Source organism: Paenibacillus sp. RU5M, from assembly GCF_900221055.1.
GTDB classification, from domain to species: Bacteria; Bacillota; Bacilli; order Paenibacillales; family Paenibacillaceae; genus Paenibacillus; species Paenibacillus marchantiae.
In genome coordinates this window covers 115,343-320,795 of record NZ_OBQM01000009.1, presented here as the reverse complement: position 1 = coordinate 320,795, position 205,453 = coordinate 115,343, and the positions used below count along the sequence as shown (strand labels likewise).

189 protein-coding genes, 9 tRNA genes, 1 riboswitch and 1 other annotated feature (1 of these 200 only partly in view) are annotated in these 205,453 nt (G+C 47.6%); of the genes, 151 read left to right on the top strand and 47 right to left on the bottom strand.

What is annotated here, in order from left to right; translation table 11 throughout:
* The first annotated feature begins 11 nt into the window (after positions 1-11).
* From CRO25_RS24515 to CRO25_RS24465, 11 genes are all read left to right on the top strand, one after another.
* Positions 12-87, top strand: a tRNA-Phe gene (locus CRO25_RS24515).
* 18 nt (positions 88-105) lie between these two features.
* Positions 106-181: transfer RNA gene (locus CRO25_RS24510), tRNA-Thr, on the top strand.
* A gap of 9 nt (positions 182-190) precedes the next feature.
* Positions 191-276 (top strand) — tRNA-Tyr (locus CRO25_RS24505).
* A gap of 6 nt (positions 277-282) precedes the next feature.
* Positions 283-356, top strand: a tRNA-Trp gene (locus tag CRO25_RS24500).
* Positions 357-385: 29 nt separating this feature from the next.
* Positions 386-458, top strand: a tRNA-His gene (locus CRO25_RS24495).
* Positions 459-469: 11 nt separating this feature from the next.
* A tRNA-Gln gene (locus CRO25_RS24490) sits at positions 470-544 on the top strand.
* A gap of 4 nt (positions 545-548) precedes the next feature.
* Positions 549-623: transfer RNA gene (locus CRO25_RS24485), tRNA-Gly, on the top strand.
* Between the two features lie 6 nt (positions 624-629).
* Positions 630-703 (top strand) — tRNA-Cys (locus CRO25_RS24480).
* A gap of 25 nt (positions 704-728) precedes the next feature.
* Positions 729-807 (top strand) — tRNA-Leu (locus CRO25_RS24475).
* Positions 781-1,005, top strand: coding sequence for a hypothetical protein (locus tag CRO25_RS33715; protein WP_079696705.1), 225 nt, complete (start codon positions 781-783; stop codon positions 1,003-1,005). The genes CRO25_RS24475 and CRO25_RS33715 overlap by 27 nt, the downstream gene beginning before the upstream one ends.
* Before the next feature lie 297 nt (positions 1,006-1,302).
* Positions 1,303-2,223 carry a methyltransferase domain-containing protein gene (locus tag CRO25_RS24465; RefSeq protein WP_079696704.1) on the top strand — a complete coding sequence of 307 codons (921 nt, stop codon included), beginning with the start codon at positions 1,303-1,305 and terminating at the stop codon, positions 2,221-2,223.
* Positions 2,224-2,406: 183 nt separating this feature from the next.
* On the opposite strand, the gene CRO25_RS24460 is transcribed toward CRO25_RS24465, so the two are convergent.
* The gene (locus CRO25_RS24460; RefSeq protein ID WP_079696703.1) at positions 2,407-4,767 is read right to left on the bottom strand and encodes a helix-turn-helix domain-containing protein; all 2,361 of its coding nucleotides are present in this window, start codon (positions 4,765-4,767) and stop codon (positions 2,407-2,409) included.
* 518 nt (positions 4,768-5,285) lie between these two features.
* Here CRO25_RS24460 and CRO25_RS24455 point away from each other — a divergent pair.
* The 13 genes from CRO25_RS24455 to CRO25_RS24395 all read left to right on the top strand — a co-directional run bounded on the left by CRO25_RS24455 (position 5,286) and on the right by CRO25_RS24395 (position 16,907).
* A complete protein-coding gene (locus CRO25_RS24455; protein ID WP_062324034.1) occupies positions 5,286-5,594 on the top strand; it encodes a hypothetical protein in 309 nt (102 codons plus the stop codon).
* Between the two features lie 33 nt (positions 5,595-5,627).
* Complete coding sequence (locus tag CRO25_RS24450; RefSeq protein ID WP_063566170.1) at positions 5,628-6,299, top strand: PspA/IM30 family protein; 672 nt, start codon at positions 5,628-5,630, stop codon at positions 6,297-6,299.
* 4 nt (positions 6,300-6,303) lie between these two features.
* Positions 6,304-6,540, top strand: a complete 237-nt coding sequence (locus tag CRO25_RS24445; protein ID WP_079696702.1) for a PspC domain-containing protein — start codon at positions 6,304-6,306, stop codon at positions 6,538-6,540.
* A 17-nt stretch (positions 6,541-6,557) separates the two neighbouring features.
* Positions 6,558-7,064, top strand: a complete 507-nt coding sequence (locus CRO25_RS24440) for a PspC domain-containing protein (protein ID WP_063566168.1) — start codon at positions 6,558-6,560, stop codon at positions 7,062-7,064.
* A 1-nt stretch (position 7,065) separates the two neighbouring features.
* Positions 7,066-7,773, top strand: a complete 708-nt coding sequence (locus CRO25_RS24435; RefSeq protein ID WP_064635674.1) for a PspA/IM30 family protein — start codon at positions 7,066-7,068, stop codon at positions 7,771-7,773.
* Between the two features lie 149 nt (positions 7,774-7,922).
* A complete protein-coding gene (gene liaF / locus CRO25_RS24430) occupies positions 7,923-8,570 on the top strand; it encodes a cell wall-active antibiotics response protein LiaF (RefSeq protein ID WP_063566167.1) in 648 nt (215 codons plus the stop codon).
* 33 nt (positions 8,571-8,603) lie between these two features.
* Positions 8,604-9,725, top strand: coding sequence for a sensor histidine kinase (locus tag CRO25_RS24425; protein WP_079696701.1), 1,122 nt, complete (start codon positions 8,604-8,606; stop codon positions 9,723-9,725).
* The gene (locus CRO25_RS24420) at positions 9,661-10,335 is read left to right on the top strand and encodes a response regulator transcription factor (RefSeq protein ID WP_176854774.1); all 675 of its coding nucleotides are present in this window, start codon (positions 9,661-9,663) and stop codon (positions 10,333-10,335) included. The genes CRO25_RS24425 and CRO25_RS24420 overlap by 65 nt, the downstream gene beginning before the upstream one ends.
* A gap of 243 nt (positions 10,336-10,578) precedes the next feature.
* Complete coding sequence (locus CRO25_RS24415; protein ID WP_079696700.1) at positions 10,579-11,316, top strand: YwmB family TATA-box binding protein; 738 nt, start codon at positions 10,579-10,581, stop codon at positions 11,314-11,316.
* A gap of 247 nt (positions 11,317-11,563) precedes the next feature.
* Positions 11,564-13,114, top strand: a complete 1,551-nt coding sequence (gene zwf / locus CRO25_RS24410; protein WP_079696699.1) for a glucose-6-phosphate dehydrogenase — start codon at positions 11,564-11,566, stop codon at positions 13,112-13,114.
* 401 nt (positions 13,115-13,515) lie between these two features.
* Positions 13,516-13,914: a DoxX family protein gene (locus CRO25_RS24405; protein ID WP_053783291.1), complete on the top strand. Its 399-nt coding sequence runs from the start codon at positions 13,516-13,518 to the stop codon at positions 13,912-13,914.
* Between the two features lie 358 nt (positions 13,915-14,272).
* The gene (locus CRO25_RS24400; protein ID WP_079696698.1) at positions 14,273-15,856 is read left to right on the top strand and encodes a peptide chain release factor 3; all 1,584 of its coding nucleotides are present in this window, start codon (positions 14,273-14,275) and stop codon (positions 15,854-15,856) included.
* A 250-nt stretch (positions 15,857-16,106) separates the two neighbouring features.
* Positions 16,107-16,907, top strand: coding sequence for a hypothetical protein (locus CRO25_RS24395; RefSeq protein WP_079696697.1), 801 nt, complete (start codon positions 16,107-16,109; stop codon positions 16,905-16,907).
* Between the two features lie 217 nt (positions 16,908-17,124).
* Here CRO25_RS24395 and sspI read toward each other — a convergent pair whose 3' ends face one another.
* Positions 17,125-17,358 (bottom strand): small acid-soluble spore protein SspI, encoded by a 234-nt coding sequence (gene sspI, locus CRO25_RS24390; protein WP_062324046.1) that lies wholly within the window; start codon positions 17,356-17,358, stop codon positions 17,125-17,127.
* Positions 17,359-17,543: 185 nt separating this feature from the next.
* On the opposite strand from sspI, the gene CRO25_RS24385 reads away from it, so the two are divergent.
* The 4 genes from CRO25_RS24385 (at position 17,544) to CRO25_RS24370 (ending at position 20,606) form a co-directional block, all read left to right on the top strand.
* Positions 17,544-18,206 (top strand): TrkA family potassium uptake protein, encoded by a 663-nt coding sequence (locus CRO25_RS24385; RefSeq protein ID WP_064635682.1) that lies wholly within the window; start codon positions 17,544-17,546, stop codon positions 18,204-18,206.
* A 101-nt stretch (positions 18,207-18,307) separates the two neighbouring features.
* Positions 18,308-19,096, top strand: a complete 789-nt coding sequence (locus CRO25_RS24380) for an RNA methyltransferase (RefSeq protein WP_079696696.1) — start codon at positions 18,308-18,310, stop codon at positions 19,094-19,096.
* Between the two features lie 174 nt (positions 19,097-19,270).
* On the top strand, positions 19,271-19,858 hold the full coding sequence (locus CRO25_RS24375) for a sigma-70 family RNA polymerase sigma factor (protein ID WP_079696695.1): 588 nt from the start codon (positions 19,271-19,273) through the stop codon (positions 19,856-19,858).
* Positions 19,845-20,606, top strand: coding sequence for a DUF3600 domain-containing protein (locus CRO25_RS24370; protein WP_079696694.1), 762 nt, complete (start codon positions 19,845-19,847; stop codon positions 20,604-20,606). Before CRO25_RS24375 ends, CRO25_RS24370 begins: the two co-directional genes overlap by 14 nt.
* 78 nt (positions 20,607-20,684) lie before the next feature.
* On the opposite strand, the gene CRO25_RS24365 is transcribed toward CRO25_RS24370, so the two are convergent.
* Positions 20,685-21,551 (bottom strand): AraC family transcriptional regulator, encoded by an 867-nt coding sequence (locus tag CRO25_RS24365; protein WP_179132253.1) that lies wholly within the window; start codon positions 21,549-21,551, stop codon positions 20,685-20,687.
* Positions 21,552-21,663: 112 nt separating this feature from the next.
* Between CRO25_RS24365 and CRO25_RS24360 the strand changes: the two genes are divergently transcribed.
* Positions 21,664-22,821 carry a Gfo/Idh/MocA family protein gene (locus CRO25_RS24360; protein WP_079696692.1) on the top strand — a complete coding sequence of 386 codons (1,158 nt, stop codon included), beginning with the start codon at positions 21,664-21,666 and terminating at the stop codon, positions 22,819-22,821.
* Between the two features lie 85 nt (positions 22,822-22,906).
* Here CRO25_RS24360 and CRO25_RS24355 read toward each other — a convergent pair whose 3' ends face one another.
* Positions 22,907-24,034: a glycoside hydrolase family 88 protein gene (locus CRO25_RS24355; protein WP_079696691.1), complete on the bottom strand. Its 1,128-nt coding sequence runs from the start codon at positions 24,032-24,034 to the stop codon at positions 22,907-22,909.
* A gap of 140 nt (positions 24,035-24,174) precedes the next feature.
* Between CRO25_RS24355 and CRO25_RS24350 the strand changes: the two genes are divergently transcribed.
* Positions 24,175-25,047, top strand: a complete 873-nt coding sequence (locus CRO25_RS24350) for a helix-turn-helix domain-containing protein (RefSeq protein WP_179132252.1) — start codon at positions 24,175-24,177, stop codon at positions 25,045-25,047.
* A gap of 165 nt (positions 25,048-25,212) precedes the next feature.
* Here CRO25_RS24350 and CRO25_RS24345 read toward each other — a convergent pair whose 3' ends face one another.
* Positions 25,213-25,533: a helix-turn-helix domain-containing protein gene (locus CRO25_RS24345; RefSeq protein WP_063566151.1), complete on the bottom strand. Its 321-nt coding sequence runs from the start codon at positions 25,531-25,533 to the stop codon at positions 25,213-25,215.
* A 414-nt stretch (positions 25,534-25,947) separates the two neighbouring features.
* Between CRO25_RS24345 and zwf (CRO25_RS24340) the strand changes: the two genes are divergently transcribed.
* The 4 genes from zwf (CRO25_RS24340) (at position 25,948) to yunB (ending at position 30,545) form a co-directional block, all read left to right on the top strand.
* A complete protein-coding gene (gene zwf, locus CRO25_RS24340; protein ID WP_079696689.1) occupies positions 25,948-27,402 on the top strand; it encodes a glucose-6-phosphate dehydrogenase in 1,455 nt (484 codons plus the stop codon).
* 442 nt (positions 27,403-27,844) lie between these two features.
* The gene (gnd, locus tag CRO25_RS24335; protein WP_063566149.1) at positions 27,845-28,738 is read left to right on the top strand and encodes a phosphogluconate dehydrogenase (NAD(+)-dependent, decarboxylating); all 894 of its coding nucleotides are present in this window, start codon (positions 27,845-27,847) and stop codon (positions 28,736-28,738) included.
* Positions 28,739-28,825: 87 nt separating this feature from the next.
* Positions 28,826-29,470, top strand: coding sequence for a fructose-6-phosphate aldolase (gene fsa / locus CRO25_RS24330; protein WP_024632668.1), 645 nt, complete (start codon positions 28,826-28,828; stop codon positions 29,468-29,470).
* Positions 29,471-29,669: 199 nt separating this feature from the next.
* Positions 29,670-30,545, top strand: a complete 876-nt coding sequence (gene yunB / locus CRO25_RS24325; RefSeq protein ID WP_079696688.1) for a sporulation protein YunB — start codon at positions 29,670-29,672, stop codon at positions 30,543-30,545.
* 122 nt (positions 30,546-30,667) lie between these two features.
* Here yunB and CRO25_RS24320 read toward each other — a convergent pair whose 3' ends face one another.
* Positions 30,668-31,738, bottom strand: a complete 1,071-nt coding sequence (locus CRO25_RS24320) for a M23 family metallopeptidase (protein WP_079696687.1) — start codon at positions 31,736-31,738, stop codon at positions 30,668-30,670.
* 203 nt (positions 31,739-31,941) lie between these two features.
* Here CRO25_RS24320 and lipA point away from each other — a divergent pair, with 203 nt between their 5' ends.
* The gene (gene lipA / locus CRO25_RS24315) at positions 31,942-32,841 is read left to right on the top strand and encodes a lipoyl synthase (protein ID WP_063566146.1); all 900 of its coding nucleotides are present in this window, start codon (positions 31,942-31,944) and stop codon (positions 32,839-32,841) included.
* On the top strand, positions 32,838-33,239 hold the full coding sequence (locus tag CRO25_RS24310) for a YutD family protein (RefSeq protein WP_240321485.1): 402 nt from the start codon (positions 32,838-32,840) through the stop codon (positions 33,237-33,239). Before lipA ends, CRO25_RS24310 begins: the two co-directional genes overlap by 4 nt.
* 29 nt (positions 33,240-33,268) lie before the next feature.
* Here the strand turns inward: CRO25_RS24310 and CRO25_RS24305 are convergent, their stop codons facing one another.
* The gene (locus CRO25_RS24305; RefSeq protein ID WP_079696686.1) at positions 33,269-34,072 is read right to left on the bottom strand and encodes an NAD kinase; all 804 of its coding nucleotides are present in this window, start codon (positions 34,070-34,072) and stop codon (positions 33,269-33,271) included.
* A gap of 104 nt (positions 34,073-34,176) precedes the next feature.
* On the bottom strand, positions 34,177-35,430 hold the full coding sequence (gene ylbJ / locus CRO25_RS24300) for a sporulation integral membrane protein YlbJ (protein ID WP_079696685.1): 1,254 nt from the start codon (positions 35,428-35,430) through the stop codon (positions 34,177-34,179).
* Between the two features lie 562 nt (positions 35,431-35,992).
* On the opposite strand from ylbJ, the gene CRO25_RS24295 reads away from it, so the two are divergent.
* Together CRO25_RS24295 and CRO25_RS24290 are read left to right on the top strand one after the other, a co-directional pair.
* Complete coding sequence (locus CRO25_RS24295) at positions 35,993-36,370, top strand: globin (protein ID WP_024634405.1); 378 nt, start codon at positions 35,993-35,995, stop codon at positions 36,368-36,370.
* Between the two features lie 36 nt (positions 36,371-36,406).
* Entirely contained in the window at positions 36,407-37,138 is a 732-nt protein-coding gene (locus tag CRO25_RS24290; protein ID WP_063566144.1) for a DUF2225 domain-containing protein, read from the top strand.
* Between the two features lie 17 nt (positions 37,139-37,155).
* On the opposite strand, the gene CRO25_RS24285 is transcribed toward CRO25_RS24290, so the two are convergent.
* Both CRO25_RS24285 and CRO25_RS24280 read right to left on the bottom strand, forming a co-directional pair.
* Positions 37,156-37,389, bottom strand: a complete 234-nt coding sequence (locus tag CRO25_RS24285; protein ID WP_063566143.1) for a hypothetical protein — start codon at positions 37,387-37,389, stop codon at positions 37,156-37,158.
* Positions 37,386-37,556, bottom strand: coding sequence for a YycC family protein (locus tag CRO25_RS24280; RefSeq protein WP_064506463.1), 171 nt, complete (start codon positions 37,554-37,556; stop codon positions 37,386-37,388). Before CRO25_RS24280 ends, CRO25_RS24285 begins: the two co-directional genes overlap by 4 nt.
* A gap of 118 nt (positions 37,557-37,674) precedes the next feature.
* On the opposite strand from CRO25_RS24280, the gene CRO25_RS24275 reads away from it, so the two are divergent.
* Together CRO25_RS24275 and CRO25_RS24270 are read left to right on the top strand one after the other, a co-directional pair.
* Complete coding sequence (locus CRO25_RS24275; RefSeq protein WP_079696684.1) at positions 37,675-39,474, top strand: M3 family oligoendopeptidase; 1,800 nt, start codon at positions 37,675-37,677, stop codon at positions 39,472-39,474.
* 272 nt (positions 39,475-39,746) lie between these two features.
* Positions 39,747-40,160, top strand: a complete 414-nt coding sequence (locus CRO25_RS24270; RefSeq protein ID WP_079696683.1) for an O-methyltransferase — start codon at positions 39,747-39,749, stop codon at positions 40,158-40,160.
* A 78-nt stretch (positions 40,161-40,238) separates the two neighbouring features.
* Here CRO25_RS24270 and CRO25_RS24265 read toward each other — a convergent pair whose 3' ends face one another.
* Positions 40,239-40,472 carry an alpha/beta-type small acid-soluble spore protein gene (locus CRO25_RS24265; RefSeq protein ID WP_063566140.1) on the bottom strand — a complete coding sequence of 78 codons (234 nt, stop codon included), beginning with the start codon at positions 40,470-40,472 and terminating at the stop codon, positions 40,239-40,241.
* A gap of 200 nt (positions 40,473-40,672) precedes the next feature.
* Positions 40,673-41,647, bottom strand: a complete 975-nt coding sequence (locus tag CRO25_RS24260) for an aldose 1-epimerase (protein ID WP_079696682.1) — start codon at positions 41,645-41,647, stop codon at positions 40,673-40,675.
* 249 nt (positions 41,648-41,896) lie between these two features.
* Positions 41,897-42,162, top strand: a binding site (T-box leader).
* Between the two features lie 64 nt (positions 42,163-42,226).
* Here CRO25_RS24260 and trpS point away from each other — a divergent pair.
* Positions 42,227-43,219, top strand: coding sequence for a tryptophan--tRNA ligase (gene trpS, locus CRO25_RS24255; RefSeq protein ID WP_072735502.1), 993 nt, complete (start codon positions 42,227-42,229; stop codon positions 43,217-43,219).
* Positions 43,220-43,329: 110 nt separating this feature from the next.
* On the opposite strand, the gene CRO25_RS24250 is transcribed toward trpS, so the two are convergent.
* Positions 43,330-43,527: a hypothetical protein gene (locus CRO25_RS24250; RefSeq protein ID WP_063566137.1), complete on the bottom strand. Its 198-nt coding sequence runs from the start codon at positions 43,525-43,527 to the stop codon at positions 43,330-43,332.
* 120 nt (positions 43,528-43,647) lie between these two features.
* Between CRO25_RS24250 and CRO25_RS24245 the strand changes: the two genes are divergently transcribed.
* Positions 43,648-43,866: an alpha/beta-type small acid-soluble spore protein gene (locus tag CRO25_RS24245; RefSeq protein WP_017692386.1), complete on the top strand. Its 219-nt coding sequence runs from the start codon at positions 43,648-43,650 to the stop codon at positions 43,864-43,866.
* 107 nt (positions 43,867-43,973) lie between these two features.
* On the opposite strand, the gene CRO25_RS24240 is transcribed toward CRO25_RS24245, so the two are convergent.
* Positions 43,974-44,954 carry a metal-dependent hydrolase gene (locus tag CRO25_RS24240; protein ID WP_079696681.1) on the bottom strand — a complete coding sequence of 327 codons (981 nt, stop codon included), beginning with the start codon at positions 44,952-44,954 and terminating at the stop codon, positions 43,974-43,976.
* 253 nt (positions 44,955-45,207) lie between these two features.
* Between CRO25_RS24240 and cyoE the strand changes: the two genes are divergently transcribed.
* The gene (gene cyoE / locus CRO25_RS24235; RefSeq protein ID WP_079696680.1) at positions 45,208-46,137 is read left to right on the top strand and encodes a heme o synthase; all 930 of its coding nucleotides are present in this window, start codon (positions 45,208-45,210) and stop codon (positions 46,135-46,137) included.
* Between the two features lie 230 nt (positions 46,138-46,367).
* Complete coding sequence (locus tag CRO25_RS24230) at positions 46,368-46,979, top strand: SCO family protein (protein ID WP_079696718.1); 612 nt, start codon at positions 46,368-46,370, stop codon at positions 46,977-46,979.
* Between the two features lie 80 nt (positions 46,980-47,059).
* Here the strand turns inward: CRO25_RS24230 and CRO25_RS24225 are convergent, their stop codons facing one another.
* A complete protein-coding gene (locus tag CRO25_RS24225) occupies positions 47,060-47,407 on the bottom strand; it encodes a toprim domain-containing protein (RefSeq protein ID WP_024631255.1) in 348 nt (115 codons plus the stop codon).
* A 382-nt stretch (positions 47,408-47,789) separates the two neighbouring features.
* Positions 47,790-48,965, bottom strand: coding sequence for an MFS transporter (locus CRO25_RS24220; protein WP_079696679.1), 1,176 nt, complete (start codon positions 48,963-48,965; stop codon positions 47,790-47,792).
* Positions 48,966-49,181: 216 nt separating this feature from the next.
* Between CRO25_RS24220 and CRO25_RS24215 the strand changes: the two genes are divergently transcribed.
* From CRO25_RS24215 to CRO25_RS24165, 11 genes are all read left to right on the top strand, one after another.
* Complete coding sequence (locus tag CRO25_RS24215; RefSeq protein ID WP_079696717.1) at positions 49,182-49,637, top strand: ATPase; 456 nt, start codon at positions 49,182-49,184, stop codon at positions 49,635-49,637.
* A 69-nt stretch (positions 49,638-49,706) separates the two neighbouring features.
* A complete protein-coding gene (locus CRO25_RS24210) occupies positions 49,707-50,804 on the top strand; it encodes a transglutaminase domain-containing protein (protein ID WP_079696716.1) in 1,098 nt (365 codons plus the stop codon).
* 105 nt (positions 50,805-50,909) lie between these two features.
* Complete coding sequence (locus CRO25_RS24205; protein WP_079696678.1) at positions 50,910-52,934, top strand: penicillin-binding protein 2; 2,025 nt, start codon at positions 50,910-50,912, stop codon at positions 52,932-52,934.
* 286 nt (positions 52,935-53,220) lie between these two features.
* Positions 53,221-55,194 carry a penicillin-binding protein 2 gene (locus tag CRO25_RS24200; protein ID WP_079696715.1) on the top strand — a complete coding sequence of 658 codons (1,974 nt, stop codon included), beginning with the start codon at positions 53,221-53,223 and terminating at the stop codon, positions 55,192-55,194.
* A 240-nt stretch (positions 55,195-55,434) separates the two neighbouring features.
* On the top strand, positions 55,435-56,382 hold the full coding sequence (locus CRO25_RS24195) for a metal ABC transporter solute-binding protein, Zn/Mn family (protein WP_079696714.1): 948 nt from the start codon (positions 55,435-55,437) through the stop codon (positions 56,380-56,382).
* Between the two features lie 31 nt (positions 56,383-56,413).
* Positions 56,414-57,235 carry a metal ABC transporter ATP-binding protein gene (locus CRO25_RS24190; RefSeq protein WP_231952394.1) on the top strand — a complete coding sequence of 274 codons (822 nt, stop codon included), beginning with the start codon at positions 56,414-56,416 and terminating at the stop codon, positions 57,233-57,235.
* 3 nt (positions 57,236-57,238) lie between these two features.
* Entirely contained in the window at positions 57,239-58,198 is a 960-nt protein-coding gene (locus CRO25_RS24185) for a metal ABC transporter permease (protein ID WP_063566128.1), read from the top strand.
* Positions 58,198-59,070: a metal ABC transporter permease gene (locus tag CRO25_RS24180; RefSeq protein ID WP_079696677.1), complete on the top strand. Its 873-nt coding sequence runs from the start codon at positions 58,198-58,200 to the stop codon at positions 59,068-59,070. Before CRO25_RS24185 ends, CRO25_RS24180 begins: the two co-directional genes overlap by 1 nt.
* A gap of 283 nt (positions 59,071-59,353) precedes the next feature.
* The gene (locus CRO25_RS24175; RefSeq protein WP_063566126.1) at positions 59,354-60,103 is read left to right on the top strand and encodes a Cof-type HAD-IIB family hydrolase; all 750 of its coding nucleotides are present in this window, start codon (positions 59,354-59,356) and stop codon (positions 60,101-60,103) included.
* A gap of 54 nt (positions 60,104-60,157) precedes the next feature.
* Positions 60,158-60,598, top strand: coding sequence for a DUF456 domain-containing protein (locus CRO25_RS24170; protein WP_063566179.1), 441 nt, complete (start codon positions 60,158-60,160; stop codon positions 60,596-60,598).
* A 60-nt stretch (positions 60,599-60,658) separates the two neighbouring features.
* Complete coding sequence (locus CRO25_RS24165) at positions 60,659-62,287, top strand: polysaccharide biosynthesis protein (protein ID WP_079696676.1); 1,629 nt, start codon at positions 60,659-60,661, stop codon at positions 62,285-62,287.
* 151 nt (positions 62,288-62,438) lie between these two features.
* On the opposite strand, the gene CRO25_RS24160 is transcribed toward CRO25_RS24165, so the two are convergent.
* A complete protein-coding gene (locus tag CRO25_RS24160; RefSeq protein ID WP_079696675.1) occupies positions 62,439-63,719 on the bottom strand; it encodes a DUF2515 family protein in 1,281 nt (426 codons plus the stop codon).
* 143 nt (positions 63,720-63,862) lie between these two features.
* Here CRO25_RS24160 and CRO25_RS24155 point away from each other — a divergent pair, with 143 nt between their 5' ends.
* The 6 genes from CRO25_RS24155 to CRO25_RS24130 all read left to right on the top strand — a co-directional run bounded on the left by CRO25_RS24155 (position 63,863) and on the right by CRO25_RS24130 (position 69,399).
* Complete coding sequence (locus CRO25_RS24155) at positions 63,863-64,207, top strand: thioredoxin family protein (RefSeq protein ID WP_063566123.1); 345 nt, start codon at positions 63,863-63,865, stop codon at positions 64,205-64,207.
* A gap of 302 nt (positions 64,208-64,509) precedes the next feature.
* A complete protein-coding gene (locus CRO25_RS24150; protein ID WP_063566122.1) occupies positions 64,510-65,448 on the top strand; it encodes a heme A synthase in 939 nt (312 codons plus the stop codon).
* Between the two features lie 212 nt (positions 65,449-65,660).
* A complete protein-coding gene (locus tag CRO25_RS24145) occupies positions 65,661-66,389 on the top strand; it encodes a Cthe_2314 family HEPN domain-containing protein (RefSeq protein ID WP_064635708.1) in 729 nt (242 codons plus the stop codon).
* 130 nt (positions 66,390-66,519) lie between these two features.
* Positions 66,520-66,661: riboswitch (SAM riboswitch) on the top strand.
* A 127-nt stretch (positions 66,662-66,788) separates the two neighbouring features.
* On the top strand, positions 66,789-67,823 hold the full coding sequence (locus tag CRO25_RS24140; protein ID WP_079696674.1) for a methionine ABC transporter ATP-binding protein: 1,035 nt from the start codon (positions 66,789-66,791) through the stop codon (positions 67,821-67,823).
* The gene (locus CRO25_RS24135) at positions 67,824-68,483 is read left to right on the top strand and encodes a methionine ABC transporter permease (protein WP_072735491.1); all 660 of its coding nucleotides are present in this window, start codon (positions 67,824-67,826) and stop codon (positions 68,481-68,483) included. It abuts the gene before it with no gap.
* 79 nt (positions 68,484-68,562) lie between these two features.
* Positions 68,563-69,399, top strand: coding sequence for a MetQ/NlpA family ABC transporter substrate-binding protein (locus CRO25_RS24130; protein WP_072735490.1), 837 nt, complete (start codon positions 68,563-68,565; stop codon positions 69,397-69,399).
* Positions 69,400-69,584: 185 nt separating this feature from the next.
* Here the strand turns inward: CRO25_RS24130 and CRO25_RS24125 are convergent, their stop codons facing one another.
* Positions 69,585-70,583: a DUF2167 domain-containing protein gene (locus CRO25_RS24125; protein WP_072735489.1), complete on the bottom strand. Its 999-nt coding sequence runs from the start codon at positions 70,581-70,583 to the stop codon at positions 69,585-69,587.
* A gap of 324 nt (positions 70,584-70,907) precedes the next feature.
* Here CRO25_RS24125 and CRO25_RS24120 point away from each other — a divergent pair, with 324 nt between their 5' ends.
* Complete coding sequence (locus CRO25_RS24120) at positions 70,908-71,687, top strand: SDR family oxidoreductase (protein WP_072735488.1); 780 nt, start codon at positions 70,908-70,910, stop codon at positions 71,685-71,687.
* A 68-nt stretch (positions 71,688-71,755) separates the two neighbouring features.
* On the opposite strand, the gene CRO25_RS24115 is transcribed toward CRO25_RS24120, so the two are convergent.
* Positions 71,756-72,001, bottom strand: coding sequence for a NifU family protein (locus CRO25_RS24115; protein ID WP_024632664.1), 246 nt, complete (start codon positions 71,999-72,001; stop codon positions 71,756-71,758).
* Positions 72,002-72,081: 80 nt separating this feature from the next.
* On the opposite strand from CRO25_RS24115, the gene CRO25_RS24110 reads away from it, so the two are divergent.
* Positions 72,082-72,336, top strand: coding sequence for a YuzB family protein (locus CRO25_RS24110; protein WP_063566116.1), 255 nt, complete (start codon positions 72,082-72,084; stop codon positions 72,334-72,336).
* Here the strand turns inward: CRO25_RS24110 and CRO25_RS24105 are convergent.
* Together CRO25_RS24105 and mqnE are read right to left on the bottom strand one after the other, a co-directional pair.
* Positions 72,333-73,394, bottom strand: coding sequence for an NAD(P)/FAD-dependent oxidoreductase (locus tag CRO25_RS24105; RefSeq protein WP_063566178.1), 1,062 nt, complete (start codon positions 73,392-73,394; stop codon positions 72,333-72,335). The genes CRO25_RS24110 and CRO25_RS24105 overlap by 4 nt on opposite strands.
* Positions 73,395-73,615: 221 nt before the next feature.
* On the bottom strand, positions 73,616-74,722 hold the full coding sequence (gene mqnE, locus CRO25_RS24100; protein ID WP_063566115.1) for an aminofutalosine synthase MqnE: 1,107 nt from the start codon (positions 74,720-74,722) through the stop codon (positions 73,616-73,618).
* Between the two features lie 628 nt (positions 74,723-75,350).
* Here mqnE and CRO25_RS24095 point away from each other — a divergent pair.
* Together CRO25_RS24095 and CRO25_RS24090 are read left to right on the top strand one after the other, a co-directional pair.
* Positions 75,351-75,707 carry an iron-sulfur cluster assembly accessory protein gene (locus tag CRO25_RS24095; protein WP_063566114.1) on the top strand — a complete coding sequence of 119 codons (357 nt, stop codon included), beginning with the start codon at positions 75,351-75,353 and terminating at the stop codon, positions 75,705-75,707.
* A gap of 218 nt (positions 75,708-75,925) precedes the next feature.
* Positions 75,926-76,567, top strand: a complete 642-nt coding sequence (locus CRO25_RS24090) for an NAD(P)-dependent oxidoreductase (protein ID WP_079696673.1) — start codon at positions 75,926-75,928, stop codon at positions 76,565-76,567.
* 96 nt (positions 76,568-76,663) lie between these two features.
* On the opposite strand, the gene CRO25_RS24085 is transcribed toward CRO25_RS24090, so the two are convergent.
* From CRO25_RS24085 to CRO25_RS24075, 3 genes are all read right to left on the bottom strand, one after another.
* Positions 76,664-77,173, bottom strand: a complete 510-nt coding sequence (locus CRO25_RS24085; protein ID WP_064635715.1) for a hypothetical protein — start codon at positions 77,171-77,173, stop codon at positions 76,664-76,666.
* A 487-nt stretch (positions 77,174-77,660) separates the two neighbouring features.
* A complete protein-coding gene (locus CRO25_RS24080) occupies positions 77,661-78,641 on the bottom strand; it encodes a glycosyl hydrolase 53 family protein (RefSeq protein WP_231952713.1) in 981 nt (326 codons plus the stop codon).
* Between the two features lie 417 nt (positions 78,642-79,058).
* Positions 79,059-79,286, bottom strand: a complete 228-nt coding sequence (locus tag CRO25_RS24075) for a hypothetical protein (RefSeq protein ID WP_072735535.1) — start codon at positions 79,284-79,286, stop codon at positions 79,059-79,061.
* 434 nt (positions 79,287-79,720) lie between these two features.
* Here CRO25_RS24075 and ppk1 point away from each other — a divergent pair, with 434 nt between their 5' ends.
* On the top strand, positions 79,721-81,802 hold the full coding sequence (ppk1, locus tag CRO25_RS24070; RefSeq protein WP_063566111.1) for a polyphosphate kinase 1: 2,082 nt from the start codon (positions 79,721-79,723) through the stop codon (positions 81,800-81,802).
* Here ppk1 and CRO25_RS24065 read toward each other — a convergent pair.
* Positions 81,762-83,288 (bottom strand): Ppx/GppA phosphatase family protein, encoded by a 1,527-nt coding sequence (locus CRO25_RS24065; protein WP_079696672.1) that lies wholly within the window; start codon positions 83,286-83,288, stop codon positions 81,762-81,764. The two genes, ppk1 and CRO25_RS24065, sit on opposite strands and share 41 nt — an antisense overlap.
* A 26-nt stretch (positions 83,289-83,314) precedes the next feature.
* Positions 83,315-83,569, bottom strand: a complete 255-nt coding sequence (locus CRO25_RS24060) for a hypothetical protein (protein WP_063566109.1) — start codon at positions 83,567-83,569, stop codon at positions 83,315-83,317.
* Between the two features lie 236 nt (positions 83,570-83,805).
* Here CRO25_RS24060 and CRO25_RS24055 point away from each other — a divergent pair, with 236 nt between their 5' ends.
* On the top strand, positions 83,806-84,465 hold the full coding sequence (locus CRO25_RS24055; RefSeq protein ID WP_079696671.1) for a YheC/YheD family protein: 660 nt from the start codon (positions 83,806-83,808) through the stop codon (positions 84,463-84,465).
* Positions 84,466-84,820: 355 nt separating this feature from the next.
* Positions 84,821-84,964, top strand: a complete 144-nt coding sequence (locus tag CRO25_RS24050; RefSeq protein WP_024632651.1) for a sporulation histidine kinase inhibitor Sda — start codon at positions 84,821-84,823, stop codon at positions 84,962-84,964.
* A 21-nt stretch (positions 84,965-84,985) separates the two neighbouring features.
* Here CRO25_RS24050 and CRO25_RS33085 read toward each other — a convergent pair whose 3' ends face one another.
* Both CRO25_RS33085 and CRO25_RS24045 read right to left on the bottom strand, forming a co-directional pair.
* Positions 84,986-85,237: a hypothetical protein gene (locus CRO25_RS33085; RefSeq protein WP_072735483.1), complete on the bottom strand. Its 252-nt coding sequence runs from the start codon at positions 85,235-85,237 to the stop codon at positions 84,986-84,988.
* An 84-nt stretch (positions 85,238-85,321) separates the two neighbouring features.
* A complete protein-coding gene (locus CRO25_RS24045) occupies positions 85,322-86,296 on the bottom strand; it encodes an NAD(P)/FAD-dependent oxidoreductase (RefSeq protein ID WP_211754064.1) in 975 nt (324 codons plus the stop codon).
* 535 nt (positions 86,297-86,831) lie between these two features.
* On the opposite strand from CRO25_RS24045, the gene CRO25_RS24040 reads away from it, so the two are divergent.
* Together CRO25_RS24040 and CRO25_RS24035 are read left to right on the top strand one after the other, a co-directional pair.
* Positions 86,832-88,025: an NAD(P)/FAD-dependent oxidoreductase gene (locus CRO25_RS24040; protein WP_024632649.1), complete on the top strand. Its 1,194-nt coding sequence runs from the start codon at positions 86,832-86,834 to the stop codon at positions 88,023-88,025.
* A complete protein-coding gene (locus CRO25_RS24035) occupies positions 88,022-88,276 on the top strand; it encodes a hypothetical protein (RefSeq protein ID WP_072735482.1) in 255 nt (84 codons plus the stop codon). The genes CRO25_RS24040 and CRO25_RS24035 overlap by 4 nt, the downstream gene beginning before the upstream one ends.
* A 133-nt stretch (positions 88,277-88,409) precedes the next feature.
* On the opposite strand, the gene hemQ is transcribed toward CRO25_RS24035, so the two are convergent.
* Positions 88,410-89,156, bottom strand: coding sequence for a hydrogen peroxide-dependent heme synthase (hemQ, locus tag CRO25_RS24030; RefSeq protein ID WP_079696670.1), 747 nt, complete (start codon positions 89,154-89,156; stop codon positions 88,410-88,412).
* A 230-nt stretch (positions 89,157-89,386) separates the two neighbouring features.
* Between hemQ and CRO25_RS24025 the strand changes: the two genes are divergently transcribed.
* The 4 genes from CRO25_RS24025 (at position 89,387) to CRO25_RS24010 (ending at position 93,243) form a co-directional block, all read left to right on the top strand.
* Positions 89,387-89,680, top strand: coding sequence for a YuiB family protein (locus CRO25_RS24025; RefSeq protein ID WP_053783239.1), 294 nt, complete (start codon positions 89,387-89,389; stop codon positions 89,678-89,680).
* A gap of 355 nt (positions 89,681-90,035) precedes the next feature.
* The gene (locus CRO25_RS24020; RefSeq protein ID WP_079696669.1) at positions 90,036-91,571 is read left to right on the top strand and encodes a helicase DnaB; all 1,536 of its coding nucleotides are present in this window, start codon (positions 90,036-90,038) and stop codon (positions 91,569-91,571) included.
* 86 nt (positions 91,572-91,657) lie between these two features.
* Positions 91,658-92,629 (top strand): YafY family protein, encoded by a 972-nt coding sequence (locus tag CRO25_RS24015; RefSeq protein WP_079696668.1) that lies wholly within the window; start codon positions 91,658-91,660, stop codon positions 92,627-92,629.
* Positions 92,630-92,724: 95 nt separating this feature from the next.
* The gene (locus tag CRO25_RS24010; protein WP_079696667.1) at positions 92,725-93,243 is read left to right on the top strand and encodes a DinB family protein; all 519 of its coding nucleotides are present in this window, start codon (positions 92,725-92,727) and stop codon (positions 93,241-93,243) included.
* Between the two features lie 74 nt (positions 93,244-93,317).
* Here CRO25_RS24010 and CRO25_RS24005 read toward each other — a convergent pair whose 3' ends face one another.
* On the bottom strand, positions 93,318-96,074 hold the full coding sequence (locus CRO25_RS24005; RefSeq protein ID WP_079696666.1) for an endo-beta-N-acetylglucosaminidase: 2,757 nt from the start codon (positions 96,072-96,074) through the stop codon (positions 93,318-93,320).
* Between the two features lie 211 nt (positions 96,075-96,285).
* On the opposite strand from CRO25_RS24005, the gene CRO25_RS24000 reads away from it, so the two are divergent.
* The 11 genes from CRO25_RS24000 to dnaI all read left to right on the top strand — a co-directional run bounded on the left by CRO25_RS24000 (position 96,286) and on the right by dnaI (position 117,566).
* Complete coding sequence (locus CRO25_RS24000) at positions 96,286-98,115, top strand: sensor histidine kinase (protein WP_063566101.1); 1,830 nt, start codon at positions 96,286-96,288, stop codon at positions 98,113-98,115.
* Between the two features lies 1 nt (position 98,116).
* Positions 98,117-99,631, top strand: a complete 1,515-nt coding sequence (locus CRO25_RS23995; RefSeq protein ID WP_064635724.1) for a response regulator transcription factor — start codon at positions 98,117-98,119, stop codon at positions 99,629-99,631.
* Between the two features lie 282 nt (positions 99,632-99,913).
* Positions 99,914-101,386: an ABC transporter substrate-binding protein gene (locus tag CRO25_RS23990; RefSeq protein WP_063566099.1), complete on the top strand. Its 1,473-nt coding sequence runs from the start codon at positions 99,914-99,916 to the stop codon at positions 101,384-101,386.
* Between the two features lie 75 nt (positions 101,387-101,461).
* A complete protein-coding gene (locus CRO25_RS23985; protein ID WP_063566098.1) occupies positions 101,462-102,391 on the top strand; it encodes a sugar ABC transporter permease in 930 nt (309 codons plus the stop codon).
* An 84-nt stretch (positions 102,392-102,475) separates the two neighbouring features.
* Positions 102,476-103,330 (top strand): carbohydrate ABC transporter permease, encoded by an 855-nt coding sequence (locus CRO25_RS23980; protein WP_205525065.1) that lies wholly within the window; start codon positions 102,476-102,478, stop codon positions 103,328-103,330.
* Positions 103,331-103,363: 33 nt separating this feature from the next.
* Positions 103,364-105,712 (top strand): glycoside hydrolase family 3 N-terminal domain-containing protein, encoded by a 2,349-nt coding sequence (locus CRO25_RS23975; protein ID WP_179132251.1) that lies wholly within the window; start codon positions 103,364-103,366, stop codon positions 105,710-105,712.
* A gap of 4 nt (positions 105,713-105,716) precedes the next feature.
* Complete coding sequence (locus CRO25_RS23970; protein WP_079696664.1) at positions 105,717-108,824, top strand: alpha-mannosidase; 3,108 nt, start codon at positions 105,717-105,719, stop codon at positions 108,822-108,824.
* A gap of 289 nt (positions 108,825-109,113) precedes the next feature.
* A complete protein-coding gene (locus tag CRO25_RS23965; protein ID WP_063566095.1) occupies positions 109,114-110,433 on the top strand; it encodes a glycoside hydrolase family 125 protein in 1,320 nt (439 codons plus the stop codon).
* Positions 110,430-113,603 (top strand): beta-galactosidase, encoded by a 3,174-nt coding sequence (locus CRO25_RS23960; protein WP_079696663.1) that lies wholly within the window; start codon positions 110,430-110,432, stop codon positions 113,601-113,603. The genes CRO25_RS23965 and CRO25_RS23960 overlap by 4 nt, the downstream gene beginning before the upstream one ends.
* A 4-nt stretch (positions 113,604-113,607) precedes the next feature.
* On the top strand, positions 113,608-116,385 hold the full coding sequence (locus CRO25_RS23955) for an alpha-mannosidase (RefSeq protein ID WP_079696662.1): 2,778 nt from the start codon (positions 113,608-113,610) through the stop codon (positions 116,383-116,385).
* Positions 116,386-116,615: 230 nt separating this feature from the next.
* Entirely contained in the window at positions 116,616-117,566 is a 951-nt protein-coding gene (gene dnaI / locus CRO25_RS23950) for a primosomal protein DnaI (protein ID WP_053783224.1), read from the top strand.
* Positions 117,567-117,682: 116 nt separating this feature from the next.
* Here the strand turns inward: dnaI and CRO25_RS23945 are convergent, their stop codons facing one another.
* Positions 117,683-117,838 (bottom strand): YqzM family protein, encoded by a 156-nt coding sequence (locus CRO25_RS23945; RefSeq protein ID WP_090810527.1) that lies wholly within the window; start codon positions 117,836-117,838, stop codon positions 117,683-117,685.
* A 263-nt stretch (positions 117,839-118,101) separates the two neighbouring features.
* Here CRO25_RS23945 and trxA point away from each other — a divergent pair, with 263 nt between their 5' ends.
* On the top strand, positions 118,102-118,419 hold the full coding sequence (trxA, locus tag CRO25_RS23940; RefSeq protein ID WP_036605788.1) for a thioredoxin: 318 nt from the start codon (positions 118,102-118,104) through the stop codon (positions 118,417-118,419).
* 350 nt (positions 118,420-118,769) lie between these two features.
* Positions 118,770-120,860, top strand: coding sequence for an excinuclease ABC subunit UvrC (uvrC, locus tag CRO25_RS23935; RefSeq protein WP_079696661.1), 2,091 nt, complete (start codon positions 118,770-118,772; stop codon positions 120,858-120,860).
* Here uvrC and CRO25_RS23930 read toward each other — a convergent pair.
* Entirely contained in the window at positions 120,829-122,526 is a 1,698-nt protein-coding gene (locus CRO25_RS23930; protein ID WP_079696660.1) for a CPBP family intramembrane glutamic endopeptidase, read from the bottom strand. The two genes, uvrC and CRO25_RS23930, sit on opposite strands and share 32 nt — an antisense overlap.
* A 475-nt stretch (positions 122,527-123,001) precedes the next feature.
* Between CRO25_RS23930 and CRO25_RS23925 the strand changes: the two genes are divergently transcribed.
* Both CRO25_RS23925 and CRO25_RS23920 read left to right on the top strand, forming a co-directional pair.
* Positions 123,002-124,336, top strand: a complete 1,335-nt coding sequence (locus tag CRO25_RS23925; RefSeq protein ID WP_063566174.1) for a TrkH family potassium uptake protein — start codon at positions 123,002-123,004, stop codon at positions 124,334-124,336.
* A gap of 17 nt (positions 124,337-124,353) precedes the next feature.
* Positions 124,354-125,025 (top strand): TrkA family potassium uptake protein, encoded by a 672-nt coding sequence (locus CRO25_RS23920; protein ID WP_072735471.1) that lies wholly within the window; start codon positions 124,354-124,356, stop codon positions 125,023-125,025.
* A 50-nt stretch (positions 125,026-125,075) separates the two neighbouring features.
* Here CRO25_RS23920 and CRO25_RS23915 read toward each other — a convergent pair whose 3' ends face one another.
* The gene (locus CRO25_RS23915; protein ID WP_063566089.1) at positions 125,076-125,999 is read right to left on the bottom strand and encodes a LysR family transcriptional regulator; all 924 of its coding nucleotides are present in this window, start codon (positions 125,997-125,999) and stop codon (positions 125,076-125,078) included.
* Positions 126,000-126,311: 312 nt separating this feature from the next.
* On the opposite strand from CRO25_RS23915, the gene CRO25_RS23910 reads away from it, so the two are divergent.
* The 6 genes from CRO25_RS23910 (at position 126,312) to CRO25_RS23885 (ending at position 132,600) form a co-directional block, all read left to right on the top strand.
* Entirely contained in the window at positions 126,312-126,980 is a 669-nt protein-coding gene (locus CRO25_RS23910; RefSeq protein ID WP_063566173.1) for a succinate dehydrogenase cytochrome b558 subunit, read from the top strand.
* Between the two features lie 43 nt (positions 126,981-127,023).
* Entirely contained in the window at positions 127,024-128,766 is a 1,743-nt protein-coding gene (gene sdhA / locus CRO25_RS23905; protein ID WP_063566088.1) for a succinate dehydrogenase flavoprotein subunit, read from the top strand.
* Between the two features lie 366 nt (positions 128,767-129,132).
* The gene (sdhB, locus tag CRO25_RS23900) at positions 129,133-129,897 is read left to right on the top strand and encodes a succinate dehydrogenase iron-sulfur subunit (RefSeq protein ID WP_063566087.1); all 765 of its coding nucleotides are present in this window, start codon (positions 129,133-129,135) and stop codon (positions 129,895-129,897) included.
* Between the two features lie 177 nt (positions 129,898-130,074).
* Positions 130,075-131,016, top strand: coding sequence for a metallophosphoesterase (locus tag CRO25_RS23895; RefSeq protein ID WP_072735470.1), 942 nt, complete (start codon positions 130,075-130,077; stop codon positions 131,014-131,016).
* Between the two features lie 39 nt (positions 131,017-131,055).
* Complete coding sequence (locus CRO25_RS23890) at positions 131,056-131,790, top strand: metallophosphoesterase (protein ID WP_072735469.1); 735 nt, start codon at positions 131,056-131,058, stop codon at positions 131,788-131,790.
* Between the two features lie 177 nt (positions 131,791-131,967).
* Positions 131,968-132,600 carry a GNAT family N-acetyltransferase gene (locus tag CRO25_RS23885; RefSeq protein ID WP_079696659.1) on the top strand — a complete coding sequence of 211 codons (633 nt, stop codon included), beginning with the start codon at positions 131,968-131,970 and terminating at the stop codon, positions 132,598-132,600.
* A gap of 474 nt (positions 132,601-133,074) precedes the next feature.
* On the opposite strand, the gene CRO25_RS23880 is transcribed toward CRO25_RS23885, so the two are convergent.
* Both CRO25_RS23880 and CRO25_RS23875 read right to left on the bottom strand, forming a co-directional pair.
* Positions 133,075-133,884: a histidinol-phosphatase gene (locus CRO25_RS23880; protein ID WP_064635735.1), complete on the bottom strand. Its 810-nt coding sequence runs from the start codon at positions 133,882-133,884 to the stop codon at positions 133,075-133,077.
* A 32-nt stretch (positions 133,885-133,916) separates the two neighbouring features.
* Positions 133,917-134,819: a LysR family transcriptional regulator gene (locus CRO25_RS23875; protein WP_063566083.1), complete on the bottom strand. Its 903-nt coding sequence runs from the start codon at positions 134,817-134,819 to the stop codon at positions 133,917-133,919.
* Between the two features lie 447 nt (positions 134,820-135,266).
* Here CRO25_RS23875 and CRO25_RS23870 point away from each other — a divergent pair, with 447 nt between their 5' ends.
* The 5 genes from CRO25_RS23870 to CRO25_RS23850 all read left to right on the top strand — a co-directional run bounded on the left by CRO25_RS23870 (position 135,267) and on the right by CRO25_RS23850 (position 140,141).
* Positions 135,267-135,725, top strand: a complete 459-nt coding sequence (locus tag CRO25_RS23870) for a chemotaxis protein CheX (protein WP_063566082.1) — start codon at positions 135,267-135,269, stop codon at positions 135,723-135,725.
* 56 nt (positions 135,726-135,781) lie between these two features.
* A complete protein-coding gene (locus CRO25_RS23865) occupies positions 135,782-136,555 on the top strand; it encodes an SDR family oxidoreductase (RefSeq protein ID WP_063566081.1) in 774 nt (257 codons plus the stop codon).
* Positions 136,556-136,767: 212 nt separating this feature from the next.
* Entirely contained in the window at positions 136,768-138,141 is a 1,374-nt protein-coding gene (locus tag CRO25_RS23860; protein ID WP_064635737.1) for a DEAD/DEAH box helicase, read from the top strand.
* Positions 138,142-138,168: 27 nt separating this feature from the next.
* Positions 138,169-138,921: an ABC transporter ATP-binding protein gene (locus tag CRO25_RS23855; protein ID WP_072735467.1), complete on the top strand. Its 753-nt coding sequence runs from the start codon at positions 138,169-138,171 to the stop codon at positions 138,919-138,921.
* A 2-nt stretch (positions 138,922-138,923) separates the two neighbouring features.
* The gene (locus CRO25_RS23850) at positions 138,924-140,141 is read left to right on the top strand and encodes an ABC transporter permease (RefSeq protein ID WP_079696657.1); all 1,218 of its coding nucleotides are present in this window, start codon (positions 138,924-138,926) and stop codon (positions 140,139-140,141) included.
* Between the two features lie 163 nt (positions 140,142-140,304).
* Here the strand turns inward: CRO25_RS23850 and CRO25_RS33515 are convergent, their stop codons facing one another.
* From CRO25_RS33515 to CRO25_RS23840, 3 genes are all read right to left on the bottom strand, one after another.
* Entirely contained in the window at positions 140,305-140,442 is a 138-nt protein-coding gene (locus tag CRO25_RS33515; protein ID WP_162842448.1) for a hypothetical protein, read from the bottom strand.
* 283 nt (positions 140,443-140,725) lie between these two features.
* Positions 140,726-142,024, bottom strand: a complete 1,299-nt coding sequence (locus tag CRO25_RS23845; RefSeq protein WP_063566077.1) for an aminotransferase class I/II-fold pyridoxal phosphate-dependent enzyme — start codon at positions 142,022-142,024, stop codon at positions 140,726-140,728.
* Between the two features lie 178 nt (positions 142,025-142,202).
* Entirely contained in the window at positions 142,203-142,820 is a 618-nt protein-coding gene (locus CRO25_RS23840) for a pyridoxamine 5'-phosphate oxidase family protein (RefSeq protein WP_079696656.1), read from the bottom strand.
* A gap of 136 nt (positions 142,821-142,956) precedes the next feature.
* On the opposite strand from CRO25_RS23840, the gene CRO25_RS23835 reads away from it, so the two are divergent.
* Entirely contained in the window at positions 142,957-144,414 is a 1,458-nt protein-coding gene (locus CRO25_RS23835) for a PLP-dependent aminotransferase family protein (protein WP_079696655.1), read from the top strand.
* Positions 144,415-144,535: 121 nt separating this feature from the next.
* Positions 144,536-145,321: an AraC family transcriptional regulator gene (locus CRO25_RS23830; RefSeq protein ID WP_053783204.1), complete on the top strand. Its 786-nt coding sequence runs from the start codon at positions 144,536-144,538 to the stop codon at positions 145,319-145,321.
* A gap of 494 nt (positions 145,322-145,815) precedes the next feature.
* On the opposite strand, the gene asd is transcribed toward CRO25_RS23830, so the two are convergent.
* Together asd and CRO25_RS23820 are read right to left on the bottom strand one after the other, a co-directional pair.
* The gene (gene asd / locus CRO25_RS23825) at positions 145,816-146,607 is read right to left on the bottom strand and encodes an archaetidylserine decarboxylase (protein ID WP_079696654.1); all 792 of its coding nucleotides are present in this window, start codon (positions 146,605-146,607) and stop codon (positions 145,816-145,818) included.
* A gap of 85 nt (positions 146,608-146,692) precedes the next feature.
* Entirely contained in the window at positions 146,693-147,823 is a 1,131-nt protein-coding gene (locus CRO25_RS23820) for a YheC/YheD family protein (protein WP_079696653.1), read from the bottom strand.
* Positions 147,824-148,217: 394 nt separating this feature from the next.
* Between CRO25_RS23820 and CRO25_RS23815 the strand changes: the two genes are divergently transcribed.
* A complete protein-coding gene (locus CRO25_RS23815; RefSeq protein ID WP_079696652.1) occupies positions 148,218-153,449 on the top strand; it encodes a WIAG-tail domain in 5,232 nt (1,743 codons plus the stop codon).
* A gap of 182 nt (positions 153,450-153,631) precedes the next feature.
* Here CRO25_RS23815 and CRO25_RS23810 read toward each other — a convergent pair whose 3' ends face one another.
* Positions 153,632-155,197: a M4 family metallopeptidase gene (locus CRO25_RS23810; RefSeq protein ID WP_079696651.1), complete on the bottom strand. Its 1,566-nt coding sequence runs from the start codon at positions 155,195-155,197 to the stop codon at positions 153,632-153,634.
* Between the two features lie 760 nt (positions 155,198-155,957).
* Here CRO25_RS23810 and CRO25_RS23805 point away from each other — a divergent pair.
* From CRO25_RS23805 to CRO25_RS23735, 15 genes are all read left to right on the top strand, one after another.
* A complete protein-coding gene (locus CRO25_RS23805; protein ID WP_256863744.1) occupies positions 155,958-156,908 on the top strand; it encodes a glycosyltransferase in 951 nt (316 codons plus the stop codon).
* 62 nt (positions 156,909-156,970) lie between these two features.
* Positions 156,971-158,086 carry a glycosyltransferase family A protein gene (locus tag CRO25_RS23800; protein ID WP_256863743.1) on the top strand — a complete coding sequence of 372 codons (1,116 nt, stop codon included), beginning with the start codon at positions 156,971-156,973 and terminating at the stop codon, positions 158,084-158,086.
* Entirely contained in the window at positions 158,083-158,856 is a 774-nt protein-coding gene (locus tag CRO25_RS23795) for a glycosyltransferase family 2 protein (protein WP_072735458.1), read from the top strand. Before CRO25_RS23800 ends, CRO25_RS23795 begins: the two co-directional genes overlap by 4 nt.
* Positions 158,853-159,584: a sugar phosphate nucleotidyltransferase gene (locus CRO25_RS23790; protein ID WP_079696647.1), complete on the top strand. Its 732-nt coding sequence runs from the start codon at positions 158,853-158,855 to the stop codon at positions 159,582-159,584. Before CRO25_RS23795 ends, CRO25_RS23790 begins: the two co-directional genes overlap by 4 nt.
* Before the next feature lie 812 nt (positions 159,585-160,396).
* Complete coding sequence (locus tag CRO25_RS23785; RefSeq protein WP_256863742.1) at positions 160,397-161,161, top strand: GT-D fold domain-containing glycosyltransferase; 765 nt, start codon at positions 160,397-160,399, stop codon at positions 161,159-161,161.
* Positions 161,162-161,225: 64 nt separating this feature from the next.
* Positions 161,226-162,785 carry a glycosyltransferase family 2 protein gene (locus CRO25_RS23780; RefSeq protein ID WP_179132250.1) on the top strand — a complete coding sequence of 520 codons (1,560 nt, stop codon included), beginning with the start codon at positions 161,226-161,228 and terminating at the stop codon, positions 162,783-162,785.
* 428 nt (positions 162,786-163,213) lie between these two features.
* Positions 163,214-163,489 (top strand): glutaredoxin family protein, encoded by a 276-nt coding sequence (locus CRO25_RS23775; RefSeq protein ID WP_063566643.1) that lies wholly within the window; start codon positions 163,214-163,216, stop codon positions 163,487-163,489.
* 308 nt (positions 163,490-163,797) lie between these two features.
* Positions 163,798-165,138 carry an LLM class flavin-dependent oxidoreductase gene (locus CRO25_RS23770; RefSeq protein ID WP_064635749.1) on the top strand — a complete coding sequence of 447 codons (1,341 nt, stop codon included), beginning with the start codon at positions 163,798-163,800 and terminating at the stop codon, positions 165,136-165,138.
* Positions 165,139-165,340: 202 nt separating this feature from the next.
* Positions 165,341-166,984 carry an ABC transporter substrate-binding protein gene (locus CRO25_RS23765; RefSeq protein ID WP_079696643.1) on the top strand — a complete coding sequence of 548 codons (1,644 nt, stop codon included), beginning with the start codon at positions 165,341-165,343 and terminating at the stop codon, positions 166,982-166,984.
* 42 nt (positions 166,985-167,026) lie between these two features.
* Complete coding sequence (locus tag CRO25_RS23760; RefSeq protein ID WP_062324145.1) at positions 167,027-167,959, top strand: ABC transporter permease; 933 nt, start codon at positions 167,027-167,029, stop codon at positions 167,957-167,959.
* Positions 167,960-168,014: 55 nt separating this feature from the next.
* Positions 168,015-168,932, top strand: coding sequence for an ABC transporter permease (locus tag CRO25_RS23755; RefSeq protein WP_179132249.1), 918 nt, complete (start codon positions 168,015-168,017; stop codon positions 168,930-168,932).
* Between the two features lie 24 nt (positions 168,933-168,956).
* Positions 168,957-169,505, top strand: coding sequence for an NADPH-dependent FMN reductase (gene ssuE / locus CRO25_RS23750; RefSeq protein ID WP_079696641.1), 549 nt, complete (start codon positions 168,957-168,959; stop codon positions 169,503-169,505).
* 67 nt (positions 169,506-169,572) lie between these two features.
* Entirely contained in the window at positions 169,573-170,445 is an 873-nt protein-coding gene (locus tag CRO25_RS23745) for a LysR family transcriptional regulator (RefSeq protein ID WP_063566647.1), read from the top strand.
* A 70-nt stretch (positions 170,446-170,515) separates the two neighbouring features.
* A complete protein-coding gene (locus CRO25_RS23740; protein WP_072735454.1) occupies positions 170,516-171,577 on the top strand; it encodes an LLM class flavin-dependent oxidoreductase in 1,062 nt (353 codons plus the stop codon).
* Between the two features lie 96 nt (positions 171,578-171,673).
* Positions 171,674-172,900, top strand: coding sequence for an amidohydrolase (locus CRO25_RS23735; RefSeq protein WP_372829243.1), 1,227 nt, complete (start codon positions 171,674-171,676; stop codon positions 172,898-172,900).
* 185 nt (positions 172,901-173,085) lie between these two features.
* Here the strand turns inward: CRO25_RS23735 and CRO25_RS33510 are convergent, their stop codons facing one another.
* The gene (locus CRO25_RS33510; protein ID WP_161490625.1) at positions 173,086-173,244 is read right to left on the bottom strand and encodes a hypothetical protein; all 159 of its coding nucleotides are present in this window, start codon (positions 173,242-173,244) and stop codon (positions 173,086-173,088) included.
* Between CRO25_RS33510 and CRO25_RS33505 the strand changes: the two genes are divergently transcribed.
* From CRO25_RS33505 to folE2, 7 genes are read left to right on the top strand one after another with little or no spacing between them, the layout of a single operon-like run.
* Positions 173,229-173,399 carry a hypothetical protein gene (locus tag CRO25_RS33505; RefSeq protein WP_176854759.1) on the top strand — a complete coding sequence of 57 codons (171 nt, stop codon included), beginning with the start codon at positions 173,229-173,231 and terminating at the stop codon, positions 173,397-173,399. The two genes, CRO25_RS33510 and CRO25_RS33505, sit on opposite strands and share 16 nt — an antisense overlap.
* A gap of 42 nt (positions 173,400-173,441) precedes the next feature.
* Positions 173,442-174,638, top strand: coding sequence for a GTP-binding protein (locus CRO25_RS23725; protein ID WP_079696640.1), 1,197 nt, complete (start codon positions 173,442-173,444; stop codon positions 174,636-174,638).
* Between the two features lie 30 nt (positions 174,639-174,668).
* On the top strand, positions 174,669-174,938 hold the full coding sequence (gene rpsN, locus CRO25_RS23720) for a 30S ribosomal protein S14 (RefSeq protein ID WP_079696639.1): 270 nt from the start codon (positions 174,669-174,671) through the stop codon (positions 174,936-174,938).
* A gap of 5 nt (positions 174,939-174,943) precedes the next feature.
* Positions 174,944-176,080 carry an NAD(P)/FAD-dependent oxidoreductase gene (locus CRO25_RS23715; RefSeq protein ID WP_079696638.1) on the top strand — a complete coding sequence of 379 codons (1,137 nt, stop codon included), beginning with the start codon at positions 174,944-174,946 and terminating at the stop codon, positions 176,078-176,080.
* On the top strand, positions 176,074-177,744 hold the full coding sequence (locus tag CRO25_RS23710) for a nucleoside recognition domain-containing protein (RefSeq protein WP_079696637.1): 1,671 nt from the start codon (positions 176,074-176,076) through the stop codon (positions 177,742-177,744). The genes CRO25_RS23715 and CRO25_RS23710 overlap by 7 nt, the downstream gene beginning before the upstream one ends.
* A gap of 27 nt (positions 177,745-177,771) precedes the next feature.
* Complete coding sequence (locus CRO25_RS23705; protein WP_079696636.1) at positions 177,772-178,104, top strand: DUF3024 domain-containing protein; 333 nt, start codon at positions 177,772-177,774, stop codon at positions 178,102-178,104.
* 45 nt (positions 178,105-178,149) lie between these two features.
* Positions 178,150-179,094, top strand: coding sequence for a GTP cyclohydrolase FolE2 (folE2, locus tag CRO25_RS23700; protein ID WP_079696635.1), 945 nt, complete (start codon positions 178,150-178,152; stop codon positions 179,092-179,094).
* A gap of 137 nt (positions 179,095-179,231) precedes the next feature.
* Here the strand turns inward: folE2 and CRO25_RS23695 are convergent, their stop codons facing one another.
* On the bottom strand, positions 179,232-180,290 hold the full coding sequence (locus CRO25_RS23695; protein ID WP_063566656.1) for a helix-turn-helix transcriptional regulator: 1,059 nt from the start codon (positions 180,288-180,290) through the stop codon (positions 179,232-179,234).
* A 263-nt stretch (positions 180,291-180,553) separates the two neighbouring features.
* Here CRO25_RS23695 and modA point away from each other — a divergent pair, with 263 nt between their 5' ends.
* Positions 180,554-181,426, top strand: a complete 873-nt coding sequence (gene modA / locus CRO25_RS23690) for a molybdate ABC transporter substrate-binding protein (protein ID WP_063566657.1) — start codon at positions 180,554-180,556, stop codon at positions 181,424-181,426.
* Entirely contained in the window at positions 181,423-182,106 is a 684-nt protein-coding gene (gene modB, locus CRO25_RS23685; protein WP_170867947.1) for a molybdate ABC transporter permease subunit, read from the top strand. The genes modA and modB overlap by 4 nt, the downstream gene beginning before the upstream one ends.
* A gap of 143 nt (positions 182,107-182,249) precedes the next feature.
* Here the strand turns inward: modB and CRO25_RS23680 are convergent, their stop codons facing one another.
* Positions 182,250-182,786: a GNAT family N-acetyltransferase gene (locus tag CRO25_RS23680; RefSeq protein WP_063566658.1), complete on the bottom strand. Its 537-nt coding sequence runs from the start codon at positions 182,784-182,786 to the stop codon at positions 182,250-182,252.
* A gap of 265 nt (positions 182,787-183,051) precedes the next feature.
* Between CRO25_RS23680 and CRO25_RS23675 the strand changes: the two genes are divergently transcribed.
* The 19 genes from CRO25_RS23675 to CRO25_RS23590 all read left to right on the top strand — a co-directional run bounded on the left by CRO25_RS23675 (position 183,052) and on the right by CRO25_RS23590 (position 197,870).
* The gene (locus tag CRO25_RS23675; protein ID WP_063566659.1) at positions 183,052-183,381 is read left to right on the top strand and encodes a hypothetical protein; all 330 of its coding nucleotides are present in this window, start codon (positions 183,052-183,054) and stop codon (positions 183,379-183,381) included.
* Positions 183,382-183,675: 294 nt separating this feature from the next.
* The gene (locus tag CRO25_RS23670; RefSeq protein WP_063566660.1) at positions 183,676-184,515 is read left to right on the top strand and encodes a transporter substrate-binding domain-containing protein; all 840 of its coding nucleotides are present in this window, start codon (positions 183,676-183,678) and stop codon (positions 184,513-184,515) included.
* Positions 184,516-184,541: 26 nt separating this feature from the next.
* Positions 184,542-185,285 (top strand): amino acid ABC transporter permease, encoded by a 744-nt coding sequence (locus CRO25_RS23665; RefSeq protein ID WP_063566661.1) that lies wholly within the window; start codon positions 184,542-184,544, stop codon positions 185,283-185,285.
* Positions 185,286-185,289: 4 nt separating this feature from the next.
* The gene (locus CRO25_RS23660) at positions 185,290-186,000 is read left to right on the top strand and encodes an amino acid ABC transporter permease (RefSeq protein WP_063566662.1); all 711 of its coding nucleotides are present in this window, start codon (positions 185,290-185,292) and stop codon (positions 185,998-186,000) included.
* Positions 185,997-186,749, top strand: a complete 753-nt coding sequence (locus CRO25_RS23655; RefSeq protein ID WP_063566663.1) for an amino acid ABC transporter ATP-binding protein — start codon at positions 185,997-185,999, stop codon at positions 186,747-186,749. The genes CRO25_RS23660 and CRO25_RS23655 overlap by 4 nt, the downstream gene beginning before the upstream one ends.
* Positions 186,750-186,870: 121 nt before the next feature.
* On the top strand, positions 186,871-187,158 hold the full coding sequence (locus tag CRO25_RS23650) for a hypothetical protein (RefSeq protein WP_063566664.1): 288 nt from the start codon (positions 186,871-186,873) through the stop codon (positions 187,156-187,158).
* A gap of 23 nt (positions 187,159-187,181) precedes the next feature.
* A complete protein-coding gene (locus tag CRO25_RS23645; RefSeq protein ID WP_063566731.1) occupies positions 187,182-187,520 on the top strand; it encodes a hypothetical protein in 339 nt (112 codons plus the stop codon).
* Positions 187,517-187,816, top strand: coding sequence for a hypothetical protein (locus CRO25_RS23640; RefSeq protein WP_063566665.1), 300 nt, complete (start codon positions 187,517-187,519; stop codon positions 187,814-187,816). The genes CRO25_RS23645 and CRO25_RS23640 overlap by 4 nt, the downstream gene beginning before the upstream one ends.
* Position 187,817: 1 nt before the next feature.
* On the top strand, positions 187,818-188,159 hold the full coding sequence (locus CRO25_RS23635; protein ID WP_063566666.1) for a hypothetical protein: 342 nt from the start codon (positions 187,818-187,820) through the stop codon (positions 188,157-188,159).
* A 22-nt stretch (positions 188,160-188,181) separates the two neighbouring features.
* Positions 188,182-188,361 carry a hypothetical protein gene (locus tag CRO25_RS33080; protein WP_139295735.1) on the top strand — a complete coding sequence of 60 codons (180 nt, stop codon included), beginning with the start codon at positions 188,182-188,184 and terminating at the stop codon, positions 188,359-188,361.
* A gap of 56 nt (positions 188,362-188,417) precedes the next feature.
* Positions 188,418-189,512 (top strand): glycosyltransferase, encoded by a 1,095-nt coding sequence (locus CRO25_RS23630; RefSeq protein ID WP_063566667.1) that lies wholly within the window; start codon positions 188,418-188,420, stop codon positions 189,510-189,512.
* Positions 189,513-189,574: 62 nt separating this feature from the next.
* The gene (locus tag CRO25_RS23625) at positions 189,575-190,714 is read left to right on the top strand and encodes a glycosyltransferase (RefSeq protein ID WP_240321512.1); all 1,140 of its coding nucleotides are present in this window, start codon (positions 189,575-189,577) and stop codon (positions 190,712-190,714) included.
* Between the two features lie 61 nt (positions 190,715-190,775).
* Positions 190,776-192,377: a glycosyltransferase family 4 protein gene (locus CRO25_RS23620; RefSeq protein WP_079696634.1), complete on the top strand. Its 1,602-nt coding sequence runs from the start codon at positions 190,776-190,778 to the stop codon at positions 192,375-192,377.
* Positions 192,378-192,391: 14 nt separating this feature from the next.
* A complete protein-coding gene (gene wecB / locus CRO25_RS23615; protein WP_063566733.1) occupies positions 192,392-193,483 on the top strand; it encodes a non-hydrolyzing UDP-N-acetylglucosamine 2-epimerase in 1,092 nt (363 codons plus the stop codon).
* Positions 193,476-194,462 carry a polysaccharide biosynthesis protein gene (locus CRO25_RS23610; RefSeq protein ID WP_063566669.1) on the top strand — a complete coding sequence of 329 codons (987 nt, stop codon included), beginning with the start codon at positions 193,476-193,478 and terminating at the stop codon, positions 194,460-194,462. Before wecB ends, CRO25_RS23610 begins: the two co-directional genes overlap by 8 nt.
* Positions 194,459-195,286 carry an SDR family oxidoreductase gene (locus CRO25_RS23605; RefSeq protein ID WP_072735441.1) on the top strand — a complete coding sequence of 276 codons (828 nt, stop codon included), beginning with the start codon at positions 194,459-194,461 and terminating at the stop codon, positions 195,284-195,286. The genes CRO25_RS23610 and CRO25_RS23605 overlap by 4 nt, the downstream gene beginning before the upstream one ends.
* Positions 195,268-196,206 (top strand): NAD-dependent epimerase/dehydratase family protein, encoded by a 939-nt coding sequence (locus tag CRO25_RS23600; RefSeq protein ID WP_063566671.1) that lies wholly within the window; start codon positions 195,268-195,270, stop codon positions 196,204-196,206. The genes CRO25_RS23605 and CRO25_RS23600 overlap by 19 nt, the downstream gene beginning before the upstream one ends.
* Positions 196,206-196,922, top strand: a complete 717-nt coding sequence (locus CRO25_RS23595) for a glycosyltransferase (protein WP_063566672.1) — start codon at positions 196,206-196,208, stop codon at positions 196,920-196,922. Before CRO25_RS23600 ends, CRO25_RS23595 begins: the two co-directional genes overlap by 1 nt.
* Positions 196,923-197,153: 231 nt before the next feature.
* Positions 197,154-197,870: a glycosyltransferase gene (locus CRO25_RS23590; protein ID WP_064635779.1), complete on the top strand. Its 717-nt coding sequence runs from the start codon at positions 197,154-197,156 to the stop codon at positions 197,868-197,870.
* A gap of 137 nt (positions 197,871-198,007) precedes the next feature.
* On the opposite strand, the gene CRO25_RS33500 is transcribed toward CRO25_RS23590, so the two are convergent.
* Both CRO25_RS33500 and CRO25_RS23585 read right to left on the bottom strand, forming a co-directional pair.
* On the bottom strand, positions 198,008-198,181 hold the full coding sequence (locus tag CRO25_RS33500; protein WP_170867946.1) for a hypothetical protein: 174 nt from the start codon (positions 198,179-198,181) through the stop codon (positions 198,008-198,010).
* Positions 198,178-199,416 carry a glycosyltransferase family 4 protein gene (locus CRO25_RS23585; RefSeq protein ID WP_072735438.1) on the bottom strand — a complete coding sequence of 413 codons (1,239 nt, stop codon included), beginning with the start codon at positions 199,414-199,416 and terminating at the stop codon, positions 198,178-198,180. The genes CRO25_RS33500 and CRO25_RS23585 overlap by 4 nt, the downstream gene beginning before the upstream one ends.
* Positions 199,417-199,603: 187 nt before the next feature.
* Here CRO25_RS23585 and CRO25_RS23580 point away from each other — a divergent pair, with 187 nt between their 5' ends.
* Entirely contained in the window at positions 199,604-199,951 is a 348-nt protein-coding gene (locus CRO25_RS23580) for a hypothetical protein (protein ID WP_079696633.1), read from the top strand.
* A gap of 262 nt (positions 199,952-200,213) precedes the next feature.
* Positions 200,214-201,701, top strand: coding sequence for a DHA2 family efflux MFS transporter permease subunit (locus CRO25_RS23570; RefSeq protein WP_063566677.1), 1,488 nt, complete (start codon positions 200,214-200,216; stop codon positions 201,699-201,701).
* A gap of 75 nt (positions 201,702-201,776) precedes the next feature.
* Here the strand turns inward: CRO25_RS23570 and CRO25_RS23565 are convergent, their stop codons facing one another.
* Positions 201,777-202,850, bottom strand: a complete 1,074-nt coding sequence (locus tag CRO25_RS23565; protein ID WP_162842454.1) for a glycosyltransferase family 4 protein — start codon at positions 202,848-202,850, stop codon at positions 201,777-201,779.
* Positions 202,851-203,089: 239 nt separating this feature from the next.
* On the opposite strand from CRO25_RS23565, the gene CRO25_RS23560 reads away from it, so the two are divergent.
* The 3 genes in view from CRO25_RS23560 to CRO25_RS23550 are tightly spaced (at most 4 nt apart) and all read left to right on the top strand, a layout consistent with a single transcriptional unit that may run on beyond the window.
* Entirely contained in the window at positions 203,090-204,220 is a 1,131-nt protein-coding gene (locus CRO25_RS23560) for an ATP-binding cassette domain-containing protein (protein WP_179132248.1), read from the top strand.
* Positions 204,217-204,933 carry an ABC transporter permease subunit gene (locus tag CRO25_RS23555; RefSeq protein ID WP_063566679.1) on the top strand — a complete coding sequence of 239 codons (717 nt, stop codon included), beginning with the start codon at positions 204,217-204,219 and terminating at the stop codon, positions 204,931-204,933. The genes CRO25_RS23560 and CRO25_RS23555 overlap by 4 nt, the downstream gene beginning before the upstream one ends.
* 4 nt (positions 204,934-204,937) lie before the next feature.
* On the top strand, positions 204,938-205,453 hold the start of the coding sequence (locus CRO25_RS23550; RefSeq protein WP_079696629.1) for a GldG family protein. The gene runs 879 nt beyond the window's last position; only the first 516 of its 1,395 coding nucleotides appear in the window; its start codon is at positions 204,938-204,940; its stop codon lies beyond the right edge, outside the window.

Sequence of the window (205,453 nt, the reverse complement as noted above, 5' to 3'; positions counted from 1 at the left end):
AACTTTATTGTGGCTCGGTAGCTCAGTCGGTAGAGCAGAGGACTGAAAATCCTCGTGTCGGCGGTTCGATTCCGTCCCGAGCCACCATTTATCACAACTTAATATGCCGGTGTAGCTCAACTGGTAGAGCAACTGACTTGTAATCAGTAGGTTGGGGGTTCAAGTCCTCTCGCCGGCACCATGTAATCCTGGAGGATTAGCGAAGTGGCCAAACGCATCAGACTGTAAATCTGCTCCCGTACGGGTTCGGTGGTTCGAATCCATCATCCTCCACCAGTTTTTAGGGGCATAGTTTAAAGGTAGAACAACGGTCTCCAAAACCGTTGGTGTGGGTTCAATTCCTGCTGCCCCTGCCAATTAACTTTTAAGAGCATATTGTATTATGGCGGTCGTGGCGAAGTGGTTAACGCACCGGTTTGTGGATCCGGCATTCGGGGGTTCAATTCCCCTCGATCGCCCTTTTGTTTTTTGGGGATTAGCCAAGCGGTAAGGCAACGGACTTTGACTCCGTCATGCATAGGTTCAAATCCTATATCCCCAGCCATTATGCGGACGTGGCTCAGCGGTAGAGCATCGCCTTGCCAAGGCGAGGGTCGCGGGTTCGATTCCCGTCGTCCGCTCCAAAATATGGCGCCATAGCCAAGTGGTAAGGCACAGCTCTGCAAAAGCTTTATCCCCAGTTCGAATCTGGGTGGCGCCTCCAGTATATTTCTATAAAAACATCATATGCCGGCGTGGCGGAATGGCAGACGCGCTCGACTCAAAATCGAGTGGGAAACCGTGGAGGTTCGAGTCCTCTCGCCGGTATTTAAGCAAGTAAGGAAAAGCTCATTAGATGCAAAATCTAATGAGCTTTTTTTATTTGGTGGAATTGAAGATGAATGTGAGGCAGTTAAGCAAAGAGGGGATCCTGAATGGATTCTTGTAGGTCACCACAACACTATTACTGCAGGGGAATCCAGCATGATGTGCTTGGGCAAATACGCGACATTCTGGTATCTCTAGATTCAAAGTATTGCTTTACCTGTAAATTGGCCACCTTTCAATTGCTGTGCTACTGCGTCAATTTCCTTTCTAATTTCTGCACTTGGATAGTTTGTAGAAGGAGATTGAATTATTGTTGTTTATGTATTGACGCATAACTTCAATGAGTATATTGTAGACATATAAAGTCTCTGATATTATTTCAAAGAATTGTGGATATTATAGCTCTTTTAAATTCATATAAAAGATGCTTATTAAAAAAAGATAATATTCTTTTTGCGAATTTTATATTTTATAAAAGAAATGGAGGGAAGCAACGTGTCTGAGGAAAAACATATATCCAAGCATTCTGAAATATTATTCGATCTATCTATGTGGGAAGAAGCGTGGAAGAATCAGTCCACAGCTTCAACATACAATATGAAGAGCGCAGCGTTTGACGCGAAATCAGCGTTTGAACGATGGGCTAGAGAATATCATCAACAATCGTTTACAGAAGAAGGAAAGCAGCGATCCGGACGCATCATAGGCTGGATTGAAAATCAGGGAGTGAGTTTTGACGGGTTATCGATATTAGACATTGGAGCAGCGTCGGGCATCTTTACGATTCCTTTTGCAACCAAAGGAGCGACCGTTACAGCTGTAGAGCCCTCTGAACTGTTAGTTTCATTAATGAAGGAGACAATTCCTGCATCCCTTACATCCAGTATTGATATCGTTTCAGAGCGGTTCGAGGACATATCGATTCAGGACAAGGGTTGGGAGAAGAAATATGATTTTGCATTTGCATCCATGTGCCCGGCAATGTCGAATTGGGAAACGATTGAACAGGCGATCAGCACTGCCCGAAAGTATGTTTATATCAGCACGATGGCTGGACCGAGAGAGCACACACTAATAGATGATCTTAAAGAGATACTAGGTGTCTATCCATCATACAACGCTGGAGATATGGGATATATACAACAGCTGCTGTACCTGAAAGATTATTCTTACACCACCTTGATCACTAAAGAAACAAGTTATATGGAGATGCCTGTTGAGGAAGTCGTTGATAAGCTTCAGGAGTGGCTTAGTACGCACGAACTGCCAACGGATGAAGGTTCACTTGCCTTGGCTGAGCAATATATTAGAGACACTTACAAGGATGGTATGGTTACATTCTCACGCGGAGGGAAGTTCGGTAAAATTCTGATTCAATTGGAGCAACCGAATATGAAAGTGGTACGGCCCAAGTAACAGTAGACCCATTTCAGCAATAATCAATTTAGATAAAATTTTAAGGGAGAAAAGGGAGCAGTTATACTGCTCCCTTTTGATGTTCATATATAAAACAACTTATTCTTCGACTAAATAACAAACGTTCTTCTTCTATAGATAGAAATAGTTATAACCGTCGTACTTCATCACCAAAAGAGCCAATTATTGCTTTATGGATAGATCAGGCTTCTGCTTTCGTTCCCTATACTGTCCAGGAGTGATCCCTTCCCATTTTCGAAAAGACCGGATAAAGTTCTGCGGGTTGTTATAACGAAGCCGTGCGGCAATATCCTTGACCGTTAGTTCGCTTTCGTCAAGCCACTTTTTAGCTATACTGAAGCGGTACTTCGTCAGATACTCACTGAATGCACAGCCTGTCTCTTTGCGGAACACACTACTTAGGTAGTTGGCATTGTAGTGAAGTCTGGATGCGCATTCCTCCAACGTCAGATCCTTATCGTATTCTTGCTGGATGATGGCAATCATTTTCTCGGATATGTGCTGATATTGGGCGTACTGTCTTTCTTTCAAAATGAGAATGATCGGTATGATGATATGATTATTAAACCATTGCTCAACCTCAGCTGCGTACTGTAGAGCATGAAGTTCATTGAAGATAGACCCATGGCCTTTGGAGATCTGTCCCAATCGTATACCGGATTCCTGCATCATCTGCAAAATATGTGTTAACAATCGGGTAAGTGCTACCTGATATTCTTCCGGTGTACATTCCATGCCGAACAGCACTTCAAGCAACTGATGGAGATGAGAGGAGGCCTGGGCTTCATCGGCATTTTGGATAGCCTGAATCAGCGTATACTCCAGTGATTCTGGATATGGCAGTGCCCAATGGGAGGTACGATTATCGATCGCCTCAAATTGAAAGATGATGCCTGCTCCCAGTTTCATTCGATGCTTGAGCGCTTCAAGGGCCTCCGTATAAGCTTGCGGTATCTGAAATAGGCAGACGTGGGGCTGACTAAAGCCAATGCTTACCTGGAGACTAAGGATCTCACTGATCTGAAGTTGTAGTTGTTCCGTTAACGTATACAGATGCTGTGAAAAGCGAACACGATCTTTCTCAGGGGTACCGATAATTGTAATGACAGCCTGTTCATATACGACAGGAAGTAACTGTTGTTCTGCATAAACACTCTCCTCCAGTATATTCTGAACGGCAAACAGCAACAAATCACGATCCTTGGCATGATATTTGGAGTGATTCATAAGATCAGCCTGGATTGCAATGACGGCTATTTGTTGCCATTCTTGAAGCTGTGAACCATAACCATTCTCTCTGAGTGTGTCATGAAGAGTGGATGGAGCATTTTTGCCCAGAAGCAGGTTGATTAGAAAATGAGTGCGGATCTGCAACTTATATTGATTCAATTTGCTTTCAAGCTGGGATCGAGAAGCAGATAGCTGTGAAACGCCGGCTCTGATTTGCTCAAATTCATCCATATGAAGCGTAGAATTGGTTTCCAAGTTACCTCTGGATAAGCGTTTATCACCAAGTTGTACGAGAAGCTTGCGTAGGGGTATAACCATTCTTCTCGAGCCTGCCCATGAGAGCAACAGTGAAAGCAGTAGCATAGCGACACTGATATACATGGTGTGCAACCCAATTTGAACATACTCGTGAGTAAGAATATTCGTAGGCGAAATGAGAATATATGTCCACCCTTTTAGAGAAGAATGCGTATAGGACAGCGAGTAACGTGTATCTGCAATACGTACCTCCCGTTGGCCTGAAGAGGCAGCGAATCCACGGATAGATAACAGCTCGCTAAGATTGGTACCGGATGCGCTATCTTTTATTCCTGCTGCAGCCAATGGCTGACCAATATATTCGGGATCGGGGTGGACCATGATGCGTTGTTCACGATTCAAAATGATTAGTCCGGCCTTAGAGCTGTCTGGTGAATCCTCTTCCAGTGGTTTTTGCAGTGAACATGCGGGAATTCCCGCAATCAGGGCAGCGTCAGAAGAAACATTTACATCGGGTATCGATCTGGCGAGTGCAATATGGTAAATGCAGCCTGAATTCATCAAGCGTTCATTATTGTTAAACACGGATGATGGTGTAAGCTGCCAACCGGATGTGAGTGTGTTCGATAATAAGTCTTTCATGGGCAGAGCCATTGGAAAATCAGTATTCAGGTACAGGCCAGCATGATCGATAAGCCAATCCTGGGTCTGATTTACGAGTGTAATATCCATTAGAGGCTCCCATGATCTCATATTCTTGAATTCGGTCTGTAACTTCTCAGCAAACAAAGGCCCGGTGCCCTGAACCGATGATGATGAAGTTAGCGAATGGAGCGTGTCCGGTGACCGAACGGCCTGATCGAGCATATAGCTTACGGTTGCAAGTTTGTGCTCCACGTTGGTTTGCATTTGGATTAACAGTTGTTTATTGGCTTGAGCACGATGCAGCTCTGATTGTTTTGAAGAATAGATAAAAGCGGCGATTCCCGTCAACAGAATGGGCAGGGTACTTAACAAGATTCCGAAGACTATCATTTTATGTAGATAGCTGAATGATCGCACAGGTCCACTCCTGACTTTTGGATTAGTAACACTTTCTATTTTAGTAAACGCTTACATATAGAACAATCTAAATTTTGTTTATTTGGATAAAAAAAGTAATAAAAATTCAAGTGGAAATGAAGATCATGAAATCGTTCAAATTATAATTGAGGTCGTTTTATCTTTAATGGAAGGCATAATGGGAAACGTCAGTCGAGGGAGAACGTAGATAAGAGGTATGGATGTCGTATTCATACGGGGTGAAACGGCTTGGAAGAAGGTTAATAAGGGATATCTAAGGCCTTTATTCGGTATAGTGGCCAATGGTCTGATCCAGGGACAGTCAAAGGTCCAACCCGATCCCCGACCTGAGTCTAGGATGAAAAACCGTCCACGGTCTGTTTTGAAAAGTCGCAGTTTCCCCTAGAATAAGGACATAAGGTTAAACAAGAAACAAACGAACAAACACACAAACCAAAATTAACGAACCGAAAGGGTGGTGAACAATAATTATGAGATGGAATAAAGGAAATGGCTGGGCGGTTGTACTGATTGCATTGGGTGCACTCCTCCTCTTCGGGAAGTTAACTCCTCTACTGGGACATTTAATGGGTTATCTAATTCCGATCCTGATGATTGCACTTGGCTACTACGGAGTTAAACGAGGAAATGTACTGCTTGGATGGATTGTTCTCTTCATCGGTATCCTCTCATTGCTGGGTAAACTAGCCTGGCTGATCGGACCGATCATCGCGATTGGGTTAATCATCTTCGGATTCTCCATGTTGAGTAATAATCGCAGTCGTCGTGGCCGTTACTAAGCTTTCACGATTATGATAAGGAGGACAGACAAAATGAGTGTATTTCGTCGAATGCGGGACATTACCGTAGCTAATTTAAACGAACATCTGGAGCAAAGTCAGGATCCAGTCAAACTGATTGATCAGTTTCTGGTCTCGACCCGCCAAGACATCGGTGAAGCCGAGAAGCTTCGTCATCAATATGCAAGCCATACCAGACAAATGAAACAACAAGCGGATCAGGCAGCAGGTATGGTACACAAACGGGAAGAACAAGCTTCCATGGCTCTGAAAGCAGGCGAGGAGCATTTAGCTAAACTTGCTTTACAGGAGAAAATCCTACACGAGGAAAAAATGGAGCAATACAATGAATTGTACGCACAAAGCAATGCGGCTTTACAGGAACTGGACGAACAGATCGACCAACTGAAAGTGGAGTATCAAAATGTATACAGCAAACGCCAATATTACTACGCTCGTATGCAGACGATTCAATTGCAGCAACGAATGAATCAGAGAGGTCACTACAACGGTCAGAATGTACCCCGTATGTTCAACCGGCTGGACGATCAGGTTTCTGATCTCGAATATGAGGCACAAAGTCTCCGGGATTTGCGGCGGATGAGTCAGGATGGGTCAGGTACGTCTGGCACCATGTCATCCTCTACGCTGGACAAAGAACTGGAACGGCTGAAACAAAAGCTGAACAATGACAGAAAGGAGTAGACACATGAATAAACTTTACCGCTCATCGCGTAATCGTATGCTGACAGGTTTGATTGGCGGCATATCTGAAAATCTTGGATTTAGTTCCACGCTGCTGCGTATCATTTTCTTCATCAGTATTTTCGCTACGGGGGGTACATCATTGTTGATCTACTTCATCACTGCATTGGTAGTGCCAAAAGAACCCTATCACGCTGATCCATACACTTATGGTGCTGATCACGTAAGAGGATACAAGTAAACGAAAGGAGTAAGCACATGAGCAAATTATATCGCTCAACACGTGACCGGATGCTGACAGGATTATGTGGTGGGATATCCGAGTCGATCGGCATGGATTCAACCTTGCTGCGTATCATCTTCGTCATCAGTATCTTCGTAACTGGCGGCACGTCGTTGTTAATCTACTTCATCGCAGCACTGGTGGTGCCAAAAGAGCCATATCCACCTTATGATCCATACGGCTATGGTCCGGGTCCTGGTCCTGGCGCTGGTAGAGGATACAACAACTTTGATCACGAGCCGCCAAGAGGTCCTTTCCAAAACAACCATAATCAAGGCCCTGGAAACTTTGGTCCTGGCCCAGGATACAACAGCAGACCTCAGTCTGGTCCACGTTCTTACGACAATAACGCCTACGGAGCAGGGTCACAGCAAGAAAGTGAACTTGATTCCATGATGAAAGATATTGAGAAAAAAGCATTGAAAAAAGAAGTTGAAGAGCTTCGCCAAAAATTATCTCGTTACGAGAAGGGAGAAAAGTAAAATGGGAGTATTTAAACGGATTAAGGATATGACTAAAGCGTCGGTAAATGATATGTTGGATAAAGTGGAAGACCCGATTGTAATGTTGAACCAGTACTTGCGTGACATGGAGGCTGAAATTCATGAGGCAGAGGTAACAGTCGCCAAACAAATGGCGAACGAGCGTCGCATGAAACAGCGTCTGGACGAAGCAGAACGTACATCGGTACAACGTGAGTCTCAGGCAGAGGCTGCACTGGCTAATGGTCAGGAAGAAGTGGCTCGTAAATTGCTGGAAGAGAAAATCTACTTCGATCAAAAAATTACGGAATACAGAGAACTTCATGCTCAATCCGAAGCTCAAGCCAAAGATTTGCTGCAACAGCTGCATGACATGAAAGATGAGTTCTACAAAATGCGTAACAAACGTAATGAACTCGTATCCCGTGCACAGATGGCGAAAGCCAAAAAACAAATGTCTCAAATCAACAGCTTGCACTCGATCGAGAGTGGTGGTGCATCCCTTGGATTCCACCGCATGGAAGAGAAAATCATGCAAATGGAAGCTGAAGCTGATGTGAGCCGTGCACCTTATCGTAATACACAATCTACGTACACTAACCCTGTAGATACAGAAAAGCAATTCAAAGTGGATCAACAGCTGCAAGCTCTGAAAAACAAAATTGGCAATGGTGCCAAAAATGAAACGGGCGGTACTTCAAAAGAATAACTGTTCGCTCAGCAGACAATATGATATTCTATAAATCGTGAATAAAGAACGGTTTCTAGAACAAAGGTTAAGCCATACAGGTGTTTAAAGCCTGATATGGCTTTTCCGTCGAATTGGGAAGATTAACTTACAGAGGAGGTGCGGCAGAGATGAATAAGAAGGGTCAATGGCTTGCTGTTGTAATCATTGTGATCGGCATGCTGATGTTACTGAACCGAAATATTAACCTACTGACCGTCGCCGCACTGATTCTGTTAACGATAGGTATGGTACAAGTTCGTAAGGGGGACACACACAAAGGTTATCGATACCTCGGTATCGGTGCCGCACTGTTGTTGCTTGATAATCTAATGATTGTATTTTTGATTGTACTGGCTTCGCTGGCCTATTTTTATTCCAAAAACAAAAAGATTCATCTAGATGGGAATATCATGCGCAAGCAAAACTTCATGGCCCGGTACTATTGGGATCAAGCACCATGGACATTGCGGAGTATGAGCCTATGGCATGCCATGGGTGAGATTAATGCAGATCTGTCACTTTCCCTCCCGGAAGAGAAACAAACGATTGTACTTTTGCAGGGAGTTATGGGGAATGTTCGTCTGATACTGCCTGAAGATTATGGTGTTGAAATTGAGGCATCGGTACTCTTTGGACGGATTAGCCTGAATGGAGAGCAGGATAGTGGCATGATGAACAAATTGGTATGGAGAACTCCTGGATATGAGTCCAGTGAACATAAAGCAAAATTTGTCATTTCTTATATTGTTGGCGACCTAAACATCAGTAATCCGTAATAAGTTAAATAGGTGAAGAAGGAGGAGACCCGGATGAAGACAAAACGACATACCGACATGGTAACCCGAAGTATGGGTGAAGGGATCCTCCTTGTTTTCATTGTGCTCATTGTAATCTTGTATGTATTGTATACATATGGCTATCTTGCCCCGTTTGCTGGATGGAGGCATCTGATTCAATCGGGTCTGGCGTTACTATTGCTCTTGGTCGGTATGGGTGCGGCCTTCGGCTTCTATCAGAGTTACCGGGTCAAACGAAGGCTTGAACTATTGCGAGAGACGCTGCTGCAATGGGAAAAGGGGTCACTCTCACGTACTGTGCCGGACCTCGGCATTGATGATGTCGGGCGATTAAGTGAGCAGCTTGGACGTATCGGCAAAAAGTGGGAAGATCAGGTCTCTTCTTTGCAAAGGTTGTCTACGAATAACGCGCAGTTGGCTGAACAGGCAAGAATAACGGCCATTGTGGAGGAACGGCAGCGGTTGGCACGAGAATTGCATGATGCGGTATCACAGCAGTTGTTCGCCATTTCTATGACCGCAACAGCGGTTGGACGAAGAATGGAGAAGGATTTTGCACGTGCCCAGCGGCAGGTGGCCCTGATCGAAGAGATGGCGTCGGTAGCTCAATCTGAGATGCGGGCGTTGCTATTACATTTGCGACCTGTCTACCTGGAGGGTAAACATCTCGAACAAGGTTTACGTGATCTTGTGATGGAGTTGAAAACAAAAGTACCTATGGACATTGTGCTCGAAATGGATGAAGACATTCATTTGATCAAAGGCATTGAGAATCATCTGTTCCGTATTGTTCAGGAAGCGATGTCCAATACATTACGTCATGCGAAGGCAGAAAAGATGGAAATTCGACTTCAGCGCCGGATAGATGCCATTCGGGTACTGATTCGTGATGATGGTCAGGGATTTGATCTCGACGATCAGAAACAGGCTTCCTATGGTCTGACCAATATGCGTGAACGTGTGACTGAAATTGGCGGAGCCATTCAATTTGTAACGGCGCCGGGCAAAGGAACACGAATTGAGATTACAATACCTTTGATGAACGATGAAAGCGGGGAAGAACATGTCAATGGAGACGGGGATAGAAACGGAGACGGAAGTGGAAACGTCGATCAAAGTGTTGCTCGTGGATGATCATGAGATGGTACGCATTGGCCTCGCTGCGGTCCTGGATACCGAAGATGGCATTGAAGTGGTGGGGGAAGCGGGTAGCGGTGAGGAAGGTATTCGCTTGGCACAGGAGTATAAACCTGATGTTGTCCTGATGGATCTCGTCATGGAAGGGATGGACGGAATTGAAGCCACCCGGCAGCTGCTCAAAATGTATCCGGAATGCAAGGTCATTGTACTGACCAGTTATCTGGATGATGAAAAAATGTATCCGGTTATTGAGGCAGGAGCCTTCAGTTATCTGCTGAAAACATCGAGAGCTAATGAGGTGGCAGATGCGATCCGCGCAGCGGCTCGGGGGCAATCGGTTCTGGAATCACAAGTGGCGTCCAAAATGATGAATCGTTTCCGACAGCCGCAGGCAGTGGCACCAGCTCATGATGAATTGACTGATCGGGAGATGGATGTACTTCGGTTAGTCGCTAAAGGCAAATCGAACCAGGACATCGCAGATGATCTGATTATCGGGATCAAGACAGTCAAATTCCATGTCACGAACATACTAGCAAAATTGGGCGTGGATGATCGTACACAGGCAGCCATCTATGCTTATAAGAATGGACTTGCGGAATAGAAAAAGAAGCGTGTGATGGTTGAGGCATGCACTATGGTTTTACTGAGTAGATAAGGTGAAGTTAAGCAATCGGTGGAGCACGATTCGAAAGTCTGTTCTGCCCATAAAATGATATAAGGTCCGATCAGCCATGAAGATGGTGGATGGGGCTTTTTTTGTGTGCCAAAAAGAAGTTTAGCAAATGAGTAATGGGGGCATGCTGTTGATAGATTCATAGAATGTAAGAAAGAGCGGAGGATTCGAATGTTAAATCGATGGATGACAGTAGGCACACTAGCATTAGCAATCATTATACTTGTAGGCATGACTCATGTGTACGCTGAGAAGACGGAATCCGAAGCAGGCAAGCTGGAACAATTGATGAAGACTGCAGATACAGCAATCGATCATGTGGAGCGTCTAGTCATCAAATGGCAAGGGGAAGGCCGTGGAGATGCAAAAGACCAGGCGGAGCTGCTTGCTCATCGGCTAGGATTGCAACAGCCTGAACACGGTGTTCAGACGGGGCATGATGTGTATCGCAGTGAGATGGCTGCTGATGCTCAGCACGCAGGCATTCTGGTCAATGTTGTCGTTACGGGGGAAAATGAATACTACGCGATCGTCCAGTTATCAGGCAATGAACATACGGACCAACGTTTATTGATCACATTGCATGAACAAGTATCCCAGTTGCTCACAGACTCCGGAATGAAGGCGGCTTGGAATTTCGCTGTGCAGGGCACAGGAGCAATGGAAAGTGGCGCCAGCAATCAATTGCAGCAAATCGAGCAACAGCTGTCTGGAGATATGAATATGCAAGCGATAGAACGTTATACGGATAACAGCACTGCCAGCGTGTCATATGAGGCATCGGATTTGCCCATAGTGATTAAAAGCGGTACGCATCTCTTGAACATGCAGCTGGCGGTCCATCAGGATGATGAAAAGGGGACCAATCGAGTTACAGTAGGTTTCCCGGTGATCACGATTGAATATTGATGCAATATTAAAGCAGATTTATAAGTTTGATCATGAATTTTTATAGATGAAATTTCCATGAATTGTGGAAAAATATTGATAACATTTCTCAGGAAAATTAGTGCAACCCATGGGGCTTTATGCTAAAATGGCATCACATCCAAGAAGGAAATTTGCTGGTAATTGACGGTTGTATGTTACGTATATAACACCATTACATAGCTCGGGGAGAGTGTGGAGATGTCTTCCCGGAAAGAAAGAGGAGCCCATGGTCGAAAAACAAATGCAAGATGAAGTGCAGACACCAGGTGCAGTATTTTTCATTTTTGGAGCAACGGGTGATTTGGCCCGCCGGAAGCTGTTTCCGGCTATCTACAGTCTCTACCGCGAAGGTAAATTAGCCGAAGACTTTGCGGTTATTGGTGTAGCGCGTCGTCCGAGGTCACCAGAAGAATTCCGGGAAGACATCTATGAATCCATTAAGGAGTTCTGCCGCTATCCAGCGGGGGAACCCGATGAGTGGAACGCTTTTGTCGAACATTTTGAGTATAAATCACTAGATATCAATAACGTGGACGGTTTCAAAGAATTACGTGAGCAGACAGAGAGTTTGGAAGCGAAGTTTAACACACCGGGTAACCGTCTGTTCTATCTGGCGCTGGCACCTGAGCTCTTCGGCAGCGTGTCATATAGTTTGCGTGATGGTGGAATGTTGGAGAGCCGCGGGTGGAATCGACTTGTAATTGAGAAACCATTTGGATATGATCTGCAATCTGCGGAGCATCTGAATGAGCAGATTCGTGAAGTGTTCCGTGAGGAAGAGATTTATCGCATTGACCACTATCTGGGCAAGGAAATGGTACAGAATATCGAAGTGATTCGCTTTGGTAATGCCTTTTTCGAGCCGCTTTGGAACAATAAACATATTGCCAACGTTCAGATTACTCTGGGAGAGACGGTTGGTGTGGAAGAACGCGGTGGATACTACGATCACTCGGGAGCATTGCGCGATATGGGACAGAACCATATGCTGCAGATGTTGACGATGATTGCCATGGAGCCACCAAGCCGTTTGTTCCCGGAGGACATCCGTGATGAGAAGGTTAAGGTACTGCGTTCTCTGCGTGCGTTCAACTCAAATGAAGAAGTAAGCACTAACGTTGTGCGCGGGCAGTATACCGAAGGGGAGTATCGTGGTAAGCAGCTTCCCGGTTATCGTCAGGAAGACAAGGTTGATCCTGAATCCAATACGGAGACTTACTTTGCCGCACGTGTATTTGTGGATAATTTCCGCTGGGCGGGTGTGCCGTTCTATATTCGGACAGGCAAGCGCCTTCCGGTGAAAACGACCGAAATCGTGGTTGAATTCAAATCCATGCCGAGTAACGTTTATCTGGGCAAAAAGTATAAACTGGAGCCGAATTTGCTCGTCATTCGGGTCAATCCGATGGAAGGTATTTATATTAAAATCAATGCCAAGAAGCCGGGTTCAGACTCCGAGATTCAGCCGCTGGCGATGGACTTCTGTCAGAGCTGCATGATTGGAATCAACTCGCCGGAGGCGTATGAACGTCTGTTGCATGATGCAGCAGAAGGAGACTCCACCTACTTTACCCGTTGGGATGAAGTTGCTACAGCATGGTCCTTCGTTGACCGGATTGCGGCGGCTTGGGCGGAAAATCACGGAGAGCTGCACACATATCCAGCAGGTACGTGGGGGCCTGAAGCAACAGGCAAACTGCTGGAACAGGACGGCTTCCACTGGTGGCCGGTGAACGGTCAGGACGAAGACAGTGTCGTCTGGCAAGTGAACAATTAATCGTGGGAGTAACACTCACGAGTGGCTGAGATTTTGATTAGAGCGAAGTCATTTTATTGGTGATAAGACTAACACTGTTATAAATAAGGCCTGGGAAGAACGCAGACATGCGATCTTTCCAGGTCTTTTTTGCGATAGAGAAGTGTGGGATGTAAAAGTTTGCATATAATAAAATAAGTTATTGACAAAAAGTAAGTATATAACTTATACTCAACTCAAGAGATAAAGAGATTACGCAAAGACATACGAAACCCGATGACGAATCGGATACGTACATCATTCATGAGATAAAATGTGAACCAGGTGAAGGGGTTACAAAATACATTCATGAAGAAAAAATTTAGCATAATATCTTTAATCTAAGAATACTATTTTGTATATATTGAATGGAGGAAAAGAAAATGTTGGATGTAGGATTGTTGTTGATTCGTTTGGTGATTGGATTGTCGTTCATGGCGCACGGGGCTCAGAAATTGTTTGGATGGTTCGGGGGATATGGAATCAAGGGAACGGGTGGCTGGTTTGAATCGATGGGGATGAAACCCGGGGCATTGGTAGCGTTACTGGCAGGGCTCGCTGAATTTGGCGGTGGATTGCTGCTAGCTCTGGGTCTGCTCACACCGGTAGGCGGCATTCTGATTGCTCTGACTATGGTTATTGCCATTGTGAAGGTTCATGGTGCGAACGGATACTGGTCCACACAAAACGGGTTTGAATATAACCTTGCGATCCTGGTGGTTGGTGTAGCACTAGCTTTGACAGGTGGAGGACAATACGCACTGGACGCATTAATTTTCTAAGAGCGGCAAGCGAAATGAATAATGAGTACCTGGATGCCATAATGATGGCGGAAGGGTGCTCTTTTTTTGCATTCGGAAAAGAGAAGAATCTGCTGTACGTAATCGGTTATTTTCGGTAAAGATTATGGTACAATAGGAAAGTTGGATATTAAATCAGGTCTACGGCATGAATGGAAGCACAATGCTTAGGGAGGATGAACTCCGTTGTAAATGTGTAAAATTAACATAGGATGCTTAATTGCCTCATATGCGAAATGCGAATGTACAATCAACCGGCATAGCCGGATTGCATAAAGATTGAATGGTAGACCGGCCTCGCCGGATTAACGTGAATGAACGGACGAAAGGGATAGAATCTATGAGCAAAGCTGCAGATAACATTCTTCAACAGGAAGTGGACAAACGCCGGACGTTTGCCATTATCTCTCACCCGGATGCGGGTAAAACGACATTGACCGAGAAACTGTTGCTGTTCGGGGGCGCGATTCGTCTTGCCGGTACAGTAAAAGCTCGGAAAGCAAGCAAACATGCAACAAGTGACTGGATGGAAATTGAGAAGCAACGGGGGATCTCGGTTACATCTTCCGTCATGCAGTTTGATTATCTGGATCATCGTGTCAATATTCTGGATACACCAGGTCACCAGGACTTCAGTGAAGATACGTATCGTACACTGACAGCTGCGGATAGCGCGGTGATGTTGATTGACGTGGCGAAAGGCGTCGAGGCACAGACGATCAAATTGTTCCAGGTTTGTGCGAAGCGTGGTATTCCGATCTTTACGTTTATCAACAAACTCGACCGTGAGGGTAAAAGTCCATTTGACCTGATGGAAGAACTTGAAAATGTACTGGGTATTCGTTCGGTTCCGATGAACTGGCCTATTGGTACAGGTCGGGAGCTGTGCGGTGTGTATGACCGGATGAAAAATCAGGTGGAATTGTTCCAAGGGGACGATCACTCGACGATTAAAGTACAAAAGGTAGATGGCTACAAAGATCCGATTATCCGTGAGATGGCTGGAGAATATCTGCATGATCAATTGTGTCAGGATCTGGAGTTGCTGGATATCGCGGGAGACCAATTCGACATGGAGAGAGTTCAACGCGGCGAATTGACACCTATTTTCTTCGGTAGTGCGATCAACAATTTTGGCGTGCAGACGTTCTTGGAGAATTTCCTGGAACTGGCTCCGAAGCCTGAACCACGTCGCAGTACGGCAGGAGAGATTCAGCCAACGAATGATAAATTCAGCGGTTATGTATTCAAGATTCAAGCGAACATGAACCCGGCACACCGCGATCGTATTGCGTTCCTGCGTATTGTGTCAGGCAAGTTCCAACGCGGGATGAGTGTGAAGCATAACCGTGTGGGTAAAGAGATCAAGCTGTCACAGCCACAGCAATTCCTGGCACAAGACCGGGATATTGTCGAAGAGGCATATGCAGGCGATATTATCGGTTTGTTCGATCCAGGTATCTTCCGGATTGGAGATTCACTGAGCCAAGGCAGCGAAGTTATATTTGAGGAATTGCCAACGTTCTCGCCAGAGATTTTCGCCAAAGTTACCGTTAAAAATGCATTAAAACATAAACAGTATCAAAAAGGGATTGACCAGTTGACGGAGGAAGGAACCATTCAGGTGTTCCAGACCGTGAGCTTTGACGAGACCATACTCGGCGTAATTGGTCAACTCCAGTTCGAGGTATTTGAATACCGGATGAAAGGCGAGTATGGGGTAGACGTGCAATTGCAACGTATGCAGTATCAATTCGCCCGCTGGATTGTGGACGAGAACTTGGACCCAAGTAAATTCCGGATCAACTCTGCTCTGGTGAAAGATAAAAAGGGTAATCATGTAGTCCTGTTCGAAAATGAATACGCGATGAGAACCGCAATGGACAAAAACCCGACGGCGAAATTCCTGGAGACAGCTCCATAAGCCGTTTTTTTCTAAAATAGTAAAGACTGCAGAAGCAAGTGGCCTAAATTCCTGATCAGAGGGGTTTAGGTCATTTTGTCGTTTCTGGCTTTTATATCTCATTAAGGTTTCCGCCGCATAGGAGATAAAGGGAGAATAACATTCAGTCATCATTCAGTCTGCTCTCAGGTTAAATTCAGTTTGGCCGCCGATGAAATTGGAGTGTATGGTACTGCTACTCATATATGTACACAGAGAGAGGAGATCTATTTTGTCACTATCCATTAACAGGCATTCGATCACAACGTCCTATGATCATTCAGTAAAGGCAAACGAAAACAAGTTAAATAGCCTGGACTACGACACTGCACAAAGAAAGGCCGCTGACTCACTTGAATTAAGCAAAGAATTTGCAGAATATGCCGGAGGGGTACAGGCTTCACTCCCAACAGAAAACTACAGCAGAACGTTCAATGCAAGCGAGGATACGTTTGTACTGACGACGGATCAACAGAAATCGCTGTTATCTGATCTGCAAAGTTATCTGTCTTCTTCGGATGCTTCAGAAGCAACAGATGAGATTACTGGCAGCACGGTGAACCCGTTGGCTTCCATATCTGATTTGTTATCCGGTCAGGACCTTTCAGCAGCAACGGACGAGGATATCTCCGATTTATTTGACCAGGTAGCTGAAATCATTCAAAGCCAACGCCCTGAACCTCCGCCAGGAAAAGATTCACCGCGTTCTGATCGCAATGGAACACCTCCAATGATGCAAGCCATGGGTGGGATTATGCCGCCATTTGCATGGAATATTCAAGAGAATTCTAACGAGCAGAACCAAGATAACACAATGAACAACGAGCTTACTGTTGATGAAAAGAAATCCTTGCTGAGTGAGTTGCAAAGTCTCATTACCAGCTCGGGATCAGGGGCTGCCTCTTCGGGTGAGGATGAAGAGAATGATATGCTGGCTGCACTTAAGAATTCATGGGGGAATACGGACACATCCACTGCTGAAGATGAAGAAATATCGGCTCTGTTTGAAAAAATCGCCAAAATATTTAATTGAGCGGTTTTCCTTTTCTAAAACATGGGTATACACAAACAAGGTACTGCCTCCTGAGTTTTGCTCAGTGGCTGTACCTTGTTTGGTTGGGGAGCCTATTAGTCTACAGGGATATAACTGGCTTGCTCTTGGAGCAAGGCATCATCCAGACCAATGAGCCAAAATCTTTCTTTGCAGACAGAACAACGTGATGATGGTACCTTTCCCTCCAAGGCTTCAATTATCTGATGGGTTGAACGGGAATGGTGTGCAGATGCTCCTGCGCGATTTGAATTAATTCTTCCTGCTTGGCAGGTTCCGTGTTCTTCCAGATCATTTCGAAAATGGCACCAAGTCCGGGTAATGCTGCTTCCGGTCCATCTACAGAACCTTCGATCATCTCCCGGAGCTGATCATCACTTTTATCATGAACCTTATGAACAATCGCTTCACGCAGGCTTAATGTAATTGGCATCGCAAGTCCCTCCTCGTATATTCGGCTGCTCTAATACTGTTCCCTGGGAAGCGTGAGCGCATTCAAGTTTATTGGGCTTTGTGGTATACTACGAAGGATATTTAAGTAAACATTTCACCCTTTAATTGAAAAATGGACTACCAATAGATGCGTAATGCTGAAGTGCAGCGGGAGGTTAGACCCTAATGGCAAAAAAACAATATGCCGTCATTGGCATGGGACGGTTCGGATCAAGTGTAGCCAATGCGCTGAGCGGCATGGGATTCGACGTACTTGCAATTGATGCGGACGAGCAGCGAACCCAGGAAATGTCCAATGTGGTGACTCATGCCGTATCGGCAGATTCTACAGATGAAGAAGCGCTGCGTGCGCTGGGCATACGGAATTTTGATGTCGTCGTTGTGGCGATTGGTGAAGACATTCAGTCGAGTATTCTCACGACTCTTATTCTGAAGGATATGGGTGTACCTGTTCTAATTGTAAAAGCACAAAATGAGCTTCATGGTAAAGTATTGCAGAAGATCGGAGCGGACAAGGTAATTTATCCTGAGAGGGATATGGGACTGCGTGTAGCCCATCATCTGACATCTCCAAACATTCTCGATTACATCGAGTTATCTGAGGATTACAGCATTTTGGAGATGAGAGCGTCCGAGCAAATGATTGGTAAAAATCTGCTGGAGCTAAATATTCGTGCTCGTTTCGGGTGTAACGTGATGGCGATCCGCAGTGGGAATTCGATGAATATCTCTCCGTATGCTGAGGATCGGATTGCGGACGGGGATGTACTGATCATCGTTGGCCATAAGGACCATTTGACGAAAATGGAGCTTGCATATCCAAAGTGATAAGTATAATGATGGGATGATGAAGCAATCTTTAGGCGGGAAATTTCAATTCGTCATGTAACATGTTGATAAAAAATCCCGCAGACGGGAAGGATGGAAAGATGGATATTGTATCACCGCAAAATACACGTGTGAAGGAATGGGCACAGCTGCTGGAGAAAAAGCACCGTACCCGTCAACATAAATATATTATTGAAGGCATTCATCTCGTACAGGAAGCGCTGCGTGCAGGGGCAGATCTGGAATGCATCGTTTACGATGGGGAGCAGGGTGTACCCAAGGAACTGGCTGGACTGGAGGCTCCACTTCAGCGTGTGGAATGGATCAGTGTATCTCCTGCGGTTATCGCCAAGTGTACGGATACAATGACACCCCAACCTGTTTTTGCCGTTGTACATAAAGGTCGTGAGCCGCTTCAAAGCTTGTTGTCTTCCTCCAAGGGGCTGGTCGTTGTATTGGACAATGTTCAGGACCCTGGTAATGTGGGAACGATCATTCGCAGTGCGGATGCAGCGGGAGCAGCAGGAGTTGTGCTCGGTGCTGGTTGTGCGGATGTCTATAATCCGAAAACGATTCGTTCAACGATGGGGTCATTGTTTCATTTGCCAATTGTAGAAGGTCAGTTGGAGTTGTTGCTGCCTGAAGCAAAGACTGCGGGTGTAAAGTTGGTTAGTACGTCTTTGCAGGCGGAGTATTCGTGCTACAGTTATGATTTTACACAATCGGTGTGGCTTGTGATCGGTAATGAGGGTAAGGGCATATCGGAGTCTACTGCACAACTGGTGGACGATGCGATTACGATTCCGATGCAGGGACAGGCAGAGTCACTTAATGCCGCAATGGCGGCGACGATCTTGTTGTTCGAGGCGATGAGGCAGCGGATGGTTTAGCCCATGAATAATATACTTCATGTTCATATGAAGTAAGAAATATAAGCTTATTCCTACTCGACCGATGAGTGAGGAATAGGCTTTTTTTGTATAGTCGGAGAAGTTGAAATAAATAAATCGAACGATATGGAGCTGGTATGCCAATATATAGTGTAAGGAGGAAGGGGATGGATAATGAGTGAGGCAGAAAAGTACATAAAACTTGTGGAATTAACCCGGGCTGGCGATTACGAAGCATACGGGGAGTTATATGAGCAAACGGTGAAGGATGTGTATCGCACTGTGCGTTTTCTGATTCGTGACTCATCTGACGCGGAAGATCTAGTACAGGAAATATATATTCAGGCTTACCGGTCCTTGGAGCGTTACGATTCGGAGAGAGCGTTTCGTCCATGGTTAATGGGTGTGACGATGCGGCAGGTCCGAAGTTACCGGCGGAGACGATTGACGCAATTTCGTTTTAGCAAGCGGATGGAAAAATCTGATACGGGGCTGGAGTATGATTTTTCCGGAGACTTAATCAACAAACTGGCAAATCGCCCTCTGCTTGAACAGGTGCACAGATTGCCGTACAAGCTGCAGCAGGCGATCACTCTTCACTATTTGAACGAGTACACGCAAGAGGAGATTTCATGCATATTGGACATTCCGCTAGGAACGGTGAAATCGCGTATTCATGCGGCATTATCCAAGCTGAGGCAGAATCAGAAGTTGGACCTAGGTATTCGGGGAAAGGTGGAGGATTTACATGAATCTCGATGAAAAGCTGCGAACAGCCTACCAGAAAGAGACCAAAGACTGGACAATTCCTGAGAGAACAAAACATAAAATCATGAATGCTATACGAAGTGAATCACGTCTCAAAAGATATCGGGAAAAATGGCTGGTTACTGTGCTGCTGGCTGCTGTGCTTATCATTCCTACTGGAGCCTATGCGGGATACACCTATTTGGCTAACGAAATGTATGGTTCACAGGAAAATATATCAGCGGTGGGTGGAACATCGGAGGAATACATGAGACTGGAGGAGAAGCTCCAGACAGCTAAAGCACATTTAAGTGAAGAGGAATTCATTCAATTTATGGGTCTGATGAAGCAAATGGGACAAATGGCTTTGAAGTATGCGGATCAACAGGGAGAGATGCACCCCGAGCAATGGAATGCCACAGAACAGACGGAGTTTAATCGTCTTACTGCAGAACTGGAACCGTTTTTCAAAAAGCTGGAAGCAGCAAGTGTAGACTCTCCAAAAGAACCTATGGACCAGGAACAATTTTGGAAGGAACAGCTGGCAATGGCAGAGACGAAGTTTCCCAAGGAGCAGTTTACCGAGTTCAAATCGTTATATGAACAGATGAAGCAGTATGAAGCCATGGTGATGGATCAGGATGGGAACATCCATGAAGAACGATTGTCTGCGGAGCAGAAGGAAGAACTGACGCAGGTACGTGAGCAGATTTTTCCCTTCTTGGAGAAGTTGGGTCTTGATGTTCGTAAACCGGGTGAGTAACTAAGGTAGATGTTTAGTAACTAAGGAGCGAAAGGATGTCATTCCTTTTGCCCCTTTTGGTTTCGTAGAATAATCTTCTTATCTGCCCTGCACTTTCATCCGATACTGATGCGGCGTGGTGCCTGTTGCATTGCGGAAGACTTTGCAAAAATAAGATGGGCTGGACATGCCTACACGGTGGCCTATTTCGGGAACAGTGTGTGTAGTGCTCGTGAGTAACACACAAGCATGACGAATACGGGTAGCCTGTGCGTAAGCAACGATGGTGGTACCGGTAGCTTTTTTAAATATATGGGACAAATGATAAGGCGAGAGATGCAGTGTATCTGTGATATCCTCCAGACGAAACGCTTCATTGTAGTGCTCTTCAATCCACTGCATGACAGCCTCAGCATGAGGATGCAGAGCGGGAGGACTCGTTGGGAGCGTATTAGAGCTGGGATACTGTCTGTCTTTCCAAAGGTAGCGAAGTTGTGCGAGTAGTCCAAGTAAAAAGAGTCGTGTATCCTCTTCCACTTCATGTGGAAGTAATGTAGGTAGAATATCGGCAAATTGCTCAACCATCTGGACCAGTGGGGATGAAGCGGAAAGACGGATCGGTTGAAGTGGAGATGTTTGCCCGAGAAGGTCCATTGTAAAACGATTTGCTACGGCAAATTGCCGAGAGTGCGGGTTCAGCAGGTGCTGCTCATACATCAGTACGCTGCGGATAAAGGGATGTTCTTTCGTGACTTGAATCTGGATCTGATGCAGCTGAAAAGGGCGGAATATCATCAGCGTACCCGGTTCAAGGGAGAATGCCTGACCCTCGGTTATTAGCTGTCCATATCCATCATGGATATACGTGATTTCCATCTGTGAATGAGCGTGAAAAACCTCTCGGAACGCAGTGGTGGAGGTGCGACGGCATGCCAGATTAAATTGTTCCTCAGTGATGATGGGCATTAGGAATGCCTCCCCTTCAAGAGCGCAATATAGTTTCATTTTATCACAAGATGAACGCATAAAAGCGCTTTATTATTGTGTATTGTGAAGGGAATAAGGGAGGTATGCATTCATGTTAAAAGTAGCCATTATTGGAGCAGGCGCCATCAGCACAGCGCATATTACAGCGTATTTGGCATTTCCTGAACGATGTCAGATCGTAGCTGTGGTGGATATGTATGCAGAAAAAGCACAGAAACGAATTAACGAATATGGATTGGAAGGAGCACGTGCTTTTACCGATTATCATGAATTGTTGGATCAAAACATTGACTTGGTTTCCGTCTGTACCCCGCCGTATACCCATGCACCGATCACATGTGATTTTCTGCATGCAGGTACACATGTGCTTGTCGAAAAACCAATGGCTTCTTCTTTACAAGAGGCGGATATGATGCTGGAAGCGGCGCAAACGAGTGGTAAGCTGCTATCGGTGGTGGCACAGAATCGTTTTACAACACCGATGATGAAACTGAAAGATGTGCTGGATAGCAAACTTATGGGTCCCATTGTCCACGTACAGGTCGATTCATTCTGGTGGCGGGGCCATAATTATTATGATCTGTGGTGGCGTGGCACATGGGAAAAGGAAGGCGGAGGCTGTACTCTTAATCATGCGGTCCATCATATTGATGCGATGCTTTGGATGATGGGTCCTCCGGTGGAATTGCAGGCGATGATGGCGAATACGGCGCATGATAATGCCGAAGTAGAGGATATTTCCATGGCGATGCTTCGTTTCCAAGAAGGAGCACTTGGTATGATCACCAGTTCCGTGGTACACCATGGAGAGGAGCAGCAGTTGATTTTTCAAGGTAAAGAGGCCAGGGTATCTGCGCCTTGGAAGGTCGTTGCTTCTACGGCACGAACGAATGGATTCCCAGAACCCAATCCAGATCTGGAACAACAGATTCAGAAACTCGCTGACGAATTACCAGATGTTACTCATGTGGGGCATACCGGGCAAGTAGAGAATGTGCTAAACGCCATTGAGACAGAATCACCGCTTCTGGTGGATGGGAATAGTGGTCGGAATACACTGGAACTCATTGTTGGTATCTATAAATCGGCTAGTACGGGAGAGAAGGTTACTTTTCCACTAGAGGCAGAGGATGCTTTCTATACAAGGGAAGGGATTATGGAAAATGCGGTGCATTTTTATGAAAAAAAGACAGCCGTGGAGAACTTCGAGGATGTGGATATTACGTTAGGGAGAAAGTTGGAGTCGTAGTTAAATAAACATGGAAAAGAGGCCAGTCCCACAGATATTGTGAGATCTGGCTTCATTTTATTGGAGTCCTACTCACAAAACAAAATCAATACACCCGATGTTTCCATCCATTCAACTTCGCGATGGCCTCCAGATAATAATAATCTCCATAGATCAGGGAGACATCGATGAAGGAATTGCCGCTGCCTGTGGCGTGCAGCAGAATCGATTCATGCTCTGGCTGATCCCAGACCGCATAGTTCTCTGTTAAGGAACGCAAAATTCGTTCGGCTGCATCGGCATAGAGGCGTTTCTCACCCTCAGGAACGGCGGCGGCCAGTTCCAGCAGACCGGAAGCGGCGATTGCTGCGGCAGAGCTGTCCCGGGATTGACCATCCAGGGTAGGAAGTCTGAAATCCCAGTAAGGTACATGATCCTCTGGCAGCGCAGCAATAAAGTAATGGGCGATTCGTTTCGCTGTGTTCAGGAAACGCTCATCCTGGGTATAACGATACGTATTGGCGAATCCGTATAACCCCCATGAGGTACCACGACTCCATGAGGATTCAGGAGCATATCCCTGCCCGCCAAAACATTCAATATAACGACCATCCTCCGGGTCAAAGGAAAGGATATGTTTGGTCGATCCGTCTTCACGAACACCGTACTGCATGGTCGTCTCGGCATGGCTAATGGCAATATGTTTGTAGCGTGGATCTCCCGTCACTTCTGAAGCCCAGAACAACAAAGAGATATTCAGCATGCAATCAATGATGGCCCAGCCATATTTGTCTTCATTCCACGCACGAATGAATTTGCCTGCCGGGTTATAGCGTCCTGCAAGGAAATTGGCTGCCTCCAGACCACGTCTGAGAGCGTCTTCATCACCTGTAATTTTATGTTTGATCACAGCAGTAGAGAGAAACTGGAAGCCAACATCGTGATGAAGCTCTCCTGTTGGTCTTATAAACGATTGCTCCAAAGTTTCATCCCACGACCATGCCGCATCCCGGTAGCTTTCCTCTCCTGTCATATCGTACATAATCCACAACATACCCGGCCAGAAACCTGAAACCCACCAATCGGTATTGATGTTATCATACTTCCCATCATCACCGGCAAAATGAGGACATTTATCCCCAATGTTTTTTTTCATCTCGGGCAATTTGTTTTCCAGCTTCTGCATAACTTCCTGCCAATATGCCGTAGTTACGGCGGATTCTGCCTTGGCCATTAGATAACCTCCTTAGGGTTAATTAGAAATTAGATAACGCTTTCCTATAAGGAGATTATATCTTTTTAAAAACCTTAAAAGTTGTGTTAGGATATGAAGAAATGTTGCTCTGTTGTCATTGTGAAGAAGGGGGAACGAGAGTGTTTGAACGTGTGGACTTTGAGGGAAATACTTTGGTGTGGGATTATCAAATTAAATCGGTTAACGAATTCAAAGGATATTATCATTGGCATCAATGCGGGGAAATTCTCTATGTGCATGAAGGGCAAGGCATTGTGGTATTGAATAATCATACCTATCCCATTCGTAAAGGCATGCTCTTCTTTTTTCAGCCATATCAGCTGCATCACGTCTATGCCGAGGTTCATCCAGATACACCATATGAAAGGAACATTTTCTATGTAGAGCCCATTGTAATGGACCGATATTTGGAAGCGTTCCCGCATCGCCGTGCTTTTTTTTCGAGGTTATGGAAAGGAAGAAATCAACAGCAGGTTTTTGATTTGAGTTCATCTATGGATCAGCTGGATTGGGTATACAGAATTTATCACCAGTCACGCAGTCGGGTTGGGGGAGAATGGGAGGAATCGGTGCTGTTTTTGCTACAACTATTGAATGTTATGGATCAACAAAATGATGGGGAACAGGCGAGTCAACTACACTTGGTCGAATCACGTCAATTAAGACATGCGGAGAAGATGATGCATTGGATTGAAGAGCACTACATAGATGAAATCAGACTGGATCATATGGCGAATGATATTCATTTATCCAAGTCTTATGCTTCCCGTATCTTTCAGCAAGAAACAGGAAGCAGTATTACGGACTACGTCACCGCCCGAAGACTCAAGCAGGCATATCTTCTGCTGGAAACGACAACTCTTTCCGTTGAAGAGATTGGCAGACGAGCTGGATTTCCCAATGGCTCTTATTTCATTCAATTATTTCGCAAGTCGGCGGGAACCACTCCGCTACAGTATCGGCAGCATTTTGAACGCAGCAGCAGACATTAAATCACATGAGTGTAACTGCTGATGTTATTAAAAGTAGCGTCAGCACATTATCGTGATGAAATTTAAAGCGTTATTTTAAAATTCTCAATATGTCGTAAGTAAAAGTGAAATAAGTTCCTTCTCTAAAATAGAATGAGACACCTATACTTTCCTCAAAAGTACGTGCTACAGCCACTTATCGGCCCATCGTTCTACGGAGCTTAATGCGCGCCCCAGCTCTGTGCCTTTGCGGGACAACATATATTCTGTCCGAACAGGGCGTTCCGTAACCACATGACGCACGACAAGTCCCTCTTCCTCCAGCTCCTTCATCCGTTCATTAAGTACCCGTTTGCTCAGGTCCGGGATATAAGCGTGAATTTCACTGAATCGTTTGGGTTCTTCCATCAAAGTATGAATAATGAGGGCTACCCATTTCCGGCCAATGATCTGATAAGACTGTTCCACCTTTTCGCATATTTGCTTGGCATTCTCATCATCGCTCATAATAGTACTCCTTTGATTTAGTTATGCTTATTATAGCATTAGTATACTTATTGTAACCTGAGTGTCCACAAGCCCTATGTGTAAAATGTCACATACCAATTGTTCTTAATGTTACCACATAAAGCGTTAACATTAAATAAAAACCCTATAAACACTGGTGTTCACAGGTTGGACACGATTGTTGACGAATTGTGACGACAGGTGTAAGATGGGTAACGTCAATTCAATTGGTTACAATTTATAACCTTGATTAAGGTTGTGGAGAGAAGGAATGTTCCATGTTTAATTCAGGTCAGATACACAAGCGGAGGTAAGGCGGGGAACTCCCCCACTAATTCCGTCTTTTGTCATGCTTGGATTTGAACATTTTGTATCATCATATACTATACTGCACAGATCACAGGAGGCACTCCAATGGACGCAATGACATTTGTCCTCTTCGGGGCAACAGGCGATTTAGCCAAACGTAAGATTTACCCTGCATTATATAATTTGTACATTGATTCGAAAATGCCGAAATCCTTCTCCGTTATCGGTCTAGGACGGCGTGAATTGTCGGATGCTGACTTCCAGGCGAATGTCGAAAAGTCATTGCATACCTTCTCCCGTCAAACACCGGAAGAAGAAGCTCAGGTTCGCGACTTTATTGGTGCTTTTCGTTATTGTTCTTTAAATAATACGAAGCTTGAAGATTACACCAAATTGCTGGAACTGGTTCAGAAACGTGAACAAGAGCTCAATATTCCCGAGAATCGCATGTTCTACATGTCGGTTGCACCGGAATTTTTTGAGCCAATCGCACTGAACATTCAAGAAAGCGGCTTGGGTAACACCAAAGGCTGGAAGAAACTCATCATCGAAAAACCATTCGGACACGATTTGCAATCTGCTCGTGATCTGAACGAAAAATTGAGCAATACCTTTGCGGAAGAAGAAATTTACCGTATTGACCATTTCCTTGGTAAACCGATGGTTCAAAATATTGAAACCCTCACTTACGCGAATCCGGTCATTCAGGCTTTGTGGTCCAATCGTTACATTGCAAATGTACAGATTACGGCAAGTGAAACGGTTGGTGTTGAAGAACGTGCCGCGTATTATGACCAAAGCGGTGCCCTTCGTGACATGTTCCAAAATCATATGCTTCAATTGCTGATGATGATTGGTTTGCATTTGCCAAAACGCTGCACACCGGAAGAAATTCAATTCAAAAAGCAGAAGATCGCTGAAGCTCTTCGTCCATTGACGAAAGAAAACATTGCATCCGAAGTCGTTCGTGCCCAATATGGAGCAGGCGAACTGCAAGGTACTTCTGTTGTTGGATATTTGGACGAGCCTGACATTCCAGCTGGTTCTCAGAATGAAACATATGTTGCGGCGAGATTGTGGATCGATGATCCATTCTGGAGTGAAGTTCCATTTTATATTCGTACAGGCAAACGCCTGGCTGAGAAATCAACCAGAATTGTTGTTGAATTCAAGGCTCCACTGAAAACAGGTCATGAATCCGAAAATACAACAGAGCCTAACTTGCTGACGATTGAAATTGGTCCGAAAGAAAGCATCTCCCTTCAATTAAATGCGAAAAACCCACTCAACCAAGGCGAAGTGGAACCTATGCATATGAGCTTCAACTCAGGTGAACGCAACATTCCGGAAGCTTATGAAAACCTGATCTTTGACGCGATGCGTGGAGATTCTACATTCTTTGCTCACTGGAACGAAGTTGAACTGGCTTGGCAATGGGTACAGCCGATCTTGGAAGCATTCCAGGATGGCAGTGTGCCACTCGATACGTACAGTGCAGGTTCCCAAGGACCGGAGTCAGCGGATCGTCTGATTGCAGAGAACGGCTACCGTTGGTGGTAAAAGTAATGTAAGAGCAGCATCAGAGAAGAGAACACTACTATCTATTCTGCTCGATAATATACAAATTTTTATGAATTACACCGTTCCAATTTTGCATAAGTCCTTCCGGTAATACCCGGAAGGCCGTGAAAATTTTTGATATAGATTAGTTGGCTCAATCTAAATCAGTTCGTAACAATTACGCGCGAGTAGTGTAGGGGACGAAATCGATTCTGAAGAAGCGAAGCTAAAAGCTTTCTGAAAGAAAGCTACTTCGGAAGCATATGCCTCGCCTTTATCTCCATATTTTAACCATAAACATTATTAATCAAGGAAATCTGGAGACAACAGCGATCGAAAGAACGATTCGTAACCGGAACGGTTACTGCGCCACATGGTTAAGCACTATTTTGGAATTGGCCAGATAAAAATTAGAAATGTTCATAACAGGAGGAACTTAGCAATGAAACTTGGACTTATTGGATTAGGTAAAATGGGATTGAACCTGGGTAGAAACCTGATTGACCACAAACATGAAGTGGTTGCTTTTGACCTTAACGCTGAAGCTGTTAATGAAATGAAAGAATACGGCGCAGCAGGCGTATCTTCTTATGCAGAAATGGTGGCTTCCCTTGAATCCCCACGTGTATTGTGGATCATGGTTCCTCACAACGTGGTTGACGCTGTACTGGCTGAAGTAAGCCCACTGTTGTCCAAAGGCGACATCATCATCGAAGCGGGTAACTCGCACTACAAAGAGTCCATCCGTCGTTACGAAGAAATGAAACCTAAAGGCATTCACTACATGGATGCTGGTACATCCGGCGGTATGGAAGGCGCACGTAATGGCGCATGTTACATGATCGGTGGCGATCCTGAAGCTTGGGCAGTAGTTGAGCCTGCGTTCAAGGATACTTCCGTTGAAAATGGTTACCTGTATGCAGGTAAAGCAGGTAGCGGTCACTTCCTGAAAATGGTTCACAACGGTATCGAGTACGGTATGATGGCTTCCATCGGTGAAGGCTTCGACGTATTGGAGAAAAGTGGCTTCGATTTCGACTTCGAACAAGTTGCTCGCGTATGGAACAACGGTTCCGTTATTCGTTCTTGGTTGATGGAATTGACAGAGCGTGCATTCTCCAAAGATGCTAACCTGGACGAAATCAAAGGGGTTATGCATTCTTCCGGTGAAGGACGTTGGACAGTTGAAACAGCATTTGATCTGCAAACTGCTACGCCAGTTATCGCGTTGTCCCTGTTGATGCGTTACCGCTCCCTGGAAACAGACACGTTCACAGGTAAAGTTGTTGCAGCATTGCGTAATGAATTTGGCGGTCACGCTGTAGAAAAAAATTAATTCATATATAACTGTTAACATATACGGATAATCGGGTAATGATGAGTATAGCTGTTTACAAAATTCATCAAGTGGAGGGAACATATCATGAAATTTTTCTTAGATACAGGTAATGTTGAAGAAATCAAACGGATCGAACGTCTGGGTCTGGTGGATGGAGTCACGACCAACCCGTCTTTGATTGCCAAAGAAGGTCGCGTATTTAAAGAAGTGATTCAGGAGATCTGTGGCGTTGTTAAAGGCCCGGTCAGTGCTGAAGTGATCGGACTTAAAGCCGAGGATATGTTGAAGGAAGCTTATGAAATTGCAGAATGGGCACCGAATGTAGTGATTAAACTACCGATGACCGAAGATGGACTCTATGCTTGTCATGAACTGACCCAAAAAGGAATTAAAACCAATGTAACGCTGATCTTCTCTGCAGCACAGGGTCTGATGGCGGCAAAAGCTGGCGCAACATACATCAGTCCATTTGTTGGCCGTCTGGATGATATTGCGGTGGATGGCATGAAGCTGATTCGCGATCTGCGTCTCATTCTGGATACGTATGATTTGCCTTCCGAAATTATTGCAGCAAGCATCCGTAATATCAAACATGTCGAGGATGCAGCTCTTTCTGGTGCGCATATCGCGACCATTCCGGGTTCGCTCCTGCCAACATTGTGGAAACACCCGCTGACAGACAGCGGCATTGAGCGCTTCCTGAAAGATTGGGAGTCCGTTCCGAAATAATAAAATGTGGACAGGGATCTGATTCCTCAGAGCCATTAAAAAGCCTTCCGTCTTGCAGACAAAATCTGCTGGCGGAAGGCTTTTTTAGTTGTAAGTGATGATATCCCCGTACGAGCAGGTGCTGTCCTTCTTTTTCGGGACAACAATGCATAAGGATAGTATATAGCCTATAGCTCATCCCGCAGGGGAGGGACGCCCGATGATGAGAAGACGATGGCGAAGCCGAAGACGCCGCAAGCCGCCAAGTGGCAGGCGCAAAATGTGGTTGATTATTTTATTGGTAACAGCGTTTTGTTTGATGCAGGGTTTTGCCTATGTGGATAAGAAAATGAAACCACCCATTATGCATCTGGCCAAAATCAGAGTAAAGCAGATTGCAACGGAAGCGATCAACAAGGCGATTACAGCACAGGTTTCCGAAGGCAAATCCACCGAAGGATTGATTGACTGGAAAACTGATACGGCTGGGAAAGTGTCCGGATTCATGCTGAATTACGATGAGCATATGCGGATCACTGCGAGTACGATGAACATCGTGCAATCCACTTTGCAGAATGTGCATATGTTAAAAGAAAAAATTCCGCTGGGGCAGGCGTTGGGCAGCCCGGTACTGGCATCCTTTGGTCCAAGTATACCGGTTCGTATTGAGCCTCAGGGAGCCGTCAAGGTGGATCTGAACACCCGTCAGCAGAACGCCGGTATAAACATGATTCTGGTGGAAGTGTACATTCACATCATTGCCGAAGTCGCGGTAGTGGTGCCCTTTGACATGGAACCTGAGACCGTTGATACGGAAATTCCGATATCTTACCTGTTGGTGGTCGGGGATGTGCCGATGTACTACTACGATAATCAGGGCAAACCGGTAGGCAGCAACGGCAGCAATGCACCCGCGATTGCACTGCCATCGGGTCAGACGGGTGTTTCAAGTGGTCATGGAGGAACGCCTAATTCACCCTCTCCCAATCAGCAGCAGGCTCCAGCAAACGGTCTGAACGGAAATGGACTGGAGGTTGAGCCGGATTTGTCTGATCCCAATGAGGGATTGCAGCTTGACGTGGATGTAAACCACTAATGAGTCAAAGGTAAATATCGAATACAAAACGGGGCCCCTAAGATAGAGGTCCCGCTTTGTATTAAAATTCATCTGAATACTAAGTAGATACTTTTTATCCTTTATTCCAACCTCATTTTGCCTCATTTGCTTTTGGCTTTCTTCTGTTTGCGTTCTTCCTGCTCCCAATGCTTCAGATTCGGGTAAGGGTCGAACGACCATTCATTCAACCCGCTATCACGATAGATGCCATAGTGCAGATGAGGAGGAAACTTGCCTTGTGTACCCGGTTTTCCATAGCCTGAACTGCCTACCCAGCCCAAAACCTGACCAGGGGTAACCACTTCGCCGATATGGGCGTTTTTGTCGAAGCCGGATAGATGAGCGTAGTAGTGGTAATGGTTGTTCAAATCACGAATACCGATACGCCAGCCGCCAAACGGATTCCAGCCTTTGATTTCCACGACACCGTAACAGGTACTGCGCACAGGCAGGCCATGCGGTGCAAAAATATCTGTGCCCTCATGAATACGGTACCCGCCCCAACTGCGTTTGGTTCCCCAGGTGCTGCGATATGAATAGTTGGTTCCGAGAGGGACGGGAAAGGCGTGACCAAAGAGATCGAGGCTGTCAAAATGCTCATATAATTTCGCGAATTGCTGAATGCGCTGCACAGCCCGGGAGTTATGATAATATTCCCACAGAGCGATGTTGAAGTCCTCCGGCTTGTTCCCATAATTCTGAACAATGGAAGCCATGCTGTAAAGTACGTCCAGGTCATTATTGGCATCTGCTACGCCATCACCAGAACCGTCACGACCATATCCATTGAAAAAAACAATGGAACCCGGTTGTTGATCCGTTTCATTCGGATTTAGCCAGCCTCTCCAGGCTGGGGAGGTCATGAATATGCCGGTCAGCCGTTCCGGATGTTTACGATCTTTCGGATGAGCACGCGAGATGGTTCGTTCATATTGATCAATCGCTGCGAGCCTGTACCAGGGAATTTGGGTCATCTGACCAATGCTTTCATATAGATGTCGGCGCGAGGCGAAAATGTCCGCTGGTTTTTGCTCTACAGCCTGAGGTTTGGGATCAGCGGCGGTGGGTTCACCGTAAACATCAACAGGCAAGAATGGGAGAAGCAGTGTGCCTGCAAGCAATGTTTTGATCCAAAAGGAATAAGTTAACCGCGATGTAAAGCGATCTTGCACAGGGAAGCAGCCCCCTTTCCAATGAGATGATGCACATGGTGCCCGGTGAACCAAGCTATAACCTAGCGTTCTTCAAAAGTCTTCATTTTATCCATGTAAGACATGAATGCACAAGATGTGACAAATGGGGGTTTTTCCAGCGCTTTCATGGTATAATATGTTCCGAGCAACAGCCTAACTTCAGTAGAAAGAAGGTTTATGCATTGGCTAAACGTGTTAAAGAACCGAAACCGGACTGGATTCGGATCAAATTGACAACCGGCGATAACTATCAAGAAATGAAAACGATGATGCGTTCCAAAACGCTGCATACAGTATGTGAGGAAGCACGGTGCCCGAATATTTACGAATGTTGGGCTAATCGGACGGCTACTTTTATGATTTTGGGCGACATTTGCACACGGGCATGCCGTTTTTGCGCGGTAAATACCGGCTTGCCAACGGAACTTGATTTGCAGGAACCAGAACGCGTGGCAGAAGCGGCAGAACAGATGAATCTGCAGCACTGCGTAATTACGAGCGTGGCGCGTGACGACCTGAAGGATGGAGGAGCGACGATCTTTGCGGAGACGGTGAAGGCCGTTCGTCGTCGTTTGCCTTTATGTAGCGTAGAAGTGCTGATTCCGGACTTTTTGGGTGACCGGGATTCCTTGCAGATTGTGATGGATGTCAAACCGGACATCTTGAATCATAACATTGAGACAGTAGAGCGGCTATCGGACAGAGTCCGTGCCAAGGCGAAATACAAGCGTTCACTCGAACTGCTTGCTCGTGCCAAGGAAATGCAGCCAAATATCCCGACGAAATCGAGCATCATGCTTGGTGTAGGGGAAGAATATCATGAAATTCTGCAAACGATGGATGATTTGCGAGCTGTGGATTGTGATATTATGACGATTGGTCAATACCTGCAGCCATCAGAGAAACATCTGTTTGTGGAGAAGTACTATCCGCCAGAAGAGTTCGCAGCATTGAAGCAGGAAGGACTAAAGCGTGGATTCAGCCACGTTGAATCTGCACCGATGGTACGTAGTTCCTACCGTGCGCACGAACAGGTAAAATCTGCTACAAAACATGCTGAACAGGCGGCAACACACGCATGATGGAGGATACCGGATTGGAAGAAGATAATAGCACAGAACAGGTTCAGGAATTAGCCCAAGAATCGGCTCAGGACAAACCCCAAGAACCGGTTATTGTTCAAATCGGCGGAAAGAATTATGAAATCGTACAAAACCACAAAGAAGGCTGGAATCCTGAAGTCTTCCGTGACCGTTACAGCGAAGTGCTGGAGCGGTACGATTACATTATTGGGGACTGGGGTTACAGCCAGCTGCGGTTGAAAGGTTTTTACCGGGACAACCATCCCAAAGCAACGAAGGATTCCACGATCTCCAGCATGGTGGACTATATCAATGAATATTGCAACTTTGGATGTGCGTACTTTGTGCTTCAGAAGAGCAAAGATCAGCCTCAAGCCAAAGCAAAAAGCGGTTCCTGAGAAGGACCGCTTTTTTTGTTGCGTATATTTTAGTCCAAAAAAGCTGTGCGAACCCTGTTCCAAAACGGATAGGGCCGGAAACGGGCAAAACTGACCTTGTGACGGGCCACCTGGCAGCGTACGGATATGAGATCTTCCACCATAACGTTTACGTGGTCAATGGTAAGCAGCAACCGCTGATCCTTGCGTGAGAAGATATCACAGTGATGATGCTTGGGCAAAATAACCGGTGAACCCAGCGTCCGATAGACGCGGTTATTAATCGAAGCAATCTCGGCGATCTGAATAGCCTCGATTGTGGGATGCACCATAGCGCCGCCAAGCGCCTTGTTGTATGCCGTACTGCCTGAAGGTGTTGATACACAGATACCGTCTCCCCGGAACATCTCAAACGTCACGTCATTAATGTCGACCTGAGCAACGACCGTACCGTCTACACCTTTTAACGTAAATTCGTTCAGTGCGATATAAGAGGCATTACCCGACTTTTTACGAATCTCAAGCTCCAGCAGTGGATACTCCACAATTCGTGGTTTGAGTCGTTCCGGGTCGCCTTTGCCGCTCATCAATCGAACCAATTCACGTAATTCTTCCTTCTTCCAATCGGCATAAAAGCCGAGATGGCCTGTATGAACCCCAACAAAAGCAATGTCCGGGATGCGGTCGATGAAATTGTGAAATGCTTGCAGCATCGTACCATCGCCTCCGATGGAGATGACAATCTCCGGCGATTCTGCATCCAGCTTAAACCCTTCCTCTTTTGCCAGTGCATGAAACTGCTGACTGAGATCAATCGATAACTGGTCTCCGCGGTCTTGAACATAGTATCTCAAGATGAAAGCTCCTTTGTGGTCATTATACTACCGATGATAATCAATTCCAGGGAAGAACACAACGTTGGATTGATATTCAGTTGTATATAAACGCACAGGAGGGCTTACTTTTTTATACGTCGAGGTAAGAAAAAGGGACTTAGTAGAGAAAGTATCAGCAGGAAAAGTAATACGCCTCCAAGTACACCTACTCCCGAAAAAAAGATCTGTCCCCAGTCTGGTGTATACGAAAATAATTCTGATTTGGCACCGGTTTGGAACAAAACAGGCCATTCTGAATCACCCATCATCGGCATCCATAACAAAAGTAAAAGTATGGGTGCAATGAGAGCATGAATTGCTCTGGCAAACAGAAAGGGGCCATATCTCATCGGTGTGCTGCTCAAGACACTCATAATCTGGGCATGAACAGATAATCCTCCCCAGGAGAGGACAAATGCAACAGCAGCAGCTTTGTACACGAGCGGAATGGAAATGCCCGCCCCTCCTGCTTCTTTAGCTCCCAAAGTGACTTCAAATAATCCGCCTACGAGGCTGTGGGATAAGGCAGGGGGGAATCCTGTATATAAAAGCAGTTGTTCCGTAATGGCGTATAACCCGCCTAGCCATCCAGTTTGAACGAGTAATTCCATCATAACGGAGAAGAATACAACTAACCCTCCTACGATAATAATAAGGCGAAGGGATGAGGAGACTGCCTGGCGCAGCAATTCACCAAATGCCCGTCCATCAGCCTTTCTTGCCTCGTGCATGGCATAAATGGCTCGGAGCAGTCTGTTTTTGTGTACCTCCTCAGAGTCGGAGGGAGAGTTGTTGTTCGGCTGTTTATCCTTTGCGGAGATGCCGCCATGGAACCGCATGAGCAGGCCCACAAGAAATGCAGCACCATAATGTGATGTGACCAGTATGGGAGCAATAGCTACATTATGAAAAAAACCGACCGATACGGCTCCAATCATGAAGATGGGATCGGATGATGTGGTGAAAGCAACGAGGCGTTCACCTTCTTCCCGAGTAAGCAATTTTTGTTCCCACAATTGTGCAGTCAATTTGGCTCCAGTGGGATAACCGGAGGCGCAACTGACGGCAAACACAAAGCCGCCGCTTCCGGGAACGCGAAATAGCGGACGCATCAATGGATTTAAGAGTGTACCCAAAAAATGAACAATGCCGAAGCCAAGAAGCAGCTCGGAGAGCACCAGAAAGGGAAAAAGGGAGGGAAACAGCACGTCCCACCAAATGGATAGTCCACGTACACCTGCATGCCAGGTTTCCGCAGGAAACAGCACCATCAACACACACAGGATCAGGAGAGCTAGTGGGATCAGGACATGGGTGATTCGTTGTGAAGCGGCCATGAATTCTTCTCCTTTATTTTTGGAATGGTCAGTGTGCAGCAGAACGCAGGTGCTTTTGCCATCAATATATGAGACAAAGCGGACAAACAGTACAAATTAATGTTTAGAAAGCGCTTGCAAAAGTGGCTGTGTTTTTAGGAGATGTATGCTAAAATGATAAAAACGCCTGAACGTCACCTAATTACCTTGAAGGTGGAATTAAATCGGATGGAGTGATGATTATGAGTCTTGTCACCGGAATCCTGGTTTGTGCTTTTGTTTATGTTATACGTGCCTCGCTTGTGCGCTCTGAAGAAGAGGACTGGCGAAGTTATTAATGAAATATCTGGTGCGCCAAACCTCTTGTTTGGCGCTTTTTTTGTGCCTTCAGCACGAGATAGACCTGTATGAGTCATAGCTATGTGGGACCATAATCCTTTCATGTTATATAGGACTTTTGGGATTTTTTTGATAGAATGAAGATAAAGGCGTTCGTGGCCTTGTTCTTCAATCTCCTTTCATAATTAAGCATGGGAGTGTAATATATGTCAAAATTCGACACCTGAAAGGAGGGAAAAGCGGAATGAATCCTAGTTTGAGCATCTACGACAATCTTGGTGGAGAGGCAGGCGTTCGTGCACTGGTCGAAGCTTTTTATCCGATTGTTCAGCAGAATGAGAAGCTGGCACCTCTTTTTCCGGAGAATATTCAGCCGGTAATCGACAAGCAATACATGTTTTTGTCTCAGTTCTTCGGTGGTCCTGCATTGTTTTCCGAAGCTTTTGGTCATCCGATGATGCGTGCCCGCCATATGCACTTTGAAGTGACAGTTGAACGGGCAGAAGCTTGGCTTGCATGTATGGATCAGGCGTTGACACAAGTTGGTGTGGAAGAGCCGTTACATTCTTTCGTCCTGCAGCGATTGTCGGGGCCAGCACATCATTTTGTGAATACACCTTAGTTCCGATTACAAGCTTATGGGAGAGGGATGGAATGAGTGGAATTAGAGCCTCTGTATAAGGTAAAGGTGAAGTGTCATTATTGCGAGACTGAGTATGATACCTCACGCGTAAGACCAAGCTTAAAACGGCCATATCGGACGGATTCCGATTTTTGTGCGTACTACAAGCGGGAAAATCCGGATTTCTATGTTGTTCGAATTTGTCCTGAGTGTGGATTTGCTTCGACAGAGAATTCGACAGAACAATTAAACGATAAACAGCGCAAGGCTTTTAAGGAGCAGATCGGCAATCGTTGGGTGAAACGAGACTATAGCGGAGCACGGACACTGGAACAGGCGATGGATTCGTACAAGCTTGGACTGTTGGTTGCGCAGGTTATTCAGGAGAAAGATCGTGTCGTTGCAGGCCTGCTGCATCATATTGCCTGGCTGTATCGGTACATGGAGGATCATACCCAGGAAAACCGTTTTCTTGAATTTAGCCTTGAGGCTTATGTAAAGGTTTATGAACGGGAAGGTACTGGCGGGAATGAAGCCAAGCTTCTTTATCTATTGGGAGAGTTGAACCGCAGAGTAGGTCGATTCCATGAGGCTGTAAAATGGTTCGGCAGGGTTATTCATGACAAGCGCATTACCGATGCTGCCATGATTCGAGCTTCGCGAGAGCAGTGGGCATTACTGCGGGAACAGATGATTTCGAGCAAGCTGGAATTGCCAGATGAAATGATTGAAGCAGACAAAGAGGCTGCGAAACGCAGCCCCATTTGATAAGTGACAGTTGTTCTCTAATTGCGGACAGGACGACTGGAAAGCAGGTAATCACTATCGTTGTCGATCACGGTCATGCTGGCATTACAACAAGGAAAGACCAGCAATTTCTTTTTGCCTTCGCGAATGCGTACAAGCTCCTTCGGTTTGAGCGGCAGCAGTACATTGTTTGCATGGCAGTACGGACATTGCTGTACATAAATGTCCCCCATTACAATATCGTAAGGCCAGCTGTTCTCAAAGGGGATCATTCTTGCTCGCCTTCCGTAGAGGCAGGTTTAGCCGCTTCTTCTTTGGCCAACTCGGCGATTTTCTGCATCAGAATATGCTGCGGCATATGCATCAGATGTTCGAGGGGAACACCCAGAGATTCTGCTAATTTGACGGCTGTGTCAGCCGAGACTTGTAAAGGTTTCATACGATTACCTCCTGAAAATAGCTTAAACTATTTCTCTAGTATAGAGATATAGCGCTTATAAAACCAGTTCTAATTCAAGGTTAATTATCCATTCTACTGAGAGAGGTGCCTTATTTAAATGAAAACACCATTACAACCCGTCTGGGATCTGGAGTCCATTTTTAGTGGAGGTTCTGCCTCCGAGTCGTTCGCTGCGTATTTGATTGAGCTGGAGCAGGATGTACGCAAGCTGCAAGCTCTTTTGAAAGAAACACCTGCACCCAAGTCGCTGGAAGAAACGAATGCATTTGATCCGATCCTTGAACTGCTTCAGAGCTGTTATATCCGAATTTCGGAAGGGTCGGCATTTGTGTCCTGTCTTTCTTCACAAAACCAAAATGATAAAAAAGCAGTTCAGCTTCAGGGAACCATGAGTTCTCTTGGCGCGATGTTGAACAGTACCAAGTCCCAATTCGACAATACGCTTAGCCAGACGACAGACTCTGTATGGGAAGCATGGATTGCTCGGGAAGATATTCAGCCGCTGGCCTTTGCACTGAACGAGAGCCGCACGCTAGCTCGTGAGAAGCTGTCACCTGAACTTGAAGGTCTTGCGCTGGATCTCGGCGTAGATGGTTACCATGGGTGGGGCAAATTCTATAACACCATTGTAAGCAAGGTTAACATCCCATTTGAACAAAATGGTGAAACGGTGATGTTATCCGCAGGTCAGGCTGCGAATAAGCTGAGCGACAGTGACCGAAATGTGCGCGAGACTGTATTCGCTAACTGGGAACAGGCTTGGACGGATGTCGAAGACTTCTGCGCAGATACATTAAACCATCTCGCCGGTTTCCGTCTCAAATTGTATGAGAAGCGCGGCTGGGATGACATTCTCAAGGAACCTTTAGCGATCAACCGGATGTCGCGCCAGACGCTTGATACGATGTGGGACGTAATTAACGGTGCCAAACCTGCATTGGTTCGATATTTGGAGCGCAAGGCAAAACTGCTAGGTGTAGAGAAACTCAGCTGGAGTGACGTAGATGCACCCGTAGGCAAGTCGGGTGGAAAAGTCACATATGACGAGGCAGCTATCAATATTGTTCATCAATTCGCCAAGTTCAGTCCCAAACTTTCCAAATTTGCAGAGATGGCGTTTGAGAAACGTTGGATCGAAGCAGAGGACCGTGCTGGCAAGCGTCCAGGGGGATTCTGTACGTCCTTGCCACTCAGCAAAGCAACACGTATTTTCATGACCTTCTCTGGGACGCCGTCGAATGTGTCGACACTTGCTCATGAACTTGGTCACGGATATCATCAGCACATCATGGAAGAACTGCCAGCCTTGAATCAACGCTACGCCATGAATGTGGCGGAAACGGCATCTACCTTTGCTGAGCTGATTGTAGCCGATGCTCTGGTTCAGGCAGCAACGGATGAGCAAGAGAAGCTAGCTCTGCTTGAAGACAAGATTCAACGAAGCGTTGCGTTCTTCATGAATATTCACGCTCGTTTCCTGTTCGAAAATCGGTTCTATGAGCAACGCAAACAAGGTTTGGTGAATGCAGATGAGTTGTCCAAACTGATGGTGGAAGCACAGCAAGAAGCGTTCTGTGGTGCACTTGCATCCGATCATCCGCATTTCTGGGCATCCAAGCTACATTTCTATCTGACAGGTGTACCATTCTACAATTTCCCGTATACGTTCGGGTATATGTTCAGTGCAGGCATATACGCCAGAGCGCAGGAGGAAGGTACGGCATTTGCCGATAAATACGATGATTTGCTGCGAGATACGGGCCGAATGACGGTAGAAGAACTGGCTCAGAAACATCTGGGTACAGATCTCACACAACCTGGTTTCTGGCAAAATGCAGCGAACCTGGTCATTGCCGATATTGATCAATTTCTTGAGATGACAGAATCCGCAAAATAGTATTCCTATATATGAAATGAGGCTGCAATCCTGTGTAAATGCATACGGGGTTGCGGCCCTTTTTGTGTTTTTTAAAGTTAAGGTCCCACTAAATATTTTGTCGCAATTGAGAGAAATAACTCGCTAAAAGGACGCAAAATGGCAATTAATTGTGCAAATTATAGTTATAATTACCCAAGTTTGTTTGACTTTGTTGAATGACCACATTTGTTGTCATATAATGAGTCGTAAGTCCTTGTTTTGTAGGATGAAGTGCATAAAGGAGGAGCGTTATGGTAAAAATTGACCAGCTTTCATTAGCACGACAGTTGGATTTGGTGTTCAAAGAGCTTGATCATGAATTATCAGGGTTAGATTCAGGTGTGGTTTTTGTGCAAATACGAAATAATGTAATTGGGAAGTTTGGGATTCGACATAATCCGATAACCGGACGAGACGGTCAAATGGAAGTGGAGGACGGTGGATTAAACGAAACCCAGCGCTCTTCTTTCCGCGCAATGGCACTGGAGACTTTGAAATTCAAGCGAAATTGGACTCATGGAGAAATTGCATATGATTTTACAGTAAGACAAGGCATGATTCTGGTTGATGCCACGATGGAGTCCAACTATAATATGGCGAACCTGATGATTCGTTATCCAAGAACCAATACATACATTGATTCAGGCATGGAGTCGTCTTCATAATTGTGATGAGCACAGGAAAGCGGCACTTCCGAGGAAGGCCGCTTTTTGTTGTTGCATATACGAGCACAAATTACGAGCTTACGAACGACCCGATAATTGCTGCTCAGCGATTTGGACCAGACGTTTAGTGATGTAACCACCCAGAGAACCTGTCTCACGGGAAGTGTAGTTACCGTAGTAACCGTCTTGGGGAATAGTTACACCCAGCTCTTGTGCAGCTTCAATTTTCAATTGTTGCAATGCTGCGTTTGCTTGGGGAACAACCAGATTGTTGGAGCGGCTTCCGCTACCTTGGTTTTGACCTCCGTACATGTGTGTCACCTCCTTATGGCTTGGTGATGTTAGTATGGTTAGAGAATGAGGAAATATGCATGATATGGCGTAAGGTAAAATTTGGATAATAGAAATGAGATATAACATGAAAAAAGCCGACCCAGTATGGATCGGCTATGTAGAATAAAAGGAAAAAATAGGGGTTATGTTCCTAGAAGATCCCTGAGAGTACAAGATTACTACTCGGTTGGCGGAACAATCTCAATACGTGTAAATAGCTCAACGGGCTGTTCAGGTTCTAGACGAATCAGTCCCGTTTGCTCGTCTGTTAAATTCAAATTGGGTGCATCAGGAAGCCAGGTATAAGGTTCAATGCATAGAAATTGATCGGATTCGCCCTTTGTAAAGAGGACCCAATGTTTGAAATATGCTTCATCCGCTGAATATTTCAGCGTATATCCATCCTGTCTGCGCAAGTGAGCTACTGCTGGTTGCCCTTCGGCAGCTTTCAAAATGGTATCCCAGTTTCGTCCTTGCATGTTCATGCCTTCGTTCAAAGAAGACCATTCTCCGAGAGATTCAATCTCACCAGTAGGCAGTTGTTCTTCATTCTGAGCGTAAATTCCGGACACAGGAAGTTGAAGTGACCATTCGGCAGGTTTGCCGTCAAGCAGAAACCATGTATGATATCCCATTCCAAAAGGAGCAGGAGTAGAGCTCAGATTGGTCACACGCAGACGCTGGCTTAACACCGCGTTTTGTAGTCTGAACGTCATCTCAAGCTTCAAAGGAATTGGAAATTGAGCCATCCAATGCTTTTCATTTTCAGTTAATAATTCCGTTGTAATTGCACAGCCATCTTCATCTTCTTCGATGTCGCTGACACACCAGGACTGGCTGCGGTGGAGGCCGTGAATATGGTTGTCATTGGCCGTATTCTGATCGAATTGGTAATGAACTCCCTCATATTCGAATTGTCCTCGATGAATGCGGCCTGGCGGAACAAGAAGCGGAACGCCGAAGTGATACGGCTTCTGCAAATAAAAGGCAAGTTCGTCTTCTTCCGGACTGCGAACGACATCGCGGCCCTGCACCAGATCGCGAATCGAAATAATATTATTTCCAAGACGTGGCAGCAGGGTAATCTCCAATTCACGGCTATGTAGGATATACGTGTCGTAACCATTCCATTGGCCTTTGGTCACTTTTTTCATATCGATGCTCCTTTTCCCACTTGAAATCTGTCTGCAAACGACCATTCCTATCTGCCGTTGCAGGCGTGTCATTGTGTACATGCCACTTATCCCATTAGCATACCGAATGAATGCTGGTGATTAGGATAAGCAATTCCATCATAACAGATTTCTGTGAAGTGGGTAAAAAAAGCTATTCCCATTTTGACATTCTGCTTCGTGCGGATTAAGATGGTATTCTGAACGATGCGTTTTATCCAATGAATGATAAGCAAAGCGATGACAGGGACAAGTAAGCCAAGAGAACTCTCTTCAGAAAGCCGGTGGATGATGTGAACCGGTGTGAACTCTTTACCGAATGGACCCTTGAGTGCTGGTTTGAACAGGCGAAGTCTGATCCAGGGCTATCCTTAGTAGAATCGGACGTATACTCCACGTTACGGAGAAATGAAGGCATTTCTTCTACATGATTTAATCAGGTCTAGAGGAATGGAGAAATGCGAATAAGGGTGGCACCACGGTCTCACGTCCCTTGCGGATGTGGGGCCTTTTTGCGTTCGCGGAGAATAGGAACAAAACAAATAGGAGGCGTTATGTGAAATGAAAACAGTACTTTCGGGAATTCAGCCGAGTGGCAAGCTCACATTGGGCAACTACATCGGAGCAATTAAGAACTTTGTGAAATTGCAGCATGACTACCAATGTCACTTCATGGTGGTTGATCTTCACGCTGTAACGGTAGCTCAAGAGCCAGCAGCGCTGCGTGAGCAATCTGAGGCGGTAGCTGCCTTATTCATCGCAGCAGGAATCGATCCTACGAAATCCAATGTGTTTCTGCAATCCCATGTACCGCAGCACGCGGAATTGGGCTGGTTGATGACTACACTGACATCGATGGGCGAGCTCGAACGCATGACTCAGTTCAAGGACAAATCATCCGGTAAAGATTCCGTTGGCGCCGGGCTGTTTGTCTATCCTTCATTAATGGCTGCTGATATTTTGCTGTATAATGCTGATCTTGTGCCTGTAGGAGAGGATCAGAAGCAGCATCTGGAACTGACACGCGATCTGGCGGGACGCTTTAACCACCGTTATGGTGAGTATTTCACGATTCCAGACCCTTATATTCCACAGGTGGGTGCTCGTGTAATGTCACTGGATGATGCATCTTCCAAAATGAGCAAAAGTAATCCCAATGCAGGCAGCTACATTGCCTTGCTTGATCCGCCAGATGTCATCCGCAAAAAAATCAGTCGTGCCACAACCGATTCCGGTCGTGAAGTTGTATATGATCCGGCAAACAAACCTGAGGTCAGCAACCTGATGAGTATCTACGCTGAATGCGCAGGTCTGTCATTGAAAGAAGTAGCGGAGCGTTATGAAGGCAAAATGTATGGTCCGTTCAAAAAAGAACTGGCTGAAGTGGTCGTATCCGTTATTGAACCTTTACAGGAACGGTATCGTGAGATTCGTGAGTCTGGCGAATTAGCAGACATCCTGGAAACTTCAGCTCGTCGGGCAGAAGCGGTGGCTTCTCAGACACTTAATGCGGTTAAAGAACGTATGGGGTTTGTTCCTAGACGTACGTTGTAGTTGGACGAGGCAAGTAACTTAAAGTAGATGAATTGTTCATGTAATAAAGAGGAGCCCTGATGGGGCTCCTCTTTATTATCGTTTCGTACTATACCTATGAAGTTTACCGGTCAAGAGGCGGTTTCCGAGGTGGTACGTGCTTCACGACGCTCTTTCTTTGCGCGAATAACGAATCCCCAGCCGATGTTGGCAACGGATACGACAAACAGCAGCGTAGCCAACCAGCCGGAGTAAGAGATCATAATCGCCGTAACCGCTAACAACATAATCGAAGAGAATGCAAACCATAGCGATAAACCTTTGCTCATTGGGAAAAACCTCCATATAGAAATTTGATGAAATTCCGTATAACCTGAAGCACACGAGCCATAATAATCTTGCAAGCTTGCAATTACATTACAGACACAGATTGAAGGGAGATTTTAAATATGGCTCAAGGATCTCGTTCTAACAACTTGGTGGTACCTCAAGCAAACTCAGCACTGCAACAATTGAAAATCGAAGCTGCACAAGAACTGGGTGTAACTATCCCACAAGACGGTTACTACGGTAACTACACTTCCCGTGAGACAGGATCTCTGGGCGGGTATATCACCAAACGTCTGGTACAAATCGCTGAGCAGTCTCTGGCTGGGTCTGGCAAATAATTATTATAACCAAAAAGCAACAAGCAGAAGCCCGGAGCGGAAACGCTCCGGGCTTTCTCGCGCGCATTCGTTCCTATGTCTGATTGTGCCCTTCCGTGCACCTTTCGTCAAGAGCGTGCGGATAAAAGTTTTTTATCCATTTTCTCGTCACTTAACCAGCCGACATACGTATCAATCGTTTCGAAATTTCGATCCATAACGACTACAGCGACAAATGGATATTGTTTGCGGTGTCGATAACGCACATCTGCCCAGCGAACCTTGTATCCTGCTGGTAATTCTTCCACCTCTGCAACAGCATAGGAGGTGAAGTACAGAAACGCAGTGACTTCAGGAGATTTGCGTGAGGCGGCGACAGCCGCGTGAGTGGACGATGAAGCATGGAGATTCCAGGTTAGGACGGAATGATCCATTTTGCCAATCTCATAACTGCCGTCTACATATCTCTTCACCACATGCCAGCGGTTCCAGGATATCGTTGGGATGACCATATAATGAGCCTCAGAATTATTTTTATCGAGTCGCTTCACCTGTCTAACAGCCATAGCACGTGCTATTGTCCGCCATACATAATACAAGCCAATCAAAATATACAGTGAAACAAAGAGTGGAGCAGGGGCGATCAGATCGAAAGCCCATAACAAAATGGCCAGCACATGTGTGGTAAACAGAAACGGATCAAAAATATGAATGATGTTCCAGGCAATCCAGCGTTCTGTAAAAGGTCGTGCTGCCTGGGTTCCATAGGTATTGAATAAATCGGTAAAAACGTGCACGCCTACGGCGACAGCAGTCCAGGCCGCGACGTGTCCAACAGCGACACCCGGGAAGATCAGTGCAATGACACCGGTGATGAGCAGAACCCATAACAGGAGAAATGGCAATGAATGAGACATACCCCGGTGATTCCGAATGTAGAGCGAGTTACTTTTGAGACGTAACGCAGTGTCGATGTCAGGAGCCTGCGAGCCTGCAATGGTACCAACCATGACCGCAGCTGCGAGCATGGGACTCGTCGCGACAACAGGATCGACATAAGCCAGACCGGCCAAACCAATCCCCATGACAAAATGTGTAGAAGTATCCATAAACGTCTCCTTTGTGTGGTGTATCGTTAATGCGAGTTGCTTCTCTATCTAGGTGATACCCATATATAGTGTATATTATCCGCCTACCGGGAAGCAAAACACCCTAATTTCCAAAGATATGACAAGAACCTGCTCAATTGACAGCAATTGTACGAGCATTGTCAAACTCTTTTTCCTTTTCCTGTGATAAACTTTATATCGGAGGCAGAGAGAGAAACCTCCATGAGATCAAGAAGAAGGGGGATTCACAAGCATGGACAATCCATTGAGATACCAGGCTTCTTCCGATTCAGCAACACGATCTGCACCTCCGATGAAGTCAGGGACGTGGAAAGATTTTATCCATATTACGAAACCGGGCATTCTTCGAACCAACCTTATTGCGGTTTTTGGTGGCTTTTGGCTTGCATCCCAGTGGGACGTTAACTACGGCAAGATGCTGCTGACCCTGCTTGGAACGGTACTGATTATGGCTTCTTCTTGTGTATTTAACAATTACTTTGACCGTGAACTTGATCTCAAAATGGAACGTACCCGCAACAGGTCCTTGCCAACAGGACGTTTAACACCCAAAGTCGTTCTATCCTATGCCATTATTTTGGGTGTGATTGGATTATCCGTACTCTTTTCCTTCTCCGGGGTACTTGCCGGATTATGCGGCATTTTTGGCATGTTTGTCTATGTGATTATGTACACCCTTTGGTTAAAACGTTCGTCGACATGGAGCACCTCCATTGGCGGTCTGTCTGGTGCAATGCCGCCAGTCATCGGTTATGTCGCAGTAACTGGACGGATGGATCTTGGCGCATGGCTGCTTCTGGCCATGTTGTTTTTATGGCAGCCTCCACACTTCTGGGCGCTCGCGATCCGCAGGGTGGAAGATTATCGGGCTGGTGGATTTCCACTACTACCGGTTGTAAAGGGTATTGAACGGACCAAGATTCAGATGATTCCTTATCTGGTTTTGCAAATCTTTGTCCCGGTCCTCATGTATGCTTACGGGTATGCAGGAATCTTCTATCTTACCGTCTCACTGATACTTTCCGTACTGTGGCTGTACTACGCACTTAAAGGTTTTCGTGCACAAAATACAGATGCCTGGGCCAAAAAGGTATTCCTTTACTCCATTAACTATCTTTCTTTGAGTTTTATATTGATGATTCTGGATACAGCGCACAAATGAGCAGCATGAAATGCTTTAATAAACATTAGATGGGCACGGGTCCGTGGAACAGTTACAATAACAAGGGGCCCATTGTCGGTTGGGTTCTTGGTATACATATGCATCAAAGTGGTATGGGAATGAGGAAAAGTCATTAAAAACACGATCCAAGTCCATGAATTTTATAGATAACCGTTAAAACTTTATGTATGCGTATTCATATGATCTGATAGTCGGAAGGGACGATAATGATGCTAAAAAAGTATAAATGGACATGGATGCTGTTAGGGCTTGCACTAATTATGGCGGTGTATTTAATGTGGGGCACCGTATTTGCCAGCAAGGAAAAGTTACCCGAAATTCGGGAGATTCAATCCTTTTCGATGGAAAATGTGGATGGAAGCACAGTATCTCTGGATGATACCAAAGGCAAGGTGCGTTTGTTCTACTTTTATTTCACCAGTTGTCCGGATGTGTGCCCAATTACGACGTTTACGTTATCCCAGGTGCAGGATCTGTTAAAAGAGGACGATACCTTTGGTAAGGATGTCTCCTTTGTATCCATCTCGTTTGATCCGAAAGTGGATACTAAGGAGAAGATTAAGGAATTTGCAGATCGATTCCATGCGGATTATAATGGCTGGTACTTCCTGCGGGGGGATATGGATCAAACGAAGCAGCTCGCCAAGGATTCATTCCAGATCCTCATTCAGGGTGAGAACAAGGACGATTTTGCCCATATGAACATGATTGGATTAGTGGATCGGAATAACCAGTTGCGCAAGGTATACAATGCGTTTAATACAGAGGATGTTGAACCAGCAGTCATTGCGGAAGACATTCGCAATCTGATCAAGGAATAAAAATGCGTTCATAATAACAAGCCAATAAAGAGGCTGCTTCCTAGGATGAATGAATATCCCGGCGAGCAGCCTCTTACGGTTTAAAACGATGGGAATTCAGGATATTGGATATACGATTCCAATCCGGCTTTCTCCAGCTGGGCGATGATATATTCATCGGGAGTTCCCTCCACACCAGCGTAACCGCGTCGTGTATACATCTGTACTGCATCTGGGAAGGCATCTCGCAGCACACCCCTGATTTTTTTGCCCGAACTGTCATTATCCATAAATAAGTAGACCTCGTCGTAACCAACCTGTTTGCGCAGCGACTCAAGCTTGAGGGAATTCAGTGTTCCAAACGTGCACAAAATGTTGATTTCGGGTCCTACAAGTCGTTTGAGTTTGCTGCGGTCGTTTTTACCTTCCACAATGACATGAATAGGCATCATATTCACCTCTTGATCGAGAGCTTATGTCGACATTCCCCGGGAAATGTTGCAGCGAAAATCGACTGGATTATATAAAATGGACCTTCTAATTTTTACACGTGCGACTACGCTGACAGAAACATCTTTGATTTCTAACTTCTTTTCCACCACACTCTGAAACTGAATGTCTCAGCAACAGTGGTCGTTCCGTTTACGGATCGTCCATTCCTAATGAGGATATTTAAGAAGAAATCTTGAAGATGAAGAAGTCACCTCGTTTGTGTGTAAATATCAGTCCATTTTATATAGTTTAGCTGTAAATGGGGGAATGATGCAAAGCCAAGAAAAATACAAGCCTTTTGGTTGTCAAAGGGGTTGGATATAGACCATCTAGATAAGGTCAACCCAGTATGCTTTTGGGATCAGATAGGGAAGCTTCCCGTCTGGCTGTGAAGTAAGGGAGCAGCATAATGCCGATCATCAATAATACAAAGGCAATGAAATACGGCGATAAACCCACACGAAGCTGTCCTGCTGTGATTGGGCCGATGAAAGAACCGATGGAGGTAGCAATGGATTGTAAAGAGAAGATACGACCCAGCTTGTTTCCGCCGCTTAAATGAATAAAGAGTGTTGCCATGGCTGGGAAAATAATGCCTTTGGACATCCCCAGAACGAAAAGCACGGAAGACAACGGAATTTGTGGTATCGCCGCCATAACAAAGAAACATAAAGACATCAGCAGCACGCCTGCAATCAACCGCAGTTTGGGGGAGTAACGGTTGAGAAATAGCATGCTCAGGGTAAATAAAGCTCCAACACTGATAATGGAAAACAAAAGTCCGGTAGACATCATGGATGAATGTCCGCCTCCACGCAGAGGCAGTTCAAAAAAAAGAATTCCTTGAGCACAAGCAATGACAAGGGGCAGAGCAAAATATCGCCAGGATACGGGCAGGAATTTTCTTTTTTCTCCAGCCAGGTTGCTAGGCATGGCGGGCTCGGTCACTTTTTCGTGCTGAACCTCAGCGAGGCCTTTGGGCATGGATAACCATGCGATAACGCCGGACAGAATGAGCAGATAACCGAGACTCGCAAAGGTGGCGGAAAATCCTAAAGCTCCGACGATCAATGCGCCTGCGGCGGGGGACACCACGGATGCCAGCGTATGTACGACGCCATGACCTGACATATACTTGCCTTGCTTGATCGGATCATTTGATAATTGCGCAAGCAGTGCGAGACAGGCCGGAGACAGAAAAGCAAGTACAAACCCGCTGACGGAGCGCAGGGCGAGCAGCTGCCATGGCGTATGGATTTGAGCCTGGATTAGCAAAATGATGCCTGCACCCAGCAAACTGAATACAATGTAACGACGGCTGCCATGTTTGTCGATTTGGGTTCCGGCAATCAGATTGCCTGGGAGATGAGTCAAGGAATAGATGCCCATCATCCAGCCGATGAAGGTCGGGGCCGCCCCGAGCGAGATAGCGAAAGGGGTCAAGATTGGATACTGCGCGTGCAGATCAAAAATAGCAAGGAACAAAAATAGATATAGCCAGATGGCCGTTTTCACATAAGCCCCTCCTTGTTAAGCGATGCATGTTCGATTACTGGTCATGATGTGTTCCCCGTTCCTTGGACAGAACCTCATGGTACTACTTGTACGCCCGGCGGGACGAACTTAGACCGTTTATTTTTACATAGGAGGGCTTAGCTGACAGCAGCTTCGGAAATCATGTATAATATTCGAGAAGTGTTAATAATCAACTCTAATACGGAAGGTGTAGTCATGAACATAGAAGTAATCAAAGAGTTTGTGATGCAGAACTGGCTGGTGATTGTGGTTGCGTTGATCGTTTTGTTCTTTGTTCTAAACGTGGTCAAAACCGTATTGAAATGGGCGATTGCCATCATCATTATTGCGGCTCTACTGATATACAGCGGCATCTCCATTGATCAGATCAAACAGACAGTTACTGACGTTCAATCGAGTACGATGGACACATTGAAGAAGGAAGCGACCAGCATGATGCTCAAAGAAGCTTCCAAAGCAACATACACCAAGGGACAGGATGGAGCATTTACCATCACAAGCCCCAATGTGGAGATTAAGGGTAGAACGAATTCGGATAAAGTCGATGTTACATTCCGGGGGATCTCAGTGGGTGAATGGAAGGTCGACAATGAAACGATACGAACTTTTGTCAAACAGGCACAGGAGAACGGAACAGCACCGTCTTCGTAGTAAAGGAGGAATGGATACGTGCTGCAAAGTTGGCTGGATAGTCTGAAAGAATTCAATGGCATAACGATTATGCTGCTGCTGATTGTGGCCGCTTCATTGCTTCAGGGGTGGTCCAGAGGTGCTTCACGTTCGGCAGGAAGACTCTTTGGATTCCTCATGGATGGCATTATGGCGGTCATTGGTATTCTGTTATCCATCGGTTTAACCTTATGGCTTGCGCCATATGTTCAGCAATGGTTGTCTGTGCATGCGGCAGACATGCCAAACCGTGAATTGAACCGATGGGAGCAGATGTATTATACATTGATTACGGCGATTGCTGATTTTCCGCTGATGCGGTTTGCCGTGTTGTTTGTAATTAGTTATGGCTTCATCCGATTGGTTCTCGGATTGCTCTCTTCCCTTATTTTCAGCAGAAGATACAGTGCAGCAGAGCAAGAGAGCAGACCAAAAGGGTTTTTCAGCCGCTTTACGGGTGCTGTGATTGGTACAGTTATCGGCTCCGTCCGAGGGATGATTGTGATTGCCGTGTTGTTCATGATTGTCAGTCTCTATCCGGGCAGCATGTTTAGTCGCTATGTAGAGGCTTCACCCATTTATATGCAAGGGGCCAAATCGGTTATAGAGCCATTATCAGGTACTTTCATCAAAGACAAGCTGCCTGTATTTACGCAAGCCGTGCAAAAGGAACTTGGCGCGATCCTGCAACGCAAATATGAAGTCATTGACCATAACATTCCGGCAGATATTGAATCTGCGGCAAAAGAAATTGTGAAAGGTCAAACGACAGATGAAGCGAAAGCCAGGGCATTATATGACTGGGTAGGTTCTCGCATTCAATATGACTATGGCAAAGTGGATGACTATGAGCAAAAGGGCATATGGCACGAGCAGACGCCACAGAATACATTTGATACACGTCAAGGCGTATGTATCGATTACGCGCGTTTATATGCGGTCATGGCTCGTTCACAGGGGCTGGAAGTCAAAGTGGTTACAGGTCTTGGTTATAACGGGCAGGGTGGTTATGGTCCGCATGCCTGGAATGAAATATATTTAAGTGATTCGGAAAGCTGGATTCCGCTTGACCCTACTTGGGCAATCAGTGGCGATTGGTTCAATCCTCCTAACTTTGCCGATACCCATCTGAAAGATCAATCAGCATAACATTACGCCGGACATGGGTCCGGGAGATGACGACGTTGCCAGGTTATCATGCCGAGGCTGTAAATTCTGGACGGTATGCATCAAGTCATGAAAGAGGTAGGATGAATGAACAATCATTCAAAAGAGAAGGACGAACTTACGGACAAGCGGCGCTTCAGTTACCGGATGAACGTATTTTTCTTCGCTTCCTTTGTTATTTTTAGCGTTATTATTGTACGGCTGGCATTTTTGCAATTCGTGGAAGGGCCTGAGCTCAGTCAGGAGGAAGCGAGCAACATTACCAAAGATGTACCGCTCGCTCCCGTGAGAGGAACGATCTATGATTCCACGGGCGAGGTCAAGCTCGCTTACTCTAAGCCGATTCAATCCTTGTATCTGACCTTATACAAAAATTATGGGGATGTGGATGCCAAACCCAATCCGAATATAGCGGAAGTGGAGGACATCGCCAACCGGCTGCATGATGTTTTTGAGCAGTATAAGAAAAAGGATTCCGAGGCCCTTACGGTCGATAACATCTTAGAAGCAATGGACCTCAATTCGCGTAAAGCGAATGGGTTCATGCCACGTCTGATCAAGAGTGATCTGTCCGATGAAGAAGTGGCCTACTTTCTACAGCATAAGGATGAATTCAAGGGAATTCAGATTGTAGAGGAAAGTGTGCGCTACTATGATCCGGATACGGTAGCCGTTCAGACGATTGGTTATCTCAAAAAGTTCAAAAGCTCTAAAACACTCAATAAATACAAAGAGGTCGATGAGGCCAATAAAAAGCAAACGGACCCAGGTCTTGTATATACCGAGAATGAGTTTGTTGGCTTTGATGGACTGGAACTGCAATATCAGGATGTTCTGCGAGGGAAAAGCGGTTATAACTCCGTGGACGTTGACTTACGTAACTTGCCTGAAGGTGTAGCAGGCTCTACCCCACCCGAAAAAGGGTATGATCTGATTACAACGATTAACAAAAATGTTCAGGTGAAAACGGAACAAGCGATACTGGATCAAATAAGCTGGCTGCATACACATCAGGTCTCCGGTAAGCTGCATCCCAATGCAAAAACAGGTTTTGCAGTCGCAATGGAAGTGGATACAGGGAAGATTGTTGCTGCTGCCAGTATGCCGGATTACGACACGAACGTTTGGAGAACTGGCGGTATAAGTACTGAAGATTACGATAAAATAAAATATATTTATCAAAATGGTACCATTCGTGGATTCCCGCCAGACGATTCAAATAAACGAGCGGAATCTGTTGTATTGCTTGGTTCCACAATCAAACCGCTTAGTGTATTGATTGGTTTGAAGGAAGGTTTTTTCACAACAAATACAGTATATTCAGACAGAGGTTCAACGACTTTTGGTGGGGATAACCGCAGAGTACAGAATTCCTCCGGTCACGTGTATGGTTCGTTAACTCCTCGTGATGCGATTCGTCATTCCTCGAACGTGTTCATGATTGACGAGATCGGGAAGAAACTGTACTCGAAGTATGGTGCAGAGGGTATTGGCGTATGGGATGAATACATGAAGCAGTTTGGACTTGGTGTACCTACTGAAGTAGATTTGCCTAATGAATATTCTGGTTACTTGGAATACATTAAGAGTGAAGAGAGCTCACTTACTAAGCTCGTATATGCCTCCTTTGGACAACAAGGGAAGTATACAACAATGCAGCTGGCACAGTATGCTACGATGCTAGCGAATAAAGGAAAACGCATGGAGCCGCAATTGGTCAGTGAGTTCCGTGATTCGGAAGGCAATGTGGTTGAGAAAATGAAACCGAAAGTGCTCAGCACAGTCGATTTTAATGATGCTTACTGGAATGAAGTACAGCGAGGCATGGCAACCGAAGTAACAGCGTTTAGTGGATTCCCTTATGACTTTGCAAGAAAAACAGGTACATCCACACAGTTAGTCGGAGGCAAATTGGTGGATAACGGGGTGTTTATTGCTTATGCACCACGTAACAATCCGAAGCTGGCTGTAGCTGTGGTTATTCCTGAAGGGGGCTTTGGTTCGAGCAGTGCTGCCCCTGTTGCACGTGCGATCTTCGACGCGTATGACGAGGAGTTTGGTCTGGACGGTGTACCGAAGAAAGATAAAAATAAAGACTCAGATACACAGTAATGTGATTCTTTGATTCCAAAAGAAGGGACCCTTTCGAGGGTCCTTTTTACGTTTGCCAGGACTGAGAGGTCTCTTTTCCACAAGCTGCTGCAAATCAATATGTAACAAACATCATGCATGTCACGTTTATATAAGAGAATGTTCACGAAAATGTAACCAAAATCTGGAGGACATGGCAGTTGACCTTTGATAGACTTGTAGAAGGAAAGGTATGTTATTTGAACCGATTGATGCAATATGCGTGATAGATGAACTACTTTTACATAAGAACGGAGAGGCTTATCCCATGTTTAACCGATTGAGGAAAAAGAAAATGTCCAATGAAGATACACCAGTCAACAAGCCGTCTAGTGTAAGAATGAATATGTTTTTTTTCGCTGCGTTTGTGATATTCAGTATCCTAATTTTCAGATTGGCCTTTGTGCAATTTGTCGAGGGACCTGAACTGACCTATATGGAAACCAGCCGTAATACCAAAGATATTCCGCTCGCCCCTGTTCGTGGGCCAATCTACGATGCGACAGGGGAAGTTGCGCTGGCTTATTCGGAACCTGTGCAGTCCCTCTATGTATTGTTGTATGAGGATTATAGAAATGATGACCGCAGACAGGAAGCGGAGGAACTGGCTCATAATCTGGCCGCTGTGTTTAAACAGTTTAATCCAGGGGACAAGGAGCAGCCGGATGCAGAAGAGATCATTAAAAGACTGGATCTCAAATCTCAGAAGGCACATGGGTATTCTCCTCGTCTGGTGAAATCGGATCTCAACATGAAAGAAATTGCTTATTTTATGGAGAAAAAGGCTGAATATCCAGGTGCTATGGTACTTGAGGAAAACGTAAGAAAGTATGATCCCGATAGGGTCGCAGTTCAGGTGATCGGATATACAAGAGAGTTCAAGGGCCAACAGGACAACTTGGATAAGTATAGAGAAATCAGCAAATCGGAAGCAACAGAACGCGACCCAGGATTGCGCTATACCCAGCAAGAAAAAGTTGGAGTTGATGGCCTTGAATTTCAATATCAGGAAGAGCTTCGTGGGCGTAGCGGCTACCAATCCATTGATATTAATTTGCGTAATTTGCCAGAGGGTACGATGCAACAGACTCCGCCGGAGAAGGGATACAGTCTGGTCTCCACAATTAATAAGGAAATTCAGATGGTAGCACAGCAGGCAATAACGGATGAATTGCGTAAGCTTCCGAAAGCCGTTACGGGATATGCGGTAGCCATGGAAGTGGATACTGGCAATGTAGTGGCTATGGCGAGTATGCCGGATTATGATCCGAATGACTGGGATTATAACAAGATCAAGTACGTTTATCGCAACGGAACGATGGCTTCCTTCCCGCCGGACGATTCGAAAAAACATACTGAATCCGTTGTACTGCTAGGTTCCGTAATCAAGCCACTCAGTGTATTGATTGGATTGAAAGAAGGACTATTCACGACAGGGCAAACGTATCACGACCAAGGATATGCTATTTTAGGGAAAGACGGGAGACAAGTGAAGAACTCCCATTCAGCATATAATGGCAATATTACAGCGAGACGGGCTATTGAGAAATCTTCCAATGCCTTTATGATTGATATGGTTGGTAAGAGACTTCTAAATAAGTATGGCTCGGATAAAGGGCTTGATGTTTGGCACAAGCACATGCAGGAATTTGGCTTGGGTGTATCAACTGGTGTTGACTTGCCTGGTGAATTCTTGGGCAGACTTGAGTATACAAACAAAGATGAATCGGCTCTTACACGTCTGGCTTTTGCCTCATTTGGTCAGCAAGGTAAATATACAACGCTTCAACTTGCACAATATACGACAATGCTTGCCAATAAAGGCAAACGGATCGAACCTCATTTGGTGAAGGAAATCCGTGATGCAGATGGTAATGTGGTCAAGAAAATCAAACCAAAAGTGTTAAACGAGGTTGATTTTGCGGATGCCTACTGGAATGAAGTGCACAAGGGTATGGTTACCAAAGTAAGTTCGTTTGACGGTTTCCCCTACGATTATGCGAGAAAAACAGGAACCTCGGAGCAGGGAACAGGGCCGAACAAAAAGGAAAACGGAGTATTTATCGCATTTGCACCACGGGATAATCCGAAGCTGGCTATAGCGGTTGTTGTGCCTGAAGGTGGCTTTGGATCGGTTAGTGCGTCTCCGATTGCACGTAAAATTTTCGATGCTTACGATGAAGTGTATGGTCTTGATGGGACTCCAAAAGGGAAGAAAAATCAGGGGAAAGATACAGAGTAACGTGAAGAAACGCAAATGAATTAGCACAGATAAGCGAAAAAAGACAAACAATCTAATTAAATCGCCCATATACTCAATTGGACAGGCAGGGGAAATTATCCCTTGCCTTTTTATTTTGCATCGGCTAAAATTTGCACAAGGGAAACATTATTAGTCTTGTATAAATTTTAATACCTTGTACAACAAAATTAGATGAGGACAATTATGTTAGGAGAGGGAAAGGAGCGGTATGAATTGTTGATGGTGAAGATGAGGAGCATTCAGAGAGGGTTGATGACGCTGGCAGCTGTTGTTCTGGTTATCGTGCTAACAGCGTGCTCAGGTGCAGCGGAAACAGGAGGTAGTGAAGGGAAGGTGCAGGTCACAGCCACAACAGGCATGATTGCGGATGTAGCGCGTGAAGTCGGCGGGGCATATGTTGATGTTACCGGGCTAATGGGCCCAGGGGTAGATCCTCACTTGTACAAGGCTTCGCAGGGAGATATTCGGAAGCTGGAGCAAGCGAAGGTCATTTTCTACAACGGGCTGCATCTTGAAGGAAAAATGACAGACATTTTGGAGAAAATGTCCAAGAGCAAAATAGTAACAGCTGTCTCGGAGAACATTCCGGTGGAGGAATTGCGTTCAGGAAAAGATACAGGCGGAACGGAATACGACCCACACGTCTGGTTTGATGTTAGCCACTGGATGCATGCCACAGAGGCTGTGCGCGATACACTCGTGGAAGCAGACCCGGAACATGCAGAAGAGTACAAGGCCCAGGCAGAGCAGTATCTAACTAAACTGGAGGCATTGGATTCCGAGGTGCGGGAAAAAATCCAGGAGATTCCGGAAGCCAGCCGGGTATTGGTTACGGCGCATGATGCCTTTGGATACTTCGGCCAAGCTTATGACATGAAAGTGATGGGGCTTCAAGGAATCAGTACAGCAGCAGAATATGGTGCAAGAGATGTCAGTGAGTTGCGAGATTATCTTGTGGACAACAATATCAAAGCGGTATTTGTAGAATCCAGCGTACCAGCAAAAGCGATGGAAGCCATTATTGCTGGTGCAGCCGAAAAAGGACATACCGTAAGTATTGGTGGTGAACTGTTCTCGGATGCGATGGGTGCTGAGGGAACAGAAGAAGGAACGTATATTGGCATGATCCGCCATAACACTCAGACGATTGTAGAGGCATTAAAATGATAAACGATATGAAGAGAGGAGTGGACAGAGCATGAGCGATACAATTTTATCCGAAAAATCTCAATCACAACCAAATGCTAACCATCTGAAGGGAACACAGCCTACATCAGCTCCTCTTAGTGTTCGGGATCTGGCGGTGGCTTACCATAAAAAGCCGGTCCTCAGTGGGGTATCTTTTGACATCCCGGAAGGTCAGCTGATTGGCATCCTTGGTCCAAACGGGGCTGGGAAATCAACCTTGATCAAAGCCGTTCTGGGACTTGTTCCAAAAATGCACGGCGAGGTGAAAATTTTTGGTCAGTCCTACCGAGAACAGCGTCGCCGGATCGGCTACGTACCTCAGCGTGAATCTGTTGATTGGGATTTCCCAACCCACGCCCTCGATGTTGTCATGATGGGGCGTTATGGACATCTGGGCTGGTTCCGCCGTCCTGGCAAAAAAGAACGGGATTTGGCAGCTCACTGCCTGGAGCAAGTCGGAATGGGTGATTATATGTACCGCCAGATCAGTCAGCTTTCTGGAGGACAGCAGCAGCGTGTCTTTCTGGCAAGAGCACTGGTACAGGATGCGGAATTGTATTTCATGGATGAGCCGTTTGCAGGTGTGGACGCCACAACGGAGAAAGCTATCATTTCATTGTTGGAACAGCTAAAGAAGCAAGGGAAGACCGTACTGGTTGTTCACCATGATCTGGCGACAGTAGAGGAATATTTCGACCATGTGCTGCTGCTTAATGGACGGCTGGTTGCAGGTGGACCGACGAATGAAGTATTTGTACCGGATACTTTGCAAGAGACGTACGGAGGCCGGATAGCGATGATCGGAAGCCGGTCGGAGAAAGGCCAGGTGTAGTGCATGTGGAACTGGATAGTAGCCATTTTGTCCGATCCCAATACACGCTGGATATTGCTTGGCTGCTTGTTACTCGGATTCAGTAGTGGAATTATTGGCTCTTTTACATTTTTGCGTCGTCAAAGTCTCATGGGGGATACGTTGGCTCATGCAGCTCTGCCAGGAATTTGCATCGCGTTTATGTTGACTGAAACCAAATCAGTAGGATTATTTCTGTTCGGTGCGCTTGTGGCTGGAATCATTGCGACCTTCGGCATATCGTGGATTACACGGTATTCCCGGATCAAGCAGGATGCGGCAATGGGGATTGTGCTGACTGTATTTTTCGGTATTGGTGTAGTGATGCTTACTCGGATTCAGCACGGTGCAAGCGGCAGTCAGAGTGGGCTGGATAAATATTTGTTCGGTCAGGCCGCATCCATGGTGATGACGGATGTGTATGTCATGGGCGGTGTCTGTCTTGTATTATTGATCGCCTGTCTGGCATGGTTCAAGGAATTCAAGCTGGTGAGTTTTGACCCGGGATTCGCACGGGGTATGGGACTGCCAGTTGGCATGCTGGAACAACTGATTCTGCTGTTGACCGTTATTGCGGTTGTTGCCGGGATTCAGGCGGTTGGCGTGGTGCTTGTTGCCGCTTTGCTGGTTACCCCGGCGGCGGCAGCTCGCTGCTGGACGGACTCGCTCTCGCTTATGGTACTGTTGGCCGGCGTATTTGGAGCACTGAGCGGTGCGACAGGTACAATCTTCAGCACCCTGGTGCCTAATCTGCCGACAGGGCCAGTAACGGTACTGGCAGCGACAGTGCTATTTGCAGGTTCCGCATTGCTTGCTCCACGGCGCGGACTGTTAGCACGCCGTTTGCGAAGTATGCAGGCGAAATCCGCTTACTTGAGAGAAGAACATGCCACGCTACAGACACTCTCTGCACAGCGAGCACAGCAGGAACGGGGTGAGTTGTAATGGCAACGTTTTGGATTCTATTAACGGCCATCCTGGTATCCTCCGCTTGCGCAATTCTTGGCTGTTTTCTCATATTAAGGCGGATGGCTCTGGTTGGAGATGCGATCAGTCATGCGGTTCTCCCAGGTATTGCGATTGCTTTCCTGTGGAGCGGTTCACGTGATTCGTTATGGATGCTGCTTGGGGCAACCGTATTTGGATTACTGACGGTGTTCTTCATTCAAAGCTTACAGGCTGGAGGACTATCATCGGATGCTTCCATCGGAATAGTGTTTACGGCACTCTTCGCAGTGGGTGTGATTTTGATCAGTTTGAATGCCGGGCATATTGATCTGGATCTCGATTGTGTCTTGTTCGGTGAGATCGCTTATGTCCAGTGGGATACCATAACGCTTGGAGGGACGGATGTAGGCCCAAGGGCGGTCTGGATGCTGGGCATCACCTTGCTGGTCATCCTCCTTGTAATCGGCTTGTTCTACAAACAGTTCAAGTTGTGTGCCTTTGATCCGGCGCTGGCTGCGGCCTGCGGCATTCCGGTGGTGTTGTTCCACTATCTGCTTATGGGGCTCGTTTCCATGACATCTGTGGCTTCATTTGAGAGCGTAGGATCTATTCTCGTGGTAGGCATGTTGATTGTACCTGCAGCGACGGCTTACTTACTCACGGATCGATTGGGTAAAATGATTCTGTACAGCGTGCTCGTAGGAGCGGCTTCCTCGGTTGGGGGCTACATCATGGCTTACGCGCTGGATGCTTCCATAGCAGGTTGCATGGTGGCGGTAGCAGGAATTCTGTTTGTGCTGGCCCTGTTGCTGTCTCCAAAGCATGGTATTGTCTTCCGATATGCTCGTCGCAAATTCGCGGCACGTTAATGGATAAAAAGTAGCAGCCGCCTGCATTGCAGGCGGTTTTTTCATGGATACAGGTAAGTTTTATCTTATACCAGACTCTTACACGAATTGGAACAGACACCTGTGCCCTTGTTGCAAAGGTTCACCCGTATCGCGGGTTACTTTGTTGCATGCCGACGATCTGTGGTAAAATGTCGTTAGCTGTGACGTCCGGAGCATCCGCCTACGCGGATGCCGGGCGATCTTTTTGTGAGAGTATGTTGGATAGGGAGAAGTAGAGAGACAACTGAGGAGGAAATACGGCATGAGTGAACTAAAATACAAATTGCTTGCATTGGATATGGATGGAACATTGCTTAACGATAATCATGAGATCACACAGGAAACCGCCAAATGGATTCAGATCGCCATTCGTCGGGGAGTGCATGTGTGCCTTTCGACGGGAAGAGCTGTTTTTCATGCGATGCCTTATGCGGTACAGCTTGGGCTGGAGACCCCGATGGTAACGGTCAATGGCAGTGAAGTCTGGAAAGCTCCGCATGATCTGCATATGCGCCATCTGATGGACCCGGCATTGATCCGCAAAATGCAGGAGATTGGCGAAAAATATAATAGCTGGTACTGGGCATACTCCGTGGAAGAGCTGTTCAACCGTGATCGTTGGACGGACAATATTGAAGGTCTGGAATGGCTGAAATTCGGATTCAATACCGAAGTAGATGAAGTCCGTCACCAGATTATGATGGAGCTGCAACAAATGGGCGGCTTGCAAATGACGAACTCCTCACCAGTTAATATTGAGATTAACCCTGCTGGTGTATCCAAAGCGAGCGGTGTAGCTGAAGTCTGCAAGCTTCTGGGCATAGAGATGTCCGAAGTGGTTGCTGTTGGAGACAGCTTGAACGATCTGGCGGTTATTGAAGCTGTGGGTCTTGGTGTTGCCATGGGCAACGCGCAGGAGCAAGTGAAGGAAGCGGCTGACCTGATCGTAGCGAGCAACAACGAAGATGGCATTGTCGAAGTCATCCGTGATCATATTTTGAAGGGGGAATAACCTTTGCTCGCAACCGTTGGCTGGATTTTAATTGTACTGCTGTTTGCGGTGGGGATGGCCGGAACGGTATATCCCATACTGCCTGGTGCTGTAGCGATTTTCTTCGCGTTTCTGGTCTATGGCTGGTTCTTCAGCTTTGTTCCGTTCGGTGTATGGTTCTGGATTATCCAGATTTTGATCGTAGTGGTGCTGTTTGTGGCTGATTATGTCGTCAGTGCCTGGGGTGTGAAGAAATTCGGCGGCTCCAAATTATCGACGACTCTCAGTACGATTGGTGTCATCATTGGCCCATTTGTCATTCCGGCGTTTGGACTCGTACTGGGGCCATTTATCGGTGCTTTTATCGGGGAATTGATCGGAGGGTCATCACCAGCCAAAGCTTCCAAAGTCGGATTTGGTTCCGTGGTGGGGCTATTTACAAGCACCGTTATGAAAATTATTTTGCAAATCGTCATGATTGTTCTGTTTATTATCTGGGTGGTAAGATTCGCATAGACGTTCGGGAGCGGCTTCATCTGGATGCACGTCGGTGTGGGGGAAAGAAGGGGAATTGGCTTGTCTAAGAAGGAAACATTCATTAGAGGTACGCTCATCTTGGCGGCAGCTGCGCTAATTGCGAGGGTACTCGGATTGGTTCAACGGGTGCCGCTGGAGCATATCCTCGGCGATATCGGTAACGCATCGTTTACCATCTCCAATACGGTATATTTAATGCTGTTAACCGTAGCTACAGCGGGCATACCGAGTACACTTAGCAAAATGGTGTCGGAACGCTATGCACTGGGACGCGCAGGTGAAGCACAACAAATCTACCGTGCAGCCCTGATCTTTGCGGCTGTAGCCGGGGTAGTTATGTCTGCTTTATTATGGTTCGCAGCACCTTATTATGCGACGTACGTATCCAAAGTACCGGAATCGGTGAGCGCCATTCGGGCCTTGGCTCCGGCGCTACTGCTCTTCCCGGCCATCGCAATGATGCGTGGATATTTCCAGGGTCGCGGCAATATGACGGCAGGCGGCATTTCACAGATTGTGGAGCAGTTTGCACGTGTAGGTACAGCGATCATCGTGGCGTTTGTTATGCTGCAATGGAATTATGATGATCAAACCATTGCGGCAGGGGCTTCATTTGGGGGCGTATTCGGAAGCATTAGTGCTTTTGCTGTCATGTTGTACTTCACCTTGAAACTTCGCAAAAATGACCGTGCGGCGCAATTGAATTATGAGCGTGCGGAGCAATTGCCCATGCGGGGCATCTACAGCGATATATTCAAACTTTCGATTCCAATCGTTTTATCTTCACTCGCTGTTCCGGCGATTAACTTTATCGATTCATCGCTGGTAGTTCCACTGCTTAGCGGACGAATCGGGATGGATGAAGCGACAGGAGTTCTTGCCATTCTCGGTGCCAAGGCCCAAAGTATTGCAGGCATTCCTCCGATTTTGGCTATCGCACTGAGTCAATCACTTGTGCCAGTCATTTCGGCAGCTTTTGCACGCAAAGATGAAGTTCATCTGAAAAATCAGGTGACGCTTGCTTTGCGCATTTCGATTCTGACAGGAATGCCGATCGTTATCGCTCTGTGTGCGGCAGCGTATTCCGTTAACGGCTTACTGTTTACCAGCCCAGACGGAACACCAATCATTACATTGCTGACGTTCGGTACCATTTTCCAAATTACGATGATGACCACCAACTCCATTTTGCTTGGGGTAGGTAAACCACGGATTACAATGATCAGTGTAGCTGCCGGTATCGTAGTCAAACTCGTAGCGAGTTTAATTCTGGCTCCAATCTTTGGCATTTACGGGATCATTATTGCGACCGCATTGTGTTTCCTGGTTATTACGTACCTCAATTTGCGGGTGCTTAGCAAAATTGTTGATTTCTCGATCATGGGTGATCGTTGGAAAGGATTCATCATTACCGTGCTGTGTGCAGCGGGTGTTGGTTTTGCGGCGAACTGGGCTGGGAACTCCATCTTTGATCTATTCCTGCCAACACGTGTATCATTCCTCGTTACCTGTCTATTTGTGGGTGCGCTTGTGGTTGTCGTGTACTTGGTACTCATGGTTGTTCTACGTGTACTTCGTAAAGACGAACTGGGCAGTTACCCTCGTATTTTGCAAAAAATACTCCGTCCGCTCATGCGTCTACAACGTGGAGCCGGGCAACGTGGATAATCGATTCAACACACAATACCCACTTCGTTATATTGTTTGAAATAAGTACAAGCTCTGTCTGCTTTCATAGCGGACAGGGCTTTTTTGTAATACCGAAAAAAGGTAGTCCATTATTGACTTCTAGACGTATTCCCTGGTAAGGCCTCTGTCCTTAATGAGTCAAGGTTTTGGCATCATGGGCCAATGCAGTTTTTAGCATTCCATACCGATGCTCATGACTCATCTCAAACAGCCAAGGGCGGCGCGGGGCCGTGAGATGACCGAGACAATCGCGATTTTGCAGCCAATCCTGCCTTGTAATCGGTTCATACGGCGTATCACCCCATACAGCCAGCAATTCAGGACTATATAACCGTTGTCCTTCCGCTAGCCATTCTTGATCCAACAGCTCCTGACTATAGAGCTCAGCTTCTCCGGGTTCATCTTTATGTGCGGTGAACAGACCAGGCCAGTATTCAGCACGTGAGCCACGGTGGGGAACCGAGCGCACAAACTCCAATACTTGTGTGTACACTTGTTCTACTCCAAACAGCATTGCATATAAACCTTTGCCAAACATAATCCGCTCGTCCAGCTTGCTAAAATGTTCAATAACCCGGCCTGCAAGACCTTTTTCCCGCCCGAGTGGAAATACGATATGGTTCAGCCCAGCCAGATTATGCAGATGGAATGCGGGTTTGGACAGCACTTGTTTTTGAAAATAAGGATGCTGCACGACACGGCTCTCGATATAGTTCTGCTCATTAATAATTAATGCCACACTAAGCAGCGAGCTGCATCGCTCCAGCCAAAATCGTTCCCAGAACGGTGTCATGAACGCCGATACATGAAAATGGGACAACAAATGAAAACAGCTCCGGCCGATCCGGCGGCTATTCATATATAACAGAAGCTGGGGATAAGCATCTTGGAAAATGAGGGCATTACATCGCTCCAGTAGTCGATACATGTGCTCACGGTCTGTTTGATTTTGCAGATTATGCATAAGGTCACTTTGAAGATCGGTCATGTGATATCCGCCGTTGCGGGATACCATATGGGCAAGCAGGGCCCAATGCAGCTCTGGATACTGTTCGTAACATTCCAGGTATGCTGCTGTGCGAGTGATGTTACTCCGGTTGTTTTCCTGCGTTAATGTCTTGATCTCTTCCAGAATGATGCAGTCCTCTTCACAGACCAGTGCACTGAGCGTATTTCGGGCAAAAGAACTCTCGTTTCCAGGCAATAGGCGCTCCACCTCTGCTTGTAAGGTTGCAGCCATGTCAGAGTCCCAAGCCATATCACGCAAGGGATGACGAAGCTGTGCAGAAGCCTGCCAAGCCGCCTGTTTGCCCCTCCACACTTCCCGGGCCGCACCGGGGATGGATCGAACCATCTGTAATATTGACCCATGATGGGCAGACTCGGAGGAATCCGTTTTAACGGAAGTCATAACATGACCTCCTTTCTTTATAATCTGATTACGTTTTTAGTTTAGGAAGCTGTTGATGTCAGTATGCGCCGAATATTTGACTTCCACTCCGCAATTTGCTTCACTTAGAGGATAAGACAAGGTATAGAAAGGAAGATGTTGTAATGGAAAAGATTACATCGAAACCGGAATTTGATGTGGCAATCCAATCTCCGCGTTTGACTGTAGCTGTATTTAAGGCAGATTGGTGTGGTGATTGCAAGTACATCGATCCGTTTATGCCTGAAGTTGAAGAAAAGTTTGCTCGTGAGCTGAAGTTGGTTGAGGTCGACGTAGATCAGGTGGGTACAGTGAGCGAAGAGCAAAATATCCTCGGCATCCCCAGCTTTGTAGCTTACACAGATGGCCGGGAACTTGTTCGTTATGTGAACAAACTGCGCAAGTCGAGAGAAGAGATTGAGCAATTCCTGCAGCGTGCAGTTGAGGTGTATAACACGATTCATAAATAAAGCATGACAGGTTAACCATGTTAAAGGTTATAATTAAAGGAACGCCATTTCTCTTGAAATAGGGAAGTGGCGTTTGTATTTTCCGAGTTTTCGGGAGAAACTAACGTTGTAATAATGTACATATTTACCGATGACCTGCGGGTCAACTTCTCGACAGACGTTAACATTTTGTCACAAAGCGCGGCGTCAATGACACATTTATCCGGTATAATGAATTTAGTTGTGAAATAAGTGTCAAAGTATCGAATCAAGCGGAGGATGTAGTTCTTCGCCATCTTAAACCAACAGCGGGTGAGAAAAAATTGAAACACTTAACCTTGTTTAAATGGTTAACCGTATTAACCTGTCTTGTCATGTTTCTGGCCACATTTGGCGGAGGCGTTGTGACCCGAACGGAATCGGGCCTCGGTTGCGGCGCAGAATGGCCTTTATGTAACGGAAAACTTGTGCCTGCACATACTGTTGCCTCACTAATTGAATTTTCCCACCGCGCCGTCAGCGCACTGGCAGGGCTTTTGTCCATAGCCTCTTTTGTAGCATTTTTGCGTTTTGGCAAATCACGCCGTGATCTGCAATTGTTTTCATTGTTAACGCTGATATTTGTTATTGTCCAGGGAATCATGGGTGCTTTTGCCGTCGTATTCTCCCAATCTTCCGCAGTCATGGCACTGCATTTCGGATTTGCCTTAATTGCTTTTGCCAGCTCATTGATGATGGCGCTTGGTATTCGACAGGAAGCTCGCCATGGTGGATTGGAACGACTGAATCGATACCCGCGAGTCAGCAAAGGGTTCCGAAATCTGGTGTGGTTTTCCACAATCTATACGTACCTCGTGGTATATACTGGAGCATTTGTGAGCCATACGGATTCTGCTGGAGGCTGTTCAGGCTTTCCGCTCTGTAACGGGCAGATTATTCCTGAGCTCTCGGGAGGCGTAGCTGTTGCTTTTGCTCACCGGGTGGCAGCTGTTTCATTAGTAATCGTCATTGCAATCCTCGGTCATTTTGCGTATCGCAAACATCCGGATAACACGGAATTAAGAGCACTTGGCGTCATTTCTGTTGTGCTGGTTTTGTTGCAAGTGGTCATTGGTTTTGGACTGATGCTCACGATGAATCGTCCGGAAGTGTATATGTTCGTGGCGCTGGCGCATATGCTTGATATTGCTATTTTGTTCGGTGTATTAACCTATATGAGTTTCCTGGTGTACAAGTTGCATCGGCCCGTTAATCGGTTCTGATATATCCGAATTATTGTAGTTCAGGGATAATCCAGTGAAGTTCACCATCCGATGATGTACATCATTGGACAGGTGAACTTTGTTTGATGTCAGGCGTGTCAGGGCACCCTATTGTAAGCAGCGGTCATACGTTTACTCTGATTCCGATTTTGTTTAATATGATGAATTATTATTAATTTGATGATCTGCAGAGTGGAAAGAGGAGGCTATATATGCTGCGAACGTTGCTGGGTGAAAAGCCGCGTAAGAACGAAGGCATACTAAAGGACGCGATGGAAGCGATGGCGGATACGCTTGAGCTATTTCAGCGACAGATGCATGTGGACCATGATCCTACCCATGATTTTCGTAAACTGTATATATGGACCCAGGGACTGATCTCTTCGCTGGATGAATTGGAGCAAAGCTGTTTTGCAGCTTCCCATTTCCGTCAGAAAGTCAAAGCGGGCTCTACGGACGATATGACATTACCAGAAAAAGCAGAGTATGCCCGTTACGTCTATTTCTATAAGGATGGCTTCATCCGATGTTTTGCCATTCTGGATAAGTTAGGTACAGTGTTGAATGAAATATTTGAGCTGAACACAACCAATGTTAAAACGCATTATTCTTATTTCACCGTATTAAGACAGTTCGGATATGATAAGCTGCATTATGTTCTTGCTAACGAACTAATCCGGATCAAGGACTCTTACCGTGAGCCAATGAGCAAATTGCGCAAACGGCGAAACATGGAGATTCATTACATGAATTCCGAAATGCAGGATGATCTGTGGCAGCTGCACCAGACTTTGCAAGGGAAAGTGAAGCTGGAAGACCTGGATCAGCATCTCTTGGAACTCCGGCAGGGTGTGGATATGGTATGTGAGACGTTAAAAGCAGCGTATGGCTACATCAACGAGAAGTGGCATAAGCAGGTAATGAATCAACCGACGAACTGATTGGATAGTAATATTTGCCTTTGACAAATCGGAATACTTGGATTATACTGAGTTCCTGATCGACAGTTAGATGGAATTAACATTTATGACATTAACATTATAACTACTACTGAACTTATAAATTAAATATTTCTTATCGAGAGCGGCGGAGGGACAGGCCCGATGAAGCCCGGCAACCGATTTATAACTGCATGACAGCTGTGTCATACTTTATAGATGTTAGGTGCTAATTCCTACAAAATGGTGCAAGGCACGATTTTGGCAGATGAGAAGGTATAATCTTTCACGTGAAGAGCCCTTTTTGTTTCTGCAAAAGGGGCTCTTTTTTTGTACGATGAAGGGGAGTTTTCCTTTCATTCGGGTAAAGATACATGTAGGCAGTGGGAAGGAGCAGTAATTTTGATTGAATTAAAAGGTTTAACCAAGAAGTACGGTAAAGGTTCAAAAAGTACGACGGCCTTATCGGAACTAAATTTGAATATCCGCAAGGGTGAAATATTCGGAGTTATCGGTCATTCCGGTGCAGGCAAGAGTACATTGATCCGTTGTATCAATTTGCTCGAACGCCCCACAGCAGGCGAGGTATGGGTTGATGGAATCAACCTAACCGATCTCAATAAGTCCGATTTGCAACAACAACGGCGTAAGGTCGGCATGATTTTTCAACACTTTAATCTGTTATCCTCAGCTACGGTATATGACAATGTGGCTTTTCCTTTAAAGCTCGTTAATACGCCCAAGGCTGCAATTGATCGAAAAGTGAAGGAAATGCTCGCATTGGTTGGACTGGAGGACCACAGCAATAAATATCCGGCCCAGCTGTCAGGCGGACAGAAGCAAAGGGTAGGTATTGCGAGAGCGCTCGCGAGTGATCCGAACGTGCTACTGTGTGATGAGGCCACATCGGCACTTGATCCCCAGACAACTGATTCGATTCTGAAGTTATTGCTGGATATCAATGAAAAGTATAACCTCACGATTGTTCTAATCACCCATGAGATGCACGTGATCCAGAATATCTGTGATCAGGTGGCGGTTATCCATCAGGGAGGCATCGTGGAGCAAGGGCCAGTGACGGAAGTGTTCCTCAAGCCGCAGCATGCCATTACGCGTGATTTTATGATGCGAGACCATGAGGTGGGAATTGCATTAGAAGAGACTGCTCTGGCGAGTGCAGATGTCTCATTACAGACGAACGGAGCTTCTAAGCTTGTGAAAATATCCTTCTTGGGCAATAAAACCTATGAGGCGATTTTGTCCAGAACGGTTCGCAAAACCGGAGTGGATTTCGCCATTTTGCAAGGCACCATTTCAACGATCAAACAAGTTCCCTATGGACAGCTGACCGTTCGGTTTGAGGGGCAGTCAGATGAGATCAATCTCACCATTAAAGAATTAGTGGATCAGGGACTTGATGTGGAGGTGCTTCGTTAAATGGATTTTTCAACAGTGCGTTGGGAAGAAATCGGTAAGGCTTCAATTGAAACACTGCAAATCCTCGGAGCATCGGGCCTATTCACGATAATCATTGGTTTGCCGCTAGGCGTATTGCTGTTTATGACGGCAAGGTCGACTTCGATTCAATCTCAAGTGGTGTACACGATACTATCGTTTATTGTAAATATTCTGCGATCAGTGCCATTTATCATTTTGATTGTTGCACTCATTCCGTTTACGCGTTCACTGGTTGGCACTGCTACAGGAGTACTGGGCGTTATACCACCACTCGTCATTGCCGCAGCTCCATACTTTGCCCGGTTGGTGGAAACTACACTGCGTGAAGTGGATCGTGGCGTCATTGAAGCCGCACAGGCGATGGGAGCTTCAACCGGACAGATTGTACGGCGTGTGCTTCTGCCAGAGGCATTGCCGGGTCTGATAGCTGGTATCACCATTACAATCGTTACCTTAGTTTCCTACACGGCGATGGCGGGGATGGTTGGTGGTGGAGGTCTGGGAACATTGGCAATCAACTACGGATACTTCCGCTATCAGAATGAAATTATGATTATATCCGTTGTATTTATGATCATTCTGGTGCAAGTGCTTCAGATGGCTGGCGATCGTTTGGTTAAATGGTTCACCAGGAAATAACACATATATAGCATTTACCTGATTCGGTATCGATTTGGGGCAAAATGCAAAAAAATTTATTGGAGAAGGGGTTTTACACATGAAAAAATGGTCTTTTGCTCTACTTAGTATTATGCTGATTGCGGTTCTAGCGGCTTGCGGAAACAACAAGGATTCCGACAGCGGCGCTGATAATGCTGGAGGCGCACCGCGCACCGTAGAATTGAAAGTGGGAGCATCCCCTACACCACATGCAGAAATTTTGGAAAGCATCAAGCCTGAACTCGAAGCTGAAGGCATTCGCTTGCAAATCGTGACTTTCAATGACTATGTTCAACCGAACCAACAGCTTGAAGATAAACAACTGGATGCGAACTTTTTCCAACACCAACCTTACCTGGATACAGAGAACAAAGAACGTGGTTTCCATCTCGTTGCTGTAACACCTGTGCATGTTGAACCTTTTGCTGGCTATTCCAAAAAAATCAAATCATTGGATGAGTTGAAAGACGGCGCAAAAGTAGCCATTCCTAATGACCCATCCAACGGCGGTCGTGGACTGTTGTTGCTTGCAAAAGAAGGACTTATCACGCTGAAAGACAACACAAATATCACTTCTACGATTCAGGATATTACAGCCAATCCGAAAAACCTGAATATCATCGAGCTGGATGCAGCCATGATGCCTCGTCAACTGGATGAAGCAGATCTGGTATTCATCAACGCCAACTACGCGCTGGAAGCCAATCTGAACCCAGAGAAGGATGCGCTGTTGATCGAGGACCTGCAAGGTAACCCTTATGCAAACATTCTCGTATCCCGTGAAGATAACAAAGATGCAGATGCCATCCAAAAACTGGCTGCAGCCCTGCATTCCGAAGAGGTTAAAACATTCATCAAAGATCGTTATCAAGGTGCTGTAGAACCGGCGTTTTAAGCTGAACGATTAAGCTGAAAATATATTGTATACTCGGCTCCACTTGTTATGGAACTACTAAAGAAAGCCCTGCATTCTCTTTATGGAGAATGCAGGGCTTTCTGTTTTGTACATCATGTTAAAGAGAACGTTTTGAGGTAAGAGCACTTCGATGTAGGAATACTATAAGTGCTTTACTTATAAGCTTAACGTTTATTCGGATCAGTATCTGAATGTCCATCTGTCTGTTGGCTATCAGAGCCTGCGGACTCCTGTCCAGCAGCATGCTGTTGGTAAGCTTCCTCTGCAGGAGATAGCGAATTCTGATCTCCTGGGTCAGCATCTTTTTTGCGGCCGGTCAGCTTGCGACGAATCCATCCGAAAGCACCAACAATAGCGGCCACGATGACAAACCATCCTTTCTTAAGTAAAAGCAATAATCCAACTTTCTTAGCTACAGCTACACCAGCACCACCGAGAATCAGACTGGTCAGGCCAAGTTCTGATTTTTTGTCTACGGATGCATCAAACTCTTCATAGGTATTTCCTTTGATCACGTTGAGCTGGTTAAGCACGGAGCTTTCAAACTGTTTGCGATTTTCTTCAAAATTGGCACTATCCGTAACGAGGATAACACCGATGTATCCTTCGCGGGTGAGTACATTCACATTATAATTGACGAGTTTTTCCCGCTCTGCATCCTCAAGACCAAGAGAATAGATCAATTGATGTTTGCTGCTGTCATAGGTGGGCTCAATTTCCCATCCGGTGATAAACAATTGATTTTCGGGTGTTGTTTTCTCATTTTGATCTTCTGTACCTCTTTTATAGCTATCGAGCAGTTCATCGGCATCCAGATCGTCTTTCTCACTATCATCGACATGACCGGTATCGTTATATTCAAAGATAACATACCAGTTGGAGTTTTCGCCGGCGCCATAGATACTTCCAATTTCCGTTCCATTGGGGAAGGAGTCCGTGTCTTCCAGGAACCTTTGGGTGTTAGCTGCATCGAGATAGGAGAGATTTTCAGCTACGTTTAATGTTGCTTTGTTATCAAGGACTACGTCTGAAGGCCCATCAATCCATTGATAATCTTCGGTGGAGCTATTGCTTTCACTTTCTGCAGATGCTGTGGTCGAGAATGGAGCTTGAAATGAGGCGATAAGCAAAATTGCGAGTAGAGAGGCTAACCATCTTTTCATTTACGCTGTATTCCTTTCGAAGGTGTCATGCAATGTTGTCATTTACATGAACATATGTATTGTGTCGTTATATTCATAAGAAAATAAGGACTTATCGACATTAACATAGGCATCCAGACCAGACAAGGGAATTCTGGAGATAAAGGGTTAATTTTCCTACAAAAGACCTAATTCATTTTATTTCAGTGGTTTGAAAGATAAGTATTTAGTCCTTAATTTACACTTTTTTGCAAATGGTACAGATTGGTGGGAAACACGAGTTGTGGGGGGATGATAAATCTTTTATACTGAATGAGTGACTGCTCTTTGAAGAGGGGGATGAACGTGAAGGGAAAGATTGCCCTCATAACGGGAAGTGCCAAAGGTCTTGGTAAAATGACGGCTCTCAGTCTGGCGGATCAGGGTTGCCATATTGCTCTCAATTACGTACATAGCCGTACGGAAGCTGAGGCGTTACAGACTCAGATCATAGCCAAGGGTGTGCGGTGTATTGCCATTCAGGCCGATATTTCCAAGACAGAAGAGATCACTATGCTCGTTGCTCAGGTCGAAGAGAAACTGGGCAGCATTGATATTCTCGTGAACAACGCGGGTCCTTTTGTCCGTGAACGTCGACTGTTTGCCGAGTATTCCGAAGATGAGGTTCAGATGCTTGTGCAAGGAAATCTGCTTGGACCGATGCTGCTGGATCAGCGTGTATTGCCGGAGATGCGGCGCAAGCAGTGGGGACGAATTATACATTTTGGCTTCAGTCATGCAGGAGAAGCGAGGTCATGGCCTCATCGGGCGGTTTATGCTGCTGCGAAGGTAGGTCTGGTTTCATTTACAAAGACACTTGCTGTGGAGGAAGCTCCCTACGGCATTACGGTTAATATGGTCTGTCCAGGTGATATTCGCGGTGCCAACAAAGAGAAAACGATTGATGAGATGGCAGGTATAACCGACGAGGAAACGCCGAGAGGACGTCCTGGAAGCGGTGAAGATATTGCACGGGTGATTACCTATCTGTGTCTGGATCATTCCGATTTTATAACAGGTAACATTATGGATGTATCTGGAGGACTTGACCCGATTCGTCCTAACATACAGCGTGAGGATGCATAGCACAAAAAAAGAGCCCTCCGCTTCATGTGAAGCGAAAGGCTCTTGAGGTTTATTTCGTGAAGGATTGATTAGAATACTTGTACGACTTCTTCAACACCCTCAACTTCTTCGAGAAGGGCGCGTTCAATCCCGGCTTTTAAGGTAATGGTGGAGCTTGGGCAGCTGCCGCAGGCACCGACCAGTTTCAGCTTAATAATGCCGTCCTCCACGTCGACCAGTTCCACGTCACCGCCATCGCGTTGCAGGAACGGACGAAGTTTGTCAAGCACTTCAGATACCTCATCATACATGGTGCTTTGTGCGTTTTCGCTCATTTTTTTCAACTCCTTTCCTCACTATAGTATATTACAATTGGCCACAAATTAAAATGGTCAAACAAAGCAGGTGAACCTACATGAGACCGATTATTGAATTTTGTGCCAATAATATGCATTTTGGCACAGATGAAGTCATGGATCAACTGGAAGAAAATCCAGACTATGATGTGATAGAATACGGCTGCCTCAGCAACTGCGGCCAATGTTACATGACTCCATTTGCACTGGTGAATGGCGAGCTTGTCATCACCGACAAAGTGGAGGATTTATATAACGCTATATTGGCCAAAATTGCCGAAGCCGATGCCTGGGATGAGCTGGATCTCGATTAACCGAGATGACGCTTGGACATCCAGAGCACGCCGCTTTTTAGAATACGTGGCACACGTCCCATCATGGACGTTTTGCCCATCAGCCCAAATCCAGCCTTCTTGCCGAGTGCACCGAGTGTGCCACGAAGCTTGAGTGGCTGCGGATTGGGCTTTTCGCCTTTCCAGAGGGCATGCTGAATATGGGCGATTTGTTCACCCTGTACTTCGGCAGCCTGACCGCTTGGTGCATAAGGAACGCTGGCACAGTCACCTACTACATAAACATCGGTATATTCTGGAATTTGATAATATTCGTTCAGTACGACACGACCTTGTGGATCCTTGGTCACATCGAGATCCTGTACGACTTTTACGGGCTGAATGCCGGCAGTCCAGACTACCGCATCCGTCAGAATTTCTTCATCCCGGTTGAAAATGGCGTTCGGTTCAAGTCGGGAAATGGCAATATGCCCACGTGTCTCGACCTGATGTTCACCAAACCATTCATGAACATAAGCGGACAAGCGCTGCGGAAAAGCGGATAATACACGTTCACCACGGTCCAGGATGCTGATGTTCAGATCCGGTCTGCTCTCACGAAGCTCGGCAGCGATCTCGACGCCGCTCAATCCACCGCCGACGATATGCACGTTACCATAAGCTTTGACTTCGTTAAGACGAAGGTAGGTTTCCCGTGTTTTGCTAAAGCTTTGAATCGTACAGCTATATTCCTCGGCTCCCGGTGTATTGTGGAATCGGTCTGTACATCCAAGCCCAATCACGAGCTTGTCATATTCCAACGGGTCCTGTCCTTCAAATTCAATCTGACGCTGTTCCAAGTCAATCGAAGTTACTTCTCCGTAACGATAAGTGACTTTGTCGCTGACTGGAAATTGGATACGCAGGTCATAATCGGATACGGTCCCTGCTGCGAGTGCGTAATATTCAGTTTTCAATCCTTGGAAGGGACTGCGGTCCACCAACACGATTTGTGTATCTGACGGGATCTTTCCTTCCAGAAGTTCCTTGATAATCGTGAGGCCACCGTAGCCGCCTCCGAGAATGACGAAATTTTTCATGACTCGGCTTCCTTTCTGCATCAGTCCCGTGTGAACGGGGCTGTAACCTGTGGAGCAGCTATGCAATAACATAGCTGCTCCTGTTTTTTTAATCTGGATTTGAAATGATTGAAAATGGGCATTTAAAATTACAGATATGTTTCAGTAATCCGCACCACTCCATGCCAAACGCTCCCGAGTTGAATGAAAGTCGCTTATGGGAATGATGCTCATACTACATGCTATTCGTACACTTGAATTTCATTGTAGAACGTATCACGTTCAACCGGAATGCGTCCAGCACCCTTAATTAACCATATAAGCTCTTTGCGGGTGAGGCCTTCAGGCGTTAGTGCGCCTGCTGCATGACTAATCCGTTCGCGAACGATAGTTCCGTGTGCATCTGAAGCACCGAATCCAAGGGCGACTTGAGTCAGCTGTGGACCGATGTTGATGAAGTATGCTTTGATATGATCGATGTTATCCAGCATCAGACGGCTGATCGCAATCGTTTTGAGATCCTCGTATGCGGAGTTACGACGCATGATGCTGGCGTTTTTGCTTTTCGGCTGCATGGAGAGCGGGATAAATACCATGAATCCGTTGGTCTCATCTTGCAGTTCACGAATTTGTACCATATGGTTCACGCGATCCTCATAGGACTCAATGGATCCATAAAGCATCGTGGTATGGGTACGCATGCCCAAATGATGAGCAGTACGGTGCACTTCCAGATAACGGTCAACGTTCGCTTTGTTTACACGCATTTTTTTGCGGTATTCATCGGACAGGATCTCAGCGCCGCCACCAGTCAGTGATTTCAGACCTGCTTTTTGCAGTTCTTGTAGGACTTCCTTGATGCTTAGTCCGCTGATGCGGGTGAAGAAATCAATCTCGGCAGCCGTGTAGGCTTTCAACGTAACGTCCGGATATTTCTCGTTTAAAGCACGCAAGGAATCGACATAATATTGAAAAGGGACATGGTTGTTATGTCCGCCTACAATATGGAACTCGCGTACACCTGGGTGAATATGCTGTTCTACGTAATCGATCATTTCTTGACCGGACAACGTGTAAGAGCCATCTTCGCCCTGATCTTTGCGGAAGTTACAGAAAGCACAGTGGGCTTCGCATACGTTGGTAAAATAAAGGCTCATGTTTTCAATAAAATAAACTTTCTTGCCATTCTTACGCAGGTTGGCCTCATTGGCCAGTTGGCCCAAAGTCAGCAGATCATCCGTTTCATACAGATAAACGCCGTCTTCTACGGTCAGCCTTACGCCGTTCTGCACTTTCTCAACGATTTCAGCCATTCTTTTGTCTGTGAACGGTGTTACCAATGTAGACATTTTGTATCCTCCTATTCTTAACCGGAATCGAGTTGTGTGTAGGACTTACTTACAGAACTACATAGAAAAGATGCGGTCATCTGCCGCTTCTTATATGGACTAACTCTTATTTACCCGGTGCAGCCTATGCTGCGTACGTAAAGCTGATTTTTCATCAAAATGAGTCTTGTGACTCTATATGCATTGGGGACTGCGTACAGTCTCGAAATGTGAAAAAAATTACAACTCTATATATGACCATCGCCTGAATAAGTCATGACAAAATATCGACATTTCAAAGCGATCACCTACTCATTATAAACCTCGTGTCCCGGGGGTTCAATACACTGGGAAGAAAAAGGAGTTAAGGGGGAACGCGGAAACAGGCAAAGATGACTTGAGCCCCTTGACGGGGTGGAGTATAATTTAAAGAAGAGTTAACGAAAGGTTGTTCAAAAAGTACGCCTTTGATTACGAAGGATGCCTAGCGGCATCTCAGCGTCGAATATGGGATTCAGCCGAAATGTCCGTTGCTCACGTAGTTTTGCCTACGCTCCGCTACTCCATTTCTATCTTCATCCCATCTTCTTGGTACTGAAAAGCGCCCTTTTTGAACATGATTATATATGAAAAAGGAGAGTGACCTGGCATGATTAGCATCAGCGAAACGGCTGCAGACAGATTGAAAGAAATGCTTGAGCAGCAAGAGACACCTGGTATGTTCTTGCGTCTTGGCGTAGCACCGGGCGGTTGTACCGGATTTTCGTACGCCATGGGCTTTGACGATAAAGAGTCCGATGAGGACCTCTATATGGATATTCAGAACATGAAGGTTGTTGTAGAGAAGGAAAACCTGAAATATTTGAATGGACTGGAAATTGATTTTGAAGAATCCGGCATGTCCGGTGGTTTCACCATTCACAACCCGAACGCAGTGGCAACATGCGGCTGTGGCTCATCCTTCCGGACGAGAGAAGAAGCAGGCGTACCGGATAAAGATTGTTAATATTTGTGAATTGCGGCCTCTATAGCGGATTAGTCTTGTACTAAACACGTTATGGAGGTCTTTTTTTTTTGCGTGGTGGTTTGGTATGTATTTTGGTTGTTCATATTAAGAGGGCACCTGGACGCTTTTTTATAGAGAGGTGAAGTTGACAAGTTATGTTGTAACTAATATAGTTACATTATGAAATTTAACAGAACCTAACCAAAGGAGAGATTATGATGAAGATTGGAATTATTGGCGCGACAGGCAAAGCAGGGAATTTGATTTTGAAAGAAGCGTTGGATAGAGGGCATGAAGTGACTGCGATCGTTCGTAATGCATCCAAAGTGGAAGATAAAAGTCTGAACGTACTTGAAAAAGATGTATTCGACCTCACGGCAGAGGATGCCAAATCATTCGACGTGATCGTCAATGCTTTCGGTGCTCCAGCCGGTAAAGAGAATCTGCATGTGGAAGCAGGACAAGCCTTGATTAACATTCTGAAAGAGGCGCCGAATACTCGTTTGATCGTTGTTGGTGGTGCAGGCAGTCTGTTCACAGATGAAACTCAAACCTTGCGTGTTGTAGACTCCCCTGGATTCCCTGATGCATACAAAGCAACAGCGACCAACCAGGGTAAAAACTTGCAGGATCTGCAAGCTTCTTCAGGTATCCAATGGACGTTCCTGAGCCCGGCGGGATTCTTTAATCCAGAGGGTGTACGAACAGGCAAGTACGAGTCTGGTAAAGATCTGATTCTGGTGAACAGCGAAGGAAACAGTTACATCAGCTATGCTGATTATGCCATCGCTTTGGTCGATGAGATCGAAAACCCGCAGCATAAGAACGAACGCTTTACGGTTGTAGGCGAAGCGAAGTAATTGAATTGAAGTTGAAGATGAAAAATGGACGCCAATCATTATACTGATTAGCGTCCATTTTTTTCGTATGAAGTTGAAGCTCTAAAATCCTCGATGCTAGGAAGGTGTAACGTCATCTGTATTTGGATTTTCTATCAATTCTACGGACTCTGCCGACTCCATACTTTCAACACCATCTACAACCTCAACGAGTCCTACAGCCAATGTAGTGACTGCCGCAGCGGCAATTAGATTCTTAGCCCCGAGCTTGACTCTCTCCATGTCCTCGTCTTTCATGCCGACAACAACATCTTTGCCACCGTTATACACATACTTAGCTGATACCACTACACCTTTAGCTGTATTGGAAACAGCTCCTCCAATATCGGCAAGTCCGGCGTCTAACGTTGTGTTGTCTTTTCTGATCACACCACTCGCCATATCATATGTACCGCTGGCAAGTTGTCCTACGGTTTTCCCTGTATTAATCGTAGCTTTTTCTACGCCATTACCAATTTCTTTAATGAATGGACTGCCTGTAAGTTCTCCAGCCACTCGGACAGTGCCGCCGAGTACTTTTCCGGTAACTTCTCCAGCAAACTGACCCAGTTCTTTTAAAAATCCCATATATTCCCCACCTTTGAAATAAGGTTGCACATGTGCTGTCTGAATTCTATATCTTATATTATATAAGTATATGAGCGATAAGACTATTTACGTTCAGATTCATCAAGCGTTCCTAATTAAAATGAAACCAATTCAACGAATTCGATCTAACTGAGTTGAAGAAGCAAACCACCTAGCCTAGCTTAAAGCATCCAACCCAAACAACTCACTACAACTCTCAAAAAAAGGCGCTACTCCCCAACGGAAATAGCGCTTTTCTTTTTACTACCCCAAATTCCTACTTAACACATTTTAGAAGTGTCTCATAAGCAGCCAACGTAGTGAAGGGAACGGAATCGATTCTGAAGAAGCGGTAGCGTTCGCCTTTATCCCCGGATTTTGTCCTATGAAATAGGACATTCAAAAAAATCCGGGGATAACAGCGATCAGAAGAACGATCCGTACCCGTAACGGCCACCTACTGCTCACCAGTCACTTATCCCCGTGTTTAGTCGATAAATCCTTCCAACATTACGGTCGGCAAGCCGTTAGACTGCCATGCACCTTTGCTGTAACCACCGTTGTAGCCCGGCGTTGCTTCAGGCTCCCAATAGAATACGCCTTTACCTTTGCTGTTTGGCAGGTTGCGGAATTGCGTTTTCATCGCTGCGACAAAACTTTTACCGGCTGCTGGTTGCGTATTATCCATCCCGATTTCCGATACGATAATCTCCTTGCCATACCGGTTGATCAGATCCTTGGCATTGTTCACAGCATTGGTGACAGCCGTGTTCCAGCCGGAAGCGGAAGGATAGAGGGACATGGCAATCATGTCAAAGTTGGCACCGTTATCGATCAGACCACCGATATTCCATACATAGAGGGCATTATCATCTCCGCCCGCCAAGTGAACGATTGTTTTGGTGCTGGTGCTGATGGATTTTACGGCATTATGGCCCGTATTCACCAGCCACGCATAATTTTTCATGTTGGTGGATGCTTTTCCATCTTCCCATAACATGCCGTTGCTTGTTTCGTTACCGATTTGTACCCAGTCCGGGGTTACGCCTTTGCTCTGCATGGCCGTCATAACTTCACGCGTGTGATTCCATACAGCATCCATCAGCTGCTGGAACGTGTAGTTTTTCCAGGCTGCAGGTTTCGTTTGTTGACCCGGGTCAGCCCAAGAATCACTGTAGTGCAGGGTCAGCATGACACTCATACCTGCATTTTTGGCACGCAGGGCCAGAGCAGCTGCACGATCTTTGTTCATGTAACCGTTACCATAATCGTTCGAAGGATTAACAAAGACACGAATACGAACGGAGTTGATCTGGTAATCATTTTTCAAAATATCAATAATATCACGCTGTACGCCGTTTTTGTCTTTCCATTTGTAGCCTTGCGCTTCCATCCCGGGCACCCAACTGATGTCGGCTCCTTTGGCGAAGCTCGGTGCTGCACTGGCATGCTGGCCTGCGGGCAGCATAATGGAGGTGAATAACAAAACAAAGACCAGAGCGATGGATGTTTTGAAACCCCTTACATTTTTGAACATTACAATATGCCTCCTCGAATATGGGTTGAGTTGCAACCTAATTATAGCGAGCATTGTTTACTCAGCTATAGGGTCCATTTCCAATATTTTGGTTGTTTTTTCAACCTCTCCCCAAAAAAGACAAAACAAAAAGCCGTCCGAAGACGGCTTTTCTACCCGTGGCGCTTTTTGAAACCTTGATCCGTATCCCGCGCCTCCACCAGAATCAGTTAATTTGAGCTAGTGGATCGGGTAAGGGACACGTTCAACATGTGATTGGATATGTTGACGCACCTCCTTTCCTTGTGCCAAGAGTATACATCACTCTTTTACGGAAAGCTAGTCTTTTTTTTCATATTTACGAAAAATTTATTTTTCGGTTTGGAACATCGTGATATCCCGATCATAATGACTCTTTGTACCGTTATCGTTGCGAATTCTCACGCTGTCTTCGCTGATCTGCTCTACGATGCCGCGACCAACTTCACAATATACGCCAGCTGGATCTTCCTGCCATGCGGTTACCGTGCATTGGGATAGTGCAGCCGTGAAAAACTCTATATTTTTTTGTAACGTTCTAGGTTTATTCGATTTCATTATATACTCCTTTAACAAAAACAATTTTAGAATGTGGACAGCAACCGGACATTTTACACTGTAAATCACTTTACTCTGTCTCCTGCTCTTTGTAAAGGGATGGAAAAAGTTATCGTCATGAGGTATCATTTACATAAATTTTACATAGCGTTTACACTACGCTGACGCTTGTAGCCAATCACGAATAGTACAATTATATTAGCATCTATAAAAATTGAACTAACATTTACACGAGAACGGAGAGGACAGAAAAAAACTGTAGAAGCGAAGCGTTCGCCTTTATCCCCGGATTTTCACTTTGAAGAAGGAAATCAAAAAATCTGGGGATAACAGCGATCGGAAGGTTGTTCTGTCATCGGAGTGGCAAGTGTAAATACTCTTTAGTTCAATTTATCTAACCAAGAATAGATATGTAACAAATTCGGAGGCCATACATGCATAGAGATGTCAAAACAGGTAACTACGTTAACCGTGATTTAAGTTGGGTAGAATTCAATCGTCGTGTGCTTCAGGAGGCGCAAGATCCAACAACACCTCTGCTGGAACGCATGAGGTTTCTTGGTATTGTCGCCAGTAATCTGGACGAGTTCGTAAGTGTAAGGGTAGCGGAGACGAAAGAGAAGATCAAGGCTGGATTTACGCAAAAGGATTTTACGGGCTACACCCCTGCCGGATTGTACCGTAGATTGATTAAACGAACGGGGACCATGGTCGCCGAGCAATATAAAACCTATCGGGAGCTCATTCGTCTTCTCGCCAAGAAAGGCGTGAATTTCCAGGAATATACCGATCTGAATATGACCCAACAGCGAGCAATGGACCAGTATTTTCATGAGATCATTTTCCCGGTTTTAACACCGATGGCTATCGATTCGAGCCGGCCATTCCCACTGGTACACAATAAATCTGTATATCTGTCCGTGATGCTGCAGAAGGAAGAAGAGCAGGAGGGCGAGCCATTTTTGGCTATCGTTCAGGTGCCTTCCAATCTGCCGCGCGTAGTTCAGGCGCCTTTAAGGGCGAATAGTAAAAAGAAAACGTTCATTCTGATTGAAGATCTCATCAAACATCATATTCATACCTTATTCAGCGGATATGTGCCGCTGGCTGTACAGGAATTCAGAGTGACCCGCAATGCGGATCTTTCTATTAATGAAGAAGAAGCTGAGGATTTGCTTGAGGCGATTGAGAAGGAGCTGCGACGCAGACGCCGGGGAGCACCGGTAAGACTGGAAATTTGTAAGGATTTTCGCCCGGATGCGTTGCTAGAGTTGCAGGAAGAGTTCGATATTCAAGACCCTATGTATGAGATCGATGGACCACTGGATTTGAGCTTTCTGGCCGGGTTTGTAGATAGTCTGGAAGGCTTCTCTCATTTGAAATATAGTCCGGTGCAGCCTGTGTATCCTCTGGAGTTCCTTCCTCGGGAAAGTCACTTTGAACTGCTGCGTAAACGGGACGTGCTCGTGCATCATCCATACGAATCGTTTGAACCGGTAACGGACTTTATTGTGGAAGCTTCGGAAGATCCGCGTGTGATGGCGATCAAAATGACGTTATATCGGGTGAATGGGGATTCCCGTCTCATCCCCGCACTGGCTCATGCAGCTGAGAGCGGCAAACAGGTGACGGTTGTTGTTGAATTAAAAGCCAGATTTGATGAAGAACGGAATATTGCATGGGCCCGCACGCTGGAGAAGTCAGGTTGTCATGTCGTATATGGATTGGTCGGATTAAAGACTCATGCCAAGATTATTCTCGTCGTACGCAGGGAACAGAGTGGTCTGAGAAGGTACGTGCATGTTGGAACAGGTAACTATAATGAAAGTACGGCCAAAATATACACTGATGTAGGACTGTTTACCTCCAATCCCATCATTGGTGAGGATGCATCGGAATTGTTTAATGAGATTACCGGATATTCAGGACCCAAAGCGTTGCAGGCATTCCGCGTCGCCCCTGACGGCATGAAGGATGAACTGTTCGCGCTCATTCGTCGGGAAAGGGAGCATGCCTTCAAGGGAAGACCGTCCAGGATTATTGCCAAAATCAATTCCTTATCCCATCAGGATATCATTGATGAATTGTATCTGGCATCTCAAGCTGGAGTACAGATCGATCTGATCGTGCGCGGTGTATGCTGCTTGCGTCCCGGGGTAGAGGGGCTTAGTGAGAATATTCGGGTGATCAGCATCGTGGACCGGTTTCTGGAACACTCCAGACTGTTTTATTTTGAAAATAGCGGGAATCCGGATGTGTATCTATCCAGCGCAGACTGGATGACCCGTAATTTGAAGCGGAGAATAGAACTGATGTGTCCCGTGTTTGATCCGGAGTTGAAGAAGATGCTGGTCGATATATTGAATCTGTCGCTCATGGATAATGTGAAGGCAAGAGAGCTTATGCCTGGCGGCAATTATGTTTTTGTACAAAATGAAAAGCCCCCGCTGAGAAGTCAGACGGAGGCGATGGGCATTATTCCCTGGAAGCCTGCTGAATGGAGTGCGTTAACGTAACTCCCCAAGCTTCCTGTAAATCCTTGACGGCATCGTCAAGGCCACTGAGTTCCAGTAACGGCTCGGCTGTACAGATGAATTGTATCTGCAGCGAGTCGTTTTCTTTTGCCGCCTTTATGGCGGTTATACTTTCAGATCGATTAATCGCTTCAGTCACGCGCAGCAGAGAGCCCAAACGATGGGCATGCCGTTCGTCCGAATCCTTGAGAATGTCCTTGTGCTTATGCAGCAGCTGGGGCGTTCTTTTTTTGGGATGATAATCGGCTGCAACAGCACTCAGGATGGTCTCCCGGTGAGATAGTCCGTAGATGCTTGCATTCATGATCCAATAAGCCGAGTGCTGGGGATACCGGAAGTAGTTAATCTGTTTTCCAGCCATGTGCAGCATGGAGACCGTATACAGAATTCGGGCATCCGCTGGATCGGGAGCATTACCTTGTAGGGCAGTATACAGAGTAAGCGCATCATGATGAATCCGATTCAGACGTTTCTCCGGAATGGGTGGACCAAAATGAATGAAGTTGCGAATGCTGTCCCGCAGCGCATCTGGCACGACTGGCTTACCTTCAGCAAGGAGATCCCTTAGCAAACCATCGCGTAATCCCGCTCCGCTCACGACATAACGATCCCCTTGGATGATTCGGAAGACCGTCCGCAATATGAGTACACCTGGAACAATAATATCGGCACGATCCTTGGCCAGTCCGGGTACTTTCTTGCGCTGTGCCGAGGTTAGATGTGGCAAAGAACGAGCGATATTTTCCATCTCTTCTGCACCGATTTCATAATGATGCGTAACCGGTAGTGAATATTGTGTTCTCTTCTGCTCCACTTTGGCCAGTGTACGCATGGTGCCACCAAGTCCAATAAGAGGTAGTCCGGGATGTTGTCTGATCCAATCCTGACCGCTCAATGCCTGTATAACTTCATTACATAGTGCAGCCGCATTTGCCTCAGTCCACTGATCTTCCCCACCATAACGGGCATGAGAGTTAACCGCACCAATAGGCAGAGAGATGCTGTGCAGTCTTTTTCGATTACGGAATACAGTGATCTCGGTACTGCCGCCGCCAATATCCACGACATAACCATCCGCCAGATCAATCGATTGAGTGACACCTAGGAAACCGTAATAGGCTTCCTGATCACCGGATACACATTCGATGGTAAGTCCCGTCTCGGCTTCCAACCAACCTATAATTTCTGGGGCATTACCTGCATTCCGAATGGCAGCCGTAGCTGCAGCCCGGATAAGCTTGGTTTGATATGCTTCGCAAGTAGCCCTGAATTGTCGCAAAATCGTAATGGCCTTATCCAGTGAATGTCGCAGGATGGTTCCGTCTTGTTCAACCACATTGCTTAGACGAGCGGCATATTTGTCTTCATGAATGATGCGATAGGCTCCATCCTGGTCGAGTTCATAAATAACCAGACGAATGGAATTGGAGCCGATATCGATGATTCCGAGTATTTCGTTATGTGTCATAAGCATCTCCTTCTACAGAGGTTAATCTACCCGACTTTTAGCAAGGCAGCCATGGCTTCCGGTGAACCCGGAGGCGTCGAGGAGAAGGGCGTGGTCAGCATGACCACAATGATGAAGACGATAAAGCAGGCAAACAGAATACAACTTACAGCAAAACCGCGATTGCTTTTCTTCATAAACAGTCGAATACCTGTAACGAATAGAAGTACCGTAATGGCTACCAGAACGATAGAAATTGCAAAATAGGCTACGCCATACAGTGATTTGAAAAATGATTCCATGTCTTCTGAACGCTCCTTAGATCCTCATATTTAAGCCTCTCCAAACCATTCCTTAGTAGCATACGATAGATTGATGCGTTTGAAAAGCAAACCAGGCGCCTGTTCCGGCCTTGAACCAAGCTGATGGACTATATCAACGGAAAAGGGGCCCCAGCCTTGGACAGACATCCAAGAAAGCACGGCTTCTGTTGAGTATGTATAAGGAAGGACTATTGTTCACGAAAGGAGATCAACCCATGTCGAGACAGCTTGCAAGCAAATGGCTGAAGACAGCGGCGCTGTTAAAATATCCGGTAGCTGCTGTCCACATTCCACAGACGAAGGCGTTCAACTCGGGGAATCTGCTAAACATGCTTAGTCATTATGGAATGGTGTATATCAAACCTATTGTCGGTGGTGGAGGTTACGGTGTCATTAGAGTATCAGCAAGCGGAGGAGCCTATCGTTATACTCATATGAAGATAACCCGTTCATTTACTCAGTTTGATCAGATGTACCGCTCCCTAATCCGTGTAAAAGCCAGACGGAGATACCTTATTCAACAAGGCATTCATCTCGCAACCATTCAAGGCAGACCAATCGATTACAGAGTCAAAGTTGTCAAGACGGAAAGAGGCTGGGTATTCCGTTCTATGGTGGGACGGCTCGCTCGTCCGGGACTTGTCGTGACCAATCTTAGCAAAGGAGGGACGATGCTGTCCGGTAGGAAAGCGCTCGCTCTGTCCTTACCTCATATTTCCGGTAAACATAAACGTCGCGAGATGCGTTCACTGACACTCACCTGTACACATATCATGGAAAGTCAGTTCCCAGGTGTGGGGCAGCTCGGCTTCGATTATGGACTGGATCATTCAGGCAAGATATGGATTTTGGAAGTGAACACCAGACCGCAATGAAAATGGTGACAAAAGCTAAAAAAATCCAAAGAAAATCCGATAGTAATATAGTAGGAAACTAGATGGAAAACGTTTGAAATTTAACAATTAAGGGTAATTTACTCGCATCAACTCTTGAAACTATGAATTTATTCTAAAAAAAATGCTCTGATAATCGTTCTGTTCGGTAAGCTACGATCCTGTGTATAAATACTGTCCACACTATCCACGTTGATCAATCAACATTTTTACCATTTATCAACAAACTATACACAGGATTTCCACATAACGTTGTGGATAACAAGAACGCTTGTTCTCTTTATAAATCTCTGATATGATAGTTTTGAGGAAAAAAAAGGAAAGGTTGTGGCGGGAAATGGCTATGTTATCCGATGAGATGTTGTTGGATTCCTACCATAAGGCGATTGAGTTGGATCTCGAACGAGATTTCATCGCACTGCTGTTGGCAGAAATCCATAAGCGCAAACTGGGTACCGACGTATCTGCCATTCTTCACTAGAGATCCTCATTGCAGGCAATGCTACAGGTTTCCGGACATGTCCCATAGATTGACAGGCCATAGCGTGCTTGTCTGACAATGGTGACAGTACATCATATGATTGCAAACGTTTTCGGCTTCGTCTGCCGTGTCAGAGGAAGTGTGAATGACGTAGGGGCTGTATGGTCCGGTGTAATCGTCCAATTTGCCGCATTCTGACAGTCCCTGAAGGCAGTGGGGACAAGCCTGCTCCGGTACAACCAGACCGTTACACAGCGGGCATATATAAGACAAGGGTATCCCTCCTGATGTTCAATTCATTCAGGAGTAAGATACCCTTTTTTGTGTCTTTTATGTTCTATATGATTCCATAAGGAATTAGCGCTTCATGTTACTGCTGTGTCCCGGGGACAACTTAGCGTCTGGGTCGAAGTAAACCTTGGCATTGTTCACTGCGGTTGGTGCTTCACCGAATCCGACAGCAATCAGCTTCAGCTTGCCTGGATAAGTTGTAATATCTCCGGCAGCATAGATACCCGGAATCGAAGTTTCCATGCGGGAATCGACCACGATGGAATTGCTATCAATTTCGATGCCCCATTCTGCAATAGGTCCCAGGGAAGAGACAAAGCCGAAATTGACGATTACATCATCGACTTCAATTTCCTGTGTTTCCTTGGTTTTAACGTGAGCCAAAGTAACTTTGGTAATGCTGTCCTCACCATGAAGCTCCGTAATTTCGGTAGGTGTAACGATGTTCACCTTGGAATTCATCAGGTTTTCGACACTGTGCTCATGCGCGCGGAATTTGTCGCGGCGATGAATCAGGGTTACTTGCTCAGCGATTGGCTCAAGCATAAGCGCCCAGTCTACAGCGGAGTCACCGCCACCGCTGATCAGTACTTTTTTGCCTGCAAAGGCATTCAGGTCACTGATGAAGTAGTGCAGATTGGTTTTTTCGAATTTGGCCGCACCCTCAAGCTCCAGACGACGGGGTTCGAATGCACCCACACCTGCAGTGATAATTACGGCTTTGGCGTGATACTCATTCACATCGGTTTTTACGACGAAGTGACGTTCTTCTAATTTCTCTACGGATACAACCTTTTCCTCAAGACGAATGTTCGGGTTAAAATGGCTCATTTGCTCCACCAAGTTATTCACCAGCTCCTGAGCGGTAACTTTCGGGAACCCGGCTACATCATAGATGAATTTTTCGGGATAGAGGGCGGCAAGTTGTCCACCAAGTTGTGGCATACTTTCAACCAGAGTAACAGATGCCTGACGCATCCCTCCGTAAAACGCGGCGAACAGACCCGCAGGGCCGCCACCAATAATAAGTAAATCGGTCATGTCATGACCGGCAGTTTGTGCAGTCAAGAATCAACAACACCTTTCTTATTTTAATAGGTAGTTAACAGAAATAATAAAGCCGGGTACGTATGGTAACCAGCGTTTGTTGCTGAACTGTCTTTCTCATTATAAACGGTGTAAACTGGGTTGCAAAGTTGGCAGTTTGATGAATCTGGGAACAATAGATGAAGATCAGGTGAGAATAGGATGAAATTGGAAATGAAAGGTTGTGAAAAATAACAAAAAAAACCTTGATCTTTGCCAGAAATACAGATATCCTTGACCTGTACTATGTGTTTTTTTGTCTAATTTAGCCCCAATTTGTAATGTGAAGACAATACCCGCGTTTTGTTGAATCTTGTGTATAATTTCACAATTTTAATCGATAACTTGCATGCAAAAAGTTCAAATAAATTCGCGAAGTTAACATTTGTCGTCATAATGGATAAGACCTCATCAATATGGGTAAGTAAGAGCCTTTTTACAACAAAACAATCGAATGGCTGATGCGAGCGAAACTGGAAGGGGTATAGACATGAGTAGTATTCCCAAAATCGTCATCCTCGGCGCGGGCTATGGCGGGATTCTGACAGCCCAGCGGCTGCAGAAGGAATTGAACTATAACGAGGCCGATGTCACATTGGTGAACCGGCATGATTATCATTATATCACTACACATCTACATATGCCGGCAGCCGGCACAGATACCATTGAACATGCAAGGGTTCCGATTTCGAAGCTGATTGACGAGTTCAAGATTGATCTGGTCAAATCCTCGGTGAAGGAGATCCGCCTGCAGGATCGGAAGATTATTCTGGAGGATGGCACGTTATCCTATGATTATCTGATTATTGGATTGGGTGGAGAACCGGAGACCTTCGGTATTCCAGGCATGCTCGATCATGCGATGACAATTCGCAGCATTAACTCGGTCAGAATGATTCGCGAGCATATCGAATATCAGTTTGCTATGTACAAAAACGATAATAAACGTAACCGCATTCGTTTTGTTGTGGGTGGGGCTGGCTTCAGTGGTGTCGAATTCGTGGCTGAACTTGCGGATCGCATTCCTCAGCTTTGCAAGGAGTTCGACGTGAATCCCAAAAATGTGCACATCTATAATGTGGAAGCAGCGCCTTCAGCTCTGCCGGGCTTTGATCCAGAATTGGTTGAGCATGCAATGAACGTGTTGAAGAAAAAAGGTGTTACTTTTAAAATCGGTGTTCCGATCAAACAATGTCTGCCAGACGGAGTCATTGTGGGTGAAGGAGAAAAACTCGATGCAGCAACGGTCGTATGGACCGGCGGTATTCGTGGGAATGCTCTGCTTGAGCAGGCAGGTCTTGAAGTGATGCGCGGACGGGTGAAGGTCGATGAATTCCTTCGTGCCCCAGGGCATGAGCACGTCTATGTCATCGGTGACAATTCCCTCGTGTTCAACAACGAAGGGCGCCCATATCCACCAACAGCTCAGATTGCGATGCAGCAAGGTGTTAACTGTGCCAAAAACGTTGTCGCTGCCATCCGCAAAAAGCAGCCTCAACCTTTTGTGTTTACAAGTAAAGGTACGGTTGCGTCACTGGGGAAAGGTGAAGCTATCGCCGTCGTAGGCGGTAAGAAATACAAGGGATGGAAGGCGGCTCAGCTGAAAAAGCTGGTGGATCTCCGGTACTTGTTTATCATCGGTGGCATTCCTTTGGTTCTGAAGAAAGGGCGGTTTTTTGGATGAGACATTGCAGTGTTCAGGTCAGAGGATTACTCACACGCGAAGAACTGGATCGTTACAACGCCCTGATGCAGGTTGGCGGTTATCTGGAGGAACAGGATCAGTATGATCTGGCTTATATCGTTCAGAAGGAAGTTGATATTCTCATTTTGCCTGCCATTGAGCGGCTTAAGGAGAAGGGACGTGACCGTGACCGGGCAACGGCTGAGTTTTTGGAATCTCTGAAAGCGATTGATGAAGAGGATCAGGATTAAGCATTCACGTTATCCCAAAGATCATGAGTCATCCATTTATTATTGAACATTTCATATTCATTCGAAAAAGTAAAAGCACCGCTGATCCTCTCCTTAATGGAGGTATCGCGGTGCTTTTTGTAATTTATCCGATTTACAGCTTGAGCATCTCTTCCAATGTTCCTTCGTTTAGCAGGCTTCCTACATAGAAAGAGCCGAATTCGCCATAACGGGCACTGACTTCATCAAAACGCATCTCGTAAACGAGCTTCTTGAACTGAAGTGCATCATCCGCAAACAACGTAACGCCCCATTCCCAGTCGTCGAAACCAACGGAACCGGTAATGATTTGTTTCACTTTGCCAGCGTAACTGCGACCAATCATGCCGTGGCTGCGCATCATCGTACGACGCTCGTCCATCGACAGCATGTACCAGTTGTCGTTCAGCTCGCGTTTTTTGTTCATCGGGTAGAAGCAGATGTATTGCCGCTGTGGCAGGACCGGTTTGAGACGGGCGATAATTTCCGGGTTCTGCATAGGGTCTTCGCCCTCTTTGCCAAGATAATTGCTCAATTCCACTACACTGACATAAGAATATGATTTGGTGGTGTACTGGGCAAACATCGTTTTGTTAAACGCGTTCTCAACGGCTTTCAAATCTTCCAGCGTTTCACGCAAGTGCATCATGACAAGGTCAGCCTTCTGTCCCACAACGGTATAAACGGCAGTGCTTCCTTTGGATGAATCCTCTACTGCTTTCCATTCCTTCCAGAATGCCTGAAGCTCGTCCAGTGCTACGGCGCGTTCCTCATCATCGGCTGCTTTCCAGGCGGCCCAGTTAATCGAGCGGAAGTCGTGCAGAGCGTACCAGCCCTCCAGTGTTGATGCGGCTTCGTTCATTGAATTGATTCCTCCTGCAGGTTATATTTCCAAATCCCGGTAAGGGACGGTTGAGTACTTTATCGTCTTCATTGTATCCCAACAGGAAGCAGAAGGGCAAATGAAGAGAAGGTGAATATAGGGAAATTTGTCCAGAAAGTTCGTTGCTTCGCCACATTTTTTGCGGTACACTATCTACTATCCGTAGTAAGAGAAACCGAGTCAGTGAAAGAAGAGGTGAACGTCACCCGATGCAGTTTATACCTGTGCTGGTATTAATGGTGTTATTTTTCGTTATGATGTTTGGTATCGGTTTCATTCTGAATATGCTGATGAAGACAACCTGGTTTCCTTCCTATCTGTTCATTATTGTCATTCTGCCTGTCGTCGTGTATTCCTTATGGGATCATACGGCATCGTTGATGTCGCATTTGGGTTCTTTCCATATTGTAGACTATATGACGGGCGTAGCTGGACTTGCTGGAGCGGTCATCAGTGGCTGGGCCATTCGCAAACTTCGTCTGGGTGGGTACAAAATGTTTTAATCGGCTAGCCAATTTGGCAGCAAACGCTGGACTGCATTTTCCGTAAAGGTCTTGCCTTTGTCGTAAACGCTTACGAGTGCAAAGGGAAGGCTTTTTGGCATGCATCAAAAAATTGTGCATGATAATGCGGACATGTCTCATATATATCTGGATAACATTTCTCCATATGTTTACTTGTGTTCTAAGGCTGTAGCTTTTATAGTAATCTAGCAACTCTGCGAAAACGTGAATGCTGTCGACCTAGGACGAAACGGAGCGAGAACAGGTCCGTTTTTTACCTGTTTTTGAGCATTTGAGGATCGGACATTTATGATAGAATAGATAAACATACTTTTGGGGAGAAGGAGATCAAGCTATGCGCATGAAGAATTTGCACCATTATACTGAACATCATCGCTACTGCGTATACAGGGAGTTTGGACTTAGTGCCCTGGATGACCGCATGCTCACCGGAGCGTATCAGCCAATGGTAGGTGCCTTTGCGATAGGCTTGTATCGACTGCTATTTCAGCATCTTCCCGGTGAACAGGTCGGTTACTCGCCGCTTGAACAGCAACGGAGGCTGTTCATGACGTTGGGACTCGAGCCCAGCGAGAAAGGGCGCAAGTATTTGGTGGAGCAGGCATCCAAGCTTGAAGCCGTTGGTTTGCTTCAGACTTCTCGGCTGTATATTCCGGAAAATGACGATTACATTTATGAATATGAGCTGCAACCTCCGCTCTCTCCGGCAGAATTTTTCCGTACACAGCATTTGACACTGTTGCTTCGTGACAAAATCGGCAAGTTCGCCGTACTCTCACTACGTTCCGGTTTTTCGGCGATAGAGAGCGGTGACGCGCCTTACCCAGCAGCGAATAAAGAGAATATTTCCGTTCCTTTTTACGATATATTTGAATTGAATACCCATGTCATTGATTATGAACTGGAACAAGCGTTGTCGGAAGTTTCGACTTCGGCCCAGCGCAGCGGGATAAGTGGTGCGGCCGAAGAGAACAGCCTGAATTATGCCGACATTATATTGCGTTTTCCGCGTGAGTCGGTCAATCGCCGTCATGTGGAGCAATTGCGGTTCGATCACGAACAGCTCGACATTGTGAATTATGTGGTGAACAAGTTCAATCTCAGCGTACAGGATGTATGTCGTTTGTTGGATGAAGATGATATCTTTAACCCACAGGGGCAGCTGGTGCTGGATGATCTTCAACACAAGGCAAGCCTGCAGTTCAGACAGACCAAGAAGCGACATGAGCAGCAGACGGTGCAGGCAGCGAAGGTTGTTGCTCTCAGACAGCATATGGAGGAGCCTGAGCATAAAGAGGATTCCGGTGAACCGCCTGTCGAACATGTGGTACAGATGGAATACTACGTCGAAGTGCCTCCGCAATTTTCGACCAAGTGTGATATTCATCAATACAATATGATGCTGCGTAATGAGCCTTACACACGATTGCTTCAGACGTTCTTCCCTGGTGCCGTACCGGACAACCTGGTGGACATTTTTGAGAAGATCGACCTCAGTTACAAGTTGCCTGGTGAAGTGATCAATGTGCTGATTCATTATTTGATGGCATTGCTTGTATCCGGCGGTGAGCAAAGAATTAACCGTAACTTTGTTGAGGCTATTGCCTCCAACATGCTGCTCAAGCAGGTGAATTCCTATGAGAAGGCGGTACAATACATTCGTGACCAAGCTAAGGTCAAAGGCAAACAGGCTGCTGGTGCAGCTGGAACCCGTTCCCGTACATACGGCAAAGGAACCAAAGCCAAACCCGAAATTCCGATTGTACAAGACATAGGCGCCGACGGCGATGCCGTATCCGAAGAAGAGTTTGAAGAGATGATGAGGTTTGCCCAGCAGATGCAGGCAAGCAAACAAAAGGGAACTTCATAATTTTCATAATATACATCCAAAAGGCGAGTCACCTAAATTAAAGGAGACTCGCCTTTTATTCTTTCAAGAAAAGAGGGGGACTCCCGATGGCGAAATGGGATAACATGCTGTCCATGCTTTGGATGCTGCGATCCGGAAGAAAGCTCACCGCCGCTCAGATCGCAGACAATTTGGAGATTAGCGTCCGCACCGTGTACCGATATATCGACGCATTATGCGCAAGTGGCGTGCCGGTCGTTGCGGAATCGGGCCATGATGGCGGTATTCGTATTCTGGAGAGTTTTAAGGAAACGCCATTGTTCTTCAACTCTGTAGAGTTGAAGGCACTTGTGGATGCGTTTAAATTTGCCCAAGGTGCTGGTTATCCGTATGTGCAGGAGCTGGAGTATGCGTTGAAGAAGGTGGAGAACGGACTGCACGAGGAGCAGCGCCACGATCTGTCTCGCCAGCAGAGCAGCTTGGACGTCGTTTCTTCAGCGCGTGCACCTTCTGTAGTTCCGTTGTTGCGGGACTTGGAACAAGCGACGAAAGACGGGCGAACGGTCCGTATGGTCTATCGCAAAGCGAATGCGGAGCAGGCTGACGAACGTGAAGTCGATCCATATGGGCTAGCGTATGACCGAAATGAATGGTACGTTGTCGCGTTCTGCCATCGGTCGCAGGCGATGCGGACGTTTCGCGTCGAACGAATCGAACAGCTGGAGTCAACCGAAGCGAGGTTTGACAAGCCGGAGTCTTTCTCTGCGTCCGCGTTTTTCTGTGAGCAGTCCAACCAGAGACGGGAGGCAGATGGGCCGTTAACCGTTATCCGTATCGAGGGACAGTCTGACACGCTTAATGCGGTTTGCAACCACTGGCATCTGCGCCACTATTTGACGGAACGAACCGATCGGGAGGCACGGTTTCTGATCGATGCTCCGACGATGAACAAGTACCTTCCGACATATCTCCTGACGTTCGGCACGGCCATTCGCATCCGCGAACCACTGGAGTTGAAGCGGCGGATTCAGGAAAAGGCATACGGTATCGCCAAACATTATGAAAACGATCCGAATTGAAGTTTGCTGACAACATTTGTCAGCGAACTTGTTATATGATAAAGACACAGCAGCGGCAGCCAAACCATGCGAAGAAGGGAAAGGTGAATTCATTGATGCTTCAACAACCATACCAACAGTATGACTATCATGTTTGGGCAAACGATCGATTGTTTGCACACCTGGAGCAACTCCCGGAGGAGGTATTCCATGCGGAAGTGACGAGCGTGTTCCCATCTGTATCACAAACATGTGCGCACATGTATTTGTTCGAACAGCTCTATATGCTCGTGCTCGCGGAAGTTCCGAACGAGGAGATCTTCCCGAAAATCTCGGGCTGGACAGAGGAAGCGCAGGGTAAAACTGTGAATGAGATGCAGGAGCTGTTTGGCCGCGTTGCTGAACGTTTCCGCGATTTACTGCGGAATACGCCTGAACCGGACAAGAAGATGACGATCGAGCATCCGAAATACGGTAAAATGGAAACACGTTTTTCCGACATCCTGCAGCATGTTGTCAACCACGGGACGTATCATCGGGGCAATGTGACCGCGATGTTGAGACAGCAAGGTTACACCGGTGTGCCAACCGATTATATATTTTATTTGTTGGAACAGCAGAAAGTTCAAGGGTAGTGCCAAACATAAATTAGGCCCTTTCGACTTCCTGTAGGGAAGCGAAAGGGCTGGATTGATTTCTTGTGAATCTTTTATCGCAGAATCGTCGTTGCTTTATTGCCAGCATAATCTTCGATAACGAGCTTCAGGGAGCTGGTGCTGGATGCGGGAGTGAATGTCAGCTCGCTCAGCTTCGTTCTGCCCCGAATGATATAAGGGAATTTTTGCGAAACGTAAGTTACTCCGAATTCGCGTGGCACCTCATTTTCATAGATATAGATTTTGTACCAATCCTCCAAATCAGGCAATGCGAGGGTATACTTTCCATCCTTTACCGTAACCTTTTCCTTGGCATATGGTGTAATCTGAGTATCTGCCAGTTGTCCAGTCGTTGTGACTGGATTCTGTTTGCCAATGGCAATATCCAGGACGTAATGTTCGCCATTGGTCGGAAGACCTGTCAGAATGGCAGACTGTTTTCCTTTTTTGACCTGAAGTGTCTTGGTGAAGGGTTCCTTCGTATACTCCGTTTGGAGTGTAAGCTGGATCGGATCTTTACCTGGGTTCTTCTTCGGGTTTTTCCAACTGACAATAGCATCGCCATTGTTCTTGAATTTCACATCAATGTCCTGAACAGCTGCATTCAGACCATAGGACAGGACAGTTGCTTCACTTTCGGTACCATCTGCGCCTACAGCACGAATGGACAGTTCGCCAGCGGGATGTTTGAGCGATTTAATATAAAATGTGGAGTCATACACGCCGCCGACATAAGCGCCGTTCTCATACAGATTATATTGCTTAACCTTTGAATAGTCCTCGATATCCCATTCGACAACCAACTCATCGGTGTTGGTCAGTGCTTTGGTAATATGGAATCCGGTTGGAGCATTCGGTTTGGCGGCAGAACCGTCGGATATACGAATTTCACCAATGTTCATCTGATATTTTTCAATCGTAGTACCATTAGGGTCGAAGGATAGACCAAAAGCTGCGACGGTCTTCCCTTGGTGTGCACTTAGATCGAGTGAAGTAGTCTTCCAGCCTGCCGTGTGCTGACCTGAATCTGGCACTTTGACTTTGACTACTTTGGTTGGTTCATCCTCAAATATCAGTCCGACATACATGGAGGAAGCGTCGTTGACAGACGGTTTATTATAGGTGAGTTCCAGTTTGGATTGGGCGTTGATCGACAGATCCGTCTTGTACAGACGTAGGAAATTGTCCGCATTTAGACTTCCGTTCACCACAAGAGAACTGCCGCCAGTGAACGCACCAACGGAATCATACGTATAACGAGCACCTTTTTCATAGGTTGGACCATAGTCAAAATCAACAGTGAGTTTGTCACCTTGACTATCCATCCACCACTGCCAGGTGACTGGGATATCCTGAATATTAATATTGGACCATTCGGTTGCATTGGAGACGGTTCCGCCCTCATAATATTTCAGACCGTGGCCTGTATTGAAATTGGTCACAAAATTGGAGCCGTGAATAACGGAGCGTTCGGTGAGATAAGCGGCGATGCCGTCCCACTTTGCACCAGAAGCATACACATCGGACAGATCGACGGATGCCGTACGGCGTGCGTTGGTTGGGTCCTGATTTGGACCTGACCACCAAGCGCGGTCACGAACAAAGGTCATCCATTGGTACTCATCATCGGCTCTATGATTCGTGCTGCCATCGCCCATTTCTTCATCCAGGGCATTATGGGTAAAGTCAGCACCAAGTGTTGCAATACTGTTCATCGGTTGACCGTTCTCGTCCAGATTGTTACGCAGATCGTAGAGCTGCTTCCAACGGCCAAACTGATCATTCCCACCTTCGACACCGGCAAATACCGTTTCCAGTGGGTCAAGTCCCAAACCTTTGGCATGATCGCGCGAATCACGCAGCATGTCATGGTTCCACACGTAATTCAGGAAGATCGAATCCGAGACTCTGCCTAAAGCAGAATCTTGCACAAAAGGACTGTTGAGTCCATTAAACTGGTTCTGGTATTGAATTTTGCCCGTTGTATTGATGGTGGAGTCATACCACTGAACATATAGTCCTTCGTTTCTTAAATATTTCATGAATTTCTTGTAGGAAGCGATGTCTTCAGGCGCAACGCCTTTGGCAACCTCTTCCTGATTGAAGAAGTATCCGTCGTAATTATAATACTTTGCCATCTCGACCAGCTTTGCAGCGACAGGGAAGTTCCCTTTTTCATCCTGCACAAGCATCTGCTTGTAGGTTTGTGGTCCACGATCATTGTCTGAGAAGAAGATGTTGGCGATGGAACGGACACCGTTTTTGTGTGCAGCATTGGTGTAGGCCGGATTCGGAATGTTCAAAATGCCAAACTCAAAGTACTTTTCCGTCCATTCCTTATTGGGGTCATACAATTCCTCAGGCACGCCAGCAGAAGCCATACCATGCCAATAGCTATAATAGTCTGTGTACTGCCAATAATTAAAGAGGTACTCGCTGAATTCATTCGTGTAAGGGGTGCTATCGAAGAATGAATTGCCATAATCGCCACTCATCGTAAACAGCTGGGTGTCCGGGCTGAGTTCGGGATAAGCCTGCGTGGCCGCAAAGGCATCGTTACGTGGTTGCAAAGGTAAATGAGCACGAAGCAGATCACCATGGATATCACTTTCGGGGGTCCACTTCAGAATCTGGGCAGCGGTGTAGCCATGCTGATAAGGCTGATTTACTCCCTTGGCGCTGTCACCTGTGTAAGGAAGCGTGTCTCCGGCATAAACGGATGAGGCAATGACTTGTCCAAGCAGAGCCGAAGTGAGAACCATTGCGGTTACTTTGGGGATAAGGCCTTTGGGTTTGTGTTTGCGTGTCATGTTGTTCCTCCTTCAAGTCGAATGAATGTAAGGTATTCTTTTACACAAAAATAAACTTATGGTTAACGATAGGGTATGAAAGCATTTTCAAATAGGGAGAAATTAAAGAAAGGAAGGTATAAACTAAAGAAAAGTTCGAGGTGACAAGTTAATGTTAGAAGGCAAATGATATACTTTAGACAGGAAAACAGCATCGGGGGGAACATGTGACTTGAAAATTGTTAGCGTTTACAAAAATTTCTTTAAAAATAATATGTTTATGAAGATGCTGTTCATCTTCTCCATGATCTCAATTGTAACGATTATTACCTTATCCTATATCATTTTCCTGTCGGTGTCCGATGCCACAATTCGCCGAGAACTGGCGATCCAGAAAGCGGCCATGGAGAGTGTTGACCGATATATTCATCAGCAGTATGAATCGGTGCAAAACATGGTGAGGGACATGCATCAGAATGAGGCCTTATCAGCCAATATCACCTATCTGATGAACCACACGTACGCCGAGTATGTACAGCATCTGACGAATGGCTATTATGCGAATCAGGATGATTATTCAGCTGATGTACTTAAACATTTTCAAAATATCATGGATCGCAATTCGGATATCAATCAAGTGATGTTATATAGTGCCGAGCGGCAGGATCTGTCCTCCTTCAATCAACATAAGCAGTTCAGAAAGCTGAACACCAATGTGGCTCATTCCTATATTCCTGACGTGATGGCGATGGAGACACCGAATATCAGCGCACCAAACTATTGGATTCGTAAAGAAATTGATCAATGGGACCCGGCGCTGTATGCGATTCGGGTGCCTATCAACGATACACAGACCCTTCGAAATTTGGGTCAGTTCCTTGTTTTCTTTGACTCAGCAGGTATTGGCAACGCTTTGGATAGTTACGAAAGTAATCTCAAGGGAGAAATTGTGGTGCTGTCAGCCAAAGGTACAGTATTGTTCGATTCCAACAGTAACTATTACGGCAAGAAGTACCCCTATATCAATGTGGCCGATTCCCTGTTTGATCAGACGGATATGGACTCGATGAAAAAGGAGCGAAATATGTATGTGAACAAGTTTGTCTCGGCGGATCAGGGCTATGTGGTCGTTGGCACGGTTCCTGTGGATGAGATGGCTGAGGCCTATGCGGGTACACGCAACACAATCGTTTCGATTAGCATCATATGTATCCTGTTTGCAGTGTTGGTTCCGGCGTTTTTCATTATTAATTTTGCCAAACGCACCCGCAGAATCATTCGTTTCACCCAAAGGGTGAAATACGGCAACCTGACAGCACGCATCGATGATGCCCGTGATGATGAGCTTGGACAGATCTCACACAGTTTCAACGATATGCTGGATGAACTTAATCAATATATTGAACGCGTCTACAAAGCCGAGATCAAACAAAAGGAGACAGAACTGGTCGCTCTCCAGGCACGGATTAATCCTCACTTTCTCTATAACACGTTGGAGGTCATCCGAATGAGGGCAATTTCGCAGGGGGCGAAAGATGTCGGGGAGATGATCTACAGTTTATCCGTGTTATTCAAGAGCCTTGTTCAACAGAAGAAAAATTATACGCTCAAGGATGAGATGGAAGCTTGCCGTCTGTATCTGGAATTGTTCCGAATCCGGTATAAGGATATTTTCATGTACACGATTCAGTTGGACCCTGTGCATAACCAGCATCCGGTGGTTAAGCTGTCCCTGCAGCCGATTATTGAGAACTATGTGGTGCACGGCATTCAGACAGAACGTTCGGATAATCAATTAGCGATCGTTGTTGAAGAACTGGGCGACGCTTTGCAGGTAGAGGTTAGAGATAACGGTAAAGGCATTGATCCTGAGCGCCTGACTGAAATTTTAGAAGAACTGGAACGTCCGGAAGAGTCGGGTAAAATGTTCGGACTGCGCAGCGTACACACCCGTTTGCGTTTCCTGTATGGACCGGAATTCGGCATCACGATAGAAAGTACACTCGGAGAAGGAACCCTGATCAGGGTTCGTTATCCTCATACAGAAGGGACAGGTTTTTAATATGTACAAGGTATTTATTGTGGATGATGAACCGTTCATCATTGAAGGATTGTACGATATTTTGGATTGGTCGTCGTTTGATATGGAAATTGTAAGTCATGCCGGCAATGGACAAGCCGCATTAAACGCCTTGTCTGCGCAGCCTGTGGACATTCTGATCACGGATATATCGATGCCATTCATGAATGGTCTGGATCTGATTCGGGAAGCAAGGCAGTTGCAGCCTGAGATCAAGGTGATTATTTTAAGTGGTTTTAATGAGTTTGAATATTTGAAAGAGGGCATGCAGCTAGGCATCGAAAATTACCTGCTCAAACCGATCAATGTGGAAGAGCTGGAGTCGACGCTTCGCAATACGGCTTCCAAGCTGGACCATGCGTTGTCTCCTCAAACGGATGATGCTTATGGTGTTCAGATTCTGAAAGACAACATCCTTCACCGATGGTTGACGGGACAGATTGCCGCCACGGAATTCGAGGAACGGGCTCAGTTCTTGAACCTTTCGCTGGATGCACCCGATGTTGCAGTAGCTATCCTGCGAACTAAAGGGGAAGTATCCGGCATGTTCGAGCGAGTGGAGGACATGCTGAAGGATAAGTCCTATGTGAATATATTTCATGACATCGATGGAGACATCGTCATAGTTGCCAATGTGCATGCAGGCGAGGACGAAAAAGAGAAGTTTATGGAGTGCCTTCAGGCATTATCCGCTGCGCTATGTGAGACACATCCTGCTGTTCTGATTGGGGTAGGAAGTCTGATACGTGGACTTCACCATGCGCCGACAAGCTATCAGGAGGCGAAAAAGGCGCTCCAGTATGTGATGATCTATCCCGATCTCAAAGTGATCGATCATGCCATATTGGAGAAGGGGGGAAGCTCTGCTTCTTCCTTTTCGATCGATTGGAAGGAGTACGCGAAGCTCATTCTATCCCGTAATGCAGAGCTGCTTGCGGAGCGAATTCGGGTCGATTTTGAACAGCACCGCGACGGGGTTACTCCGGCTGAGTTGCAGAACATCGCACTGGAAGTGGTCATTCGCTTCAAGATGGAATTGGAGGGCATCAAACATTCGGATGAATCGCCTATTTACCAACGTGGACTTCGCCTTGTATTGGACAGCGGAACGTTTGATGAACTCGTGCAGGCGTTGCAGCAGGTTGGTACGGAGACGATTCAGTCTCTGCTTCAGGATTTAAAGAATCCGATCGTCAACCAGGTGCTTCAACATATTGACAAACATTACGCAGAAGAGCTTTCCCTGAAGCTGCTGGGTGCTCACTATCATCTTCATCCGGTATATTTGGGACAACTGTTCCATAAGGAGACAGGGGAGACTTTTGCCGAATATATCAATAAATACCGGATTGAACGTGCCAAGGAACAGCTGCGCAATTCGAATCTGAAAGTACATGAGATTGCAAGGAATGTCGGGTACTGGGAGACCGGATATTTCTATAAACAGTTCCGCAAGTATGTGGGAATTTCACCAACTGATTTTAAGGTTTTTGGATAATGTTCAGTGGATCACCGATTGGACCAGTGGACTGAAATGAATGAGACATTCTGGGGACAGGAGGGCATGCAATGGAGTTGATGCCAAATGTTACTCAGCATGTCTTTTTGATGTAAGCGATTTATTCAAATAGGTACAAATTAATGAATCAGTACAGATTTCTCTTTAATTTGTACCTCGAAATATTAAGTTTATCTTCTTTTTGAAAATGCTTTCATTCGATAAGGTTAAAGCAGTTAGTTTGTAGAGCTAAAGGGAACACGAAAAGGGAGGATCAAGGAAATGAGTAAACAAAGAAAAAGTTTTTCTCTCGTACTTGCATTATTGATGGCGGTTACACTCGTTCTTAGCGCCTGTGGAGGAAGCAAGGATGCTTCAGAATCAGGGGAAGCAGGAGAAGCTCCTGTCGAGCTGATCTGGTACACCATTGGTACCCCTCAGAAAGATGTTAATAAAGTGATGGAAGAAGTCAGCAAGTACACGAAAGAAAAAATTAATGCCACAGTAACGATGAAAATGGTTGACTGGGGTGACTATCCGCAAAAAATGCAAGTTAACGTAGCATCCGGCGAGCCAATGGACATCCTGTTTACCTCTTCCGGCGGATTCGATTATGTTCAAAATGCCAGAAAGGGTGCATTCCTTGAACTGGATGACTTGCTCCCTAAATATGGTCAGGACCTTATTAAAACGATTGATCCTGCATTCCTGAGTGGTTCGAAAGTAGACGGACACAATTACGGAATTCCGGCCAACAAAGAGCTGCCTCAACAAGAGGTATGGCGTTTCAACAAAACGCTGCTTGATAAATACAAAATGGACATCTCCAATATCCGTACGTTGGACAGTCTGGAGCCTTTGCTCAAAACAATCAAGGAAAATGAGCCAAGCGTGACTCCATTTGGAATGGATAAAAACTTCGTTCCTTATGTTCCTTATGACTATGTCATTCAGAATTTGCCAATGGCGATCAAACTGGATACAACGGATTATAAGATCGTGAACATTCTGGATACTCCGGAAATGAAAGCAGCACTCAAAACGATGAGCAAATACTATAAAGCTGGTTATGTATCTGCAGAGGCAGCAACAACAGGCTCTACCAATGACCTGACTACATCAGGCAACTGGTTCCTGGATCGTGCACAAACTCAACCGCTTGCAGACAACCAATGGTCGGCAAGTTACGGATATCCGGTAGTTTCCACACCAGCTAGTGACGCGATCATCACTAACACGTCTGTACAAGGTTCGATCATGGCCATCTCGGCTAACTCCGAATATCCGGAGAAAGCAATGGAGTTCCTGAACCTGTTGAATACAGATCCAGTGCTGCGCAATATGGTTGATTCCGGTATTGAAGGCGTTCACTACAAAAAAGTGGATGACACGCACATGGAAAATCTCGCTGAATCCAAGAACTACGATATGCCTTCTTACTCCCTCGGTAACAACATGTTGTTGTATCTGAACAATAATGACCCGGATAACAAATGGGATGAGTTTAAGAAGTTTAATGCAGAGGGTGTAAATTCCCCAATTCTGAGCTTTAACTTTGACTCAAGTAAGGTGTCTTCGGAACTGACAGCTGTGCAGAATGTCAAAGAGCAATACTGGGCCGCATTGATGACAGGTACGCTGGACCCAGAGAACAATTTGGAGCAAGTGATTGAGAAGTTCAATCAAGCCGGACTTGAAAAAGTGATGGCTGAAGCCCAAACCCAGCTTGATGCCTGGAGAGCGGCAAATAAGTAAGGGTAAATTCAGGGATCGGGCCGCTGCTTGTTGCGCCCGATCCTTTTTCATTCAAGCCTGAAGGAGGATCTTCATATGACCGCATTTTTGAAAAATCTGATTAGAAACCGAGTCATGCTGTTCATGGTGCTGCCAGGCGCCATCTGGTTCTTCTTCTTTTCCTACTTGCCACTGGTTGGTACAGTAGCAGCGTTCAAACAATATCGTTTCAGCCGCGAAGGCTTCTGGGCCAGTCTGATGAAGAGCGAATGGGTGGGTTGGGATAACTTTAAATTCCTGTTCAGCACTAACGATGCTTGGCTCATTACTCGAAACACGCTTTTTTATAACCTTGCCATTATTATTCTGGGGCTGGTATTCGCTGTAGGTTTGGCAATTCTGCTCTCGGAGCTGGTCAATAAACGATTAGCCAAATTGTATCAAACAGGTATGTTCCTGCCGTATTTCCTATCCTGGGTTATTGTCGGTTATTTCGCGTTCAGCTTCCTGAGCATGGACCGGGGGATGTTGAACCAGATTATTGGGTGGTTCGGTGTGGAACCGATTCAGTGGTATTCGGAAGCGAAGTATTGGCCGTATATCCTGGTGTTTGTAGCTTTGTGGAAAACGATCGGGTACAACAGCATTGTCTATCTCGCTTCCATTCTGGGGATTGATCGGTCGCTGTATGAGGCAGCGATGATCGATGGCGCCAATAAATGGCAGCAGATCCGCAACATTACGATTCCTTTGCTCTCACCTATCATTATTATTATGACGTTGCTGGCTGTGGGTCGCATCTTCTATGCCGACTTTGGTCTCTTCTATCAGGTTCCAAGGGATTCGGGTACGTTGTATGCTGTTACCAATGTTATTGATACCTATGTGTATCGTGGCTTGAAAACAAGTGGTGAGATTGGCATGAGTACCGCTGCCGGATTGTATCAATCCGTTGTAGGCTTCGTGCTTGTTATCATTTCCAACTATGTTGTACGCAAAATCGATAAAGATAGCAGCCTATTCTAGGACAAGGGAAAGGAGTGAACCACTGTGGCTCAAATCGTAAAAAAACGCGACTTCCATCATGTATCCAATGGCTGGAACGTCATTATGAATATTTTGGCCGGACTATTCGCTTTAATCTGTGTATTTCCTTTCGTGTTTGTAGTGATCATCTCGTTCACGGACGAGAAAGCACTGGCCCGTGACGGGTATCGACTGATTCCGAAGGAATGGAGTCTCGCAGCCTATCAGTTTGTGTGGCAGAGTGGAGACACGCTGCTGCGTGCTTATGGGGTAACCATTCTGGTGACGGTGCTGGGTACCATCATAAGTCTGATTCTAATGTCGCTGTATGCTTATGCAATTTCCCGCAAGAGTTTCCGTTATCGGAGATTTTTCTCCATATTTGCCATTCTGACCATGTTGTTCAACGGCGGGATGATTCCGACCTATATGGTCGTATCCCAACTTCTTCATTTAAAAGATAGCATATGGGCACTGGTTCTGCCGCTTGCAATGAATGCCTTCTATATCATGATCCTGCGTACGTTCTATTCAACCAGTGTGCCGGATGCAGTCATTGAATCCGCGAAAATTGATGGAGCCGGAGAATTCTATACGTTTATGAAAATTGTCATTCCATTATCACTGCCAGGGCTGGCGACAATCGGATTGTTCAGTACGCTCGGTTACTGGAACGATTGGTTCAATGCACTGTTATATATCGATAATCCCAACCTCGTACCGCTGCAATCAATGCTGATGCGGATCGAGTCCAGCATCCAGTTCATCCAGCAGAACTCGGCGAACAGCTCGATGAGTCTGGCGGCGATGCAATCCATCCCGCAGGATACTTCACGGATGGCCATGGTGGTTCTCGCCACGTTGCCGATTATTTTCGCATATCCGTTCTTCCAGCGTTACTTTGTACAAGGTCTGACGGTCGGAGCTGTCAAAGAGTAACGAATCACTTCTATAGGGTGGAGGCGTCGAAGGATGATGATATATAAGGATAAAAGCAAATCCGTGGAAGAGCGAGTAGAACATCTGCTGAGCTTAATGACGACGGAAGAAAAGGTGGGTCAACTCATCCAGCCTTTTGGTTGGCAGACATATACGAATGATCAAGGGAACATCACGCTGAATGAATCCTTTAAGCAGCAGGTGGAAAACGGGGGCATAGGCTCCCTGTACGGTGCACTTCGTGCAGATCCATGGACGGGTGTTACGCTTGAAAATGGACTGTCTGCAAGAGAAGGGGCAGAAGCAGTAAACCTTATTCAGCGCCATGCTGTAGAGCATTCCAGACTGGGGATTCCCATTCTGATCGGAGAGGAATGCTCTCACGGACATATGGCGATTGACGGTACGGTCTATCCAGTTCCTCTGCTCTTAGGAAGTACTTGGAACGTGGATCTGTACCGTGACATGTGCCGAGCGGTCGCTCGCGAGACGCGTGCTCAAGGCGGTGCAGTAACGTATTCTCCGGTGCTGGATGTTGTGCGTGATCCACGCTGGGGGCGTACCGAGGAATGCTTTGGTGAAGACCCGTATCTCATTGGTGAGCTAGCTGTTGCTTCCGTGCAAGGACTTCAGGGCGAGCGTTTGGACCAAGAGGATGCGGTAGCGGCTACACTGAAACACTTTGTCGGTTATGGCAGCTCGGAAGGTGGACGCAATGCGGGACCGGTGCATATGGGCTGGCGTGAGCTGCTGGAAGTAGATCTGTATCCATTCCGCAAAGCTGTTGAAGCAGGTGCTCAATCCATTATGCCGGCTTATAACGAGATCGACGGTATCCCGTGTACGGTTAATACGGAACTGCTGGATGACGTTCTGCGAAAAGACTGGGGCTTTGACGGTCTGGTGATTACGGACTGCGGTGCCATCAACATGCTCGCAAGTGGGCATGATGTGGCGGCAGATGGATTGGAAGCATCCGTACAGGCCATTCAGGCTGGTATTGATATGGAAATGTCCGGTGAGATGTTTGGACAATATCTGGTGCAAGCGATCTCGGAAGGCAAACTTGAAATGCATGTACTGGATCAAGCTGTCCGTCGTGTGCTGGCACTGAAATTCAAGCTGGGATTATTCGAGCAGCCTTATGTGGATGCCGATCGAGCGGCAGAAGTCATTGGCAGTGAAGAACATATTCAACTGGCACGCCAATTGGCTGCAGAAGGTGTGGTCTTGCTCAAAAATGAAGCTGCAACGTTACCTCTGTCGACGCCAACAGCGGGCCGAATTGCTGTCATTGGTCCTAATGCGGACCAAGCCTACAACCAGTTGGGCGATTATACTTCCCCCCAACCGAAGTCCAAAGTGGCTACGGTGCTGGATGGCATCCGCAGTAAGCTTGCTGTAAGTGAGAGTGGGCACGCAGGGGAAGGCTCAGCTGAACATTCAAATAGTGAAAATCAGGTGCTCTATGCACCGGGATGTCGCATCAAGGGTGATTCGAGAGAAGGGTTCGAGCACGCAATAGAAACTGCACGTCAGGCCGATACGGTCATCATGGTCGTTGGCGGCTCGAGTGCCCGTGATTTTGGTGAAGGAACCATCGATCTGAAGACAGGTGCTTCCAATGTGTCCGATAACTCATGGAATGACATGGAGTGTGGGGAAGGCATTGACCGCATGACGCTTGGACTCGCCGGAGTCCAGCTGGAGCTGATTCAGGAGATCCACAAGCTTGGCAAAACACTTGTCATTGTTTATATCAACGGTCGCCCGATCACCGAGCCTTGGGTGGATGAACATGCCGATGCCATTCTGGAAGCATGGTACCCAGGTCAAGAGGGTGGGCATGCCATTGCGGACATCTTGTTCGGCGAAGTGAATCCGTCCGGCAAACTGACGGTATCCATTCCGAAGCATGTGGGTCAATTACCGATTTACTATAATGGCAAACGTTCACGCGGCAAGCGTTATTTGGAAGAGGATCTGGAGCCTCGTTATCCATTCGGATATGGGCTTAGCTATACTACTTTTGATTACAGTGAGCCGAAGCTAAGTACAGAGTCGATGACGGCCAACGAGACAGTAACCGTATCAGTGGAAGTCACCAATACGGGGTCTTGCAGAGGTGCAGAAGTCATTCAGATGTATGTATCCGACGTGGTTAGCCGGGTGGCACGTCCAGCCAAAGAGCTGAAGGGGTTTGAAAAAGTGAATTTGGAACCTGGAGAGACGAAGACGGTAGCCTTCCATATTGGAGCGGAGCAGCTGCAATATATCGGTCGTGATCTCACGCCTGTCGTTGAACCAGGACAATTCCATATTCATATCGGAAGACATGTGAAAGATACGCAGTTCGCCGAGCTGACGGTAGAGGAGGCGTAAGGAATTGGAACGCATCAGACGATTTATTCGCGAGTTGTCCGAACGTCAGTGGTTGGAGCAAATGGAGCTAAGCAGCTGGGACATCACCCGCGCTTATTATAAAGTGCCAGGACAATATGAAGATCAGAAGGCTTATCCAGAAGGCGAGGGGTTGAATCGTTTCCCGAGTGATCAGGGAACGACCTATTTCTTCCGGACACGGTTGGATGTACCTGCCTCCTGGCAGAAAGAACCTTACGGACTTGTATTTGAATCCGGTGGGGAAGGCTTGCTTCGGGTGAATGGACATTCTTATCAGGGGCTGGATCGTAATCATACGTATGTAACACTCGACCCTTCCCGAGTAGGGGCTCAGCCTGAACTTGAGATTGAGTTATTCGATCCGGTACCCGAGCCTGTAGATCCACTGAACCAACAAGCGGTTATTCAGCCGCCGATTACATCAATTAGTAGTTTGCTGGTGCGACCGAATGAACCTGTCCGCAGCCTGATGTACACGGTCACGATTGTACGTGATTCCGCGGTGCTGCTGCCGGAAAGTGATTTCCGTCGTGTACGCCTGCTGGAAGCGATCTATCGGGCAATGGATCAATTCGTAGGTCTGACAGAAGACGCTGTCAAGCAGGGGAATGGCATCCACAGTATCGAAGAAGGATTGATCCATGAAGTGCGAGAGATCGGTGGAAACGCCGAAGGCTTGGAGCATATGGTGGGGCAATCGCACATTGATATTGCCTGGCTGTGGCCTGTACGTGAGACGGTGCGCAAGACCAGTCGTACATTCTCCACGGTGGACGCACTCATGAATGAATACCCGGAGTATGTTTATTCCCAGAGCCAGCCTTTGTTGTACGCTTTTCTGAAGGAACATGATCCCGAGCTATATGAACGGGTGAAGAAGCGCATTGCCGAAGGACGCTGGGAACTGGTTGGCGGGATGTGGGTTGAGCCGGATCTGAACATTCCGAGCGGGGAATCCCTGATTCGTCAGATGTTATATGGTCAACGCTTCTATATGGAGGAGTTCGGCAAAACATCAAAGATTGAATGGCTGCCAGATACATTTGGTTATTGTGCTTCCCTGCCTCAGATTTTGAAGCATGGCAATGTCGAGTACTTCATGACGACCAAGCTCGGATGGAATGATACGAACGTATTTCCATATGACCTTTTCCACTGGGTAGGTATTGATGGCACGTCCATCCTGTCTTATCTCAATCATGGTGTTAACGAGCATACGCTGCCGAAGGACATTCATGATCATTGGCAGTCTTACCGCGAGAAGGCGGCGCATCCTGAGCATATGCTTCTGTACGGGCATGGCGATGGTGGCGGCGGCGTGACGCGAGAGATGTTGGAGTACGTGGATCGTTCCGAGTTGATGGTGGGCCAACCGAAGAATGGTTATAGTACCGCCGGTGCCTTTTTTGACGGAATCGAGAAGGCGCAGCCTGATCTTCCGAAGTGGCATGGCGACTTGTATTTGGAGCTTCACCGGGGTACCTATACGACCCATGGTCGCAATAAGCGCAACAACCGGAAGGCTGAGGTGCTTTATCGCGAAGCGGAGCTCTGGAACACACTTGCCTTACCGGATATGGAGCCGCAGCAGGATGCTGAAGTGCGTTCGGCGTTGCATGATGGATGGAAGCTGATTTTGCTGAATCAATTCCATGATATTATCCCTGGTTCGGCCATAACGGAATCCTATGTAACGTCGGATGAGGAGTATATTCGGGTATTCGAATTGGGTAGAGCAGGACTGAATCAAGGTGTTGCTGCATTAACGAGGGGGATTAACACGCAGGGGCCAGAGGGTTCTGTTCCTTATGTTGTGTTCAACAGCCTTGGTTGGAATCGAAGTGAAGTCGTTCAACTTCAAATGCACGATGGATTGGATCGTTACGTCATCGATGAAGAAGGTCAGCGTTTGCACATGGATCGGGAAGATGGCCAAATTTCGGTTCTGGTGACGGATATTCCAGCGTTTGGTCATAAGACGATTTGGCTCGTACCGGAAAATGCAAGGGAAACGAATGTACGGGAAATGGCGAGCATTGCCGGGCAAAAGAACTTTACAGATACATGGGAAACCGCGTATTACCATGTTCAGTTCAACGAGCGTGGCGAGATATCCCGCTTGTGGGACAAGACAGCAGAACGCGAGATTCTGAAGCCAGGTGAGCGCGGCAATCAATTCCACTTTTTCCATGACCGTCCGACGCTCTGGGATGCTTGGGATATCGACAGCCGTTATGAGGCTCAGGTTGCTGGAGATGTGGAGCTCTTGGAGAAAAAGCTGGTTCTGGCAGGTACTACGAAGGATGTACTTCGTTTTCAGTGGAAGCTTCACCAGTCTGTGATTACACAGGATATGGTGTTCTATCATGACAATCGACGGATCGATTTCAAGACCCATGTAAGCTGGAATGAAGATCATAAATTGCTCAAAGTGGGCTTCCCGATCGATATAGTGACTTCCAAAGCAACCTATGAAATTCCATTTGGTGCATTGGAGCGTCCAACTCATCGCAACACGAGTTGGGAGCAGGCTCAGTATGAAGTGTGCGGACACCGCTTCGCAGATGTCGCCGAGCACGGATATGGCGTCAGTCTGCTCAATGATTGCAAATACGGATACGACGTACAGGGAAGCACGATTCGCCTTTCCTTGTTGCGTGCACCGAGATGGCCTGACCGGACTGCGGATATTGGAGAACATGACTTCACCTATTCCCTGTATCCACATGAAGGCGACTGGAGAAGTGCACATACGGTACGTCAGGCGGCCGAATTAAACCATGAAGTGCCTGTGCATCAGGTGGACCAGAACGCAGGCGTACGCCCGGCAACTGGATCATGGATTGAATTCGATAGCAACCATGTCATCTTGGATACGGTCAAACCGGCAGAGGCAGGAAATGGTACAGTACTCCGTTTCTATGAGTCTTCGGGCACACGTGAACGAGTGACGCTGCAATGGCCGCATGCATTTGAGCAAGCTTATCTCTCCAATGCTTTGGAAGAACCGATCAAACCACTGGCCCATACCAATGGTCAGATTACATTATCTTTTAAACCTTACGAAATAAAAACCGTGCTATTACGGTAAACCTTTTTGAAATATTTTGAGCTATATAGGAGTAAACGTATTTACACGATAACGAAGAGGGCAGAAAGAATTCGAAGAAGCGAAGCGTTCGCCTCAAAAGCTTTCTGAAAGAAAGCTACATCGGAAGCATACGCTATCCCCGGATTTTACCCTTTAGAAAAGGGAATCAAAAAATCTGGGGATAACAGCGATCGGAGGATATTTCTGACCGCGCAGTGGTCCCGTGTAAATTTTTTGTTTCATCCTCAATAGCTACACCATTCAATTTGTTTAAGGAGTGCACTCATTCATGGAACAATTCAGACTACCCAAAATACCGATGCCACCTGTTGCATTGCCACAAGCTGTACAGGCTGTAATGAAAGAAGCAGAGCAGAAGCTGTCACATCGACCGAAGCTGCTTCAACTATTTAAGAACTGTTTCCCGAATACGATTGAAACAACAACTAAATTAATGGACGACGGCACGACATTTGTCATCACTGGCGATATTCCAGCTTCATGGCTAAGGGATTCTGTGGAGCAAGTGGTGCATTACATTCCATTTGCCAAGGAAGATCAAGACCTGCAACGCATTATTGGTGGTCTGATTAAGCGCCACATCCAGTACGTTCATATTGATCCGTATGCCAACGCCTTCAACGAGACAGCCAATGATTGGCACTGGAACACCACCGACGTGACCGAGATGTCACCTTGGGTGTGGGAGCGCAAATTCGAGATTGATTCCTTGTGCTTTGTTGTGCGTCTCGCTTATTTATATTGGAAAGAAACCGAACTGACCGATATTTTCGATTCCAGCTTCAAAGCCGCCATGCGCAAAATCGTGGATTTGTTCCGGGTGGAGCAGCATCATATGGAGAAGTCACCATACAGCTTTACCCGCAATAACGGCATTGCTACGGATTCAATCCGCAATAACGGACGAGGCATGCCCGTCAATTACACAGGCATGATCTGGTCCGGTTTCCGTTCCAGTGATGATGCGTGTGATTTCCATTACAACATTCCAGGCAATATGTTTGCCGTCGTTGCCCTGCGTCAGATGCAGGAGTTCGCGGAGTGGGTATTCCGGGATATGGAATTCCTGCAGGAGCTTAAGGATCTGGAAGCTGAAGTAGATCATGGTATTCAGCTGTACGGTATTTACCGCCATCCTGAATTTGGCCCGATCTATGCTTATGAGACGGATGGTTTCGGCAACTACTGCCTGATGGATGATGCGGGTACACCGGGACTGATGTCCATTCCTTATCTTGGCTACGTCACAGCGGATGATCCGATCTATCAGAATACGAGACGTTTTGCGCTCAGCAAAGAGAATCCGTTCTATTATGAAGGCAAAGTTGCCAAAGGAATCGGCAGCCCGCATACACCGCCGGATTACATCTGGCATATGGGTCTGTCCATGCAAGGATTGACGGCCCAGTCTGCTGAAGAGAAGCTCGAAATCATTCGGATGCTGGAAGCAACGGATGCGGATACAGGATATATGCATGAAGGTTTCCATGCCGATGATCCGACGATTTTTACGAGAAAATGGTTTGCTTGGTCCAACAGCCTGTTCTCCCAGTTGGTCTATAAATCCATGAAGGATGGTTTGCTATGAGTAGCGCACAGGTGAAGAGAACCAAGTTGATTATTTTCTCTGATCCAACGTTTCCAGTGGAGGGTACTTTGCCAACGCAAGGTGCTCTTGATTCATGGAAAGCATCGGAAGAGATCATCGTTGTGGGCGCGGATGAATTGGCTTCGGCTTTGAGCACAGCGGCAGGTGAAGGGTGTTTCGTGAACCTGCATGCGCCTTATTTTCCTAAATCCGCTTGGACCGAAATCGCAGCTTTTCTTCATCAGGGGGGAAGTCTGATCAGCATTGGTGGCGCACCATTCAAACGTCCTGTTCGTCAGGAGAATGGGGCATGGATTTCCGAGTCGGAACAAACGGCGTATCACCAGGAACTTTACATTCATGAGGCGTTAAAGGTATCCGCAGCCAAAGTGGATTCACTAACTTCCTCAGAAGATATTCCACTCCTTGCAGGCAAAGAGAGACTGTTCGAGAATGCGGATACGTGGAATCTGGTACCTCATACAACCAAAACAAGCGATTTGCCACATCAGATGGGTTCCTCAGGTCCGATGAGCACGCAGATTTCTCCGCTGCTCCGCGGCCGCAGCAAGTATGGTCGCAGCATCGCTGCCCCAATCGTATTATGGGAAAACTCCCGCAGTACGTTTGCCGGTTCGCGCTGGCTGTTTGTGCATCTGCCTTTGACGGCTACCTTCTGGGATCAGAACGGAGCAGCCGAAATCGTGAACTGGGCGCAGTATTGCGCCAAAGGTGTGACCGAGCTATCTCTGAAGCCGAACTATGCTTCGTATGAATTGGGTGAACGAGCTTCACTGATCCTCCAAACTCAAATTCTACAGCGTGCGGGAAGCAGACGAAGTGAGCCGGAGCTGTGGACGTTTGATTTAACCGTTGAACGGGAAGATCGCACAAACGGCACGGTAGAGAAGGTATGGAATCATCAACTGGAGCTGGAACTTTCCGGCGAACAGCGTTTTGAACGCATTCTTCTTCCGGTTTCAATCGAGAGCGGGCTGTATCGAATCGTGGGTCGTGTTCAGGCACCTGATGGAGAAGTTCGCATACTGCGACAGGGCTTCTGGGGTCAGGACGCAGCTTTGTTGGCAGAAGGGGAAGTCATTACACGCAGCAGAGATTATTTTATCAAAGACGGTCATCCGCTGCCTGTTGTTGGTATGACCTACATGACCTCTGATGTGGCACGGAAATTCCTGTTCCTTCCTAATGCGGATGTATGGGATCGGGATATGGCACAGATGGCGAAGGCCGGCATTAACTGGATTCGGACCGGAATCTGGACTGCCTATCGCAACATGATGCAGGTGGATGGTCATATGTCTGAGGATGTACTGCGTGCTATTGATGCGTTCCTGTTAACGGCAAAACGGCACGGCCTTCAAGTGACGTTCACCTTTTTCTCCTTTACACCCGAGACGTGGGAAGGAACAAATCCATATTTAGACCCGCAGAGCGTAGATGCACAGAAACGCTTCATCCGCAGCATTGTTAGTCGTCACAGACATTCCACACATGTGGACTGGGACTTGATTAATGAACCGTCGATGTTTGATCCTGTGCGCATATTCTCGGATGGGCCACGTTCGGCAAGAGATTCATATGAGCAGCAGGCGTTTATCGAGTGGCTTCAGCAGCGACATCAGACGATTGAAGCGTTGCAGGAGGCATGGAACATGTCACCTAAACAGCTCCCTGACTTCACCGCAGCAGTCATTCCTGAACCGGAAGAGATCAATTTCGATGTACAGGACATGCACAAGGCTAAAAAAGGAACACGCTGGCTTGATTACTGTCTCTTCTCGATGGAGATGCATAATGTTTGGGCGAGAGAGCTTGTAGGCACGATCAAGGATCTTGTTCCCCATCATCTGGTTACCGTAGGGCAGGATGAAGCTCTCGGAGCACAGCGCCCTTCACCGTTCTTCTACGAGCGTGAAGTGGATTATACAACCGTGCATTCCTGGTGGCTCAACGATGACCTGATCTGGGATGGCATTTTCGCCAAAACACCACATAAACCCAATCTCATTCAGGAGACAGGCATCATGTATGTGGAAACCCCGGATGGCCGGGCCAAACGCACAGAGGAAGAGCTTCACAGCATTCTGGAGCGCAAATACGCCTATGCCTTTTCAACAGGCGGTGCAGGAGCAGTGCAATGGATCTGGAATACGAACTTCTATATGGATAATGCCAATGAATCTCATATTGGAGCGCTGAGAGCGGATGGTACGGAAAAACCTGAAGCTGATGTGTCTTACGATTTTGGCCGATTCATGGAGCAGATTCGGGACTTGTTTACCGATCGCGAGCTGGAGGAGATTGCGGTGGTCTTCCCGTATTCCAACGATTTCTCGAACCGTTCCCTGGCCTACGATGCAACCACAAAATTGACCCGTGTAATGGCTTATGAGCTGAAGCAGCCATTCCGGGCTGTATCCGAGTATCATCTGGAAGCATTGAAGCAGCAACCTCCGAAGCTGATCATGGTTCCGAGTCCGCACAACATGGACAGCGATGCCTTAAGCGAGCTATTCAACTTCGCGGAGAATGAAGGAGCTACGCTGCTTATTACGGGCCCGCTCGGGTTGGATGCTTATTGGAAAACAAGTGATCGGGCAGATCACCTTGTCGGTCAACGCAGTCTGGGCAACGTACAGCGAGAAGAAATGCTGAATATTAACGGGGTGAATCACCGCGTCACGTATGGTCGTCGCCGGATTGCCGAGGTGGCGAAGGAAACGTTACTTCATGCGGAGAATCATACACCTGATGAATTAGCAGTACTGCCATTAGGCAAAGGCAAGTTGATCTGGAGCCCGCTGCCGCTGGAGCTGAACGGCCGGGATGAGCCGCTGGCTGACCTGTATCGATATGCATCAGAAGTGGCTGGTATTGAAAATGAACTGGAATGGATATCTGGCGGTGATCTGGCAGGGATTTATGGCCGGAAGCTGAGCTTCCCGAAAGGCAATCTGTACGTATTTGTATCGGAGTTCGCTTTGAATCATGAGGTGAAAGTCAGAGATACACGTACGGGAGTCATATATACGTTCCTGTTGGAGAAAAATCGCTCGGTGCTGTTTGCCACAGATGCTGCCGGACAGCTGCAAGCCGTATATCGTCCGGATGAAGTAGAGATTGTACAACAAGAGGTAGAGGGGGAATAATACAATGACCAAACCAACAAGCAAATCGAAAAGAGCGCATATTATTTCTCACACGCACTGGGATCGGGAATGGTATTTGCCGTATGAGAAGCATCATATGCGATTGGTGCAACTGGTGGATGCCTTGCTGGATCAGCTCGATCAGGGGCCAGATTTTAAAAGCTTTTACCTGGACGGCCAGACGATCATCATCGATGACTATCTTCAGGTTAGACCTGAGCAGAAGGAACGGCTGGAGAAGCATATTCGCGATGGCCGTATTGTCATTGGGCCTTGGTATATTTTGCAGGATGCCTTCCTGACCAGTGGTGAAGCAAACGTACGTAATATGCAGGTTGGACATCGGGATGCCAAACGTTACGGAACACCTTCAAAGATCGGATACTTCCCAGATACGTTCGGACTTGTAGGACAGACACCGCAGCTTATGCTGCAATCGGGCATCGATAATGTCTTTTTTGGGCGAGGCGTGAAGCCAACGGGCTTCAATAACATGGTGTCTGACGATGGATACGAATCCAGTTTCTCAGAGCTGATGTGGGAAGGTCCGGATGGATCTAAAGTGCTCGGTGTCCTATTTGCCAACTGGTACTCTAACGGGAATGAGGTTCCGGTGGACGAAGCTTCAGCTCGCAAGTTCTGGGAAACCAAGCTGGCTGACGCGGAGAAATATGCATCGACCAATGAATTGCTGTACATGAACGGATGTGATCACCAGCCGATTCAGAAGGATCTGCCTGAAGCCATCCGTATGGCTGAACAATTGTATCCCGATATCGAGTTTGTTCACTCCAACTTCCCGGACTATCTGTCAGCGTTGAAAGCATCTGCGGTTCAGGAGCTGTCTGTTGTAAAAGGAGAGCTGCGCAGCCAGCGTACCGATGGCTGGGGCACTTTGGTGAACACGGCTTCCGCACGCGTTTATCTGAAACAGATGAACCAGCTGGGCCAAGCCATGTTGGAAAAAGTGGCTGAGCCCCTGGCGTCGTTCGCGCACCTGTTGGGTCATTCATATCCGCATGATCAGTTTACCTATGCCTGGAAAACGTTGATGCAGAATCATCCGCATGACAGCATCTGTGGCTGTAGCGTAGACGAAGTACATCGCGAGATGGTCACACGGTTTGATAAGAGCCGTCATGTCGCTGAGGCCCTGATTGAGGATAGCACCAGCCAAATCGCCGCAGCTGTGGATACTTCAACCTTTGAACGATATGGTGAAGAAGCGCGGCCTGTGGTTGTGTTTAACACTTCGGGATGGAAGCGCAGCGGTGTGGTTCAGATTGAATTGGATGCGGCCCGTCTGTACTTCCGCGACGGTTTCTCATTGGAAGATATGGCAGCTAAAATGAACGCCATCGACCTGTCAGGTCGTATATTGGTGGATGAAGAAGGCAAACCAGTTCCGTGTACGGTAGAGGATCTGGGTCTGCAATTCGGCTATGATCTGCCGGATGATCGATTCCGTCAGCCATATAGCTGCCGTCGGGTCAGTATTACATTTGAAGCAGAGAACGTGCCTGCACTTGGCCTGAAGACGTATGCTTTGGTTCGCATGGACAGCAATGCTGCGAATTCAGATACACTGCTGCGTGGTCAACGTGGCATGGAAAATGAATATTTTATCGTAAATATTGCAGACAATGGATCTTTTGCACTTACGGATAAACGGACAGGCCGAACGTATAAAGATCTTGGCGTGTATGAAAATGTCGGTGATATCGGCAATGAGTACATGTTCAAGCAACCGGAGAACGAAGTAGCACTGACTACGAAGGATCTTCGGGCAGAAATTCGAGTTATCGAAGATGCGCCTTACAGAGCTTCGTACGAAATTGTTCATCATTGGGAGATTCCTGAATCCGCCGACGAAACGCTTGATCGTGAGCAGCGGGAACTTATCTATTATCCGCATCGTAAAGCTCAACGTTCCAAACAAATGGTTACGCTCAAGATCCGAACCATTGTGTCGTTAAGCCGCAGTGGAAAAGGCATCAAGCTCGAAACAACCTTCAACAATCAGGCGAAGGATCATCGGGTGCGGGCACTCTTCCCGACGGATCTGACAGCTGCTGTTCATCACGTTGACTCGATGTTCGAAATTGCTACTCGCGATAATACGCCTGCACCGGAATGGCAAAATCCGAGCAACACCCAGCATCAGCAAAGTTTTGTTGATGTGAGCGAGGATCAGGCTGGGTTGGTTGTAGCCAATCTCGGTCTGAATGAATATGAGGTTCTTGAGGATGGACGGAATACGATTGCGGTGACATTGCTTCGTGCCGTGGGAGAGCTTGGAGACTGGGGATTGTTCCCGACACCGGAAGCTCAGTGTCTCGGCGAGCACTCCTTCCAACTGGAGATTATCCCTCATGACGGGAACGGAGCAACATCAGGAGCGTACATTGAAGCTTATCAGTTCCAGATTCCATGGACTGTGGCTCAGACGAACGTACACCCGGGATTCCTAACGCCAAGCAACACACCTGTTGAGTGGCAAGGGGACGGTCTTGCGTTTTCTTCACTGAAGGTGAACGAAGATTCGGGTGATCTGATGTTGCGTTGGTATAATATGGGGTCGAATACAACTGAGTTGAAGTTTGCTGCTTCTGAGTCCATCCCGCAAGCATTGGAAGATGCATATCAGAGCAACATTCTGGAAGAAGAGACAGGTAAACTGAATGCTTCGATGATACATGGATCTTCCACTGCCTTAATCAGCAAAGAATGGGCTCTTCAAGCGGGACCTTGTGAGATTGTTACGGTGGGGTTACGTCGTTAATATTCCAAGCGTGATCTGATATATTTTTTGTGTAGTGTCTAACCGAAGTTCTGCGCACTGTCATGGAATGGATAATGCTTTTTCCAGCTGAAAATGTTGAGTTATTCCTCAAGTTTATATAGAATGAACAGTAGAATTACAAGCGATCGAAGGTTACCCTGCCATCATGATGGTCATCGTAAAATTCAATTGTTCATTCTATATTGAAACTATTAAGGGGGCTTGAAGCCATGGAATCCTTGGGAGGACTGCTTCAGCAGCTGAATCCTTCCTTTCGTGAACAGTCGCGGCGGATTGCGGCGGAATTGATGGAAGATCCGTACGTACGCGAATTCCGCGCAGGTCATCCTGAACTGAAAGATGCACAGCTTATTACCGATCTGAGCAAGCTGTATCAGTATGCCAAAGATTCGAAGAACTGTGCGAACTGTCCGGGGCTCGACAACTGTCCTAACGATTTCCAGGGTCACTTTTGCAAACTGGAAGTAGAGCATTTTAACGGTAAACCCGAAATTATAGATAAAAAAGCACCTTGTTCCAAACATATCGCCCGGCAAAATGAGCATGTTATCAAGCAAAGAATCCGCAGTTTCTATGTGGACGAGCGTGCGCTCAATGCAGGATATAACGATGTGGAAATTATGGGCAAGGATCGGATGCGTGCTCCGGCGGTGAACCAGGTTCTGCGTTATATTAACGACACCAAGGAGAATGGATTGTCTCCGCAAGGACTGTTTTTGGAAGGATCATTTGGAACGGGCAAGACGTTTCTGATGTGTTATCTGCTGCATGAACTCGCGGTTGTGGGCCACACAGGTGTTATTATCTATATGCCTGATTTTGTGGAGGATCTGAAATCCATGATTAGTGAAGGAAACAAGCTGAAGGAAACGACGGATATTCTGAAAAGCTGTGATCTGCTCATCTTTGATGATATTGGGGCAGAGAATCTGAACCCATGGGTTCGAGATCATGTGATGGGTTCCATTCTGAATTACCGTATGAATCGCAAACCTACATTTTACACGTCTAACTACAACTTGGATGGGCTGGAGAAACATCTTAGCTTCACCAGCAGGGACGGCGAGGAAATGAACAAAGGCCAGCGTTTGATGGACCGGATTCGTCCGTTTGTTGATGTCATCTCGGTTCGAGGTGAGAATCAACGGGGTAAACGTTAATTTCTATTTATGTTACCGATCTGATCTATTTTTTACTCATATAGTCCCAAAAAAAGCCTGGCTTTCGCATTGTCGCGAAAACCGGGCTTTTCTGGCCTGCGTGCAGCCTGAAGATCCTATTCGGTGATAAATTTGAAAATCACCATTCCGAAAAAGATAACCGTCATCAGGCCGGCCATGCCAGCAACACCCGCAATCAGATCAAACAGATCGTTACGGGGTTCCTCGTTCACATGTTCACGCGGGTCGTTGATCCGCACATTTGCATCCATGGTATTGCCTCCTTATGGGGATAACAGCTTGCCCTTACAGGGAACTGAAGCCCGGAGTAATTTTAGTATACTTGGAAAAGAAAGCGTTTGTAAAGATTTTGCAGTGAACCCGCTAGTTCCCCAATTGTGAAGATTTGATGTTGGGAAGATGAACATTGATGCGTTCATTTCACAACATTAGAGTTGCTGTGTTATACTGGAAGTGTCGTTCGCGACGTTACAGGTTAAAATAAACCGTAAGTATATATAAGGAGGACAATTTCATGGCTATTGTTAACGTATCCGATCAATCCTTCAACGCTGAAGTCGAAGGCGAAGGAACGGTTCTTGTTGATTTCTGGGCGCCTTGGTGTGGTCCTTGTAAAATGCTCGCTCCAATCTTGGAAGAGCTGTCCACCGAAGTTGGCGATGCAGTGAAAATTGCTAAAGTCAATGTGGACGAAAACCCGGAATCCGCTTCCCGCTTCGGCGTAATGAGCATTCCAACATTGATCTTCTTCAAAGATGGTCAACCGGTTGATAAAGTGGTTGGTCTGAACTCAAAAGATGCTCTCAAAGGAATTATCGAAAAACACCAATAATTAACCAAGATTTCACATACGCCTCCGGTTATGCGCCGGGGGCGTTTTGCGTCGAATACTTTCATATAGGACAATATAAGATATACTATTTATTATAAGGTGAAACTGAAATTTACATGAACAACGGAGAGGGCAGAAATGACTTGTAGAAACGAAGTGGTCGCCTAAAAGCTTTCTGAAAGAAAGCTACTTCGGAAGCATGCCCTATCCCCGGATTTATACGTTATAAGAAAAGAATCAAAGAAATCTGGGGATAACAGCGATCGAAAGGTCATTCTGTCATCGGAGTGCCTCATGTAAGGTGAAGCTATCAGCTTTCTCAGTAATCGGGAAGGAGGACCCACCGAATTATGGATGAATTCATTACAAACGTGCAGGAGCAGGAGAAGGCACTAGAGCAGATTCGCCACAAGCTGGCTTTGCTGCCTGACATGTCCGGCTGTTACCTGATGAAAAATAGTGAAGGTACTATTATCTATGTAGGTAAAGCCAAAGTGCTGAAGAATCGCGTAAGATCATATTTTATCGGCAGTCATAATGGGAAGACACAGCGCCTGGTGTCCGAAATCCGTGATTTCGAATATATCGTTACCGGCAGCAATATGGAAGCACTCATTCTGGAGTGTAACCTGATCAAGAAACATATGCCGCGGTATAACGTGTTGCTCAAGGATGATAAGACGTTTCCTTACCTTAAAATTACGAATGAAAAACATCCCCGACTCGAAGTGACCCGGCGGGTGCTCAAAGATAAAGCCAAATACTTCGGACCTTATCCGAATTCATATGCGGCACACCAAACGAAAAAACTGCTTGACCGGATGTATCCGTTACGCAAATGCGGCGTAATGCCGAAGGAAGTATGCCTGTATTATCATATGGGACAGTGCCTCGCTCCCTGTGTGCAAGAAGTGGGCAAGGAGCAGTATGATGAGATCTCCCAGGAGATCAGTTCATTTTTGAGTGGCGGGCATGAGGAGATCAAAAAGGATTTACAGCGCAAAATGCAGGAAGCGGCTGAGGATCTATATTTTGAACGTGCCAAGGAACTTCGGGATCAGGTCATTGCCATTGATGCGATGATGGAAAAACAGAAAATTACGATGGCGGATGCCAGAGACCGCGATGTGTTTGGTTTTGCCATTGATAAAGGCTGGATGTGTGTCCAGATTCTATATATGCGTCAGGGGAAAATGATTGAACGACACGTGTCGACGTTCCCGTTTTACGGTGAGGCATACAGTGACTTTATGTCTTACGTGACCCAGTATTACAGTGATAATCCAGCGTTGCCACAGGAGATTTTACTGCCGGAAATGCCAAAAGATATGGCAACTGATGACGGTGGTGCGGATGATATATCCGATGGTGATGGAGCGGTACCTGCGGCGGTGACAGCCGAGTCAGAAGAGACAACGCGATTGGCGCAAGATTCTGTGGTTGAGCTACGTGTTGCCGAGGCCCGTGCATCTTATGGTGATAGCCAACCCGAAGCAGAAGCGGAAGAAGCTACGATGGTTATCCTGGAAGACGCTGTTGCTCAGGAAGATGTATCGGCTGATAAACAGCCCCCAGGTCTTGAAGATCCTTCTCAAGTCGCAGCAGCATTGCAGGAATGGCTGGAAATCAAAGTCCACATTCCGCAGCGTGGATTGAAACGGCAGATGATCACCATGGCCGTGGATAACGCACGTGTGGCACTGGAAGAGAAGTTCCGCCTAATTGAGCGGAATGAAGAACGGACATCGAAAGCTGCTGAAGGACTGGGACGTTTTATTGGACTGGATCAGCTTCACCGTATTGAAGCGTTTGATAACTCGAACATCCAGGGTACCAACCCGGTATCTGCCATGATCGTATTTACCGATGGTAAACCGGATAAGAAGGAATATCGGAAGTACAAGGTCCGTTCGGTTGAAGGACCGGATGATTATGAAACGATGCGAGAAGTTATCCGTCGCCGTTACGAGCGGGTGTTGAAGGAAAACTTAACCCAGCCTGACCTGATCGTGGTTGATGGAGGCAAAGGGCAGATCTCAGCAGCCGTGGATATTTTGGAAAATGAGCTGGGGCTGTTTATTCCGGTATGCGGTCTGGTGAAGGATGCGAAGCATAAGACTTCACAGTTGATGATCGGCAACCCACCGGAAGTCATCTCCTTGCCTCGGGATAGTCAGGAGTTCTACCTGTTGCAGCGGATTCAGGAAGAGGTCCACCGTTTTGCGATTTCGTTCCACCGCGAGCAGCGTGGTAAATCGATGGTGACTTCCCGTCTGGATGCCATTCCGGGGATCGGAGAAAAGCGGCGCAAGCTGCTGCTGAAGCATTTTGGCTCTTTACGCAAAATAAAAGAGGCCAGCGTCGAAGACTTCCGGCCTCTATCTATTGGTGACAAGCTTGCGAATCAAATTATTGCAGCACTTCGTGATGAGGAGTCGTGACATACGGCTTCTCTTTTTGTTTTGGATTCATCCTATAGATGACATAACCAACGATGGCCGGAAGCACAATCCAGAAGAGTCCTGCGGAAATGTTCAGTGCATCACCCATGAAGATCAGGCTTAGCCCCATCAACAGGCTGTCAAAGATAACATGCGCGAATACAACGGCGATGAAGCCGTGGCGCAGCATGATCAGACTGAACAAAAGTCCGATGACAGTAAGCTCTATTGGACGTGTGATCACCGGATAGATCGGGTACAGGGTGTGTCCCAGAGCCCAGATCAATGTTGGGATAAGGCAGGCGATGAACGTATTTCGTACCACCTTCTGCATCATGCGAATCCCGAACAGGCGATAGACCGTTTCCTCACCGATCCCGGCCATCCAAGCCATAATCGGGAAGATCCAGGCATAACTCATGTTGTATGTGGACTGGTCAGCCGATGTTGTTGACCAGCTTCCAATACTGCGCTCCAGAATAAAGAACAGTACGGATTGCACACCCAGCAGAATCAACGCCCATAAGTAGCCTGTATACATACTGTGCAGTACATATTTGCCGTATCCGGGTTCTTTGGCCCGAGGCCAAGGATTCAGACCGATTTTGCGCCATATGCCGTCACCGGCAACGAGCGACAGATAGATGGTTGCACTCATGACCAGCGTTATCCCAGCTTGCATTACCATCAGGAAGGTCAGCATAAAGTTAGACAGCCCCTGCGCCTGAAAGAGCGGAATCATGTTCAGTGTGCCAATCACGGAAGCCGCAAAGTAAACCAAGGACAGAACGATTCCGCGTTTGAACGACGTGTTTGCCCTCGTCAGAATACTGTAGATGATCGCGAGCACGCCAAGCACAAAGGTCAGGAAAGCATAACCGCCGTAAGTCATCCAGTTGGCTTGCCGAGTCTGATTTTCTACATAGTCAGTATGGGAGTCAGGGACTGAGAAGACCGATTCGAAGGAGCGAACGGCTCCGTTTTCAAACGTAAAATTAAGTTCCAGCTTGGAATCTCCAATTTGCTTTTCATTATCTGTGTATTGCAGCCCCGCTTCTTCTTCACGGGTGTCCAGTTGAAGTTTCGGTACAGTATACCCGAATTCGCCAAGGACGCTAGCGGCAAGCTGCTCTTTTTCATTTAGAGAAAGGTTATCTTCAGCTAAACGTTGGGCAGCATTCACTTTGCTTTTGTCCTGCTCAGCCTCAATGGATGCATACAGGGAAGAAGGCAGTTCGCGCTTGAAACCGACAACTTTTCCTGTTCTCATATGTACGTCAACATTCAAATAACCGCCTTTGTCCTGATCGGGCAAACGAACGCGGTACACATCGTAAGGATAGGTTGTTTCCCATTTCTTGTTATAGGTTTCTAACTGTTTGGTTTTGGCCATATACCCATAGATATCGGAATGGGTTTGGTATGTCACCAGCTCGTTTCCGGTATCCGTCGGAAGGGTATAATCAGGTAGAGAAGCTGCAAAAGATCGTGCCGACTCCGCCGCTTTCTCCTTGCTTATGAAGGAAGTAGACTGGATATCAGTCGTTTGCGATGAGGTGGCAGGAAAGATTTGAAAAACGAAAAACAGAATCAGACCAATCGCCGCAAGCAACCCTAAACGCTTGAAGTTAGCTTTGAGTACCAAAGGCTGCCCTAAGGGATTCATTTAATATTGTTCCTCCTTTATTAATGTGGATATTAAAGTAAAGATAGCACAGCCCAAGCCCCGAATGCCAATGGCGAAACGAGAAGTGGTGCAAATGCATGAAAACGAATGAAAATGATCGAAACAATCTGATCTATCCGTCGCCATATCTGAGTTTTTCCCTTTTTGACGGAATTCGATGCTATTTACACAAAAATCGTTTTGTGTACAAACGTCGCAGCGCTTATAATTTTGAATCAAATGTCCAATATTCCGCATGTCTTTAGGCTAACAAGGGAACGAATAGAAGGTATAAAAGGCATTCCAACCTAATGTATATGTATTACAGCGAAAATCATACATGTTTACGCTCCGAAATAGGGCTTTCAAAGGGCTTGGCTATTCCGTCAAGTGATATGGAAAAGCACTTCGGAGAAAGGCTCCACGTCGTGGGGTCATTTTCTTTTTGGCAGAGGTGGATGATACTCAAGTGAAAATGAATGTTCAATGGATGCGTCTATCGCCACCCCGAATTCTGGTCCTAGGGTTCGCGGGTATTATATTGCTCGGGACACTTCTGTTGATGCTCCCGACATCCAGTCGAAGCGGAGTCAGCCTTCCTTTTATTGATGCACTCTTCACTGCAACTTCTGCAGTCTGTGTAACGGGGCTGGTTGTGGTGGATACCGGTACTCATTTTTCGACGTTGGGTCAGATTATAATTGCAATCCTGATTCAAATTGGCGGTCTTGGCTTTATGACGATGTCGACACTGGTGGCGATTGCATTCAAACGGCGGATCTCTCTGCGTGAGCGGTTGATTTTGCAGGAAGCGATGAACCAGAGTACGATGGAGGGGATTGTCCGTCTTATTCGCAAAGTTGTGATCTACTCGCTCATATTGGAAGGCATATGTGGCACGTTGTTCGCCATTCGGTGGTCGTTTGATATGCCAATGGGGCAGGCCATCTATTATGGATATTGGCATGCCATCTCCATGTTTAACAATGCTGGGTTTGATATGTTCGGTGAATTCCGAAGTTTAACCGGGTATGTGTATGATCCGCTCGTGAATTTTACAGCCATGTTCCTGATTATTGCAGGCGGTATCGGTTTTGTCGTTCTATCTGATCTGGTGGAGTATCGGAGGACGAAGAAGCTTTCGCTGCATTCCAAAGTGGTATTGCTGACGACAGGTTTGTTAATCGTATTTGGCGCACTGGTTATTTTTGTTTTTGAATTCAGCAATCCCCGGACACTGGGTGGTTTGAACTGGGGTGGTAAAATTCTCGGTTCGTTCTTCCAGTCGGTTTCCCCAAGAACAGCAGGGGCGAATACGGTAGACATTGCTGGCCTGAGACAGGCAACGCAATTTTTCATCATTATATTAATGTTTATTGGTGCTTCCCCCGGTTCTACTGGAGGCGGCATTAAAACAACCACATTCATGATTATGGCCGGAGCTGTCTATGCCATGATGCGGGGACGGGAAGATATCGTCTTTTTCAGATATCGGCTCCTACAAGAACGCATTTTCAAAGCACTGACGATTACACTGCTTGCCCTGTTGCTCATTATTGCCGTTACGATGGTGCTTAGTACGACGGAAGACAGCAGTTTTTTGATGATATTATTTGAGACGACATCCGCCTTCGGTACCGTTGGTTTATCTATGGGGCTTACACTGAAGCTGACCACGATCGGCAAGCTTTTGATCTGTTTCACCATGTTTGCAGGACGTCTTGGACCAATTACGCTCGCGTATGCACTCGGACAGAAAAAGGGTAAAGAATTGTACAGGTATCCGGAAGGCAAAATGATTATTGGATAAGGGGTTCGTGAAGAACAATGAAAACACAGCAGTTTGCGGTAATTGGGCTAGGGCGCTTTGGCTCCAGTCTGGCACAGGAATTAATGGAGCTTGGTTATGAAGTGCTGGGTATCGATAAAAATGAAGAAGTCGTCGAAGACATGAGTGAATTGGTCACCCATGCCGTCGTCGCGGATTCAACTGATGAGGAAGTGCTGCGCTCCCTGGGCATCCGTAATTTTGACTGCTGTGTTGTTGCCATTGGGGCTGATATCCAGACCAGTATTCTCACTGCTATTTTACTGAAGGAACTCGGTGTAAAAACAGTTGTGGCCAAAGCCATTTCAGTCCTTCATGGACGGGCACTGGACAAGCTGGGGATCGATCGTGTCGTTTATCCTGAGCGTGATATGGGAATTCGGGTTGCCCATCAGCTCGTCACCCCGAATCTGCTGGATTATATCGAATTGTCCGATGATTACAGTATTGTGGAGATGAAGGTTCCAGCCTGTCTGCATAATAAAACGCTGTCCACTCTGAATGCTCGAGTACGTTTTGGTTGCAGCATTGTAGCTCTGCAAAAGGAAGCCGGGGTTATCATTGCCCCGACTGCACTGGACTCGCTTCAGATGGGTGATATCATGGTGATTATCGGCATGAATGATGACATTGACCGTTTTGAGGCAGAAGTGATCAGCCAAGAGAGCTAGAGCTGAGTCTATGAAAGCAGAGCGTTGAGCTCGGCTGATTAATATGAATGCTAAGGCGTCGTAGTCCTCCGTGAGGGCAGCGGCGCCTTTGCTGTAAAGAGCGCAGCCGTTTCCCTGACCCACTGTCTGGAGGTTTGGCTGAGGTCTTCCTTTTCCCCATAGATCATGCAGGTTGTTCGCCGAGTCTGTTGCAGTTGCGGCAGATATACCGAGACGAGATCATTGTCCGCAAGCAATTGAGGCCGGAGATACGACTTGGGCAGCAGGGCTGCTGCTTTGCAGGTAGGCAGAAGACGGACAATCGCTTCAAAGGAATCAATCTCCATGCGAATATCCGGCATCACGGCGCAGCGCTGGAACAGATCGTCGGTCAATTTGCGATACCAGGTTCCTTTGGAGAACGTAATCATCGGCAGATCTTGCAAATGTTCCATTCCGGCTTCTTTACCCGATAGGGGATGCGTTAGGGGTACAACCAGCTCCAGATGATCATCAAAGAGCGGCACACAGTTTAGCCCGGCTTCACTTATAGAAGAGGCAACGATGCCCACATCGGCTTTTTTATCCCGGACAAAAGAGACGATTTCATGTGTTTTCCCCGTCACCAGCTTGATTTCCGCGTTCGGATGCTTCTCCATAAAGGCATTTACCAGCGGTGGCAATGTGGTTTGAAGCGTTGTCAGACTGGCTCCAAGCGTAATGGAGCTTTGTTCTTCGTCCTTGTACTGGGCCAGCATGGTCAGAAATTTTTGTTGCTGCTGTTTCTGCTCTACCGCGAAAGTATAGGCGAACTGGCCTACGCTGGTTAATTCAAGTCGTTTACCACGGCGATGAAAGAGCGCCACGCCGAGCTCATCCTCCAATTTGGAGATTTTGCGAGACAGCGCGGGCTGTGACAGATTCAGCAATTTCGATGCACGGTTCAGACTGGACTGCTCTACAACCGCCGCAAAAGCGTTTAATTCCTCGAACATGAGCACTAACCTCTTTTCTAATGAACGTATGAACGTACTTTGCGTGAGGCATCTCCTTGTCAAATATTTCTCCATGTTGTATGGCCTGCACGACCGATGTTTATAACTTATACCTATAGGTTATAACATTTAATAATTATATTGCAATTCCCTTATAAGAAAAAAAGGAGTAACATGAATCGTGACACAAGTTGTTCACACCTGAAGAAAACGGAACAATTTGTCGAACCTTTCCTTGGGAAAGGTTTGTGTCATGATAAGCGAATTTTATTTATGAAAACGTTGTATTTAGCGAAAGGGGATCGACATTTTATGAAAGGGTTTTACTCCAGAAAGCTGCACTCCTTGCTTGGCGTCATTCCGCTCAGTCTGTTTTTCATTGAGCATATGGTGACGAACTTCTCGGCAGTTGAAGGCGGCAAAGAAGGCTTTAACGATGCAGTTGCATTTCTGAATGGCCTGCCGCTCGTAATTGTACTTGAAACGCTTCTCATCTGGTTGCCGCTGTTCTATCACGGTGTATATGGTTTGTACATTGCCTATCAGGCCAAGCCTAACGTGGGACGTTTTGGCAATGAGCGCAACTGGCGCTATACGTTGCAGCGCGTCAGCGGTGTCATTACGTTTGTGTTCGTCATCTGGCATATTTGGGAGACTCGTTTCCAGGTTGCGCTGGGGAATGTCACACACGAAGAGCTTGGCGGTGTCATACATGGCATCGTGATGAACCCGGTAACGTTTATTTTATATCTGATCAGTGTGGTTGCGGCATCCTATCACTTTGCCAACGGTTTGTGGTCGTTCCTGGTTAGCTGGGGAATTACCGTCGGTCCGCGTGCGCAGCGTGTATCTTCCTACATCTGCATGAGCTTGTTTGCTATCGTAGCCATCATGTTTATTGTATCGTTGCTTGCTTTCCGGAGCATGGATTTCCAGGTAGCCACTTCGATGATTGACGCAGTTAAGACAGTTCTGATTTAAGCATTTGGACTTTAAATGCTGACTTATAAGGGAGTGAACAGCAATGGCATCATCTAATGTAATTATTGTGGGCGGAGGTCTCGCGGGATTGATGGCGGCGATCAAATCGGCTGAAGCCGGAGTCCATGTTCATTTATTTTCACTGGTTCCCGTTAAAAGATCCCACTCCGTATGTGCCCAAGGCGGTATCAACGGTGCGGTAAATACCAAGGGTGAGGGCGACTCCCCATGGGTACACTTTGACGATACAGTATACGGCGGTGACTTTTTGGCGAATCAGCCTCCAGTCAAAGCGATGTGTGAAGCCGCACCAGGCATCATTCACCTGATGGACCGGATGGGCGTAATGTTTAACCGGACACCGGAAGGTTTACTTGATTTCCGTCGTTTCGGCGGAACGAAGCATCACCGTACAGCGTTTGCCGGTGCAACGACAGGACAACAATTGCTCTACGCATTGGATGAGCAGGTGCGTCGCTGGGAAGCGGCCGGTCTCGTGACCAAGTATGAGAACTGGGAGTTCCTGCAGGCGGTTATTGATGACGAAGGCATCTGCCGCGGCATTGTAGCACAGGATCTGAAAACGATGAAGGTACAGACGTTCCCGGCTGAAGCAGTTATTCTGGCGAGCGGCGGCCCAGGCATTATTTTCGGTAAAACAACCAACTCGGTTATCAATACAGGTACTGCCGCAAGTGCGGTGTATCAGCAAGGTGTAAATTACGCGAACGGTGAGTTCATTCAGATTCACCCGACAGCCATTCCAGGCGATGACAAGCTGCGTCTGATGTCCGAATCGGCTCGTGGTGAAGGTGGACGGATCTGGACGTACAAGGACGGTAAGCCTTGGTACTTCCTCGAAGAAAAATATCCGTCATACGGTAACCTTGTTCCGCGTGATATCGCGACGCGTGAAATTTTCAGCGTCTGCGTGGATATGGGCCTAGGCGTGAACGGCGAGAACATGGTATATCTCGACTTGTCACACAAAGATCCGAAGGAGCTGGATGTGAAGCTCGGCGGAATCATTGAGATCTACGAGAAGTTCATGGGTGATGACCCACGTAAAATCCCAATGAAAATTTTCCCGGCAGTCCATTATTCCATGGGCGGCATGTGGGTAGATTATAACCAAATGACCAACATTCCAGGACTGTTCGCAGCTGGTGAATGTGAATACCAATATCATGGTGCGAACCGTCTGGGTGCAAATTCCCTGGTATCAGCAATCTACGGTGGTATGGTAGCTGGACCGAAAGCAGTTGAATATATCAAAGGACTCAAAAAATCGTCCGCAGATATCAGTTCTTCCGTATTCGAAGGTTATACTAAGCGCCAAACCGATAAATACGAAGGCATCCTGAACATGCAGGGCAATGAAAATGCCTATGTCATTCACAAAGAGCTTGGCGAGTGGATGACGGCGAATATGACGGTGGTACGTTACAACGATAAGCTGGAAGCGACCATCGGCAAAATCAAGGAATTGAAAGAGCGTTACGGCAAAATCAACATGTACGACACTTCCGGTTGGAACAACCCGGGTGCAGCATTTACCCGTCAGCTGTGGAACATGATTGAACTGGCAGAGGCGATGACTTTGGGCGCACTGCTGCGTAACGAAAGCCGTGGAGCGCATTACAAACCAGACTTCACCGAACGTAATGACGAGGAATTCCTGAAAACAACGATCGCAAGCTGGTCGAAGGAAGGTCCAAAAATTTCGTACGAGCCTGTAGACGTTTCCCTGATCCCACCACGGATCCGGGACTACTCGAAGGATTAAGTAAAGCGAAATTTCGGTCTATTCATAAAGATAAAGACTTAGCATCTTAACGGAAAAGCACTAGACACATAGAGGCAAAGCGTACACGGAGCTTCTCAATGTTACTGCCACCAGAATGAATGGAGTGCAGTTTCCAGCAAAGTGACCCTGCGTGCACGACGTAACGGAGGAAGCGGAAATGCCCAGAAGAAGCGAAGCGCTCGCCTTTATCACCGGATTTTAACCCTGGGAAGGGTTGATAAAAAAAATCCGGGGATAACAGCGATCAGAAGGGCATTCCGCTGCCGGAGCGCCACCCGTGCACCAAAAGAGTAACTTTGCGCATCAGCAACACCAATCATCGTCACCAAAGGAGGGGACAACGATATGACGGACACAGCTACAGCAAAAAAAACCGTCAAGTTTATCATCACCCGTCAGGACAACCCGGAGTCATCTTCGTACAACGAAGAGTTTGAGCTTCCATACCGTCCCGGCATGAACGTTATTAGCGCCCTGATGGAGATCCAGCGGAACCCGGTTAATACAGAAGGCAAGTCCATTGCCCCGGTCTGCTGGGAATCGAACTGTCTCGAAGAAGTCTGTGGAGCATGCTCCATGGTCATCAACGGCAAGCCGCGTCAAGCGTGTGCAGCCCTGATCGACAAGCTCGAACAGCCAGTTCGCATCGAACCGATGAAAACCTTCCCGGTGGTTCGTGACCTCGTCATCGACCGTACCCGGATGTTTAACGCCCTGAAACGGGTTAAAGCGTGGATTCCGATTGATGGTACCTATGACCTCGGTCCAGGTCCGCGGATGCCTGAGAAGAAGCGTCAGTGGGCTTACGAGCTGTCCAAATGCATGACATGTGGTGTATGCCTCGAAGCATGCCCGAACGTGAATGAAAAAACAGACTTTATCGGTCCGGCAGCTCTTTCTCAAGTACGTCTGTTCAATGCTCACCCAACAGGGGAGATGAACGCTGAAGACCGCTTGGAAGCACTTATGGAAGACGGAGGTATTGAGGGCTGTGGTAACTCGCAGAACTGCGTACGCTCTTGTCCAAAAGGTATTCCGTTGACTACCTCCATTGCCGAAATGAACAAACAAACAACCAAACACATGTTCAAACGCTGGTTGGGTGTGTAATCTAGTCATATTTAATGCAGAACTTCGGATCTGCACCATTAGAAGAAGTCGTGATCCTTGGCACATATAGCCTAAGATCCCGGCTTCTTTTTCTGTACTCGCAAAGGAACCGGGCTAGTCATGCAGAATATGGTATACTAAGGGGATGGATTTGTAGCGGAAGAAGGAGGGGGACGCATGGGAGAAACACCGCGTGAGGGCAGCAAGATCTCGCCGCCCCGGCGCTCACAGAATGGATCTGATTCGCAGGACTCCATTTTTCCCGGAGAGGAAAAGGATCATGATCCCTCCCGGCGCAGTTTTTTGCTGCGCATGATCTTAATGACGGCGAGTGCCAGTATACTCACAGGAGGATATGCCTGGTTATGGGAGCCTCGTCATCTGGAGATCAAGCACGTTGAGTTGAAACTGCCCAAGTTTCCAAAAGCATTTGAGGGACTGCGTGTGATTCAGTTCAGTGATGCTCATCTTGGATTCCATACGGGGCTGAAACAAATGGAGAAGCTGGCTGAAACGATAAGGGAACAGCAGCCTGATCTGATTTGTTTTACCGGTGATATGGTTGAACGGGAAGCAGAACCGATGCGTGAATGTATTCCTGCACTGGCATCAATGCAAGCGAAGTATGGCAAATATGCCGTATTGGGGAACCATGATTATCGAGGCCAGCAGCAGCATGAAGTGGAGCTGATGTTTAAAGAGGCCGGGTTCACGTTGCTTCGAAACAGCCATGTTCTGATTGAACGAGGGGATTCACGTATCGCGATAGCAGGTCTGGATGACGCTCTTACGGGCAGACCTGATCCTGTTGTAGCAATCAAGGGATTGAGTAGAGAGGTCTGGAAACTGCTGCTTATGCACGAGCCCGATTATGCAGACATTGCAGCACCTTACGGTTTCGGACTACAGCTCTCGGGACACAGTCATGGCGGGCAGGTGCGTTTTCCTTGGATTGGGGCACTGACTACACCAAGAGGTTCACTCAAGTATATTCAAGGGTTATATTACGCTGGGGATAAGCATATGCCAGTCTATGTGAACCGAGGCTTTGGCATGACCCAACTGCCGATTCGCTTTTTGTGCAGGCCGGAATTGACGGTTTTTGAACTAAAGGGTTAACAACATAAAGAATATAGAGCATAAAGGGAGGTTAGCCAGATGGAACGAATTGCGATTGTATCCGATATTCATGGCAACATGACTGCTTGGAAAGCGGTATTAAAAGATATTCGGAGTCGCGGATTGAAGCGAATCTTTTGTCTTGGCGACCTCGTTGGCAAGGGGCCTGATCCAGTACAGGTTGTTGATCTGGTGAGAGAGACATGTGAGCAAGTTATCCGTGGCAACTGGGATGAGTTGGTTGCGGTTAATCAGGACAATGAGAATTTTACTTGGCAAGCGAAGCGGCTGGGTAAGGAGCGATTGGCATATCTGGAGAGCTTGCCGTTTAGCCACCAATTAGAGCTGAGTGGTCGTACGATCCGTCTGGTGCACGCATCTCCCCAAAGTGTATATCACCGTGTACAGCCGTGGGATGAGATTGAGAAGAGGTTGGCCATGTTCGATCCTCCGGCAGATGAACCTGAGCTTGGTATGGCGGATGTCGTGGGATATGGGGATGTGCATAATGCATACTTGCAATTTATGAATGGAAAAATGTTGTTCAATGCAGGCAGCGTGGGTAACCCGCTTGATTTTACCCAGGCTTCTTACTGTATTCTTGAAGGAGAGAACAGCAACGATCGGAACACCCCGTTCAACCTTCAATTTGTAAGGGTGCCTTATGATATTGAGCAGGAAGTAGAGATTGCTCAGCAGGCTCAGGTGCCTTCGCTTGATTTTTATATCCGAGAGCTTCGTACAGGCGTTTATCGCGGGCTGCAAACGGATTAGTTATGTCAGGAATAAACCGCTGTAATGAATTGGCATACTAATGTTCGGGCTACTGAGCGGGTATTGTGGAGTATAGTGATGTTATTGTTTATCCATGTATTTTATTTGCGCCGGATCATCCTCAGAGCATGCTTGTCTTACCGGACTAGAACCCGTTAGGCAAAAGGAGCGATTGTCATGCTGACCCGAGAAATGCTGGGCCAAGGATTGCCTGCTTTATGGACAGAGCGCCTTGTTCTTCGATCATTACGTCAGAGTGATTACAGCACGTTGTCGGAGCTGTTTTCCGACCCGCAGGTGATCCGTTATGTAAACAGGGGGAGTCAGCCCACGCCAATCCGGGCTCGGCGATTATTGAATCAGATCCGCAGCAGCAGTGCCAAGCTGGATTCATTGCATTACGGCATCTGCTGGAAAGGCAGCGAACAGATCATCGGCATCACTTCATTCCAGCATTGGAACGACCAGAATGGTACCGCACAGATCGGATATATTCTGAACAGGTCCTGCTGGGGTAAGGGAGTCGCGACTGAGGCAGTGCAGCGTTTGCTGGAATTCGGTTTTGCCGAGCTTAATTTGTGTAAAGTAGAAGCCCGCTGTTACGAGGCAAATGTATCATCCGAACGGGTTCTTTGTAAAAGCGGTATGATTTATGAACGGACCCTGCCCTCGTTTGTTTTGAATCATGAGGATGGTGAGACGCCGGAAACCCTGCTGGATGTTAAGGTGTATAGTCTCTATCGTGAACAGCATGTCCGTTCTCATTGGGAAAATCGCCTGCAAACGTTGGTATCCGACAACCACGAGTAACATAGAATAGAGTATATTGCATAAATCCAAAGAGCGTATTTCAATCAGAAAAATATAGATCGAAATGTTTCTATTCGTCTATTTTTTTACTCGGAAGCGAGTTGGGTCGAATTATGCAAAATGCTGAAATTAAATGAAACAGCAGAGGTTTGAAACGAACTTCAATTATTTGTTACACAAATGAAATATAGCTGCAATTGAACTCTAACAGACAGCGGGTAAACTTATCTCATGACCCCCTTTTTGATAATAGATAATGCTGTTGGGACCCGCGCTTAGCGGGTTCATTTTTTTTGTCTGTATAAGTTTAACTATGGAATTTCTACGCCAACACTCCGATGACAGAACTACTTTCCATTATTGTGTAAATATTTATTTGAACGTATATAACATCTTTTTTTATATTAGGATACAAAGAAAAACCCCCACAGCGTTTTTTTACGCCGCCGTGAGGGCTATTGTGGTGCTCTATGTTTAAAACGGTACAACTTGCATTTGTTTCTGCTTGAAGTATACCCATTCGGTGAATCCAATCTCTTGCAGACGTGTACGAACGTCATCCAGTTCATCAGCAACACGCTGCGGTTTGTGGGCATCCGATCCGAAGGTCACTTTAACTCCGTAATGATGCGCACGCTCCAGAATGGCATCGGAAGGGTACCAGCCCCCACTGAGTTTGGTTTTACCCGATGTATTAATTTCAATAGCCACGTTCGATTCTGCAATGACCTGCAACGTTTCATCGATGGCTTGATCCGCGATAATATCCGAGAAAGGTGGATAATTTCCTTTCATGGCATCAATATGTCCGAGAATCTGGAACATTCCGCTTCGGGCTGATTGCCGAATTAAAGCATAGTAACTCTCTTTCACTTCAACCTTACGTGCATTGCTTAATCCGTTCCAGCGGGTTTTGTTGAATATGCTGACATCTTCCGTATGATGAACTGAACCAATAATATAATCAAAAGGATATTGCCCCAGTGTATTGCGATACAAATCGGCATGGACGGGGAAATAGTCAGATTCAATGCCAAGCAGCACATCAATTTTGCCCGCGTATTCTTCCTTCAGAGCCAGTACTTCTTCCACGTAATGATGCAATTCCGACTTGCCCATCGCGATCCGGGGAAAAGCCTGTTCTTCGTCACTACCGAAGTAAGGTGTATGATCTGAGATACCGATGACCTGAAGTCCAGATTGAATACCTGCCTCAATATAGTCGCGAATATTGCCGTCTGCATGACCACAACGAAAATGATGGGTGTGAAGATCAAATTTCATATGGAAATCCTTCCTTTCTCATGGCTCATTTATCATTCTGAACTGATGAACTGGGTCTCCGGCATGCCTTTGAGATCGCTCAGGAATTGCTGCATGGCCGAATTCACATAACGACTTGATTTGTAAATGACTCCGACAGGGTGACTGACTTCCAGTTCACTCAGTGGAATCATGCGCAGTGTGCCTTGCCGCAACTCGTGGGCAACGGATTGTTTGGATATAACGGCTGCCCCGAGATTAATCTCAACCATCCGTTTTACTTCCTCGCTACTTGACAACTCCATAACGATATTGGGCTCAATATTATGTTTTTTGAAAATGCCTTCCGTAAAGCGGCGCCCCACTGTATCCGGAGATAGCAAGATCAGAGGTGTGCTGCGCAGGACATCCACCGCGGCATGCTTTTGCTTCGCCAGTGGATGGAAAGGAGATACCACAAGCTCGAAAGTATCATAATACAGCACAGACGTATTCAGGTTAGGATTACGCTCTGTAAGATAACCGATACCGATATCGACCATACCATTCTCGACCTGGGTATAGATCTGGGAGGAAGGCAGGGATTGGATACTGGTCTTGATGAGTGGAAATTGATCCTGAAAGTAGGATAAGACCCGTGGCAAAATCTGAATGGCAATGGATGTGGTTGTACCGAGTCTGATATGTCCCTGAGGGGTCTCATCGAGATCCATCAGCTTCTGTTTCAGCTCCCCCACGATGTCCAGCATACGTTCGGCATGTTGAAGAAATACCTGTCCGCGATCGGTGAGGGTGACCGGTTGGTTCCGATCGACAAGAACGGTTCTGAATTCATCCTCCAAGCTCTTGATCTGGGCCGAGACGGCGGGTTGAGTCAGATTTAGAAGTTCTCCGGCTTTGCGGAAACTCATCGTTTTCGAGATGGTAATCAGCGTCTCCAGTTGACTGATATTCATGTATGGCCTCCTTGCACGTAAAATGTCTTCTGTCTATCCATAGGTGGAATCCCGTAACTGGTCATTGTTCCGTTCCTTAAATTATAGGTGATTCAGGACAGCAGGGCAATGAAGGGAACATCATGGATTTGGGGAGGTCCATTAGAACGAGAAATTAATTTTATTTCAAGAAATTAAATTTTTAACATTTTAAGAAACAGTAAAAAAGTCCTAAATGCCTTTTGCCATGCCTCTCTATGGCAATTGTTCTTGCAACAGATGCGAAAAGCCTCGTTTTTTCGCTAGAATCAGCTATAAACATTTGCCCCGCGGATGACGATAAATTATAGTACACATGCCTTACCGAATTCTTGGTGAATTCTTGTACGTGATAAAGTATAATAAATTTATTGAATATGGGACTTTTGGTGTGTGACCAATAACCCAGTGTAAGGGGGACATTAGACAGTGAAAGCGGAAGTGATTAATCCTTTCCTGGAATCCGCACGGAACGTATTCGAACAGCTCATCCAGGTTTCGCCTTCCACCGGGAGTCTTGGCGTGAAAAATGTGGAGTACATTGCAGACCATGTCTGGATCGTGATCGGAATGACTGGACAACTGAGCGGAAACATCGTGTTTGGAATACAAGAGTCGGTAGCATTGAAAATCGTTTCTGCCATGATGGGCGGCTTTGTCATTACAGAAATGGACGAAATGAGTAAAAGTGCTATTTCTGAACTTGGCAATATGATTAGCGGCAATGCAAGTACCATCCTGTCCAATCAGGGTGTCGTTGTTGATATTACTCCTCCACAAGTGATGAATTCTGAATACGTGAGTTCTTTTAGTGCAACGAAGGCATTGAGTATTCCTTTGCTGATGGACGGAATCGGTGAGATGGATATTCAGGTGATGATCTCGTAGAATAGAACCATACGCCTCTTGGGGCAATATGTGTTCAATACGGGAGGACATCGGGTATGTTGAAAGATCAGGTTGTTTTTATCACAGGTGCGTCGAGCGGAATTGGTGCGCTCTGTGCACAGATGCTGATAGAAGAAGGAGCCATCCCGATTCTGGCTGCCCGCTCGCGGGACAAGCTGGAAGAGATTGGTGCTTCGCTGAAAGGGCAACATGAACTACTCACGTTAGATGTAACGAATACTGAGCAAGTTCAGACAGCCGTGGATGCGATGTTGCAGAAATACGGACGAATCGATATTTTGCTGAATAACGCTGGTTACGGAAAATTTGCAGCGATGACGGATATGTCTGTGCAGGAATTCGATGAGATGATGGACGTTAATTACATGGGCATTGTTCGCTGCACCAAGGCAGTGCTGCCGCAGATGTTACAACGAGGCAGAGGACAAATCGTGAATGTAGCTTCCATGGCTGGCAAGATCGGAACTGCAAAATCCGCTTCATATACGGCAACCAAACATGCCGTACTTGGCTTCAGCAATGCCTTGCGCCAGGAACTTCGCAAGACCGGAGTCACGGTAACGACCATTAATCCCGGACCCATCGATACACCGTTCTTCCAACGGGCAGACCCCTCCGGTAACTATGTTAATAATGTACGCTGGATGATGCTGAAGCCGGAAGAGGTTGCGGGGCATATGATCCGGGCGATGAAGAAGCGCAAGGAAGAAGTGAATCTGCCCAGACTGGCTTCGGCTGGAGTGTGGCTGTATCAGCTATTCCCGCGTCTCGCTGACAGGCTGTCGCACGGAGTAATGAATCAGAAGTAAGATGCAACAATGGGCATCATATATCGGATAAAAGAAGGGCTCCGCCGAGGGGCTTTTCTTTTTTTTGTGTGCAAAGACATGTTTCATGAATAAGATTTGGTCCGCAGGCTTTTTTCGCATATAATGAAAGGTAATGTGATGACAGGCTTCGGTTTTATTAGTACAAGCAGGGCTAGAGCATCAAAACGAATAAATTTAAAGGATGGACATACATGACGAATCAAACATTTGCTTCAATTGGCGTAGAACAGGATCTTGAGGCTGTACTCGCCAAACATGGCATCAACGAACCTTCACCGGTACAGGCACAGACAATCCCGGTTATTTTGGAAGGTCGCGATGTGGTTTCAAAATCGCAGACGGGAACAGGCAAGACACTCGCCTATTTGCTGCCACTGCTGCAATCCATCAAAAGTGATGTAAAAGGGACACAGAAGCTCATCATAGCTCCTACACAAGAGCTGGCGATGCAGATTGTCCGCGAAGCACAGCGATATGGAGAAGAACGCAAAATTGGCGTTCTGGGGCTAATTGGCGGCGCCGCAGTAAAACGTCAGATCGAGAAGCTGCGTGAACACCCGGAACTGGTTGTAGGAACGCCAGGACGTCTGAAGGAATTGATCACGCTGAAAAAGCTGAAAATGCACAATGTCTCCACGATTGTTATTGACGAGGCAGACCAGGTATTCCAGCTCGGCGGGGTAAGTGACGTGGACTTCGTATTGCGCAGTGCCCTGCGCGACCGTCAGCTTATTTTCTTGTCAGCAACGATTGATGAGCACACTGCTGGACTTGCGAAGCGGGAGATGAAAGAGCCGGTACAGATCGGAATTGAACCGGACCGGGCAACTGCGGCGGGACTTGAGCATTTTTATTTTGTAGAAGAAAACCGCAACAAAATTGATATGCTGCGCCGTCTGGTTAGACAGTATAACCCGGATCGTGCCATCGTCTTTGTGAATGCTACCGAGGATATTGGCGAGGTTGAAGCGAAAATGAATCATCTGGGCTTCTCGGCAGCTGCGCTGTATGGAGATGCTGACAAAGTGACCCGCAGCAACGTGCTATCCGCTTTCCGTAACGGGAAACTGCAACTGCTGATCGCGAGCGAGGTTGCAGCCAGAGGACTGGATATTGAAGGTTTGCCGATGGTCATTAACTATGACCCTGCATTTGATTCGGAACATTATGTTCACCGTGCAGGAAGAACAGGTCGTATGGGTCGCAGTGGTATCGTGTTGTCGATCGTGGACGAAACGCAAATTTTCATTATGCGCAAGTTTGCGCGGGAACTTGGAATCGAATTGCCGGAACGTGTATTGTTCGGGGGTAAAGTGCTGGAGGCTGATCCGCGTCCGGATACGCGGCCTGAAGGACATTCTTTCTCCAGAAAACCAGGGCAGTCCCGGGATCGTAAACCTGGTCAGGCCAGCCGCAATGGCGGCGCCAGAACTGCTGCTTCGAATCAACGTCCGGCGGGCGGCAAGCCAGCTGGCAATACAGGCAGAACAGAACGGGACCAGGATCGTAAGAACAAGGGCGCTCCTAAATGGAGCAAAGGTAAAGAGCCACGCTCTGAAGAATAAAACCTGACGAAAGAGGTGCAGGGATAGATGGATAACGTTCAACCACCCGTATTGAAAATCAACGGGCTAAGCGGAGGATACAGTGCCAAGCGGCCGGTCCTCCACGGCATCGATCTGGAAGTTGGACGCGGAGAAATGGTCGGACTGATCGGATTAAACGGTGCTGGCAAAAGTACTACGATGAAGCATATTTTAGGATTGATGACCCCTCAACAGGGAGAAGTGCGGGTCATGGGCAAGAAGCGGGACGAAGATCCACAGGTATATCAATCCGCCATGGCCTTTGTACCGGAATCTCCTGAGCTGTACGACGAGATGACAGTCATGGAGCATCTGGAGTTTACGGCCAGAGCATATGGTGTTTCTGAGGCTGATTTCAAAAAGCGTACGGAGAAACTGCTCGACTTGTTCCGCATGAATGAGAAAAGTACCAGTCTGTCGACCCACCTGTCCAAAGGTATGCGGCAAAAGGTCATGATCATGTGTGCTTTTGTGGCGGGTCCGCCACTCTATATCATTGATGAGCCTTTCCTGGGACTTGACCCCCTCGGAATCCGCTCTTTGCTTGATTTTATGCTTGAAATGAAGGCTTCGGGATCATCCATTTTGTTGAGTTCACACATTCTGTCCACCATTGAAAATTACTGTGACCGTTTTATTGTCCTGCATCGAGGACAGGTCATTGCTCAAGGGACGCTGAATGAGCTGCGTACTCAATTCGGGGAATCGGATGCCACGTTGGAGCATATGTTCTATTCCCTTGTACAAGGCAGGGATTAAGCATGGATCTCAAGCAGTTATGGAAGCAAAGACGCACTGGATTCTGGAATGGAATTCTTCCTTATCTGGGTTATGTCATTCAGAGCGGCGTAGCCATGGTGTTCTTATTTCTCGTCATTGCGTTCTCCGCCTGGTATACATCGTTTGTACAGCACATTCCGGAGGGATTTCCGATTCGCTGGATAACGTTGCTATTGTTGGCGCCACTGGTGCTGTTTAGCAGCTATCGTACATATCTGCATCCGGCAGACATCGTATTTTTACGTCCGCAGGAATATCGGATGCACGAATATCTGAAAAACAGCTTTGCTCGTGGCATTATCTATAAAACCTTGGGTATACTGCTCGTATTTGTAACGTTGTGGCCGCTCTATGTTCGAGCAGATCAGGATGCAAGGCCATTTGGCTGGTTTATCCTGCTTCTTCTGTTGTGGAAAGGGTTATCGAGCTATGGGGCTTGGCAAGAACTACGCATGGTGCAAATCGGTGCCGCTAGAGGATATCGTTTGCTCCGATGGGCTTTGGCTATACTGGCGATTGCCGCCTGGTTGTGGCAGCCTCCACAGCGCAGTATCTGGTTCCTGCTGCTGCTGGCCGTCGTTTATATCGTTGCTCTGCGTATCCCTCTGAAACATCGGGTTTCATGGGACCGTCTCATTCAGGTGGAGCAGGGCCAGGCTGGACGAGTGATGCGTACGCTGGGATGGTTCGTAGATGTGCCTTCATCAGGCCAAAAAGTAAGTTCTCGCCGCTGGCTCAGCAAATGGGGGAGTGGCCTCCCGTGGAACGCAGGGAAAGCCTATCGCTATCTGATCACCAAAACGTTCATCCGAACTGAAGTGTTCTCTATCGTTGTGCGCTTGGTTGTACTGGGCATGCTGCTGTCCTGGTGGACGGCAGGCAGTTATTTCGGGATTGGTGTATACCTGTTCTTCCTGCTGCTTGTGGGTGTGCAACTGGGTGCACTGCGTCGCAGTCATAGTGAATCGTTCTGGATTATGATTTATCCCATCTCGGGAGAAAGTCGTCGTTCCCAGGTGCTGGGGTTCATCTCGAATCTGCATGCACTGACTGCCTTGCTCATGTGGCTGCCGATGCTGGTTGCGGGATGGAATGGACTGAGCATGATCGGAGCAGCACTGGTTCTTGGTGTGCTGGTCATCTACTTGATGCGACGTTCTCAGGGCAACAAGTGGTTGAAAGAAGAAGAGGATGAATGAACGAGCGAGCGAGCGTCTGACTAGTTAACGTTCAATGGCAACGCCGACTAGGGACGCTTGCGTAACATAACAAAAGAAGGGTATTCCGAGCTGTATCCCGGAATACCCTTCTTTGTGCTACAGTCAGCTTACCTTGTTCCGACTCCTGGTGAGGACGTATGAACTAACAGAGGAACGATTTTGTGATAATGACGAGCAAGATGAACAGAACGAGAATGGCACCTGTATTTGTAAATCCTCCTCCGTAACCGTAACCGCCGCATCCATAACCGCCTCTTGTTTCTTCAACTACTCCAGACATGGTCATTCCCCTTTCAAGTGGTGTTGGGCACGCCCTTGCGTACATCGTATATTATGTGCTTTGGGGATAGGCTGATTGGGCCGTTGCCCGGTAGAGCCTGAAAATTCATCGTTTTGGGCCTTTGCCCGTCAAGATAGCCACACGTTTTCAAAGCGGAACACAAAATACCCCTTTATATCGAGAGACATTCATCAGGATACAAAGGGGTTCGTATTTGAGTCAGGCAACGGATGCAAGTCCGCTCCCTGACTTATTTATTTGGATTAGCATTACTGCATATAAATTAAGTTGTCTGTAGATCCAAAACTCCACGATAGATCGTGTCGAACAGATCTTCCAGTCCGGATTCTTCAATACAGGAGAAGGCGATTCGCAGATCCGCCTCACCCAGCGCAATCGTACCGACGCCGTATTTCTGTAGCAAATGGGTCCGGAGCTGCTCTGCGCCGACATCCTTCAGCTTCAGGCACATGAAGTAACCGGAGTTGAACGGATAGTAATCCCATACCTCACCGTATTTACCGCTATCGAGGATGGATTTTACTTTGTTGGCGCGGCCTTTCATGATTTCAAACTTCTCCAGCTTCTGTGCTTCGAACTCAGGTGCTTTCAGCGCATCCAATACAAAAGTTTGGGAAGGATGCGGACCACTGGAGATGGTTGCCCGGATAATACCGAGTGTTTTTTGCTCCAGAGCATGGAGAACTGCAGCATCTTCATGGGCGTACGTGATGAATCCAACGCGGAAGCCCCATACGAATTCTTCCTTCGTGGCACCGTCAACTTTAACAGTTAACACACGTGGGTGGAGGTTCGCCAGTTTGCCAAACAGGGATTCGTGAATGGAATCTTCGAAGAAGAGACCAAAGTAGGCATCATCTGTCACAGCAACGACGTTCACACCAGCCTCAGCCGCTTGATGGATCGTATCCACGATTGCATCTGCTTCTTCGGCTCCAGGCGTATAACCTGTCGGGTTGTTCGGGAAGTTCAGCAGCACGATGGCTTTGCCTTTGTCCTTCTGCGCAAGCAACGCTTCGAGCAGGCCAGCACTGTTGAAGTTCAATTGATCATCGAACAGGGGATAATGAACTAACTCGCCATGACGACGAATTCCGAAGGTCAGCTCATAATTTTCCCAGTTTTTATCCGGATATATAACAGCGTCCCCTTCTTCGGCGAACAGGTCGGCTACGATACTCAGTCCATGAGTTAATGCGTTAGTCACAATGGGGTTACCAAATGTTTTACCTTCAAGGGAAGGTGTTTCCTTCAGCATCTTGTCTCTCCATACGGTCCGCAACTCAGGCTTCCCTGCAGGCGGAGCATAAGGGTACAAATCTTTCGGTTGGTATGCGGACAGCTTATCCTGAATAACAGCTAGGTGCATCGGCACACCGCCCTCCAGAGCAATACCAATCGTAGCATTGTAGGTTTTGGCCAGACTTGCTGCTTCAGCAGACTGACTCAAGATACCTTCTTTTGGAAAATAGATTTCTTTGCCGAGCTGCGACAGCATGGAGTAGACGTGACTGCTGCCTGCCTGAATACTTTCGTTCAACTGTTCAGCCAGTGGATTCATTCTTTTCATCCTTCCAAGTCTTTGGGATTCAACTGCCTAACATTATAACACCTTGCCTTGCCCCCGTCACGGAAATTACGCACAATGACAGTTTTATCACTTCACCGCGTTGTTGCGGGTGTTTTTGAGTGAGGTTAATGTTACTTCTCCCGATTGATTATACTATGGAAAATGAATGTTATTTCTGATGGAAAGGACAATATTTCCGCATCATTTCGGCAGTTTCTGCATCTCGTCCTTCGTTACGCTGTTCCAGTTCGCCGCTAATATGGTCAAAGCGTTCAGCCGAGAGGTTCTGTCCAAATTTGAACTTGGCACTGATCCGTTCAGGAACAATGCGAACCACAGCAACGGCTTTGAGATTACCCTTGTAGCGGGGATCAGCTGCATCAATGGGGACATATCCGCCCTGCGGCTGGAGTTTCTCCATAAAGCGTTGAAGAACCTTGCCCTTGATGGCCAGATCCTGAACCGGCTCTGCCTGTCCGAATGCCATTACACTTTTGAAAAAAGAAGTTGCCGGACAAGCTAATTCGGGATCACTGAAATAAGATGGAATCAGGGAAAACTCTTCTGCCACGGTAAAACTGACGGAGGAATCCTGCTTGATCTGTTTCATTTTCTCTCCGGCAAGACTGCCATGGAAATAAAAACAACCGTCCATATATACGAAGTTTAGCGGTGTTACCCGTGGCTGCCCGTCCGGACTAACCGTTCCCAGAAAACCAAAGGAGCATTGGTCCAGAAATGTTATCATTTCCTGTTCTTCATCTACATTGAATTCTTTTCTTCTCATCGGTGTTCCCCCTTGAATAGCATGTGGATTAAATCGCTGTACCTTAGCCATAACAATAGAACTTGCATTGACATATAAAAAGATCCAATTTACATTCACTTTAATAGACCAATTTATTTGGAAAAAGAGGTGCACGATGGAATTGTGGCTGCCTATGGATTCATACGTGGTTCAACACCGTTACAAATACGAGGCATTGTACCATGCCTTGCGTGACGCCATTCATGCAGGGACGCTGGTTGGAGGCACAAGACTGCCTTCCACTCGCGAGCTGGCACGTCAATATGAAATGTCACGCGGCTCCGTGGCACAGGTATATGACATGCTGCTGGCTGATGGTTACGTGCGAGCGCATAGGGGAAGAGGGACTTTTGTTTCGGACACCATAACAGCACAGGACCATGCAGAGCAGGAGGCAATGATTCAACTTTCTCCATGGGGAGAGCGGGTGAGTACGCTGAATATTCAGAATGAAAAGGAAAAACCGTCAGCCATTGACTGGGAGCAACGGGTCATCACCTTCCATGTACAGCGTATGCCTGCCGAGCATTTCCCACAAGCGGAATGGAAAAGTGCGCTGGCTGCCGTTCATCGGAGCGGATCGCATGAACGAAGTGGTGCTGCTGGAGACCTTGAACTACGTGAGGCCATCGCCTCACATCTGAGGTGGACACGGGGCATTCAGGCTGAGGCATCACAGATCGTACTGTTTAGTGGTTCCATGCAGGGCATCACTTTGATAGCACAGCTGCTTATCCCTGAGGGGGCCGCTGTTATATTGGAAAACCCGGGATATCAGGGAATTGCTCATGCCGTTAAGTCCTGCGGAGGAAAGATTATTCCAGCGGAAGTAGATACCGGGGGGATTATTCCGCAGTCCTGGGAAGCACAGACGTTATTTGTGACACCTACCCGCCAGTTTCCTACAGGGGCTGTCCTTGGTCTGGACAGACGGAGAGCCATACTTGAATGGGCCTCGGAGCGAAATGCCGTCATTATTGAAGATGATTATGATAGTGAATTTCGCTGGGGAGGTAGGCCGATTGAACCGCTCAAAGTACTCGATCGTGAACAACGGGTCATTTATGTCGGATCGTTCTCACAAACGATGGTTGCATCCTTCCGGCTTGGTTACGCGGTTCTGCCACCCAGTCTGGTGCAGCCACTGATCGCTGCAAAAGCACTGTACGAACCCGTACCTCCTGCCCTTCTGGAGCAGCGTGCACTTGCGAAGTTTATGGCCCGAGGAGGGTATTTGCGCCATCTAAGACGGTTAACCCGTCTCTATGGGGAACGGCATGCTTTTTTTGTCAGTGAGATGAAGCGGGAATTACCGGAACCTTTCATCATGCAGCCTGGGGATGCTGGATTGCATATTTATGCTACGTGGAAAGGGGATATTGACAGTTACGAGCGGTTCAAGGCACTGGCTCAGGAAGAAGGTGTCGTATTCCGTGATGCGGTTCGTTATTGGCTGACTCCAGGTCCGCCGGCTGTGTGTTTTGGCTTTGCACATCTGGAGAAAGAGGAGATTGAAGAGGGGATAAGGCGAATGCGGTTAGCATGGGAGAAGTGCACATTTTCGTTTCGGTGAATTCCGCTGTATAATGGAATAAGACGTTTCGCTCCAGCAGGAGCAGAAATATATAAACACATATCGCATCATTTTTGATGCAGTATGCAAAAGAGATTAACTTTCAAGGGGGAGTGGCGACATGCTGCAGGCATCGCCGTCATCTTTTGTTATTTTGCCCGCCGTCGCCAAAATTGTCTGCGAACCGGGATGGAAGTGGCAGAAGCGGGAAAAACCGATGCAAAACTATGACTTATTTTATGTATGGAGTGGTGAAGGGACCGTTGTGCTGAATGACCGATCGTATGAAGTTGGCAAGGGTAGTTGTTTTCTGTTCAGGCCAGGCGATCATCCTACTGCAACACATAATAAGCAAAAACCGTTGGTACTAACGTATATTCATTTTGATGTAGATATACCCGTTAATGATGTTCCCCAGTCCTATCGTGAGGTACTGGAAACGGTGGAATTCGAGCACTTGCTGGCTCGTTATGTAAGATTGTTCCTATCCGATGTATATGGGCGGGATGAGGAGAGCCGACTGATTCTGAAACAGCTGATGATTCATTTGCTGCGTGCAGATACAGAAGCTCCTGTGGAGAAAAAGGTGAGCAACCAGTTGTCCGATGTCATCCAGGAGGTAGCTAACTATGTACGCCAGCATCCGGGGATAACACATCGCGTGGAAGACCTCGCTGCAAGGGCTGGATTATCGCCGCGATACTTCTCGATCAAGTTCAAGGAATTGATTGGTTCGTCCGTGCAATCCTATATCATTCGCATGCGCATTGAGCGGGCTGAGCATCTGTTGGTGCATACCGGCATGAATGTGACCGAAGTGGCAGATGCCCTGGGGTACCGCGATATCTTTTTCTTCAGTCGTCAGTTCAAGCAGTATACCGGCAAAAGTCCGTCCGAGATTCGTTAGGGCCTCTCTGTCCGGTAGAATATGGTAACGTTTCAATTCTGGGAAGCAGGGGTAAGTATGTAGCATTCCAGACGATCGAAAGGGGGAACTTGTGATGAACGGAAAACGTCGGGTCCGCAACCGGGGATGCTCTATCAGGGGCTTTAATATTTTCCGGAACCGCCTGCGCCGCTCCAAACCGGCAGAGGAAATGCAGGACGTATGGTTTTAAGGAATGGTCAGAAAACCAATATGACGAAGCTTAGCTTCGTATTGCATGTATACATGGAATGGGAACGGTAATCATCCTGACTTCTACATAGCTCTGAAGCGGATAATCGGATTCTCTGATCGGCAAAAGGTACTCATAGCCTGGACACTTTACCCTTAAAAGGTGTTCCGGCTGTGAGTACCTTTTTATATTTTTTATATAGGCCAAGTTCTGTGTGGTCTCTTTCTTAGATCAGAAATTAAAAAAGATGACTCCTGTTATTCAGGAATCATCTGCGTATTGCTCAATGGATTGGTTTTAACCGACCGAGCAATTCTCCCATTTTGACGGAGTCGCCAGGCTGCAAGCCTGGGTCCGGTTCGAATGTACCGCTCTGTGTTAACAGCACGACAGTGGAACCGAATTCAAAATATGCGAGATCATCGCCTTGTGCCCATGAACTTACATCCACACCAGCGTACTGTATGCTGCTCACATTCATTGCGCCTACTTTCACGACAGCAACTTCTCCATAATCATGAGCAATATACGTAATGAGCCGTTCGTTCCGACTCAGCACCGATTTCATATGGGTCAGACCAAAATCATTTACGGGATAAACCTTGCCCTTAATATGTTCACTCTCAATGCGGCGACCGCTAACAGGAGCATGTATGCGGTGATAGTCGCGTGGGCTGAGATACAGGACAAAGGCATAACCGTGCTTGTACTTCTCCAGATGTGGTGAGTGGTTTAATAATTCAGCAAGTGTATAATTTTGTCCCTTAACATTCAGGAGCGTTCCAGCAGATACAGGACCGGCTGCCGTGATTTTGGCATCGACCGGACTGATCAGTGCATGTTCTGAAAGTTCAAGCGGGCGCATGCCCGGTTTAAGTTTACGGGTAAAGAAATCATTCAATGAACGATATTCCTTCCAGTCTTTCTCAGCTTCCTGAACAGGGATGTCGTAGGTCCGGACAAAATAAGGGATAAATGCCTTGCTTCCCCGGCTCTTGGAGAAGGCTCCCACAGTCCGGGAGATCCATTTGCGAGAAGAAAGCTCGGTCATTAACCGCAACAGCGTTTTTGCCATGAATATCCCCCTTAGGGTTAGTGCGAACTTCAAGGCCGGCAGGGCCGGCCGTTCTGCATAATATTGACACAGAATGCCCACGAAATCAATATAGGCCGCGATCATACGTCTGGGGTTGCCTTGGTATGCGCGAATTCTGCTCCAGCAGCAGACGTCCGTAAGCCATCGGCTGCCGGTAGCTGGCTTTCCAAGTCTCCGTCATCCCGGCCTTGCGGAAACCGTAGCGCTGATCCCTTCCGTTGCATTCGATAAAATAAATCTGGCCCTTCTCTGTGATCCCCAGATCAAGTCCGAGGTCCGCAAGATGAGGCAGGCTCGAAGCCAGCGTCCGTGCGATTCGGAGCCCGACAGACCGGATTCTGGCCTCCAGTTCAAGTGCATGCCAGTCGGTTGCCTGCAAGTCAAGGGCTTCAGCCAGCGTCATGACTTTGCTGCCTTGGGCGATATTCGTGACAAACGTATGCGCCGGAGCCACCTTGGCGAATATGCCTGTGATCGCCCACAAACCGTCACTTCCTCGTTGCACGGATACCCGCAGATCTACAGGTCTTCCCTCAAAACGAACCAGAGGTATGCGTTCTTCAATGAGATAGGCATGCCGGAAAATACGGCGTAGGGTGGCTGATGGCAGTTGTCCCTTATTCAGTCGAAAGGTGGCCCATCCCTTGCGTGAAGTCCTTGTCTCACATGTCAGTTTCCATTGACCGTCCTTTTGGAATATCCGCATAATGCCGTGACCGATGCTTCCGCTGCATGGCTTGATCACCAGATCATCGTAATGTTCCATCATATATGCCAAAGAATCAGGTGTAGCTTTGACCGCACGGGGGAGATGTTGCCTGAGACCGGGGTCCTGATAAAGCATCTCGTGAATGTGGTCTTTGCGGTATCGATTGCGGACATTGTAAACCTGTATGCCCTGCAACAGCAGTTTGGTCACCTGATGCTGCTCCGAACGGCGAAGCTGGAGAGCCCGGTTATGAATAACGGAGGGCAATGGCATCCTTTGACGAACGTATATACCCTCTTTTTTTACATAAGCCATACAGGTTTTGTTGTCCGCATCCACGTCTTCCAGCCGCAAAAAACAAGGAGTTAATCCATAACAGGCCGCTGCCTGTTCAACATTCGCGAGTGATTCCTGACCCGTCCTTCCAGCCGGTATCCCCCGGTACATGCGTGAATCGAACAGAATACCGATCGTTTCTTGTAGCATGACCGTTCCTCCTTCAATGTTATCGCGACCATGGATCGTCCATCCATGGAATGCCGGCCTGTCACCGCATGGTTGGACATCACGATAACGCAGACCGGAATCATGATGCTTCGATATGCATCAACGAGTTCTCCTTCCAGCCATTTGCATCATATGGATTTATGCAAATGGCTTACATGATATCGTATGACATCTCTGGGGTAGGGGCGTGGACAGCCGCCTTACATAAGTGAACGGGTACAGCCTATTTCAATAGGGACAGCTCGATCATTCATACCTTGAAGCTTGTGCAGCGATGAAAATGTAACCCACCAAAGTCATGAATTACAGTGGCAGATGCCCATACTGACGCATATGATGCCGGAGACGAACGTTAGAGGAAGGAGCTAGCTGCATGAGTAAAAAAGGCAATAAGAAGGTTCCTACGCCAAAACTGCGGCATGTGAGTCCTAAATTTAAGGAACTGGATCTGACCAATCGACGGTCAGACACAATGGACTCAGGTTTCACTTCGAATAGGGAAGAACGCTTGAATACAAATAAACGGAATTCGAAGGCCATTCAGGCATCAGAAGAATTCCTATCCGAATCAATGGAGCTACCTGCTTCAACGAACGAGCTGGAAGACCTGGAGATCGTAACCAAAGCCATCAAACCGGAACCCGTAGAGTCTGATAGCGAGAAAGTCGTCGAGACGCAAGATATCCTGGAAAAGCAGATTCAGGTCAGCAGCGTGGCTCCGCTTGTTTTGGAAGAAGAGCTGGGTATCAACAAGCAAGAAACAGCAAGCAGGGACCGGTTGCAGATCCTGAACCAGAACCAGATGCCTGGTCATACCGGACACTATATCTACACGGACGACTTGAGTGAATTTGCTGTTACGGAGAGCAAACTGGCTCCTTTCTCTGTGGATGCCTCCAAGCTGAAACCGGATGCGGTCGGCAGTGAAGCATTGCAGGATTATGCGGTGACCAGCATACACATAGCAGACGGGGCCATTGTTTCAGCGAAACTTGCGGAAGCGTCTGTATCTGAGGAGCACCTGATTGACGGCTCTGTGTCTGGTCATAAAATACGAAATGCTTCTATTGCAGGTGAGAAAATCAGAGATGGCAGCATTACTTCTCAGAAGCTTGGCAACCAGGTCATCGATTCGGCCAAAATTGCCGACGGTTCCATCGGCACAAGACATCTCAGCCGCATGCTGGTAACGGAAGAATTAATCAAGAATCATGCCGTAACTGGAGACAAGATTGCGATTAGCGGGGTGGATACAAGACATCTCACGGGGGGAGCTGTGAATACCTCCAAACTGGCTGACGATGCAGTGACTACATCCAAAATTCGGGAAGCTGCTGTCACAGGCAGCAAAATCGAAGAACTATCCATCGAGTCTCACCATATTCAGGCAGGTGCTGTTAAACAGACACATCTGGCAGAAGGGTCTGTCGGTCGTTCACAACTATTAAATGGCAGTATTGGAAGTGACCAGATAGAGGATGGGTCCATACAAACAAGACATTTAGCTGAGGGTTCACTAAGTGGAAGACATCTCTTGGACGGTTCAATCGGATCAAGCCAGATTCGCGCTCATTCCGTTGGCAAGGAGCAGATTGGCAATGGAGAAGTGGGCAGTGAGCATTTGACGGAAGGTGCAGTAACCAGCAGCAAACTGGCAGACCAGTCTGTGGGAACAGCAAAATTGCTGGAGCAGTCCATTACGGCATCCAAGATCTCTGATCAGAGCGTCATTTCTTCCAAAATTGCGGATGAAGCCGTACAAGGTAAACATCTTGCCAAAGGGTCCATTCGTGCGGAACACATTGCGAATCGGGGAATTACACCGGTACATGTGGACAATTCCGCAATTCACTCCATTCACATTGCAAGTGGGAGCATCGAGGCAACTCATCTATCTACCGCAAGTGTGTCCGGAGATGCTCTCGCAGACGACGTGGTGTGTGAGCGGCATCTTGCAGAGTCGGCCGTGGGTACGTATGAATTGCAGGATGCTGCCGTTACAGACGTTAAACTCGCGGATGGAAGTGTGACAACAGAAAAGCTTGGAACGGCATCGGTGAGTAGCAGAGCGCTTGCCCCGGGAAGTGTTATATCCTCGCATCTTGCGAGTGGTGGAGTCACAGGTACACATTTGGCTCCAGGCAGCGTGGGTTCCGAGGCTCTGAGACCTTATGCAGTGAAATCGGAACATCTGACAGAACATGCCGTAGGTGTGCCTCATCTTCAGCCAGGCAGTGTTGAAACGGATGCGATTGCACGGGCCGCGGTCACAACAGATAAATTGGCTATTGATAGTGTAACTTCAGCCCAGCTGGCTGGCGGGTCCATTTTTCCGCCTCATCTAACAGATCATGCGGTTACCTCCCCCAAGCTTTCACCAGAGAGTGTTGCCACAGATAAACTGGCGGATTTTGCTGTCACGTCAGCTAAACTGGCAGACGGCAGCGTGACTTCTTCCAAGATTATGGCAGAGAGCATTAACGCCAAACATATTCCATCAGGAACCATTCGCGGATATCACCTGAAGCAGCATGCCGTTTCCTTGGAACATTTGTCGGAAGAAATACGCTCGCCGGAATTATTCGCTGATGGCAGTATTACCGGCAACAAACTTCGGCATGACTCCATAAGTGCGGACCATTTGACAGCAGACTCGGTATCGGGGACAGAACTACAACAGGCTGCTGTAGGTAGCGAGCACTTGCAGCCATCCGTTGTACAATCCGTCCATCTGGCTGAAGGCAGCGTGAAATCTGACCATTTGGGAACTCAAGTAGTTAGCTCACAGCATCTGAAGGCAGACATCATTCATGAGGAGCATATTGCTGAACAGGTGGTCACATCGCATCACTTGGCACCTGGATCTGTTGAAACAGACCATCTGGCACCTTTATCCATTACAGCGGCTCATCTTCAGCCAGGTTTAATTAGTGGTTTGCATCTTCAGGCAGAGTCGACAAGTGCTGTTCACCTGCAGCAAGGAGCTGTGCATTCCCGTCATATTCAAGATGGTGAGATTCTTCCTCATCATATCCATGAACGCAGCATCGGAACGTCTCATCTGGAAGAAGAAGCGGTAAGTACGATTATATTGCAGGATGAATCTGTAACACGCTCCAAACTAGCAACTGGTAGTGTGGATGGTAGTAAATTAGCCGCAGGAACCGTATCGGCTACTCACATTGCCAATGAAAGTGTGCAGACCCGTCATATCCAAGAAGGAGCAATCCTTGCTGATCATATTCAAGAGTGCAGTATTGGCTCAGTTCATCTGGATGAGGAGTCTGTAAGTGCGGTTCATTTGCAAAATGGATCTGTAACAAGTGCCAAACTGGCGGATGGCAGTATAAACGGCAGCAAATTGCTTGAAGGAACCGTATCGGGGATTCATATTGCGTCCGAAAGCGTGCAATCCGAGCATATTCAGGCAGACGCCATTCATGCTGACCATATTCAGGAGCGGAGCATCGGCACAACCCATCTGGAGGAGGAAGCAGTAAGTGCGATTCACCTGCAAAATGGGTCTGTCATCAGTGCCAAACTGGCCGACGGCAGTGTAACCGGCAGCAAGTTGATCGAAGATGCGGTGTCGGGAATCCATATCGCCTCTGAAAGTGTGCAATCCCGCCATATCCAGGCAGGAGTAATCCTTGCTGACCATATTCAGGAGCACAGCATTGGCATGCTTCACTTGGAACAGGAAGCAGTAAGTGCCATTCATCTGCAAAATGGATCTGTAACAAGTACCAAGTTGGCCGACGGCAGTGTAACCGGCAGCAAGTTGCTTGAAGGAGCAGTATCGGATATCCACATTGCAGACGATAGTGTGCAATCCCGTCATATTCAAGAGGGAACAATCCTTGCTAATCATATTCAAGAGCGAAGCATCGGCACAGCACATTTGGAAGAGGAATCGGTAAGTGCCATTCATTTGCAAAATGGATCTGTAACGAGTGCCAAACTGGCGGATAGCAGTATAACCGGTAGCAAGTTACTCGAAGGTACGGTATCCGGGATTCATATCGCATCGGAAAGTGTGCAATCCGAGCATATTCAGGCAGGAGCCATTCAAGCTGATCATATTCAGGAGCGAAGCATAGGCACAACCCATCTGGAAGAGGAAGCAGTAAGTGCGGTTCATCTGCAAAATGGGTCCGTAACGAGTGCTAAATTAGCTGACGGTAGCATTAGCGGCAGCAAATTGCTCGAAGATGCTGTATTGGGGAGCCATATCGCGTCGGAAAGTGTGCAAACTCGCCATATCCAGGCAGGAGCGATCCTTGCTGATCATATTCAGGAGCATAGCATTGGTACGTCCCATCTGGAGGAGGAAGTAATAAGTGCGGTTCATCTGCAAAATGGATCCGTAACGAGTGCCAAACTGGCCGATGGCAGTGTGAGCAGCAGCAAACTGCTTGAAGATGCGGTGTCGGATGTCCATATTGCCAATGGAAGTGTGCAATCCAGTCATATCCAAGAGAGAGCCATCCATGCTGAACATATTCAAGAGCGAAGCATTGGAATCTCCCACCTCAAAGCGGAATCGGTCAGTTCGATTCATCTGCACAATGGTTCCATAACAAGTGCCAAAATGGCTGACGGCAGTGTAAACGGTAATAAATTGCTTGAAGGTGCGGTATCGGCTATCCACATAGCAGACAAAAGTGTGCAATCTCGGCATATTCAGGATGGAACGATTCTTGCTGATCATATTCAGGAACGCAGTATTCGCACAACCCATCTGGAAGAGGAAGCAGTAAGCGGGATCCATCTACAGAATGGGTCCGTCACAAGTGCCAAATTGGCCGATGGCAGCGTGAACGGCAGCAAACTGAGTGAGCAGAGTATTACCTCTAATCATTTGAATGCGGGGATTGTAGGTCCGGCGCATTTGAGCGAAGAGATATGGAATGCGATTCGTCAGTTCAGTGGAGAAACGCTGGAACAACTGGCAGCTATCAAAAGACAAGAGGGATTGCTTCAAACAGAAAATGAGGTTGTACCGCCATCACAGCCGGCAATTGTCGTGGAACCCTCAAGTGTCGATCTGAAGGAAACGCAGTTTATCCAGACGTCGGGTCAGGAGCTGGGGCAACAACAAGAGCATCCATCGCAAGCTAACCAGCTTGGAGATTCATTGACGACAGCTGGCACGGTCCAGCCACAGCTACCGCTACCACAGCCTGAATTTTCACATGAGATCGATGGAATTAAGGAGTTCAAGCTGAGGGAGCAAGCAGTTAAGCAGGAGCATTTGAGTGATGGAGCTGTTGGAAGCAGCCAGTTGCAGCATGGAGCTGTGGGTCCTGAACACCTGTCATTCCAGCCCGTACGAAGTGTCAGCCGTCAGCCTGTGGTGCAGCAGTTCGGTATGGAGGCCTTTATATTGCCTGAGGATGAACAGTGCGTGGAAGTAACGGTAGCCTTTGAGGAGTCGTTTATATCGGAGCATTATGTGATTGTAGCCATGTGTAATGATCGGGGATTCCAGGTATCGCTCCTCTCCCAGAGTGAGGATGAAGCCGTACTGGAAGTGTCACGAACTACGGGCTCCACACACACCTATGGATTGTTGTCATGGATTGCCGCTGGGCCTTCCGTGTAAGAATGCGAGATCATGTGTCCTCATTCAAGACATCTGTAGACGAATGATTTCACATGTTTAAATAGACAAAAGCGGTTCCCGGATATGTCCGGGATACCGCTTTTTTTCATATATAAGCTTGCTCCGTTCGGACGATGAGGGGTGCCTGAACGATTTAATATGAGTTCAACAACGAATGATTCTTACAGTCCTACAGCTTGATAAGCTTTGGTAATTGCAGTAGCTTCAGCCGAAGTCGCTCCGTACAGATCTTTAGCGGCTTGGATTGTCGCTGTTTTGGCAGCAGCAAATTTGGATGTAGGTGTCAGATAGTTCACGAGTGTGCTGTAGAAGATTTGAATGGCTTTATCACGCCCGATCCCTGTTACAGTGACACCATTATGTGTACCGCCTTGAGCTGCAAGATAGTACGCTTTGTTAATGATACCGCTGTTGGTATGAACGCCTCCGTTGTCCGCTGTTCCAGTATAACGGTCAGCGTATTTGTCAGGTTGTCCATACAATGTAGGGTTGGATAGGGAGCGCAGTGCATCACCTGCAATGTTAGGGGTGTAGACATCGTCGCCAAGCAACCAGTTTTTGCTTTGGATCGTATTTCCGAAAATATCAGCGAAGGCTTCATTTAATGCACCTGGCTCATTGCGGTACTCCAGATTGGCTGTATACTCAATGACACCGTGAGTCAATTCGTGGCCTACTACATCCAGATCACCAGATAGTGAACGGAAAGTCGTTCCATCACCGTCACCAAATACAATCTGTACTCCGTTCCAGAATGCATTATTGTAGTTGGAGCCATAATGCACAGTGGATTTAATGAGCAAACCGTTGCCATTAATACCGTTGCGGTTGAATTTGTTTTTGTAGAAATCATACGTGGCAGCAGCATGGGCGTGGGCATCTACGCCAGCACGATCAGTCCATACGTTATCGGAATCTGTCAGGAGTGTACCTGGAATGGAGGAACCATTGTTTGCAGTGTAAGTTTCAATCCCATTGCCGCGAGTGGTATCTTTCAGTTGGAAGGTACTGCCGGATTGGGTGGTTGTAAGGGTTTTGGTATCACCAAGTACACCTGTACCTGTTCCTGTTGCGAAGTTGATGAGGTCATATTGAGATACGATACTGCCGTCAACGGCATTCACGAAATATTTGGTACGTAATGGGGCAGGATCCAGCACATTGACTTCGGTAATGTAAACAAGGTAGGTTTGGTTGTCCTCTTCATTGTGGTAAATGTTCAACTCGGCTTCAGGGGTTTTCTGTGGTTCGCCAAGCTCTCCAACGCGGGAAGTGGCTTCTTCCGATGCAATCTTGATCGCATCTTCTGCACTGATTTCAGCGACACCGTCATTAGGGATAGCTTGTTCTTCAACCGGTGGGAGATCTCCAAGTGCGGATGAAACCTGGCCTGTTTTGTCTAGGTGGATCGTTTGCTCGGCACCGTAGACTGGAATGCCCTTAATGTACTGCTTCAGGCGGAAGTGTCTTACACCAGAGGTGTCCGTAGTCCTTTTAATAATTTTGAGTTGGGATTTCACGTCGGAATTCAGGAATTGTTCCTGTTGTCCAAGGAAATTGAAGATTGTTTCGTCAGAACCGCTGTTCAACTGGATACCCTCCTCAGAGGCATAAGGGGCCTGCAATGGAATGAACTGATCAGACAATGGAGCTGCAGCAGCAGAAGATACGGAAGCGAGCAAAAGAGCTCCTCCAAGAATTGTTGGCATAACTTTAGCAAATTTCATAGTAAACTCTCCCATTCTCAATATGATTTTTTTTGAAAACACATAATTATGCCAATCTCGGTTGGAGTTCCGTCTGCAACTTGGGCAGCGCGGAGTGTGGGGCTGAATCTGAAACGTGGAATATGACAAGAAACGATAAGGAACAAAGTCGGCAGAGCCTGTATGCCTGTGGTTGGGCGTGTCAAAGGAGTACCGTTTATCCGGTTCAGCCATGAGGCTTAATCGTTCATTGTGGTTCCTCTTTCAGAAGCCAGGGGCCTTGTCCACTTGCGAAGCAGAAGATGTTCTTACGGAGCCGGGGTGTTCGTTCCGGGTTCACATAATAGAGCCTGAACTACGTATTGAACGGCATCACTCCTCTCAAGGTACATGCAACAGAGCAAAAACAGCCTCTTGTATCATCCTGTACGCATAATTAACCCCAGGTCAATTAACAGGAATGAAAAAAGATTACTAAGGAACGTTTGTTCCTCATTAGGATTTTTTTGTCAATCTACTGCTTGCAACGTATATTATCACAATGTAAAAGTTTGGAAAAGATGCAATTTTAAATTTTTTTTAAAATTGTGTCTGAAGTAGGGGAGCGGTAGCATATTTCGCATATTTTGACGAATTCTGTCTAAATAAATGGATTGACTGAGCCGGGTGGCAGACAGAACCTGCTCGGTTCAAGGACATACGCCGTTTCCACTGCTCCATGAATACATAGAATAACGTGTACTCCCTTTGCATGCCGATGATGTACACCCGGGAGGTGACTGTGTTGCAAAAACGTGGCAATACAGCTTTTTATGCAGCCAAATCGAATCTGGCACAAAGAAAAGCGCAATTAAAGAAGCGTCGTTTGAAATCTGCTTACAAAAAGGGTACAAAGGCCTACAAGTACGTAATTCCACCCGTGGAGCAAACGGAATTGCCAGCATTCGGAGCTGAGCATGCGATGAGAGAGACACTTGCACAGGATTCGACGTACTCGCATAAACCACTGCTTTCGGTCATTATACCTGCCATGAATGAAGAGCGAACCATTGGTGCAGTCGTGCGTCAGTCGCTGCGGATATGCCGTGATGCTGAAGTGCTTGTTATTGTGAATGGTTCAACGGATGGGACGGCAGTAGCGGCAAAAAGGGCAGGGGCACAGGTGCTTCGTTATGCCGAAGCTTTGGGACATGATGGAGGGAGAAGAATCGGTGCAGCGGCAGCTCGTGGCAGGGTGCTGTTGTTCACGGATGCAGACATTCCAATTCCGGCAGAACATCTCGCGCCTTATGTGCGAGCGGTTCTGGACGGGACGGATGTGGCGCTTAATGATTATAACGGACCGGTCGCGCGTATCCCTGTTCACCCTGTGGTAGAGGCCAAACATGCGCTGAACAGCATGCTCGCGAGACCTGATCTGCAAGGGGCTTCCATGACAGCCATTCCGCATGCATTAAGTCGCAGGGCACTTGAAGTGATTGGGACGGACACACTGGAGATTCCACCGTTGGCACATGCAAAGGCGGTTACCAACGGGTTGAAGGTGCGTGCCGTCCATCATGTGCCTGTAGGCAAAATGAACGCAGTTCGAGTCAAGAAACGAAGCGGACCTGACCCGCTCAGTCAATTGGTCTGGAATGATCATCTGACAGCGATCAGGTGGATAACCGATACACTTGGCCCACGCGGAGGACATTCCGATCTGCAGCGTGTTCGTAGCCTGACGAGGTGAGCATGTTGCCTAAAACAAGAAAGAAACCTCGTCAAAAGATGCAGCATGCTGGAGGTGAGGAAATGAAGGAGCGTTCAGGGGGTGTCCGTCGTCAACGGACAGCAGGCAGACGAACACCAAGGAACAGAACCAGAACCATGGGCAGGAAGAGCCTGACTAAATCGCCGCTAAAGAGTTCAGCATCGAGCAGGTTGGCAATGAACAAGTCCGTATTGCATGAAGCATTCAGCGCAGGGCAACGGGCAGGACGCATGACGTTGGAAAATGAACAATCGATTGAACAACATGTGCGTTCAACATGGCAGGAGCATGGGGCTGCGATCTCAGCGGAGCTAAGGAGTTATTCTGCTGCAATGCAGGCAGGGAAAGCATTCATGCAGGGTTATGCTCAAGCTGCGGGACGCTCATTGAATATTATTCCACTTGCCCTGAATAAACCTGCCGCTGCAGTCGTCTGTGCCTGCAATGAGGAACTTACGCTGGGGCAAGTACTTGTACAATTGAAACGTTTACCGCTGACAGATATCGTTGTGGTATTGAATGGAACAACGGACAACAGTCTGACACAGGTGCTTGAACAGTCTGGCATCACGCTGGTCTATGAACCTGACCGGGCGGGACATGATGTAGGCCGCGCCTTGGGGGCCAAAATGACGGAGGCGGAGACCCTTCTCTTTGTGGATGGGGATATGGTCGTCCCGGCAGAGCAACTCGCCCCGTTTCTGTATGCGGTCGACCGGGGAGATGACGTGGCACTGAACAATCTTTCATCGCTGTTGCCTCCATTTGCCCGCCAGGATGAAGTGAGCCGGATCAAGGCATATCTTAACCGTGTGCTTAATCGTTCGGATCTGGGTTCCAATTCGTTGACGGCTGTACCTCATGCCCTCTCACGTAAGATGATCCAGATCGTAAAACCGGAGGCGCTGGCCGTTCCTCCCAAGGCGCAAAGTCTAGCCATCCAGCATGGATTAAAAGTGACTGCACCCAGTCAAGTGGATGTCATTCGTTCCAATCGCCTGCGTTCCACCAATACGGGCAGCGGCAACGAAGTCGCCCGATTGATCATTGGCGACCATCTGGAGGCGATTGCAACCTGGCTGGATATGGGCGGCAATAAGTCACAAGCCCGATCCATTTCTCGTGCTGAAGTGGCCTACAGGAGGAACGCCAGATGACACTGACGAGTATTATTATTCCGACGTACAACGGGCTGGAACTGCTGAAGCCGTGTATCGATGCCATTCGAAAATATACCGATTCTCATACATCTTATGAAATCATCGTTGTGGATAATGGCTCGGTTGACGGAACAGCAGCGTATTGTGCACGGGAACGAATTCGTTTTGTTCGGTTGCCGGACAATCGGGGTTTCCCGGCGGCTTGCAATGCCGGGCTCCGTGCAGCCTGTGGTGATGAGCTATTGCTGCTGAATAACGACGTTACTGTTACCACCCGCTGGCTCGAAAATCTGCGAGCAGCCCTCTACAGTGATGCAAACATTGGTATTACAGGTCCGGTGACCAACTATGCAAGTGGTATCCAGCAGGTAGAGCTTGAGTTCCGGGACATGGCACATTTTCAGGAACTGGCAGCTGCCAACAATATAGTCGATTCTTCCAGATGGAAGGAAGTCAGACGAATTGTCGGCTTATGTATGCTCATGCGGCGAAGTGTGATGGAGGACATTGGTGTGCTTGACGAAGTCTATTCGCCGGGACACTATGAAGATGACGATTATTGCTACCGGGCCTGCCAGAAAGGCTATCGTTTGCTGGTATGCGGGGATGTCTTGGTACATCATCGCGGCAGCGCGAGTTTCCTGAAGACCGATCCTGTAGCATGGAAACAGTTGCTTGAGCGCAATCGATCCATTTTTATCAACAAATGGCATGTCGATCCCCTTAAATATATTGAGACATCCGATGAAGGAGGGATAGTGGAATGAAAGGTGTAATTCTTGCTGGTGGAACAGGAACACGACTGTATCCTCTGACCCGGCTGATTAACAAGCATCTGATTCCAGTCGGCAAGCATCCGATGATTATGTATGGCATCGACAGACTCCGCCAGGCAGGCATTGAAGAGATATTGATAGTGATCAACAAACATTCCGCTGGTTTATACACGGAGTATTTGGGTGGTGGAGCAGATCATGGCGTCAAGCTAACGTATCGGATTCAGGAAAAGGCAGGCGGGATTGCCGAAGCATTGGATCTGGCGACATCGTTTATCCTTCCTGGAGAGAAATTCGTTGTGCTGCTGGGAGACAATCTGTTTAGCGACGATTTGAAGCCTTATGTGGATAAGTATATGCAGCAGCCTGCGGGTACAGCTCGTGTCTTGCTCAAAGAAGTGGACGATGCACGGCGGTATGGGGTGCCGGTGTTTGATCCACAGCATCCGGAACGAATCTCATACATTGAGGAAAAACCGAGTGATCCGAAGACCTCTTATTGTGTTACTGGCATATATATGTATGATGACCATGTATTCAACCTCATTCAGAACATTGCGCCTTCTGCACGCGGCGAACTCGAAATTACGGACGTGAACAATCATTATGCAGCAGCTGGAGGACTGGAATACGATATTTTGCAAAAATATTGGAGTGATGCAGGGACGTTCCAATCGCTTCAGGAAGCAGCCATCCGCATGAAGGGTCAACTGCCCTAAAATATATGCGCCAGATGCTGCCGCTGTGAGGGGTCCCATGAGAGCAGAACAACCTGCGCCGGAGCCGGAAGAATGCTCCGGCGCTTTGTGCAGCGGCGGCACTCCTCGTGCATGCCAAGGGAGGGAATGCCGTGAGAGTAGCAAAACGCAGCGACTTGGGCAGGAAGAAGACACTGGGCGGTCATGCCGGCTCCTTGTACGTATCTGTGGGAGTGCAGCCCAAAGCAAGTTCGAATCACGAATGGGGAAACCAAGGCGCGAAGCAGGGGAATGTGGAACTCGCAGGAATAGAGCGCAAGCTTCTTGCAGAACCGAAAGGCAAAGCCAGAGGGCGCACCGGCGCAAGACGTGGTGCGAGCGCTGGAGCACGAACCAAAACCGGAGCGAAAACAGGCGAAGGGCGGGGCATTGCAGGCACCCGCGTAAAATCAGGCGAGCGTGCAGGCGTGAGCCGTGGCCGTAAAGGGGCGCAAGCCAAAACGGGCAAGCGCGCAGTTGCAGGCCGCGGGCATGCTGCGCCGCGGGGCGGGCGGGCGGCAGGCGCCCGCGCCAAACAGCGCACGGCTGCGCAGCGTGCGCCCGGGCCAGCACCGCAAGCCAGCACGCCACAGGCGCTGCCTGCCAGCGGTGCTGGCCCCGCCCCGCCGCAAGCGACACACCGACACGGTGGTGTCGCCCCTGCGGGGCGGGAAAGCGCTGCCGCGCATGCTGGCAGCGCAAGGGCAATGGCGCCTGCGCAGCCGGCAGCAGCGCCCGAGAGCGGCTACGCCGAGGGCTTCCGCGACGGCGTGTTCGCGGGCGGGGAGGCGCTGGTGGCGCAGCACATCCCGCCTGATCATATTCTGCCTTCCGTGGCGGCGGCAGATCTGATCGAGGCGGGATTCCGCCAATATGCGCCCACCCTAACCCGGCTGGCCAGCCCTCATGAGATGGCTGTCCATATCCAGGGGGCGCTGGATGCGCAGCGCCCCCTGTCTGTCGTTCGCCTCGGAGATGGCGAACTGCTGACCCTGGCAGCTGATACGGTGCTGCCAGGCGAGCAAGTGCAGGAGCTGGCACCGTTTCTGCCTTATGCAGGGGTGCCACGCTCCACCCCAGACATCCGCGCTGAGCTCGCGGAAGCCATTCGCGGCGCGGATTGGATCGGTGTCCCCATCTCGCGTGCGCCTACTTTTCAGGGACTTTTATTTCCAGTATTGCGCCATTTCGGCATTGACTGGTCCCGTCTGAATCTGACCAGTTCCACGATTAACTACAGCCTGCATCATTCGGGTCTGTTGTTGCCTGTGGTACAGGGGCGCCGGGTGCTGCTGATTGGAAGCCAAGCTGCAGAGCTCGGGGCGTTGTTGAACGGCCACGGGGTGCAAGTGACAGGCATCATAGGAACAGTGGATGGGGTTGTGGATATCCCGAGAGTGATGCAGCAGACTGCGGAGCATTCGTTCGATATCGCTCTGGTAGCAGCGGGAATTCCGGCCGTCATTCTGTGCCGCCGAATCGCTGGTGAACTGGGGCGGGTTGCCATAGATTTTGGACATTTGGCTGACAAATTGGTTACAGGAGAGCTTCATCTCTAATGGACGATCTGGTGCGACGTTCATCGTAACGCGCATTTGGATGAGGGGAAATGGAGGAAGCAACATGAGCACATCAGGCAGACGTTCAAAACAGCGGAAAGCATCATCATCCGAAACCGTTGTTTTGCATGCAGCTCGAAGCCGGAGTGGAGGGAAGATTAGACGCCAAGGCTCAGGCAAACGGGCAGCCAAGAACGCAAAACTGTATAAGCAGGGCTACCATAGAGGCTATGATGAGGGCGTACGACAGGGGGAAAGCTCATTCGGGCTGGTATTCGAAGGCGTAAGCATTATTATTCCGACGTACAACCAGCGCGAATATGTCCTGCAATGTGTGTCCAGTATTGAAAAGCATACACCGGCCCCCTTTGAAATTATTGTTGTGGATAACGCATCCAAGGATGGCACGGCGGAAGCCATGCTTCGCAAAGGTGGCATGGTAAGGGTCGCTGCGCTGGATAAGAATCGTGGTTTTGCCGGCGGTGTCAATCATGGACTGATGATGGCTAGGGGGCGACATATCGTCGTGCTAAACAACGATACACTGGTCACCCCGGGCTGGTTGGAAAACATGATGACCTGTCTTGACAGTCATCCCGAGATGGGAGTTGTGGGTCCGGTTACAAATTACATCGGCGGAGATCAGCAGATTGAAGTCCCGTACAGTGATGTGGAGGACATGTGGTCTTTTGCTGCCCGACATAATCGCCCGGATGCCACGAAACATCGGGAGACCGACAGGCTGGTCGGATTTTGCTGGCTGTTCTCACGGGAATTGCTGGAGCGGGTAGGTTATCTTGATGAAGGTTACGCCGTGGGCAATTTTGAAGATGACGACTGGATCATTCGGGCGAAGCTGGCGGGATACAGGCTGGGGGTAGCCGGAGATGCCTTCATACATCACTACGGAAGTGTAAGCATGAAGGCGCTGGGAGAACAGGATTATGAAGTCGTAAATAAGGATAATGAACAGTTTTATACTCAAAAATGGGGAGATCCCCATGCGTTGGTTGCCGATACTTCCCGGCTCTCGTTGCGTGCCAAGGCGTCGACCAGTCAGCAGGAGAACAAGACACCCCTGGGCAAGACAGACACCCCTGACCTGCGACAGCGCATTTCCACTAAGGGCAGCAGCGATGTAACTCATAAGCTGAGACGCAGTACGGACTTTTACCCAGAGGGTTGTTTCATCTCTGATATCAAGGGCGATGTTTATCGACTGATGCGTGGACAGCGACGTAAGCTGAATATCCCGGTTCCACGCGGCATTTCTCCCGTTCTTGTTGCAAAACCGGATCTGCTCGGCGTACCCGTAGGTGAGCCACTGGTATCTGCGGGTGAGGTACAGGGCTGGCCCCTGGAAAGAAGTCATGTTCATGCTCAACCCGTTCAGAGCAACCGGGATGCGCTGGAGGAAGGCATGATTGTTGCCGCGACGAATGAAAGGGATACATGGTACCAGATTAGTGGCAATAAACGCAGGAGGTTTGCAACCCCTTATGCTGCGGAACGGTGGGGAGTGCAATTCGGGCATACCGTTCATGTATCTGCGAACCAATTGCGTACGATCGAAGAAGGCTGGCCCATTATAGCTCCTCCCCAGCTCTTGAACGAAGATTTGTAATGACCGGGTTCGGCTGCCTTGTATATCGGCACGACAGCATGATGCGGAATGTGATGTAAAGCGTATCGCTATACATCTGTCCGCATCCGAACTATACATATATCACGAATCACGAAATGAAACGATAGAGAGATTAGCAAATTACTTTTCCACGAGCATTTTGTATAAACTCCAAGAGCGTCATCCGAACATTTTCAACATGGTTAGGGATGCGTTCAAGGGATAATGGGAGCTCTTGCAGAGCTCTTTTCAAATTTAAAATTTAATCTTTCTATCCTCTTATAGGTTTATTCTATTGGAAGATCCATTGACGCTTGAAGAGGTGAGGAGTACATTTATAGCCATAATTCTTATTTAACAGATAGGAATTAATGGTCTGGGTGGTAATCCATCCTGATCTGACAATGAATCAATCAGGAGGTATGCCGATGTCTTCTACATCGAAAAAAGTAGTGCTCTGGAGCAAAACAGGCTGTCATTTCTGCGGAGAGGTTAAGGCATTCCTAACGGCCCGCAACCAGCCTTTTGAGAACATCGAAGTGCAAGGGAACGATGTGCTGAGGGACGTGCTTGAAGCCAAATATGGCATTCGACATGTACCTGTCATTGAGGTGGGTGGAGACGGCAAGTATGAAGCATTGCTGGAGCCCGATCTGGAGAAACTGGCGGAACTTCTCGCCCAGCCTGATGAAGCAGCAGTCTGACCGGACGTGGCAGATCTCTTGATAAAGCAGTTTCCGGCTGCTAAAGGCTGACATATCAGTGTGCAGCAGTCGGGGACTTTTATAAGCTCTAATCCATCCTCTTATTCAGATATCCAATCCTTATATAGAAAAGTTCTATAAGCAACGCTGTTGACCGATGTGCGGGGCAGTGATAAGATTTGTGAAATTAAAGCTGACCAAACTCATAGGAATAGTTAACTTTTGAATTTTCTTCATTCGTAATCCATATCAGATCGGACTTTAGAAATTTCTTGATATATCCTAATCCAAGGAAGGCGGAATGTAATATGACGGCTCAGCGCAGTTTGAAATTTGGAGCGATTGTCCACGGTGTCGGAGGTAGCATGACGACTTGGAGACACCCGGAGATTCAATCGGATGCCAGTGTGAATTTTGAATTTTACAAACGCCAAACGTTGAAGGCAGAAGAAGGCAAATTCGATCTCGTTTTTATCGCTGACGGTCTTTATATTACCGAGAAATCCATACCTCACTTCTTGAATCGATTTGAGCCAATCAGTTTGTTGTCCGCCCTGGCCGCCATTACGTCACGAATCGGTCTGGTTGGAACACTTTCCACCTCCTATAGTGATCCATTCACAGTTGCCAGACAGTTCGGTTCCCTTGATCTGATCAGTAATGGCCGCGCTGGTTGGAACGTGGTTACATCCCCGCTTGAAGGCTCAGCCAAAAACTACAGTAAAAGCAACCATCCTACCCACCCGGAACGTTACCGGATTGCAACGGAATATTTGCAGGTGACCAAGGGCTTATGGGATTCGTGGGAAGACGATGCTTTTGTAAGAGACAAAGAAAGCGGCGTTTTCTTCGATCCATCCAAGCTGCACACACTCAATCATGAAGGAGAGTTCTTCTCCGTACAGGGTCCACTTAACATTGCACGTTCAAAGCAGGGGCAGCCGGTTATTTTCCAGGCAGGTTCTTCAGAAGATGGCAAGACCCTTGCTGCCAAAGAAGCGGATGCTGTTTTCACAGGACATGATTCAATTGAGGATGCACAGGCCTTCTACAAAGATGTCAAAACCCGCGCAACAACCTATGGACGTTCCACACAGGATATCGTCATTTTGCCAGGGATCAATCCAATTATCGGACGGACAGAAGAAGAAGCAGAACAGAAATATCAGGAGATTGCCAGCCTGGTCACTATCGATAAAGCGCTGGATTACCTGGGACGTTTCTTCGAGCATCATGACTTCTCCCAGTATCCGCTGGATGAACCATTCCCTGAATTGAATGGCATCGGTAGCAACAGCTTCCGTAGTGGTACGGACAAAATCAAGCGGGATGCCAAAGAGCAAGGATTGACGCTGCGTGAAGTAGCCCTGCGGGCAGCAACACCGAAGAGCAAATTCCTTGGTACACCGGAGCAGGTGGCTGACAAGATCCAGGAATGGTTCGAAGCCGAAGCGGCGGATGGATTCATTATTCATTCCGAACTGCCAAGTGGATTGGCCGATTTTGTGGAACTGGTTGTTCCGATTCTGCAAGAGCGTGGCATCTATCGCACCGAATATGAGCATGACACATTGCGTGGCAATCTCGGTGTGCAAATTCCGGTGAATCGTTACACGGCTGCCCGGGAGCAAGTTGGAACCGAGGCTTGAGAAACAATTAGATAGCTGAAATTCGGCAGTAGTCTAGGAATGAGGTATCCGGATGAAATATTCGGATTGCATATGCGGAAGGTGCCGAATGATGACCTAAAACCAAGTTAACGGATAGGTTATGTTGATAAAAAATCTATAATTCATTAAATCATTAATTCAATGAATCAATGACACCTGTATACACAGAGGGGGAAGCTATATGAACAGGTCTATCTCATGGATGAAATATATGGCATTGGCGGCAGTATTGGTACTGGTATTATCCGGTTGCGGAGCGGCAGGTAACTCGAACAGTGCAGTTCAGGCTTCCGGTGGGGAGCAGGCGGCTGGGCAAGCAGAAGGTGGGAACCTGACCTACGCACTCGCCACATCGCCGGATACGCTGGACCCGCATCGAAGTGGCCTTGCCGTAACCGTACGCGCGATCCGAACGATCTATGACAATCTGGTGGTACAGCTGCCGGATGGTTCCATTAAACCTTGGCTAGCCAAGGAGTGGAGTGTATCGGAGGATGGCAAAAGTTATACTTTTAAACTGCGTGAAGATGTGAAGTTCCATGATGGCACACCATTTAACGCGGAAGCCGTGAAGTTCAATCTGGATCGGGTAATCGATCCGGCCACCAAAGCCGCCAATTCCCTTGCCCTGATTAGACCTTATAGCTCCTCAGAGGTCATTGATGAATACACCATTAAGGTGAATCTGGAACAACCTTCGCAAGCTTTTCTCGGTAACTTGAGTCAGGCCTTGCTAGGAATCGTATCACCTACAGCCGCCAAGAAATATGGGGATCAACTGGGTAAAAATCCGGTGGGGACTGGTCCGTATACCTTTGTGAAATGGGATGAAAATGCGGATATCGTTGTCGCCAAAAACAAGGATTACAGCTGGGCTCCCGCAACTGTTGAAAATGAAGGCGCCCCGCATATTGATACGATTACGTTCAAAATTGTACCGGAAGAAGCAACGCGTATCGGCAGTGTTCAGAGTAAGCAAGTACTCGCAGCGGAGACTGTTCCGCCGCAAAATATTGCTGCCCTGAAGAACGATCCGAACCAGCAATTGCTTCAAGCCAATACCGTTGGTTTGCCGTATACTCTCTTCTTCAATCTGCGCAAAGCGCCTTGGGATGATGTGAAAGTCAGACAGGCGGTGCAATCTGCAGTTGATGTGGAGTCCATCGTGAAGACACTGTATCTGGGCAACTACGAACGCGCGTGGTCTGCACTGTCTCCGGGAATCCTCGGTTATGATACTTCTCTGGAAGGAAGCATCAATCCGGATATCAACAAGGCCAATCAGCTGCTTGATGAGCAAGGTTGGGTCAAGGGAGCAGATGGCATTCGTGAAAAAGATGGTAAGAAGCTGACCCTGCATTATGTGGACGGTTCGCCGAACCGGGAGAAGCGTAACGACATTGCAGCGATTATTCAGCAGCAACTCAAGCAGGTGGGTATAGCTGTTGAGGTTGAAATTACGAAGGACGTTGCTACGGTCATCTATCAAAACTGGGATTATGATCTCTATGGCAACAGCCAGGTCAATTCTGATCCGAATGCGCTCTATGCCTTCTATCATACGAGTGCAGAAGGTGAACGTCCGACTTTATCCGGTTTATCTGATCCGAAGATCGATAAACTGCTTGAACAGGGAGCGGTGGAGACTGATCCGGATAAACGCGTGGATATCTATAATCAGATTCAACAATATCTGATCGAGCAGGCTGTAATTTTGCCGATCTATGTGTTCCCTTATACGGTTGCTGCATCCAAATCGGTACAGGGTATCAAGTTTGATTCACTCGGTTATCCGTTGTTCAACGATGTTCGGATTCAGCCATAATACGAAACGTCAATTATGCAGACAGGAAGGAGACGACCCGGTATGGTTCAAACGATACTGACAAGACTTGCTACATCGCTTCTGGTTATTTTGGGAGCTTCGGTGTTGGTGTACTGCATCATGTATCTGCTGCCGGGTGATCCGGTCCTGCTTATGCTGGACCCGTCATCGGCAACACCCGAGATGATTCAGAACCTGCGGGTTCAGCTGGGACTGGATCAGCCGTTTTACATCCAGTTTGCCAACTATTTCGGAGACATGCTGCGCGGCGATTTCGGCAAATCAATGATCAATTCCGACCCGGTGCTGCCCAAAATATTGGAACATTTCCCTGCCACACTGGCGCTGACCGCGCTCAGCTCAATCATAGCGATAACCATTGGTATTACGCTCGGCGTATTGTCTGCCATTCATCGTAATGGCGTGATTGATTTCATCGCCCGGCTCGTTGGATTGTTTGGCATCTCCATGCCCACCTTCTGGACCGGCATTCTGTTGATCCTGTTGTTCTCGGTTCAGCTCGGCTGGTTCCCGGCGATGGGCTCCGACGGATTCAGTTCATTGGTGCTTCCTGCTGCAACACTAGGCCTCGTCGGTGCGGGTTTCATCGTACGTATGGTGCGTAACAGCATGCTAGAAGTGGTGAACGAGCCGTTTATCGTGGCATTGCGAGCCAAAGGTCTTTCACAGCGAACCATCATGTACGGTCACGCGCTGCGTAATGCGCTGATTCCTGCGGTGACGGTCATCGGCATGTTGATTGGTGATTTGCTTGCAGGAACCGTCGTGGTGGAGACGGTCTTCTCCAGACAGGGCATAGGCAGAATCATCGCGGATGCGTTGATGGCCAAAGACCTGCCTGTTGTGCAGGGCGTAGTCTTTTTCACAGCAATTATCTATGTCGTGTTGAATTTACTGGTGGATATCTCTTATGCGTACATTGATCCCAGAGTTAGGCGTGCAGTCCGAACGTGAGGACGGATGGAACAGTCTGAAACATCTGAACGCGTAGTGAGGAAGGAGGAGTCTTATGAGCATGAAACCATTGGTGGGTGACGAAAAAGGTTGGACGGCCAGAACAGGGCGTTTACGCCTCTGGAGTCGCCGTCCCCTGCGTCAACGCGTCTCATTCACGGTATCCCGTTTATTCTTTTATGCAGCTTTGCTGGTCGTGGTGTTTACCGTCACTTGTGCAATCGTGCCGGGATGGATTGCACCTTATGATCCAACTCAGATGATGACGGATGCCATCCTGCAGGCTCCCTCTGCTACGCACCTGTTTGGGACCGATTATTTTGGCAGGGATATCTTCAGTGTGGTTGTGCATGGAAGCAGAGATTCACTGCTGATTGGATTTGCCTCGGTGCTGGTGGGTGGTCTTGTGGGCAGTGCTCTTGGCATTATTGCCGGCTATGCAGGAGGTGTTTTGGACACAATCACCATGCGTGCCGTCGATATTCTGATGGCTGTTCCAGGCGTGTTACTGGCATTATCCGTTGCGGCAGCGTTGGGACCTGGACTGCTTAACATTGCACTGGCTGTTGCGGTATCCTCCATTCCAGGATATGCACGGGTGATGCGTGGGCAGGTCATGTCCGTTAAAGGTTTGCCTTTTATTACAGCTACACGTTCACTTGGGGGCTCCAATGCCCGTATTTTCTGGAAGCATGTACTGCCTCATTCCTTATCACCGTTGCTGGTTATGGCGACGCTGGGCGTGGGCACCTCCATTCTGACAGGCTCCGGGCTCAGCTTTCTTGGACTTGGTGTGTTGAAGGAAATTCCGGATTGGGGAGCGTTGCTCTCGCAAGGGAGAGGTTATCTGACGGTTGCCTGGTGGATCTGTACCTTCCCGGGACTTGCAATTACCATGTTTGTGCTGGCGGTTAATCTGATTGGAGACGATATTCGCGATCGGTTGGACCCCAAAGTAAATGGAGCGGCTTGACCGCTATTCCAAGGAGGAATCATGATGTCACATGTCGTTATTATTGCCGGATCGCCTTCCAAACGTTCGCGTCTGACAGGCCTTACGGATTACAGCAGCAATAAATTAAAAGAGGCAGGCATTACCGTTGAGGTGATTCATGTAGCAGACCTGCCAGCGGAAGATCTAGTGCAGGCCAAGTTTGATAGCTCTTTCATTCGTGATGCGCTTGCTGTTGTCGAAGCCGCCGATGCAGTCATCGTGGCAACACCGGTATACAAAGCATCGTACTCAGGTGTGCTGAAGCTGTTCCTGGATCTGATCCCTCAGGACGGACTGCGGGGCAAGCTTGCTCTTCCATTAGTCATCGGCGGCTCGATTGCCCATCTGCTCGCCATCGATTATGCATTGAAGCCTGTTCTGGCAGCACTTGGTGGAAGACATATTCTCGGCGGAGTATACGCAGTTGATCAGGGAATTGATCGGCTTGATGACGGGAAATATGTGCTTTCGGCGGACATTAATACAAGATTGAATCGTTCCCTGGAAGAATTGATATTGACTCTGGAAAAGAATGGTATTACGATATCATAAAACCAAGTAAATTCATTGGATAAATAGATATAGATAACGTCTGCGGACGTGGATTCGGGGGGCGCTTATGAATATTGAGAACATTGAAGCATTTGTATACATCAATCATTACGGAAGCTTCAATAAGGCTGCCGAGGTACTCTTTTTGTCCCAACCTTCTGTCACCGCTCGTATTCAGTCCCTTGAACGTGAACTCGGCTGCAAATTGTTTGACCGTCTTGGCAAACAGATTGTGCTCACGGAAGAGGGGAGAAAGTTCCTTCCCTACGCCCAGCAGGTGCTGCAAGTGATTCAGAAGGGCAGACAGAAAATACAGCAACGCCGTACGACGCCCGATGCACTTCGACTCGGCAGTACGGTATCCGTATCTAACTATGTCATTCCCGACTTTCTGCCCAAAATCAAGGAAGCTTACCCTGAGGTGAACATCAAACTGACTACAGCGACGACGGACCAACTCGTCGCCAAGCTGCTGGGTCAGGAAATCGATCTTGCTTTTGTGCGGAAGGTCATGCATCCTGCGATCCGTACGGTTGCTTTTTATGAAGATCCAATCCAGTTATACGTGTACAAAGGCCATCCATTTATTGAACGCGGGCATGTCAGCATGGAGGCGATCAGGAATGAGCAGCTGGTCTTTTTTGAATGTGGTTCATTGGACTGGCTGCGCATTCACCGGGCCTTTGACTCGCTGGAGCACCCGCCGGATATTACATATCACGTTGATAATTCGGAAACGGCGAAGAAGCTGGTGAAGCAAGGAGCAGGTATTGCGTTTCTCCCAGGTCTGACAGTGCAAAAGGAAGTGCAGGATCAGGAGCTTTTTCCTATTCAGGTACATGAGGTTGCAGGTGTATCATTGCAGATCAGTGTCGTTACGTTAAAAGAAGAACATTCGCCTTTTGCAGAGCCTTTCGGGGAACTGCTGCGGCAGCTATAGAGACTTATTAACGGAAGTAAGAACGGATTTTAAAAAGTCAGGTTCGGCATGATCGAAGGAGGAGAATAGGATGGGTATTCGTGTTGGCATATTGGATCAAACCCCGATCTATGAAGGGGAGACGCCGATTGATGCTTTTCGGCATACGATTGAATTGGTACAGCGGGCTGAACAGCTTGGATTTCATCGTTTCTGGGTATCGGAACATCATGATTCAGGTCATGTTGCCGGCTCCTCACCGGAAGTGCTCATTTCCCACTTGCTGGCGCATACAGAGCGGATTCGTCTCGGTTCTGGCGGGGTGATGCTGCAACATTATAGTCCTTACAAAGTGGCCGAGAACTTCAATGTGCTTTCTGCGCTTGGTCCGGGGAGAATTGATCTGGGTATTGGACGTGCACCGGGAGGATTGCCCCGCTCCACGCAGGCACTACAGCAAGGGATTCAGGAGGCCGCTTCACTGAAAGAGAAAATCAATCAGGTGAAGCAGTTCATTCATAATGAACCGCATGAAGACGAAACACATCCTTTGGCCGGCTTGAGCGCTGCGCCGGTATCCGAAATCCCGGCCGAGCTATACGTGCTTGGAGCAAGTATCGATAGCGCAGGCATGGCGGCAGAATTGGGACTGCCTTATGTATTTTCATTGTTTATTAATAGCAATACGGAGGTTGCTCTGGAGGCTCTGCGAACTTATAGGGAACAATTCGACCGCTCACATGGACGGGAGCCATATGCCATCCTCGCTATATCATTGATTGTGGCGGAAAGTGCGGAAGAAGCCGAAGGACTGGCAAGTGAACACATGCTGGTCAAGATCCATCTGGAGAATGGCAAGGTATTGACGGTTGGTTCCGTGGAGCAGGCGGAAGAATTCGGACGGCAATCGAACGAGAAGTATCGGATCGAGATTCTGGAGCCAAGTGTGACGAGAGGTACGAAGGAAACGGTTGGTCCGACTCTGGCGAAGTTCCAGCAGGATTTTGCCGTGGATGAACTGATTGTTACCACAGCCACACGTGATTTTGCCAAGCGTATTCGTTCATTTGAACTGTTGCGTGAGGCGCTGGATGAGCAGGGACTGGGCGAATTTGCGCATGAGTCGACACCTGCGCAAGCGGTGATCGGTTAGGCATATACATGGTATAGAGCATACCTGTTGAAGTGACCCGTGTATTATATTAACCCATCTTACATGGCACATACGATGATAAAAGGAGGCAATGTCGTGAGTAGTGATCTGAAACAGCCTGAGCAACAGGCAGAGCAAGAAGAACAGAGCCGCAAGCATGAATTTTACGTTGGGCAGGATGAAGGATTTGCAGAGCACTTAACCGCGATTCGGCGACATTTGCATCGTAACCCCGAGCTATCCGGAGAGGAACGGGAAACGACAGAAGCTATTCGAGGCTGGTTGGTGGAGGAAGGGGTACGGATTGCAGATGAATATTCGCTGCGAACGGGCCTTATCGCTGAAATTGGGCAGGGCGATGGCCCGGTAGTGGCCTTACGCGCAGATATTGATGCCCTGCCGATCCAGGAAGAAACGAAGCTGGAGTATGCCTCGCAAATCGCTGGCCGAATGCACGCCTGCGGTCATGATGCACACACCGCCATTCTGATCGGTGCTGCACGATTGTTGAAACAGCGAGAGTCCCGGCTGCCGGGCAAGATTCGTTTGATTTTCCAGCCTTCGGAGGAGAAGGCGACGGGGGCACGGCAGGTTATTCAGAGCGGAGCGCTATCCGAAGTTCAGTCTATTTTTGGGTTGCATAACAAACCGGATCTGCAGGTCGGTACGGTAGGTATCCGTGAAGGAGCGCTGCTTGCAGCGGCAGATGGTTTTGTGGTTAAAGTGGAGGGTGTCGGAACCCATGCGGCAGTTCCGGAAGCGGGCATTGACCCGATTGTGGTGGCCTCTCATATTGTGACTGCATTACAGGCCATCGTGAGTCGTAATGTTGGAGCACAGGAGAGCGCCGTGATCAGTGTGACCAAAATTAACAGCGGCACCGCTTGGAACGTCATTCCCGAAGAAGCCATATTGGACGGCACCGTGCGTACCTTTGACGAGAAGGTGCGTGCCCGGATTCGCGAGCGTTTCAATCAGGTGGTTGCCGGTGTCGCAGCAGCCTATGGGACACGGGCTACCGTGCGCTGGATTCAGGGACCACCTGCCGTCGTCAATGATGCATCATTGGCTGCTGCGGCTGAGCAGGTCGCGAGCGAAGTTGGATTGAACAGTATCCGGCCGATACCTTCCCCGGCTGGCGAAGATTTTTCCTTTTACCAAAAGGAGGTTCCGGGACTGTTCCTCTTCCTCGGAACGTCAGGCCCACACGAATGGCATCATCCTGCATTCGATGTGGACGAACGGGCACTGCCACTTGGCGCACATCTTCTGGCAGCGCTGGCTGAAGATTCACTGCAGAAATTGCAGTCAAACGGCGAGTAACTGATAACTGCTAGTTAAATACGTGAATACGTAAGTACGTGAATAATGAATAAGATAATATGCTAATACAATAGCGAATGGACGTAAAAAACGGTGACCTCAATCAGGTGGCCGTTTTTTGCAGTTTCCGTATTTTTAATTTAGTAGTTGTGGTTCTCCATATTGTATGAACGAAGAGTGCGGGATCAATCTGACATCGGGCGCAGCAGACCACGGCTGATCAGCAGTGTAGTCATGCTGTTTGCTTCATACGTATTTGGAGCCACCACGACCTTTCTTCCGCTGTATATGGTATCGACCGTGAAGGAGAGCGGGGGTGTTTTTAACGATGACCTATTTGTCATATATGCTGCCTGCCGATTCCAGATATGAGACAACAACGATCGGAGGACGATCCGTGACCCAAGCGGCCACCTCGCGCGAGAAAAACAAAAATGATTTGACAACATGGTTCAACAGGATTATAGTCATTGTTGTTAATCGTAATAATTACTATTAAGGTCAGAGGTATATGGACCACAACCATAAGGAGTAGATACACATGACACAAAAGCAGGTTCCGGTAACTGTTCTTAGCGGTTACCTCGGTTCAGGTAAAACAACCGTTCTTAATCACGTACTGCACAATCGGCAGGGGCTCAAGGTCGCCGTCATCGTTAATGACATGAGTGAGGTCAACATCGATGCCGCTCTGGTGAAGGGTGAGGCGACGTTGTCGCGCACCGAAGAAAAGCTGGTGGAGCTGTCCAATGGCTGCATTTGCTGCACCTTGCGGGATGATCTGATGCAGGAGATTGAGAAGCTGGTGAACGAAGGCAGGTTTGATTATATCCTGATTGAATCGACAGGCATCAGTGAACCTGTGCCGGTAGCACAGACCTTTACATATGCAGACGAGGAGTCAGGTATTGATCTGACAAGTCTGGCGAAGCTGGATTGTCTGGTAACCGTCGTGGATGCCCATCGATTCTGGCATGATTTTGCCTCAGGGCAGAGTCTGCTGGATCGGAACCAGGCCACAGGTGAGGAAGATACCCGCGATGTTGTGGACCTGCTGATTGATCAGATAGAGACTTGTGATGTCCTGTTGCTGAACAAATGTGATCTGGTCGATGACGTGGAGCTGAACAAGCTTGAAGGTGTCATCCGCAAGCTTCAGCCTAAGGCCAAAATCATTCGGACTGTGAACGGACAGGTCAACCCGTCTGAAATTTTGAGTACAGGTCTCTTCGACTTCGAGAAAGCAAGCATGTCCGCCGGGTGGATTCAGGAGCTGGAGAAGGAATCCCATACACCGGAGACCGAGGAATACGGTATTGGCTCCTTCGTGTATCGTCGTCGAAAACCATTCCATCCTTCTCGTCTGGCTGAATTCATGAGCTACTGGCCGGAAGAAGTGGTGCGTGCCAAAGGGCTGGTCTGGCTCGCGGCTAAAGGGGATGTTGCTGCAAGTCTGAGTCAGGCGGGATCGTCGATTCAGTTTGGCCCTGCCGGACATTGGGTTGCGGCATTGCCGGAAGCTGATAAGGAAGAAATTTTGCGTGCGGAGCCAGATGTGCTGGAGAAGTGGGATGCGCAGTGGGGAGACCGTCAGACCGAGCTGGTCATGATCGGGATTGAAATGGAACGCGTCATCATTGAAGACGAACTTGACCAATGTCTGCTCAGTGATGAAGAAATGCAGGCCGATTGGGGGCATTTCGACAATCCTCTGCCTTGGCCAGTTGAAGTCGTATAAAAAATAAATTTATAAAAGGAGCTGTAAACCATGGCCAAAAAATCAAAAGTGGTACGTGAAAAACAACGTCAGGCAACCGTAGCCAAATATGCGGAGCTGCGCCGGGAACTGAAAGAAATAGGGGATTATGAAGCGCTGCAGAAACTGCCGCGCAATGCTTCCCCAACCCGATTGAAAAATCGCTGTGAACTGACAGGCCGTCCGAGAGGATATTTGCGCAAGTTCAAGGTATCGCGGATTGTGTTCCGTGAGCTGGCTCATCAAGGGCAAATTCCGGGCGTCACGAAGTCAAGCTGGTAAGACACATGCATGATCCATTTGATTATGATTGTGTAATTGTTGGAGGGGGGCCAGCGGGGATCGGCATGGCCTCTGTCCTGCAGGATCTGGGAATGCCTCGTTTTACCGTGCTGGAACGCAGTGAGGTGGGGGCAACTTTTCTGGCGTGGCCGGAGGAAATGCGTCTGATCACCCCTTCGTTCACAAGCAATGCCTATGGCATGATGGATCTGAACGCCCTGGCTTTGAATACGTCTCCGGCGTACACACTGGGAACAGAACACCCAACAGGCTTGGAGTATGCGAAGTATTTGCAGGTGGTGAGTCAGTTCAAGAAATTGCCTGTGCAAACGGGAGTAGATGTTTCGGAGGTTATTCCGGAGGAGAAAGGCTTCAGGGTCTTAACATCCAATGGACAACTGTGGACACGTTATGTCATCTGGGCAGCAGGTGAATTTCAATATCCGAGACTGGACCTGTTTCCTGGGGCTGAGTATGGTGTGCACAGCAGTTTATTTTCCAGCTGGACGGCGGTTCAAGGAGAAGAATGTGTCATCGTTGGTGGCTATGAGAGCGGTGTGGATGCAGCTATTCACCTGAGTAAACTGGGGAAAAACGTAACGGTAATCGACCGTAATGGACGAGGACTCGCCAAGGGCAGCAGTGATCCAAGTGTGGAACTAAGCCCCTATACGAAGGATCGCCTGCGCGCGGCGATGATGGATATGCGAATACACATGATGCAAGGTTATGAGGTCAAGTGGATTGAACCGGATGAACCGGGCGGTTATGTTCTCTATTGCGAGAACGATTCCGGAGAGTCCCGATTGCTTAAGACGGGTCAGGCTCCTATTCTGGCGACCGGGTTCCGCAGCAGTTTGCACCTGATTGAGAATCTCGTCGAGCGCAACAAGGAAGGTCAGCTGCAATTGGGAGCGGCGGATGAATCGACGATTGCCCCCGGACTGTTCATTACTGGACCACAGGTCATGCATGGTCAACTCCAATTTTGCTTCATTTATAAATTCAGACAGCGCTTTGCGGTTGTGGCTCAGGCCATGGGTGAGAGGCTCGGGCTGGATCTGGCTCCGCTGGAAACCTATCGCAAAGAAGGCATGTTCCTTGATGATCTGTCCTGCTGCGGTGAAGACTGCACATGCTGAATTCGGTTGTGGAGCAACCCGAAGAACTTCGTAAAGTGGTGCTGGTTGGCTTCGAATCCGCGGGCAAATCGGCTCTGTTTCGGGGACTTACGGGCAGAGATACAGGCGAGGAATCCAATGTGCGGGGCTCCACGGTGACCGTCCGCAGGGCGGAGTTGCTTGAGCACCAGCTTGAACTACTCGATACACCTGGAATCCGGATGAAGGATGACAGTGTCACGACCATGCTGACGTTAAATCAGCTCGCAGCTGGTGACACAGTAATCTTGGTCATCCGCGGCACGGATGTGGTGCAGGAACTGCCTTTACTGCTCGGTATGCTGGATGTCACAGACAAAAATGCTGTATTGGTACTTACGTTTGCCGACAAATGTGGTCCCGGATTATCGGCTCAGGTTAACTATTACCGTAAAGGTCTGGGCATTTCCGTTCTGCCGCTCAATACAAGGGAAATGGATGGAAACACCCAAGACCTGATATGCCGGGCGATTGTTGCCGCCAGACCCATGAAGAGGCATCCGGAGCTCGCATCACCTCCTGAATCGCCTGTGGACGAACCGCAGACAACGATGTTTGAGCATACGGTTTGGGGACGTTTTGTGGCTTTGGCTGCATTGGTATTATTATTTGCAGCACCAGTGTATGTGGCCTATCTGTTCTCCGGCTGGATACAACCGCTCGCAGATGCCTGGATTCTTGAACCGCTCCATCGCATTACTGCGGGATTATGGAGCCCGCTGCAGGCGATAATGCTCGGAGATTACGGCATGATTAGTCTGGGCTTGTATTCGTTTATATGGGCATTTCCGGTCGTATTCCTGATTGGGTTCAGTGTGGCGGCGACGGAGGAAAGCGGACTGAAAGACCGGATTACCGACTCGCTGGATGGGTGGATGCGCAAAATCGGCATGAACGGCAAGGATCTGATTCCGGTCCTCAGTGGTTTTGGGTGCAATGTCGTGGCTGTGTTCCAGAGTCGTACCTGCAGCTCCTGTACACGAAAGGCCTGTGTTTCATTGATTTCCTTCGGTTCTGCTTGCAGCTACCAGATAGGAGCTTCTCTATCCATATTCAGTTCCGGCGGCAAGCCGTGGCTGTTCTTTCCTTATATGCTTGTACTGGTACTTGCGGGTGCAATTCATACACGTCTGTGGAATCGAAATCGGCTGGATGACACGCTCCCGTTACATGCTAACCGGACCTTTCTGCAAAAGCCATCATGGCGCTCTATTAGCTGGCGCGTTCGGTCTGTCATGAAGCAGTTTCTCGTGCAGGCGATGCCTATTTTCATCGGTATTTGTGTGGTGGCTACGTTGCTGGAGCAGACGGGGGTACTGTCTGCCCTGACTGGCGCGTTGACGCCGATACTTGCGATCTTTCATCTGCCGGGCGATGCCGCAGGCGGCATTCTGTTTTCCATTTTGCGAAAAGACGGATTGTTGGTGCTGAATCAGGATCAGGGTTCCTTCGTTGAAGACTTGAGCGGCGGGCAGCTGTTTATTCTTGTGTACCTGGCTTCCACGTTAACGGCATGTCTGGTGACGATGTGGACCATTCGCAAGGAGTTGGGAGCAGTCTTTGCCATGCAACGGGCAGGCAAACAGCTCGTAACGTCACTAGGCAGTGCATTTGTACTGGCATGGCTATGGAACTGGATTGCATAACGATGTTGATGAAAGGGTGTGATCTCCATGCTGGACTCGTTTACCATTCGGAGAATTCAATCGGTGATGAACGGTTATATCCATGAGAAGGTCCCGGCACCACTGCGCACCATGGTGAAATTAACGTATGAGATGAATGACAATGAACTGATTTTGACCGAAGAAAGGCCCGCTGAAGAACGATATCAATGGGAAAAACTGCATATTGCCCGATTTTACTGGGAAGAGAATCAGTGGAAGGTATATGCCAAAGACGGACACAGTAGCTGGAATGTGGTAGACGTTATTGAGCCTTGTCCTGATTTTGAAGATCTGCTAGAGCAGGTTGAGCGGGACGAAGCGGGTCTGTTCTGGCGCTGAATGCGCGGTTTTTAACGCAAATATGTGCTGGAGGGAGGATTTGTAATGCAAAAGGTACAACAGAATAACAGGATTAGCCGAGTAGTGAACGATTCTTTTATCATACCGGATAAAGCTGAGCGCTTGCGGTTATTCGGCTCCGTTGATCCCATACAGGGAGATAAGCCTGTATGGAAAGAAGAGATGCAAGATTTGCAGAATAGCAAAAATGATTTTCTATTTGAGCTGCAGCAAGTCGGTATTGATCAGGTGAAGTATCCTTTGGATGTCATTTCGGCCAAAGATCCCGTTCGATTGTCCAGCATCGGAACGTTCCGGCTGACGACTTCGCTGGATCGCGAATCGAAAGGCATTAACATGAGCCGCTTGATGGAGCAGCTTCAGCACAGTCGCGGTGAAGGGTTAAGTGACCGGATTCCGGATCTCGTTGCGCTGACGCAGCAGATGGCCGAACAGATGAATCAGGCGAAGGCAGAGCTGAAAGTGACCTATCCCTGGTTCTACGAACGAACCGCCCCCGTAACCGGTTTGTCTGGACTAAATCATTCTTTGGCTACGGTTCATGTCATCTGGGAAGCTGGAAAATCTCCTGTTCTGAGAACAGGTTTACATATACAGGTCACGACGTTATGCCCATGTTCAAAGGAGATCAGCGAATTTAGCGCGCACAACCAGCGGGGGTTATTGCGTATCCAGGTCCAAGCCAACCCGGGAGAAGCGCTGCCGGGCTATTGGAAGGAAGAGCTGTTGAATGTGGCGGAATCCAATGCAAGTAGCTGTCTTTACCCCATACTCAAAAGGCCTGATGAGAAACGGGTCACGGAACGTGCATATGAGAACCCGCGATTTGTGGGAGATATCGTCAGGCTGGTGGCGGCAGATCTGTATGAGAAGCACTGGGTAAATAAATTTAAGGTAGACTGCAAAAATGAAGAGTCCATTCATCAACATGATGCCGTAGCTCGTATCGTATATGACAAGTCGAGATAACGATAGTGTGAGGGATAAGGAATTCATTTATATCACTTTACAATATGAAGAGAAAACAGAAGAACCACCGTCAGAGCTTCAGCGGCGGTTCTTCTGTTTTTTTTAGTGATCCTATGAGCAATCCAAGTGCCATTGCACTAGACTTCATACAAAATTTCACCCGTTCGGGATACATCATATCCCTCAAATGATTGCAGTTCCTGCCTGAATGCCGGTGATTGCAGAATGCGCAGTACCGATTCGATCCACGCTTCGTTCCCTTGTTTCTTCAGCATGACCAGATCGTAACGTTCCTGAACAAGTGGAATAAAATCAACCTGACCGACAAGTCGTGCAGCCTTCTCGCTGCCGATCCCTACATCGGCTTCACCGGAACTGACCTTGGCAGCTACACCCATGTGACTGGTTTCTTCCACGTCATACCCAATCAGCTGGGAAGCAGGGATACCATGCAGACGCAATTGTTCATCCAGTAATACACGTGCACCCGACCCTTTCTCCCGGTTAGCCAATCGCAGCTCAGGCTGCTTCAGATCTGTCCAGTTTTGCAAGCCCCGCGGGTTACCTCGTTGCACATACAGCCCGGCAGGCCGTGTTAGCAGATTCACGACGACATATGACCAGCCAATCAGGATTTTGCGAATGTAGGGCAGATTATATTCTCCTGTATCTCCATCCAGCAGATGGGTACTGACCAGATCGGATTCCCCACGGTACATGGAGATCAAGCCGTCGAGACTGCCCATGAACGAACGCAGTGGACGAATATCCCGTGTGTGCTTTTCCATATATCGCATGAGAATATCGAGGCTGACATCCTGTCCTGTAATGACCAGATGACGGGCCGAATGCGCTGTCGAAGGGTTGCTCGTCATGGAGCTTGAAGCTGCGAATGTCCCTCTGGATAGAGGTGAAGCACTTGTAGCGGAATGAACAGCATGATTGGTCGGATCACTTCCCGTCCCGGAATAAGACTCAGAAGGGGGAACTGAATCCACAGCGGCCCGGTGCGTTGGCGATTGAAGCTGCTTGGAGCGCTGTTTATAAGCCTCCAGATCGGTGGCGTCAACACGCATTTGTTTGCCGACGCGATAAGCGACGAGGTCTCCCTTTTTAATCAGATCGTAGACCGTTAGTTTGGATATTTTGAGTAGCTTGGATATTTCTTCGGTGGTATAGGATTGCTCCTCCGTCATCAGTGAAGATCCTCCTTCAAGGTGCAGATCATATAACGTTTCGTTTCATCAACGCTCATCGTCCCGGATAAACGCTGGGGTCTCTTGTACTATACCATTAACAGCCAAAGGGGATAAACTCGCCCATCACAATTCAGCTATCGATGGCTTGCCCATCAACAGACACGTCAAAGACTACCTTCCTATTTCAATGATCTTATGTATAATGAAATATAATTAATTATATCTAGTTATAACTAAACATAACATCGGGGGAGAAGTAGATGAAAAAGAGTATTGGATATGTGTTGGGGAGTATGTCACTTGGAATGGCTCTCGTATTGGCCGGTTGTGGTGCAAGCACAGACAGTAAAGATACATCCACAGCAATGGAACAAACGGGTACAACACCAGCGACATCAGGTGAGAGTTCAACGGCTGGGGCAACAGATCCTCAGGAAAAGGTGGAGCTAACGATCTCAGCGGCAGCCAGTCTCACGGATGCCATGAAGGAAATTGAAACGAACTTTGAAGCCGCGAATCCCAATGTGGAGCTTAACTTCAACTTTGGTGCATCCGGTGCATTACAACAGCAAATTGAACAAGGCGCGCCAGCAGATGTTTTTGTATCGGCTGCGACCAAAAATATGAACGCGCTCGTGGATGAGAAGCTGATTGCATCCGGTGATCAGAAGAATTTGCTCCAAAATTCATTGGTAGCCATCATTCCAGCGGATCGTTCAGATACCGTAACAAGCGAAAAGGATCTGACGGCTGATTCTATCAAGACCGTAGCGATTGGTATACCGGAAAGTGTGCCTGCAGGAACCTATGCGAAGGAAGCACTGACCAATGCCAAACTGTGGGATCAGTTGGAAGGTAAGCTTGTACAGGGCAAGGATGTCAGACAGGTTCTGCAATATGTAGAAACAGGCAATGCGGATGCGGGGTTTGTGTACAAAACGGATGCACTCACTTCTGATCAGGTGAAAATTGCTTTTGAAGTGGACAAGAACAGCTATACACCAGCCAATTATCCAGTAGGGATTATTGAAGGTACGAAGCACCGGACAGAAGCAGAACAATTCTACACGTATTTGCAAACGCCTGAAGTGCTTGATGTATTTGCTAAATACGGGTTCTCCATTCCGAAATGAATGTGAGCGCAATAGACTGGGCGGTATTCTGGCCACCGGTTCGTCTTTCTCTTCAAGTTGCGTTGCTGTCCAGTGTGATCGCAGCAGTGTTTGGCATCGCTGTGGCCTGGAAGATGTCGCGTACCTCGTTCCGTGGCAAAATTTTTCTGGAAACGGCATTTATGCTTCCGCTTGTGCTTCCGCCGACCGTGGTCGGATTCATCTTACTCGTGTTACTGGGGCGTAAGAGCCTGCTCGGACAGTGGATTGAAGCCATCTTTTCCGCACCTGTCATTTTCTCCTGGTGGGCTGCCGTGATTGCCTCGGTGGTGGTGGCTTTCCCATTGGTATATCAGACGATGAAATCCGGCTTTAGCGGGATTGATAAGGATCTGGAAGATGCAGGCCGCTCCATCGGAGCGAATGAATGGCAGGTATTTCGTTATATCTCACTTCCGCTTGCAGGGAGAGCGTTGATGACAGCGTTCATCCTGGGTTTCGCTCGTGCACTGGGGGAATTCGGCGCCACACTCATGATCGCAGGTAATATTCCGGGCAAAACGCAAACCGTACCCACTGCGATCTATGTTGCTGTGGATTCGGGCAATCAGACAATGGCCTGGATGTGGACCGGCTCTATTATTATCATTTCGTTTATCATGCTGCTCTTAACCAGACAGCCGCGCGACGGGAAGGCATAATGTGGGCTATATAAAATGAAAGCGATAAGGATTAGCATTCAAAAACCCGCTCAAGGAATCTTTCCTCGGAGCGGGTTTTCATTTACACAGGCCGCGTATATCGTATATCATGTATGTTTACGTTCATCCAAGCCGCTATTTGTTCAGCCTGTCTGAACAGAAGGCGTCTTATAACGGGAAGGATCGAGTGTTTTGACCATAAATACAATCTCTTCCTGCCGTTCAGGTGTCTGTACTGTTTTGTGATGAAAGGGTTCATATCCCCGCCGTTCATACATGGGAGCAAGCCAGGGATGGCGGGTCGCCGTTGCCAGAAATACGGCAGGAGCATCAAGCTTCTGTAGAATGATATGTTGCTCAACCCAATCCAATAGTTTAGAGCCATAGCCCTGGCTTTTATGGGCCGGACTTACCGCGAACCAGCGGATGAAAGGATAGGGGCTGATGGCTTGCCGCTGTACATCTTCGGCTCGATCAAGGGTAACCGTGGCAATGATTTCTCCGGCTTTTTCAAGAATATAGCATTCATGCTGTACAATATTATTCTGTATAACTTCCAGTGTAGCGTGTCCGGCTGGAAAAGGAATGTTCAGGGCCCGAATCGTTTCATAGGCATCAACGGTAACAGCCTGCAATTGTTCGGCATCTTCAAGTGTTGCCAATCGGTATTGTTCGGTCATGGTCGATCAATCCCTTCTATGAAAATTAACTATTCCAACCTGTTAAGTTGGTTTAATATTTTGGTGTTATTTTATCATGAAATTCATGGTTGGAATATAATTCTCGAATCAGATCTGTCTATAAGCCCATCGAAAGCTTCTATATGTAAAAATGACAAAACTTTTTCCAATTTTACTCGTTTCAGGACTCGCCTAAACCATGCTCTATCCTGTAAAATAGAACTAACTGATTCCAGCCAAGAACTGAAATAAGGAGAGACGACTAATGAATACGAAACCTGATTGCGGTATATCGTTGCAAATCGACGACTATCTGGATCTTTTGCATTTTGCCATCCAAATCGAGGATCAGGAATGGCAGCAGTCCCTTATCCACCAGCTCAAAATATTTCAGCCGGAAGCGGAGCAGCGCACACCTGAAGAAGAATTATGGATGAGATTTGATTATATCAACAGTAAACTAACAGGTCTCTGCCACCAGATTCACGCGGCCCATTCAACGGATGAACGCAAGAAGTTTGAAGAACGAATCGGACTCTTGCAACTGCAGCGTATAGAAGTAGCTCGTAAAATTAAATGGGCTAGTCGCAGATAGATGCGTATTTGAATTTAATATGATCTGCAATTGAAGAAGCGATCCCCAGCCTGGTTGGGGGATCGCTTCTTTTGGTTTACTTTTGGATCAGGGAACGGGTGAAGCATAGAGAAGTTCTATAACGTTATCAGGATGTCCTATTAACATATATATTGCCTAGGTATGACATACGATGCTATTCTTTGTTCAACCTAATTCCGACTATACAAGTGTGAATGGTTAGTTAAATCAAAGATGAGGAATGGGAGTACACATCATATTGGCTGAAATAACAGCCTGTGGAGGAGATCGGGAATGGTTAATCAATGGGGGATTCAGAAATTCCGGACAGCATTGCTGTTCATTACTATGTTGGTGGTACTGGCAGGTTGCAGTTCAGGCAATGCATCGAATGAATCGGATTCCGCATCTGCGTCCGGTCAAGATAAAGTGAAGAAGATCATTGTGGGTACAGGTACTCAATTCCCGAATGTTTGCTTTATTGATGAGAATGGCAAGCTGACGGGGTACGATGTAGAACTGATCCGCGAGATTGATAAACGATTGCCTGAATATGAATTCGAGTTCAGTACAATGGAATTTAAAAACCTGCTGCTTAGTCTTGAAACGAAGAAAATAGACCTGATCGCTCACCAAATGGAAGTGAATGAAGAGAGACAGGCCAAGTTCCTTTTTAATGACGAGGCATATAACATTTTCCCTAATAAAATCGTTGTAAGCGAGAAAAACCAGGATGTAAAATCCATCGAGGATCTGAAAGGTAAAAAACTGATTGTTGGCGCTACGAGTAATGCGGCTGTACTGGCTGAGAAATGGAATGCAGCGAATGGAAATGCCATCGACATTGTGTATTCCGGAGCAGGAGAAGATACGAATACCCAGATCAAAACAGGCCGGGTGGATGCAACCATCAGCACGCAGTTTGCCATCGATTATCAAAATAAAGTGGTGGATGCACAGTTAAAGACTGTGGGAGAGGCTCTGTCCAACTCCAAAGTGTATTTCATTCTGAACAAGGATGAGGAAGAACTCAAAACAAAAATTGATGAAGCGCTCAAATCAATCAAGGAAGATGGAACATTGAGCAAATTGAGCACAGAGTGGCTGGGAGCCGACTACACGGTTGAGGAATAGTTCGTTGAGAAAGGTGAGCGACGGTTATGGGTAAATCATTCGATCTGTCATTGGTTCTGGATTTCGTCCCTGAACTGCTGCGATATTTGCATATTACACTGATTGTACTGGGCGGTTCCATTGTGTTCGGTTTGGTGGGCGGTGTACTTCTGGCGGTTCCGAGGTTATACCGGATTCCGGTGCTGAGCCAGCTCGCCACCCTGTACGTCTCTTTCATGCGGGGCACACCGATTCTCATCAAGTTGTTTCTGGTCTACTACGGATTACCTGAATTGCTCAAGCCTATAGGAGTCGATCTGTCCAGGACCGATCCGCTGGTATTTGTCATCGTGACTTATGCGTTAAGTGATGCAGCGTCCTTTGCGGAAATCTTTCGCGGAGCTGTACGCAGTGTGGACAAGGGTCAGACGGAAGCGGCTTATGCTGCGGGCTTGACCACGTTTCAGTCGTTTCGGCGCATTGTGGTTCCGCAGGCGCTCATCGTTGCTTTTCCAAATATGGCGAATACGTTGATTGGTTCGTTAAAGGATACGTCACTTGCTTTCTCGATTGGGGTCATGGACATGGTGGGCAGGGGGCAAACGCTGATCTCGGCTACATCGCATGCACTTGAAGTGTATATCAGTCTGTCGATTGTTTACTATGTTATCGTGCTTGTACTTGAAAAAGGGTTTGCTATCGCAGAGCGCAGACTCCAGCGTCACGAACGTAAGAAAGAAGTCCCTGGGCCAGTGGTTAGAGCTGAACGCCTGAAACGAATAGCGGGGTGAGCGAATGTCTATTGATTTCAACTTTATCTACACATCTTTTTTCCAGATTCTAAAGGCATTGCCACTAACACTCGTCATTACGATTGTACCGTTGATCGCAGGCTTTGGCATTGGTCTGGTTACTGCTTTAATTCGAATCTATAAGGTTCCCTGGGTCTACCGGATCGCTGATTTCTATGTTTCGTTTTTTCGGGGGACACCGATGCTGATGCACTTGTTTCTAATCTATTACGGGATTCCGTTGATCATCGACAAGCTTGCAGCCCGGTACGGCTGGGCCTTTCAGTCTTCCTCCATCCCGATTCTGGTGTTCGTGCTCATCGCCTTCTCGTTGACTGCCGGATCTTATATGTCCGAGATTATCCGTTCCGGTATTCTTGCAGTGGACACTGGGCAGATGGAAGCTGCACATGCCGTGGGCATGAGTACCTCCCAGGCAATGAGACGCATTATTTTACCGCAGGCGGTGGGTGCGGTTCTGCCGAATCTGTGCAGTATGTTTGTTGGTTTCCTGCATGGATCAACACTCGCGTTTACCGTATCACAGATGGATATTCTCGGGAAAGCGGATGTGGTGGCTTCGGTCAGTCTGAAATTTCTGGAGGCTTTCATTGCTGCCGCATTGATCTATTGGGGTCTGACGGTGATTGTCGAACGGATTACAGCTTTGCTGGAACGCAGAGTTGCCGTGTACAGCAAAGGAGGGGTGTCATGATATCACTGACGAATATACACAAATCTTTTGGTCAGCAGGAAGTGTTGAAAGGTATTGATCTGACTGTGGAGCAGGGGGATGTTGTTGCCATTCTTGGACCGAGCGGGTCCGGCAAAACGACATTGCTGCGCTGTGTGAATTTTCTTGAACGTGCCGATGAGGGCAAGGTACAGATCAGCGGATTAACCGTAGACTGCAAGCATGCCCGCAAACATGACATTGTGCAGTTGCGGCGAAAAACGGCGATGGTGTTCCAGCACTATAACCTGTTCAAACATAAAACGGTACTGGATAACGTAACGGAAGGATTAATCGTCGCTCAGAAAATGTCCAAAGCCGATGCTCGTGAACGAGCCTTGCGTGTACTTGAACAAGTGGGCCTGTCCACCAAAATTAATGAGTATCCCAGCATGCTGTCAGGTGGACAACAGCAGCGGGTAGGCATTGCTCGGGCGCTGGCACTGAATCCAGAGGTAATTCTTTTCGATGAACCAACCTCGGCGCTTGATCCTGAACTTGTAGGTGAGGTGCTGTCGGTCATTCGATCGATTGCCCAGGAGGGTATCACCATGATTGTTGTCACCCATGAAATGGGTTTTGCCCGCGAGGTGGCAAATCGAGTTGTATTCATGGATGGGGGTTCCGTAGTGGAAGAAGGAACACCGGAGGAAGTATTTGCGCGGCCCAAACAGGAACGTACCCGCCAATTCCTCAGCCGGTACTCATCCGATTGGAGTTACGTCATCTGACGATATAGGCGCAAGCTGGAGTAACTGACGATCCCGGCCCGGCATATGCTGTAGCAGGCAAATGCTGATAGGCCGGGTTTTTCTATGGGTGAAGCAGGCCGTGACGGTAAGGAGGAGGACCATGCAGAGCAAAATCGATGAAATACTCACACATATTGCACATTCTCACCAGCAGGTTGCACGTGTACTGGATGCCAAACGTCAAGTCGCTGTGCGCATGTCTGAAATCATCAATCATTTGCCGGATATCGAACCGGAGCTGGATGGCGTTGACGGTCTGCTGGATAGCTCGGGACAAATCAACAAAAGCATCATCTCCTATTTGGGAGGCCTGGCAGACTTGGAAGAAGCCGTAGCCGAAACGCTGACTCAGGTGATGCGGGAGATGGCGGGTCAAGAGGAAGAATAAGCCCGGAAGGCGGGTGAATGGACATGAGCAGAGAACAAAGTCTCATACTGATGCTGGATGCAGCAGCCAAGATGCAGTGGAATATTGCCCTGATTTTGGAGGCCAAGGCGATTGAAGCCGAGAAGGTAAGGAACTGGGCGTTAAATCATTTGAATGGTGAGTCTTTTCTGACGCATAGCGATCAGGTGGCAGAGCCACTCAAAATGCATGATCAACTGGTGGAAATACTAGAAGGATTGACCCGAATGGAAACCGGATTATGCAACAACCTGAAGGCCATCATGGTGCAGAACGATGGTGAAGAAGGCGGCATGGATGGTGGCATGTTTGGCGGCATGGATATGGGGGATCTCGGAAAATGAGTCTGTTGCGGCGTGAGCAGGAAGCGAAACTGTCCCTCATTGAGTCCATTGCACACAGTCAGCAGGCGCTCGCCCGCATTCTGGACAGTGTGGCCAGCGTGTCTGCCCACTCGGAAGTATCCGCCCGCAGTCTGGCCGAGAACATTCGTTTGCTAAGCCGTTATCAAGAGGAGATGTCCCGGATGGTTACGGGGATAAGGCTGGCCCGAATCCAGCATGGGGAGCCTGGTGTGCCATGGCTCAAAGACCCTGGATATGCGATACGCATGGTCCGGAACATACAGGAGGAATGTTGACATGTTAAAGAAGAAAAAAATACGTCTGAGAACCAAAAGAGCTTTGCTTGCTCGCGGGGCCCGTCTGCGTAAAATCCGTAAACTGCGTGCGGTCAAAGGCAAACGTGTGCTTCACAAACGTACCCTCAAAGGACGCAGTGCGTGGCTCAAAAAAAAGAAACGTGCGGTACGACGGCACCGGAGTGTGAAGCCCGCACAACCTGTCGTCCCGGCTACCCCTACCGATCCGAACCCGGACAGCGCGTACAGCCAGGGGTACAACGAGGCGTACAACGAAGGATTCAACGCGGGTTTCGCCAAGGGATTCGAGGACGGACATCAGTTGGCTTACAAAGCGCAATAACAGAGTAGGTGTACATTTTCGGATGACTATAGATGCATGTCCAGTGTATGACGATTGCCCGGGGGGACGGATCCCTCCGGGTTATTTGTATCGCTGCAAAAGCGGACATGCCCGTGCAGGCGGTTGTGGAGGGCAGACGCCAATTTTGCGCCTTGCAGGACACCCGTCCATGATGCATCTGACCCCGGGGCATATCCTTTAGAGGGAACACCAATCTCGGGGAGAATCTGAAAGTGGGATCTCCTGAAGGAAGACAGGGTGAAGGATGTGGCAAAACGACGACACCGGCCGCCTACAGAAGCGGAGATAGCTTACCGTGGCGGATATGCAGAAGGCCGCAGATTTGGCGGCTGTCAGGCCATGATGGAGCGAGTGCAGATGTTTGAGCCGACCGTGCGGAATATGAAAGTGCTGTACATTCCGCAAGGATTCGATGCCATCGATGAAGGCGTCATTGGAGCCTTGCAGCAATCTGTTCGTGAATGTGTTGTCGGATCGCCGGCAAACATGCTGCAGGAAGCCAGCCAGCACATGCCCGATCTGGTGCTGGTCATGAATGGACTACACGTATTTCCTCCCGATCATCTGGAACAGGTGAATGGCATAAGGGGACTTGGAATACGAACAGCAGTATGGTTTGTGGATGACCCGTATTTTACCGAAGATACGACAACCATCTGTCAGCATTACGATGTCGTGTTCACGCATGAGGAAGCGGCCGTGCCGTTCTATACTGCACATGGAGCAGGTCGGGTGATCTATATGCCGCTGGCAGTGAACCCGGGAATGTTTCAACCAAGGCGTACGGCGCCGCAGCATCAGTATGACATTTGTTTTATCGGCACCGGATTCTGGAACCGAATTGCACTGTTCGATGAGCTGGCTCCTTTTCTGGCGGACAAAAAGGTATTCATTGCCGGCAGCCAGTGGAACCGGCTGAAACGCTCCGACATCCTGGGCCGATTCATCCATGAAGGCTGGATTGATCCTGGAGCGACAGTGGATTATTACAATGGCGCCAAAATCGTGATTAACGTACACCGGACTTGCGAGAATGGGGAAGACAATCGCAATACGCATCATCTCCAAGGCCATTCCATTAATCCGCGGACGTATGAGATCAGCGCCTGTGGCACGATGCAGATAACGGATGCACGCAATGATCTGCCACGTTACTACCGGCCTGGATATGACATCGAGACCTTTACAACCGCGGCTGAACTTCAGCGCAAAATCAAATATTATCTGCACCATGAAGAGGAACGGCGAGCCCTGGCTTGGCGAGGGCTGCTTACCACACTGAACCAGCATACGTTCACTCGTCGTATTGCTCAGCTGCTGGAGCACGTGTAAATTCTCTTTCTGCAGGGCAACAGCGTTAGAAAACCCTATCCAAAAATAAAAGGAGTGGCGGTATGTCTCTCAAACACCGTAAAACGAGAAAGTCTCATGCACCAGTGCTCAGTCTGGCTGACCAAGCACGCAAAAACGGGCAACATGCCGGATATGATGCGGGCAAGGAAGAAGGATATTTACGTGGCCGTGCCAACTATATCGTCAATTGTGCACAGGAGCCATTGCCTTTCCGGCAGCTTCACGTGCTGTATGTATCTTCGGGTAAAGGATTCCCGTATTCCCCACTGGACGAAGCCATCATGGCAACATTGCAGGGCATGGTTGCCCAAGTAACTCTTTCCGATCCACGTCAGCCTGTATCCGAAATTGCGTTGCAAACCCGTCCTGACCTGGTGCTTGTGCTGGATGGCATGGATATTCCGCTGGAACATCTCGATGCGATTCGCCAAGCAGGCATTCAGACGGCAATTTGGCTCACGGATGATCCGTACTATACGGATATGACGCTTGAGACAGTACAGCATTTCGATCATGTGTTCACATTGGAACTGAACTGTGTCGAGTTGTACCGACAAAACGGCTGCCCTTCTGTTCACTACCTGCCCTTTGCTGCATTCACTAATCATTACTTCCCAATCACCACACCATCTGCATTACACCGGGATGTCAGTTTTATCGGATCGGCCTACTGGAACCGGGTGTATTTCTTCAATCCGATCATGGCACAGCTGATGTCACACAATACCGTATTTAATGGCATCTGGTGGGATCGCCTGCCTGACTATGCTGCTTACGGTGAGAAGATCGAACTGGGTCGCTGGATGAGTCCGCAGGAAACGAATGATGTCTATAACGGCACCAAAATTGTCATCAACCTTCACCGCTCCCATGAAGACGATTCCGTTAACAACAACCATGTTAAAATTTCACCAGCTTCCCCGAATCCGAGAACATTTGAAATTGCGGCGTCTACGACCCTTCAATTGACCGATGCGCGGGATGACCTGGCACGTTTCTATAAACCGGGTGTGGAGATCGAGACCTACTCTTCCCCTCAGGAGTTGCTCGATAAGGTTGAATACTACCTCACTCATGAGAAAGAGCGCCGTGAAATTGCACTTCGAGGGCTGGAACGGACATTGAAGGATCACACGTATGGCAAAAGAATCAACGAAATATTGAGCATTATATTCCCTTAATCTTGTCCGGAAGGAGGTGTGCACAGAACCCTGCATATTCGTATTCAGGGTCCGTGCGGCCATGGCGACTAAACCCAAACTCATGTTGTTTTCCCATGTGTGCAACACCCGCAGCATTACGGGTGCGGAGAAGCTGTTGCTTCATTTTATGAGGGAGATGGGTTCCATCTTTGATTGTGTACTCGTGGTTCCTCAGGAAGGAAAGCTTGCCGGACTTGCACGGAGATTCGATATCCAGGTCAAAGTATGCTTCCTGCCGATGCTTCACGGTGTGTACACACCTTACCGGGGGATTGCAACGGATGCAGAACAGCTTCGCCATAAACCAGCTTATCAGGACGTGGTCTCCCTCATCAGGGAGACTGCACCTGATCTGGTGTTAACGAATACCTGTGTCAATGTGATGCCTGCCGTAGCAGCGAAGTCTCTGCAAATTCCGGTGATCTGGAAGATTACCGAGATTATTGCGTTGAATGAACATACAAACGAAGCTGTACAGATGATTGAGCGTTACTCCGATTGGATCATAGGCATATCCGAAAGTGCAGTAGCACCATTCAAACAAGCCGGCATGAGTGCCAAATTAACCGTGATCTCCCCAACCTGGGACCCGGCCTTACCGGACCCGGAGCGATGGGTTCACTTGAGGGAACGCAAACGCAAAGAGCTTGGTTTTAAGCCATCACAGATCTGTATCGGTTACATCTCTTCCTTCATATATGATGCCAAAGGTCTGAAACCTTTTGTGGATATGGCTTTGCAATTGTGTGAAACCCATCCGCGCTGCCGTTTCTGGATTATTGGTACATCAGCGGACAAAAAGTACTATGACGAATGTGTATCACGGGTGAAAAAATCCGGTTATTATCGCAGATTTACCTTTACGCCGTTTGAAGAGAATGTATCTCTAGCCTATACGGCTATGGACATGGTGGTCATTCCGAGCATGGTCAAAGAAGGATTTGGCATGACCGCGCTGGAGGGGCTTTATTTCGCCAAACCGGTTATCGCTTTTGCCCAGGGCGGACTAAAGGAATTGTTGGAATCGGTAGGCAGCGGTGCATTTTTGGCCCCGGCCGGGGATTCTCAGGCGCTTACTACTCTGGCAACAACTCTGCTGAATGATCCTGAACTGGCCTCCGACACCGGTTGGCGTAATCGGACAGAAGCGGAAAAGCTGTACGGTATTGAAACCTACAGGGCAAAGCTGCATACGATGGTGACACAGTGGTTGATTCGTTTTCCCGGATGGTTTCCGTACATTCAGCCTCCGAGTGGTCCAGTGTACGCATGGGGTGAGGGTCGTTTGCGAACCGTGCTGATTCTGGAACCGGCTTCGGTTCGGGCACGATTGTTCCCATTGACTGTGATTCAGGCGTTGCCACTCTCGCCCTTGCCTCCGCTTGCCATAGGTCAGCCTGTTCATGAAGATACAGAACCTCGCTCAAGCCATAGATCAGGACGAAGTCGTTACCCGCATTCAACCCACCGCAGCAGGATCCGTGACCGAATGAAACGAGGAACGGGAACAGGCAGGAGGAAGCTGAAGGCAAGCAAAAAGAGGAAACAACGTGTGCGCGTGGTGCAACCGACTGTTCGCAAACGTGCGCCTGGCAAAGCCAAACGAAGCCGGGTTCGCCGGAGATTATCCAATAGACGATGAAGGCAGGGATTACGATGAAGATCATGACGGTGCTGGGTACGCGACCTGAAATTATACGGCTCAGCCTGATCATTTCCAAGCTGGACCAGTACGCGTCCAAACATATTCTGGTACACACGGGACAGAACTTCACGGAAAGTCTCAGCGGTCTTTTCTTCAAGGAAATGGGCTTGCGTGCGCCGGACTACGTCCTTCAGGATGAAGCGGCCTCGTTGGGTCGACAGTTATCCTCGATGTTTACGCAAATGGAAGATTTATTAAATCAGGAGAAACCGGATAAAGTGCTGCTGCTCGGCGATACGAACAGTGCATTATGTGCTGTTCTGGCTGAACGGATGGGCATACCCGTCATTCATATGGAAGCAGGCAATCGATGCTTTGACCTGGATGTGCCCGAAGAGAAAAATCGCAGGGTTATCGACGCCATTTCCACCATTAATATGCCGTATACCGAACAGAGTAAGAAACATCTGATTAGTGAAGGGGTACCTAGTCGAAGAATTGTGCTGACAGGGAACCCGATCTATGAAGTGATGCGTCACTACGACGCACAGGTAAGTTCCAGCAAAATACTGAAGAAATTGAAGCTGAAGTCCGGGCAATATTTTTTGGTTACGGCCCACCGGGCGGAGAATGTGGATCACCCTCCTCATTTGCTGGAGATTATGAAAGGTTTGAATCAGGTTGCTGAAGAACATGCCATGCGAGTCATATGCAGCATTCACCCTCGAACGGCTATTCGAATCGCCGAGCATCTGCAACTGGAGATGCACCCGCTGGTGGAATTTCACGAACCATTCGGTTTTTTCGACTTCGTGATGCTGGAGCGACATGCACGCTGTGCACTTACGGATAGTGGTACCGTACAAGAGGAGTGCTGCATCATGGGTGTGCCAACGGTAACCATGCGTCGCACGACAGAACGACCGGAGACGGTGGATTGCGGCAGCAATGTGGTCTCAGGTCTGGATGCGGAGCGTATTGCGGGTTGTGTGAAAGTAATGACCGAAATGTCAAACGACTGGGATTGTCCACAAGGCTACAAAGCAACCGATGTATCCAGTAAAGTGGTCAAATTTCTGCTTGGAGGGAAATTGCATGTTTGAAAATAAGCGTATACTCGTGACTGGCGGTACGGGATCATGGGGTTATGAACTTGTGGCTCAACTGCTGCCCCAGCAGCCCAAGGAGATTATCGTTTACTCCCGGAATGAGTCCAGCCAAGTGGCGATGAGTCGTGAATTCGAAGACTCGCGTCTTCATTTTCGCATTGGTGATATTCGAGACAAGGATGCTTTAACCGTTGCATGTCAACATGTGGATTATGTATTTCATCTCGCAGCACTCAAGCATGTACCGGTGTGTGAAGACCAACCTTATGAAGCACTCAAAACCAATGTGATCGGAACACAAAATGTCATCGAAGCTGCGATTGAAAATAATGTAGAAAAAGTCATTTACATCTCGACTGACAAGGCCGCCAATCCATCCAATTTCTACGGCATGACAAAGGCGATCGGTGAGAAGTTGATCGTATATGCCAATCTGCTTCACAGCAATACGCGGTTTGTCACCGTACGTGGTGGCAATGTACTTGGAACGAACGGCAGTGTCGTGCACTTATTCAAAAATCAGATTCGATCCAAAGGCCAAGTATCCATCACGGATATGAAAATGACTCGATTTTTTCTCACGCTGAAAGATGCGATCACTTTGCTGTTCAAAGCTTCGGTGGAAAGTGTCGGTGGTGAGATTTTTGTCATGACGATGCCAACGTGCAAAATCGTAGATCTGGCAGAAGTACTGATTGAGGACTCAGGTGTGGAGAATGTCTCCATTGTGGAGCGTGGTACTCGGCCAGGTGAGAAGATTCACGAGATTCTGATGAGTGAATTCGAGAGCATGACCACAGTGGTATACGATGAGCAATACTTGGTGATCTTGCCTACACTCGGCATACCGGGGTTGAAGGAGCATTATACGAACTGTCCTCCAGTATCCTTCAGCAGCTTCAGTTCCGAGCATCAGCTAATGACCAAACAGGAGATTCGTGACATTCTGCAACGCGGAGGGTTCCTGTCATGAAGTTGTTGATACTTGGGGGAAACGGAATGGCCGGCCATATTATGGTCGACTATTTCCGCCGTCAAGGCGTCCACAGCGTCTTCTATACGACCCGAGATGTATCGGACCCTAATGGTCTTCTGTTGGATGTAAATGACTGCTTTATGGTTGACCGTCTGGTGGAGGTGGTGCACCCGGATGTCATCGTTAACGCGGTGGGTGTTTTGAACAGTTTTGCAGATGAAGACAAAATTACCGCTTATCATATTAATGGATTTCTGCCGCATCGTTTGCGGCGGATCGCTGACACGATCGGTGCACGTCTGATCCACATCAGTACAGATTGTGTGTTTAGTGGGGACCGGGGGGCGTACCGGGAGGATGATGTTACCGATGGAACATCTGCCTATGCAATCACGAAAGCACTGGGTGAAGTTCAGGATGCGGGTCATCTGACGATCCGTACGTCCATTATAGGACCCGAAATTCGGAAAGGCGGCATTGGTCTGATGCATTGGTTCATGTCCTGCACAGGTGAGGTTGGCGGATATACACGCGTCTTCTGGAATGGGGTGACCACCCTTGAACTGGCCAAATGGGTAGATCATTATCTGGCATCTCCGGTCAGTGGTCTAATCCATCTGGCTCATCCGGTGCCTGTCAGCAAGCATGACCTGCTTGTGCTGTTCAAGCAGATATGGGATAAACAGGATGTTGTTATCTTACCCGATGATAGCGTTGTGCAGGACCGCACGTTAGTTTCCACACGTGAGGATGTGAAGACAGACCTTCCGGATTATTCTACGATGCTGAAGGAGCTGGCATTATGGATGGAGCAGAGCTAACAGGCAAAAAGGTACTGATCACGGGTGCTTCTGGCTTCACTGGTCGGCATGCGGTTGCTTATTTCAAGGCAGCCGGTACGGTAGTCGCAGCAGTGGTCAGGCGGTCAGGTATACATTCGTTTGGCGATGGTGTGGCTGTACATGTCTGTGATCTTAACGATAAGCAGCAAGTCCGCCTTCTGATTGAAGAAGTGAAGCCGGATTATGTGCTGCATCTTGCAGGTAAAAATTCCGTGCCCGATTCGTGGTCCAATCCGCTGCTGGTGCTAGAGACTAATGTGATGGCTGTTCTCTATTTGCTGGATGCACTAAGAAGCTGTCCGGCGGCACGGACCGTTATTGTGGGCTCCCGATTAAAGTATACTCCTGAACCCGGTCGGCCACCGCAGCCTCCGCACCCGTATAGTCTCAGCAAAGCATTAGAGGAAATGGTATCTCTATCATGGATGTCTCTTTTTGGACAGCAGATTATGCTGGCCGAGCCGGGGAATCTGATCGGGGCAGGCCCTTCAACGGGCATATGTTCGCTGCTGGCACGTCATATTGTTGCCTGTGAACAGGAAGGTAAGACGGAGGCCTTTCGTCTATCCGGCCGGGATAATACCCGTGATTTTCTAGATGTGCGGGACGCAGTCCGGGCCTATGCAACCTTGCTTGTTCAAGGCACAACGGGCAACGTATATCCGGTTGTATCGGGCACCGAGCGCAGCCTCGGAGAGATTGCGGATACGCTGCTAACCATGACCGAAGCGGAGGTGCCGGTACGCTGGGACGGAGCTTCTTCCGGGCCGGACGGGGCGGGAGATCAGGAGGAGTTCTCGGCACTGCGCAAGTTGGGCTGGCAGCCGCTGATTCCATTTACCCAATCTCTTCAGGACATTCTGAGCGATGTTCGTACTCAGCAGGGGAGGGCGACTTAATGAATCCGAGCGTGTCCATTGTCATTCCGTTTTACAATGATCCTTATGTACCTCAAGCGATCCAGAGTGCACTGAACCAGACATATACCGATGTGGAGATCATTATCGTCAACGATGGCTCTACCCGGAATGAAGAACTGCTTCAGCCGTATCTTCCCTACATTTATGTTCTTGGCAAAAGCAACGGCGGTACAGCTTCGGCTCTGAATCACGGCATTCGTCATGCTTCCGGGGACTATATCGCCTGGCTGAGTTCAGATGACCTCTTATATCCAGATAAGATTCGTCATCAGGTTGAATTTATGCAACGGGAGAATGCGCTCATCTCACATACCAACTTTAATTACATTAATGAGCACTCTACAGTGACCAAGCTGAACGGTGGAGCTCAAGCGATGGCCGAACCGGATTGGCTGCGCCTCTTCGTAAACGGCAATCCGGTGAATGGCTGTACCGTGATGATCCGCAGGGATCTGTTTAGTGGGGTGGGTCTGTTCGATGAACTATTGCCTTATACGCATGATTTGGATCTATGGATGCGTATTCTGCTGAACGGCCATCGTTTTCCATATCTGAATGAATCGCTTACGGCATATCGTCGGCACGGGGGAATGGGGACGGTACGTCACGCGGATGCCATCGGCCGAGAGGCCTCTATGGTATGGTCCAGATATCGGGAGCCTTTGTTGCAGCGCATTGCTGCCATGGGAGGATAAAGAACTTTGGTGGGGGTTATGGAGGCCGTGAGCTGGCCGAATAACGCCCTCTTTATTTATATGCATTTCGATCTATATCTTAATGATGGAAAGCCGCTCTTTGGATTGATGCAAAATGCTCCATGTGCGTAATTTATACGTCGCTATGCAACAGATGCCTGATACCTAACGGACCTATCTACATATAATAGGGAGAATGGTATTATTCACGCGGGGAAAGGGGAGGACCAAATGGAGCCGAAAGTATCAATTGTCATTCCTTTTTATAATTGCGCGTACATCGAGCAGGCTGTTCACAGCGCCATTCACCAGACGTATCCGCATATTGAGGTCATTGTGGTGGATGACGGCTCTACGAAGCATGTGGAGCGGCTGCAACCATTCATGGATCGCATTCGCTATATTCGAAAAAAGAATGGTGGAACAGCAACCGCGTTAAACGAGGGAATTAAGCAGGCGACAGGTGATTACTTTGTCTGGCTCAGCTCCGATGATGTAATGTTGCTGGACCGGGTAGAGAAACAACTGAAGTTCATGCTTGACGTTAAGGCTTCGTTCTGTCACGGGGCTTATCATTATGTAGATGCGAACAGCGTATGGATGGACACGGTGAGACCAGAAGTAGGGAGTCGTCTGGAGATGCTTCAGGTACTGACCGAAGGTTGCCCAATCAACGGTTGCACCGTGATGCTTGAGATGGATGCATTTCGAAAGTTCGGCGTATTTGACACCGATTTTCGCTACACGCATGACTATGAGATGTGGTTGAGACTGTTTCCGCTCTATGAGCTGTTCTATTACAATGAGCCACTGATGTGTTATCGGGTTCATGAATCGATGGGAACCAAGAAGCACTTTGAGGCATTAAAAGCCGAGATGGAACTTGTTCAAGCGAAGCATCGGCCCGTTTTACTTAATCTGCTGCAGGTTGGCGGTTACTGGAAGTAGAGGCTAGAAGTCTTGGAATCACGAATGCTAGATACATGAACCGCACCGCAATAAAAAGAGGGTATTCGGTTGCCGTATAGTGATTGCGGCACGAACGAATATCCTCTTATTTGTTCCTGTTTGTAAAGTACTTGATTCTAATTTTTCTCGGATGTGAGAATGTGCATGGTTGCCGGATCAGGGAAAACGTACCCTTTGGGCAGCTTCCTCATTAATTCGTTCATTACAGCGTAATCTACTTCAATATGTGTCGTCGACACAGGGGTGGAGAACCAACGATTATACAAATCACTGGGGACGAGCAATGTCATATCCTCTGACCTCCCAACTGAATGGCTTCCTGGTAGACATGCAGCGTGCGCAATCCCATCTCGTCCAGTGATCGATGTTGTTCAGCCCATGCTTTAGCTGCTGCTCCTACCTTTGCACGGGTGGCACCATCCTGCAGAAGGGCATTTAACAGTGCGCTAAGGGCTTCGACATCCTGCGGTGGCACGACCCAACCGGTATGTTCAGGCTGCACCATCTCAGGCATACCTGCCGTACCACTTACAATGACAGGCAATCCGGCGAGCTGAGCCTCTGTAACAGAGAAAGGCTGCGTATCCTGCAAGCTGGGCTGCACATAAATATCGGCATGGCGTAAGAATGAAGGGATATTATCGAGTTTACCCCAGAAAACGATGTCAGCACCTACTCCAAGATCATTGGCTAGGGAGCGCAAATCCTCCATCAGATTGCCTTCCCCAGCAATCCAGCAGATCCAATCCGAGCGATTCTTCTTCAGGCTGGAGAGCGCTTTAACCAGAATATGAACCCCTTTGATGTGCTCCAGTCTGCCCGTAAATGCGATCACTTTTTTGCCCGCTGGCTTCCTCTGACGGAACTTGACTGCTGCTTGGGCACGGTAGGCTGGAATATCCACAGCATAAGGAATAATTCGAAATTTGGACTCGGGAACATGGAGATCCGTAAGGGTGCTCTTAATCCAATGGCTGGAGACCAGAATAAGCTGGGATTGCTCAGCGCTTCGCTCTTCCAGTGACAGGAAGTAACGTCCTCGTGTGGATTGCAAATATTCGGGAAGCGTGAGCTTCGCGTTAGAGTTTTGAGCATCGTAAAAGGCTTCACGCGCAAGCGCTCCGTGATAACTCGTTACCATGGGTGTGTTGCGATTCAATATGCGTCTCATCGCGACCGCTGCTACCGGGTCCTGCGCATGGATGACATCGTAATGATCAACGCCGAGATAGGCGGCTCCCATTTCAAAGGCATACCTGTTCAATTCATAATAAGCCACGAGAGAATCGGCAGTGAATTCAGGCAAATCTGTCGGATTAAGTTTGGCTTGAAGCATGGGCCATACTTTATCTTTGGAGAAGGAACGATTGAGATTGCGAATGTATACTTCATTTTTGGCTCCGTTGGTGCCCATAATATCCACATCTACGCCAAGAGCCATCAGCCTGTCAGCTAGCTGTTTCACATATGTCCATATTCCACCCATCTGTGTAAGCTCCCAATAGGTAACGAGCAGAACTCTCATAGGTACCTCCTTGTCACGGCCTGCACAGGCCGATCTTCTATCCTGTTAGTCTATGAAAAAAAGCAGACGAAAGGGTGGGCATTTCCGTGGAATTGATTAAAATGGGTGATTGCAAATAGCAATGGACGAGAGCAGGCATACCATATCTAGAGAAAGGTTCAACTCTGCTCTACAGGAGGGATATACCGTGGCCGCATATGTGCTGGAGATTCACGAAAACTTGCTGCAAACCGTTGTTCCGGTGAGATATATGGACATTGAATTGTCATTTGTGGGGAATGACGATGTGGATATCTTTGTCGGAGGAATCAGTCACACCCATGGGGAGTTGTATCGCTATCTTTGTCGGATTGGGGCGGATACGGGAAATCACATTATTCATAATCTCGCGGTCTCATCCGATCCGTGCGAACTACGCATCATTAGCAACAGTTCTACACCAAGTCATCTGGTTATTCGCATGTACTGCAGAAGTGATCAAGGCCAGACCCTGGGTATACTTTCGGAGCATCAGATGATCAAATTGGCAGATTAGCAAAGATCACCATAATGAGCATCGATTAACCAAATGGGTGGAGCAGGAGAAGACCTGGTCCATTTTTTGGCATACATACGTGATCCGTTATCCAATAAAAAATAGCTTGACAGCAAAGGTATTTTCATTAGAATTAACCTATGCTCAAACAAGAGTTTAAAACGACGGTTTAAAACAAAAGTTTGAAACGTCGTGAATATAAGGCCAATGGAGAGGCACATACAAAGATAATGCCTCCAGGCCGGAAAAGAGAGTGGAGAGATTGAAACAACAAACAGCAGTACCCCAGGACCCGGCGGAATTCTCGATTAAAACGATTATTCTGCCGCTACTGGCTATTATCGTCGGGATGATTATGGTCATCTTGGACAGCACGGTGGTTAACGTGGCGATTCCGAATCTGGTTCAATATTTTGAGACCGATCTGAAGACCATTCAATGGACGGTTACAGGTTACACGTTGGCCTTGTCAGCCGTCATTCCGCTGGCGGGATGGTTGACCGACCGATTCGGTGCCAAAAGAGTATTTCTGTTCACGATTGCGATGTTTACTCTGGGTTCGGTCTTATGTTCGATCGCGCAATCGCCTGAACAATTAATTATTTACCGTATCATTCAGGGACTTGGCGGAGGCATGGTTGCTCCGATTGGTATGGCGATGGTATTCCGCCTGGCTCCTCCTGAAAGAAGAGGTTCTATCATGGGTATGCTCGGGATTCCGATGCTGTTGGCTCCTGCACTGGGTCCGGTATTATCGGGCTGGTTCATTGAATCATTCAGCTGGCACTGGATCTTCCTGATCAATCTGCCGATTGGTATTGCCGCTTTTATTCTATGTATCAAATTCCTGCCGGATACGGATCGTGGACGCACGCCTGCGCTTGATCTGCTCGGTATGATTCTGGCACCAATCGCATTCTCGATGCTCGCATACGGTGTAAGTGAAGGCGGAACAAGCTGGACGTCTGCAACAACACTGACAGGTGTGATTGTCGGAGGCGTGGCGCTGATCCTGTTCGTTATCGTGGAACTTCGTCACAAAAATCCGCTGTTGGAACTTCGGGTGTTCAAATCATCTGATTTCACACGGGGTATTATTCTGGCATGGGTATCACAAGTCGCTTTGTTTGGGGCGATGATTTTGATCCCACTTTATCTGCAACAAATCAAAGGCTACACTGCATTGGAAACAGGACTCATTCTGCTCCCGCAGGCGCTGGCTTCGGGTGTGGGTATGCCACTTGGTGGACGTTTGTTTGATAAAATTGGTGCAAGACCACTTGCTTTCGTGGGTCTGGGTATCATCTCGGGTGCACTGTTCATTCTGTCTTCGATTACGGCGGAAACGGGCCTTGGTCTGATCATTCTTAGCCTTGTCATGATGGGATTGGGTATGGGCTTCTCCATGATGCCACTCAATACGCATGTACTGAATGCTGCTCCACGTAAGCTGGTAGGTCGGGTTACCCCGCTTACTGCTGCTGCACAACAAGTGGTTGTGTCCTTTGCAGTTGCTGGCCTGACTGGATTCCTGACCTCCCATATTGCAAGCAATACAGCTGGAGCTACTGACGCTACAGGTATGGTGAATGGATTAGTGGCTGGTTTTAACGACACCTTCTTCCTGGCCGCGTGTATTGCCTTGTTTGGATGCCTGCTCAGTCTGATTCTGCGCAAACCAAAACGGATGGAGGAAGATACCCTTCAAACAGGGGATCAACCTGATCCTGCAATGATGATGGGACACTAATTTTTATAAGCCGATCTTAAGAAAATAAATTAAGGCAGTTCAGAGCATGCTTCTGAACTGCCTTTTTTGTTTTGTTTAAAAGAAAATGCTCAAGGCTGTCATCATTTCTCGAAATGAAGTGGCGTAACGATCAGGGGAGAAGGAGATGGCCATATGCTGTCTGCCCTGAATACGTATATACTCCCGCAGCTTTTTGTTGCGCATAAGGTCTGCAGCTTCGGATACAGCCGTATTCACGTTGCCAATCGGATAGAATTTACCCGTTCGGTTATGTGTAATAAAGGACCTTACGCCATCCGAATCGGTACTGAGTACCGGACAGCCGCAGCTGATGGCTTCAGCAACGGCGTATCCAAAGCCTTCAAGCAGCGATGTAGATAGCATGATACCCCCGGAAGCTGCAACCATGGAGTAGAATGTAGGCATCTGGGAATGGGGCACGTTGATAAAGATGCCAATCCGATCTTCAAGCCCGTACTCCGCAAGCATGTGTCGGAACATGACCTCGTCCTCGGGATTAGCCAAGGTCGGATCGTGGAACAACCATAGTCTGGCTTTTGGAATTTTTTTAATGATTTCACTGGATATCATCAAATATTCCCGCCAGTTTTTGTTGTGTTCGAGCCTTCCTACCCATGCAATTACTGGATAGGGAGGGGTATCCACCGAAATTGGGGCAAAGGTATTGGTATCCAGCATATTGGGAATGACAAACCGGTGAAGCCATGGGCACATATGGATGAACAGCTCCAGTAAATGATCGGTTGGAGGAATGAGCGCAGCATTACAGTGGGCTTGCAGATAAGGTACTCCCATCTGAATGGTTTCCATAGCTTGCTCACGTGTCCCAAGTCCCTGTGCTTCATAGATAATGCGTCCTTTATACCCGAGGGCTCTTAATCTGCCCGGCATGGCAATATCGGAGGTAACAATAATGGCATCATAACGATGATGATGAATCAAACTGTGAATTTCCTCATCACTGGAAGCGGTGAAGACCGGCGTGCTGGTATTGTTCTGCATTCCCGAGCCAGGGTACAGATACAATACATGCGCTTCGATGCCATGGCGTTGCAGAACGGCTGTGCGCAATCGATTTAAAGTATCCACACCGCCGCTTGGAACAAAAAATGTGAATAGTACTTTCACACGGTTCACCCTCTGACTTTTGTGCAGGTGCTCATGCTCCTGTACTTTAAGGTACGTTGCCCCAGAGTGCAGGGTGTGGGTGAATGAAGTGTTGTTCACATTTTAGACACATATTTTTAAGCTCTCTTTTAAGTGACTTTAAGCTGCATTTAGGATACAACACGTAAGATACAAGGAACTTCCCGTGTTGACCATCAGAAGAAAGCGATGATGGCACACGGGTATTTTAACGGGAAAGGATGAATGATGTGCTCGAAGTGAAACAGGTAAGCAAAGTATTTGATGGACGGCGCGGCGTGCATCAACTGGATTTCACAATGGAGCGCGGTGAGATTGTTGGATTTTTGGGACCGAATGGTGCCGGGAAAACCACCACGATGCGAATGATTACAGGCTATTTACATCCAACGGCAGGCTCCATTGCAGTGGATGGCATCTCAGTGCACGATCAGGGCAGGAGCGTCCGTTCCAAGATCGGTTATCTGCCGGAGACACCGCCGCTTTATCCAGATATGACGGTACAGTCGTATCTGAAGTTCGTCGCTAATCTGAGGGATGTCCCGACACGTGAAGTGAAATTGCGAATCAGTGAAATGGTGAGCAGGCTGGGTCTTCAAGGTCGTGAGAAGCAATTGGTTCGCGGGCTGTCCAAAGGGTACAAGCAGCGTCTGGGTCTGGCTGGAGCCATTATTCATAAACCGGATCTGCTCGTGCTGGATGAGCCAACTTCAGGTCTTGATCCAAATCAGATTATGGAGATACGAGATCTGATCCGTGAACTGGGTGAGAATCATACAGTGCTGCTCAGTACACATATTTTGCCGGAAGTGAGCGCGCTGTGTAATCGCATGTTGATTATTAATCAGGGACAGCTCGTATTGGACGGTTCACCGCAGCATTTTGGCTCAGCGATGGGGGATCAGTTCAAGGTGTCCATTGAAGTGAAGGCAACAGAGCAGCAATTACATAATGTGCTGACACCATGGGAGAAGGTACGAAGTGAAGTCATTCAAGCAGCAGATGGACAGACATCCACTGGTTCTACTGATACGGTCAAAATGCTGCTTACCGGTGAATCTTCCGAGGATTACCGAGAAGAACTGTTCTACCTTTTGTCTGGTGCAGGCTTGCCGATCCTGGAGATGAAGAAAGAAAATCTCAGTCTGGAACAGATTTTCCTGAAGCTGACCACAACGGAAACGGAATCCGAAGTGGAACTGGCAACACAAGAGACTGAAACTGATAAAGTGCAGCTCGCCAATGAGGTGACGGATGAAGAGGCCAATTTGAGCACGACGTCAGATCTGAAGCAATCGACTGGGTCCGAGAGCGCTTCATCTGATTCCCACACAGGGGAGGGTTCCAAATGAGACGAATGATGGCGGTTTGCAATAAAGAACTGCAGGCATACTTCCTGTCACCGACGTCGTATTTCGCTTTTGCCGTATATGTACTGATGACAAGTTTGCTGTTCTATTCCAGCTTTGTGTATTACCAGCCAAGCATTGTGGATTATCGCCTGGTGCTCGGAGACACGTTATCCATGCTGCTGTTTGTGGTGCCGTTGCTGACGATGCGACTGGTGGCAGAGGAATTCCGGCAGGGAACGGACGAACTGTTATTGACTTCACCTGCACGGGTGACCGAGATTATTTTCGGTAAATATTTGGCGTCACTCGCCATTCTTGTTGTACTTATCCTGTGCAGTCTCGTTTATCCGTTTATTATGTCCTTCTTTGGTGAATTAGATCTGACATCCGTATGGTTGTCTGCACTGGGTCTCTTTTTCCTGGGCGGAAGCATGATGGCGATTGGACTGTTTGCTTCCACGTTATCTCAGCACCAGATGGTATCTGCGGTAGCCGGTTTTATTATTTTGCTCGTATTGTGGATGCTTGATTCATTTGCAGGCAATTCCGGATCTACGTTACAGCAATGGCTGGATCCATTTGCGCTGACGAACCGGTTTGACAGCTTCACGAAGGGTGTACTTAGTGGCCCAGATATATTGTATTACGTGACGCTCTCAGGTGTGTTTCTGCTATTAAGCATTCAAATTGTGGAACGGAAGCGGTGGAGGTGAGAAGATGAAAAAATGGTTGAGTCATACCAACAGTACCGTGCTGTCTGTAGCGGTGATTGGCATCTTTATTTTGCTGACCCTGTTTCTGAATTCGCTTGGCGGCTTCCAACTGGATCTGACCTCGAATAAACAATATACCTTGTCAGACCAGTCTCTTACCGCGATTAAAAATGTAAAAGAAGACGTCAACATTCTGGTATTAACCGTCGAAAATGCGAATAATACGGTCTTGAACCGCGAAGTATCGGATATGGTTCAAGAATATACGAAACGCAACAGCAAACTGACGATGAAGCAATACAATCTGACGCAGGAGCCTACACTGGCCTCCAAATATGGCATCACAGGCAGCTCCATTGTATTAGAGCAGGGCGATCAGCATAAAGTCATTGATATCGCCAGTCTATTCACGGCTGTCGGGGATGGAAGCGATGGATCGTACCAGTTCACAGGTGAGGAAAAGCTGACACAAGCCCTAATGAATCTGTCTTCCACGGAGATGCACAAGATGGTTTTCCTG

Bases quoted from the DNA above. Each gene is read 5' to 3' on its own strand.
- CRO25_RS24460 (WP_079696703.1), bottom strand. From the start codon at position 4,767: ATGATAGTCTTCGGAATCTTGTTAAGTACCCTGCCCATTCTGTTGACG.
- CRO25_RS24455 (WP_062324034.1), top strand. From the start codon at position 5,286: ATGAGATGGAATAAAGGAAATGGCTGGGCGGTTGTACTGATTGCATTG.
- CRO25_RS24450 (WP_063566170.1), top strand. From the start codon at position 5,628: ATGAGTGTATTTCGTCGAATGCGGGACATTACCGTAGCTAATTTAAAC.
- CRO25_RS24445 (WP_079696702.1), top strand. From the start codon at position 6,304: ATGAATAAACTTTACCGCTCATCGCGTAATCGTATGCTGACAGGTTTG.
- CRO25_RS24440 (WP_063566168.1), top strand. From the start codon at position 6,558: ATGAGCAAATTATATCGCTCAACACGTGACCGGATGCTGACAGGATTA.
- CRO25_RS24435 (WP_064635674.1), top strand. From the start codon at position 7,066: ATGGGAGTATTTAAACGGATTAAGGATATGACTAAAGCGTCGGTAAAT.
- liaF (WP_063566167.1), top strand. From the start codon at position 7,923: ATGAATAAGAAGGGTCAATGGCTTGCTGTTGTAATCATTGTGATCGGC.
- CRO25_RS24425 (WP_079696701.1), top strand. From the start codon at position 8,604: ATGAAGACAAAACGACATACCGACATGGTAACCCGAAGTATGGGTGAA.
- CRO25_RS24420 (WP_176854774.1), top strand. From the start codon at position 9,661: ATGGAGACGGGGATAGAAACGGAGACGGAAGTGGAAACGTCGATCAAA.
- CRO25_RS24415 (WP_079696700.1), top strand. From the start codon at position 10,579: ATGTTAAATCGATGGATGACAGTAGGCACACTAGCATTAGCAATCATT.
- zwf (WP_079696699.1), top strand. From the start codon at position 11,564: ATGGTCGAAAAACAAATGCAAGATGAAGTGCAGACACCAGGTGCAGTA.
- CRO25_RS24405 (WP_053783291.1), top strand. From the start codon at position 13,516: ATGTTGGATGTAGGATTGTTGTTGATTCGTTTGGTGATTGGATTGTCG.
- CRO25_RS24400 (WP_079696698.1), top strand. From the start codon at position 14,273: ATGAGCAAAGCTGCAGATAACATTCTTCAACAGGAAGTGGACAAACGC.
- sspI (WP_062324046.1), bottom strand. From the start codon at position 17,358: ATGCCAATTACATTAAGCCTGCGTGAAGCGATTGTTCATAAGGTTCAT.
- CRO25_RS24385 (WP_064635682.1), top strand. From the start codon at position 17,544: ATGGCAAAAAAACAATATGCCGTCATTGGCATGGGACGGTTCGGATCA.
- CRO25_RS24380 (WP_079696696.1), top strand. From the start codon at position 18,308: ATGGATATTGTATCACCGCAAAATACACGTGTGAAGGAATGGGCACAG.
- CRO25_RS24375 (WP_079696695.1), top strand. From the start codon at position 19,271: ATGAGTGAGGCAGAAAAGTACATAAAACTTGTGGAATTAACCCGGGCT.
- CRO25_RS24370 (WP_079696694.1), top strand. From the start codon at position 19,845: ATGAATCTCGATGAAAAGCTGCGAACAGCCTACCAGAAAGAGACCAAA.
- CRO25_RS24365 (WP_179132253.1), bottom strand. From the start codon at position 21,551: ATGCCCATCATCACTGAGGAACAATTTAATCTGGCATGCCGTCGCACC.
- CRO25_RS24360 (WP_079696692.1), top strand. From the start codon at position 21,664: ATGTTAAAAGTAGCCATTATTGGAGCAGGCGCCATCAGCACAGCGCAT.
- CRO25_RS24355 (WP_079696691.1), bottom strand. From the start codon at position 24,034: ATGGCCAAGGCAGAATCCGCCGTAACTACGGCATATTGGCAGGAAGTT.
- CRO25_RS24345 (WP_063566151.1), bottom strand. From the start codon at position 25,533: ATGAGCGATGATGAGAATGCCAAGCAAATATGCGAAAAGGTGGAACAG.
- zwf (WP_079696689.1), top strand. From the start codon at position 25,948: ATGGACGCAATGACATTTGTCCTCTTCGGGGCAACAGGCGATTTAGCC.
- gnd (WP_063566149.1), top strand. From the start codon at position 27,845: ATGAAACTTGGACTTATTGGATTAGGTAAAATGGGATTGAACCTGGGT.
- fsa (WP_024632668.1), top strand. From the start codon at position 28,826: ATGAAATTTTTCTTAGATACAGGTAATGTTGAAGAAATCAAACGGATC.
- yunB (WP_079696688.1), top strand. From the start codon at position 29,670: ATGATGAGAAGACGATGGCGAAGCCGAAGACGCCGCAAGCCGCCAAGT.
- CRO25_RS24310 (WP_240321485.1), top strand. From the start codon at position 32,838: ATGATGGAGGATACCGGATTGGAAGAAGATAATAGCACAGAACAGGTT.
- ylbJ (WP_079696685.1), bottom strand. From the start codon at position 35,430: ATGGCCGCTTCACAACGAATCACCCATGTCCTGATCCCACTAGCTCTC.
- CRO25_RS24295 (WP_024634405.1), top strand. From the start codon at position 35,993: ATGAATCCTAGTTTGAGCATCTACGACAATCTTGGTGGAGAGGCAGGC.
- CRO25_RS24285 (WP_063566143.1), bottom strand. From the start codon at position 37,389: ATGATCCCCTTTGAGAACAGCTGGCCTTACGATATTGTAATGGGGGAC.
- CRO25_RS24280 (WP_064506463.1), bottom strand. From the start codon at position 37,556: ATGAAACCTTTACAAGTCTCGGCTGACACAGCCGTCAAATTAGCAGAA.
- CRO25_RS24275 (WP_079696684.1), top strand. From the start codon at position 37,675: ATGAAAACACCATTACAACCCGTCTGGGATCTGGAGTCCATTTTTAGT.
- CRO25_RS24270 (WP_079696683.1), top strand. From the start codon at position 39,747: ATGGTAAAAATTGACCAGCTTTCATTAGCACGACAGTTGGATTTGGTG.
- CRO25_RS24265 (WP_063566140.1), bottom strand. From the start codon at position 40,472: ATGTACGGAGGTCAAAACCAAGGTAGCGGAAGCCGCTCCAACAATCTG.
- CRO25_RS24260 (WP_079696682.1), bottom strand. From the start codon at position 41,647: ATGAAAAAAGTGACCAAAGGCCAATGGAATGGTTACGACACGTATATC.
- trpS (WP_072735502.1), top strand. From the start codon at position 42,227: ATGAAAACAGTACTTTCGGGAATTCAGCCGAGTGGCAAGCTCACATTG.
- CRO25_RS24250 (WP_063566137.1), bottom strand. From the start codon at position 43,527: ATGAGCAAAGGTTTATCGCTATGGTTTGCATTCTCTTCGATTATGTTG.
- CRO25_RS24245 (WP_017692386.1), top strand. From the start codon at position 43,648: ATGGCTCAAGGATCTCGTTCTAACAACTTGGTGGTACCTCAAGCAAAC.
- CRO25_RS24240 (WP_079696681.1), bottom strand. From the start codon at position 44,954: ATGGATACTTCTACACATTTTGTCATGGGGATTGGTTTGGCCGGTCTG.
- cyoE (WP_079696680.1), top strand. From the start codon at position 45,208: ATGGACAATCCATTGAGATACCAGGCTTCTTCCGATTCAGCAACACGA.
- CRO25_RS24230 (WP_079696718.1), top strand. From the start codon at position 46,368: ATGCTAAAAAAGTATAAATGGACATGGATGCTGTTAGGGCTTGCACTA.
- CRO25_RS24225 (WP_024631255.1), bottom strand. From the start codon at position 47,407: ATGCCTATTCATGTCATTGTGGAAGGTAAAAACGACCGCAGCAAACTC.
- CRO25_RS24215 (WP_079696717.1), top strand. From the start codon at position 49,182: ATGAACATAGAAGTAATCAAAGAGTTTGTGATGCAGAACTGGCTGGTG.
- CRO25_RS24210 (WP_079696716.1), top strand. From the start codon at position 49,707: ATGCTGCTGCTGATTGTGGCCGCTTCATTGCTTCAGGGGTGGTCCAGA.
- CRO25_RS24205 (WP_079696678.1), top strand. From the start codon at position 50,910: ATGAACAATCATTCAAAAGAGAAGGACGAACTTACGGACAAGCGGCGC.
- CRO25_RS24200 (WP_079696715.1), top strand. From the start codon at position 53,221: ATGTTTAACCGATTGAGGAAAAAGAAAATGTCCAATGAAGATACACCA.
- CRO25_RS24195 (WP_079696714.1), top strand. From the start codon at position 55,435: ATGGTGAAGATGAGGAGCATTCAGAGAGGGTTGATGACGCTGGCAGCT.
- CRO25_RS24190 (WP_231952394.1), top strand. From the start codon at position 56,414: ATGAGCGATACAATTTTATCCGAAAAATCTCAATCACAACCAAATGCT.
- CRO25_RS24185 (WP_063566128.1), top strand. From the start codon at position 57,239: ATGTGGAACTGGATAGTAGCCATTTTGTCCGATCCCAATACACGCTGG.
- CRO25_RS24180 (WP_079696677.1), top strand. From the start codon at position 58,198: ATGGCAACGTTTTGGATTCTATTAACGGCCATCCTGGTATCCTCCGCT.
- CRO25_RS24175 (WP_063566126.1), top strand. From the start codon at position 59,354: ATGAGTGAACTAAAATACAAATTGCTTGCATTGGATATGGATGGAACA.
- CRO25_RS24170 (WP_063566179.1), top strand. From the start codon at position 60,158: ATGGCCGGAACGGTATATCCCATACTGCCTGGTGCTGTAGCGATTTTC.
- CRO25_RS24160 (WP_079696675.1), bottom strand. From the start codon at position 63,719: ATGACTTCCGTTAAAACGGATTCCTCCGAGTCTGCCCATCATGGGTCA.
- CRO25_RS24155 (WP_063566123.1), top strand. From the start codon at position 63,863: ATGGAAAAGATTACATCGAAACCGGAATTTGATGTGGCAATCCAATCT.
- CRO25_RS24145 (WP_064635708.1), top strand. From the start codon at position 65,661: ATGCTGCGAACGTTGCTGGGTGAAAAGCCGCGTAAGAACGAAGGCATA.
- CRO25_RS24135 (WP_072735491.1), top strand. From the start codon at position 67,824: ATGGATTTTTCAACAGTGCGTTGGGAAGAAATCGGTAAGGCTTCAATT.
- CRO25_RS24130 (WP_072735490.1), top strand. From the start codon at position 68,563: ATGAAAAAATGGTCTTTTGCTCTACTTAGTATTATGCTGATTGCGGTT.
- CRO25_RS24125 (WP_072735489.1), bottom strand. From the start codon at position 70,583: ATGAAAAGATGGTTAGCCTCTCTACTCGCAATTTTGCTTATCGCCTCA.
- CRO25_RS24115 (WP_024632664.1), bottom strand. From the start codon at position 72,001: ATGAGCGAAAACGCACAAAGCACCATGTATGATGAGGTATCTGAAGTG.
- CRO25_RS24110 (WP_063566116.1), top strand. From the start codon at position 72,082: ATGAGACCGATTATTGAATTTTGTGCCAATAATATGCATTTTGGCACA.
- CRO25_RS24105 (WP_063566178.1), bottom strand. From the start codon at position 73,394: ATGAAAAATTTCGTCATTCTCGGAGGCGGCTACGGTGGCCTCACGATT.
- mqnE (WP_063566115.1), bottom strand. From the start codon at position 74,722: ATGTCTACATTGGTAACACCGTTCACAGACAAAAGAATGGCTGAAATC.
- CRO25_RS24095 (WP_063566114.1), top strand. From the start codon at position 75,351: ATGATTAGCATCAGCGAAACGGCTGCAGACAGATTGAAAGAAATGCTT.
- CRO25_RS24090 (WP_079696673.1), top strand. From the start codon at position 75,926: ATGAAGATTGGAATTATTGGCGCGACAGGCAAAGCAGGGAATTTGATT.
- CRO25_RS24085 (WP_064635715.1), bottom strand. From the start codon at position 77,173: ATGGGATTTTTAAAAGAACTGGGTCAGTTTGCTGGAGAAGTTACCGGA.
- CRO25_RS24080 (WP_231952713.1), bottom strand. From the start codon at position 78,641: ATGCTGCCCGCAGGCCAGCATGCCAGTGCAGCACCGAGCTTCGCCAAA.
- CRO25_RS24075 (WP_072735535.1), bottom strand. From the start codon at position 79,286: ATGAAATCGAATAAACCTAGAACGTTACAAAAAAATATAGAGTTTTTC.
- ppk1 (WP_063566111.1), top strand. From the start codon at position 79,721: ATGCATAGAGATGTCAAAACAGGTAACTACGTTAACCGTGATTTAAGT.
- CRO25_RS24065 (WP_079696672.1), bottom strand. From the start codon at position 83,288: ATGACACATAACGAAATACTCGGAATCATCGATATCGGCTCCAATTCC.
- CRO25_RS24060 (WP_063566109.1), bottom strand. From the start codon at position 83,569: ATGGAATCATTTTTCAAATCACTGTATGGCGTAGCCTATTTTGCAATT.
- CRO25_RS24055 (WP_079696671.1), top strand. From the start codon at position 83,806: ATGTCGAGACAGCTTGCAAGCAAATGGCTGAAGACAGCGGCGCTGTTA.
- CRO25_RS24050 (WP_024632651.1), top strand. From the start codon at position 84,821: ATGGCTATGTTATCCGATGAGATGTTGTTGGATTCCTACCATAAGGCG.
- CRO25_RS24045 (WP_211754064.1), bottom strand. From the start codon at position 86,296: ATGACCGATTTACTTATTATTGGTGGCGGCCCTGCGGGTCTGTTCGCC.
- CRO25_RS24040 (WP_024632649.1), top strand. From the start codon at position 86,832: ATGAGTAGTATTCCCAAAATCGTCATCCTCGGCGCGGGCTATGGCGGG.
- CRO25_RS24035 (WP_072735482.1), top strand. From the start codon at position 88,022: ATGAGACATTGCAGTGTTCAGGTCAGAGGATTACTCACACGCGAAGAA.
- hemQ (WP_079696670.1), bottom strand. From the start codon at position 89,156: ATGAACGAAGCCGCATCAACACTGGAGGGCTGGTACGCTCTGCACGAC.
- CRO25_RS24025 (WP_053783239.1), top strand. From the start codon at position 89,387: ATGCAGTTTATACCTGTGCTGGTATTAATGGTGTTATTTTTCGTTATG.
- CRO25_RS24020 (WP_079696669.1), top strand. From the start codon at position 90,036: ATGCGCATGAAGAATTTGCACCATTATACTGAACATCATCGCTACTGC.
- CRO25_RS24015 (WP_079696668.1), top strand. From the start codon at position 91,658: ATGGCGAAATGGGATAACATGCTGTCCATGCTTTGGATGCTGCGATCC.
- CRO25_RS24010 (WP_079696667.1), top strand. From the start codon at position 92,725: ATGCTTCAACAACCATACCAACAGTATGACTATCATGTTTGGGCAAAC.
- CRO25_RS24005 (WP_079696666.1), bottom strand. From the start codon at position 96,074: ATGACACGCAAACACAAACCCAAAGGCCTTATCCCCAAAGTAACCGCA.
- CRO25_RS23995 (WP_064635724.1), top strand. From the start codon at position 98,117: ATGTACAAGGTATTTATTGTGGATGATGAACCGTTCATCATTGAAGGA.
- CRO25_RS23990 (WP_063566099.1), top strand. From the start codon at position 99,914: ATGAGTAAACAAAGAAAAAGTTTTTCTCTCGTACTTGCATTATTGATG.
- CRO25_RS23985 (WP_063566098.1), top strand. From the start codon at position 101,462: ATGACCGCATTTTTGAAAAATCTGATTAGAAACCGAGTCATGCTGTTC.
- CRO25_RS23980 (WP_205525065.1), top strand. From the start codon at position 102,476: ATGAATATTTTGGCCGGACTATTCGCTTTAATCTGTGTATTTCCTTTC.
- CRO25_RS23975 (WP_179132251.1), top strand. From the start codon at position 103,364: ATGATGATATATAAGGATAAAAGCAAATCCGTGGAAGAGCGAGTAGAA.
- CRO25_RS23965 (WP_063566095.1), top strand. From the start codon at position 109,114: ATGGAACAATTCAGACTACCCAAAATACCGATGCCACCTGTTGCATTG.
- CRO25_RS23960 (WP_079696663.1), top strand. From the start codon at position 110,430: ATGAGTAGCGCACAGGTGAAGAGAACCAAGTTGATTATTTTCTCTGAT.
- CRO25_RS23955 (WP_079696662.1), top strand. From the start codon at position 113,608: ATGACCAAACCAACAAGCAAATCGAAAAGAGCGCATATTATTTCTCAC.
- dnaI (WP_053783224.1), top strand. From the start codon at position 116,616: ATGGAATCCTTGGGAGGACTGCTTCAGCAGCTGAATCCTTCCTTTCGT.
- CRO25_RS23945 (WP_090810527.1), bottom strand. From the start codon at position 117,838: ATGGATGCAAATGTGCGGATCAACGACCCGCGTGAACATGTGAACGAG.
- trxA (WP_036605788.1), top strand. From the start codon at position 118,102: ATGGCTATTGTTAACGTATCCGATCAATCCTTCAACGCTGAAGTCGAA.
- uvrC (WP_079696661.1), top strand. From the start codon at position 118,770: ATGGATGAATTCATTACAAACGTGCAGGAGCAGGAGAAGGCACTAGAG.
- CRO25_RS23930 (WP_079696660.1), bottom strand. From the start codon at position 122,526: ATGAATCCCTTAGGGCAGCCTTTGGTACTCAAAGCTAACTTCAAGCGT.
- CRO25_RS23925 (WP_063566174.1), top strand. From the start codon at position 123,002: ATGAATGTTCAATGGATGCGTCTATCGCCACCCCGAATTCTGGTCCTA.
- CRO25_RS23920 (WP_072735471.1), top strand. From the start codon at position 124,354: ATGAAAACACAGCAGTTTGCGGTAATTGGGCTAGGGCGCTTTGGCTCC.
- CRO25_RS23915 (WP_063566089.1), bottom strand. From the start codon at position 125,999: ATGTTCGAGGAATTAAACGCTTTTGCGGCGGTTGTAGAGCAGTCCAGT.
- CRO25_RS23910 (WP_063566173.1), top strand. From the start codon at position 126,312: ATGAAAGGGTTTTACTCCAGAAAGCTGCACTCCTTGCTTGGCGTCATT.
- sdhA (WP_063566088.1), top strand. From the start codon at position 127,024: ATGGCATCATCTAATGTAATTATTGTGGGCGGAGGTCTCGCGGGATTG.
- sdhB (WP_063566087.1), top strand. From the start codon at position 129,133: ATGACGGACACAGCTACAGCAAAAAAAACCGTCAAGTTTATCATCACC.
- CRO25_RS23895 (WP_072735470.1), top strand. From the start codon at position 130,075: ATGGGAGAAACACCGCGTGAGGGCAGCAAGATCTCGCCGCCCCGGCGC.
- CRO25_RS23890 (WP_072735469.1), top strand. From the start codon at position 131,056: ATGGAACGAATTGCGATTGTATCCGATATTCATGGCAACATGACTGCT.
- CRO25_RS23885 (WP_079696659.1), top strand. From the start codon at position 131,968: ATGCTGACCCGAGAAATGCTGGGCCAAGGATTGCCTGCTTTATGGACA.
- CRO25_RS23880 (WP_064635735.1), bottom strand. From the start codon at position 133,884: ATGAAATTTGATCTTCACACCCATCATTTTCGTTGTGGTCATGCAGAC.
- CRO25_RS23875 (WP_063566083.1), bottom strand. From the start codon at position 134,819: ATGAATATCAGTCAACTGGAGACGCTGATTACCATCTCGAAAACGATG.
- CRO25_RS23865 (WP_063566081.1), top strand. From the start codon at position 135,782: ATGTTGAAAGATCAGGTTGTTTTTATCACAGGTGCGTCGAGCGGAATT.
- CRO25_RS23860 (WP_064635737.1), top strand. From the start codon at position 136,768: ATGACGAATCAAACATTTGCTTCAATTGGCGTAGAACAGGATCTTGAG.
- CRO25_RS23855 (WP_072735467.1), top strand. From the start codon at position 138,169: ATGGATAACGTTCAACCACCCGTATTGAAAATCAACGGGCTAAGCGGA.
- CRO25_RS23850 (WP_079696657.1), top strand. From the start codon at position 138,924: ATGGATCTCAAGCAGTTATGGAAGCAAAGACGCACTGGATTCTGGAAT.
- CRO25_RS33515 (WP_162842448.1), bottom strand. From the start codon at position 140,442: ATGTCTGGAGTAGTTGAAGAAACAAGAGGCGGTTATGGATGCGGCGGT.
- CRO25_RS23845 (WP_063566077.1), bottom strand. From the start codon at position 142,024: ATGAATCCACTGGCTGAACAGTTGAACGAAAGTATTCAGGCAGGCAGC.
- CRO25_RS23840 (WP_079696656.1), bottom strand. From the start codon at position 142,820: ATGAGAAGAAAAGAATTCAATGTAGATGAAGAACAGGAAATGATAACA.
- CRO25_RS23835 (WP_079696655.1), top strand. From the start codon at position 142,957: ATGGAATTGTGGCTGCCTATGGATTCATACGTGGTTCAACACCGTTAC.
- CRO25_RS23830 (WP_053783204.1), top strand. From the start codon at position 144,536: ATGCTGCAGGCATCGCCGTCATCTTTTGTTATTTTGCCCGCCGTCGCC.
- asd (WP_079696654.1), bottom strand. From the start codon at position 146,607: ATGGCAAAAACGCTGTTGCGGTTAATGACCGAGCTTTCTTCTCGCAAA.
- CRO25_RS23820 (WP_079696653.1), bottom strand. From the start codon at position 147,823: ATGCTACAAGAAACGATCGGTATTCTGTTCGATTCACGCATGTACCGG.
- CRO25_RS23815 (WP_079696652.1), top strand. From the start codon at position 148,218: ATGAGTAAAAAAGGCAATAAGAAGGTTCCTACGCCAAAACTGCGGCAT.
- CRO25_RS23810 (WP_079696651.1), bottom strand. From the start codon at position 155,197: ATGAAATTTGCTAAAGTTATGCCAACAATTCTTGGAGGAGCTCTTTTG.
- CRO25_RS23800 (WP_256863743.1), top strand. From the start codon at position 156,971: ATGAAGGAGCGTTCAGGGGGTGTCCGTCGTCAACGGACAGCAGGCAGA.
- CRO25_RS23795 (WP_072735458.1), top strand. From the start codon at position 158,083: ATGACACTGACGAGTATTATTATTCCGACGTACAACGGGCTGGAACTG.
- CRO25_RS23790 (WP_079696647.1), top strand. From the start codon at position 158,853: ATGAAAGGTGTAATTCTTGCTGGTGGAACAGGAACACGACTGTATCCT.
- CRO25_RS23780 (WP_179132250.1), top strand. From the start codon at position 161,226: ATGAGCACATCAGGCAGACGTTCAAAACAGCGGAAAGCATCATCATCC.
- CRO25_RS23775 (WP_063566643.1), top strand. From the start codon at position 163,214: ATGTCTTCTACATCGAAAAAAGTAGTGCTCTGGAGCAAAACAGGCTGT.
- CRO25_RS23770 (WP_064635749.1), top strand. From the start codon at position 163,798: ATGACGGCTCAGCGCAGTTTGAAATTTGGAGCGATTGTCCACGGTGTC.
- CRO25_RS23765 (WP_079696643.1), top strand. From the start codon at position 165,341: ATGAACAGGTCTATCTCATGGATGAAATATATGGCATTGGCGGCAGTA.
- CRO25_RS23760 (WP_062324145.1), top strand. From the start codon at position 167,027: ATGGTTCAAACGATACTGACAAGACTTGCTACATCGCTTCTGGTTATT.
- CRO25_RS23755 (WP_179132249.1), top strand. From the start codon at position 168,015: ATGAGCATGAAACCATTGGTGGGTGACGAAAAAGGTTGGACGGCCAGA.
- ssuE (WP_079696641.1), top strand. From the start codon at position 168,957: ATGTCACATGTCGTTATTATTGCCGGATCGCCTTCCAAACGTTCGCGT.
- CRO25_RS23745 (WP_063566647.1), top strand. From the start codon at position 169,573: ATGAATATTGAGAACATTGAAGCATTTGTATACATCAATCATTACGGA.
- CRO25_RS23740 (WP_072735454.1), top strand. From the start codon at position 170,516: ATGGGTATTCGTGTTGGCATATTGGATCAAACCCCGATCTATGAAGGG.
- CRO25_RS33505 (WP_176854759.1), top strand. From the start codon at position 173,229: ATGACCTATTTGTCATATATGCTGCCTGCCGATTCCAGATATGAGACA.
- CRO25_RS33510 (WP_161490625.1), bottom strand. From the start codon at position 173,244: ATGACAAATAGGTCATCGTTAAAAACACCCCCGCTCTCCTTCACGGTC.
- CRO25_RS23725 (WP_079696640.1), top strand. From the start codon at position 173,442: ATGACACAAAAGCAGGTTCCGGTAACTGTTCTTAGCGGTTACCTCGGT.
- rpsN (WP_079696639.1), top strand. From the start codon at position 174,669: ATGGCCAAAAAATCAAAAGTGGTACGTGAAAAACAACGTCAGGCAACC.
- CRO25_RS23715 (WP_079696638.1), top strand. From the start codon at position 174,944: ATGCATGATCCATTTGATTATGATTGTGTAATTGTTGGAGGGGGGCCA.
- CRO25_RS23710 (WP_079696637.1), top strand. From the start codon at position 176,074: ATGCTGAATTCGGTTGTGGAGCAACCCGAAGAACTTCGTAAAGTGGTG.
- CRO25_RS23705 (WP_079696636.1), top strand. From the start codon at position 177,772: ATGCTGGACTCGTTTACCATTCGGAGAATTCAATCGGTGATGAACGGT.
- folE2 (WP_079696635.1), top strand. From the start codon at position 178,150: ATGCAAAAGGTACAACAGAATAACAGGATTAGCCGAGTAGTGAACGAT.
- CRO25_RS23695 (WP_063566656.1), bottom strand. From the start codon at position 180,290: ATGACGGAGGAGCAATCCTATACCACCGAAGAAATATCCAAGCTACTC.
- modA (WP_063566657.1), top strand. From the start codon at position 180,554: ATGAAAAAGAGTATTGGATATGTGTTGGGGAGTATGTCACTTGGAATG.
- modB (WP_170867947.1), top strand. From the start codon at position 181,423: ATGAATGTGAGCGCAATAGACTGGGCGGTATTCTGGCCACCGGTTCGT.
- CRO25_RS23680 (WP_063566658.1), bottom strand. From the start codon at position 182,786: ATGACCGAACAATACCGATTGGCAACACTTGAAGATGCCGAACAATTG.
- CRO25_RS23675 (WP_063566659.1), top strand. From the start codon at position 183,052: ATGAATACGAAACCTGATTGCGGTATATCGTTGCAAATCGACGACTAT.
- CRO25_RS23670 (WP_063566660.1), top strand. From the start codon at position 183,676: ATGGTTAATCAATGGGGGATTCAGAAATTCCGGACAGCATTGCTGTTC.
- CRO25_RS23665 (WP_063566661.1), top strand. From the start codon at position 184,542: ATGGGTAAATCATTCGATCTGTCATTGGTTCTGGATTTCGTCCCTGAA.
- CRO25_RS23660 (WP_063566662.1), top strand. From the start codon at position 185,290: ATGTCTATTGATTTCAACTTTATCTACACATCTTTTTTCCAGATTCTA.
- CRO25_RS23655 (WP_063566663.1), top strand. From the start codon at position 185,997: ATGATATCACTGACGAATATACACAAATCTTTTGGTCAGCAGGAAGTG.
- CRO25_RS23650 (WP_063566664.1), top strand. From the start codon at position 186,871: ATGCAGAGCAAAATCGATGAAATACTCACACATATTGCACATTCTCAC.
- CRO25_RS23645 (WP_063566731.1), top strand. From the start codon at position 187,182: ATGAGCAGAGAACAAAGTCTCATACTGATGCTGGATGCAGCAGCCAAG.
- CRO25_RS23640 (WP_063566665.1), top strand. From the start codon at position 187,517: ATGAGTCTGTTGCGGCGTGAGCAGGAAGCGAAACTGTCCCTCATTGAG.
- CRO25_RS23635 (WP_063566666.1), top strand. From the start codon at position 187,818: ATGTTAAAGAAGAAAAAAATACGTCTGAGAACCAAAAGAGCTTTGCTT.
- CRO25_RS33080 (WP_139295735.1), top strand. From the start codon at position 188,182: ATGACTATAGATGCATGTCCAGTGTATGACGATTGCCCGGGGGGACGG.
- CRO25_RS23625 (WP_240321512.1), top strand. From the start codon at position 189,575: ATGTCTCTCAAACACCGTAAAACGAGAAAGTCTCATGCACCAGTGCTC.
- CRO25_RS23620 (WP_079696634.1), top strand. From the start codon at position 190,776: ATGGCGACTAAACCCAAACTCATGTTGTTTTCCCATGTGTGCAACACC.
- wecB (WP_063566733.1), top strand. From the start codon at position 192,392: ATGAAGATCATGACGGTGCTGGGTACGCGACCTGAAATTATACGGCTC.
- CRO25_RS23610 (WP_063566669.1), top strand. From the start codon at position 193,476: ATGTTTGAAAATAAGCGTATACTCGTGACTGGCGGTACGGGATCATGG.
- CRO25_RS23605 (WP_072735441.1), top strand. From the start codon at position 194,459: ATGAAGTTGTTGATACTTGGGGGAAACGGAATGGCCGGCCATATTATG.
- CRO25_RS23600 (WP_063566671.1), top strand. From the start codon at position 195,268: ATGGATGGAGCAGAGCTAACAGGCAAAAAGGTACTGATCACGGGTGCT.
- CRO25_RS23595 (WP_063566672.1), top strand. From the start codon at position 196,206: ATGAATCCGAGCGTGTCCATTGTCATTCCGTTTTACAATGATCCTTAT.
- CRO25_RS23590 (WP_064635779.1), top strand. From the start codon at position 197,154: ATGGAGCCGAAAGTATCAATTGTCATTCCTTTTTATAATTGCGCGTAC.
- CRO25_RS33500 (WP_170867946.1), bottom strand. From the start codon at position 198,181: ATGACATTGCTCGTCCCCAGTGATTTGTATAATCGTTGGTTCTCCACC.
- CRO25_RS23585 (WP_072735438.1), bottom strand. From the start codon at position 199,416: ATGAGAGTTCTGCTCGTTACCTATTGGGAGCTTACACAGATGGGTGGA.
- CRO25_RS23560 (WP_179132248.1), top strand. From the start codon at position 203,090: ATGAATGATGTGCTCGAAGTGAAACAGGTAAGCAAAGTATTTGATGGA.
- CRO25_RS23555 (WP_063566679.1), top strand. From the start codon at position 204,217: ATGAGACGAATGATGGCGGTTTGCAATAAAGAACTGCAGGCATACTTC.